This is a genomic window from Proteiniphilum acetatigenes DSM 18083, from assembly GCF_000380985.1.
GTDB lineage: Bacteria > Bacteroidota > Bacteroidia > Bacteroidales > Dysgonomonadaceae > Proteiniphilum > Proteiniphilum acetatigenes.
This window is the reverse complement of record NZ_KB905692.1, coordinates 173,014-403,699: the sequence shown is the minus strand read 5'-3', so window position 1 is coordinate 403,699 and position 230,686 is coordinate 173,014. Positions and strand designations below refer to the sequence as shown.

157 protein-coding genes, 2 tRNA genes and 1 riboswitch (2 of these 160 running past the window's edge) are annotated in these 230,686 nt (G+C 44.9%); of the genes, 52 read left to right on the top strand and 107 right to left on the bottom strand.

Annotated elements, in window-relative coordinates; translation table 11 throughout:
- The 3 genes from F597_RS0101390 to F597_RS0101380 all read left to right on the top strand — a co-directional run.
- Positions 1 to 51: the 3' end of a glycoside hydrolase family 125 protein gene (locus tag F597_RS0101390; protein WP_026327001.1), read on the top strand. 1,398 nt of this gene lie to the left of the window's left edge; the window shows 51 of its 1,449 coding nt (coding positions 1,399-1,449); the start codon falls outside the window, past its left edge; it ends in the stop codon at positions 49 to 51.
- Positions 52 to 72: 21 nt separating this feature from the next.
- On the top strand, positions 73 to 2,370 hold the full coding sequence (locus tag F597_RS0101385) for a GH92 family glycosyl hydrolase (protein WP_019537917.1): 2,298 nt from the start codon (positions 73 to 75) through the stop codon (positions 2,368 to 2,370).
- Positions 2,371 to 2,556: 186 nt separating this feature from the next.
- Positions 2,557 to 3,159 (top strand): trimeric intracellular cation channel family protein, encoded by a 603-nt coding sequence (locus F597_RS0101380; protein WP_019537916.1) that lies wholly within the window; start codon positions 2,557 to 2,559, stop codon positions 3,157 to 3,159.
- A 7-nt stretch (positions 3,160 to 3,166) separates the two neighbouring features.
- Here F597_RS0101380 and F597_RS0101375 read toward each other — a convergent pair whose 3' ends face one another.
- Positions 3,167 to 3,763 (bottom strand): 5'-methylthioadenosine/S-adenosylhomocysteine nucleosidase family protein, encoded by a 597-nt coding sequence (locus F597_RS0101375; protein ID WP_019537915.1) that lies wholly within the window; start codon positions 3,761 to 3,763, stop codon positions 3,167 to 3,169.
- Between the two features lie 81 nt (positions 3,764 to 3,844).
- Positions 3,845 to 3,917: transfer RNA gene (locus F597_RS0101370), tRNA-Met, on the bottom strand.
- A 116-nt stretch (positions 3,918 to 4,033) separates the two neighbouring features.
- Between F597_RS0101370 and F597_RS0101365 the strand changes: the two genes are divergently transcribed.
- From F597_RS0101365 to F597_RS19915, 3 genes are all read left to right on the top strand, one after another.
- Positions 4,034 to 4,804, top strand: a complete 771-nt coding sequence (locus F597_RS0101365) for a polyprenol monophosphomannose synthase (protein ID WP_019537914.1) — start codon at positions 4,034 to 4,036, stop codon at positions 4,802 to 4,804.
- The gene (locus F597_RS0101360) at positions 4,801 to 6,141 is read left to right on the top strand and encodes a dihydroorotase (RefSeq protein ID WP_019537913.1); all 1,341 of its coding nucleotides are present in this window, start codon (positions 4,801 to 4,803) and stop codon (positions 6,139 to 6,141) included. Before F597_RS0101365 ends, F597_RS0101360 begins: the two co-directional genes overlap by 4 nt.
- Before the next feature lie 101 nt (positions 6,142 to 6,242).
- Complete coding sequence (locus F597_RS19915) at positions 6,243 to 7,322, top strand: glycosyltransferase family protein (RefSeq protein WP_019537912.1); 1,080 nt, start codon at positions 6,243 to 6,245, stop codon at positions 7,320 to 7,322.
- A 397-nt stretch (positions 7,323 to 7,719) separates the two neighbouring features.
- Here F597_RS19915 and F597_RS0101350 read toward each other — a convergent pair whose 3' ends face one another.
- The 8 genes from F597_RS0101350 to F597_RS0101315 all read right to left on the bottom strand — a co-directional run bounded on the left by F597_RS0101350 (position 7,720) and on the right by F597_RS0101315 (position 20,643).
- Positions 7,720 to 9,315, bottom strand: coding sequence for a RagB/SusD family nutrient uptake outer membrane protein (locus tag F597_RS0101350; RefSeq protein ID WP_019537911.1), 1,596 nt, complete (start codon positions 9,313 to 9,315; stop codon positions 7,720 to 7,722).
- 12 nt (positions 9,316 to 9,327) lie between these two features.
- Entirely contained in the window at positions 9,328 to 12,720 is a 3,393-nt protein-coding gene (locus tag F597_RS0101345) for a TonB-dependent receptor (RefSeq protein ID WP_019537910.1), read from the bottom strand.
- Positions 12,721 to 12,830: 110 nt separating this feature from the next.
- Positions 12,831 to 13,994 carry a FecR family protein gene (locus F597_RS0101340; protein WP_019537909.1) on the bottom strand — a complete coding sequence of 388 codons (1,164 nt, stop codon included), beginning with the start codon at positions 13,992 to 13,994 and terminating at the stop codon, positions 12,831 to 12,833.
- A 154-nt stretch (positions 13,995 to 14,148) separates the two neighbouring features.
- Complete coding sequence (locus F597_RS0101335; protein WP_019537908.1) at positions 14,149 to 14,670, bottom strand: RNA polymerase sigma factor; 522 nt, start codon at positions 14,668 to 14,670, stop codon at positions 14,149 to 14,151.
- A 186-nt stretch (positions 14,671 to 14,856) separates the two neighbouring features.
- Positions 14,857 to 15,912: a 3-dehydroquinate synthase gene (aroB, locus tag F597_RS0101330; protein ID WP_019537907.1), complete on the bottom strand. Its 1,056-nt coding sequence runs from the start codon at positions 15,910 to 15,912 to the stop codon at positions 14,857 to 14,859.
- An 11-nt stretch (positions 15,913 to 15,923) separates the two neighbouring features.
- The gene (locus F597_RS0101325; protein ID WP_245541969.1) at positions 15,924 to 18,908 is read right to left on the bottom strand and encodes a serine hydrolase domain-containing protein; all 2,985 of its coding nucleotides are present in this window, start codon (positions 18,906 to 18,908) and stop codon (positions 15,924 to 15,926) included.
- A gap of 79 nt (positions 18,909 to 18,987) precedes the next feature.
- A complete protein-coding gene (locus F597_RS0101320) occupies positions 18,988 to 19,821 on the bottom strand; it encodes a bifunctional metallophosphatase/5'-nucleotidase (RefSeq protein ID WP_019537905.1) in 834 nt (277 codons plus the stop codon).
- Positions 19,822 to 19,893: 72 nt separating this feature from the next.
- On the bottom strand, positions 19,894 to 20,643 hold the full coding sequence (locus F597_RS0101315; RefSeq protein ID WP_026326996.1) for a 5'-nucleotidase C-terminal domain-containing protein: 750 nt from the start codon (positions 20,641 to 20,643) through the stop codon (positions 19,894 to 19,896).
- A 211-nt stretch (positions 20,644 to 20,854) separates the two neighbouring features.
- On the opposite strand from F597_RS0101315, the gene rplS reads away from it, so the two are divergent.
- Both rplS and recO read left to right on the top strand, forming a co-directional pair.
- Positions 20,855 to 21,205, top strand: a complete 351-nt coding sequence (rplS, locus tag F597_RS0101310) for a 50S ribosomal protein L19 (protein ID WP_019537903.1) — start codon at positions 20,855 to 20,857, stop codon at positions 21,203 to 21,205.
- A 169-nt stretch (positions 21,206 to 21,374) separates the two neighbouring features.
- Positions 21,375 to 22,097, top strand: coding sequence for a DNA repair protein RecO (gene recO / locus F597_RS0101305; protein WP_026326995.1), 723 nt, complete (start codon positions 21,375 to 21,377; stop codon positions 22,095 to 22,097).
- A 133-nt stretch (positions 22,098 to 22,230) separates the two neighbouring features.
- Here recO and F597_RS0101300 read toward each other — a convergent pair whose 3' ends face one another.
- The 5 genes from F597_RS0101300 to F597_RS0101280 all read right to left on the bottom strand — a co-directional run bounded on the left by F597_RS0101300 (position 22,231) and on the right by F597_RS0101280 (position 27,089).
- Positions 22,231 to 22,857, bottom strand: a complete 627-nt coding sequence (locus F597_RS0101300) for a thiamine diphosphokinase (protein WP_019537901.1) — start codon at positions 22,855 to 22,857, stop codon at positions 22,231 to 22,233.
- Between the two features lie 128 nt (positions 22,858 to 22,985).
- Entirely contained in the window at positions 22,986 to 23,714 is a 729-nt protein-coding gene (gene ric, locus F597_RS0101295) for an iron-sulfur cluster repair di-iron protein (RefSeq protein WP_019537900.1), read from the bottom strand.
- A 75-nt stretch (positions 23,715 to 23,789) separates the two neighbouring features.
- Positions 23,790 to 26,021: a nitric-oxide reductase large subunit gene (locus F597_RS0101290; RefSeq protein WP_019537899.1), complete on the bottom strand. Its 2,232-nt coding sequence runs from the start codon at positions 26,019 to 26,021 to the stop codon at positions 23,790 to 23,792.
- 26 nt (positions 26,022 to 26,047) lie between these two features.
- Positions 26,048 to 26,509 (bottom strand): hypothetical protein, encoded by a 462-nt coding sequence (locus F597_RS0101285; protein WP_019537898.1) that lies wholly within the window; start codon positions 26,507 to 26,509, stop codon positions 26,048 to 26,050.
- A 127-nt stretch (positions 26,510 to 26,636) separates the two neighbouring features.
- Positions 26,637 to 27,089, bottom strand: coding sequence for an RrF2 family transcriptional regulator (locus F597_RS0101280; RefSeq protein ID WP_221406080.1), 453 nt, complete (start codon positions 27,087 to 27,089; stop codon positions 26,637 to 26,639).
- Between the two features lie 623 nt (positions 27,090 to 27,712).
- On the opposite strand from F597_RS0101280, the gene F597_RS0101275 reads away from it, so the two are divergent.
- From F597_RS0101275 to F597_RS0101205, 15 genes are all read left to right on the top strand, one after another.
- Positions 27,713 to 28,660 (top strand): thiamine pyrophosphate-dependent dehydrogenase E1 component subunit alpha, encoded by a 948-nt coding sequence (locus tag F597_RS0101275; protein WP_281167168.1) that lies wholly within the window; start codon positions 27,713 to 27,715, stop codon positions 28,658 to 28,660.
- Positions 28,661 to 28,749: 89 nt separating this feature from the next.
- Positions 28,750 to 29,751 (top strand): alpha-ketoacid dehydrogenase subunit beta, encoded by a 1,002-nt coding sequence (locus F597_RS0101270; RefSeq protein WP_019537894.1) that lies wholly within the window; start codon positions 28,750 to 28,752, stop codon positions 29,749 to 29,751.
- Between the two features lie 10 nt (positions 29,752 to 29,761).
- The gene (locus tag F597_RS0101265; protein WP_019537893.1) at positions 29,762 to 30,862 is read left to right on the top strand and encodes a dihydrolipoamide acetyltransferase; all 1,101 of its coding nucleotides are present in this window, start codon (positions 29,762 to 29,764) and stop codon (positions 30,860 to 30,862) included.
- Between the two features lie 33 nt (positions 30,863 to 30,895).
- Positions 30,896 to 32,605, top strand: coding sequence for a dihydrolipoyl dehydrogenase (lpdA, locus tag F597_RS0101260; protein ID WP_019537892.1), 1,710 nt, complete (start codon positions 30,896 to 30,898; stop codon positions 32,603 to 32,605).
- Positions 32,606 to 32,672: 67 nt separating this feature from the next.
- Positions 32,673 to 33,668: a lipoate--protein ligase gene (lplA, locus tag F597_RS0101255; protein WP_019537891.1), complete on the top strand. Its 996-nt coding sequence runs from the start codon at positions 32,673 to 32,675 to the stop codon at positions 33,666 to 33,668.
- Positions 33,669 to 34,123: 455 nt separating this feature from the next.
- Entirely contained in the window at positions 34,124 to 34,447 is a 324-nt protein-coding gene (locus F597_RS19905) for a NifB/NifX family molybdenum-iron cluster-binding protein (protein WP_019537890.1), read from the top strand.
- Between the two features lie 14 nt (positions 34,448 to 34,461).
- Positions 34,462 to 34,734, top strand: coding sequence for a DUF5320 domain-containing protein (locus tag F597_RS0101245; protein ID WP_019537889.1), 273 nt, complete (start codon positions 34,462 to 34,464; stop codon positions 34,732 to 34,734).
- A complete protein-coding gene (locus F597_RS0101240) occupies positions 34,731 to 35,069 on the top strand; it encodes a NifB/NifX family molybdenum-iron cluster-binding protein (protein ID WP_019537888.1) in 339 nt (112 codons plus the stop codon). Before F597_RS0101245 ends, F597_RS0101240 begins: the two co-directional genes overlap by 4 nt.
- 12 nt (positions 35,070 to 35,081) lie before the next feature.
- Positions 35,082 to 35,939: a damage-control phosphatase ARMT1 family protein gene (locus F597_RS0101235; RefSeq protein ID WP_019537887.1), complete on the top strand. Its 858-nt coding sequence runs from the start codon at positions 35,082 to 35,084 to the stop codon at positions 35,937 to 35,939.
- A 19-nt stretch (positions 35,940 to 35,958) separates the two neighbouring features.
- Complete coding sequence (locus F597_RS19900; protein WP_019537886.1) at positions 35,959 to 36,825, top strand: nucleotide-binding protein; 867 nt, start codon at positions 35,959 to 35,961, stop codon at positions 36,823 to 36,825.
- Between the two features lie 164 nt (positions 36,826 to 36,989).
- A complete protein-coding gene (locus tag F597_RS0101225) occupies positions 36,990 to 37,889 on the top strand; it encodes an ATP-binding protein (RefSeq protein ID WP_019537885.1) in 900 nt (299 codons plus the stop codon).
- 55 nt (positions 37,890 to 37,944) lie between these two features.
- Positions 37,945 to 38,880: a radical SAM protein gene (locus tag F597_RS0101220; RefSeq protein ID WP_019537884.1), complete on the top strand. Its 936-nt coding sequence runs from the start codon at positions 37,945 to 37,947 to the stop codon at positions 38,878 to 38,880.
- Positions 38,881 to 38,979: 99 nt separating this feature from the next.
- Entirely contained in the window at positions 38,980 to 39,819 is an 840-nt protein-coding gene (locus tag F597_RS19895; protein ID WP_019537883.1) for an Mrp/NBP35 family ATP-binding protein, read from the top strand.
- 9 nt (positions 39,820 to 39,828) lie between these two features.
- Positions 39,829 to 40,239 carry an acyl-CoA thioesterase gene (locus F597_RS0101210; RefSeq protein WP_019537882.1) on the top strand — a complete coding sequence of 137 codons (411 nt, stop codon included), beginning with the start codon at positions 39,829 to 39,831 and terminating at the stop codon, positions 40,237 to 40,239.
- Positions 40,240 to 40,381: 142 nt separating this feature from the next.
- Positions 40,382 to 41,128 (top strand): DUF4405 domain-containing protein, encoded by a 747-nt coding sequence (locus F597_RS0101205; RefSeq protein ID WP_019537881.1) that lies wholly within the window; start codon positions 40,382 to 40,384, stop codon positions 41,126 to 41,128.
- A gap of 31 nt (positions 41,129 to 41,159) precedes the next feature.
- On the opposite strand, the gene F597_RS0101200 is transcribed toward F597_RS0101205, so the two are convergent.
- The 8 genes from F597_RS0101200 to F597_RS0101160 form a co-directional block, all read right to left on the bottom strand.
- A complete protein-coding gene (locus F597_RS0101200) occupies positions 41,160 to 41,537 on the bottom strand; it encodes a YidH family protein (protein WP_019537880.1) in 378 nt (125 codons plus the stop codon).
- Between the two features lie 98 nt (positions 41,538 to 41,635).
- A complete protein-coding gene (locus F597_RS22520) occupies positions 41,636 to 41,839 on the bottom strand; it encodes a hypothetical protein (RefSeq protein WP_026326993.1) in 204 nt (67 codons plus the stop codon).
- A 21-nt stretch (positions 41,840 to 41,860) separates the two neighbouring features.
- Entirely contained in the window at positions 41,861 to 42,595 is a 735-nt protein-coding gene (locus tag F597_RS0101190) for a ZIP family metal transporter (RefSeq protein WP_019537879.1), read from the bottom strand.
- Positions 42,596 to 42,616: 21 nt separating this feature from the next.
- Positions 42,617 to 42,787 (bottom strand): hypothetical protein, encoded by a 171-nt coding sequence (locus F597_RS22250; protein ID WP_019537878.1) that lies wholly within the window; start codon positions 42,785 to 42,787, stop codon positions 42,617 to 42,619.
- A gap of 211 nt (positions 42,788 to 42,998) precedes the next feature.
- Positions 42,999 to 43,430, bottom strand: a complete 432-nt coding sequence (locus tag F597_RS19890; RefSeq protein WP_044059915.1) for a DUF134 domain-containing protein — start codon at positions 43,428 to 43,430, stop codon at positions 42,999 to 43,001.
- 253 nt (positions 43,431 to 43,683) lie between these two features.
- A complete protein-coding gene (locus tag F597_RS19885) occupies positions 43,684 to 44,466 on the bottom strand; it encodes an MBL fold metallo-hydrolase (RefSeq protein ID WP_019537875.1) in 783 nt (260 codons plus the stop codon).
- A gap of 77 nt (positions 44,467 to 44,543) precedes the next feature.
- The gene (pnuC, locus tag F597_RS0101165) at positions 44,544 to 45,098 is read right to left on the bottom strand and encodes a nicotinamide riboside transporter PnuC (protein WP_019537874.1); all 555 of its coding nucleotides are present in this window, start codon (positions 45,096 to 45,098) and stop codon (positions 44,544 to 44,546) included.
- A 71-nt stretch (positions 45,099 to 45,169) separates the two neighbouring features.
- Positions 45,170 to 47,404: a TonB-dependent receptor gene (locus F597_RS0101160; protein ID WP_026326992.1), complete on the bottom strand. Its 2,235-nt coding sequence runs from the start codon at positions 47,402 to 47,404 to the stop codon at positions 45,170 to 45,172.
- 107 nt (positions 47,405 to 47,511) lie between these two features.
- A riboswitch (TPP riboswitch) is annotated at positions 47,512 to 47,608 on the bottom strand.
- 415 nt (positions 47,609 to 48,023) lie between these two features.
- Here F597_RS0101160 and F597_RS0101155 point away from each other — a divergent pair.
- Positions 48,024 to 50,324, top strand: a complete 2,301-nt coding sequence (locus F597_RS0101155; RefSeq protein ID WP_019537872.1) for a RelA/SpoT family protein — start codon at positions 48,024 to 48,026, stop codon at positions 50,322 to 50,324.
- Here the strand turns inward: F597_RS0101155 and F597_RS19880 are convergent.
- From F597_RS19880 to miaB, 4 genes are all read right to left on the bottom strand, one after another.
- Entirely contained in the window at positions 50,317 to 50,700 is a 384-nt protein-coding gene (locus F597_RS19880; RefSeq protein ID WP_019537871.1) for a hypothetical protein, read from the bottom strand. The genes F597_RS0101155 and F597_RS19880 overlap by 8 nt on opposite strands.
- On the bottom strand, positions 50,697 to 51,074 hold the full coding sequence (locus F597_RS0101145) for a phage holin family protein (RefSeq protein ID WP_019537870.1): 378 nt from the start codon (positions 51,072 to 51,074) through the stop codon (positions 50,697 to 50,699). Before F597_RS0101145 ends, F597_RS19880 begins: the two co-directional genes overlap by 4 nt.
- Positions 51,075 to 51,102: 28 nt before the next feature.
- On the bottom strand, positions 51,103 to 51,345 hold the full coding sequence (locus tag F597_RS0101140; protein ID WP_019537869.1) for a YtxH domain-containing protein: 243 nt from the start codon (positions 51,343 to 51,345) through the stop codon (positions 51,103 to 51,105).
- A gap of 254 nt (positions 51,346 to 51,599) precedes the next feature.
- Positions 51,600 to 52,949 (bottom strand): tRNA (N6-isopentenyl adenosine(37)-C2)-methylthiotransferase MiaB, encoded by a 1,350-nt coding sequence (gene miaB / locus F597_RS0101135; RefSeq protein WP_026326991.1) that lies wholly within the window; start codon positions 52,947 to 52,949, stop codon positions 51,600 to 51,602.
- A gap of 312 nt (positions 52,950 to 53,261) precedes the next feature.
- On the opposite strand from miaB, the gene F597_RS0101125 reads away from it, so the two are divergent.
- Together F597_RS0101125 and F597_RS0101120 are read left to right on the top strand one after the other, a co-directional pair.
- Positions 53,262 to 53,759 (top strand): hypothetical protein, encoded by a 498-nt coding sequence (locus F597_RS0101125; protein WP_019537866.1) that lies wholly within the window; start codon positions 53,262 to 53,264, stop codon positions 53,757 to 53,759.
- Between the two features lie 41 nt (positions 53,760 to 53,800).
- On the top strand, positions 53,801 to 55,297 hold the full coding sequence (locus F597_RS0101120; protein WP_019537865.1) for a butyryl-CoA:acetate CoA transferase: 1,497 nt from the start codon (positions 53,801 to 53,803) through the stop codon (positions 55,295 to 55,297).
- 128 nt (positions 55,298 to 55,425) lie between these two features.
- On the opposite strand, the gene acnA is transcribed toward F597_RS0101120, so the two are convergent.
- Positions 55,426 to 58,197 (bottom strand): aconitate hydratase AcnA, encoded by a 2,772-nt coding sequence (gene acnA / locus F597_RS0101115; RefSeq protein WP_026326989.1) that lies wholly within the window; start codon positions 58,195 to 58,197, stop codon positions 55,426 to 55,428.
- A gap of 268 nt (positions 58,198 to 58,465) precedes the next feature.
- Positions 58,466 to 58,544: transfer RNA gene (locus F597_RS0101110), tRNA-Pro, on the bottom strand.
- A 250-nt stretch (positions 58,545 to 58,794) separates the two neighbouring features.
- Here F597_RS0101110 and lpxD point away from each other — a divergent pair.
- From lpxD to F597_RS0101085, 5 genes are all read left to right on the top strand, one after another.
- The gene (gene lpxD / locus F597_RS0101105) at positions 58,795 to 59,841 is read left to right on the top strand and encodes a UDP-3-O-(3-hydroxymyristoyl)glucosamine N-acyltransferase (protein ID WP_019537863.1); all 1,047 of its coding nucleotides are present in this window, start codon (positions 58,795 to 58,797) and stop codon (positions 59,839 to 59,841) included.
- A gap of 206 nt (positions 59,842 to 60,047) precedes the next feature.
- The gene (locus F597_RS0101100; protein WP_019537862.1) at positions 60,048 to 61,430 is read left to right on the top strand and encodes a bifunctional UDP-3-O-[3-hydroxymyristoyl] N-acetylglucosamine deacetylase/3-hydroxyacyl-ACP dehydratase; all 1,383 of its coding nucleotides are present in this window, start codon (positions 60,048 to 60,050) and stop codon (positions 61,428 to 61,430) included.
- Positions 61,431 to 61,450: 20 nt separating this feature from the next.
- On the top strand, positions 61,451 to 62,239 hold the full coding sequence (gene lpxA, locus F597_RS0101095; protein ID WP_019537861.1) for an acyl-ACP--UDP-N-acetylglucosamine O-acyltransferase: 789 nt from the start codon (positions 61,451 to 61,453) through the stop codon (positions 62,237 to 62,239).
- Positions 62,240 to 62,242: 3 nt separating this feature from the next.
- Positions 62,243 to 63,265 carry an agmatine deiminase family protein gene (locus tag F597_RS0101090; RefSeq protein WP_019537860.1) on the top strand — a complete coding sequence of 341 codons (1,023 nt, stop codon included), beginning with the start codon at positions 62,243 to 62,245 and terminating at the stop codon, positions 63,263 to 63,265.
- A 129-nt stretch (positions 63,266 to 63,394) separates the two neighbouring features.
- Positions 63,395 to 64,267: a carbon-nitrogen hydrolase gene (locus tag F597_RS0101085; protein ID WP_019537859.1), complete on the top strand. Its 873-nt coding sequence runs from the start codon at positions 63,395 to 63,397 to the stop codon at positions 64,265 to 64,267.
- Between the two features lie 79 nt (positions 64,268 to 64,346).
- Here F597_RS0101085 and F597_RS19875 read toward each other — a convergent pair whose 3' ends face one another.
- From F597_RS19875 to F597_RS0101045, 8 genes are all read right to left on the bottom strand, one after another.
- A complete protein-coding gene (locus F597_RS19875; RefSeq protein WP_019537858.1) occupies positions 64,347 to 65,756 on the bottom strand; it encodes a DUF6600 domain-containing protein in 1,410 nt (469 codons plus the stop codon).
- Between the two features lie 185 nt (positions 65,757 to 65,941).
- A complete protein-coding gene (gene rsxA / locus F597_RS0101075; RefSeq protein WP_019537857.1) occupies positions 65,942 to 66,526 on the bottom strand; it encodes an electron transport complex subunit RsxA in 585 nt (194 codons plus the stop codon).
- A 78-nt stretch (positions 66,527 to 66,604) separates the two neighbouring features.
- Positions 66,605 to 67,216 (bottom strand): electron transport complex subunit RsxE, encoded by a 612-nt coding sequence (gene rsxE / locus F597_RS0101070; RefSeq protein WP_019537856.1) that lies wholly within the window; start codon positions 67,214 to 67,216, stop codon positions 66,605 to 66,607.
- Positions 67,209 to 67,928, bottom strand: a complete 720-nt coding sequence (locus F597_RS0101065) for an RnfABCDGE type electron transport complex subunit G (RefSeq protein WP_019537855.1) — start codon at positions 67,926 to 67,928, stop codon at positions 67,209 to 67,211. The genes rsxE and F597_RS0101065 overlap by 8 nt, the downstream gene beginning before the upstream one ends.
- The gene (locus F597_RS0101060; RefSeq protein WP_019537854.1) at positions 67,921 to 68,886 is read right to left on the bottom strand and encodes an RnfABCDGE type electron transport complex subunit D; all 966 of its coding nucleotides are present in this window, start codon (positions 68,884 to 68,886) and stop codon (positions 67,921 to 67,923) included. The genes F597_RS0101065 and F597_RS0101060 overlap by 8 nt, the downstream gene beginning before the upstream one ends.
- Positions 68,887 to 68,899: 13 nt before the next feature.
- Positions 68,900 to 70,237, bottom strand: coding sequence for an electron transport complex subunit RsxC (gene rsxC / locus F597_RS0101055; RefSeq protein WP_019537853.1), 1,338 nt, complete (start codon positions 70,235 to 70,237; stop codon positions 68,900 to 68,902).
- A gap of 18 nt (positions 70,238 to 70,255) precedes the next feature.
- Entirely contained in the window at positions 70,256 to 71,119 is an 864-nt protein-coding gene (locus F597_RS0101050) for a Fe-S cluster domain-containing protein (RefSeq protein WP_019537852.1), read from the bottom strand.
- Between the two features lie 63 nt (positions 71,120 to 71,182).
- Positions 71,183 to 71,596 carry a SoxR reducing system RseC family protein gene (locus F597_RS0101045; RefSeq protein ID WP_019537851.1) on the bottom strand — a complete coding sequence of 138 codons (414 nt, stop codon included), beginning with the start codon at positions 71,594 to 71,596 and terminating at the stop codon, positions 71,183 to 71,185.
- A gap of 317 nt (positions 71,597 to 71,913) precedes the next feature.
- Here F597_RS0101045 and F597_RS0101035 point away from each other — a divergent pair, with 317 nt between their 5' ends.
- The 4 genes from F597_RS0101035 (at position 71,914) to F597_RS0101020 (ending at position 78,226) form a co-directional block, all read left to right on the top strand.
- A complete protein-coding gene (locus F597_RS0101035; protein ID WP_019537849.1) occupies positions 71,914 to 74,169 on the top strand; it encodes an aconitate hydratase in 2,256 nt (751 codons plus the stop codon).
- A gap of 77 nt (positions 74,170 to 74,246) precedes the next feature.
- Entirely contained in the window at positions 74,247 to 75,503 is a 1,257-nt protein-coding gene (icd, locus tag F597_RS0101030) for an NADP-dependent isocitrate dehydrogenase (protein ID WP_026326987.1), read from the top strand.
- A gap of 127 nt (positions 75,504 to 75,630) precedes the next feature.
- Positions 75,631 to 76,986 carry a citrate synthase gene (locus F597_RS0101025; RefSeq protein WP_019537847.1) on the top strand — a complete coding sequence of 452 codons (1,356 nt, stop codon included), beginning with the start codon at positions 75,631 to 75,633 and terminating at the stop codon, positions 76,984 to 76,986.
- Between the two features lie 10 nt (positions 76,987 to 76,996).
- Positions 76,997 to 78,226 (top strand): NADP-dependent isocitrate dehydrogenase, encoded by a 1,230-nt coding sequence (locus tag F597_RS0101020; protein ID WP_026326986.1) that lies wholly within the window; start codon positions 76,997 to 76,999, stop codon positions 78,224 to 78,226.
- 172 nt (positions 78,227 to 78,398) lie between these two features.
- Here F597_RS0101020 and F597_RS0101015 read toward each other — a convergent pair whose 3' ends face one another.
- From F597_RS0101015 to F597_RS0100950, 13 genes are all read right to left on the bottom strand, one after another.
- Positions 78,399 to 80,360, bottom strand: coding sequence for an alpha-L-arabinofuranosidase C-terminal domain-containing protein (locus F597_RS0101015; protein ID WP_019537845.1), 1,962 nt, complete (start codon positions 80,358 to 80,360; stop codon positions 78,399 to 78,401).
- Between the two features lie 10 nt (positions 80,361 to 80,370).
- A complete protein-coding gene (locus F597_RS0101010) occupies positions 80,371 to 82,719 on the bottom strand; it encodes a beta-galactosidase (RefSeq protein WP_019537844.1) in 2,349 nt (782 codons plus the stop codon).
- A 186-nt stretch (positions 82,720 to 82,905) separates the two neighbouring features.
- Positions 82,906 to 87,102 carry a beta-L-arabinofuranosidase domain-containing protein gene (locus tag F597_RS22770; RefSeq protein ID WP_019537843.1) on the bottom strand — a complete coding sequence of 1,399 codons (4,197 nt, stop codon included), beginning with the start codon at positions 87,100 to 87,102 and terminating at the stop codon, positions 82,906 to 82,908.
- A gap of 72 nt (positions 87,103 to 87,174) precedes the next feature.
- Positions 87,175 to 88,230, bottom strand: coding sequence for a glycoside hydrolase family 43 protein (locus tag F597_RS0100995; protein ID WP_019537842.1), 1,056 nt, complete (start codon positions 88,228 to 88,230; stop codon positions 87,175 to 87,177).
- Between the two features lie 189 nt (positions 88,231 to 88,419).
- Positions 88,420 to 91,020 (bottom strand): alpha-L-arabinofuranosidase C-terminal domain-containing protein, encoded by a 2,601-nt coding sequence (locus tag F597_RS0100990; RefSeq protein ID WP_019537841.1) that lies wholly within the window; start codon positions 91,018 to 91,020, stop codon positions 88,420 to 88,422.
- Positions 91,021 to 91,376: 356 nt separating this feature from the next.
- Positions 91,377 to 93,122 carry a sodium:solute symporter gene (locus tag F597_RS0100985; protein WP_019537840.1) on the bottom strand — a complete coding sequence of 582 codons (1,746 nt, stop codon included), beginning with the start codon at positions 93,120 to 93,122 and terminating at the stop codon, positions 91,377 to 91,379.
- Between the two features lie 39 nt (positions 93,123 to 93,161).
- Positions 93,162 to 94,820, bottom strand: coding sequence for a ribulokinase (locus F597_RS0100980; RefSeq protein WP_019537839.1), 1,659 nt, complete (start codon positions 94,818 to 94,820; stop codon positions 93,162 to 93,164).
- Between the two features lie 88 nt (positions 94,821 to 94,908).
- Positions 94,909 to 95,940 (bottom strand): arabinan endo-1,5-alpha-L-arabinosidase, encoded by a 1,032-nt coding sequence (locus tag F597_RS0100975; RefSeq protein ID WP_019537838.1) that lies wholly within the window; start codon positions 95,938 to 95,940, stop codon positions 94,909 to 94,911.
- Between the two features lie 20 nt (positions 95,941 to 95,960).
- On the bottom strand, positions 95,961 to 97,463 hold the full coding sequence (gene araA, locus F597_RS0100970; RefSeq protein ID WP_019537837.1) for an L-arabinose isomerase: 1,503 nt from the start codon (positions 97,461 to 97,463) through the stop codon (positions 95,961 to 95,963).
- Between the two features lie 92 nt (positions 97,464 to 97,555).
- A complete protein-coding gene (gene araD, locus F597_RS0100965; RefSeq protein ID WP_019537836.1) occupies positions 97,556 to 98,245 on the bottom strand; it encodes an L-ribulose-5-phosphate 4-epimerase in 690 nt (229 codons plus the stop codon).
- A gap of 193 nt (positions 98,246 to 98,438) precedes the next feature.
- Positions 98,439 to 99,980, bottom strand: coding sequence for an alpha-N-arabinofuranosidase (locus F597_RS0100960; RefSeq protein WP_019537835.1), 1,542 nt, complete (start codon positions 99,978 to 99,980; stop codon positions 98,439 to 98,441).
- Positions 99,981 to 100,285: 305 nt separating this feature from the next.
- Positions 100,286 to 104,551: a two-component regulator propeller domain-containing protein gene (locus F597_RS0100955; protein ID WP_019537834.1), complete on the bottom strand. Its 4,266-nt coding sequence runs from the start codon at positions 104,549 to 104,551 to the stop codon at positions 100,286 to 100,288.
- A 17-nt stretch (positions 104,552 to 104,568) separates the two neighbouring features.
- Positions 104,569 to 106,509, bottom strand: coding sequence for a glycoside hydrolase family 97 protein (locus F597_RS0100950; protein ID WP_019537833.1), 1,941 nt, complete (start codon positions 106,507 to 106,509; stop codon positions 104,569 to 104,571).
- Between the two features lie 266 nt (positions 106,510 to 106,775).
- Here F597_RS0100950 and F597_RS0100945 point away from each other — a divergent pair, with 266 nt between their 5' ends.
- Entirely contained in the window at positions 106,776 to 107,465 is a 690-nt protein-coding gene (locus tag F597_RS0100945) for an NUDIX hydrolase (protein ID WP_019537832.1), read from the top strand.
- Between the two features lie 51 nt (positions 107,466 to 107,516).
- Here the strand turns inward: F597_RS0100945 and F597_RS0100940 are convergent, their stop codons facing one another.
- The 3 genes from F597_RS0100940 to F597_RS0100930 all read right to left on the bottom strand — a co-directional run bounded on the left by F597_RS0100940 (position 107,517) and on the right by F597_RS0100930 (position 111,615).
- On the bottom strand, positions 107,517 to 110,312 hold the full coding sequence (locus F597_RS0100940; protein ID WP_019537831.1) for an alpha-L-rhamnosidase: 2,796 nt from the start codon (positions 110,310 to 110,312) through the stop codon (positions 107,517 to 107,519).
- 76 nt (positions 110,313 to 110,388) lie between these two features.
- Complete coding sequence (locus tag F597_RS0100935) at positions 110,389 to 110,652, bottom strand: hypothetical protein (RefSeq protein ID WP_019537830.1); 264 nt, start codon at positions 110,650 to 110,652, stop codon at positions 110,389 to 110,391.
- A gap of 9 nt (positions 110,653 to 110,661) precedes the next feature.
- Complete coding sequence (locus F597_RS0100930; protein WP_026326984.1) at positions 110,662 to 111,615, bottom strand: glycoside hydrolase family 43 protein; 954 nt, start codon at positions 111,613 to 111,615, stop codon at positions 110,662 to 110,664.
- Between the two features lie 313 nt (positions 111,616 to 111,928).
- On the opposite strand from F597_RS0100930, the gene F597_RS0100925 reads away from it, so the two are divergent.
- Positions 111,929 to 114,313 carry a TonB-dependent receptor gene (locus F597_RS0100925; protein WP_026326983.1) on the top strand — a complete coding sequence of 795 codons (2,385 nt, stop codon included), beginning with the start codon at positions 111,929 to 111,931 and terminating at the stop codon, positions 114,311 to 114,313.
- Between the two features lie 295 nt (positions 114,314 to 114,608).
- Here F597_RS0100925 and F597_RS0100920 read toward each other — a convergent pair whose 3' ends face one another.
- From F597_RS0100920 to F597_RS0100890, 7 genes are all read right to left on the bottom strand, one after another.
- Positions 114,609 to 116,156: an alpha-L-fucosidase gene (locus F597_RS0100920; protein WP_026326982.1), complete on the bottom strand. Its 1,548-nt coding sequence runs from the start codon at positions 116,154 to 116,156 to the stop codon at positions 114,609 to 114,611.
- 35 nt (positions 116,157 to 116,191) lie between these two features.
- Positions 116,192 to 116,578 carry an L-rhamnose mutarotase gene (locus F597_RS0100915; RefSeq protein ID WP_019537826.1) on the bottom strand — a complete coding sequence of 129 codons (387 nt, stop codon included), beginning with the start codon at positions 116,576 to 116,578 and terminating at the stop codon, positions 116,192 to 116,194.
- Positions 116,579 to 116,665: 87 nt separating this feature from the next.
- Positions 116,666 to 117,589 (bottom strand): amidohydrolase family protein, encoded by a 924-nt coding sequence (locus F597_RS0100910; RefSeq protein WP_019537825.1) that lies wholly within the window; start codon positions 117,587 to 117,589, stop codon positions 116,666 to 116,668.
- Between the two features lies 1 nt (position 117,590).
- Positions 117,591 to 118,607, bottom strand: a complete 1,017-nt coding sequence (locus F597_RS0100905) for a zinc-binding alcohol dehydrogenase family protein (protein ID WP_019537824.1) — start codon at positions 118,605 to 118,607, stop codon at positions 117,591 to 117,593.
- A 4-nt stretch (positions 118,608 to 118,611) separates the two neighbouring features.
- Entirely contained in the window at positions 118,612 to 119,544 is a 933-nt protein-coding gene (locus tag F597_RS0100900; RefSeq protein ID WP_026326981.1) for an aldo/keto reductase, read from the bottom strand.
- A 29-nt stretch (positions 119,545 to 119,573) separates the two neighbouring features.
- Positions 119,574 to 121,205 carry a RagB/SusD family nutrient uptake outer membrane protein gene (locus tag F597_RS0100895; RefSeq protein ID WP_019537822.1) on the bottom strand — a complete coding sequence of 544 codons (1,632 nt, stop codon included), beginning with the start codon at positions 121,203 to 121,205 and terminating at the stop codon, positions 119,574 to 119,576.
- A 22-nt stretch (positions 121,206 to 121,227) separates the two neighbouring features.
- The gene (locus F597_RS0100890; protein WP_044059913.1) at positions 121,228 to 124,206 is read right to left on the bottom strand and encodes a SusC/RagA family TonB-linked outer membrane protein; all 2,979 of its coding nucleotides are present in this window, start codon (positions 124,204 to 124,206) and stop codon (positions 121,228 to 121,230) included.
- 385 nt (positions 124,207 to 124,591) lie between these two features.
- Between F597_RS0100890 and F597_RS0100885 the strand changes: the two genes are divergently transcribed.
- Positions 124,592 to 125,452: a helix-turn-helix domain-containing protein gene (locus tag F597_RS0100885; RefSeq protein WP_026326979.1), complete on the top strand. Its 861-nt coding sequence runs from the start codon at positions 124,592 to 124,594 to the stop codon at positions 125,450 to 125,452.
- Between the two features lies 1 nt (position 125,453).
- On the opposite strand, the gene F597_RS0100880 is transcribed toward F597_RS0100885, so the two are convergent.
- The 5 genes from F597_RS0100880 to F597_RS0100860 form a co-directional block, all read right to left on the bottom strand.
- Entirely contained in the window at positions 125,454 to 127,949 is a 2,496-nt protein-coding gene (locus F597_RS0100880; protein ID WP_026326978.1) for a glycoside hydrolase family 2 TIM barrel-domain containing protein, read from the bottom strand.
- A 20-nt stretch (positions 127,950 to 127,969) separates the two neighbouring features.
- On the bottom strand, positions 127,970 to 129,553 hold the full coding sequence (locus F597_RS0100875) for a glycoside hydrolase (RefSeq protein ID WP_019537818.1): 1,584 nt from the start codon (positions 129,551 to 129,553) through the stop codon (positions 127,970 to 127,972).
- 84 nt (positions 129,554 to 129,637) lie between these two features.
- A complete protein-coding gene (locus F597_RS0100870; RefSeq protein WP_026326977.1) occupies positions 129,638 to 131,266 on the bottom strand; it encodes a RagB/SusD family nutrient uptake outer membrane protein in 1,629 nt (542 codons plus the stop codon).
- Between the two features lie 5 nt (positions 131,267 to 131,271).
- Positions 131,272 to 134,304, bottom strand: coding sequence for a SusC/RagA family TonB-linked outer membrane protein (locus tag F597_RS0100865; protein WP_026326976.1), 3,033 nt, complete (start codon positions 134,302 to 134,304; stop codon positions 131,272 to 131,274).
- A gap of 16 nt (positions 134,305 to 134,320) precedes the next feature.
- Entirely contained in the window at positions 134,321 to 135,853 is a 1,533-nt protein-coding gene (locus F597_RS0100860; protein ID WP_019537815.1) for a hypothetical protein, read from the bottom strand.
- Between the two features lie 384 nt (positions 135,854 to 136,237).
- Between F597_RS0100860 and F597_RS0100855 the strand changes: the two genes are divergently transcribed.
- Positions 136,238 to 140,308, top strand: coding sequence for a hybrid sensor histidine kinase/response regulator transcription factor (locus tag F597_RS0100855; RefSeq protein ID WP_019537814.1), 4,071 nt, complete (start codon positions 136,238 to 136,240; stop codon positions 140,306 to 140,308).
- An 83-nt stretch (positions 140,309 to 140,391) separates the two neighbouring features.
- Here the strand turns inward: F597_RS0100855 and F597_RS0100850 are convergent, their stop codons facing one another.
- From F597_RS0100850 to F597_RS0100825, 6 genes are all read right to left on the bottom strand, one after another.
- The gene (locus F597_RS0100850) at positions 140,392 to 142,365 is read right to left on the bottom strand and encodes a family 43 glycosylhydrolase (RefSeq protein WP_019537813.1); all 1,974 of its coding nucleotides are present in this window, start codon (positions 142,363 to 142,365) and stop codon (positions 140,392 to 140,394) included.
- 80 nt (positions 142,366 to 142,445) lie between these two features.
- Positions 142,446 to 143,333 (bottom strand): discoidin domain-containing protein, encoded by an 888-nt coding sequence (locus F597_RS0100845; protein WP_019537812.1) that lies wholly within the window; start codon positions 143,331 to 143,333, stop codon positions 142,446 to 142,448.
- Positions 143,334 to 143,566: 233 nt separating this feature from the next.
- A complete protein-coding gene (locus tag F597_RS0100840) occupies positions 143,567 to 145,258 on the bottom strand; it encodes a RagB/SusD family nutrient uptake outer membrane protein (RefSeq protein WP_019537811.1) in 1,692 nt (563 codons plus the stop codon).
- Between the two features lie 26 nt (positions 145,259 to 145,284).
- On the bottom strand, positions 145,285 to 148,284 hold the full coding sequence (locus F597_RS0100835; RefSeq protein WP_019537810.1) for a SusC/RagA family TonB-linked outer membrane protein: 3,000 nt from the start codon (positions 148,282 to 148,284) through the stop codon (positions 145,285 to 145,287).
- 27 nt (positions 148,285 to 148,311) lie between these two features.
- Complete coding sequence (locus tag F597_RS0100830; protein WP_019537809.1) at positions 148,312 to 150,219, bottom strand: RagB/SusD family nutrient uptake outer membrane protein; 1,908 nt, start codon at positions 150,217 to 150,219, stop codon at positions 148,312 to 148,314.
- A gap of 21 nt (positions 150,220 to 150,240) precedes the next feature.
- Positions 150,241 to 153,294 carry a SusC/RagA family TonB-linked outer membrane protein gene (locus F597_RS0100825; RefSeq protein ID WP_019537808.1) on the bottom strand — a complete coding sequence of 1,018 codons (3,054 nt, stop codon included), beginning with the start codon at positions 153,292 to 153,294 and terminating at the stop codon, positions 150,241 to 150,243.
- A 419-nt stretch (positions 153,295 to 153,713) separates the two neighbouring features.
- Here F597_RS0100825 and F597_RS0100820 point away from each other — a divergent pair, with 419 nt between their 5' ends.
- From F597_RS0100820 to F597_RS0100810, 3 genes are all read left to right on the top strand, one after another.
- Positions 153,714 to 157,766 (top strand): hybrid sensor histidine kinase/response regulator transcription factor, encoded by a 4,053-nt coding sequence (locus F597_RS0100820; RefSeq protein ID WP_019537807.1) that lies wholly within the window; start codon positions 153,714 to 153,716, stop codon positions 157,764 to 157,766.
- 372 nt (positions 157,767 to 158,138) lie between these two features.
- Complete coding sequence (lacZ, locus tag F597_RS0100815; RefSeq protein ID WP_019537806.1) at positions 158,139 to 161,240, top strand: beta-galactosidase, LacZ type; 3,102 nt, start codon at positions 158,139 to 158,141, stop codon at positions 161,238 to 161,240.
- A gap of 338 nt (positions 161,241 to 161,578) precedes the next feature.
- On the top strand, positions 161,579 to 161,890 hold the full coding sequence (locus tag F597_RS0100810; protein WP_019537805.1) for a HigA family addiction module antitoxin: 312 nt from the start codon (positions 161,579 to 161,581) through the stop codon (positions 161,888 to 161,890).
- A gap of 60 nt (positions 161,891 to 161,950) precedes the next feature.
- Here F597_RS0100810 and F597_RS0100805 read toward each other — a convergent pair whose 3' ends face one another.
- The 4 genes from F597_RS0100805 to F597_RS0100790 form a co-directional block, all read right to left on the bottom strand.
- Complete coding sequence (locus F597_RS0100805) at positions 161,951 to 163,048, bottom strand: glycoside hydrolase family 88/105 protein (protein ID WP_044059950.1); 1,098 nt, start codon at positions 163,046 to 163,048, stop codon at positions 161,951 to 161,953.
- Between the two features lie 121 nt (positions 163,049 to 163,169).
- Positions 163,170 to 164,390 carry a DUF2264 domain-containing protein gene (locus tag F597_RS0100800; protein ID WP_044059949.1) on the bottom strand — a complete coding sequence of 407 codons (1,221 nt, stop codon included), beginning with the start codon at positions 164,388 to 164,390 and terminating at the stop codon, positions 163,170 to 163,172.
- Between the two features lie 234 nt (positions 164,391 to 164,624).
- Positions 164,625 to 166,265 carry a RagB/SusD family nutrient uptake outer membrane protein gene (locus F597_RS0100795; protein ID WP_232001552.1) on the bottom strand — a complete coding sequence of 547 codons (1,641 nt, stop codon included), beginning with the start codon at positions 166,263 to 166,265 and terminating at the stop codon, positions 164,625 to 164,627.
- Between the two features lie 70 nt (positions 166,266 to 166,335).
- Positions 166,336 to 169,374 carry a SusC/RagA family TonB-linked outer membrane protein gene (locus F597_RS0100790; protein WP_157278860.1) on the bottom strand — a complete coding sequence of 1,013 codons (3,039 nt, stop codon included), beginning with the start codon at positions 169,372 to 169,374 and terminating at the stop codon, positions 166,336 to 166,338.
- A gap of 543 nt (positions 169,375 to 169,917) precedes the next feature.
- Between F597_RS0100790 and F597_RS0100785 the strand changes: the two genes are divergently transcribed.
- Positions 169,918 to 174,060, top strand: a complete 4,143-nt coding sequence (locus tag F597_RS0100785; protein WP_019537800.1) for a hybrid sensor histidine kinase/response regulator transcription factor — start codon at positions 169,918 to 169,920, stop codon at positions 174,058 to 174,060.
- Positions 174,061 to 174,116: 56 nt separating this feature from the next.
- On the opposite strand, the gene F597_RS0100780 is transcribed toward F597_RS0100785, so the two are convergent.
- Positions 174,117 to 176,273 (bottom strand): elongation factor G, encoded by a 2,157-nt coding sequence (locus F597_RS0100780; RefSeq protein ID WP_019537799.1) that lies wholly within the window; start codon positions 176,271 to 176,273, stop codon positions 174,117 to 174,119.
- Positions 176,274 to 176,827: 554 nt separating this feature from the next.
- Here F597_RS0100780 and F597_RS0100775 point away from each other — a divergent pair.
- The 4 genes from F597_RS0100775 (at position 176,828) to F597_RS0100760 (ending at position 183,181) form a co-directional block, all read left to right on the top strand.
- On the top strand, positions 176,828 to 179,503 hold the full coding sequence (locus F597_RS0100775) for a calcium-translocating P-type ATPase, PMCA-type (RefSeq protein ID WP_019537798.1): 2,676 nt from the start codon (positions 176,828 to 176,830) through the stop codon (positions 179,501 to 179,503).
- 258 nt (positions 179,504 to 179,761) lie between these two features.
- On the top strand, positions 179,762 to 180,028 hold the full coding sequence (locus F597_RS0100770; protein ID WP_019537797.1) for an OadG family protein: 267 nt from the start codon (positions 179,762 to 179,764) through the stop codon (positions 180,026 to 180,028).
- 21 nt (positions 180,029 to 180,049) lie between these two features.
- The gene (locus F597_RS0100765) at positions 180,050 to 181,969 is read left to right on the top strand and encodes a biotin/lipoyl-containing protein (RefSeq protein WP_019537796.1); all 1,920 of its coding nucleotides are present in this window, start codon (positions 180,050 to 180,052) and stop codon (positions 181,967 to 181,969) included.
- A 3-nt stretch (positions 181,970 to 181,972) separates the two neighbouring features.
- Positions 181,973 to 183,181, top strand: coding sequence for a sodium ion-translocating decarboxylase subunit beta (locus tag F597_RS0100760; protein ID WP_019537795.1), 1,209 nt, complete (start codon positions 181,973 to 181,975; stop codon positions 183,179 to 183,181).
- Between the two features lie 41 nt (positions 183,182 to 183,222).
- Here the strand turns inward: F597_RS0100760 and F597_RS0100755 are convergent, their stop codons facing one another.
- The 28 genes from F597_RS0100755 to F597_RS0100620 all read right to left on the bottom strand — a co-directional run bounded on the left by F597_RS0100755 (position 183,223) and on the right by F597_RS0100620 (position 221,372).
- Positions 183,223 to 184,422 (bottom strand): aminotransferase-like domain-containing protein, encoded by a 1,200-nt coding sequence (locus F597_RS0100755; protein ID WP_019537794.1) that lies wholly within the window; start codon positions 184,420 to 184,422, stop codon positions 183,223 to 183,225.
- A 113-nt stretch (positions 184,423 to 184,535) separates the two neighbouring features.
- On the bottom strand, positions 184,536 to 184,961 hold the full coding sequence (locus F597_RS0100750) for an ACT domain-containing protein (RefSeq protein ID WP_019537793.1): 426 nt from the start codon (positions 184,959 to 184,961) through the stop codon (positions 184,536 to 184,538).
- 40 nt (positions 184,962 to 185,001) lie between these two features.
- Positions 185,002 to 186,297, bottom strand: a complete 1,296-nt coding sequence (locus F597_RS0100745) for a phenylacetate--CoA ligase family protein (RefSeq protein WP_019537792.1) — start codon at positions 186,295 to 186,297, stop codon at positions 185,002 to 185,004.
- 1 nt (position 186,298) lies between these two features.
- Entirely contained in the window at positions 186,299 to 186,874 is a 576-nt protein-coding gene (locus F597_RS0100740; RefSeq protein WP_019537791.1) for an indolepyruvate oxidoreductase subunit beta, read from the bottom strand.
- Positions 186,875 to 187,026: 152 nt separating this feature from the next.
- A complete protein-coding gene (locus F597_RS0100735; RefSeq protein ID WP_019537790.1) occupies positions 187,027 to 188,616 on the bottom strand; it encodes a thiamine pyrophosphate-dependent enzyme in 1,590 nt (529 codons plus the stop codon).
- A gap of 345 nt (positions 188,617 to 188,961) precedes the next feature.
- On the bottom strand, positions 188,962 to 189,195 hold the full coding sequence (locus tag F597_RS0100730; protein WP_019537789.1) for a hypothetical protein: 234 nt from the start codon (positions 189,193 to 189,195) through the stop codon (positions 188,962 to 188,964).
- Positions 189,196 to 189,336: 141 nt separating this feature from the next.
- Positions 189,337 to 191,502: a polyribonucleotide nucleotidyltransferase gene (gene pnp, locus F597_RS0100725; protein ID WP_019537788.1), complete on the bottom strand. Its 2,166-nt coding sequence runs from the start codon at positions 191,500 to 191,502 to the stop codon at positions 189,337 to 189,339.
- 282 nt (positions 191,503 to 191,784) lie between these two features.
- Positions 191,785 to 192,456, bottom strand: coding sequence for a hypothetical protein (locus tag F597_RS0100720; RefSeq protein WP_026326970.1), 672 nt, complete (start codon positions 192,454 to 192,456; stop codon positions 191,785 to 191,787).
- Between the two features lie 71 nt (positions 192,457 to 192,527).
- Positions 192,528 to 193,226: a hypothetical protein gene (locus F597_RS0100715; protein WP_157278857.1), complete on the bottom strand. Its 699-nt coding sequence runs from the start codon at positions 193,224 to 193,226 to the stop codon at positions 192,528 to 192,530.
- Between the two features lie 116 nt (positions 193,227 to 193,342).
- On the bottom strand, positions 193,343 to 195,616 hold the full coding sequence (locus F597_RS0100710; RefSeq protein ID WP_019537785.1) for an OmpA family protein: 2,274 nt from the start codon (positions 195,614 to 195,616) through the stop codon (positions 193,343 to 193,345).
- A gap of 127 nt (positions 195,617 to 195,743) precedes the next feature.
- Complete coding sequence (locus F597_RS0100705) at positions 195,744 to 196,496, bottom strand: hypothetical protein (RefSeq protein WP_019537784.1); 753 nt, start codon at positions 196,494 to 196,496, stop codon at positions 195,744 to 195,746.
- Positions 196,497 to 196,582: 86 nt separating this feature from the next.
- Entirely contained in the window at positions 196,583 to 200,347 is a 3,765-nt protein-coding gene (locus tag F597_RS0100700) for a T9SS sorting signal type C domain-containing protein (protein ID WP_026326969.1), read from the bottom strand.
- A 70-nt stretch (positions 200,348 to 200,417) separates the two neighbouring features.
- Entirely contained in the window at positions 200,418 to 204,167 is a 3,750-nt protein-coding gene (locus F597_RS0100695) for a T9SS sorting signal type C domain-containing protein (RefSeq protein ID WP_019537782.1), read from the bottom strand.
- Positions 204,168 to 204,230: 63 nt separating this feature from the next.
- Complete coding sequence (locus F597_RS0100690) at positions 204,231 to 205,256, bottom strand: FimB/Mfa2 family fimbrial subunit (RefSeq protein ID WP_019537781.1); 1,026 nt, start codon at positions 205,254 to 205,256, stop codon at positions 204,231 to 204,233.
- Between the two features lie 8 nt (positions 205,257 to 205,264).
- A complete protein-coding gene (locus tag F597_RS0100685; protein ID WP_019537780.1) occupies positions 205,265 to 206,629 on the bottom strand; it encodes a fimbrial protein in 1,365 nt (454 codons plus the stop codon).
- 124 nt (positions 206,630 to 206,753) lie between these two features.
- Positions 206,754 to 209,213, bottom strand: coding sequence for a Calx-beta domain-containing protein (locus F597_RS0100680; RefSeq protein WP_019537779.1), 2,460 nt, complete (start codon positions 209,211 to 209,213; stop codon positions 206,754 to 206,756).
- A gap of 13 nt (positions 209,214 to 209,226) precedes the next feature.
- Complete coding sequence (locus tag F597_RS0100675) at positions 209,227 to 211,122, bottom strand: OmpA family protein (RefSeq protein WP_052319797.1); 1,896 nt, start codon at positions 211,120 to 211,122, stop codon at positions 209,227 to 209,229.
- 9 nt (positions 211,123 to 211,131) lie between these two features.
- A complete protein-coding gene (locus F597_RS0100670; RefSeq protein WP_019537777.1) occupies positions 211,132 to 211,737 on the bottom strand; it encodes a DUF3575 domain-containing protein in 606 nt (201 codons plus the stop codon).
- Positions 211,738 to 211,770: 33 nt separating this feature from the next.
- The gene (locus F597_RS0100665; protein ID WP_019537776.1) at positions 211,771 to 212,736 is read right to left on the bottom strand and encodes a hypothetical protein; all 966 of its coding nucleotides are present in this window, start codon (positions 212,734 to 212,736) and stop codon (positions 211,771 to 211,773) included.
- A 143-nt stretch (positions 212,737 to 212,879) separates the two neighbouring features.
- Positions 212,880 to 214,178, bottom strand: a complete 1,299-nt coding sequence (locus F597_RS0100660) for a FimB/Mfa2 family fimbrial subunit (protein ID WP_139224121.1) — start codon at positions 214,176 to 214,178, stop codon at positions 212,880 to 212,882.
- A 132-nt stretch (positions 214,179 to 214,310) separates the two neighbouring features.
- A complete protein-coding gene (locus F597_RS0100655; RefSeq protein WP_019537774.1) occupies positions 214,311 to 214,688 on the bottom strand; it encodes an HU family DNA-binding protein in 378 nt (125 codons plus the stop codon).
- Positions 214,689 to 215,252: 564 nt separating this feature from the next.
- Positions 215,253 to 217,061 carry a hybrid sensor histidine kinase/response regulator transcription factor gene (locus F597_RS19865; RefSeq protein ID WP_019537773.1) on the bottom strand — a complete coding sequence of 603 codons (1,809 nt, stop codon included), beginning with the start codon at positions 217,059 to 217,061 and terminating at the stop codon, positions 215,253 to 215,255.
- A gap of 32 nt (positions 217,062 to 217,093) precedes the next feature.
- Entirely contained in the window at positions 217,094 to 218,113 is a 1,020-nt protein-coding gene (locus F597_RS0100645; RefSeq protein ID WP_019537772.1) for a PstS family phosphate ABC transporter substrate-binding protein, read from the bottom strand.
- On the bottom strand, positions 218,110 to 218,322 hold the full coding sequence (locus F597_RS19860) for a hypothetical protein (protein ID WP_019537771.1): 213 nt from the start codon (positions 218,320 to 218,322) through the stop codon (positions 218,110 to 218,112). Before F597_RS19860 ends, F597_RS0100645 begins: the two co-directional genes overlap by 4 nt.
- Before the next feature lie 47 nt (positions 218,323 to 218,369).
- Positions 218,370 to 219,206, bottom strand: coding sequence for an energy transducer TonB (locus tag F597_RS0100635; RefSeq protein WP_019537770.1), 837 nt, complete (start codon positions 219,204 to 219,206; stop codon positions 218,370 to 218,372).
- A 13-nt stretch (positions 219,207 to 219,219) separates the two neighbouring features.
- Positions 219,220 to 219,903 carry an ExbD/TolR family protein gene (locus F597_RS0100630; RefSeq protein WP_019537769.1) on the bottom strand — a complete coding sequence of 228 codons (684 nt, stop codon included), beginning with the start codon at positions 219,901 to 219,903 and terminating at the stop codon, positions 219,220 to 219,222.
- Between the two features lie 17 nt (positions 219,904 to 219,920).
- A complete protein-coding gene (locus F597_RS0100625; protein ID WP_019537768.1) occupies positions 219,921 to 220,523 on the bottom strand; it encodes an ExbD/TolR family protein in 603 nt (200 codons plus the stop codon).
- Between the two features lie 42 nt (positions 220,524 to 220,565).
- A complete protein-coding gene (locus F597_RS0100620; RefSeq protein WP_019537767.1) occupies positions 220,566 to 221,372 on the bottom strand; it encodes a MotA/TolQ/ExbB proton channel family protein in 807 nt (268 codons plus the stop codon).
- A 370-nt stretch (positions 221,373 to 221,742) separates the two neighbouring features.
- On the opposite strand from F597_RS0100620, the gene F597_RS0100615 reads away from it, so the two are divergent.
- From F597_RS0100615 to F597_RS0100605, 3 genes are all read left to right on the top strand, one after another.
- A complete protein-coding gene (locus F597_RS0100615) occupies positions 221,743 to 222,903 on the top strand; it encodes a TlpA disulfide reductase family protein (RefSeq protein ID WP_019537766.1) in 1,161 nt (386 codons plus the stop codon).
- 142 nt (positions 222,904 to 223,045) lie between these two features.
- Positions 223,046 to 223,516, top strand: coding sequence for a transcription elongation factor GreA (greA, locus tag F597_RS0100610; protein ID WP_019537765.1), 471 nt, complete (start codon positions 223,046 to 223,048; stop codon positions 223,514 to 223,516).
- Positions 223,517 to 223,663: 147 nt separating this feature from the next.
- Positions 223,664 to 224,053: an HIT family protein gene (locus F597_RS0100605; RefSeq protein WP_019537764.1), complete on the top strand. Its 390-nt coding sequence runs from the start codon at positions 223,664 to 223,666 to the stop codon at positions 224,051 to 224,053.
- A 91-nt stretch (positions 224,054 to 224,144) separates the two neighbouring features.
- Here F597_RS0100605 and coaA read toward each other — a convergent pair whose 3' ends face one another.
- The gene (coaA, locus tag F597_RS0100600) at positions 224,145 to 225,095 is read right to left on the bottom strand and encodes a type I pantothenate kinase (protein ID WP_019537763.1); all 951 of its coding nucleotides are present in this window, start codon (positions 225,093 to 225,095) and stop codon (positions 224,145 to 224,147) included.
- 129 nt (positions 225,096 to 225,224) lie between these two features.
- Entirely contained in the window at positions 225,225 to 227,120 is a 1,896-nt protein-coding gene (htpG, locus tag F597_RS0100595; RefSeq protein ID WP_019537762.1) for a molecular chaperone HtpG, read from the bottom strand.
- A gap of 501 nt (positions 227,121 to 227,621) precedes the next feature.
- On the opposite strand from htpG, the gene F597_RS0100590 reads away from it, so the two are divergent.
- Both F597_RS0100590 and F597_RS0100585 read left to right on the top strand, forming a co-directional pair.
- On the top strand, positions 227,622 to 228,140 hold the full coding sequence (locus tag F597_RS0100590; RefSeq protein ID WP_019537761.1) for an RNA polymerase sigma factor: 519 nt from the start codon (positions 227,622 to 227,624) through the stop codon (positions 228,138 to 228,140).
- A 126-nt stretch (positions 228,141 to 228,266) separates the two neighbouring features.
- Entirely contained in the window at positions 228,267 to 229,208 is a 942-nt protein-coding gene (locus F597_RS0100585) for a calcium/sodium antiporter (RefSeq protein ID WP_019537760.1), read from the top strand.
- An 81-nt stretch (positions 229,209 to 229,289) separates the two neighbouring features.
- On the opposite strand, the gene lon is transcribed toward F597_RS0100585, so the two are convergent.
- On the bottom strand, positions 229,290 to 230,686 hold the 3' portion of the coding sequence (gene lon / locus F597_RS0100580; protein WP_425413883.1) for an endopeptidase La. The gene runs 1,057 nt beyond the window's last position; 1,397 of the gene's 2,454 nt are visible here — the last part of the coding sequence; its start codon lies beyond the right edge, outside the window — the gene reads right to left on this strand; its stop codon occupies positions 229,290 to 229,292.

The following is a 230,686-nucleotide window of genomic DNA, read 5'->3' as shown; positions in this document are numbered from 1 at the left end:
ATCGTGGATTTGGAAGGAAAAGGAAAAATGGATTTAGTCAACTCGATATAGTCCGATAATCAATAAAAAGGAATGAAAAGAAAATTATTTGTTATTGCGACTGTATTGTCGCTGTGTGCAGGATATACCGGAAAGGCAGCAACACAATCAGAGAACACGCCGGTCGATTATGTAAATATCCTGATGGGGACCATGTCCGAGTTTCCCCTGTCTCACGGAAATACCTACCCGGCCATAGCTGTTCCCTGGGGGATGAACTTCTGGACGCCCCAGACCCGCAAGATTGGTGATGGCTGGCAATATGTTTATACCGACTACAAACTGAACGGGTTTAAGCAAACCCATCAACCGAGTCCCTGGATGAATGATTACGGGCAGTTCTCCATTTTTCCGATGACTGACAGGATGGAATTCGATCAGGAAAAAAGAGCCAGCTGGTATTCGCACAAGGCCGAAGTGGCAAAACCCTATTACTATAGCGTTTATCTTGCCGATTATGATATTACTACAGAGATTACGCCGACCGAACGGGCTGCCGTTTTCCGTTTCACGTTTCCCGAAACGGAAAAAGCCTATGTGCTGGTCGACGCATTCGACAGAGGATCGGCAATAGAGATCCTGCCTGAAAAGAATGCCATTATCGGTTACACTACGCGCAATAGCGGAGGTGTACCGGAAAACTTCAAAAACTATTTTGTGGTTCAGTTCGATAAACCGTTCCAATACAAAAATGTGGTGAAGGACGGAGATATCCAACAGCAGGGCAATAAGGCTGAAGCCAATCATACCGGTGCTTTTATCGGCTTCTCTACCCAACGGGGGGAAAAGGTGATCGCAAAAGTGGCCTCTTCTTTCATCAGTTACGAACAGGCCTGGCAAAACCTGAAAGAGGTTACCGAGAAAGATTTTGAAACGGTGAAAAAGGAAGGTCGTGACGTCTGGAACAAGGTGCTTGGCAAAATAGAGATAGAAGGTGGTAACCTCGATCAGAGACGTACGTTCTATTCTACTTTCTACCGCTCTACGCTGTTCCCCCGCAAATTCTATGAGATCGATGCGAAAGGAAACATCATCCATTACAGCCCCTATAACGGTGAGGTCCTTCCCGGATATATGTATACCGATACCGGATTCTGGGATACATTCCGTGCACTCTTTCCCTTCCTGAACCTGGTCTACCCGTCGGTGAATGTGGAAATACAACAAGGACTGGTCAATACATATAAGGAGAGCGGATTCCTGCCGGAATGGGCAAGTCCCGGCCACCGGGGTATCATGATCGGCAACAATTCGGCTTCGGTGGTGGCTGACGCCTATTTGAAAGGTTTACGCGGATACGATATCGAAACGCTCTACGAGGCGATGTTGCACGGTACTGAAAATGTGCACCCTAAGGTCTCCTCCACAGGGCGTTTAGGTCATGAATATTACAATACATTAGGCTATGTTCCCTATGATGTAAAGATCCATGAAAATGCCGCACGTACGCTGGAGTATGCCTATGCCGACTGGACCATCTACAAACTGGCCAAAGCGCTGAATCGTCCCCAGGAGGAGATCGACCGGTTTGCCAAACGCAGTCAGAACTACCGGAACCTTTATTCGCCGGAGCATAAACTGATGCGCGGACGCAATAAAGACGGTTCGTTCCAGTCCCCTTTCAGTCCCACGAAATGGGGAGATGCCTTTACGGAAGGGAATAGCTGGCACTACACATGGTCGGTATTCCACGACCCGCAGGGATTGATCGACCTGATGGGCGGCAAGAAGGAGTTTGTGAATATGCTCGATTCCGTATTTGTGATGCCTCCTATTTTTGATGACAGCTACTATGGAGGAGTGATCCATGAGATCCGTGAGATGCAGGTGATGAATATGGGGCAGTACGCGCACGGCAATCAACCCATTCAGCATATGCTCTATCTTTATAACTATGCGGGTGAACCGTGGAAAGGCCAGTATTGGATACGCGAGGTGATGGATAAGCTCTATAGCCACCATCCTGACGGCTATTGCGGTGATGAGGATAACGGACAGACTTCGGCGTGGTATGTCTTCTCCGCACTCGGGTTCTATCCGGTTTGTCCCGGTACCGACCAGTATGTGATAGGATCTCCGTTGTTCAATAAGATGACCGTTCATCTGGAAAACGGGAACAAAATTGAGATCAATGCTCCGGATAACAGTAGTGAGACGAGATATGTTTCCGATATCAAAGTAAACGGACAGCAGTATACAAAGAACTACTTTACCCATGATCAGTTGATAAATGGAGCAAAAATCGACTTTTCCATGTCTGCCACGCCCAATAAGACACGCGGCATCAATGAGTCCGATTTTCCCTATTCCTTCTCCAACGAGAAAAAATAAGGTTCAACATTCAATAAAAAAGTGCCGTCGGAATTTATCCGGCGGCACTTTTTTATGATTTACTCAACGTTTTCTTCTCTATCCGGTCTGGAACAAAATCATTTTGCAATTGTTTATGAAGCGAGCATGAGAGTAATTGTCATGCCGATGTTATAGGTATTTTAAGACTCAACCCCCACGTCACAAATGTTATTTTCAGTATTAGATATAATAGGTACAGTAGCTTTTGCTATTTCAGGAACGCTTACAGCCATAGAGAAGAGATTCGATATTTTTGGTATTGCTATTATTGCTGCCGTAACGGCTATAGGGGGAGGGACATTGAGGGATATGCTCATCGGAAATATGCCTGTAACCTGGTTGCTTAACCTTGAATATCTTTACATAGTGATTGCTGCCATTATTGTTACGATTTTCTTCAGGAAAAGTCTGAATAAACTTCGGAAATCCCTTTTACTGTTCGATACAATAGGAATAGGAATTTTTACGCTTATTGGGATACAAAAAGGCCTGTTAATCGGTTTGCACCCTATAGTATGTGTCCTTTTAGGTACGGTAACCGCTTGTTTTGGAGGAGTGATCAGAGATACGCTTTGTAATGATGTACCGATCATCTTTAAAAAAGAGATTTATGCCACGGCGTGCATTATCGGTGGGGGTATATTTTTCTTGACTCAATACTGGGGGTTGACTCAGAATTCAGTCTATTTGGCTACTATTATATCCATTATCACTATTCGACTTTTTGCCGTTCGCTACCATTGGTCTTTACCTGTGATAAAACTGTAGGAAAATATCAGTTGCACAATGCTGATAATATATTCTGTTCTTCAAACCATACAGCCAGTCCGGCGCGTGCTTCAGCAAGTTTGTTTTCCCAATGTTTAACAGAATTTCTGCCGATTATATCTGTAATATATTTCACGGAAAGGAACGTCACATTCAACTCTTTGCACACATACGCCTGCGCATAGGCTTCCATATCCACAATATCTCCCTGAAAAGAGGCCGCTTCGGTAATGAAAGTATCTCCGGTACTGCAAATACCTTGTTTTTCATATTTCATTATCCGGTTTCTTAAGGATAAATTGGTGGAGCCAAGTAACTCTATACCGTTGATCTCATATTCTATCCCGGGCAATTGAGTTGCTTCATAATCCCGATCAATGAAATGATTCGCAATGAAAATATCTCCGATGTCATGTATCAAAGTGCCTGCTGTCCCAATATTCAATACTAAATCCGGTTTGTTTTGACAAATATATTTTGTTAAGATATAGGCCGATTTTGTCTTACCGACTCCTGTCTGTATATGTACGATATTGCAGCCTTCAGACTTTAAGGGAATAAATTCTTCCTTTACGGCATAAGTAACAAAAACTTTTTTTATCATAGCAATAAAAAATAAGAAATAGTTCTCAATATACCTATAAAAGAGCCGACTCTCTGTTACGAAAGCCGGCTTTTTCAAGTGTTGCGGAGACAGGACTCGAACCTGTGACCTTTGGGTTATGAGCCCAACGAGCTACCAACTGCTCCACTCCGCGATCTGTTTTCCTTAATTGGACTGCAAAGATAGATCATTTTATTCAAAAAACAAAATATTCCTCAATCTTTTTTATTTGTAGCTGAAAAATCGTACTTTTGAAAAAATTTCTCCTTTATGTCAGACAGTATTGTACTCATACCTACCTACAATGAAAAAGAGAATATCGAGAATATCATCAGGGCGGTTTTTGCTTTGGAGAAGGATTTTCATATTCTGGTGATTGACGACGGATCTCCCGACGGAACGGCTTCCATAGTGCACAATTTAATATCGGAAGAGTTTAGCGGTCGCCTGTTCATCGAGGAAAGGATAGGTAAGCTAGGCCTGGGTACCGCCTATATTCATGGGTTCAAATGGGCATTGGCACGCTCTTATGGCTATATTTTTGAGATGGATGCCGATTTTTCACACAATCCTGATGATCTTCCCAGGCTGTATTCTGCCTGTCACGACGAGGGGTACGATGTTTCCGTCGGATCTCGTTATGTTACCGGCGTGAATGTGGTAAACTGGCCGATAGGACGTGTGTTAATGTCTTACTTTGCCTCGAAGTATGTACGTGTTATCACAGGGCTTAATGTAAAGGATACCACTGCCGGATTTGTCTGCTACCGGCGGAAAGTGTTAGAAACAATTGACCTCGATCATATCAGGTTCAAAGGATATGCTTTCCAGATCGAAATGAAATATACGGCTTATGTGCTTGGATTCAGGATAAAAGAGGTTTCGGTGATCTTTGTGAACAGAAGGCTCGGCACCTCAAAGATGAACTCAAGCATTTTCGGCGAAGCATTTTTCGGAGTGATTGACCTGCGTCGCCGTAAAGCCACCGGAAAAATAAAATCACGTCCCGAAGAGATCGGGATAATAAACCGCTCATCATGATTCTTATTCATAAGGCAACAATAATTAACGAGGGAAGCAGTTTTACCGGATCGCTGCTTCTGGAAGGAGAAAGGATTTCCCGGATTTTCAGGGAAGAGGTGCCGGAAGCGGTGCTGAATGCCTGCCGGCAGGTGATCGATGCCCGCGGTTTGTGGCTGATGCCGGGAGTGATCGACGACCAGGTACATTTTCGTGATCCCGGACTCACACATAAAGGAGATATCTATACCGAAAGTCGTGCGGCAGTGGCAGGAGGTGTGACTTCTTATATGGAAATGCCCAATACCAATCCGCAGACGGTCACCTGGGATGCCCTTTGCCAAAAAATGGAAATGGCGGCAGGAAAATCAGTCGCCAATTTCTCTTTTTATCTGGGAGCTACCAATGATAATATGGGCGAACTGAGAAAAGCGGATTATAAGCAGATCTGTGGAGTGAAAGTCTTTATGGGCTCCTCCACGGGGAATATGCTGGTGGATAATGACCAGGCGCTTCAACGGATCTTTGCCGAAGTCGATACGCTGATCGCCACCCATTGTGAGAAAGAGGAAATCATCCGAAAAAATATCGATACCTATAAAAAGAAATATGGTGAATTCATCCCTATTCAGTATCATCCGATAATCCGCAGTGCAGAAGCATGTTATCAGTCATCAGCCCATGCCGTGGAACTGGCCGATAAATATGGTTCGAAGTTGCATGTGTTACATCTTTCTACTGCCCGCGAGATGAGTCTGTTTGAAGTGAAGCCGTTGGAAGAGAAAAAGATCACAGCCGAAGTATGTGTACACCATTTATGGTTCTCCGATGAGGATTATGAAAAACTGGGAGCGCGCATTAAATGGAATCCTGCCGTAAAAACGGCAGAAGACAGGGAGGTTTTGCGGGAAGCGTTGAAAACCGGTAAACTCGATGTAGTGGCTACCGATCACGCACCTCATTTGTTGAGTGAAAAAGAGGGTGGGGTATTGCAGGCTGCCTCAGGAGGCCCGTTGGTACAGCACTCCCTGCAGGTGATGTTTGAATTGATGAAAAAAGGACTTTACAGCAAGGAGCTGGTGATTGAAAAGATGTGTCATGCACCGGCGCAACTATTCCGGATTCGAGGGAGAGGGTTTATTAGAGAGGGTTATTATGCTGATCTGGTATTGGTCGATCCTTCGACGCCATATACCGTCACTCCGGAGAACCTGCTTTACAAATGCGGCTGGTCACCCTTTGAGGGAGAAACCTTTGGTTGTTCAATCCATACGACTTTGGTTAACGGAAATATTGTCTACCAAAATGGAAGTGTGACTGAAGGCGTGTTTGGAAAGGTGCTTGAATTCAACAGATAACAAAAGGGTTCAGTACTTTGATGAGAATTAACCCCGTTTGTTGCGGATTGTGTGGCAATTTTGTATTTTTGTGCCGAAGTTTCTATTTAAAATCTTAACGAGTGAGATTTCTGTTTACTGTGCAGGGCGAGGGGAGAGGGCATTACACACAGGCACTATCCCTGGCTGCCGTCCTTCGTAAGCATGGCCACGAGGTGGTTGCTGTGCTTATCGGCAAGAGTGATTCCCGGCAAACCCCTGCTTTCTTCATCAACAAGATTGGAGCTCCCTTGTTTGAATTCGATAGCCCCAGTTTTACCTCTTTCTACAAGCAAAAGCGTCCCAATATTCTGATAAGCATGGCGAATAATATTTTTCGCCCTTTTGTTTTCAAGGATAGCCTGCAATTTATCAAGCAAAAAATTGAAGAACTGAAACCCGATAAGGTGATTAATTTCTATGAGATGATTACCGGTATGGCATATGGTATCTATCGCTTCGATAAAAAGATGGGGATAGAGATGATTACCCTTGCGCATCAGTATGTACTGCTCAACCCACATTATAAAACGACTGCAGAGCAGGATATGAAATACTACTTCCTGCGGATGCTCTCCAGGATCACTTCTACCCGGGCCTCTAAGATACTGGCACTCTCTTTCCGGGATATGCCGGGGTCGAAAGAAAAAAGGATCGTGACTGTTCCGCCTTTATTGAGATCGGAAGTATTTGACATTGAGCCTTCCGAAGGGGATTATATCCACGGTTATATGCTGAATGCCGGCTATTTTGACGAGGTATCGGAGTGGCATAAAAAACATCCTGAAGTTCCGTTACGTTTTTTCTGGGATAAGAAAGAGGCGGAAGAGGTAACACAGATTAATGATAATTTTACGCTGCATAAGCTGAATGATGAAGGGTTCCTGCGCAGTATGGCCGGATGTATGGGTTATGCTACCACATCGGGGTTCGAGTCTCTCTGCGAGGCCCTCTATTACCGGAAGCCCACCCTCATGGTACCCGTCCATGTGGAACAGGAGTTTAACGCATATGATGCAGGCCTCTCAGGTGTGGGTATCTCAGCTAAAAAATTCAAATTGAATAAACTTCTCGAATTTATACCCGAATACGCTCCCGATGAGAATTTCAGGGAGTGGGTACACCAGGCCGAAGCCCGGTTTATTGAGGAGATTTGTGGGTAAATGACCGGACGAATACATGCACGGATAAGATTCCGCATGTAATCGCCGGATCTCTCCCGGTATCTTATCTGTTTGAAGTATTTCCACTCAGACGAGTTCATCGGTCTCTATACCCAATGCGGCTGCTTTCTCCAGATAATGATACCCGATGTTCACTACCTGGATGCTCCCATCAGGGTTTAATGACCGAATGTTAGGAAGCGTGTTTTGTGTGTACTTTTGTATAACTATCGAATGTGTTGTGCACAAATATGATTATTTCCTATGTAACGTACATAGGCACGTTCGCTAATAAAAATAATAACCCAACCATTTACTTGTAAAATAGTTGGGTTATTATTGTCTTTATGAAAAACCCCGAAAATACGGTTTTGCGGCCAAAAATGGGGTGATCCAATTAATATCCTGCATTTTGCGACCAGTTGGTGTTAGTGTTTAGCACATATGTCGGAATAGGAAAGATACGACGGAATTTCTGATTTTTGGCATTAGGATTGACGATGTGCTTGAATCCCCAGTCATCTTCAAATTTACCAAACCGGATCAAATCGTTTCTACGCCAACTTTCGTCAGCAAACTCACGGGCACGTTCGTCAAGCAAATCATCCAGGGTTGGGTTACCGGTCACCAGAGGAGCATTTACATAGGCACGTATCTGGTTCATCAGTGAAACCGGTGTATCTCCTCCGGTAGCAGATGCACCGCGCATTATCGCTTCAGCCTTCATCAATAACACATCGGCATAGCGGAAGATAGGAACATCATTACTTTGATTACGGCTTTGTGCACTGGTTGTCTTCAGATCCATATAAAACTTAACGGATCGATATCCCTGTGATCTTCCTTTCAGGTCGTTCCCTACGTCAAGGGTTTGCATATCAATCAACTCTATCTCTTTTGTCAAGGTTACATGCACACCACTCACAATCCAGGGAGTTGTGGTAGCCTTGTAGGTTACCGGATCACGTACATAAAGCGGTCCGCCGATTATCTGCTGGTTTCGGTCATCACCTTCCAGTGAAAATTTATCCACAAACTCCGGATTGTACACAAAGTTACCTCCCACACTGCTGGGAAGATTGATTCCATAAAAGCCGCTGTTGCCGCTGCGGTGTGTCCAGAAGCGAGCATAAGTCATCCCCTGTTGTGATTGACGGTCGAAAGGCATCGCGTAGATAAAGTCTTTGACATGTGGACCATTCTCAGGGATAAATTTAGAAAGGTAAGGGTCGGTAAGGTCAAATTTGCCCGATGCAATAATATCGTCACACATGGCCACCACATCATTCAATTTCACATTGGGTATATCGGGAGAATAGGTTGCCACATCTGCTGAAGTATAAACTGCCCAATTCAGATAAAGCTTTGCCAGAAGTGCCTCAGCCATATAGCGTGTGGGCTTGCCATAGGTAGATGCATCCACATTGGTGGGGAGCAGGTCGACCACTTCCAATAACTCTTTTTCAATATATTTTGCCACTTCAGCACGGGATGCACGATCTATTGCCTCATCTTCCTCAAGAAGACGATCCAACAAGGGCACATCTCCGTAGCTATCCATCAATACCCAGAAATAGTAGGCACGGACAGCACGTACCGGTGCTGTTACAGCCGCCTCCTCACCACCCATCTCTATAATTGCCCTGTTGCATCTTGTAATACCTCCTGTTAATGTTTCGAAGTATCCGATAGTCGCATCATCGGGTGTCCATGAGTGAAGAGACATATGTGCATAGCGTCCGTTGTCGTAATAATCACCACTTAGCGATACACCGGTCACCTCATCAGAAGAGAGCGTTTGAGCATGGTGATAGTCTCGTCCCAGTGGTTCACGCATCACATAATAGACATCAGCTGTTTTTGCTTCCGCAGCAATTTCAGAATCGGGGAAGGCGGTGTATTGCGACTTGATATCCACGTCAAGATCGGTACAACTTGCAATCCATGAAAACAGTAAAAACGATAAGAGCAATTTTATATATCTGAATTTCATATTATTACGATTTTAAAAATTAACATTTACTCCCAACATAAGTGTACGGGTACGCGGATAGGTTTGACGGTTATCGATACCGGGCTCCAACCCGCCCAGACTCATCTCCGGATCGATCCCTTTATAACCGGTAATGGTTATCAGGTTATTACCTGTTACAAATAGACGAAGTCCTTTGATATACTCATTGATCGCACCAAAGTTATACCCCAGTGTAAGGGACGAGAGCCGCACGTAGTCCCCTCTTTCCAGATAACGATCTGATGGTGCGTGCGAATTATAGTCTGTGGCTAAGTTATCATCAAACATAGAAGCCAACACGTTTTTACCATTACCTACACTGGCGTAATTACTCAAAAATGCACGGGTACCATTCATGATCTTATTGCCGAAAACGCCCTGGAAGAATGCGGTCAAGGTCCAGTTCTTATAACTCAACGTATTATTCCACCCCAGCGTGAGTACCGGTTGTGCCGAACCGGTTGCAGTACGGTCGTCATACAGAGGCTTGGCAGTGGTAACCAATTCTCCGGTTTGGTTGTCAAGATAACGACCGTCACCCTGTTTACTTACCTTTGAGGCAAAATCTTCTCCGTAGAGATCTCTCAGGCTACCTTCACCATACACATAGAAGTGGGATACCCCCTCATTATATCCCGCCCATTGCCAGGTATAGAATTGTCCGATAGGATAGCCCTCCATAACCCGCTGCTGAGTTGCTGTAGCAAATCCGGCAGCATTAAGGTTGGCACGGTCGAAATAGTCAACGGAATAAGTATCATTGGAAAGTCTCTCTACCCGGTTTTTATTGTGAGAAAGGTTTAGAGAAGTCTCCCAATTGAAATTATTCGTTTTTACAGGAATTGCAGTAAGGCTTAACTCAACTCCTTTATTACTCACTTCTCCCACGTTAGCAGTCAACCAGTTATAGGGATACCTTGTTGTAGACACCTGATAGTCGGCAATCAGGTCCTTCGTACTTTTATTGTAATACTCAATGGTACCATTCAATCGGTTGTTGAATAAGGTGAAATCTATACCTACATTAAACATACCGGTACGTTCCCATTTCAGGTCGGGATTCGCATTACGGGTGGGACCGAGTGTATGTACCAGTTCCGTTTCTCCGGAAGGGGTTACATATTCAAACCATCCTGTTGCACCATATACCTGTGTAGCAGTGAAAACGTCAAAACCCAGCGCATTCCCGCTTATGCCATATCCCAATCGCAGTTTTAAATCATCAAACAGATTTAAATCTTTGATAAAACTCTCTTCTGAAATACGCCAGGCCACAGAGGCAGATGGGAATGTAGCCCAGCGGTTGTTTTTCCCGAAAGCAGAGGAGCCGTCCCGACGAAGGGTCGCCTGAAGCATATACTTGCTGTTAAAAGAGTAATTGGCACGGCCGTAAAAAGAGATCATTCGCAGTGTTGACAGCATATAGCGGCCATCTCCTAAGCCGAGACCATTGATATCTACTTTATTCCCCATTCCCAGATTGTAGTAAGAGAGCGCATCGTTATAAAAATTATAAGTGGTCAATTTGAATCCATCGTTGTCGTTACTCTCTTCCCAGGAATAGCCAGCCATCAACCCCAGTTTGTGAATATCCCTAAAAGTGCGGTCATAGTTAAAATAGCTTTCTAACACTTTTTTCTTATTGTTTACCGTAGACCGGTCGGCCTTTCCATTCATACCCAAGGCAATCAGAGACTGTGTGGTATTATAATTGCTGAAAATATACTGTTCATTTTGATAAGCCAGACTCATGTTGTACAAAAGACCTTTTGCTATTTCCAGGGAAGCTTTGGCATTACCCTGTATCTGCTTATTCTCCGTATCATACATGTTTTCATAGATCAACGCTACCGGGTTATAGTTCTGAGAGATCCCGCTGTCTTCATACCAGGTGCCGTCTTCATTCCTGACAGGGACAAGCGGAGAGTAATAACTCATCGCATCCAGCACACTCTGTCCCTGACCGTCAAAAGGCACACTACGCCGGTTCGTAATACTTGTGTTGATATTGAACGACAGTGTAAGCCGATTATTCATCCCTTTCGCTTCCATAAAAGCACGACCGGTCAGTCGATCCATATCGGTACCTTTGATAACTCCCTGACGTTCCATGTAATTGATACTTGAGTTATAAGAAGCCTGTTCCGATCCACCACTGATAGAAACATTATGGTTATGACTCCATCCTGTCCGCTGGACTTCTTTCTGCCAATCGGTGTTCGCTCCCAGGTCATTCACCAGAGTGATGTTGTTCTCTCTGGCATAACGACGCAATTGATCTCCATCCATTACGTCCCAGTTCTTCAGTATTTCGTCTGAAGCGATATAGGCGCTGTAATTAATACTTGTATATCCCGCCCTGCCTTTTTTCGTATTAATGATGATTACACCATTGGCAGCTTTTGAACCATAGATGGCGGTTGCCGTGGCATCACGTAACACATCTATACTCTCTATATCATCCGGAGCAATCAGCGCCAGGGACATACCCGGCACCCCATCGATCACATAGTAAGGTTCCTGTGCAGCCCCATCACGAAATGTCGAGGCACCCCGCAGTGTAATGGAAGGGGAACCGTTCGGATTGCTACTCTGTGTGATAGTCAATCCCGGTACTTTACCCTGTAATAACTGAGCAGGATCAGAGAAAACTCCTACATTCAATTTTTCGGCCGAAACAGTTGTGATGGAACTGGTCACATCTTTACGTGCCATACTTCCATAACCTATTACGACCAATTCTTCCAATGATTGCATATCTTCCTGCAAAGTGATTTGCATAGTATTTCTGCCTACAGTGTTGATCTTTTGCGTTAGATACCCGATATATGAAATGTGCAGTACGGCATTCTCATCAACACTCAAAATGAAATTCCCGTCCACATCCGTCACTGTACCGTTCGTTGTGCCTTGTTCTATAATATTGGCACCGATAATCGGTTCTCCTTGCACATCGGTGATTTTTCCGGTAATGGTCTTTTTTGTTTGTTGAGGTTGAGGCGATAGCTCAGTACCAGCTTCTTTCCGTTTATTGACCAGAATATACCGGTCATTGATTGTATATTCATAGATATCGGGAAGCACTTGTTCCAACACCGTTTGAATGTCTGCATTTTTTGCTTTCACGCTTACTTTTACCGAGGTATTTACCTGATCGTTGTTGTAGAAGAATTCAAATTCGCTTTGTCTGCGAATAATGTCGAAGACTTCTTCCAACTCCACATTTTTGAGATCCAGATCCAGCGATGTAATCTGGGCGTAGGTTTGTCCGGCCCACACTAAATTGGAACTCAACAGCAAAAAGAAAAAAACGAGTTTCATGATACAAAATAGTTTCTTTAATTCCTGTAAAAGGAATTGTTGTTTAAGTTTCTTTTTTTTCATAACTTTGAGTGCTTTAAATGAATTGTTGATTGATAAGTTCTAAAGAATGGTAACAGTTTTTTTAATGCATAAGGCTGCCCGAAAGGCCTAAGATCGGGCGGCCTTTTTTCTTATTTGTACAGGATTATTTTATCTCCTTCAGATCTGTATTGAATGTCTGTAACCGACTGTATATGATCCAGTAAATAATTAAGCGGCCTTGCTTTCTCAGCGCTTCCGGTAAACCGCATTTTCCCTATATCCGGGCTTTCATATATGATCGTGAAATCATACCATCTTTCCAATTGGGCAAATATCTCAGTTAAAGGCTGATTTCTAAATACGAATTCTCCTCTTACCCAGGCTGTATAAATATCCGTATTTACCTGCAGAACGGATATTTCGTCGGATGATTTATCCAACCGGAAATTGTGTGCGGGTTTTAACAGAAAGGTTTCCTGGTTTTCAGGCAGACGGATACGGATGCTGCCTTCTACTAAAGTGGCATTGACATACGGATTTGTCTGATATGCATTGATATTGAACGAGGTTCCCAGTACTTCGATCATAAGATCCGGAGTTTGGATTATAAAAGGTTTTTCGTCTTTTTTTACTTCAAAATAAGCTTCTCCGGTCAACTCTACACTACGTGTATCTCCTTCAAAATAAGAAGGAAATGTCAATTGCGACTCTGAATTAAGAAAGACTTTAGACCCATCTGATAGTACCAGTTCATATTCGCTGGATTTGGGTACATATATAGTTTGTTGTTCTATTGTTTTCTTAACAGGTGTTGTCTTTTGAAAACTTATAATTCCCTGATTATTATTTGAAATAATGGTGCCATCCTCTTTTTTTACTTCAAAGGATTCGGATAGATCGATCATTTCACCTTTCATTGAAAGAAGATATGCTTTTTTAGATCCCGGATCAAAAATATTTTTTTCTACTTTTTCGGGAGAGGTATTTTCCTGTAAGGTGAAATAATTTAGTGCTATAATAGATAGTGCGATGACTGCAGCAGAAGAAACAGCGTATTTAAACCATTTTTTTTGAAACAAGGGCTTTTTTCTTTCAGTATTCAGGCAAAGCTTACCGGAGATAGTATTGAAAATCTTATCCTTATCAAATAGTTCGTCATTTTGTCTTCCCTCTTTTAATGATCGGTAAAGCTTTCTGTTTTCAATATCTTCATTAAGCCAACGTTGAAAATGTCTGTCATCTTCAGGTATCTCTTCACTTAATACCTTTAATAACAGTTTCCATTTATCAATTATATTTTTTTCTATTTTCATACGATTTATTTACTCCTTTTCTTATCGGTGTATGGAACTCGCTTTTAATCATATCCTTAGCTGAAAATAATGTTTCCGCTCGTTTCAACATATTGTTGCTTATTTACCCTATCACACAACGATTTTGAAAAAGTATTATTCAAATACTGCATCTTTATCCTATTTTTTCTTTCAGAATCCGATAAGCTTTAGATACCTGTACTTTAACAGTGTTGACGGATATACCCAATAGGCTGGCAACTTCAACATATTTCTTCTTCTCCAGGGTTGTCATTACAAATATTTTTTTACATCTGTCGGGTAATTCGTCAATAGCCTTTAGGAGCAGCCTTTTTAATTCTTCAAGATCCTCATCGCGCACATCGTCGTCAATCAGATCTATCGTAATTTCATAACCATATACAAAACGCTTATTATCTCTGAGATAATTCAATGATGCGTTGTAAACGGATTTATAAGCGTAGGCTTTAAAAGAACAGTTATCAGGCAGTATATCCCTCTTTTCCCAGCAACGGATAAAAAAATCCTGTACGATATCTGCCGATGCCGAAGAATCACCGGTTATCTTATATGCCCAGACGAAAAGCAGGTCGCTATAGAGATAAAATATCCTTTTAAAGATTCTTTCATCCCCAGTCTTTAATTTTTTTATGAACCTGTTTTCTTCGTTTTTCATAGACTCTTTCTCAGAAAGATATGTAAAAGGAAACACTAATACTTGTAAAAAGTATTATTTAAAAACTACTTTTAACATTTTTTGTATTGATACATAGGAAATCATTCCGGAAATTTCGGAATGAGGTATTACGGATACAGTATGAGAACACCATTCCGTATTGTTCAGGTTATTCAACCAGTATTATTATAGGCCTACCGAATCCCTGTAAAAATCGAACGCATCGAAAACTAACTCTTTGTCGGCTGTCTGGTCGATCCGTATATCCCCTATATCGCCCAATAGGGTGAAATGGATGGTATCACCTATATTTTTCTTGTCATGCCGGGCTATTTCGTACAATGCCTCATAATGATCGCACGTGATGGGGAACGCGCCATAGTGTTCCTGGATAAAACGAACAGTCCTTTGTAGTTTTTCTTTCGGGAAACCACAAAGCCTGTATGATAGCCAGAGTTCCACAATCATCCCCCATGCCACGGCATAACCATGTGGGACAGGCTTTTCGTTGTTCATGGCAAAACTCTCAAATGCATGGGCGGTAGTGTGCCCGAAATTCAATGCTTTCCGGATATTTTTCTCGTAGGGATCTTTTTCCACGACCTCCTGTTTGATCTTCACCGAACGGAAGACCAGTTCGTTGAGCTTTGAATAATCTATCTTATCGAAAGAATAGGCAAGGATATCTTCCCATTCCGCAGCCGAATGGATCAATGCATGCTTGATCATCTCCGCGTATCCCGACAAGATCGCTGCACGGTCGAGTGTATGGAAAAAATCGGAAGAGATGATGACCGATTCGGAAGAATAAAAAGAACCGATCTCATTTTTATATCCTCCGAAGTTGATGCCGGTCTTCCCGCCTACGGCCGCATCTACTGCTCCAAGCAACGTGGTGGAAATATTGATATAACTGATACCTCGTTTAAAGGTCGCTGCAGCAAAGCCACCCAAATCGGTGACCATGCCTCCTCCCAGATTCACCAGCAATGAATGGCGTGTAGCACCGTTCTCGGTGAGGAGCTGCCAGACCCTGCACAGATTTTCAATTGTTTTGTTGGTATCTCCTGCGGGTATCACGATCTCCCTGGCTTCACGCAACAAAGGTATCCTTTCAAGCAGGGGAAGGCAATGGGTGTGCGTATTTTCGTCTGTGAGAATAAACAGTTTATCGTGCCGGATGTTTTGAATTGCTTTCTCCACATCAGTTGTAATATGATCGCTTTTGATGATTTGCTGCATAGCTTATATTTCTAATCGGTTGTTTTTGGAGTTCTTATTGTTTTCAGGGCGTGATACAACTCTTCCTGAATACGTTCTCTGGTGCTGAGTGTCGATAACCGGTTCGGGGTCCGGGCAGGGTTTACCCTGTTGGAAAGGAAGATATAGATCATATTGTACGTCGGATCGATCCAGAAGCTGGTGCCGGTGAATCCTGTGTGGCCGTATACTTCGATAGGAGTCCCCGGGCTGGTCGGACTGTATCTGTTTGTGGGGTCGGGTTTATCGAAACCCAACCCACGGCGGCTGATACTGCTTTTTGTCGTGGTAAAGAGTCTTACCGTTTCTTCGCTCAGATAACGCTCTCCTCCGTATTCTCCTCCGTTAAGCCACATCTGATAGATCTTAACCAGGTCGTTGGCATTGGAAAAGAGTCCTGCGTTACCCGATATTCCTCCGAAGAGGGCTGCGCCTTCGTCATGCACATAGCCCCGTACATGTTGCTTGCGGAAAAAAGGATCATCCTCAGTCGCCGGGATCCTTTCAAGAGGGATATATTTCAATGGCTGGAAGGTGGTGGTAGATGCTCCCAGCTTATGGTAGAAATTCTGTTTCACGTAAGTATCCAGATCCGTTCCCGAAACAGACTCTATTGCTTCCTTCAACAGCATGAAGTTGAGACAGCTGTATCTGTAACTTCCTTTGCGGCTCAACGGAGTATCGATGATCTCTTTCAAAAGCTTGTCGTGCATCTTGTTGCTTGCATACAGTCCTTTGGCGACTGGAAGATGGAATTGTTCCGATTCCCGTGTAGAGATCAGATCCGGAAGAAATTTGTAATCGGTACGACCCCAGGCACCTGCATAGCGGGCGTGATAAACAGCCGAATTCTTGCCGAACAGCGAACCGGAATAGCTTTTTTCATCAATGGCCGTGGTATAGTAAGGAATAAAAGAGGCTACTCCTGTCTCATGTAACAACAAGGATCGTATGGTGAGGTTTGCCTTATTGCTTCCTTTGGTTTCCGGGACAAATTTACTGAGGGGATCCTGAAGACGTATCTTCTTTTCGTCATATAGTTTCATGATGGCAGGAAGGGTCGCGGTCGCTTTTGTGACAGAGGCAAGATCATAGACCGTCTCGTCTGTCACCTCAGTGCCATCCCTGTAATCGAATTTACCGAACTCCCTTTCATAGATTATCACACCATCTTTTGCCACTAATATCTGACATCCCGGATAGGCTCTTTGTCTGATCCCTTCCAATGCGATACTTTCTATCTCGTTGAACCTCTCCGAGGATAATCCTACCTCTTCGGGCACGGAATAGCCGAGACGGTTCTTGTTTGTGTCGAAGCCTGTACCTTCCTGCAATATATCAGTGGATACCGGAAGTTTTCCACTGATAGCGATCCCTCCGAAAATACCCTGTGCGGCACTCATCTGGGCAAAATCGGTAGCATCGTAAGCCATGACAACAGCTGTAGCGTTGTTGACCGAAGCCTGGAAATTATCTACCCTGTAAGGTGAGGTGAAAAATGTCAACACTGTTTTTTGATCTTTCGTCAGTTGTTGTAGTGCTGCGGCATCAGCGGCATTGTTTGAATGGATGGAGATAATGACCAGGTCATACTCTTTCAATCCTTTTATTTCGGGCAGTGCTGCTGTGGATTGAGCGCTGAAAGTGGCTACGGGAGCATATTTTTTCAGATACTTGTGAAATGTGTTGTTAGCCGTAGTGCCAATGGACAAGGCCGCAATCTTTGTCTCATCGAGTTTTTTCACCGGGATCAGATCTTTCTCATTTTTAAGGAGCGTAAGAGCGCCGTCGTAGATCTTTTTTTGTACCCATTCTGCGGAAGATGTATTTACACGGCTGTGTACGGAGGATGTATTAATAGGAGTGAATTTGTTTGCTCCGAGGATATATTTATAGGAAAGTATTTTCAGTACCTTTTCTTCGAGGAGTGATGTGGGGATTGTACCGTCTTCGACTGCTTTTTTTACCGAGGCGAATTCTTTACCCTGGTTTATAACCCCCAATATGATATCATTACCTGCCAATAGCGCTTTTATACTTGCTTCGGGTTGGTCTGAAACACCCTTCATGGCCATACCATCGGTAAAAGTGAGGCCGGTAAAACCCATTTCCTCCTTGAGAAGGCGTATACCGACCTCCGGTGAAAGCGATGCTGGCATTCCTTTTGTCTGCAATGCCGGTACGTTCAGGTGTCCTGTCATCATTCCCGATAATCCGGCGTTGATATATTCACGGAACGGGAGCAGTTCCACCTGTTCCAGCCGCTCGCGGTTGTGAGCGATAGTCGGCAAGGTCTTGTGCGAATCTTCCGATGTGTCACCGTGCCCGGGGAAGTGCTTGGCTACCGACATCACACCGTTTTCTTCCAATCCTTTTGCATAGGCAATTCCATTCTTTGCTGTATTGACCGGATTCTCTCCGTAGGAACGTGTGCCGATAATGGGGTTTTTCGGATTGCTATGTACGTCGAGTGAAGGGGCAAAATTGATATGGATGCCCATCTCTTTACATTGGCGCGCCACCTCTTGGCCGTAGAGTTTTATTATCTCTTCATCCTGTATAGCACCTATGATCATATTCCGTGGATATTTCGGAGCGTCTGTTAATCGCATGGACAATCCCCACTCACCGTCGAGGGAGACCAAAAGCGGAATATCAGCGACCTGTTGGGCATAATTGGTAATATCGGCCTGCTGTACCAATGTCCCTTTTGAGAATAGTAATCCTCCTACTTTCTGATTCCGGATATATCCTGATATTCTGGTCTTCCAACTGCTATTAGGTTCCACGATAGGCATAAAAAGCTGGCCTACCTTTTCGTCGAGGGTCATTTTCGTATATACCGAATCCACCCACCGCGTCATTCCCTCCTTATCCGTCTGTTCATACAGATTGGTAAACACCTGCGCTGATACAAGCACCGGGTATATAATAGAAATGCATAAAAAAAGCATCTTTTTCCTCATTGGTCTCTTCATACCGTTCTCCTCTTAACTCAATTACTAATTACCAATTACTAATCAGCACCTTCCCACCTTTCCCACCTTTCCACTTTTTTCACCGTTTTATTTTCTCCAATTCCACATCTATTCTTCCTACATAGATTCCGCGTCCGTTGGTCTGATAGATCATCACCTGTTTGTTATCGGGATTTTCCCGGATCTCCGGTTCTTTCATATAAGTATGGCTATGTCCGCCGATGATCAGATCGATATTACGGGTTGACTCTGCCAATGTCAAATCCTGCTGGTAACCCAGATGGGAGAGACAGACCACCATATCGCATTTATGATGCGTACGGAGTTGCTCTGCCAATTCGTTGGCCGTTTTTACAGGATCCAGGAATTTCATCCCCTTGTAATTGTCGGTGGCAATCAATCCCTGCGGTCGTACACCGATACCGATGATACCGATCCGGATGCCGTCTCTTTTCAGGATAATATAGGGCTTGACGAGTCCCGCTAATGCTGTCCGGGAAAAATCGTAATTGCTGGTGATGATAGGAAAGTCGGCTTTGCGTATCACCTCTTCGAGCACTTCCATCCCGTAATCGAACTCATGGTTACCCAACGTAGCGGCATCGTACTTCATCAGGTTCATAGCTTTTACCTCTACCTCCCCTTTGAAAAGATTGAAATAGGGTGTACCCTGCAGAAAATCTCCGGCATCGAAAAGGAGTACGTTTTTGTTCTCTTTTCTGACTTCATCCACATAAGAGGCCCGCCGTACCACTCCCCCTTTGCCGGGAGCCGTCCTGTCGGTTTCCGGCAAAGGTTCGATGCGGCTATGAGTATCGTTGGTATGAAGAATGACAATCTTCTTTTGCGAGAATGCCGGAAAAGAGAGAAATAACGAGAGGCAAAGTATAATGAGATTGTTTGTTGAATGCATACTTATATTTGATTAGTAGATTTGATGATGTGATGATTTGCTGATTAATCAATAAATCATCGAATTATCATATCAATGAATTATAATGCGACCATCGAGTACGGATTCGATCTCTTCTCCGCGCCGGGTCTGTTCTTTTACCCAGTCGATCATCACATCGCGTAATGTGACACCTGTATTTACGCTGGTGATGGCATCACGGAAAGCGCTCATATTGTCGTTCCCTTCAGCCAGATAGTCGAGTGTGACGATGTGGTAAATTTTATTTTTATCAATGGGTTGTCCATCGATTGTGACACTTTTTACTTTTCTTTTATCGATAACCAGTTTTACATTCGATGAGATGCCTGCCCCGCCTATACGTGCATAGGCATCAAACATCTTCTTCAGGTCATTTCCCTTCAATTCCAGGAAGGTAATAGTATTGTCGAAAGAGTAAATTTCATAGAGATTGCCGATGGTTACATCCCCTGCAGGAAGTGTGGCGCGATGTCCGTGGACGTTCATTACCCCTATATCTGCCCCGTCCGGCAAATGCTCGTCGCCGTAAGATTTCATGACATCCGACGTGAGGTTGGTCAGCAGACTCTCAGGTCTTCTGTAATCCATATATTGGGTCGACCTGCCGATCACGACATTCATTTCCCGGTCGAGTTCCGTTTTATAGGATTGTACGAGTGCTTCCATCTGCGAGTGAGAATGGGTATCGAGTGCAGAGTTCATCTCGACAATAGTACCGGACATCTCTGTGATCCTGTATTGTTGATTACAAGAAAGAAACAGGATAGCCATACAGGCAATCCACATTATTTTTAATCGCATGTTATTATGTTATTGTGTAAAACAGCTCAAAAGTACATTTTTTTACCTTCTGCGTCAAGACGTAGATCAAAAATAAACATTAAATTGTATTTTATATGGCAGATTAAAGAAAATTTTCTACCTTTGCATCCGCTTTGCGTAATCTCTGTCGGCCACAGGCCGTTATATTGCGTTTCAAAGGGTTAATTATTAACATAAAGCTTGATAGAAGATGGATTTAATAAAGATCGCGGAAGAGGCTTTCGCGGGAGAAAAGAAAGAATTTCCCAGATTCAAGAGCGGTGACACGATCACAGTGGCTTATCGTATTGCGGAAGGGAACAAAGAGCGTATACAGCAGTATCGCGGTGTGGTGATCAAGATCGCCGGTCACGGAGACGCCAAGCGTTTTACCGTAAGAAAGATGTCTGACAATATTGGTGTGGAACGTATCTTCCCGATGAACTCTCCTTTCATCGAAAATATTACGTTGAACAGCGAAGGTAAAGTACGCAGAACAAAATTGTATTACCTGCGCAAACTACGTGGAAAAGCTGCCCGCATCAAGAAAAAAGTGTATTGATATACTGCAGTGTAAAATATATAAGCTCCGGATTTTTCGGGGCTTTTTTTATTTAGAGAGTATTTGGTCATTTTAAATAAAGTTCCTACCTTTCTATAGGCAAATCAAAAGTTGAACTTTATAATTGTCTGTTTTTGTCTATACAACCTGTAATCAACTGAATCCGGATATGCTTCACAAAACAGAAGGTATAGTACTTGGTACCACTTCCTACAGCGACACCTATTCGATCGCGCATCTTTTTACGCGTGATTTCGGTCGGGTTTCCTACCTGTTGCCCATGTCGCGCGGGAAAAGGACAAAAATACGGAACTCGCTTTTCTTTCCATTATCGGTGTTGCATCTGGAAGTAGAACATATGCCGTTGCGTGATGTTCAGAGGCTGAAAGAGGTGGAAAGGCAATTTCCGTTATACGAACTGTGTGCCAATATGACAAAAGTGTCACTGGCTTTTTTTATTTCGGAATTTTTATCGTTTGTACTTCGCGAATCGGACAATAACGAATTAACCTTCGATTACCTGAAAAATTCGATAGAGACGCTGGAGGCTGCTGAAAAGGGATTAGCGAATTTTCACCTGGCGCTCATGATGGGATTAACCCGTTTTCTGGGTATTTACCCTAATACGGAATTTACCATGGAGCGTTCGTTCTTCGATCTGCAGCATGGTGTGTTTGTAGTGAGTGAACCGATGCATTCTTATTATCTGAACAGGAGAGAGAGCGCTTACCTGCGTGATCTCTATCGCATCAACTACGGCAATATGCATCTTTTCAAACTATCGCGGAATAACCGGAATGAGATTGTGGACCAGTTGTTGGACTACTACCGGTTACATGTCTATAATTTCCCTCCGCTGAAATCACTGGAAGTGTTACGGGAAATGGGGTAGGGGTTATAAAGTGAATTTTCTTAGGAACGAGAGCATAGGCAAGCTTGCTTGTGCTATGCCGAGTGACGACAGAAAATCAACGGAGTTAAAAACTAAAAGTGAAAAATTACAGAATGATTGGTGATAAGGGGTATTATTTATACACCTGAAAAACAATCACCCGTCCTTGAGGTTCAATGGTGAAAGAATCTCCCAACGACTCATTCAACGATCCCTGCCACCAGTTTGTCAGTATTCTTCCTTTGACCGGATATTTCAGGTTATGGGTAGTGAGTTCTTTGGGGTCGATAGCGAAAATAGAAACCTGTTCCCCTTTGTAACTTTTAAATTCCTTCGAAGACTGAATGGGGGTAAAGATGCCCCAGTCGGTAACCATAACAACCTTTGCTATCTCTGCATAATCGGCCAATAGCGATATGTTCCCAATGGTGTGATCTTCCCGTTTTCCGGTTCCCCCTACGATAATAATTTCTTGTATCCCATTTTCGACACAAAACCGTACAGACTTCGTGAGGTCATTTGTTTCCTGGTCGGGATCGGGGTGCAGGACGCCGGCAAAGCGAATCCTGTTCTCTTCCGAGATGGAATCGCAGTCGCCCACAATGGCGTCCGGTACCCCTCCCCGGGCAATAAAATCGTTGGCAGCGCCGTCGCAACAAACTATATACTCCGCCTCTTCGATATACGAAAGGGGAACAGTATGATTCGGAAACCGTCCATTGGCAATGATTACCGCCGTGGTAACCTTGTTTCTATCCATCTTTTACAGCTTTGATTCTACTCTCATCGAATGAAATAGTTGGTGCAAAGGTATAAAAGATGAACCAATGAAAGACGACCTCCGGTGTAAATTCTCGTTTTGTTTAGCGAAAAACGCTACCTCGTTACTTACAGCCTTTCCAGTTCCTGCTCCAACTCAATTGATTTGGGGAACAGTATATTGTTCTCCAGATGAATATGGCGGTGCAGATCCTCTTCAAACTCCTTCAGCAGGCTCAACGTTACCCGGTAGGTATTGCAGGCATCTTCGGGTGGAGTATAGTTATCGGTCAGTTCACTGATCCTTCTGAATCGCTCACCTTCAGCAGAATGTTCGTGTTCCATCTGCTCAATATAGGTAGCAGCCGAACCTAAGCCCGTCTGAGGTCTTTTTCCGTTGGTTAGCTGAGCTTTTACCAGCAGGCGGATATAAGGGAACAGCATCAACTCCTCTTTTTTCAGATGGGCCGAAAGGTCTCTTGTCGAATCGAAAAAGAGTTGCTCTACTTCCGTTAATTCGGGATGATTGCCACTGTGTACACTCACCACTTTCCGCAGGAACGGAGTGATTTCAGGGATTTTCTTTTCTACGTAGCGATGGTGTGTTTTCTCAATATAATCAGCTAAAAGGTCGGGCGGAAACGCTTTGACGTCGATATCTCCCGCTTCCTTTTTGTTGATCACTTCAGAGAGCTCATCAAGGAGCCTCTTTTCATCTATCTGTTTTTTACTGCAAGCATCGGCTATTGTCCTGTTTCCGCTGCAGCAGAAGTCAATATTGTATTTTTTAAATACCGATGCTGCCTTGTAGTTTTCAGCTACAATTTTACCTACGATACTTTGACTGTTTATATCCATAATAATACATATTTTAGAGAGCTTCCCCCGGCCTTTTTTGAGAATGAACGGGGGAGATGCTCCGGAAGTGAATAATTATTGCTTATTTTTCTTGATTGTCAATGTGTATACAAACCAGAAAAGGGCGAGCGTACCTATGGCAAAGACAGTGTCGCCCACAATCCGTAACCATTTGAACACGCTAACCAATGGCTGTTGCATGAACTCGGCGGAGCGGGCAAACCACATACCTTCCTTGACACTGGCAACAGTTTGCATCAATCCGACCGGCAGCAGGCTCAATACAACCATGAGGAACAATCCGATATTGAGTGTCCAGAAGGTGAATGAGATGAGTTTATCGTTCCATTTCCGTTTCCGGTACATGCTGCGTAAAACAAACAGTATAAGTCCGATGCCTAACATGCCGTAAACCCCGAAGAGCGCCGCATGGCCATGTACCGGTGTAGTGTTCAGTCCCTGCATATAATAGAGGGCGATAGGCGGATTGATGATGAACCCAAAAATCCCTGCTCCCAGGAAATTCCAGAATGAGACCGAAAGCAGAAAGTAAATGGGCCATTTGTAATCTGCCAGCCATTCAGTGGCTTTACTCATCCGGTAGTTGTGGTAGGCTTCGAATCCGATCAATACGAGCGGAACCACTTCGAGTGCACTGAATGTAGCTCCCAGAGCCATGACTGCCGTCGGTGTTCCGGTGAAATAAAGGTGATGGAAGGTACCCAGGATACCACCTGTCAGGAAGATGACAGTCGCAAAAAGTACGTTATTGGTCGCCGATTTGATACCGAGTAATCCCATACGTGTAAAGAGGAAGGCAGCCACTACGGTGGCGAATACCTCGAAGAAGCCTTCTACCCAAAGGTGTACTACCCACCAGCGCCAGTATTCGGCCACGGCAAGGTTGGTTGTCCGGCCCCACATCAGTCCCGCACCATAGAATAGTGCGATGGCGGCACAAGAGATCAGGAACAGGATCAACAATCCTCTTTCTGAAGTTCCCCTTTTGATGATGGGCAGGATAGGACGGATCATCAGAGTTAACCAGAGGAATAGCCCTACTACCAGAAGCAATTGCCAGAAACGTCCCAGGTCTACATACTCATATCCCTGATGGCCGAACCAGAAGTTGTTGACAAGATTGAGCCGTTGCATCACTCCAAACCACTGTCCGATCATAGATCCGGCTACTACGATAAGCAAGGCGATGAAAAGAAGATTTACTCCCAGTTTCTGATATTTGGGATCTCTTCCGCTCAGCGAGGGGGCGATATATAACCCGGTGGCCAGCCATGCAGTAGCTATCCAGAAGATAGCCAACTGGATATGCCAGGTACGGGTGATAGAGTAGGGAATGAATTTAGCGATGTTGATGCCGTAGAAACCATCTCCTTCCACTCCGTAGTGTGCAGTGATCACGCCCAGCAGCACTTGTATCAGGATCAGCAGGTTTACTATCCAGAAGTATTTTTTGACCGCCCACATAGAGGGAGTGATGGTCTGGTTCATCAGCGGGTCTTCCACCGGTTTGAGCGTTTCCTCCTGACGGGTGCGTGCCTGTACGAAGATCATAATACCAATTCCCAGCAACAGCATGATGATACTGAATCCTGTCCAGAGTACCAGATCGCTGGTAGGAACATTGCCTATCTGTTCGTCCGGCGGCCAGTTATGTGTGTAGGTTACGTCCGAACCAGGACGTTCCGTTACACATGCCCAGGAGGCCCAGAAAAAGAACTGTGCCATTTTTTCCATCCTCTCCTCCGATTTGATGGTGTTTTTCGCAATGGCATAGTCGGAGCGCAACTTGTCCAGAGCAGGGTCGTCCATAAAGAGGCCGGCATAATGCTGCTTATTGTGAAGAAAAGCCTCATACCGTTCGCTGTGAATGGTGAGTGTTCGGGTTACCGCATCGTAGGTGTTTACCCTGAGGAATTCCTGTAGCCTCGACTCCAGCGATGCCCGTTCGGCAGCGGATAATGCGCTGAACTCCTTCCCGTAATCGGCCTGAGACCATTTATTCAGAAGGTACTGTGCTTCCCGGTGCAGATAGTCGGCTGTCCAGTCGGGTGCCACATAAGCGCCATGGCCCCAGACAGTGCCAATCTCTTGTCCTCCAATGCTCTGCCAGATGTTTTGGCCGTCTTTGATGTCGTTGCCGGTAAATAATAGCTCTCCCGACTCGTTAATTACCCGTTCGGGAACGGGCGGTGCCTGTTGATAGATTTGAGCGCCGTAAAACAGTAGTACGGCAAACGATAGCCCTACCACCAGTGCAAATGCAATCCATAATTTTTTCTGTGTCATACTGAATCATTTTTAGGTTAGAACTTTTATGATATGATGCGGATTGATCTTAAAAAATGAATACCTGTTATGATCAGGCAGACAACCTTAACTACTTCTGTTCCTACATAGTAAAAATGGAGAGGTGATGACGGTACTTCAAGCCCTTGTTGGTAAAGCGGAATGCGTGCGTCGAGTGCAGGTAGTAGCCAAAGGGTTTGTATGATGAGTATCAGTAGTGCGATCAGGAATAATATCCGGGGTAGGTTTATCCCTATTCCACGATGAAGCAGGAACAGATCCACCGCCATAAGAATGGCAAATACCCATTCTACTTTGTTCAACGCTTTAAATATCAGGCTCCCGATACCCAGCCCTAACGGGAGGGTTACGCCGGGCGCCCTGAATTTTAACCACGCCTCCATGAAACTGATAGCACACACAAATCCTATCCAGAGAAAAACAATAGGGAATGCCACCATGTAAAGTTGAATCTCTTTCGTTTGCATCTTTTCTGATTTTAGCTGTGATTATGAATGTTGTTTGACTATTCTGTTTTTGGTAAGCCTGGTAAAACCAGGTGGGTTGATCTCCTTTTTATTTCAGATAATTTTGTCGTAAATTATCTGAAAAAAATTATCGCTTCAGCAGGGTTTCCCTGTTTTTAATTCCCATTGCCAGCTCGTAAGCTGTGGTGTTTTGCAGGACACCCCTCATTTCTTTCCTGATCTCTTCCACAGAATAATGCATGGGACAGGGGCGTTTTGCATCACATTGCTCCAATCCCAGTGCACAACCTTCGAAAAAAGTATTTCCATCGATAGCCCTGACGATATCGGCTACTGTGACAGAATGAAGATTTTCACGTTTGATCTCAAAGCCGCCATTGGGTCCTGTATAGGATTCCACAATACCGTTCTTTGATAACAATCCCAGTATCTTTCCCGTAAAAGCTTCGGGAGAGCCGATATTCTGTACAATATCGCCAATTTTAACCCTTCTATCCTTCAGTGACTGAGAAGCAATATACAGGGTAGCCCTTATTCCATATTCGCAAGCTTTCGAGAACATATAATCTATTTTTGCCAAAGATATATTATTTTTTATTTACGACAAAAAAGTCTTAAATATTTTTTATCCGGGAAAATTTACTTTTCATCCTGTAGATTTTCTGTCGTTACTCGGCATAGTTTAAGTAAACTTCTTTTGCTCTCACTTACTCGCAGATTTCTGTTTTAGTTTGTAACGTATTTATTGTTTGTTCTCTAAAAAAGTTTTTGTTCTTGATTCCTGGCTGTTCGATAGATGAATATTTAATAAAACATAAAAGGAGAGCTTTTTCAAACAATAGGATTGAAAAACTGTTCTTATGTAGAATTGTTCTAATTATTAAAGGATACACTAAGAAATATTTATAGAGCGTTTTCGTTAAGCTAAATGAGCAGAAGACAGCTGACGACAAGCTGAAACCAAAAAAAACTTGTTTGAGTTTTGGTGGAATGCGAAGGAAGAAGACAAAGTCAACCTTGCTTGGATTATGCATAGCGGGAACTATTTCTTTAAGTGAGTACAGAGGCAAAATCTGTTTTAACTATGTCGAGCGAAGAAATAAAATAGTGGAATATAATTCAGAACGACTAATTTTAATGAAATGAAAGTAAGCTGCTATGGCCAAAACAAAATCAAAAAAAAGTGAATTAACAAAAGAGAAAATGTTGCACATGCATCGGTTGATGCTTGATATCCGGAATTTCGATAGCAAGGTGAACCGGCTTGTGAAAAAGGGGAAGATACCCGGGATGACGCATTTCTCTATAGGGGAGGAAGCTGCTAATGTGGGCGCAATTGGTGCAATAAAGGCCGGATTTGATCTGATTACTTCCAATCACCGTGGACACGGGCAAAGTATTGCATTGGAGATAGACCTCAACGGAATGATGGCTGAAATCATGGGAAAAGCTACAGGAACCTGTAAAGGGAAAGGTGGCTCCATGCATATTGCCGATCTCGACGGAGGGAATTTAGGTGCGAACGGGATTGTAGGCGGAGGAATGGGAATGGCCATTGGCGCCGCACTCACTCAGAAAATGAAAAAAACGGGAAAGATCGTTCTCTGTTGTTTTGGCGATGGTGCCTGTAACGAAGGAACTTTCCATGAGACATTGAATATGGCCTCCATCTGGAAGTTACCTGTGATTTTCTATTCCATTAATAATATGTATGGGATCAGTACCCCGATTAAAGATGTGATCAATATCGATTACAATTATCAACGTGCGTGTGCTTATGGAATTCCGGGACACTTTATTGAAGATGGGAATGATTTGCTTTCTGTCTACAATAAATTCGAGGAGATAGTGCAGTATGTACGTGATGGCAATGGCCCGGTACTGGTGGAAGCGATCACCTACAGATGGTTAGGACATTCTACCTCGGATCCTGGAAAATACCGGACTAAAGAAGAGGTGGATGAATGGAAACAAAAAGATCCGATTGAGCGTTTCAAAAAATACCTTCTTGAAAATAAAATAGCTACCGCACAGGAGATCGAGGCGATAGAGAAAGCATCTGAGGATGCGGTAGAAGAATCTGTGAAATTTGCATTGAGCAGTCCGGAACCGACACTGGAATCGGCATTTGAAGACATTTTTGCAGATTAATTTTAAAATAAACCCCAATAAAAATGACATAATGCAGAGACTTCATCGTCTCTGTCGCTTATACAAAATAACAACAGCAGAAAAAACAGATGGAAAATAAAACAAAGCTCATGTCTGTTCGCGATGCCATTATCATGGCAATGTCGGAAGAGATGCGTCGTGATGAGAACGTATTCCTGATGGGAGAAGATGTAGGTATTTTCGGAGGCGATTTCGGAACATCGGTAGGGATGCTCGAAGAGTTCGGTAAGGAACGTGTGCGTGATACACCTATTTCAGAAAATGCCATTTCCGGTGCAGCCATAGGAGCGGCCATGACCGGGATGCGACCCGTTGTGGATGTTACATTTATGGACTTTATCGTCTATATGATGGATAATATTGTGAATCAGGCTGCTAAAACAAGATATATGTTCGGCGGGAAAGGGCAGATACCAGTGGTATTCCGTGCCGCTGCGGGAGGTGGCGTTGGTTCGGCCGCGCAACACTCTCAATCGCTTGAAGCCTGGTTTACCCATATCCCCGGGCTCAAAGTGATTGCCCCGGGTACGCCGGCCGACGTGAAAGGATTGCTCAAGGCGGCTATCCGCGATAATAATCCGGTGATCTTCCTCGAATATAAAGCACAATATAATATGAAAGGTGAAGTACCCCTTGATCCGGAATTTGTATTGCCTATCGGGAAAGCTGAAATTAAGAAGGAAGGGAAAGATGTAACGGTCATCACCTATGGGCGTATGCTGGAACGGGTGATGCAGGCGGCCAAAGAGGTAGAAGAAGCCGAAGGGGTAAGTGTAGAGGTGGTAGACCTGCGTACCCTGGCGCCGCTTGACAAAGAGGCGGTACTTGAGTCGGTGAAGAAGACCGGGAAGGTGTTGCTGGTAAACGATGCACATAAAACAGGCGGTTTCATTGGCGAGATAGCCGCCATGATTGCCGAAAGCGATGCATTCGATTTTCTTGATGGACGGATATTGCGTCTTGCCGGTGAGGATGTACCCATCCCCTATAACCAGACACTGGAGGCTGCCATGATACCCAATGTGGCACGGATCAAGAAATACATCCTCAAATTAGTGAATAACCGATAAAAAGGGAGTGATGGAAAATAAAAGATTGAGGGCAACACCGGCGGCCAGGGCTTTGGCAAGACGTCTGGGAGTGGATTTGCTCAGTGTGACCGGCACAGGTTACAAGGGCCGTATCCATAAGGACGATATAGCCAATTTCAATTACGAGGAGAAAACACATATTTCTCCGCTTGCCCACCATATTGCCGAAGTACACAATATAGACCTGAAAGGGGTAAAAGGATCGGGACACCGCAATAAGATCATGAAAGATGATGTCTTGCAACTGATTTCCGATCCCGACCTGAAAGCCAGATTCACGCTCAATGATTTTGGAGAAGTGTCTGTCCCCAAACCAGATCAGGTTGCAGCCAAACCCACAACAGAAGCACCACAGAAAGCGCCTGCCGCATCACAGGATATACCGGTTGCAGGAGAAACCGAGACTGTGCCGATGACCCAGATGCGGAAAATCATCGCCAAACGGATGTCGGAAAGCTACTTCGGCATACCCACTTTTATCCAGACATGGGAAGTGGACATGACCGAGTTGCTGGCGTTACGTAAACGGTTGATCGAACCTATACAGGAGAAAACCGGAAAAAAACTGACGGTAACCGACCTGATCTCGCTGGCGGTAGTGAAAACGCTGTTGAAACACAAGTATATCAATGCCAGTCTCAACCCCGAAGGAACGGAACTGACCTTTCACAATTATGTGCATCTGGGAATGGCGGTCGGTCTGGACGAAGGTCTGCTGGTACCGGTAGTGAAGAATGCCGACAAAATGTCCCTCAGCGAATTTGTGGTCGCATTGAAAGATTTGACGGAACGTACTTTTTCAAAGAAACTGTTACCCGACGAGCAGGCCGGAAGTACATTTACGATCAGTAATCTGGGGATGTACCCTGTAGATGAATTCACTGCCATCATCAACCAACCTAACGCCGCCATTTTGAGTGTCGCCTCGACAAAGGAAAAACTTGTGCCGGTGAATGGCGAAGCGGTTGTACGACCCATCATGAAGATGAGCCTTACCAGCGATCACCGTATCATTGACGGGCTGACAGCAGCGAAATTCATGACCGATCTGAAAAAATTGATGGAAGATCCGATCACTTTATTGATCTAAGAGTGACAATAGGAAATACAAAAAAATAGATATATGGCTTATGAAATAATCATGCCCAAGGCCGGTATAGACATGACCGAAGGGCAAGTGGTGAAATGGTTGAAAAAAGAGGGTGATCCGGTAAAGGAAGGTGAGATCATTCTTGAGATAATGACCGACAAGACCAGTATGGAGATCGAGGCGGAGGCGTCGGGTATCCTGCTGAAAATCGTGCACCCCGACGGTGATACGGTTCCTGTTACCGAGGTGATCGGTTATATCGGGTCGGAAAATGAGTCGGTGGATACACTGATGCCCGAGGTAATCGAAGATACAGGTGAAAAGGAGAGTGAAGAAGATAAACGGATGATCCGTCTCGAGGATAATTATAGTGTGGTTGTGATCGGTGGCGGTCCTGCCGGATATGTGGCAGCCATTAAGGCTGCCCAACTGGGCGCCAGGGTGGCTATCGTGGAAAAAGGCGAATTCGGAGGTACTTGCCTGAATGTAGGATGTATCCCCACAAAGGCCTATCTGAAAAATGCCGAGATCATCGAACATATCCGGGAAGCATCCACAAGGGGAATCCTGATCGACAGTTCACAGATCAAAGTGGATATGGAGAAAGTGCAGGAGTTCAAAAACGGAGTAGTGAAAAAACTGACCAGCGGTGTTGTAGCCCTCCTCAAGAGCAATGGTGTGGATATTTACCAGGGTATTGGTAAGATTAACAAGAATAAGGATGTGGTAGTGAACGACTCGCAGATCATCAAAGCCGACAAGATCATTTTGGCAGGAGGATCCAAAGCATCCAAGATCAATATTCCCGGTATCGAGAGCGACAAGGTGCTTACCAGCGATGATCTTCTCGCTATCAAGGAAGTACCCGAAACACTGGCTGTCATTGGTGGTGGCGTGATCGGTACCGAGATGGGACAATCGTTTGCCGGCCTTGGATCCAAAGTAATCATCATCGAGATGATGGATCGTATTGTGCCGCCTCTCGACCATGAAGTTTCCGCCGAGCTGACCAGGATCATCAAGAAGAAAGGCATGACAGTAATTACCTCTGCCCGTATTACTGAAATCGTGGATAAAGGTGATAAACTGGAGATCAAGATCGACGGGAAAGAGTCGGTGATTGCCGATAAGGCGTTGATCTCCATTGGCCGTGTGCCCGACCTCGAAGGAATGGGTGAGGTGAAGTTCGAGACCGAACGGGGTAAGATAAAAGTGGACAAGTACATGGAGACGAGCGTCAAAGGTATTTATGCACCCGGCGATGTGAATGGTATCAAGATGCTTGCCCACGTGGCTTTCCGTATGGGTGAAGTAGCGGCAGAGAATGCGGTAAAAGGAAATCATCGTTCCATCAAACTACTTTCCGCTCCTTCAGTGGTTTATACCTCGCCCGAAGTGGCTATGGTCGGTCTGACCGAAGAGGAAGCACGTGCGAAGTACGACGATATCCGCATCGGGCGGTTCAGCTTTGCCGCTAACGGTCGTGCTTTGGCATCGAGCGAAGCGCATGGTTTCGTGAAGGTGATTGCCGATAACCGCTATGGGGAAGTGCTGGGTGTGCATATCATTGGCCCGTCTGCCGCGGAGATCATTACCCAGGCATCGCTGATCATGGAAATGGAGATCACAGTGGATGAAGTGATAAAGACCATCTATGGGCATCCGACCTATTCCGAAGCGCTGTTCGAAGCCTTTGCCGATATCCTGGATGAAGCGGTACATATACCCAAAAAGAAGAAGTAAATAAATTATATATGTTTTGTGGCGGGTTCCGGCTGAAAGATGACGGAGCCCGCCCTCCTTTTATCTTATGATATATATTGTCAATAAAAGTACTGACCCCGCTTATAATATTGCGTTGGAAGAGTTTTGTTTCAAGGAGTTGAAACAGTTCGACAAGATTTTTATTCTTTGGATCAATGAACCGGCTATCATCGTCGGAAAGCATCAGAACACACAGGCAGAGATCAACAACCGCTTTGTCCAGGAAAACGGGATTCATGTGGTACGGCGCATTACCGGAGGTGGAGCGGTTTATCACGACCTGAATAATCTGAATTATACTATCATCTCCAATGAAGAGGAGGGAGAAAATGATTTCGATTTCAGGGCTTTCTCACAACCGGTTATAGAGACACTGGCCGAATTGGGTGCTCAAGCTGAATTTTCCGGCAGGAACGATATTACTATCGACGGCAAAAAGATCTGTGGTAATGCGCAGGCTTATGTGGGTAACCGGGTTATGCATCACGGCTGCCTGCTGTTCGATACCGATTTGAGTGTACTTGCCAAAGCACTGGAAGTATCCAAAGAGACGGTCGATTTTAAAGGGGTGAAATCGGTTCGTAGCCGGGTGGATAATATCCTGCCCAATCTTCCGGTAAAGATCACCGTCCATGAGTTTGCAGATAAGATATTGTCGCAGATGAAACGGAAGTTTCCCGAAATGAAAGAATATCATTTTAGTGAAAATGAAAAAAATGAGATTGAAAAAGCCCGTCAGGAAAAGTTTGCCAACTGGGAATGGACTTATGGGCATAACCCGGTGGCAGAGGTAGTCCGTGAAAAGCGTTATTCTGCGGGACGAATACAAGTCTTTCTCAATATCGGAAATGGCCGGATAAAGGCAATCCGTTTCTACGGTACCTTTTTCGGGAAGAACGGTGATTTAGCTGTGCCGCAGGACGCCTTAAAAGGGGTGATATACACTTCTTCGGAGGTGAAAAAGGCACTGGCAACTCTTGATATTTCCCAATATTTTGCAGGATTCTCTCTTGACGAACTTACTGAAGCAATTGTGGTTTGAGGCTTCTCAACCGATTTGCCTTTCAGCAGTTGTTTCACTGCTCATCATCCGTTTCCATTTGAAATGACCGAATACCGAGATCAAAAAACTTCCCCCTATGGCATAACCCAAATAAAATTGATCTCAGCCCATACAGATTCCGGGATAATCTTCGCAACGACGTAATTTCAAGTGAATTGGGTTTCAATTCGTGCTACTTAACGGAATAGCTCTATATACCTGATTGAAAAAACGTACCATCCGCCCGCTATAAATAGAGGGAGGCTAATTCAACTGAAACCTATGAAGATATACGGCTAAAAGGGAATGATCTTTACTATAACACTTGAGGAATAAAAAAATAATTATATAAAAAACGGAAAACACTTGCGAAATGAACGTATGTTCATTATATTTGTGGCGTTGTTATAATATAAACAGTTGAAATTAGAAAATAATCGTTAAAGAACCATCCAATGAAAGTAGCCATCACGTCCACCGGCAAGGAGTTGACTTCCGCACCTGACAGGCGGTTTGGACGCTGCAAATATTTTGTTATTTATGATACGGAGCGTGAGTCTGTTGAGTTTATTGAAAATCCCAAGAGAGACTATAATGAAGGTGCCGGTCCCGCTTCGGTGCAACTGGTAGTATCGAAAGGGGTGGAACAGATCATTACAGGAGATCCCGGTGGGAAAGCGGCATCGATCATCGATCAGCTTCCTGTTCGACTGGTCCGGCTGGAGGATGGATACCGAAATATTGGCGAAGTGATTCAATTTCTCAAAAAAAATATTTAAAAAAGGAGGTAATTATGCCTGGATTTAACAGAAAAGGCCCCGACGGAGAGGGGACTATGAGTGGAAGAGGACGGGGACGTTGTAACCCGGCCAACAGAGGGAGAAACGATTTCGAAGCGCGGGAAGGAACTGGGGCAGATGCTCCTAACCAGTCCCGCTACGAGAGAAGGGACACTCCCATGGTCGAAGGAAATGGGTCGAATGTTCCTTTTCAGCCGGGGGGCGGAAGAGGAATGAGACAGGGGTTAAGAAGAAGAGACGGATCCTGTAAAGGACGATTTGCATGAAACAGGTGATCGCGATACCCCTGGAAGAGGGCAGGCTATGTCAACATTTTGGACACTGCCGTCAGTTTGCCATTATTGAAGCAGAAGAGGGAACGATCCTGCGTGAGACGTTGCTGACTCCACCGCCGCATGAGCCCGGACTGCTGCCGGGATGGCTCGCCGAGAGGGGCGTTACCGAAGTGATTGCGGCGGGGATGGGACAGAAAGCCATCAAGCTCTTCGAGCAACAAGAGATAAAGGTGCATGTGGCAGCCGAGTATAAGAGTCCGCGTGAGCTGGTCGCCGACTATTATCGGCAATCGCTTGTCGCCGGTAAAAATGCCTGCGATCACTAAAAAGGTTGAAATGTGGAAGCAGACTACAGATGCTATTTTTGCTTTGCCCGTAACTTCGAACGACTGATTGAGCAGCAGGTGCTCTCCGCCCAAGAGAAAAAAGCGCTTGCGGCGGAGATGTTCTCTCTCTTTCAAAACGGACGCGCGGGTTTTTCTGTCCCTGCCTTGTCAAGAGAACTTTACAAGCTTTTCAGTGAAAGAAGCGGGGTAGCCGATCCTTACAGGAAGGTAAAATATGATAGTAACGCCCGGTTACTCTATATGTATGAGGCCTTTAGGAAGAGGATTGACCACTCGGACAATCCGTTTGACACGGCAGTACGGCTTGCTGTTGCCGGAAATATTATCGATTATGGAGTATCGGACTCTTTTGATCTGGAGCAGACCTTGGAAATGGTGGAAAGCAGTGATTTCGCCGTTGATCATGTTGCATACTTACAGCGACGGATCTCCGGTGCGAAAACAATCCTTTACCTGGGCGACAATGCAGGCGAGATTGTCTTTGATAAACTGCTTATTGAAACCTTTCATCATCCGAACGTGTGGTATGCCGTGCGGGGCGCTCCGGTGATTAACGATGTGACAAGAGAAGACGCCCTGCAGGTTGGGATGGATGAAGTAGCCCATGTGACCGATAACGGTTATGACGCTCCCTCGACAATCCTGGAGAGATGCTCCGGCCAGTTTCTTCAACTTTTCAAAGAAGCCGATCTGGTCATCTCCAAAGGGCAGGGCAATCTGGAGGGATTGATAGAAGAGCAAAAGAGGGATATCTTCTTTCTTTTGATGGTAAAATGTGGTGTGATTGCTGACAGGCTGGGAGTAAAGGAAGGCAGCTTTGTCTGTGTCGGCAATAATATTGAAAGGTAATGGAGGATGGTGAAAATGGATGGACAGGATGAGGATAGCGATTGCCAGCGGTAAGGGAGGTACCGGTAAGACGTTTGTTGCTACCAACCTGTTTTGGTTGGCTTCAGAGATGGGTATGGAATGTGTGCTGGCCGACTGTGACGCGGAGGAGCCTAACGTAGCCGGTTTTTTGCCCGGCGATACGGAGTCGGTGACGGAGGTATTCCAACAGGTGCCGGTAATTGACCCCAACAAATGTACTTTCTGCGGGAAATGCTACGATTATTGTGCTTACAATGCCATCCTCTATCTGCCGGAAAAAAGGTGGATCCAGGTGTTGCCCGATTTGTGTCACGATTGCGGTGCATGTAGTTATGCCTGCGAGGCTGGCGCCATCACTGAGAAGCCCCGTCTATTGGGTAAGGTGAAGCGGTCTGCTTATGGACCTCGCTCCCGGTTGACAGAGGGCCGTTCGGAGGTTAGGGTTTACTCCGCAGTGGCGGTGATAAAAAAAGCTATTCACGAGGCTGGCAACAAAAAGGTGACTATTCTGGATTCACCGCCCGGCATTTCCTGCCCCTTTATTGCTACGGTCGATAAGGCAGACTACGTTGTCTTGGTAAGTGAGCCCACCCCGTTCGGACTGCATGATCTGAAGTTGTCGGTCTCTACCGTCCAGCAGATCGGTAAGCCCTTTGGCGTGGTTATCAACAAAGCAGGGCCGGGCAACAGGGAGATGTATGAGTGGCTTAAGGAATACGATATACCGTTGCTGATGGAGATACCTTTTGACCGGGAGATCGCCCGTATATATTCCGACGGGGGACTTCTATCCAGGGAACATACTTCCTACAGGGAAATGTTCCGGCGATTGTTAAAACAGATCCTCCATTTTCAATCAGTATGAAACGAACATACTAATCATTCTTCCACAAGAATATAATTAAAATGTCTTGGCTCTTGTGTCTTGTTTATTGATTCATAGTCTTTTAAGAAGAAAAATCAAAATTCAAGCGTTTCAGTTCATTTTTTGAACGGATAAAACGTTCAGGAATGCTTGGCTCTAAAAAAATGAAACAGATAGTAATACTTAGTGGCAAGGGGGGAACGGGTAAGACCAGTCTGGCCGCAGCGCTGGCAACCATTGACGGGCCGTTGATAGTAGCCGATTGCGATGTGGATGTGGCCAACCTGCATCTCCTTCTACAACCGGAGGATGAGAAACAGGTACGGTTCACCACGGGCGCTAAAGCGGTAATCAACCAATCCCTTTGTACGCGTTGCGGCGCCTGTATGGATCACTGCAGGTTCGACGCTATTTTGTTTCACGATGGCCGTTTTACCGTTTCCGTGACTTCATGCGACGGTTGCCGGCTTTGTATGCATGTCTGTCCGGCCGATGCCATCAGTATGAAGGAGAGTAACAACAGCTTTTGGTATACAGGCAGTTTCCGTAACGGATGGATGGTGCATGCACGCCTGGCACCGGGAGAGGAGAACTCCGGCAAGCTGGTGAATGTGGTGCGTGAACAATCCCGAATGCTACAGGAGAAAAGGGGCGTTGACACCATCCTTATCGACGGGCCACCCGGCACGGGTTGTCCCGCCATCTCCTCCATGAGCGGTACAGACCTTGCCGTACTTGTGACAGAGCCGAGCCGGTCGGCTTTTCATGACCTGATAAGGGTGAAAGAACTGACCGACCGCTTTCATATACCTTCGGCGGTGGTGATCAATAAATATGACCTGAACGGGCAGATAACGGTCGAGATAGCGGAGTGGTGCGGGCGTGAGGGTATTCCGTTGGTCGGAATGATCCCTTTTGAACCGGAGGTGGTGGAGGCAATGCTGCATTGTAAAACCGTCGTTGAATGGGCACCGGAATCGACCGCGGCGAAGGAAATATTGTCTCTCCATCAACAAATATTCAAATTCAACCGCATGGGTATTCATAAAGAAGAGGAAATATGACCGGTTTTACCCGTTTGGGAGGATGAGGCGTTTTTAAACAGAAAAAAGAGGAAATATGATTAGTTTTGGCCCCATACCGTCACGAAGACTGGGACAGAGCCTGGGGATCAATAATATACCCGGTAAAAAGATATGTTCCTATGCATGCATCTACTGTCAGGTGGGCGCCACCCGTCACTATACGCTTACCCGGCAATCGTTTTATTCGCCGGAACAGATCTTTAGGGCAGTAGAGGAGCATCTTTGGAAACTGCGTGAAATACCCGATTATCTCACCTTTGTCGCCAACGGGGAACCTACACTCGATATTTATCTGGGACGATCGATCAAACTACTCAAAACAATTGGGATACCGGTCGCGGTGATCTCTAATGCTTCCTTTTTAAGGGATGAGCGTGTGCGGGACGAGTTGTCGCTTGCCGACTGGGTGTCGGTGAAGATAGATGCGAACAATGAGCCGGTCTGGAGGAAAATCAACAGACCTCACCCCGATCTCTCGTTCCAGGATTATCTCGACGGGCTCCATTCCTTTGCGGCTGCTTTCGATGGTACCCTGGCTACTGAGACAATGTTGGTGAATGGGGTGAATGATTATCCGGAACTGCTGCGTAAAAACGCAGTTTTGATCGCTGAGATAGACCCTGATATCGCCTATCTCTCTGTACCAACCCGTCCCCCTGCTTTACCTTCCGTGAAAAAACCGGATGAAGCGGCTGTCAACCGTGCCTGGCAGATCTATTCAGAAACCGGTTTAAAAACGGAGCTATTGCTCGGCTTTGAGGGCGCCAATACCGGCTTTACCGGTGACGCCAGGGCGGATATCCTTCACATCAGCGCCGTGCATCCCATCAGGGAAGAAGCAATGAGTGAGCTACTCCGGAAGAACCGGGCGGACAACACGCTGTTAGAGCAGTTGATCGAAGAGAAAAAGGTCAGGCAGGTGAGATATGACGGTAAATTATTTTGGATCAGGAATTTAACGGAGATATGATAGGATCACCTCGACGGCATCCTCTTCATCGACCGGCTGTCGGGATTGCAAAAAAGATTGATACAGGGAAAATTGAATAAATAAAATAAAAAGAAGAAGATGAACGAGCAAAGTAAAACAGCAAAAGTGCCTTTTGAAAAGACAAAGTTGCCCCATATTAAGAACATTATTATTGTTGCTTCCGGAAAAGGAGGCGTTGGTAAATCGACCGTTGCGGCAAGTCTCGCGCTTTCACTGGCGCAGGAGGGTTATGTAACCGGGTTGCTGGATGCCGATATCCATGGCCCTTCGGTGCCTACGCTCTTTAACCTGAACGGCCAGCGTCCGCTCTCCATTGAAAAGGAGGGGAAGACATGGATTGAACCCTTTGATTGCCATGGGATCAAGGTGATCTCCATCGGTTTTTTTATCGATCCTGCCCAGTCACTTCTCTGGCGCGGCCCCATGGTGTCGAATGCCCTCAGGCAATTGCTTAATGATACGGACTGGGGTGAACTCGACTATCTTGTGATCGACACTCCCCCCGGAACGGGCGACGTGCATCTGACCCTGTTGCAGATGTATGAAATCACGGGCGCCGTCGTGGTGACTACCCCCCAAACGATTGCACTGGATGATGTGGTCAAGGCGATCGGTATGTTCAACAACAAGAATGTGGCGGTACCCGTGCTGGGAATCGTGGAGAACATGTCCTGGTTTATTCCCGTGCTTCATCCCGACGAAAAATATTTCCTGTTTGGCAAGGGAGGTGGAGCAAAATTGTCAGAAACATTCGGGATCCCGCTTATCGCGCAAATACCGCTGAATGAGCATATCCGTGAAAGTTGTGATGAAGGGTCGCTTGATACTCTTTTTCAGAATGAGCAAATACAAAAAGTATTCTCCGGCCTGGCGGATAGCATTTTGGCCAATCAGAGAAAAGAAAGCACGCATAAATAGAACAGCAGTATGATCGAATACGACTACATTTTCCGGGTCTTGTACCCGGATACTGACCAGATGGGAACCATGCACCATGCCAATTACGCGAAATATTACGAGGCAGCACGTTGGGAATTGTTCCGGAGCATCGGTATTTCTTATAAGTCGGTTGAAGATGCCGGATACATGCTCCCGGTTATCCGGATGGATTTCCATTTCCTGAAAACCACCCGGTACGATGCTCTGCTAACTGCAAGAACAACCCTGACAGCCGTCAAAGGAGTCCGGCTCTGGTTCAGCTATAGCCTGTATAATGAAAAGCAGGAACTGATCAATGAAGCAGAAACGGAACTGGCCTTCGTAAAAAAGGAAAATTGGAAACCGTGCCATGCCCCCGATTTTGTTTTAAAAGCCATTCACGCTAACCTGAAAACATAAACCGCTTCCAACCGGCCATCAAAACGTAAAAGTTTTGGAAAGCGGCATGATGACCCGGCCTTATAAACGGGAAAAATAAAATAAGGCTGGGATCCTGCCCGTCAACTATGATTTTAAGCAATAACTGAAAAAATTATCCAAAATGAAACAAAAGTGGTGTAATCAATCAAAACTGAACCTGAGCATTGACATCATCATGTTATTATTGCTCATGCCCTTGGCGGGAATCGGCTTCCTGATAAAATATGTACTGATCCCCGGTATTCAGCGGAACGAACGCTACGGGGCCGGTGTTGAACTGGAATTTTGGGGATTAACGCGTCACCAGTGGGGATCCATTCACCTGATCATCAGTATCGTTTTCCTCGTTCTTTTACTTCTTCACATTATCCTGCATTGGAAAATGATCGTTGGAATCTTCAAACGAATGGTTCCTGATAAAGTTTTACGTGCAATATCGGCCACACTGGTTGTCGGTGCCGGTCTTCTCCTGATTGCCTTTCCTCTTTTTGTGGAACCGGAGATCGTTACAAGGGAATCGTTACATCTGAACAGAAAAATCAAACAAGAAACTCATAGAACCGTGCTGCCGGGAGAAATCCGTAAAGTAGCGACAAAAGAAACAGAAAAGGAAATGGACGTTTCTACTCCGGCGGATTCGAAAAAAATGGGGCCGACCCTGACTGAAATTGTATTTGCCGACCAGGAGATCAACGGAAGGCAAACCCTGCAGTTTGTTGCCAACAAATACGGCATCCCGGCGGAGAAGCTTGCAACTGATCTGGACATCCCTTCAGACCGGGCCGGTGAAAAACTCGGCAGGCTACGGAAACAGTATGCCTTTACCATGAACGACGTGCGCAAAAGCATTTTGAAAAATAAAGAATAGGCCGGATTGCGAGATTTGCGAACCGGCAAGATCAGATACTTTTGGCCAGGTACCATATTAGGATGATACTTATGATGACCATGCCCACGGTGAGATAAGTGGTGAGCTGATTTGAATTGGAATAACTATTCGATTCAAGCTGTTTTTCTATCTTCTTATAATTGGCGTATGCCATTACCGCCGTCAAGGCGCCTATCGCGACCAGAATCACACCTATGATGCCGGAGTGGCTTCCTTGTGATGGAGATGCCTGATCTTCAACAATAAAAGAAATCTGCCTGATGAACATTGAAAATTTGACGAGGATAAATCCCAAGCCTATAATCCCAATGCTGGTTCTGATCCATGCCAGAAATGTTCTCTCATTCGCGAGATGGTCGTTGGGCTTTCCCGTTTGTTTGTTATCCATCTTTTTATCTCAAATCTATATTGAAACTTCAGTAACTACAACACCGTCAAACATTTTTTTGTTTTACTGCCCCCAATTATTTTCTTACTTTTTCCATTTCAACCGTAAGTTATTGCTAACAAACTTACGCTACTCAATGCCATGGCTGCTCCTGCAATCATCAGATTTAACAGAAAGCCGTTGGCAGGGTAGAAGATACCGGCCGCAATCAGGATGCCGGTCACATTACTCCTTTTCAGGATGAACAGATACAAAAACATTCTCCAGCCTGGCAGAGACGGTGTTGGCATACCGGTGTGCATAATTACACGTTTTGAAAATTATCAGAACAGTTTTGAGGATACAATAAAGATGGCAAGTCCCACACCGCTCAAAAAAGCGTAACCGGAGTGTTTCTTTTCTTCTCCCCTTGCCTCGGGCAAAAGGTGCGCAGCGGAGATATAGATCAATACACCTGCCACGAAGCCTAACATCAATCCCAGACTGCTCTCGCTCAGACGGTTTATAAGAGGGTAGGCCACGAACGCACCCAGTGGCGTGGTGAGCCCGGCTACCAGGAACGCGTAGAACATAGCACGTTTCTTTTTCACCCCTCCCTTTAAAAAAAGGGTGTAGGTAATGATCCCTTCGGCAAATTCGTGAATGACCAGTCCCGTCGCGGCCAAAAGACCGACCGTGATACTGATACTAAAGGTGACCGTGTAGATGACGCCATCAATAAAAGAATGAATGCCTATTCCCTCTGCGGCAACGATACCGAAAGCCAACACTTCTGTTTGGGTTCTTTTTTTTATCAGGGCGTTCGAAAAAAACATGAATAGAAAACCGAGCAGCGCCATGAATCCTGCATAGAAATTCTTTAGTATCGCCTGTGGCAAAGCCATCATTAACGGTGTGGAAATCAACACCCCGGCCGCGAAACAGATAAAATAGGGCTTTGTCTTTAATGCCCATGCCTGATTTTTATAGAGAGTGAATATTCCCAACCCATTGATGAGTGCTGCCAGTATGGCGAACAGGGCGATCCAGAAAAATGTATCGTTATTAAACTTGTGCATATAAAACGTTATGATAAGGGTTTAATGATTTGTTGTGCCTTTTGAGACTGATATGCTGATCATCCGGTTGAATATCAGGTTGTCTGCCATCTCTTCCGGAAATTTAATCTCTCTTGCAAAGACACTGGTACTTACCGCAAATACATAAGTGCGGCTCCTTTTTTCAGCAAATATATAAAATAAAATGAACATACGTTCATTTCGGGCGGGTTAAATTCTATTAATCCGACTTTTCGCCCTATTGCGTTGCAGATGTCGGATCTTGTGACATGGTAATACGATTGGGGTTGTTTTTCGTAAACTTCCAGATTTCTGCGGTCACGTTGGCGCTATGATGAATACACTAATGTGATATAGCATAAATGATTTCATTATGATCTTCGCCTATATATCCATGAGGCGTTCATCTGCGGAATCTGCGTTTCCGTGATATGGTTTCTTTATTCAGCTGAACAATATCCTCAGAATCGCAGTTGCGACACTGTCTCGCCTGTTTCAGGGTGGTCATTGTCTCGTTGCATTTGTGGCACTTATACCAGGAATCCTCGGTGATATAATTCCCTCCCTGCATAAGAATGGCCCTGCCTTCAACAAATGCTTTTGCCACTTTTTTCCTTGCCTGATTGATAAGCCGGGTAAAGGTAGGCCGGGAGATATCCATTTTTTCAGCCGCTTCTTCCTGGCTGAGATCTTCGTAATCAACCAGCCTGATCGCTTCAACCTCCTCAAAGAGAAGAGTGACCGATTCCAACTGGCGAAGGGGGATGCCGAATGGCTTGTACCCATCCATCGGTGGAGGCATCATGATTTTTCTATATCTTACCCTGTTAGGCATAAAATTTTTATTTTTTTAGTTCTGACCACTTACATATCCATGTGTTCGATTTGTATGTGGCTCAATTTGATGTTCAAACATTTATCCTGTAACTTTTCCATTGCAAATTTAGTAAATAAAATGAACATACGTTTATAATATACTTTTTTCAGTTTTAATTAGGGGCTGATGAAAAATTCAATTAGTTCCCCTTGCGATGATCACTAAACATCTTCAATATTGAACCGGGCAGCATTCTTCTCTTTAAATCGATTCAGAAGGAAATAACATCTCCTGTTTTCGGTAATCTTATGTCGAAATTTTCAGAAAATTGGACCAATGCGGGGAATGCCGTACAATGTGAAGGAATCACATGGGTTATCTTGTGTTTCAAAAGATATTGAATAGTCTGCATGGTCTGTCTGTCTTTCTTCTTCAGATGGAACCCTCCCATGATACCATAGACCCTATTTTCATTGGTTACTCTTTTTGCATGTTCCAGAGTGTTGACAATCCCGGCGTGTCCACAGCCGGTAATGACAAAAAGGCCGTGTTCTGTTAAAATGGCGATTGCGCTGTCATCCGGAACAAAATCAGGAGTGCCATCTTCCAATGAGAAAGGTGTACGAGTTGATTCAAAATCGGTGACCCTTGGAATTTCTCCCAAAAACCATATCGTGTCGCTGATCTTATAGGGCTTGTCGGTGGTAACAAGGTTGAATTTTTCTGCTGTTTCCCGGTAACTGCATTTTAATCCAAGATAGGAGTGGTCTGCATTTCTGTATCTCTTCGTAAAGCAGCCCGGGTGGCAGACTAGCTTCCCCCCGGAAAGATAGGGTAACCCGTCCCCATGGTCGAAGTGCCCGTGGCTGAGGACGATCCGGGCGATAACCGTCATGTCGATCCCCATTTTAGCGGCGTTGACCAGGAAAAGGTCGCTTTGGCCTGTGTCAAACAGGACACGCACCTCCTTATGTTCAATAAAATATGACAGCCCGTGTTCCGCACTTGTATTTCTACCCGGATAGTTGTCTGTAAGTATAGAGACTTTTATCATTTTTTTTGACAAAAATAATCAAAAATATTTTGAATTGAGCATTTGCTCAGTTTGAACGGCCGGTGCATTGCATAATTTTATTTCATCATCCGTTTCCATTTGAAATAACCGAATAGAGAGATCACCGAATAGATCGCAAAAAGAATGGAGGTGGGGTAGAGCCCTTTCCATATATAAAGTCCGCAGGAAATAATATTTACAAAAAACCAAAACCACCATTGTTCCACATATTTGTGGGCAAGCAACCACATTCCAAGGATACTAAGTGCTGTCGTAAAGCTGTCGCCGTAGGGGACGGGACTGTCGGTGAAACGGATCAGAATAAAGGCAATAACTGCAAAAATAGCAGTTCCTATCAATGACAGTGGCAGGATATAGCGTCGGGGCGTGTGGCTGATCGGTAGTTCCGATCCTTCCGATTGATGCTTTGTCCATCGCATCCAGCCGTAAATGCTGGCGAAAAAGTAGTACACATTGATACCCATATCTGCATAGAATTTACTCTGGAAGAATATCCATACATAGACGATAGGCATCAGTACACCCACAGGCCATAGCCATTTGCTGGCTTTATATTCCAGATACAAATAGAGTAGTCCGATAACGGCGCCGATAATTTCAATGGTCTGCATTATTTATTTTTGTGTAAAAGTAAACGGATTTTCCCAACAAAAAAGAAAATCCGTTTACTGTATATAATTTTCTAGAAACTTAACGTAAGCCGTGCCATATAATTCCTGGGTGCCTGCGGATAGTATCCAATCCAATTGATAGTACTTCCATTCTCAAAAGCATCTGTGGATGCCCATCCATTGGCTACATATTTCTTGTTGAACAGGTTATTGACAAAAATATGAAGGTTGAAAGTTCCCACGGCCGATGGCTTAAAGGTATAACCGGCAGAAAAGTTACTCACGAAATAGGCGTCAATCGATTTTGCATTGTCCGATGTATTGTCGAGATACTGTTTGCTTACATATTTCCCTGTCAGGTTTAGGTAGAGAGTCTGTGTGGGCTGCCAGGTAACCCCTATAGCACTCACCACACTGGGTGAGAATGAAATGTCGGTCGTTCCGTAATCTTTGGATATCTGTCCTGTCCAGTTGTAATCATCCTCGTTATCATACACGTCAAAGTAGGCCGTATAGTTGTCAATCTTATTCCGGCTGAGTGTGGTGTTGGCGTCTAAGACCAGTTTGTTATTCAAAACCGGAATCGCTGCTTCCAGCTCAATACCGGCCCGGTAGCTGTCTTTTACGTTTTCCATCAATTTATATCCTATGTCGCTGAGCTTGCCGGTCTGTACCATTTGGTTATGATAATCCATATAATAAAGATTTGCCCCTAACCGCATACCATTGGCTCCCTGATAACGGTACCCAAGTTCATAATCGATCATCCGTTCAGGCTTGATGGGATTGATGGCGCCTCCCTTTATCCCATCTTTCAGATCGGTTCGGAGCGGTTCCCGTTGTCCCACGGCTGCCGAAGCATAAAACCGGTTATGGTCATTCATCCGGAATGAAAGGCCTGCTTTAGGATTCACGAAATTGTAATTGAATTTCCCCGTCAGATCCATCAGGTCATCATCTATACCGCTGAAACGGTAAGAGATGTGCCGGTATTGCAGGTCGCCGAAAAACGACAGTTTCTCATTCAGTTGATATTCTGCCTTGGTGAAGAGGTTCACTTCCGATTTTTCACCCACATTACGGTACCACTCGTAGTTCTCGGGTATGTTCTCCGAGTGTTTTATCCAGGGAAGTCTCCCGTAATGGTTCCCGTCGTAGAAGCTGTACATTCCGCCGAAAGTGAGCTCCAGCGCATTTCTTCTATAGTTGAAATTGAGGTTAGCCACATAGAAATCATTTTTCATCAACTTTTGCCGTACGAAGTCGGTGCGGCTGTAAGTACTATCGTTAATTGTCTGCGGCTCTAACCCGAAATCGGAGTACTTTCTGTTGTGCCGGTAATTTTCATAGTAGCCGTAACCATGGTTATAGCTGAGTCCGGCATTCATCGAGAGATGCCGGTTCAGTTCCCGTGCAAGGGTAAGTTGCAGGATATCGGAATAGTAGTTGTCGGTTTCGTTGTCGTAATACACCCGGTTGCCCGCATCATCAAAATATTCTCCGGCGGGATTGTAACGGCGTCCGTACTCTTCGTCTTTCATTTGCTCTTCGGAAACACCTTCCCACGTGATCCCCGTATGTTGTATCCCCTTCATGTAGATCAGGCGGATCATCTGTCTGTCATGGTAATGGGATAATGCTGCATAAAGGTTGGTGTGATCCACTTTGCCGTTCCTTATATAGCCGTCGCCCAACACACGTGAGAAGCGGGTATCGAACGACAGTCCGTTTTTCATTATCCCTGTTCCCGCCGCTATATTCGATAAGAATGTACCGTAACTCCCTACTGCAGTAGAGGCTTCACCGTAGGCTTCGGAGCGGGCGCCTGCCGTCTGTAAAGAGATACTGGCGCCAAAAGCAGCTGATCCGTTGGTGGATGTTCCTACCCCCCGTTGTATCTGTATGTTTTGTAATGAGTTGGAGAGGTCGGGCAGGTTTACCCAGTAGACCTCCTGGCTTTCGGGATTGTTCAACGGCATTCCGTTGAGCGTCACATTGATGCGGGTAGCATCGGTACCCCGTATCCTGAACGCCGTGTTACCTACTCCTAATCCGTCTTCTGTAAAGGAAACAATTGATGGTTGATACTGCAACACTGCCGGGATATTTCGAGCCGCATTTTCTTTTTTGATATCAGAGGAAGAGATATTGGAGTATGTTACCGGTGTATTTTGCCCGGCACGTGTAGCAGATACAATTACCTCTTCCAGTTGAATTTGATCGAGACTGTCGGTTTGCGCATTTTGCGCCCTTACCTGATAAACCAATGCCAACAAGATTGCCGGCAATAAAAAAACCTTTTTCATTTACTTTTACTTTAAATTTTAGGATGGGCAAAGCAATTTGCGATGCACATCGTTAGTTAGTGAAATAAAAAAGGGGATTTGTAAAGATATATACCAGAAAAACCACGAAAGTGTGGACTTTATTTTCCCTACGCCGGCATTACCCGGATCAGGTGATTTGGGTATGATCTCAGCCCGTTTACTTGGGCACCCCCTGTCGAATGAGAAAACAAAGATAGGACAATTTTGTTCAGAAGGAGTGTTATCTACTGTTTTTTAACATCCAAAACAGTTGTCAGGGCAAAAATAACCGGTTGAATAGATGTTATTTTTGGATTTATTTGTAATTTCGTTCACTAAAGTTAGACTATTTCTCGCAATGGCATAATTCAAGTATACTTAGGTGTTTTCTACGCTCGACATAGTAAAAACAAGTTTCTCCTCTGTACTCGCTTACCGAAAACATTCAAGCAAGCTTGTCTTCTGCTCATATTGCTTAACGAAATAGTTCACTTAAGTAAAAACTTCTGGATTTTAATCGGGCTTTTTCCATACCTGTCATATATAGCAGATGATCATACATTGATGAATTGTAAAAATCCGGTTAAACGAAAGAATATAAACAGGGTCAAATAGGTATATGAGCGATGAAGAAAAACTGGTTGCGGAAGATCAGATGATTGAGAATGAGTTTCAGGCTCTTCTGAACGATTATCTGAATTCGAATCACCGGCGGAAGGTGGACGTCATCACCCGTGCGTATAACATGGCGAAAGAAGCGCATAAAGGCGCACGCCGGCGTTCGGGAGAACCTTATATCATGCATCCGCTGGCGGTAGCCCGTATTGTGTCGAAAGAAATGGGGTTGGGGTCTACCTCCATCTCTGCTTCCCTATTGCATGATGTGGTGGAAGATACCGATTATACTGTGGAAGATATCCGTGCACTGTTTGGCGAAAAGATCGCACAGATTGTGGATGGCCTGACAAAAATCTCGCATGGTATGTTTGGCGAGAATGTATCGGCGCAGGCAGAGAATTTCAGAAAATTGCTGCTGACCATGTCGGATGATATCCGTGTAATCCTTATCAAGATCGCAGACCGACTGCACAATATGCGTACGCTCTCTTCCATGACGGCTGCCAAACAGTACAAGATCACAGGAGAGACATTGTATATTTATGCCCCGTTGGCGCATCGCCTGGGGCTTTTTGCTATCAAAACCGAACTGGAAGAACTCTGTTTCAAGTATGAGCATCCCGAAACCTATGCCGACCTGACGCAAAAGATTGAGGAGACAGCACCAGAGCGAAACAAGATATATGAAAATTTTGCTGTTCCTGTGATAAAGGCGCTCGATAAAATGGATATGGAATATGAGATGCGGGCGCGGGTCAAGTCAGTCTATTCCATTTGGAACAAGATGCAGACCAAAGGGATTGAATTTTCGGAGGTGTACGACCTGTTTGCTGTGCGTATTATTTTCGAAGTACATCCCGGTATGGATGAGAAAAAGCAATGCTGGGATATCTACTCTGCCATCACAGATATATACAAACTTCGTCCTGATCGTATTCGCGACTGGGTGAGCCATCCCAAGGCCAACGGCTATCAGGCACTCCATCTTACGGTGATGGGGCCGGACGGAAAATGGATCGAAATACAGATCCGCAGCCGCCGGATGGACGATATTGCCGAAAAAGGATTTGCCGCTCACTGGAAATATAAGGAAAACAGGATTGAAGAGGACAATGAATTGGACAAATGGTTGAAAACCATTCAGGAGGTGCTGGCCAATCCGAATCCGAATGCCATCGACTTTCTGGATACGGTAAAGATGAATCTTTTCTCGTCTGAAATTTTTGTGTTTACTCCCAAAGGCGAGATAAAAACCCTTCCACAGGGAGCGACAGCACTCGATTTTGCCTATACCATCCATACCAGGGTAGGCGATCATTGTTTAGGCGCCAAAGTGAATCATACGCTGGCCCCATTCAGTCAGAAGCTAAGCAGTGGAGATCAGGTGGAGATACTCACCTCTCAATCGGTCAACCCGCAACCGGAATGGCTCAATTTCGTGACTACAGCCAAAGCACGAACTAAGATTGAAGCATCGTTGCGACGACAGCGGCGACGGATTACCGAAAAGGGGCAGAAAATGCTTGAAGAGCTGTTTGAAAATGAACCTATCGATAATACAGTCTTTAATAAGATACTTCATGTTTATAAGGCTGAGAACAAAGATGACCTCTATTATCTGATCGGGAATAACGAAGTTTTGCTTCCTTCCAATAAAGATGCCTTCTTTAAAATGAAGATTGAACCGGAGAAACAGGATAACCTGTTCGTGCGATATATGAAACAGGCGATGAATGCAATCAAAAAAGCACCGCCTGTCGATCAGAGAAATATAAAGAACGGGCAAAAGGAATCCGAACCATCTGTTGTGTCGGAAGAGTTATCCGGAGAAAGGGAGAAGATTGACCGGAAAGCTGTTTTCCTGCTTACGGAAACCAATTTCCGTAAGAATTTTATTGTTTCTTCATGTTGTAACCCGCTTCCGGGCGACGATGTATTCGGATATGTAACCGAGAAAGAGGAGGTGGAGGTACACAAACGTTCCTGCCAGACAGGCCTGAAGTTGAAATCCAGTTTTGGTGACCGGATCATTGCGGTGAAATGGGGTGATTACCGGCAATATTCTTTTTTGGCATCCATCGTTTTTACGGGAATAGACCGGGTGGGGATATTAGGAACTATACTGTCGAAACTGTCAGAGGATGTGGTGGTGAATATACAGAGCGTAAATGTTTCTACCAATGACGGCATCTTTGAAGGCGTATTCAATATACATGTCCATAGTGCGGAAGAAGTGAATCAACTCTGTGCCAAGATAGCAAAAGTGGACGGTGTAAGTACCGTCCACAGATCCACTATTTAATTCTTTTTCTTTTTCTACCGAACAGCATGGATGGAATCTTCCTGACAGCAAATGCTATGAGTGCCGGTTTGGCGACTTTCCATGAGAGAGATCCTATAAGAGGAAGATTCGACAAGGCGAGATTCAACCAGGGGTTGGTTCTCTTTGTCACAAAAGGAGTGACGGAATAAGAAGAACCGCTCGACAAATGATCTACTGTTTCGGCCAGTTTTGATTTTACCGAGGAAGTTATGCCTTTTGTGAGCATCGTTCCCCAGTTATCGTTCAAATACTGTAATTGATACGATAGCCGTTGACTTGCAATGACACGTTCTTCACGCAACCGTTTCTTTTCTAACCGAAGTTCCTCCAGCGGAGTTAATTTATAGGTACTCATTTGTCACTCTTTTTATCATCCTTATCATCTTGCGTCATCAGAAAGCGTACTACCCCATTTGATATTTTCTGGTTGAAACGCTTTTTCAAAAGTAGCATAATCAGCAACACCAAAATGGAAAATGCAGATACAATGCCAAAGCCTGCCCAGAGGCTTTCAAGCAGTTCAGCCAGGTAGAGGGCTGCTGTTACCAGTGCGAAAAAAAGCGCTACCAAAGCGATCCCTGCTATAATCAGGCCATAACTGATTGCAGCTGAACCCAGACTTACTTTCTCGTACACTTCCAGTTTTCCGAGTTCGAGCGAACTGGAGATGTAGTTCGAAATATCATCCCGCATTTCCTCGAATAGCGTACTTACCTTTTTCTCTTCCATCGTTTTGTTCGGTTAAAGGATAAGATATTTATTGTTTTGCCAGCTCTTTCTTGGCTATTTCGGCAATGTCATCTATATCTTCCTTTAAATCCTGTACTTCGCTTTTTCCTTTGTAGATAGCGGTTTTGACATTGGCTCGTACTTTATCTGCAAACTCGTTGGCCTGCTCCAGCCACTCCTCTTTTCTGTCACTTCCCATAATGTAACCTACTGCAGCTCCGAGAGCAACGCCGATTCCTAAACCTAATAATAGTTTTGCTTCTGATTTCATAATTTTTGCGTTTAATAGTTAATAGTTCAATTTGTATATCAGACTATTTCTGTGCCAGGCATAACCCAAAGTAAGCTTTGTTTCTGCTCTCACTTAACGAAATAGTTCATTGAGATAACGAAAATATTATTTTAATAATACTCAATCAAGCTTTGTTACTACAATCCTAACAGCTTATTGAACGCCTTCTTTATTAGATAGAACACATTACCGGCAAAATTGTTTTTCGAAACAGAAATTTCCAGGATCGGATATTATTCGGCTGACAACGAATCTCCCAGTAATGTAGCGGCTGTAAAGCCTGTTATTTTCACCTTTACAAACTCTCCGATGCGGTGTTTTTTCTTATCAAAAATAACTACCTTATTCTGGTCGGTACGGCCGAAGAGTTGTTCCCGTGAGCGCTTGGAGAATCCTTCTGTGAGTACCTCGAATTCTTTACCCAGATCCTTTTCGTTGCTTTGCCGCGACAATTCCATTTGCAGGTCGATAATTTCTTGCAGGCGTCTGCTTTTGACCTCTTCCGGTACATTGTCTTCCAATCTTCTTGCAGCGTAAGTGCCCGGTCGCTCCGAATATTTGAACATGAAAGCCGAATCGAATCCCACTTCGCGCATCATGGAGAGTGTCTCCTGATGGTCTTCTTCCGTTTCAGAATGGAATCCGCACATGATGTCGGTAGAAAGTCCGCAACCGGGGATGATCCGTTTGATGGCTGCAATCCTGTCCATGTACCACTCCCTGTCGTATCTTCTGTTCATCAGTTTCATCATCCTTGAACTTCCCGATTGTACGGGAAGGTGGATGTAGTTACAGAGATTTTTGTATTTGGCGATGGTTTCCAGCGTTTCATCGGTCATGTCCCGTGGATGTGATGTGGTGAAACGGATCCGCATCCCGGGAGCGGCTTCAGCCACCATAGCCAGCAACGCGGGGAAATCAATTTTTCTGTTGCTGTCCATAAAACGGTAGGAGTTTACATTCTGCCCCAAGAGGGTAACCTCCCTGAACCCCTTTTCGCGCATGACACGTAACTCATTCAATATACTTTCCGGCTCACGGCTGCGCTCCCGTCCGCGGGTAAAAGGTACAATACAGTAGGTACAGAATTTATCACATCCCCGCATAATGGAAATATATCCGGAGATGTTGCTGCCGTTCAACTTTAAAGGGATTACATCTTTGTATGTCTCTGTTTTTGACAGCTCAATGTTGATGGCTTTTTCGCCTCTTTCGGCCGCCCCGACTAAATTGGGAAGGTCGAGATAGGCATCGGGCCCTACCACCAGGTCGACATTATGATCGTCTATCAGGTCCGATTTTGCCCTTTCGGCCATACATCCCAATACGCCCACGATAAGAGGTTCTTTCCTTTTTCTCTTCAGTGCATTGAAATATTCCAATCGCTGTACTACTCGTTGCTCTGCATTATCCCTTATAGAACAGGTGTTTACGAAAATAGCATCAGCATCGCGGTCATTATCGGTAAGGCTGTAGCCATCCATTTCCATGATAGAAGCGACTACTTCCGTATCCGCCACATTCATTTGACAGCCGTAAGTCTCTATGAATAGTTTTTTTTCTTTTACTCCGTTCGGATTCATACGATTTTTTATTTTTTCTTTTCGGTGTATGGAACCTTCGGTGGTCGGTTTCATAACTTATTTGTAAACTGTGATATATACTATAAAATTTTTGGGAAAAGTTAAAATGTCAAATTATCGACAGAAAAGTTGCAATATTCTTTTTCTTATACTAACTTTGCCACAAGGAAAAATAAAAATTTTTTCATAGTTAAGGTTTTGGTTAATTGTTCGAGAGTAACTGTGAAGTTGCTCTCGATTTTTATATCGACCATGTAACCTCCGATTCAGAAAAAATCACTATTTTTGTCCAGTTGCAAAATTAATCAAAATATGGAGTTTGGAGATATTATTTATTTTATCCTTCTGGTATTTTTCATGATATTGGGTTTTTTTAATGATTCCCGCAAGAAAAAGCAACAGCAACAGAAGCAATCAGAAGCACAAGAGCGGTCGGAAACTGAATTCCGCCCCTTTTTGGATGAAGAGCAGGAGATTATACCCCCTCAATCACAGGGCAAAAAGCGTAAAACTCCCCCGCCGATACCTGCTGCTTATTCGGCAAAGGAAAGATACGATAATTTTCAGTCCTCAATCGATCTGGTATCTATTCACGAAGAACCCTCTACCCTCTCGAGTTATACCTTTGATTATAATGTAAATTCCTTTTATGAGCTGGATCCTGATTCACCTGATTCACCTGATAATGTCCGGGAGGATCAATCAAGGAAATCACTGCATCCGTTGCTTCAGGGTCTGAGAGATGGAACAGGCCGTGAAGAACTTAAAAAAGGGTTGATTTACGGAGAGATTATGCAAAGAAAGTATTGAAAATATATCGATTTATCTAAACACAAAAATATTTACTGTTTATGGCATTACAATTTATTAGCGCTGAAGAGGCTGCGGCACTCGTGAAAAATGACGACAATGTAGGCTTCAGCGGTTTTACCCATGCCGGATGTCCCAAAGTGGTTCCGGTAGAGATTGCTAAAAGGGCGGAGGCAGAACATGCCAAAGGCAATCCTTTCAAGATCGGTATTTTCACGGGAGCATCCACCGGTGACTCCATAGACGGTGCACTCGCCCGTGCGAAAGCGATCAAATTCCGTACACCTTACCAGACTAACAAAGATATGCGTGATGCGATCAACCGGGGAGAATTGGACTATTTCGATCTTCATCTTTCGCAGTTGGCCCAGGAAATCCGGTATGGGTTTCTCGGCAAGGTCAATGTGGCTGTTATAGAGGCTTGTGAAGTGACCGAGAAAGGGGAGATCGTTCCGACGACCGCCGTGGGGATTACACCCACCATCTGTCGGCTGGCAGATATCGTGATCGTGGAGCTTAACAAGCAAGTCCCCTCGAAATTACGTGGTATTCACGATATATACGAACTGCAGGATCCTCCCAAGCGGCGGGAAATACCTATATTCGAAGTACAGGCACGTGTAGGGCTCGATTATGTGAAGGTGGATCCGAAAAAGATATTTGTGGTGGAAACCGACAGGGACGGCGAAGGAAGCGGTTTCGCTCCGGTGGATGAGGTTACCCGGCAGATAGGAAACAATGTGGCCGACTTTTTCGTGTCGGAGATGAAAGCAGGACGTATTCCCGCCCATTTTCTGCCTATCCAGTCGGGAGTGGGAAATATTGCCAACGCTGTGTTGGCCTCGATGGGAAGCAATCCCGATATCCCTCGTTTCGAAGTATATACGGAAGTGATACAGGACGCTGTCCTCGACATGATGCAGAAAGGTTTCATCTCGTTCGCCAGCGGCTGTTCGCTTACTGTAAGCAATGATGCGCTTCATCAGTTCTATAACGATCTCGATTTCTTTAAAAATAAACTGGTATTACGCCCGTCGGAGGTCTCCAATAATCCGGGGATGGCGCGTCGACTCGGTATCATCGCCCTGAATACCGCCATCGAAGTGGATATCTTCGGCAGCGTGAACTCCACCCATGTGAATGGTACCCATATGATGAACGGGATCGGTGGGTCGGGTGATTTTACCCGCAACTCTTACCTTTCTATTTTCCTTACTCCTTCTACCGCCAAGAATGGTGCTATAAGCTGCATCGTGCCCAAAGTGACGCATGAAGATCACAATGAGCATTCTGTGAAGATTGTGGTGTCGGAATTTGGTGTAGCCGACCTGCGGGGCAAAGGGCCAAGGAAACGCGCCGAAGAGATCATCGAGAAGTGTGCCCATCCCGATTATCGTCCGCTTCTGTATGAATATCTTAACCGTGGCGTAAAGGGGCATCTTCCTCAGGATATTTACGCTTGCTACGCTTTCCATCATGCCTTGAAAGAAACCCGAAGCATGCTCAATACCGACTTCTCGAAATATCAGATAGGTTGACGTCGTTTAGAAATAACTCTCAGGAGTTTGTAAATTAAAAATAAATGGAGTTATCCTGACAGAAAAGCTTTCATGTCAGGATAACTTTTCTTTTTCGGATACCTTGACAACGGAGCGGCTTGTTGCCGTTATCTCCTGAGATACTCACGTAATACATATTGCAGAATACCTTCATTTTTGTAATACTCTATCTCAATATTGGAATCTAAACGTGCTTCAACCTGAAAACCAGTAACTTTTCCCGATGGATGCACCGCATTGACGTCAAGTATTTTATGGGGAATCAGATCATTCGCTAAACCGGTTATAGAAAAGGTTTCAGTCCCATCTAATCCCAGTGACTCAGCATTCTGTCCATTCATAAATACCAATGGTGCAACGCCCATACCCACTAAATTACTTCTATGGATTCGTTCGAAACTCTCGGCAATCACAGCTTTTATTCCTAACAGGAATGTCCCTTTTGCCGCCCAGTCTCTTGATGAACCGGAACCGTATTCTTTACCGGCCAGGACGATCAGGGCTGTTCCGTCGTTTTTATAGGACATTGCCGTTTCGTAAACGGTTTTCACTTCATTTGCCGGGAAATAAGTACTATATCCACCTTCTCTATTTGTAATTTTATTTTTGATGCGGACATTGGCAAAAGTACCGCGCATCATCACTTCATGATTACCCCTGCGAGAACCGTAAGAATTGAAGTCTGCCCGGATGACCCCGTGCTCCAGCAGATATTTACCTGCAGCACTATCTTCTCTGAATGAACCTGCAGGAGAGATATGATCGGTAGTTACAGAATCACCCAGATATAATAACACCCGGGCATTATGTATATCCTTTAATGGGGGCAATTCTTCACTCAACCCTTCGAAAAATGGAGACTCTTTAATGTATGTTGAATTTCTGTCCCATTCGTAATTCTGATCCAGGTTGACTTTCAGATTTTGCCAATCAGTAGAACCGTCAAAGATCACATCGTAGACCTGCTTAAAATCTTCGACCCTCATGCAGGCTTTAATTGTTTCTGTTATTTCATCCCTGTTGGGCCAGATATCTTTAAGATACACGGGATCACCATTCGGATCATAGTCCAGGGGATCTTCCATGAGATTGATATCTATTCTGCCTACCAATGCATAAGCAACAACAAGCATCGGAGACATCAGAAAATTCATCTTTACCTGTGGATGGACACGAGCCTCAAAATTCCTGTTACCGGACAATACTGACGATACAATCAATTCGCCCTTTTCCACAGCTTCGGCTATTTGGGGAGGAAGCGGTCCGGAATTTCCGATGCAGGATGTACAACCATATCCTACCGTATGAAAACGCAAAGCTTCCAGATCGGCATTTAGTCCGGAGCGCTCCAGATACTGTGTTACAACTTTAGATCCCGGAGCCAGAGAGGTTTTAACCCACGATTTCGTGCGTAATCCCCTCTTCACCGCATTTCTTGCCAATAATCCGGCTCCTACCATTACAGCCGGATTAGATGTATTGGTACAACTTGTGATGGCAGCAATAACTATACTTCCGTCACTTAATACAAACTCTTTATTCTTGTGTTTAATTCTTACTGATCGGATAGATTCCCTTTCTACCTCATAGGTGGTGGGTGCATTGACCGGAACCTTACCAAAAGTAAATTCTGTTCCCGAGCCCCCGTCGGCAAGCCAGGCGGATTCACGTCTGTCATGTACAGGATAATAAGACCTGGCATATTCTTTTTCCAGCAGAATCTGGAATTGCTTACCCAACTCTTTGACCAGGATTTTGTCCTGAGGACGTTTAGGTCCTGAAACAGTGGGTTGAAGTGTAGACAGATCAAATTCCACCAGTGAGGAATACTGAATATTTTCATTTCCTGTCCGCCATAACAGATTCTCTTTACAATATGTTTCGACAATCTCTACCTCTTCTTCCGTACGATTGGTTTGACGCATGTATTGCAAGGTGAGTTCATCAATCGGGAAATAGGTTACCGTACATCCGAATTCGGGCGACATGTTGGAAATAGTAGCTCTGTCGGTAACTGTTAAAGTGTCCAAACCATCACCAAACACTTCAACAAATTTCCCGACAACACCTTTGTCCCTTAACACTTTCGTGATCGACAATACCATATCGGTAGCGGTACATTGTTCCGGGATCTTTCCTGTTAACTTCAACCCTATTACTTCGGGACAGGTAAAGAAAATAGGTTGTCCAAGCATGGCTGCTTCTGCCTCAATCCCGCCAACTCCCCATCCAATTACTCCTATGCCATTCACCATAGGGGTATGAGAATCGGTGCCAACCAATGAGTCAGGGAATAGCCAACCATCACGGCTTATAATCCCCTTTGCTAAGTATTCCAGGTTAACCTGATGACAAATGCCCAATCCGGGAGGAACTACTGTGAAATTACGAAGCCCGTTCTGGGCCCATTTTAATAATTCGTACCGTTCCTTGTTTCTTTCATACTCTACTTGTACGTTTTTGTCGTATGAATAGTCCGTGCCGTAATAGTCAACCTGTACCGAGTGATCGATCACTAAATCGACAGGAATGGCAGGATTAATTTTCTGGCCATCTTTGCCATGCCGGATATATTCAGCGCGAAGTGAAGCCATGTCAACAACAGCAGGTACTCCGGTAAAGTCTTGCATTAGAATACGCGCCGGTTTAAAAGGGATATCCTTATCAACCGGGGCAGGTGACCAGTTAACCAACGTATTGATATGGTCATCTGTGATGCTAAACCCGTCATAATTCCGTAATACATTTTCCAATAGAATGCGGATACTGAATGGGAGATGTTCAACCTGACCATAAGGAAGGTCTTTGAGAGAACTGTAAAAGTAGTTTTTTCCTTTCACTGTAAGTTCCCGAAATGATTTTGATTTAGTTGTTTCCATAGCACATCTGTATAATATTCTAAACTTAACTAACAACGAAGTTAAGAAAAAGGTTTAAATATTTCTTGTGGGTGCGCTGATCTTATGCCCATTCCCGGAGGAATCGATTTATTGTCAAACAAGAAAGTGAACGTATCAAATTGCTGCTATAACTTTGTAATTTTATCTTATAAATAGAGCGAATTTATATCGAAATATATCGATATTTGAGGGTATAAATAAACAAAAGCGATTACGGTTTTTAATCGTAATCGCCTATTATGAATGTTGGTCGGGATGACTGGATTCGAACCAGCGACCACTCGCCCCCCAGACGAGTACTCTAAACCGGACTGAGCTACATCCCGAAAAAGTGAGTGCAAAAGTACCACATTATTTTTAATTCCGCAAATTTAGATTCTGCTTTGTTTAATGTATATTATGAATTTATTTATGATTGGATAAAAAAATAGTTGTTAATTTGCGGTTTAAAATATAAATAGAGAGATTGTTGATGTCTTTTTGAATTTCCATTGTTATGCTATCCGGATGGAGAAAATGATGAGTAGATTACTGCTGAAAGGCTTCAATATATTTAAAAAGAAATAGTTATATTCAATGACTTTCACTGCAAAGCAAATAGCCGATTTTCTGAAAGGTGAGATAGTCGGCAACCCGGAAGTAAAAGTTTCCAATTTTTCGAAGATCGAAGAGGGAAAAGCAGGTACTATCACTTTTCTCGCCAATCTGAAATATACTCCCTATATTTACAACACTGAAGCTGACATTGTGCTTGTAAACAATGATTTCGAGCCGGAGAAGCCGATCAGGGCTACCCTCATTAAAGTGCCCAATGCTTATGCCGCATTGGCCTCATTGATGGAAATGGTGAACAAAAGTACCCCTCGTAAGAGCGGTATTGATCCACTGAGTTTTGTTTCGTCTACTGCGATACTCAATGCAGATGTTTATGTGGGAGCGTTCGCCTATATCGGAGATCATGTTGAGATAGGAAATGACAGCAAGATCTATCCGCAATCTTATGTAGGAGATAATGTGAAGATCGGGAAAAATACGGTCATCTATCCCGGCGTAAGGATTTATCACAATTGTGTGATAGGCGATAATTGTATCCTGCATTCGGGTGCTGTGATCGGCGCAGACGGTTTTGGCTTTTCCAAAGAAGGGGAGATATATCATAAAATTCCCCAGTTGGGCAATGTAATCATCGAAGACGATGCGGAGATCGGAGCCAACACAACCATCGACCGTGCGGTGATGGGTTCTACTGTTATCCGTCGAGGCGTAAAACTCGATAATCTCATACAGATCGCACACAATTGTGAAATTGGTGAGCATACGGCTATGGCTGCACAGGTAGGTATTGCCGGTTCTACCAAGATCGGTGAAAATTGTGTGTTTGGCGGACAAGTAGGTATTGGTGGACATATTACTATTGGGAAAAATAGTCAGATAGGCGCTCAGTCCGGAATCATCAGTAATACCAAAGAGGGATCGGAAATTATCGGTTCCCCAGCTATGCCTGTGAAAAGTTTCTTCAAGTCAAGCATCATTATACCCAAGTTGCCGGATATGTACCGGCAACTGAATACACTTGAGAGAGAGCTGGCTGAACTGAAGAAAAAGCTTGAGGTCGGCGATTAAATCTCTGTTTTATTAAGAAATATACCACACATCTCACAAATTTAAAAAAGAATCTGTGCAATTGATCTTTGCATTAGGAAAATACATTTTATTGAACCGTAATGAGGTGAAATTGTTTAGTTGATGTTATCTTTGCACATAAATAGGAGAAATGAGAAATAAATTATGCTCCATAAGATACCTTGGACGATAGATAATTTTATTATATGAAACAGAAAACATTACAAAACAGCTTCACGTTAAGCGGTGTAGGTCTTCATACCGGATTGGATATTGTAGTTACTTTCAATCCTGCACCTGTAGACCACGGATATAAGATAAAAAGAATTGACCTGGAAAATCAGCCGGTGATTGAAGTGTTGGCGGAGAATGTAGTGAATACGCAGCGCGGGACAGTAATCGGTAAAGGTAATGTAACGGTAAGTACCATCGAACACGGACTTTCGGCATTGTTCGCCCTGGGTATTGACAATTGTCTGATAGAGGTTAATGCATCTGAATTCCCCATCCTTGACGGAAGCGCTGTTGAGTATGTAAGAGAAATCCGAAAAGCAGGTATTCAGGAACAAGACAAAGACAAGGATTTTTATATTGTACGCAAGAAGATCGAGGTATCTGATCCGGAAACCGGCTCAAAATTAACACTACTGCCCGACGATTCGTTTTGTATCAACTCATTTATTGAATTTGAATCTCAATATATTCCCAATCAATCGGCTTCAATGGATAACATTACCGATTATGAGACGGAGATTGCTCCTGCGCGTACTTTCGTATTTGTACGCGAAATCCAACAGTTACGCCAGGCCGGTCTTATCAAAGGAGGAAATCTGGATAATGCAATCGTAATTTATGAAAGGAAATTATCACAGAAAGAGTTGGACGATATAGCCGATGAGCTGCACGTCCCTCGTCATAATGCCGATGAATTGGGCTATCTGAACAGTCGTAAGTTGATGTTTCCCAATGAGCCTGCCCGTCATAAGCTACTCGATATTATCGGAGATATGGCTCTTATCGGTAAACCGATTAAGGGACGGCTTATTGCCACACGCCCCGGACACAAGATCAATAATCAATTGGCCCGGTTGATCCGTAAAGATATTAAAATCAATGAAGTGCAGCCACCGATATATGATGTGACCCAGGAGCCGGTTATGGATAATAATCGTATCCGGGAATTGTTGCCTCACCGTTATCCTTTCCTGATGGTAGATAAAATTATACAGATGACGGATAAGTTTATTGTGGGTGTGAAAAATATCACGACCAATGAACCTTTTTTTGTGGGACATTTTCCTCAGGAACCAGTGATGCCGGGGGTATTACAGGTTGAGGCTATGGCACAGACAGGAGGGTTGCTCGTGCTTTCCGGATTGGATGAACCGGAAAGATACTCTACCTATTTTCTCAAGATCGATAATGTGAAGTTCCGTCATAAAGTAGTTCCGGGTGATACCATTATCTTCCGGGTAGAACTTACCAGTGAAATGCGCAGGGGTATTGCTACTATGAGGGGATTGGCATTCCTTGGAGATAAAGTAGTTTCCGAAGCCGACTTCACAGCACAGATCATCAAAAATAAATAAGATAAACTAATTATATATATATGAACAGTGTTTCATCTTTAGCTTATGTACACCCGGAAGCTAAGCTCGGGGATAATGTGGTTGTTGAGCCTTTTGCATATATCGATGGTAATACCGAAATAGGTGAGGGCACCCGAATAATGACACACGCCACAGTATTGAGTGGGGCACGTATTGGAAAGGATTGTACCATCTTTCCTCACGCTACAGTGGCCGGTATCCCGCAAGACCTTAAGTTCAGGGGAGAAGATACGAAAGCTATTATAGGAAATAATACTATCATACGTGAATGTGCCACTATAAACAGGGGTACTGCCTCTAAAGGATTCACAAAAGTGGGATCAGACTGTCTGATTATGGCGTATAGCCATGTAGCTCACGATTGTGTCCTCAATGATCATGTGATCCTGGGTAATTCTACTCAATTGGCAGGTGAGGTGGAGATCGATGATTATGCGATCGTCAGCGGAGGGGTGCTGGTGCATCAGTTCTCCAGGATTGGCGCACATGTAATGATACAGGGTGGATCCAAGATCCCTAAAGATATCCCTCCTTATGTAATGGTTGGACGTGAACCTATTGTTTTTGTGGGGTTGAATGTGGTAGGGCTGAGACGTAGAGGTTTTACCAGTGAGCGTATCAACTCTATTCAGGAGATATATCGCTATTTGTACCAGTCCGGATTCAATGTTACACAGGCAACAGAACGAATTGAGAAAGAACTGCCTGAAACCGAAGATCGTAATCATATCCTGGAATTTATTCGTTCATCGAGCCGCGGTATTGTCCGGGGAAATATGGAGGGATAAAGCATGTCGGGGATTATTTTTCCGGCGGAATGGTATCCTCAGAGTGCTGTGCAGGTTACCTGGCCGCATAAAGAGACCGACTGGGCAGATGATCTGGAGGAGGTTACGGCTTGTTATATAGTGTTCTCAAAAGAGATTCTTAAACGACAAAAGTTACTGGTAGTCTGTTGCAATGCCGGTGAAATTGAGAAATATTTTTCGCAGGATGAGCAGAAAAATCTCATTTGTGTGGAGATAGAAAGTAACGACACCTGGACGCGGGATCATGGAGCGATCTCTCTTTTGATCGATGACAGACCTGCGATTTCAGATTTTGGATTCAATGGATGGGGTTTGAAATTTGCAGCCAACCGTGATAATCTGATTACAGGCAGGCTTTTCGAAAAAAGTGTTTTTCAACCCGGAGTAGCATACCGGAATAATTTACACTTCATACTGGAAGGCGGATCGATAGAATCTGACGGAAAAGGTACACTACTTACTACGTCGCAATGTCTGTTAGCCCCCAACCGCAATCAGCCGATGACGCAGGATGAGATTGACGATTATCTGAAACAATCTCTTGGCGCAGAACGTGTTTTATGGCTCCACTACGGTTATCTGGCAGGTGATGATACAGACAGCCACATTGATACGCTAGCGCGTTTCTGCGATGAACAGACCATTGCTTATGTGAAATGCGACGATCCTCAAGATGAACATTATGAGGAGTTGAGAATGATGGAAGAGGAACTGGAGTCTTTTGTTGCACATGATGGTCGGCCCTATCGCCTGGTCGGTCTGCCAATGGCTGATGCAGTATATCACGACGGAGAGCGTTTGCCGGCTACCTATGCTAATTTTTTAATTATCAACGGGGCAGTATTGATCCCGTTTTATGGTACTGAAAAAGATCAAATCGCAAAAGATCAGTTACAGAAAATTTTCCCGGATCGGGAGATAATCGGGGTTGATTGCAGGCCGCTTATCCGCCAACATGGCTCGCTCCACTGTGTAACCATGCAGTTTCCCATCGGGTTTCTCTGAAAAGTGGAAAGGTTGATTTACTGATGTGATGATTAGGGGAAAGGGAGACTGGGGAGATGAGGAGACTGGGTGATGAGATAAACCGGGACAAGTAATGATGATTAGATAATTGGTAATTGGTAATTTTATATGCGAGTAGGGATCATTCAACAGGCCAATACGCCCGATAGGGAAGAAAATATAAGGCGCTTACAGCAGAAAATCAGACAGCTGGCTCAGGAAGGAGCAGAGTTGATTGTAATGCAGGAGTTGCATAATGGCCTGTATTTTTGTCAAACCGAAGATACTGCTATTTTCAACCAGGCAGAAACTATTCCCGGGCCGTCTACCGATTTGTTCGGCCGGTTGGCAAGAGAGTTGGGGGTGGTTATTGTACTTTCCTTGTTTGAGAAGCGTGCTGCCGGCCTTTACCATAATACGGCGGTAGTGATTGAGAAAGACGGAACCATTGCCGGTAAATACCGGAAAATGCATATTCCTGACGATCCGGCTTATTACGAGAAATTTTATTTTACCCCCGGTGATCTGGGTTTTCACCCCATTGAGACGTCGGTCGGGAAGTTAGGTGTACTGGTCTGCTGGGATCAATGGTATCCCGAAGCGGCGCGCCTGATGGCCCTGTCAGGGGCAGAATTGCTGATCTATCCTACTGCCATCGGCTGGGAATCTACCGATTCCGAAGAAGAAAAACAGCGGCAACTCGATGCCTGGCTTACGCTACAGCGGGGACATGCCGTGGCTAACGGTTTGCCCGTTATCGCCGTGAACCGTACCGGCTTTGAACCCGACCCGTCAGGACTCACCAATGGTATCCAATTTTGGGGCAACAGTTTTATCTGCGGGCCACAAGGGGAATTTTTATATCGTGCCGACAGTGAAGAAGTTTCACATATTATTGAGATCGACAGGGAGCGTACCGAAAATGTGCGTCGCTGGTGGCCTTTCTTCCGGGATCGCCGTATCGATGAGTACGGCCAATTGACCAAACGATGGATCGATTGAATTTTTAGTAAATATGAAGTTGATAGAAAAAGGCCGCCCGATTTGAGCGACCTTTTTCTTTATATGCTTTTCAGTTTTTTTACCTTCGTCCGGAAGATCTGCCGGATCTGTTGGTTTCACTGCTGCTCCTTGTTGATGAAGTGCTTGTAGCGCTACTGTTTCTGCTTGAAGAACCGGAGCCCGATCTTACCGTGGAACTCTGGTTGTTGTTACTGGAAGAACTTGAACTCGAACGTGTCGTAGTAGCATTTCTGTTACCCGAAGAACTTTCTGACCTTACAGTAGTATTGCTATTACTTCTGGTGGAACTTTGCGGTGTAACTGTGGTACTCCGATCGTTGGATGAGTTGCTTCGCGTATTGGTTACCGAACTGCTGTTGTTCCTGCCGGAAGAATTCTCCTGAGATCTTACAGTGGTACTTCTGTCATTGCTACCGGATGGATTTTGTGATCTGACCGTTGTACCGCTATTGCTTCTGGTGGAACGTTCCGGTGTAACCGTGCTGCTCCGGGTGTTGGGTGAGCTGTTTCTTGTAGAACTCTCCGATGACCTTACTGCAGAGCTCCGATTCGTGGATGTTCCGCTCCGTGAAGTCGTTCCTTCAGAGACTCTTGTATTGCTGTTGCTGTTTCTGACAGTTCCGCTACTATTACTTCTTTCCGTACTTCTTCCGCTTACCGAAGATCTTGTATTAGAGGATCTGCTGTTGTTTGCATCAGGACGATAGACACTTACCGAATTACCACTGACCCTTGTCGCTCTGCCGGAACGGTTGTTATTGCTTTCGAGCCGACGTACCGTAGCCTTTCTGCCTGTTTCACGTTCGTAATCCCTGGCATTCGGGCCGCTGTAATAGCGGTTGTCATTATATATATAAGTATTATTGATGATAGTAGTCCTGTTGTAGATGGTAGGGCTGTACCTGTTATAATACCTGTGCATACTGCGATTATACATGTATCTTGAGGGTAGGAAAGTCCAGTAGTTGTGAGGAGCATTCACATGAATGTGTATATTGACGCCGGGACTCATCGGTGCCCAACCGTAATAACCACCTCCGCTTCTCCAGGTTACCCAGGCAGGTGCCCATTCGTAACCCGGCACCCATGCCCATCCGTAGTAGTCGTCATAGTACCACCGTCCGTAGTGGAAAGGCGCCCATCCCCAGGAGAAGTTCGACACCCAGGTGTTTCCGTAATCGGTCATCACCCAGTATCCATTGGTTGCATACGGATGAAAATCTCTACCTACATTGGGAATCCAGATGCGGCCGTAAGCGCGGTCGTTAATCCATCGACCGTGTGGTCTCAATTCGTTGTAGAATACGTTGAACGATATACCGCCTCCCTGATAGCCGTCGTCATAGTATCCCTCTTCGTAATAATACTCGTCATATCCCTGAGAGTAGACATAATTCTGAGAGGTTCCGCATGACCATATTACCAGTGCGATTACCGAGAGAATGAGGGGATGTCTTAAAGCTTTCATATCCGTAGTTATTAAAGGGTGTAACTTCACTTCTTTTCTTTAGCAGTATGACATCCTTTTCACGGAATGGTTTAACAATTCAAGATTTAATATTCAAGATTCAATATTCAACGCAAGTCGTTTAGGCTTCACCGAACGTTGTTTCAATCCACAATTTCATAATTCATCACTTAACCACTCAGGCACTACTTAAACACCTGGTCGATGCCGGAGAATCCCATAAACGCCATGGCCATGATGCCGGCGGTGATCAGCGCGAGAGGAATCCCTTTCATTGCCTTGGGAACCCTGGTCAGCGCCAGTTGCTCACGGATACTTGAAAAGATGATCAGTGCCATGGCATATCCTATGGCGGTAGCTACTGCGTAGATAACCGATTCCAGAAGATTATAGTCTTTCTGTATCACCAGAATCGCCACACCGAGGATCACGCAGTTGGTGGTGATTAGCGGCAGGAATACGCCCAGCGCCTGATAGAGTGACGGAGATATTTTCTTGAGCACGATCTCCACCATCTGTACCAGTGCGGCAATCACTAAGATAAAAGAGATAGTCTGGAGATATCCCAATCCTGAGGGTTCCAGAATACCTTTTTGCAGAAGGAATGTGACGATGGTAGCGATAGTCAGTACAAACGTAACGGCCAGCCCCATACCGATGGCAGTATCTACTTTTTTCGATACACCCAGGAACGGGCATATACCCAGGAACTGGGCCAGTACTACATTGTTTACAAATATAGCAACAATAATGATTCCAATAATTTCCATAATGCTTGAGCGTTAATTTCTATATAATTAGACTATCTCTCGCTATGGCATAGCTCAAACAAGTTTGGCTCTGCTCATTTAGCTTTTGGAGATAGGTGTTGCTTCTTTCTTTTGAAGTTTATTGAAAATAGCGATCAGAAATCCCAGCACAATAAAAGCTCCTGGTGCCAGTACAAATATCAACGAGCCGAATTGCTCGGGATAGATATTCAGTGAGAATATTTTTCCGGTACCCAGTAATTCACGTACAGCACCCAATAATGAGAGTGCAAACGTAAATCCCAGTCCGATCCCTACACCATCGAAAACCGATGAGATCACGCCGTTCTTTGACGCAAACGACTCTGCACGCCCCAGTACGATACAGTTCACCACGATCAGCGGGATAAATATTCCCAAACTATCGGCCAATGCCGGTACATAGGCGTTCATCAACATCTCGATGATCGTTACGAAAGTGGCAATCACTACGATATAGGCAGGAATACGTACCATGTCGGGGATCACGTTTTTCAGCATTGAGATTGCTGCGTTGGAACAGACCAGTACGAACATGGTTGCCAATCCCATGCTCATCCCGTTAATAGCCGAACTGGTGGTTGCCAGGGTGGGGCACATTCCCAGAAGCAACACGAAAATGGGGTTTTCTTTAATTATGCCATTTATAAGCACTTTGAGGTTATTATTCATTGTTGTTTCCTCCTTCCTGCGATGTTGTATCCTGTTCGTTGTTATTATTTGTTTCCGGCGAACTGTCCGATTGGGTGGTTTCCGTAATACCGGTTCCGGAGTGGGCGGCTGTACCGGTCATGTTTTCGTTTTTGCTTTCCAGATAGGCGGTATAAGCCCTGTTGACCGCTTCAAGAAATGCCCTTGAGGTGATAGTTGACGCGGTAATGGCATCTACATCTCCTCCGTCTTTCGAAACGGCCAGTGCACCTTTAGACAGGTCTCTTCCGATGATCGACTGTGACGGTTTCGCAGCATCCCTGAACCACTCCGACATCTTTGATCCTAATCCAGGAGTCTCGGCGTGTTGCAAGACCGAATAATTCACGATCTTGTGTTCCATATCAAAGCCTACCATGATCTGTATATTTCCGCTAAACCCATTATTGGAAAAGCTATTCAGTGCGTATCCCACAATTTGATCCCCCTTTTTTGCGGGATAAACCAGTAGAGAGTCGCCTTGTCCGTCAGGCATCGTGAACGCCTCTGCAGTCGGGTTGTTGTCAAATTCAGGCACTACTTCACTGATGGCATTCTGCAATTTCATCGCTTTGGCGTCTGCAATCGGTTTTGCCGTCATTTTATTCACCTGTGCCAGCAGTACAGCCACCGTAAGGCATATCAGCGACAGCGACAGGAACATATTTTTGAATGATGATTTTAATTTAGCCATGTTTCACTACCTCCCCGAATCGTTTTGGCGTTGTGTAATTGTTGATCAGCGGTGTAAAGGCATTCATCAGCAGGATTGCGAATGAAACCCCTTCCGGATAGGCTCCCCAAAGTCGTATGGCGACGGTGATAAAGCCGATTCCGACACCGTAAATAAGCATTCCCTTTTTTGTCATGGGCGACGTTACATAGTCGGTCGCCATGAAGACCGCACCCAGCATCAATCCTCCCGAAAAGAGATGGATCAGCGGGTTGTAGAGCGGGATGGGGTTAAAAATATAGATTATCCCTGTAAAAATGGCTACAGTAACCATAATAGAGACAGGGATATGCCATGTGATGACCTTCTTCCAGAGCAACCAGCCTAAGCCGAGAAGCAGTGCCAGGGCACTCATCTCACCGATGGAACCGGCTTCGGTACCAAAAAACATCGTTTGTAAAGATGGTAGCAGTTCCGGATTCGACTTCAGGTTGCCCAATACGGTCGCCGATGTGACGGCATCGACTGCACCGGCAATATCGGGTGCCGGCCAGACGGTCATCTGTGCCGGAAATGAGATCAGCAAGAATATACGTCCTGCGATGGCGGGGTTGAAGATATTATTACCCAGTCCTCCGAAAGACAATTTTACCACACCGATGGCGAACAGGCATCCCAATGCCAGTATCCATACCGGCAGGTTGGATGGTACGTTGAACGCCAGTAATACACCGGTAATGATAGCCGAACCGTCGAGCACGGTAGGTGTTTTCTTCATAATATATTTTACGATGAGATATTCAAATCCCACGCAAAAAAGCACAGCCAAAGCGGTAATGATCAATGCATCGAGCCGGAAGACATATAAAGCGACCAGGAACGCCGGAATAAGTGCAATAAGCACCCCGTACATGTTTTTTTCAATCGTGTCCCCGCTGTGTATATGAGGTGAAGGGGAAACAACCAGTTTGTTCTTCATATCTAAAGTTACTCTAAGCGTTAGTTTTTCTATTCCTGATGATTGTGTTTACTCTGCCTTTACCCAGTCTGATATAATCAAGCAGCGGGCGGTCTGCGGGACAGGTGTAACTGCACGAGCCGCATTCAATGCAATCGGTGATACGGTGTTTCTCCGCTTCGTCCCATACCTCGAACTCTGTCAGGTTCATCAGCAGGGTAGGATTCAGACCCATCGGGCAAACACTTATACATTTGGAGCAACGGATACAATCTTTCATTGCTTTCCGTTTTGCTTCCAATGTGGGGATGACCAATATGCCCGAAGTACCTTTAGTTACCGGTACATCGGTGTTTGCCAGCGCTTTTCCCATCATGGGGCCACCACTGACAATCTTGCCGGTAGTTTCCGGCAATCCTCCGGCAGCGTCGATCAGGTTACCGACCGGGATACCCACCCGTGAGAGGATGTTGCACGGTTGTTTTACATCCTTTCCGGTGACAGTTACTATCCGTTCAATCAATGGTTTATTCTTCTGCACTGCTTCATAAATAGCTAAAACAGTTCCTACGTTCTGTACCACTACGCCTACTGAAATGGGTAGGGCACCGCTTGGCACCTGTCGTCCGATCAGTGCGTCGATCAACTGTTTCTCCCCTCCCTGCGGATACTGTACCTTCAGCGCTTCCACACTGATACCGGGATATGTTTCTGCACATTTCCCGAATTTTTCGATAGCGTCTTTCTTATTGTTTTCAATACCTATGATGGCCTTGTCCACGTTCAATGCTTTCATCACGATGGTGATCCCCACCATGATCTCCTCTGTTCTTTCCATCATCAGCCGGTGATCGGACGTAAGCCAGGGTTCACACTCCACACCATTGATGATTAGTATTTCTGGTCTGGATCCCGGAGGAGGAGTCAGTTTTACATGGGTAGGAAAAGTAGCGCCACCCATACCGACAATTCCGGCAGCGGCAATCTTGTCGAGGATCTCCCTGGATGAGAGGTTACACTCTTTTTTAAGATCAGTTGAGCGATCGATCGATTCTTCCCATTCATCACCTTCCACTTTGATGAATACGGCATCGCGCCTGTACCCGCTTGCATCGATTGCTTTATCGAATTTTAACACGGTACCCGATACGGATGAGTGGATATTGGCCGAAACGAATCCTACGATCTTGCCGATAAGAGTCCCCACCTTCACGGTATCGCCTTTTTTTACCACGGGTTGGCAGGGAGCACCGATGTGTTGGCTCAGCGGAATAATTACCTGATTGGGAATAGCAATGGGTTGTATTGCGTTTCCGGCAGAGACTTTCTGTTCTTTCGGGTGAATACCGCCAATTCTGAACGTTTTTAACATATATAATATCCTTAAATCTTATGCGTCAACTGTAGCTTTTTCCTCTTTGGGTGATTTATCTTTCCGGGGTGGAAAGTTCAACTCTAAGATGGAATTGGTGGGGCAGACCGGTACGCATTTACGGCAGAGCCGGCATTTGTCGTCAATAATATAAGCCAGGTTATTTTCGATGGTAATGGCTTCAAACGGACAAACCTGTTGACATTTGCTGCATCCTATGCATGCTACTTCGCATGACTTGCGGGCTACGCCTCCTTTTTCTTCATTCACGCAACTCACATAGATCCGCCGTGATTTGGGTCCCTGTTTACGTAGTTCGATAATGTCTTTCGGACATGCTTTCACACAGGCTCCGCAAGCAGTACATTTGTCCTCCACCACTTCGGGAAGCATGGTCTCCGGATTGATGTGGATGGCGTCGAAAGTACAGGACTCTTCGCAGTCGCCCAGGCCGAGACAGCCGAAAGAGCATCCGGTATCTCCACCGTAAAGTGCTGCGGCAATAGTACAGTTGGAAACTCCATCGTAGAGGTTAGTCCGGGGACGGTGCTCACATGTCCCGCTACAGCGCACCACCGCTATCTTTTTCACAGCTACCGGGGCGGCCTGCCCCAGAATCTCGGCCACTTTGTCCATGGTCGCCTGGCCTCCTACGGGACAATTGAGTCCCTCTAACGTGTCGGCTTTTACGCAGGCCGATGCGAACGATGCGCATCCGGGGAACCCGCATCCCCCACAATTGGCAGCGGGTAAGGCATCCTGAACCTCCTGTATGCGAGGATCTTCTTCTACCTTGAATTTTTGCCCAATCAGGTACAATATGGCAGCGCTACCGGCACCAATCACACCTAACGTTACAACGGCTGTAAGTAATACACTCATGTTATATAATTAGCAGATTTGTTGATTATAATCATCACATCATTACATTGGTAAATCATCACATCAGTTTTCCCACTTTTTCAAGCTGAATTGAAACGAGTTTGCCATTTTTTTTCTCAGAAGATAAAGGATCAGGTAGTAGGGGATAAGAGCAACCATCGCAGTGATCGCCGCTTCCGTTTCATTGAAGTTCCATAACGATAAAGTGAGGATAAGCGTTAAAATGAGTATAATCAGCGGAAGAACAAATGCCCAGAAAACAGCCTTGTGACCCATTGATTCTTTTCCTTCGATAATCACCCGTTCATTTTCATGGAACCGGCCGGAAAAGTCGATTACCTCGACCAGCTTTTCTTTCGAGTCGGCAGCCATGCAGACCCCTTTGGCATGACATGCACTACAAGCCGATTGTTGCAGGATACGTACGGTCACCTGATTGTCGCTGATTTTCTCAATAATTCCTTCGTGTTCGATCATGAAACAATGGTAAAATGATCCTTATCTCTTACATCCAATTTGATGACAAAGTTAAGATTATTTTTGAGATAAGTAAAAGTTTTTTTGAACTTACTCATGGTTTAGACGTTATTAAGCGACCAAAGTATTCGGTATTCAATTCCTCATTCTGATAGTCCGATTCGGGATATAGATTTTATTTATGAGATAACCGCGATAAGTTTCTCTGAATTAGCCGAACATTTACAGAAGAGTATTTGTTAAAAAGTTGAATAGCGGTGCGGAACAGCTGGTTTTATTTTTGAATTAAAAAACAATATATTTAATACTCTATCCTTATGGTTTTTGACATTGGCATGATTCGAAAGGTCTACGAACATCTTCCTGAGAAGATACAACAGGCAAAAGATGTTTTACAACGGCCTTTGACTTTGACTGAAAAAATCCTCTTTGCACATCTTTGGCCCGGAGTCCCGGTGAAAAATTACCAACGTGCCGGCGATTACGTGGATTTCGCTCCCGATCGCGTGGCGATGCAGGATGCTACCGCACAGATGGCGTTACTTCAGTTGATGAATTCCGGACGAACCAATGTAGCGGTACCTTCCACTGTACACTGTGACCATTTGATACAGGCATATAAGAATGCTGAAACCGATCTGGATACAGCCAATATAACTAACAGGGAAGTATATGAGTTCCTCCGCGATGTCTCCAACAAATATGGAATTGGCTTCTGGAAACCCGGTGCCGGGATCATTCATCAGGTGGTACTCGAAAACTATGCTTTCCCGGGTGGAATGATGGTGGGTACCGATTCGCATACCCCTAATGCAGGTGGGCTGGGTATGATAGCCATTGGTGTAGGCGGTGCCGATGCAGTGGATGTGATGGCCGGCTTGCCGTGGGAGTTGAAAATGCCGAAACTGATCGGTGTGAAACTTACCGGAAAGCTATCGGGATGGAGTGCACCCAAGGATGTGATATTGAAAGTGGCCGGTATTCTTACTGTAAAAGGGGGAACCAATGCCATTATCGAATATTTCGGTGAAGGAACGGAATCGCTCTCCGCCACGGGGAAGGGAACCATTTGCAATATGGGAGCCGAAGTGGGGGCTACCACTTCTATCTTCCCGTTCGACGAAAAGTCGGCAGCCTATCTGGAAAGTACCGGAAGAAAAGAGGTAGCCGACGAAGCCCGCAGGATCATGGAACACCTGCAACCGGATCCGGAAGTCGTTGCCGATCCTGTAAAATATTATGACCAGTTGATCGAAATAGATCTTTCTCTTCTGGAACCCCATATCAACGGACCGTTTACACCTGATGCAGCCTATACTATTTCGGAATTCGGCAAAGCCGTGAAAGAGAATAACTACCCGCAAAAAATGGAGGTAGGATTAATCGGTTCATGTACCAACTCATCGTATGAGGATCTTACCCGGGCGGTTTCCATAGTAAAGCAGGCACGAGATGAGAGTGTACCGGTGAAAGCACAGTTTCTTATCAACCCCGGCTCAGAGCAGATCCGTTATACGGCTGAACGTGACGGTATCCTCGAAGTCTTCGAAGCGGCGGGCGCTACTATTATTGCCAATGCGTGTGGTCCCTGTATCGGGCAGTGGAAGCGTGAGGATGATGTAAAAGACCGTCCCAATTCTATCGTGACTTCGTTTAACCGCAACTTTGCGAAACGGAACGACGGTAATCCCAATACCCATGCATTTGTAACGTCTCCCGAATTGGTTGCTGCGTTGACTATCGCCGGTGACCTCTGTTTCAATCCGCTGACCGATACCCTTCAAAATGAAAAAGGAGAGTGGGTGAAACTGGTTGAACCGACCGGTTTTGAAATGCCGCCCGGAGGATATGATGTAAAAGATGCGGGATACCTGGCACCATCCGAAGACGGAAGCAGTGTACAGGTGTCCATTGATCCCAATTCGAACCGGTTGCAGAAGCTGGAGCCTTTCCCTGCGTGGAATGGTGAGGACTATACAGGATTGCCGTTGCTTATCAAAGTAAAAGGAAAATGTACTACCGACCATATTTCCATGGCCGGGCCATGGCTCCGTTTCCGCGGACATCTCGATAATATCTCGGATAACATGTTGATCGGAGCGGTGAATGCTTTCAATGATGAGACCAATTCCGTGCTTGATCCCGGAACTATGGGCTATTCTCCCGTACCGGTACTGGCCCGGAAATTCAAAGTAGAAGGAGTCGGCTCTGTCGTTGTGGCCGAAGAAAATTATGGTGAAGGCTCCAGCCGTGAGCATGCTGCCATGGAACCGCGGCATCTCAATGTGAAGGTAATCCTGGTTAAATCCTTTGCCCGTATTCATGAGACTAACCTGAAGAAACAGGGCATGCTGGCGCTTACCTTTGTCAACAAGGAGGATTATGATAAAGTCCAGGAAAGGGATAAGATCAGCGTGAAAGGATTAAAAGAGTTTGCTCCCGGTAGAAATCTGACTGTGGAGTTGCTTCATGCTGATGGTACAAAAGATACTTTTGAAGTCGCCCATACCTATAACGAACAACAAATTGATTGGTTCAAAGCAGGAAGTGCGCTGAATGCCATGAATAAATAACCTTTAAACCTACTTTATTTATGGTAAATGGAACCCGTAATAATAATACTGCGTCTGATTATTCAGATGCTCCTTGCATGTATATAACCCGTCAGAACGGCCGGCTTGTCGTACCCGATCATCCCGTTATTCCCTTTATTGAAGGCGACGGAATAGGAAAAGAGATATCAATCCATGTACAGAGGATTATTAATAGTGCTGTCGACAAGGCATACGGGGGAAAACGAAAAATTGGATGGAAGGAAGTACTGGCCGGAGAAAAAGCTTTCAATAAAGTGGGAAACTGGTTACCGGATGAAACTATGGAGGCCTTTCGCATCTGCCTGGTGGGAATAAAGGGGCCACTCACCACGCCTGTAGGAGAGGGGATACGCTCCCTCAATGTGGCACTACGCCAGGAATTAGACCTTTATGTATGCCTCCGCCCTGTGCGATGGTTCAAAGGAGTGGCTACACCATTATTACATCCCGAGAAAGTGCATGTTACCATTTTCCGGGAGAATACGGAAGATATCTATGCCGGTATCGAGTGGGCGGCCGGTACACCGGAGTTGAAGAAGGTATTAAAATTTCTGCAGGAAGAGATGGGGGTAGGGAAAATCCGTTTTCCGGAGACCACCTCACTGGGAGTAAAGCCCGTCTCCGTGGAAGGGACGGAGAGGTTGGTGAGGGCGGCTATCGAATATGCCCTGGAACATCGTTTACCTTCAGTGACCCTGGTACACAAGGGAAACATCATGAAATTTACCGAAGGTGGTTTCAAAAAATGGGGCTATGCTCTTGCCGAACGTGAATTTCCCGATCAGACATTTACAGAGAATATTTTCAATAAGATAAAGGCTGAACAGGGATTGGAAAAAGCCGTGGAAGCTTATAACCATGCGATTGAATCGGGAAAGGTCTTTATCAAGGATGTAATTGCCGATGCGTTTCTTCAGAACACACTTCTTAAACCAGAAGAGTATTCGGTGATTGCGACACTCAACCTGAACGGCGATTATATTTCCGACCAGTTAGCGGCTATGGTAGGCGGTATTGGTATCGCACCAGGTGCTAATATTAATTACCATACGGGACATGCTATTTTTGAGGCGACACATGGCACTGCCCCCGATATTGTCGGGAAAGACAAGGCGAATCCCTGTTCCATGCTGCTTTCAGCAGTAATGATGTTGGAATATATGGGATGGAAAGAAGCAGGTGATCTGATCACTTCCGCGTTGGAGGTACTTTTCGAAAATGGGTATGGGACTTCTGATCTGGCGCGGTTTATGGAAAACGGAAAACCATTGTCAACATCCGATTTTTCCCGCAAAGTGATTGAAAATTTGTGAAAATGTTTACTTCTGTAAACAAAGCCAGGCGAAAGAGTGTTAAAAAGATAGGATACCGTTACTCTGTCGCCATTTAAGAACGTTTTCGTCAAGCTAAGTAAGTATATAATAAACAAAATATATCACTATGGATAATGAACAATTGAGAAAAACATTGTCGGACTCCGTTGCCTTCACAAGCAATATCGACAAGGATCTTTTTACTAAGATGGGTGTGAAGCGCGGCCTTCGCAATGAAGATCACTCGGGAGTACTTGCCGGACTTACACGTGTAGGAGATGTAGTAGGTTATGAACGTCAGCCTGACGGCACCTTGACCCCTGTTCCGGGTAAACTTTTTTATCGCGGAATGGATGTGGAGGAACTGGTGAAGGGTGTACAACAGGAAAACCGTCTGGGATTCGAGGAAACTACTTTTCTGCTTTTGTCGGGTCGCCTTCCCAATAGTGAAGAGCTAAAAGCTGTGGAGCAACTGATTGCACAGACGATGCCGTTGAATCACAGGGCCACGATGAATATTATGGCCCTGAAGGGAGGGAATATTATGAATATCCTGGCCAGGAGCGTGCTGGAACTCTATACCTATGATGAAAATCCGGATGATATCTCTCCTGAAAATCTTGTCAGCCAGTCAATCAACCTGATTGCCAAATTTCCTACCATTATCGCCTATGCATATCAGGTGTTGAGGCATGACCAGATGGGACGTTCCCTGCATATCCGTCATCCTTATGAAGACCGTTCGGTTGCGGAGAATTTCTTATATATGATGAAGGGGCGTGACAGTTATACGGAACTTGATGTGAAAATTCTTGACCTGGCGCTGGTACTTCATGCGGAACATGGAGGAGGAAATAACTCCACTTTCTCGGTACGTGTCACTAGCTCGACCGAAACGGATACCTATTCTGCCATTGCTGCAGGTATCGGTTCATTGAAAGGGCCGCTCCATGGAGGAGCCAACATCAAGGTGCAAGGCATGTTGGAAGACATGAAGAAAAATGTAAAAGACTGGACAAACCAGTCACAGATAGACGAGTATCTGACAAAAATATTGAATAAAGAGGCATACGACCGTACCGGTCTTATCTATGGTATCGGCCATGCCGTCTATACGATCAGTGACCCGCGTGCCATACTATTGAAAGAGATGGCGCGTGATCTGGCTAAGGAAAAAGGCCGTGAAGAGGAGTTCGCCTTTATGGAGTTGATAGAAGAACGTGCCGTAGAGGTATTTCTTGGCTTCAAGAAGAGTACGGCCAAGGCCCGGACATGTATCAACGTGGACTTCTATTCGGGATTTGTGTACGATGCTCTCGGATTACCCCCGGAGGTGTTTACGCCGCTTTTTGCCATGGCACGTATCGTGGGTTGGTCGGCTCACCGGATCGAGGAGATGAATTTCACCAGCAAACGCCTGATCCGTCCGGCATACAAAAACGTGCGTGAGAGACAATCCTTTATCCCGATGAATGAACGATAACCCCCATTCCATGCAAAAAATAAAAGTAAATAATCCAATTGTTGAGTTGGACGGCGATGAGATGACCCGTATCATCTGGTCATTTATCAAAGAACAACTGATCTTACCCTATCTCGATCTGGAGATTAAATATTTCGACCTCGGCATACAGCATCGCGATGCTACGGATGACCAGGTGACGGTAGAGGCTGCCGAGGCCATCAAAAAATACAATGTAGGTATCAAGTGCGCCACCATCACGCCGGATGAGGCGCGTGTGAAGGAATTCGGCCTGAAGCAGATGTGGAAATCGCCCAACGGAACCATCCGTAATATTGTGGGTGGAACCGTATTCCGCGAACCCATCATCTGCAGCAATATCCCCCGTTATGTACAGGGATGGACTGAACCCATTATCATCGGGCGTCATGCTTTTGGTGACCAGTACCGGGCCACGGATAAGGTTATCAGGGGGAGAGGTACACTCCGCCTTACGTTCACCAACGAAGAGGGTGAAACACAAAGCTGGGAAGTGTATGATTTCAAGGGTGACGGGGTAGCTATGGCGATGTACAATACCGACGAGTCTATCTACGGATTTGCCCGTTCGTCCTTCCAGATGGCGCTGACCAAAAAATATCCGCTCTACATGTCTACCAAGAATACTATCCTGAAAGCCTATGATGGTAGATTTAAGGATATTTTTCAGGAGGTGTATGAGAATGAATTCAAAGCCGAATTTGAGAAGGCCGGTATCACTTATGAACATCGGTTGATCGATGATATGGTGGCTGCGGCCATGAAGTGGAGCGGGGGATTTGTATGGGCATGTAAGAACTACGACGGAGATGTGCAATCCGATACGGTAGCGCAGGGTTTCGGTTCGCTGGGGATGATGTCCTCCGTATTGGTGACACCCGACGGTAAAACGGTGGAAGCCGAAGCGGCACATGGTACGGTGACGCGGCACTATCGCCAGCATCAGCAGGGTAAGGAGACCAGTACCAATCCTATTGCTTCTATTTTTGCCTGGACACGTGGATTAGCGCACCGGGGACGGCTCGACGGCAATCAACCGCTTATCGATTTCTGCGAAAAACTGGAACAGGTATGTATCGAGACTGTGGAAGGTGGGGAGATGACCAAAGACCTGGCACTCCTCGTCTACGGGAACGATGCGTCACGCAGTACATATCTCACTACGCAGGAGTTCCTGCGGGCGTTGAAGCGGAATCTGGAAAAGAAGTGGAAAGGTGATTAAGTGAAGACGTGGGAAGGTGTTTTTGATCCCGGGAAGTTGGAACAACTTGTCCCGATTTTTCGGGAAGTAGGAATGATTTAACAGTGCAACGATTTAACGATTCAATAATTAAAAAATGAAAGCAGGGGCGACCGTTTTGATCGCCCCTGCAGTTTTTTATCCACCTGTTAGTCTAGTCTGTATAGGCAATCCTATACAGATTGAATGAACCTGCTTCTGCTGTCGTTTGCAATACCGTTCCGTTGACAGAAACGGAAGAATCGACAGGTACAATGGCATCAGGATTGTCCAGCGTATTTTCTTTGTCCGCTTCCCCCTTCAACAGGATCGCCTGTGCTTCCGGTTGTATCTTCATCCTGCGGCTTAATCCCTCTAAGCTGATCCGTATCTCTTTGTTTTCTTCCGATACGTTGCTTAACTTCACGATGATCTCTTTCTTATTGGTATCGATTACGGCAGAGGCATACAACCCGTCTTGTCCCGTAAGGGCTCTCTTATTCCATGTAAGCGGTAATACATTGGTACCCGCATGGTGTGCGTATAGCTTCTGTACATAATAATTGGGCGTACGTACACAACGCAGGTTATCGAACCATATCAGGTCGGGACGCCACTGCCATGCATCCACATGTGCCAGCAGAGGGGCATAAGTCGCCATATGGACAATGTCGGCATTCCGTTCCAGTCCCGTCATAAATGCTGACTCGCACAATGCCGATTCAAAATTGTTCTTCCTGTTTTGCGGATGGCAGGCATACTCACCCGCGAATACTTTTGGGCCTTTACGGTCATAGGAATCGTAGCGTGCGGCTTGTTTCAGGAACCATTCCGGCGAACGGTAATAATGTTCATCCACCAGGTCTACTTTCAACCGTTTCATCTCCGGCCACAGATAATCGAAATCCTTGCCTTCGGCTTGTGGCCCGGAACTTCCGATGATCTTTATTTCGGGATATTGTGCACGGATGGCATCGATAAATTTTTCCAGTCGGGCAGGGTATTCGGGTCCCCACTGCTCATTACCGATACCGATGAATTTCAGGTTGAACGGTTCGGGGTGTCCCATTTCTGCCCTGACCTTACCCCAGGTGGTCGAGGGAGAGCCATTGGCAAATTCGATAAGGTCTAACGCATCCTGGATATAATCCTGCAATTCTCCCACCGGTACATGGCAATGTTCTCCTTCGTTCTGGTACTGGCAGGATAATCCCACATTGACTACGGGCAGCGGTTCGGCACCCATATCTTCGGAAAGCAGGAACAGTTCATAAAATCCCATTCCGTAGGTCTGGAAATAATCGGGGAATAACCGGTGTGCAAAGGTATAGTGCCAGCGGTTTTCGTTCAACGGACGGTTTTCTACCGGGCCGACCGAGTTTTTCCAGTTGTAGCGCGTTTCCAGGTCAGTTCCCTCCACAATACATCCGCCGGGGAAACGGAACAAACCGGGATTCAGTTCATTGAGCGCCTCTACCAGATCTCTGCGTAGGCCGTTTTCTCTGCCTTTCCAGGTGTCGGTGGGGAAAAGGGAGATATGTTCCAGATCCACCGGCCCTTCCGATGTAAGAAATATACGCAGTGAAGCTTTTGACTCTTCCTTTGGTGAGGTAAGCACAACCTCGTATTTCTTCCATTCCCTGGAATCGATTGCCAGTTCTTTTCGTTCAAAAGGATTGTTACTGGCATCGATCAGTTCGATCCTGATCTTTTGTCCGGCAGCGTTACCGGAGCGTGCCCAGACCGAGAAACGGTATGCGGCATCTTTCTTCACCCCGATCCCACGGAAACCCTCGTTTTCCAGTCCGGTATGCTTATGGCCGTGTCCTGCGTTGCTCAGACGCACATAGTGAGGATTACGCTCAAAGGGAGCGCCGTCGCTGCGTACTTCCACTTTGCCGAAACTGTTCCAACCCATCAACGATTGAGGGAATTCGAAAGAGCGGTTTTTGATCAGTTCGGCATACAAACCGCCGTCGGCTCCAAAATTGATATCCTCGAAGAATAACCCGTACATGGTGGGCTGTATCTCCGCTCCCGGCTTCCCTGCATTGACAACCAATTCGTAGGTTTGTTGTGCGGATATACTACTGATGCATATGCACGATAAGAGAATGATTAAAAAATATTTCTTCATATTCAATATGTTATGGAGTTAATTTAAAAGGTGTTTTCTTTACATATACCCTGTAATCTTTAATCATACCCGGTTTTCCCGATTCAGGACGCGGCAGGTATGAAAATCCGCTGATGACTTTGTCTTCACCCAAATCGATGACGATATGGTGCGGATAACCGGGATTAAGGGTAGAATAATCGGTATGCCAGAAGGTTGATTCCTGCAGATCAAATACATTGGATGCAATATTGTTGGCGTTGTTGGTTTCCTCACTATCTGCATACACCACTTTCCAGTGTTGACGTGAAACGGGTTTTCCGTCTTCTCCCAGCAATTCCAGTTCTGCAATGGCGGCATAATTGTCTCCTCCGTGTGAATTGAGCGATTCAAGGCAGAAATAGCGGATCTGCTCCTGTTTGCCGAATTTCACATGCTGCCATCCGTTCCCCGGTTTAAACGAATCGGCATAGTAGGGTTGCTCGCCGCCGAGATTTAACTCTTCTCCCGCTTTCCGGTGTGCATAGGCGGAACCTTGCAGTGAGAGTTTGTCGAGAATAGGTTCACGTAATCCGTTCAGCGTTGCCTTCTCCGGGGAAGCCATATCCAGCACGATCACCTCGTTCTTACCCTTCTTCAGCCAGCATCCCGGTACATATAACGCTTGCTGGGGGCCGATATGCCAGTAACGTCCGATAGCATAACCGTTCACCCATACCATCCCTTTACTCCAGCTCCTCATATCGAGAAAGGTATTCCCGGTTTCATCCAGCGTAAAGGTACCCCGGTAATAAGCGGGATGTCCGGTACTGTTTGCCTCTTCCCTGTATTTTTTCTCTTTTGCAAATGTATAATCTACCGGGATGTTGTATACTTCCCAGCCTTTTAATTCCGTTGTTCCGTTTTCAGAAACAAGTTCCACTTTTTCTGTAATCCCTTTCCAGTCGTATATTCCTTTACCGAAATTCATGCGTCCCATCGCTTCCACAAGAATATCCAGCACATCACCTTCCTTCACAGGCGGCAGTACGGCAGTCCCTTCTCCTTTCAGGCGGCTGAGAGTAGCGATCCGTTCACCATTGAGAAACAACTGTGTCCAGTCATTGGCTTCTGTAATCACCAGCGTCTGGCGTACAGCCGATTCTTTTAGCCTGGTGCGGTAAAGGATACTTCCCCATCCCTGATCGAAATATTCCATCGACCTTACCTCTTCACTGCGTACCGGTTCCGGGAGATTGTCGAATAGCACTGCATTTTCGGTCAATTCGAATTCAGGAATCGAAATGGTGGGTATCGAATCCGGAACAGGAGGCAACTGTTCTCCTTCGGGAAGATATTGTTCCAGCAGTTTGCGTACCTGGTAATATTTCTCTGTTGCCCTGCCATATTCGTTGATGGGAGCATCATAGTCGTAAGAAGTGGTCGTAGGTGAAAAATTGGGGAAATTGGCTCCGCCCCAGTGTCCGAAACTTGTCCCACCGTGCGTCATATACAGACTGAATGAAATATTCTGATCCAGCATTTCTTTCAATCCCGCTACCAGCGCTTCCGCACTGCGTGTTTCGTGCCTGGCTCCCCAATGGTCGAACCAGCCGGACCAGAATTCGCTGCACATCAGCGGACTTTGGGGACGTAGTTCTTTCAGGCGACGGAACTGGTCTTCGATGTTTGCCCCGGTGCCGAAATTGATCGTCCACAACAGGTCGTCGAGCGCGTTGTTCTCGAAGTTGGAATTCCAGTCACACTGAAAAAGAGGTACTTCATCCAATCCCGCGTCTCTTACTATATCGCGGATATTGGCCACGTATTCCTTATTGGTGCCGTATGCCCCATATTCGTTTTCTACCTGGAACATGATGATATTACCACCTCTCGTGATCTGCAGGTCTGCGAGCTGTTTGCTAACCTCGTTCATGAACAGTCGGGTGCGTTCCAGAAAATAGGGATCGTTGTCCCGAAGCTTGATATCGCTTTTCTTCAATAACCACCAGGGCAATCCCCCCATCTCCCATTCGGCACAGACATAGGGCCCCGGACGCACGATCACATGCATCCCATGTTTCCGGGCTAACCTGCAGAAGGCAGCTACATCGTTATTCCCGGTGAAATCGAATTGTCCTTCTTCCTGTTCATGGATATTCCAGAATATGTAAAGGCAAATCGTATTCATTCCTAACGCTTTGGTCATTTGAATACGATGTTCCCAATATTCCCGTGGGATACGCGGATAATGGAGTTCTGCCGCTTTTACCACGAAAGGTTCACCATTCAGTAGGAAGGTATTCTGTCCGACCTCGAATGTTCCTTTCTCCCTGTTATTACAACTGCTTGTCAATATGGCCAGGAGGCCGATGAGAATTAGTGAGATAAATTTATTCATTTGTTTAAATATTTAGAACCAAGATTCAAGAACCAAGAACCAAGACTGTTTTAGATTTGGGATTTGGGAAATTACCAATAAGCAATTACCAATTATCGATTTTCCATTATTCCTTCTCTTCTTAACTTTCCAACTTCTTAATTTTCAACTTTCAACTTTCAACTTTCAATTTTCCATTGTCCATTGTCAATTATCAACTGCGGTCGGCACTACCGGTTTAATACTCCCATCCTCGTTGAATTCCATGCGGTCGATACATACTTCACGGTGATAACCGGCAGCATCTCCCCACTTGATCCCTTCGGGACGGAAAAAACGGTGGTATACAATATACCATTCGTCCTTATCTTTTATTTTTAACGTCGAATTATGACCTGTACCCCAAATCCCTTCGTCAGGGGACTTCGACAGGATCAGGTTATTCTCAGGAATGGTAAGTGGTCCCAGTGGCGATTTTGAGGTAGCGTAACGTACCCTGTAATTCTCGCTTCGGGTATCATCTTCCGACCAGAGGAAATAATATATCCCGTTCCGATAAAACAGATGAATCGCTTCACGGAATGTATTGTCGGGCGTCATCACTTTGATGGTGTTCTTTTTAATGGATACCATATCGTCGTTCAGTTCCGCCACGGCCATATAACCGTTGCCCCAATAAAGATAATTTTTGCCTGTTACCGGATCACAGAATACATCAGGATCGATTTCCTGTCCACCTCTCACACCTTCGGGTTTGAAGTCGATCAGCGGTTTACCGGAATCGACAAACGGACCGGCGGGATCATCGGCGACCGCTACGCCTATTTTCTGTGCTGCCGTAAAATAGTAATAATATTTATAGCCATCTTTCGTCTTTTTTTCGATGGCGCAGGGAGCCCACGCATTCCTGTCGGCCCAGGTGACATCCTTCTTCAGATCAAGGATAATACCTTCATCTTTCCATTCCGAAAGATTTTCCGAGGAGAAGGCTTTGAAATAGGTCCCCGACCAGCCGTTATATCCGTCGCTGGTAGGATAGATGTAGTATTTATTCGTTTTGTTGGAATAAAGGGCATACGGGTCGGCAAAAAATCCTTTCAGTACAGGGTTGGGGATATTTGCAGAGAATTTTTCCGGTTTACCCCATTTCGCGATCAGGCCATCCAGCTCTTTTTGCGTGACAGGAATAATGGATCCGTGCCGGGGATGGAAATCCATGGATATCTCATGGTCGATTACCTGGAAATTCATAAGGTCGGTACTTTCGGTGAACTGATAGGCTCCTTTCATATAGACGTCATACATCAATATATATTTGTCGGAATCGATCAGTTTGAATACACTTGATCCTTCGACGGCTTCCGGCGTCTGCTGCTTGTAATCCTCATGCTCTGTCCATTGCCCGGAGGTCAGCGAACGGGTAGTTGCCAGTTTGATGCCATTGCCGTGTCCTTCGGTCTTATAGAACATATAGAACAGACCGTCTTTGAGGATAATATCTCCATCGATACACGATTTTCCGTTTTCAGGCAGGAACAATGGACGGGGTTCTCCCTCCAGGTCGGTGAAATCGTCATTGGCGTAAGCATAGTAAATGATATCAGCTCCGTCTCCGTGTTTCATCGACCAGTATACCATGTATTTCCCGGCTTCCGGATCGTAAATGGTTTGCGGCGCCCATACCCGTTTCAGGTCTTCCTGCCCTTCGTATTTTTCCTGGATATTGATGACGTTTGATGTCCAGTTGATCAGGTCGGACGACTTGAGCAACACCATCGCACGGTTCGAGTCCCATCCTTTGTATGAGGTCATATCAGTCAGCACCATGTAAAAGGTCTTGCCATCTTCTCCCCGCAGAATATGGGGATCACGTACGCCTCCGGTCGAACTGATTTTCTTCGAGTCGATGACCGGCTGGTTATTGTTCAGCGCATAATAATTGTAGCCGTTGCTGCTGATGGCATACCTCACGGCTTCTTCTTCCACCCTGTTACCGGTAAAATAGGCAAACAGGTAAGCGACATATTCAGGTTCTCCCACAAATTGAGAAAGCAGCCGCACTTCTGCGATCTTTGCCGTCATACTGCCCGGCATCGCCATGAATTTTACAGTGAGGGTTTCGCTTTGGGAAATATTCTCCGGAATGGGAACGATCAGCTTCTGCATCTCACCTCCCTTATTGCCCGTTAACGAGAGTCCCTTTACCCGTATATCATTGACAAGTATTTCGAAATTACGGGAACGATCCCTGTCGAAATACTCCACATAGAGGTAATGGGCTTTTCTGCCACTGTTCTTCAGTTTATAACTGAACCATCCGTTTGCTTCACGCCAGCGTGTATCTTCAAAAACACCCGTTTTCGAATTATCTGCCTCGATAAAGTGATCCGATTCGGGTTGTTGTTCGCCGCATACTACCCTGTCTCCGGTTACAGCATCCAGTTTCAATCTTTCTGCCTCCTGTTTTTCCTGCTCAAGACGGATTTTCCCGGCTTCCTCTTCGGTTGCCTGCGGCCAGTAAATGATATAGCGGGATTCATGCAGGTTGAAAAAAGGAACCAGTTCCATACCCCGGGCATACTGTTCCGGATAAAGTCCTGTCAAATGGAATGCCAGCGGTTTACCGGACACAGGAGACAGATAAGAGGTCAACTTATCGGGATCCCCTACTAATAACGGCATATTTTTCAGCGGGATCTGTTTTCCATGTGCGATATGTCCGCCTCTGCTGTCATCGGCAAACAGTCCTGTCTGATCTTCGCTGCCGGTTTTGGCGGCAAGCACTACCGGGCCGTACAGGAACGAATAGTAACCAGATCCATCCGGAAGTTGCTCGGCTTTCAGGGTCATTGGCATTTCCATTACCACCTTATCGCCCTTCTTCCATTTTCTGTCTATAGGGATATATCCGTTTCTGTTCTCTACAGGATATGCTTTCCCGTTTACCGTGACCTTTACGTTTCCTTCCTCAGTCCACCCGGGATAACGCAATAACAGTGTAAACTGCTTCTGTTTACGGGGATTCACGCTAATCTGCGTGGAGGCTTCATAGGGAAAGTTATTTTCCTGAATGATCTCCGTATCCTGCTGCTTCCACTGTAACGAGGATGGAATAAAAAGATTGACATATAGCTCGTTGTCCGTATGGGCATAGATCATCTCACCGTATTTCGAATGATTCTCCATCCCCGATCCCACGCAACACCACATGCTGGTATGCGGTTGCGAATAGACTCTGTAATGTCCGGGACGCATCTGCGTGAAATAGACGAATCCACCTGTATGTGGATGTTGGGTAGAGAGGATATGATTATAGAGTGCACGTTCGTAATAATCTACATATTTCTTATCTTTTGATGTCTGATACAACATTTTAGTTAACCGCAACATGTTATAGGTGTTGCATGTTTCGGGGCCTTCAATGCTGCTAATCATCCGTGAGAAATCGTCCACCGGGTTGAAATGTTCGGAAACGCTGTTTCCCCCGATGGATACCGACCGGTTTTCCACTACCGTTTCCCAGAAGAAACGGGCTGCCTCTTCCCACGATTCATTGCCCTCGAGGTCTGCAATACGTTTAAAACCCAGTACTTTCGGTATCTGGGTGTTGGCGTGCATTCCGGTCAGTTTATCCTGATGGTGAAGCAAAGGTTCCAATATCAATTGATGGGAAAACTTTCGTGCCAGTTCGAGGTATTTTTCGTCACCCGTAATGGCTGCCACGTCGGCAAAGGTTTCGTTCAATCCGCCGTGTTCGCTGCGAAGCATATCCTGTAATTGCTCTTCCGATAATCTGGAAACAAGCGTGATTGCCCAATCGGTCATTTTTATCAACATCTCCTTCGCTTCTTCATTCCCTGCCACCAGCCAGGCGTCTCTCAGTCCTGCGTAGGTCTTATGGATATTGTAGAGCGGCACCCATTTACCGTTCAGGTCGAACCCGCCGGCACGGATATTTCCTGCAGCAACCTCTTCCCATATCGCTTTTCCACCGGGTACGCCTCCGATATAGCCGTTACCGTTCGCATCCTGACACCGTTTTAATTCAGCGAGCATGTAATCCAGCCGGCTCTTGATCTGTCTATCTCCGGTAGATGCAACCATCAGCGACAGTCCGGAGAGGTAATGTCCTCCGATATGCCCGTCGAGTCCGGTATTTTCCCAGTTGGTATAGCTCTCGGCTTTCTGTGGCAGGCCGGCTTCTCTCAGAAAAGGCGCAAGGAGCCGATCGGCATCCATCTCCAGCAGATATTGCTTGTTTAATTCTTCCGCGTGCCTGAAAGGACTTTCCAAAAGTCTGATATCCTGTAACCTGAAATATTCTATCTGCGGATTTATCTGGGCATTCGCAAAAGAGAAGCAGATAAAACAAAGTAGTATCCAGTTGAGTTTTTTTCTATTCATCCTGTTTTTTCTATCGTTATTCAAGTTTTGCAAGTTGCATACCTAAGTTGGGGTGTATAGTGCAATCTTCTATCAGAACTCCATTTGCAAATCCCAATGGGCGGCCAGCCTTTGCGCTTCCTCTTTGGAGACCTGGATCACCGCCCCATGCTTGGGCGAACTGAAGTTGGTTGTCTTCATTACACCTTCATTAAATCGTCCCAGATGGGTGAAGTTTACGAAATCGGATGTTTCGGCAAAGCCGAAATTATGCGGATTGATACTGAATATATCGTACATCAGTACCCATTTATCTTCTCCGATACGTTTCCAGACATTCGGCGCTTCGCAGGAGGCCGGTTCAAAATCGATCTGTTCCGGCTGATACACGTAACCACTGTTGATTTTATCCGAAACGGCCATCTTAATTCCCGCGGGTCCGTCCTGTGCGACATAAGTCATGACGAACCGTCCGTCAGGCAAGGGTGTTATATCGGCATCCAGCACCTGGATCTCTGGGTCGGGATACTCGAAAATCAACTTTGGTTCCGAAACGAGTTTTGTAAAATCATCATCAGTATAAGCATAATACATTTTTGTCTTACCACCATCAAGCCGCATGGTAAAATAGAGCATCATTTTTCCTTCCGCTTCGTCGTAGATGGTTTGCGGCGCCCATGCGCAGGAAACGTTAAGATGAGGGAACTGCTCCTCTACCAATACGCTGCTACGCGTCCAGTTGATAAGGTCGTATGATTTCATCAGTACAAAACCGCGATTATTGCCCCATCCATGAATATCCCCGTCACGGTCCCATTGTGTGGTACGATAGCCTTCACGTTGCCCGAAGATATGCAGGTCGGTCATTACCAGGTAAAATGCATCATCGGGGCCGCGTGTGATATGCGGATCGCGAATGCCCTTTTGTGTAGCGATAGTGTCGCCTCCAATCACCGGCTGGCCGTTATTCACATCCGTAAATGTGTATCCGTCGGAACTTAATGCCATAAAAAGGCTGTGGGTAGGATCGGTGAAATAGACAAGCAGGTAGGCAGCCATCTCTTTTTCTTTTGGCCCGGATTTACAGGAAGCCGATGTTGCGAGTAAACATACGAAAGAGAGCAGTAGTGTTAATTTCTGTTTATCCATATTCTATTTACAAAATTATAATTAATTGCGGGCGGAGACCATAGAAAAATCTTGCAGATATGAGTAACAAATTAATCATTAAATGATTTATCCTTACGTTCCCTGCCTGCTATGGGTATCCCGTAAAACAGCTATAGGTCTCCGCTTTAGTTGCATACAGTTCAAAATCACATGCGGAACTTGAATAATCTATATATTCGTTTTTATACGAATTATCGAAAAAGAATAAGCCGGCAATTCATATTCGAGTTGCCCGGAAACGGTCAGTTTTGATTCTTCAGGTCTGACAGTTTTATCGTCCGGTTTACCTTTCATTACTGTTAAGTCTGACTGGCTGTCGGCTATCTTTATGTCCGACAAATCAATCGACGAAGAAACGGGGACAGGCAATAGATTAACCAGTTTAATGATCAGATCATTGGTCTGGCTATCTATTACAAAAGAGGACGCAACTCGTTTTCCGATATCTTCCCGGTTATCCGAACGAATGATATTGCCGGAAATGTATTCATTTCCGGAATGGTGTCCGAATAGTTTCTGGACATAATATCCAACGGTCGGCTTCACTTCGGTATTATTGAAATAGATCAGGTCGGGGTTCCACTGCGTGAATCCTTCTTTTGCCAGCAATGGAGCATAAGACGTCATCTCCACAATATCCCCGTTCCGTTCGATATTGATCAGGTGCAATGCTTCGCAGAGCGCTGTTTCAAGATTGTTATGGCGGCCCGGGACATGGGCTGCGTATTCACCCAGATATACTTTGGCTTTTGAGCGGTCGTACCTGTCGTAATAATCCTGGTTGTTGAGATACCATCCGGGCGGCTGGTAATAATGTTCGTCGACCAGGGCAAGTCCCAGTTCGGTTGCCAGATCCCAACCTTCCACATAGTCGGATCCTTCGCTGAAAGGACCGGCTGTTCCGATCACCGTTATTTCGGGGTACTTAGCCTTAATGGCATTATATATCATCGTAAACCTCTCCACAAAAACATCGGAGATCAGGTCTTCATTACCGACTCCGATATATTTCAGGTTGAAAGGTTTCGGATGGCCCGCCTCCGCTCTTTTTCTGCCCCATTCGGATTTTGCATCGCCGTTGGCGTACTCGATCAGATTTAAAACGGACTGGATATATTCATCCATCTCTTCCATGGGAATACCCCCTTGCTGTCCACCGATCACACATCCATGGTGTGCGGAGTTCTGGCAGGGAACACCTGCCGCCACAACGGGGATAGGTTCGGCACCGATATCTTCACAGAACTGGAAATATTCAAAATAGCCCAGTCCGAACGACTGGTGATACCCCCAGAGATTACGTTGCGGCTTACGCGTTTCAAGCGGCCCGATGGTATTCTCCCAGCGATAGATATTTCCGATCCCGTCGCCATGCGCCACGCACCCGCCCGGAAAACGCATGAAGCGGGGTTTCAGGTCGGCCAATGCTTGCGCCAGATCGGCTCTTAACCCGTTTTTGCGCCCTTTGAATGTTTTCTGCGGAAAAAGGGAAACCATATCCAGGTCTACCCGGCCCGTTTGTTGCGGTATCACTTCGATACGGGCGTCGTTGGCAGTACGGGTTGCCGTAATAACGGATTCCAGTTTCTGCCAGTCGGTACTGATTGTACGTGTAGTAGTTTCTCCGTATATTTCACCGTCTTTTCCGGTGAGCCGTACTAAAATACGGCCTCTTGTTTTCCCGGGGCTACGGGCAAACAGGGAGAGATCATATTTTTCACCCGCTTTCACCGGAATACCGTTAAATCCTTCATTGACGAGTGCAACCCCTGTTTTCTCAATCTGTAAGACGGCATAATGTTTATTGTTGACGTGAATAGGGGAGACCGTATCGATCAGAAAAGTGTCTGCATTGATTACCGACCAGGCGGTACGGTTGTTCCAGTTCTTATCCCTACCTTCCTTATCACTCAAGGCATATTCGAAACCGCGGTTTTGAACCAATTCGGCATACAGCCCTCCGTCGGCGGCATAGTTGATATCCTCGTAAAATATACCGATCAATAAATCGCTGATCGATTTCTTTTTCCGGATATCCGGTGAAATGGAAATAGTGACCGGTTCCTTGAACTGACCGTGATCCATCTCTACTCTTTCCTCATTTAAAATCTGCTTATAAGCAGACAGCCTCTGAGCCTGGATAAGTCTGTCGATCACCGCCCATGAAACGTGATGGAGCGTGCCGGTCTGCTGTCTGCCTGCGATGGAAACATTCCTTCTGGCACTTTCGAATTGGTCGTTTCTTGCGGCGGGCGAGTAATGCTTGAAATCGCCGGTAAAACTGTGAAACACTCCTTGTTCGGGTTTATCGCTATGCCAGAGAATATGAAATTCTTTTCTTTGCACATCGCAGGAAATTTCAGGTCTCAGGCAGTTCCCATGGGGCATCAATACCGGATAAGATTGTGGTTTCCAATATACCAGATCGGAAGAGACGGCATGAGCGACGGCTCCATCCGTATCATTCAGACTCCAGACGGAGTGCCATTGCCCATCAGATGCCTGAAACAGGAACGGGTCGTACATCCTTTTCTGAGAACCCCATCTGCCGTAGTCAGATCTCAGAAAGGGGTATTTGTTGCCGATAGTATGCCAGTTATCCTGATCGATACTCCATGCGAAATACAATCCCTCTCCGTTCTCATCACCATAAGCAAAAATATATGCTGAATCGGGTTCATTGGCTCTTAAAAAGAGAATATTGAATAGCAATATGCTCAGGGAAAAAAATATCTTTAAAGCTTTACTTTTTTTCTCGATTACTATCATTACAGAACGGTTTTTATAAATAATTTGATTCAACTTTCGCATGTAAATTGAGAATGTATACAACTAAAACGGAGACCTTTAGATATTTTGTGGGGACCCATAGTTCGAGATGAACGTAAGAAAGAGTAGTTGTTTGAACGAAGTGAGTTCTACTCTTTCAGTAAATGAGAACTATAATGGGTCACAAAATATCGTCAGACGGATGTTTTAGTTACAATCATAAGACTTGCGAAACTTGAATAATTTGATTTTTGCAAGCCGAATGCTTCAGTTGCTCATGTTTCAGATTCACATGCAAAAGTTGAGAAAAACAAGCGGAATCCGGATAGGATATCCGCTTGTCGATAAAAGAGTTTTTACCAGAAATAAATATAAAATAACGCACAAAGAGCCACTACCCCAAGGGAAGCAATCACATCCCACTTATTCCAGCTTTTTCTGATAAGTGCTTTGTAATCGCCTGTGAAAGTGATCGCTTCAATTTGCTTAGCAGTTGGTTTCGGGGTGAAAAATGATACTACAACCATCATGCCCATGATAAAGACGAGCAGCCACACCTCAAAGATAAGCCAGTTGGTTTGCCAGAACCAGGTAGTGTTTTCCCAGAACCAGCCTGTCATCACATCTTTCCCTGTATTGGTAAAGATATTGGTCAGCAGGCGTACCATTCCGATAATAAAACCCACTATCATCCCGGCCTCTCCGGCTTTTGGTGTAATTCTCTTGGAAAATATACCCAACGCAAATACAGCCACCATTGCGGGGGCGAGGAGTGACTGAATACCTTGCAGATAATCGTAAAGACTGCCGAGACTCATCATGATAGGTATCCATACAATACCCAGTATCACAACCACGACTGTGGCGATGCGGCCTACCAGAACGTAGGTGGCTTCGCTTTTGTTTTTGAACATCGGCTTGTAAAAGTCTTCTGTAAACAGCGTGGCACAGGAATTGAAGAAAGCCGCCAAAGAGGCAACCAATGCCGATATAAAGCCTATGGTAACAATCCCTTTTACACCGGCCGGCAATACGAACTTGACCATGGAACCAAAGGCGGTATCAGGATCGCTTAACGAGAAACCGCTATCGGGACGTGCTGCCAATGCAGCGGCTACCATCCCCGGTATCAAAAACATAAATACAGGCAATAATTTGAAATAACCAGCAGCAATGGTTCCTCTGCGTGCACGTTTCATCACTACGTCAGCAGGTTCTCCCTTACGTTGTCCAAGTACACGTTGAACGATGTGCTGGTCAGTACACCAATACCAAAAACCGATGATCGATGCCCCGATAAATACCCAAAAACCGGGATAATCATCATACAACGGGTCGCCTGTATTGAAATGGAACATACGGTTGGTACCGTATGCGACACCATCTTCTCCTACGTTCAGCGTTTTGGCATGTTCAATCATTGCAGTCCAACCTTCAGCGATATTGCCGCCTCCAAGTGCCGACAATCCCAGAAACAACACAAGGAACGAACCGAGGATCAGTATAGGTGTTTGAATTGCCGACAGCGTCATCACCCCTTTCATGCCACCCAGGACGGTAAAGATCCCTGTTAAAACGATCAGGCCGATAGCCCCGAACCAGAAAGGCAAGCCAAGAAGGCTTTGCATAAAGATACCACCGGTGAATGCCGTGACACTCACCTTTGTCAGCACATAGGCTATAAGTGTAATGATAGAGAGCCACGAACCGGTTGTAGGTGTGTAGCGGTATTTAAGGAAATCGGGCATTGTGATGATCTTTCCCATCTTAATATTCAACAGTTGATAGAAGGGTACAAAAAGCCACCCTAAGATGAGTATCATCCATCCCTGCATTTCCCAGTGTGCCATACCGACTCCTGCCTTTGCACCGGTACCGGCAAGGCCTACCAGGTGTTCCGAACCGATATTGGCGGCAAAGATAGCCGCACCAATAATATACCATGGCTCACCTTTACCAAACAGGTAATCTTCACTGTCAGGACCTTGTTGCGAACGTTTATCTTTCTGTATAGAACGCCATACAGCCCAGGTTACAGCTAAAATTCCAATAACGATAATTAACCAATCCAGCCAAATAAATTCATGTGAATTCCAATTCATAAGATGTTTTTTTAAGTATATATTCGATTAACGAAACAGTTAGTTTTCAGTGAACTTGCCGATTTGTTGGTATTTCTTATACAACTCCATATATACGGCGTGATTTTCAGCGTTCGGATGGTATTCGAAAGCAAATCCTTGTCCCATCGCATCCTGGGCATCCTCCACTTTCTCATATACACCTGCTGCAACGGCTGCGAACATAGCGGCTCCGAAGGCGCATGCCTGCTCGGTCTTTGCCACTTTGATCGGCATACCCAACACATCGGATAATGTCTGCATCACAAAAGGAGATTTTAAAGAGATACCGCCTATACCGATCACTTCTTTGATCTCGACACCATTTTCCAGAAAACGATCGACGATCGCTTTGGAACCGTAAGCAGTTGCTTCTACCAGTGCCCTGAAGATCAGCGGTGCGGTGCTTCCCAACGTCAATCCACAAATAGAACCTGTCAACAGTTGATTGGCATCGGGTGTACGACGTCCGTTCATCCAGTCAGTAGCGATAAGGGTGCTTTCGCCGGGCGGCACTTTTTCGGCTTCCCTGGTCAATTCGGGGATGATCGCATCTGCGATTTCTGTAATCAGCTTTTCTTTAGTCTCCATATCCAGCAGGTTCGATTTCGAAACGAGCTGTGTAAGAGGCCATTCCAATACCTGTTTAAACCAGGCGTAAATATCGCCGAAGCCTGATTGCCCGGCTTCCAGTCCGACCATTCCCGGGATCACCGACCCGTCTACCTGTCCGCAGATACCCGGGATCAATTTGTCGCCGATCTCCTCATAAGGCACCGCCATGATATCGCAGGTGGATGTCCCGATCACACGTACGAAATCTCCCGGCTTGATCTGTGCTCCTACAGCACCCATGTGGCAGTCGAACGCTCCCACGGCCACGGCCACTTTGGTAGTCAATCCCAGCCGTTCGGCCCATTCGGGAGTCAGGTATCCTACTTTTACATTACTCGGGTAGGTTTCTTTATACAAATGAGAACGGAAGCCGGCAAGCAGCGGATCCAGCGCCGTCAGGAACTCTTCGGAAGGCAGTCCGTCCCACGAAGCATGCCACATCGCTTTATGTCCTGCAGCGCAACGGCTTCTCGGCATCGTTTCCGGTTTGGAGTTCCCGGTGATCAGCGCAGGCATCCAGTCACAGTGTTCAGCCCATGAATAAGCCGCTTTCCTTATCTGCTCATCTTCACGCAGAATATGCAGCATCTTGGCCCATACCCATTCGGAGGAATAAATACCTCCTTCATAGGCGGTATAATCAATTTCCCATTTCTTTGCCAGTTCGTTTACTTCGGCCGCCTCTTTTATGGAGGTATGGTCTTTCCAGAGAACGAACATCGCATTGGGGTTTTCGGCAAATTCAGGTCGTAAAGCCAACGGGATTCCTGCTTCGTCAGTAAACACAGGCGTTGATCCTGTAGTATCGAAAGCCATCCCCACTACATTTTCTGCTGTTCCTGCGGGTGCTTTTGTTAAAGCTTCCCGGATACTCTCTTCCAATACCTCGATATAATCGAGCGGATGCTGACGGTAACGGTTGGTCTTGGGATCACAATACTTCCCCTGTTTCCAACGCGGATAATATTTCACCGCGGTAGATATTTCCTTACCGCTCAAGGCATCGGCAATGATGGCACGACATGAGTCCGTGCCGTAATCTAATCCTATGACGTATTTACTCATCTCTTCTTATCCTTTTTATTTTTAGTTTGTTTTGTCTGATTTATTCACTACTGAAGTGTTGAATTAGGGGCCGGTTTAGCAACCCATTTTAGTAGATGGCCTCTTCTACGCCGGGCCACTGGCTCTGATCCCATGAGAGCCGGAAAATACGCAGTTTGGACCGCCCTTCGTCGTTAGCATCGTATCCATGGAATACAAGATAATCTTCACCGTCGAAACTGACGACCGCATTATGTCCCACACCATGCCAGTTTTCATCCCCTTCCATCAGGATTGTCCCTCCACCAAAAAGGAGATCTTTTCCCTCTTTGTCATAATAGGGCCCATCGATCTTGTCTGACCTTCCGTATATCATCTTGTAGGTACTTTCCACTCCCTTACAACAATAGTCTATGGATGCAAACAGGTAGTAGTAGTTGTCTTTCCTGAAAACAAAAGGAGCTTCTATCGCATTTCCTCCGGCATCCACCGGATTGTTATCGATTGCCGGCGGATTCTCCTGTCGTCTCTCTTTTTTGCGTGAGGCAATGGTAACCGGCTCTTCACCCGAATAGCAGGATTTGAGGTCATCGGTAAGCCTGACCATCTGCAGTCCATCCCAGAACGAACCGAAAAACAGGTAAGGAACTCCGTTTTCATCAAAAATAAGATTGGGATCGATTGCATTCCAATTATCGACATCGGGCGTAGAGCAGATAACGGCTCCGTGATCTACCCACTCAAAATCGGGATCATCGGGATGAAGCGTCTTGTTGGTCACCACGCCCATGCAGGATGTATTTTTCCCAAAGGCTGATACCGAATAGTAGAGATAATACAATCCGTTATGGTAGCTGATATCCGGTGCCCAGGTATGTCCCCGGTAAGTAGGTACAGCATCGACAGCCCACTGAGGTGCTTCTGCAAATACCGCTTTCTCCCGTTTCCATGTTTTCATGTCGGTCGATGACCAGACAGCGATACCCCTACCTGTAGTGAAGAGGTAGTAGGTATCGTCTTGTTTGGCCATTACCGGGTCATGTACTCCGATCCTTTCCGGTAATTGGTCTGCAGCTTTACCCTGCGGTAAAAAAACAAAGAGGAAAAATACAAATGGAAGAAAGAATGTATTTCTCTTCATAAATTGGAAATTAATTATTTTTACTGCAGCGCTTTATTCAATAAATAGTAAACTTCATTGACTTTGAGTTCGAACTTGAAGTTGTTGATAGTTGTATCTTTATCGATAGTAACCAGCTCGATACCGGCTATTTCGGCATAATCTTCCAGCATTTCGGTGGTCACTGAAAAAGAGAAACTGGTGTGATGCGTTCCTCCGGCCAATATCCATGCACCGGCTCCGACCTCCAAGTTTGGCATTGGCTTCCATAATGCGCAGGCAACCGGCAATTTGGGTAAAGCTTGCGGTTTTACCACTTCCACCTCATTGACAATCATGCGGAATCGGTTACCCATATCCACGATAGTGGCAGCCACCCCTTTCCCTTCATGCGCCTGGAATACCAGACGGGCACAGGTACGGGCATCACCTATCCCAAGGAAATGCACTTCAATGCGTGGTTTCGTTCCTGTAATATCGGGATTGATCTCGAGCATATGCGATTGCAGGATGGTACTGTTCTCCCCATCGAAATTCAGGGTATAATCTTCGAGGAACGATTGTCCACCGGGTAAACCCTGGCCCATTACCCACATGGTACGTACAAGGGCAGCAGTTTTCCAGTCGCCTTCCGCTCCAAATCCATAGCCTTCGGCCATCAGTCGTTGAGAAGCGAACCCCATCAACTGTTTCATGCCTTCCAACTCGTTAAAGCTGGTTGTAAAGGCTTTGGCACCCTTATCCTGGAGGAAACGGCGCAATCCTATTTCCTGTGCTGCGGCATCGCGTACAAACTGATGTTTTTCGGCGCCTTTCCTGCAATCATCGGCAAAGTCGTATATTTGTGCATATTCGGAAACAAGGGCATCGATTTCGTCATCTGTAACTGCTTCCACATACGGAACCAGGGTTGCGATAGGTGCATTGTCGACATGGTATCCCAGACGTATTTCCGCTTCTACCTTGTCTCCGTCCGTTACAGCCACATTGTTCATATTATCTCCAAAGCGGATGATCAACATCCCTTGAGCGTCAGCCCAACCGGCACAAACCCGCATCCATGACGCAATTTTCCGCAGCGTCTCTTCATCTTTCCAATAGCCAACCAAAACCTTGCGGGGCATTCGCAAACGGCTTGTAATATGTCCAAATTCACGGTCGCCGTGTGCTGACTGGTTCAGGTTCATGAAATCCATGTCGATCTCATTCCAGGGTATCTCCTTGTTAAACTGGGTATGTAGATGCATTAACGGTTTCCTGAAATTTTGTAAACCTCTGATCCACATCTTGGCAGGAGAAAAAGTGTGCATCCAGGTGATCACACCGATACATTTTTCATCCGTATTGGCTTCTTTGAATATTTTCTCCACTTCGGGCGATGAATTGGCAGTTCCTTTATAAACCACTTTTACGGGGAGTAGTCCCGCGTCATTCAGCCCTTTGACCATTTCTTCCGAATGGGCATTGACGGTTACTACCGCGTCGCCCCCGTACAGGAGTTGCGCTCCTGTAACAAACCATACTTCCTGATCTTTGAATTGCATAATATTGAACGTTTATGAATTATGAATTAAAAATTAAAAGTTAAGAATTAAAAATTAAGAGTTATGAAATCTTGAATTTTGAATCTGAAATATTATTTCTGTCCGTAATATGCTCCGGGTCCGTGTTTCCTGAAGAAATGCTTTTGGATAAGCAATTCGTTCATGGTGAGGTTCGGGTTGACCTGATAGGCGATAAAGGCCATTTTTGCCACCTGTTCCATTACGACGGCATTATGAACTGCCTCGTGCGGATCCTTTCCCCAGGAGAAAGGCCCGTGATTTTTCACCAGTACGCCGGGGATATGGGCCGGGTTGAGTTCACTGAAACGCTCGATAATAACGGCACCGGTCTCTTTTTCATACTCGCCTTTCACCTCGGGCTCAGTCATATCGCGGGTACAGGGTATATCCCCGCTGAAGTAATCGGCATGGGTGGTACCTATGTTGGGGATGTCACATCCGGCCTGTGCCCACGCAGTGGCATAGGTTGAATGGGTATGCACAATTCCACCTATGGAAGGGAATGCTTTGTATAATTCCACATGGGTGGGTGTGTCGGACGAAGGTTTCAGACTGCCTTCCACTATGTTGCCCTCCAGGTCCACGACTACCATATCTTCGGCTTTCATGTCGTCGTACGACACCCCGGAGGGTTTGATAACCACCCATCCTTTTTCCCGGTCGATACCGCTTACATTTCCCCAGGTAAAGATCACCAGACCGTGTTTTACCAGATCCAGGTTAGCCTGGAATACCTGCTGTTTCAGTTCTTGTATGCTCATTGTCTACTCTTATTTATAGAAGTTTCGTATATATACCACTAAAGCGGAGACATTTAGATATTTTGTGGGAACCCATAGCTTGCAAGGAGCGTAAAAAGAGTAGCTGTCTGAGTGAAACGAGTTCTACTCTTTTAGCGAATGAGAGCTATAATGGGTCACAAAATATCGTCAGTCGAGGATTTAGTTGTATAATTTATTGAAGTTCGATCAATACCACCGATTTAGGCGGCAATACCACCGAAAGACCGCTATTGGAGAGCGAAGCGCCTTTGAAGTCACTCACCGTTACTTTAGACGGTTGCTCAAAAGAATTGTAATCGTTTATCTTTGCGGAGGTAAGCATTTTACCACTTACCTTCTTTGCCGATGCACCAACCAACTGTGTTGAGATACGTTGTTCATTGTTAGGATCGGCATTTACCAGCGTGATATGAATTTTACCCCCGGCATTTTTAGAAGCGGAAACGCTTACCGCGTCTATCTCTTTGTCACCCTGGCGGTACTTATTGCTGGTAAAGGAAATGGGCAAAAGCGTCGCATCCTGATGTACCTTGTAGAGATGGAACACCCAGTAAGTAGGAGTAAGTATCATCTTTTCCTCGTCGGTAAGTATCACAGCCTGCAGCACGTTCACTGTCTGGGCCAGATTGGCCATCTGTACCCGCTCACTGTGGTTGTTGAAAATGTTCAGGTTGATACCCGCTACGATGGCATCGCGCAAGGTGTTCTGCTGATAGAGAAAACCAGGGTTAGTACCGGGCTCCACATTATACCATGTGCCCCATTCATCAATAATCATTCCTACTCTCTTTTGCGGGTCGTAACGGTCCATGATGGCCGAATGTTTGGTGATCAGTTCGTCCATGAACAGTGTTTTTTCGATAGTAGTGAAATATTCCTCTTCATCGAAATTGGTTGCCGAACCTTTATCACCCCAATTCCTGGGTACAGTATAGTAATGCAGTGATAAGCCCTGCATATGGCGGGCAGCGTTCTTCATCACAGTCTCCGTCCAGTTATAATCACCCCCGTTAGCACCGCAGGCAATGCGGTAAAGACGATTGTCGCCGTAATTGCGGCAATAGGTGGCGTAATGGCGATACAGGTCGGAATAGTAGTCAGGCGTCATATTACCGCCGCAACCCCAGCTTTCGTTCCCGACACCCCAGAATTTCACTTTCCAAGGTTCTTCACGACCGTTCTTGCGCCGCAAATTAGCCATTGGGCTTTCACCATCGAAAGTGATATATTCGATCCATTTCGACATCTCCTCTACTGTGCCGCTGCCTACATTTCCGCTGATATAGGGTTCTGCGTCGAGTTGTTCGCACAGGTCGAGAAATTCGTGCGTACCGAAACTGTTATCTTCCACAACTCCTCCCCAATGGGTATTGATCATTTTAGGGCGATCCTCACGGGGACCTATACCGTCCATCCAATGATATTCGTCGGCAAAGCAACCACCCGGCCAGCGAAGGTTGGGAATACGGATATCTTTCAGTGCCTGCACCACATCGTTACGGATACCGCGTGTATTGGGAACTGACGAGTCTTCACCTACCCAATAGCCGCCATAAATACAGCGTCCCAGATGTTCGGAAAAGTGGCCGTAGATATGCCGGTTGATGGTGTTCTGTCCACGGTCGGCCTCGATGATCAATCGGTTCTGGGCCGAGATTGATATACTACCGATAAGCAGTAGTAGTGCCACTTGGAATGTTCTTTTTGATTTCATGAGTCTCTGCTTTTTTATTGTTTATGTTCATCTGATTTTATGTAAGATATAAGTCATAAAGGTCTCGTTTACAGAACACGGCAATAGTCATTTTTCAGATAACAGACAAATAAGCGTAAAGTTAATACTTATTATTTTATTACCTATATTGTCAATCTGATTAGTAATTATTACATCGCATAATTCTTAATCCTAAGTGAGATCGTATATAGATATCACAAAAATAAAAAGCCAGTGACCTCCTAAGGTGGACAAATGACCATTTAAAGAGGAAATTCAGCTTAAAACAGGAAATAACAGTTTTTTTACGGTTTATCTTCATCATTATCGATTAATTTACTTGGAGTTATGTTGAAATGTCTGGAAAAGCAACGGGTAAAATATTTCGGATCGTTGAATCCCACATCATAAGCTATATCTGAAATGTTTTTATTCTTTGTTTTCTTATTATGGAGGATCTGGCTGTAAGCTATATTGAGTCTGTAAACCCTTATGAATTCCCCTGATGATCTGCCACTTAGTGCATTCAGTTTGTTATTGAGAAGAGATTTACTCATTCCCATTGCTTTTACAAAATCTCCTGCCGAGAAATCCGGATTCTGATAATTATCCTTCATCACCTCTAATACGCGATCCATAAACTTTTTATCATTCGACTCCTCATCCATCTCTAAAATATCAGTACTCATCTTTTCGGAGAACAATTGCTGATAGCGTTGCCGTGCCTTCAGGATATTCCTGATACGGGTTATCAGCATCTCCTCATCGAATGGTTTTATAATATAGGAATCCACACCCACACGGTAGCTATCGAGCTGGGCTGTTTCAGATGATTTGGCTGTAAGCATCAGGAAGGGGATATGTGAGGTGGACATCTTCTCTTTCACCCTTTTCGACAGTTCTATGCCATCCATCTCCGGCATCATCAGATCGCTGATGATAAAATCGACATGATGGCTGTCGAGTATTGTAAGCGCTTCAACGCCATGGGTGGCTTTGAGTGTATTATAGCTGGAGGAAAGGATAGAACAGATGTAATTTCTCATATCGTGATTGTCTTCGACCACTAAAAACGTCAATCTCCCTTTCTGTTTGTTTTTCTGTTTTTCTGTCGATTGCCCTGTTTCGGAATCACCGCGTTTATCGACCATTTGATGGTCTGTCCCGCCCGATTGCGGGTTTGATCTGTATAGCGGGAGAAGGATCCGGAATGTACATCCCGCTTTTTTATTATTTTTAACCCATATAGATCCCCCTAAGAGTTGGATAAGCTGTTTGCACAGATATAACCCGATCCCTGTACTACTTTGCCCATATACCGGAAATATGGTGCGATGGCGGGATTGATAAAAGCGCTTGAAAATTTTTCCCAGATCTTCTTCCGGGATACCTGCTCCTGAATCCTTTACAGCAATGTATAATTTTTCTTCGTCTGTTTTCCTGTCATGGACTGGCCTTACATAGACAGTTATATTGCCTCCATTCGGGGTATATTTGATAGCATTCGACAAGAGATTTATCAATATTTTATGCAGTGATTCACTGTCGAAAAAAAACAGCGGGTCGGACAGTGAAAACCGTCTCAGCAGGGATATATCCCGATCCTGTACCTGTGGTTCAAAAGAGGAGAGTATTGACTCTATGGAATGCAGAAAATTATCTTTAGCAAATGTTATCTCAATCTTTTTCGATTCCACTTTTTGAAAATCCATTAACTGATTCACAAGACTCAACAGGTATCTGGAATTTCTTTCCACATAATTCAGTTGTTCAATCACATACGGATCGGAACTCAATCGTATGGCACGTTGTGCCGGTCCTATGATTAACGTGATCGGAGTCCGGAATTCATGGGAAATATTGGTAAAAAATTCCAGTTTGTCCACGTGCATTCTGTGTACTTTGCGGGACATTTTTATCAATTGGTTTTTTTGTTGGGTGATCTTTTTATTTTGCTGACTCAGGATCAGATTTTGTTGGGATAATTCTCTCTTCTGTTCAACCAATGTTTCTTTTTGCAATTCCAACTCTTTGGTACGTTCTTCCACAATCTGCTCAAGAGCTCTCTGTTGTGCTTCGTAAGATCTTATATGACGAAAATACCATAGGAGAAAAGCTGAAATAAGCAGAGCCAGGACAATCAGTGCAAACCATGTTGTTTTATAGAAATAGGGTCTGATATAAATTTGCAATTCAGTGATCTCTCCCAGGTCGATTTGATTTTTCGGTACATACTTTACCTGGAAAGTATAATTTCCCGGAGGCAGATTCATATATCTCGCGGAGTGCATATTTTGCGCCAGTTCAATCCATTTCTCTTCATATCCTGCCAGCCGGTATGCGTATACAAAATTGGGCGTGGTAGTAAAGTTCAGGGCAGAGAAATCAATTGAAAAGGATTTATACTTCTCATGCAAAACAATTTTATTTATCCGGGAAATATCTTTTTCAATGATCTTCCCGGGGTAGATCTTTTCATTTTCCAGATAAAAATCAGTTAAGGTCACCCTGTAATTTACTGGTTGAGGTTTCATAAGTGCCGGGTTGAGCGCTATCAATCCGCTTAAAGTCCCGAAATATAGTGTGCCGTTTTTGGCTTTATGATAAGCATTCCAGTAGAATTGATTATTTTCGATCCCGTCATTCCTGAAAAAATTGATAAAACTCTCCTCTTCCCTGTTAAAACAAGAGAGTCCATGGCTGGTACTGATCCATAAATTCCCGAAATCGTCTTCCAATATACCTTTAACACTATTGTTCGCCAATCCGTCTGCGATATTGTACGATTGAAACGAATAAGTTCCGTCGCCGTTCTCAATTCTTTTATAAAAGCCGAAACCGTCGCTTCCAAGCCAGAGCACATTGTCAGAGTCGAGACAGAAGCTTGTAATCTTTTCGACCAAAAAAGATTGCGGATTATCCAGTTTATATCTGTAATGGTGAAAACCGAATTGGTTGTGGTTTCTACTGTTCAGGTCAATCGCATACACACCTTCCTGGCTTCCTACCCATAAAAATCCCTTATTATCTACAGCCATCCCGATAATACCCTGGATATTGGCAAAAGTATCAATGGGAGCCGGAATAATTAATTTGTCGTTATCCAGATCATAGAAGTATAATCCCTGATTAGAGCCAATCCACATGACATTGTTGATATCATCATAAAAAAGACCGCCGATCAGGTCGATCAGGAGTTCGGGGTATTTACCGGAGTTGATATAGATGGATGAGGGTTTAAACGGATTATCTTTATCAATAACCGAAATACCATATCCCCAGGTACCTACCCATAGCCGGCTTTTATTATCAATACTTAAAGCACTTACGGAATTATGGCTGAGACGGGTAGAAGAAGAGTCCGTGAAATGAGAGAATGTTTCCTCTCCCTCCTTCTTCAGATTCAATCCTCCTTCAACAGTACCAACCCACAGGTTGTGTTTTTCGTCTTCTAATATGACATTGACCGGATTTTGTGAAATGCTTCCTCTTTCATTGTTCCTATGGGAATAGCTTTTTATGTCCAATGTGTTGGAATTGATCTTATTGACCCCACCGGTTTCAGTACCGCACCATAGACTATTCCCGTCATAATAGATCCGACTGATAAAATTACTGTTGAGTCCGTTTATGCTGCCGGAACTTTCGGAGAACACCTGTTCAAAACCATCTGTCATAGGGTTATAGATGTTTATTCCCTTCAATGTTCCGATTATTACCTGATTGGTTTCGGTTAATGCCAGATCAGAAATATAATTATGGGATAAGGAGGTGAGGTCCAAAGGATTATTCTCATAAACCTTTACAGCGTCTTCATTCCTGTAGTATCTGTACAAACCGTGTACGGTTCCGATCCAGACTTCATTCTTGTCGGGAAGAAATTTCGTCAGGATACTGTTACTCCTGAATTTCAGGTTTTTTGATATGGGAACCGCTCTCAAATTATGATTATTATGGGTGTATAGTTTATATATGTTATCGTTATATCCCGCCCAGATATTACCGTCTCCGTCCACATCGTTCATCGCTATATAGCGTACCGATTGCAAATTTTCAGGAAGCCTGAATATATCAGCTATCCCTCCCTTTTGATTGAAATGTATTTTATAGATATATCCTGATAAAAGCCAGATATTTCCTTTATTGTCTTTTATGATATTTTTTACCGGATTTTTCAGAAATGCTGTCATTTCAGGATCAATCTCTTCGAACAAATTCACCAACTCTGAATTCTCAAGATCCAGAATATCCAATCCGCCGTCAGATGCGATCCACAATCTGTTGAAATTATCTTCGTACACCCTGTGTACAGAATTCCCCTTCAGTGTAACCGGAGAAGTTTCCATCTGGTAATTCGTAAAGGAAAAACCATCATATCTTGACAATCCGCCCCCGGTAGAAAGCCAGATAAAACCTCTGCTGTCCTTGTAGATATCATCTATATAATTATGCAATAGCCCATCTTCCATAGTGAGATAAGAGATATTACAATTGTCTCCGGACAATTGTAAATGCTGTGCATGGAGGGAGAGAGGGAGCAACAGGCATACAGATAATAACTGGCGCTTCATGTATCAGGGATACTTCTTTAATTTTTCAATATCATTCCACTGCCGGATTGTATTTCCAATGTGATTTCACCGCTCTTTTCAATATTTACCTGTTCCAATTGCGGAGAACGGTCTTTTCTGTCGGAATATATATTCACTTTCGTATCAGAGAACATCGGAAGTTTCACCTTCAGTTTCTTTATTTCTTTTTCGGCATTGATGGCTGCCACATACCACTGCTCGGCGTAACGACGGGCCAGTATTACATACTTCCCGGGATAACCGTCGATAAACACTGTCTCATCCCAGAGGGTGGGCACCTCTTTCATAAAATCGATAACGAACGGGGGATATTCGACCAGGTTGTTGGGGGTAATACCGAAATTCTGCACGGGCGTCTGAAAGAGTATGGCTGTGGCCAACTGGAATGTTTCTGTTGTCCTGCGTTCGGTTCCTCCGTCGTTATTACGGTTGTGACGCTTGTTCAGTAAAACCGGCCCGAAATCCATGGACGCCACACTGTTCCGGATAAACGGATGCAAGGTTGCGTTATAGGCTTCGGTATCATTGGCATGTTGGGTGAAGATCAGATTTTCGGAAGCTAGCACTGCTTCACTTCCTGCGAAGTTCGGATACATCCGTTCCCATCCCCGCGGTAATGTACACCCGTGGAAGATCACCGCCAGACCGTAATCGTTGGCATCCGACAGGATATCTTCGTATAACTTCATGGTTTCCTGCTTGTCGCCGCCAAAGAAATCCACCTTTATCCCTTTCGCACCGATACTTTTTAGCCAGGCCATCTCTTTCTTGCGGGCTACGGAAGTGTTCATCCTGTTTTTCGGTCCTTGTGGAGCATCGCTCCAGAATCCGTTAGAGTTATACCACAGGCAAATACCTACATTTTTAGAAGCAGCATACTGCGCCAGTTCTTCTATCTTTTCACGACCTATGCGGGTATCCCACCAGTTATCTATCAGTACCAGTTCATACCCCAATTCAGAAGAGAGATCGATGAATGTCTTCTGGTCTTCGTAGTTGATACTTCCGTCCTGCCAAAGCAACCAACTCCATGTAGAACGTCCAAACCCGTATTCTTTTGAAGGCTCATATAATGGTTCCACTACGTCGAACGCAATAGTGGTTTCAACGATCGGTTTCAAATTGTCACCCACCGTAATTGTACGCCAGGGTGTTTCACCCGGCAATGAAATCGCCGGTTTGGCACTGCCGATACCGTTATTCTCACCCTCCTCCGGAAAGGCAATTGTGTAAAGCCCCTCTTTTGTTCCTTCACTCAGTTTTGATCCGCAGTACAGACTGCTGACACCGGTTTCTGAGATTAACGCCCAACCGTTATCCCCCACATGGAACAATCCCGGAAAAGTATATCCTACACCATATTTGGAAGGCGTGCCGACCGGTTCATCGGGCATATACTCCTCTTCGTAACTCGGTTTGGTGCGCATCCAACCGATCATGGGTGTTGCCTGAGGTGTAAGAAATGTAGTTGTCTGTTGCGGAAATTTGAATCCCGTCAATTCCTTTTCAATGATGCAGCGGGCTGTCTCACCATTTTGAACTAATGCGTATTTGAACGCGATATCGTTGTTGCTGACCCGAAAAGTAACGGTAATCTTTTCTTCCTGCGGTGTTTGATAGGTACAGACCACCTCGTTTGCCAGGTATTCCACACGGCTTTTCTTAATCTTAGGCTCATTATATGTTTTGTTGACAACCTGTTCTCTTTTCTCTACAAATACCAGATCCTTACTAAAATCACTTACATTGGTGATCATTCCTAATGGAGAATCTTCCAGAATAACTTTCCCTTTATAGTTTACGTTGTAATTCAAAGTTCCTTCTTTCAGAAAAACCGAAACCTGCAGATTCTTATCCGGACTCACTATAATGAAATCATTGGCAGAAATATACTGAAACAGGCAAATCGTTAATAATAAAGTCAATAATTTCTTCATGATGATAAAATACTATTATTTTCTCTCGCTTAATGAAATAGATTTATTGTGACAAAGTTAATAATAAGTGTAATAACGTACACTTATTTTTTTATGTTTAAAAACATAAAATTGAAGATATTCATTTTTACCTCATACTAAGGTTATTATATCAAGATGATCTTTTCATGATAATCGTATGCAGTGGTATTACATATATTCAAATACAGGAGATTGGTGAAATATATTGTACCTTTGCGCAAAACACAAAAAAGGAGATATTTTTAATGGCGCCGTTTTATATAGAACAAGAGAAGTTTTTACTATCGGTCGATTGTATAATACTTGGCTTTAAAAAAGGAAAATTGTATTTATTGATCTCGAAACGAAAATTCGAGCCGTTGAAAAACCAGGATACCCTGATGGGAGGATTCCTGCGTTCTGACGAAAATCTCGAGGATACTGTTTCGCGCGTACTATATGAATATACCGGCATTAAGGATGTTTATATGGAACAGGTGGGCACATATGGAAGTATCCACCGTGACGAAGGTGAGCGTGTGATCTCTGTCGCTTATTATGCCCTTATAAACCTTGAATTATTCGATGAGGAACTGTGTAAAAAACATAACGCCCGCTGGGAGGAGCTGGATAAAGTAGGTAAATTGATCTTCGACCATAATCAGATGCTGGAGGATACAATAGAAATACTGAGAAGAAAAGCAGCTACCCAGCCATTAGGTTTTAACCTGCTTCCCGAAAAATTCACCTTGCCGCAATTGCAATCTTTGTATGAAGCCATTTATCAGACTAAACTGGATAAACGCAATTTTCGTAAAAGGATTCTGGATATGGATATACTAGAGAAACAGCAGGACAAGGATAAATCAAACTCGAAACGGGGAGCATTCTATTATAAATTCAACAAGGAGAAATACGACCAGTTACTCGAGAAGGGGTACTATTTCTCTTTGTGATCAAGCATGAAAACCGCTCACACCCCGGAAATAGTTTTAATCATATAAAAATTATTTGGGTCTAAGTTCCTGAATGATTACCGGGTCTAATAAACCGGAGGGAACGACATCCCAGTGGTCGAACAGGGTAGGTTTATATGTTATGCTTACAAAATTAATCTCGTGAAAAATGCGCCAATCCACGCCCCGGCGGTCATAATCGGCGATGCGGTTTGCCGGAAGATTCGTCACATCGATCTCTATGGTGTTTTCCCCGTCATGCAGGAACGAACCGATCATTGCTTCGAACGGTACGGCAAACAATGTACCTGCGTCTTTCCCGTTTACTCTTAGCCGGGCACTTTCCCGCACATCACCCAGAGAAATACGGTATTCATGTCCGGGTTCTTTGGTGAAATCGAATGTCAAACGATAACGTCCTGTACCCATATTCTTTTTCAGGATGTCATTATCAAGATTCGTCCATGAAGTGAGCGTATCGAGATGAAACTGTTCGGCCACCGCCGGTTCGCTCTCTTCGAAGCTTAACTCCCAGCCATTGTTGAGATCAATCTGTTTTCCCGTGGGTTGATAGTATGCCCACTCCCCGGTGATGGTGTTCTTCCCGGAAAATGTTTTCAGGATAATGGATTCCCCGGGTTTGAGCTGCATGTACACCTGTGTTCTGCCATTATTTTGTCGTATGGCGGCTTGCCCCTTTCTCCCGGTCATCGGATCGAAGAATATGGCGCTTCCTGCCTTTACCCCCAGCGTTATCCACCCGTCGACGGAGTTATTATGTAACATGGAGAAAAAGTAGACATGTCCGTTTTCATGCGAGCGCCGGATCAGTTGTCCGCCTTGTTCCGATACAAAAGTTTCTTCGTTTTCTTTCCATTTTGCAACCATTTCCCGGTAATCGGTTCCGGTAATAACGGTTCCTTTCCCCAATGGACGGACAGACATATTCTCGAAGGCCCTAACCTGTGGAAATTGGGACAGCGAGATATTGAACCGCTCTCTCCTTTCCTTCAGCTGCGACAGTCCCGGGACATCGGAAGGATAATGTTCTGCGAAGATCACGGTTGCCCCTTGTTCTGTCAGTTTTTTTATCTGTTCCATTGTTTCAGCAGGGATATATTTTACAGCCGGCAATATCAGGGCTTTGTATGTTGTTCCTCCTTCTGTCTTCAGCAATCCGTTTTCAACGGAGGTTGTCCCGATGAAATGGTCGGAGATATAATCGAGATCGTAGCCACATTCCATGATCTCTTCCACTGCATCGCAAAAATCGGGCAGTCTCTCCCGCATACCGTGAATGGCGAATGTGGTGAAATAGTGATCGCGTTGTGCTTCCCAGATATCGTAGATAGGGAGATACAGCAGAAAATCGTTATCAGGCTTTCCGATTTGGAGGAATGATTGTATCCGTGCTATATAATTGAAAAAAGCGGGAGCATCTTTCCATATGGTATTGGTGGGCGACATATCCACCGATGCATAGAATTTCCAACCCGGCCATGCGGCATCCTTAGGGGAATAGGTGGTGCCGTGGAAATAGACACGGTTTACCCCTGAGATAAACATCTGATCGATCTCCGGTTTACATTGGGAGAGGGAAGTCCTGAAATGTTCGGTCAGCCAGGTGAATGTTTCGGAAGAGGTATAGGGCTTTCCTGCCACATGGGCTGCAGACGAAGCATATTTGAGGATAGTCGGGTCACTATCGTTCTCTTTACGGATGGAATCTTTCCTCAAATAGGGGATATCGAAATTGGTGATACCGAACGATTCGCATTCGGGTATATCTACAGATGCATAAAGATCCAGCAGGTTTGCCGGTGATCCGTGTGCCTGATTCCTTGTTTTTACTCCATGTGCGTGGGCCCATTCCGTCCATGTCAGCGTGAAATTCTCTTTCAGCAATTCTCCGATGGTTTCCCTGTAATCAGTAATGACTCGTGCGGAGATATCCGTCGCTCCGTTCGCCAGAAGTTCAGGGAAATAATCCTGCAGTTCGTATCCTCTCCTTTTTTCAAATTCGTCCAACAGTTCCGGTGTCCAGTCTGCGCCGTACACTTCATACGAATCGTTGAAGAAGGTATTGGGGAAAGGGGTATTGTTTTCGGCAAAAGCAGTATCGAATTTTCCGAGATAACGCATAACCGCCCTTTTATCGAAGTGGTTGATGACATAACCCTCTCCTCCCGGAGCAGCTCTCTTTACCTGTTGCCGTGTCTTTCCTAAAAACAGGGCAATCAGTTTATAATCTTTTCCCTGCGGAGCAAGCCAGTCAAGCTTCCCTTCCGCCGATACTTTATCCGTGATATCCACTTTCTCCCCATCCGGCGAGTATGCAATAAGTTTATCTAACCGGGCAAACGCTTTTTGCCTTTTGTCCCGCACCATGACCGGTTCATTGAGTGGTTGCCCTCCTTTGAGCCGGTATTCTTCAAATATAGCCATAGTTGCGGCATCTTCCAGGCTCACCTCGGGACCACCAAAAGGCCATCCTGTACCGTTATTCATATCTACACCCATTCCCAAACGGGTAGCTTCGGAGATAGTAAAATCGAGTATACTCATCCATTCAGGTGAGAGGTAGTCCAGATAATAGGCTTCACGGCCTTTTATACCGTAGATAGGGGTAATTTCCACACCTCCGATACCGGCTTTACTTAACGCTTCCAGATTGTATGCAAGGGTTACAGAGTCCACATCGTTTCCCATCCACCACCAACGTGTCCAGGGTTTACACTCGTTGGTTATCTCAGGCCAATCAGTGTCATATGCGGATCCTACAGAGGAAGAGCACCCCATCAATAAAAGCGGGAGTAATATCCCTATGACTACTGCTTTTTGTATCATTATCCTAACAATTTTGGAATGCCTGATCTCAAAGTTTTCTATTCCCCTCAGAGCTCTTCAGATTCATTGCGTATTATTAAACCATATCCAGCACACCGTTTGAATAATGCCATTCGGTGAGCGGACTTTTGAAACGTACATCTTTCCCCTTGGGTATCTCCACTGTACTATGATATACGGTACCGTCATCCACTCCCACAAATTGGGTTACGGGTTGCGCCAGGATATTGTCGGCTACAGCCCTTATTGCTTCTTCATCCGCTTTTGTCTGTGCATATGACGGTAGTACGATTGTAGAGGACAAGGCAAAGCATAAGGCTATATAAGAAATTGTCTTCATACGATTATTTTATTTTGAGAACCTGTTTTTCAGCTTGACAAGTACACTCTCTGACACTCTGAACGCCGTTCCATGCCTTATTCCGTCAGGAAAGGAGATAGAAACGGATACATCTTCCCAATGCTGCATATCTTTTGAACGTACAGCTCCATATTTTCCTTGCGTATATTTATCGAAGTAGACATACACATAATCTCCTATCAGAAGAGGAGCAGGTCCTTCCGCCCAATAATCACCGGTAATAGGTTCAGATACTTCGGCAGGAAAATCATACGGTTTTGTATGAGAGGTGACACGGATATTTTTTTCGGCAGGAGCAGAATTTTCATTCTTGACAAACAGATAGTATAGACCATCTTTTTCCAATACGGCTCCGTCTATTACGCTAAAGCCGGGGTTAAAAAAGAGTTTGGTTTCACTGAATGTTTTGAAATCTTTGGTAGTTATATAGTACTGCCGGTGGTTAAGGCCTTTCTCACTTTCGGAGGTTGGTAGTTCGGGAAAGGCTCCGGGGATGGTGGATGCCCAGAAGATATAGAATGTTTTTTCTTTCCTATCGTAAAAAAGCTCAGGTGCCCAACTGTTCCTTGTCCCTTCAAATTTTCCCATCACCGGGATATTTTGTTGTGCGGACCAGTGTATAAGATCTTCGGATGAGGCATAACCAATACCCTGATCCCACCAACCTGTAGTCCATACCATGTGGAAAGTACCCTCATCATCCTGCACAATACTCGGGTCGCGCATCAGTTTATCTTTTCCTATTTCGGGCTTCAGTAAAATAGAGTCGTCAAATAAAGCTTCCCATTTAAGCCCATCCTCACTGTAAGCCAAATGCAATCCGTCTCCATTCCCTTTAAAATAAGAGAACAAATAGACCTCTCTTTCGTTTTTCGAAATTTGATTGTTGTTACAAGCGCATAGGCACAATGTTACAAGCACTAATCCGATTAAATTTTTCATATTTACAATTGAAAGGTTTATAGTATTCAGTGAAGACAATAGATTTCGGTTTATGGCTGTCACAAACCATTTTGCGTATGCTAGCTCCTGTTCTCCATCCTCTAAAACAAAGATACATAAAAATATTCGGTAAAAATAGCCGATTTTTATTCATTCTGCAATACTAATAGTATCCTTGCCGTGTTTTGATGTTAAAAAAGCAACTCCTCGAAGAGTGATTAAAAGAGAAAGAGTTTCAATTTTCAAACAAAGTAGGGTTGTATTTTGTTCTCTAGTTCGAACAGGTGGTGGCAGTAAGATAAATCCCGGCAAAATGCATAGATTGACAGGAATTCTCTTTTTCCTTTTGGCAGCATGCAATGTGTCTGCACAAAAAGGCGCGATTGCCGGACGGATATATCATGGTGCTACCAATGAACCTATTGAGTATGCGACAATACTGCTACAGGGGACTGACCGTGGGACAGTATCCGATAGTACGGGAGTCTTCTCCCTTCAGGAGGTAAATCCCGGATTCTTCAGGCTTATCGTGAGCTCAGTCGGTTTCAAAAGTGTAGTTTCTCCTGAAATTCAGGTACAGGGAAACCAAACGGCGTTCATCGATATAGCGCTGGCTGAAGACGAAATTGCATTAAAAGAAGTGGTCGTACGCCCCAATTTTGAGACGCGCCGTATTGAAAGTCCAGTCTCCTCTTTTTTTGTGAATGTGCAGCAGATAGAAAAAAGTGCCGGGGTTAACCGTGATGTGTCTAAGGCATTGCAAACACTGCCGGGAGTCGGAGCCATGGATCCTAACAGGAACGATCTTATTGTACGCGGCGGAGGACCTTCCGAGAATGTCTTTTATCTCGACGGAATTGAAATCCCGGTAATCAACCACTTTTCCACGCAAGGATCATCAGGGGGAGCCATCGGAGTGATAAATCCCGATTTTGTGCGTGAAATAGATTTTTATACCGGGGCCTTTCCTGCCAACCGTGCGAACGCTTTGAGTTCGGTGATGGAGATACGACAAAAAGAGGGTAGCAAGGATCGTATTCATACAAAGCTATCGGTTGGTGCTTCTGATGCAGCATTGACAATCGATGGTCCTGCCGGGGACAATGCCACCTTCATCGTGTCGGCACGGCAGTCTTACCTGCAATTACTATTCAAGGCACTTAAATTGCCATTCTTGCCTACCTATAATGATTTTCAGGTAAAATATAAATATGACATCAACAGGAAAAACGAAATTACGTTTATCGGAATCGGAGCGATTGATCATATGACATTGAACAAAGAGCTTCAAACAACCGGCACCGAAAGCCAAAAGTATATTCTCAACTACCTGCCAATCTATGAACAATGGAATTACACGGTAGGTGCGGTCTATAAACGTTTTAGTGATAACCATCTCGACACATGGGTACTCAGCAGGAATATGCTTCGCAATAAGAATTACAAGTTTGAAGACAACAATGAATCAAAACAAAAGACATCAGACTACCTCTCGGACGAAGCTGAAAATAAACTTCGTTTTGAACGTGATTTCCGATCCCTGCCGGTACAACTTAAAGTAGGAGGAGGATTACGCTACTCTCGCTATGTAAATGACACTTACAGACGTTTATACAGAAAGGGTAGGGTGACCGAACTACGGTATAATACAGCACTAAACCTTTTGGGTTATCAACTGTTCGCGCAGGTCTCTGACGAGTATATCGACAGCCGCCTGAAGCTCTCCTTTGGACTTAATGCGGTAGGAAATAATTTCAATGAGAATATGCGGAATCCGTTGAATCAACTTTCTCCGAGATTGTCTGCCTCCTATTCCTTGTCGGTACGCTGGAGTATCAATGCAAATCTCGGACGCTATACTGCCCAACCGGCCTATACGACAATGGGATTCAAAGATGGAGAAGGTAAATTTGTAAACCGCAATGAAAATTTAAAATATATAGTCTCCGATCAACTGGTGGTGGGTTTCGAACATCGTCCGCATGAAAATATGCGATGGACAATGGAAGGATTCTATAAGCATTATGACAAATACCCGCTCTCGCTTGTAGACGGTTTGAGCATCGCCAGCAAAGGCACCGATTACGGACAGGTAGGCGACGAGGAGATTATTTCCGCGGGCAAGGGAAGAGCTTACGGTATAGAGATCATGTATAAAATCACAGAATGGGAAAATCTCAATCTTACCTCTACCTATACATGGTTCAGGAGTGAATTTACCGATAATAACCTGGTTTATCGTCCCTCTTCATGGGATACCAGGCACCTGCTCAATCTTATCGCGGGATATTGTATCGCAAATAATTGGAACATTGCGGCCAGATGGAGATATGCGGGAGGAGCCCCCTATTCCCCTATTGATGAATCGCTCTCATCGGATAGGGAAGCGTGGGAGGTGACAAACCAGGCTTATATTGACTACTCCCGCTTCAATACGCTAAGGCTGAGCGATTCGCATCAACTCGATGTCCGGGTTGACAAGGAGTTCTATTTTAATAGATGGCTGCTCAACCTCTATGTTGACATTCAGAATGTTTACAACTTCAAAAGTCAGAGACCTCCGATATATACAAATAGGAATCAAAACGGAGACATAATTTCCGATCCGGGAGGAGACTTTTCCAAACAGGGACTGAGAGTGCTCGAGGAGAGTAGCGGCACAATTCTTCCAACACTCGGACTGATTATCAAGATGTGACCAGGATGTGTTTTATTTTCTCTCTCATCCGATATTAATAATTACTCATCAGGTTTGGTATTACAACCCTTATGATCATTTATTATGGATAAAGTAAAGAAGAACCACCCTAAATATTTTTAGCTAATTCAGATGGTTCTTCTTTAAAAACGCTATTTGGTGAATGCCCCTTCCAATAAAGGAATAAACTTTATTGTTCAATTACCGGGATTAGATAGAAGCTGTTGGCAATTTTCTGATGGATTTGGAATTTCATTTATTGAAGGGGACCCCTGTCTCTTTTTCACCTATTGAATTATGCGCCGTGCTTCATTACTTCATTTACAGCCTCTGACTCCAAATGTTCTCCCACTTTTTTGTCAAAAGTGATTTTAAATGAATAAGCGTATTTACAAGGTTTATTTTCAGGAAAAGATATCTTTAGCCCCATGTCTGTTGTTTCCCAATTGATCCTTTCGTCTGAACCCAGCAGGTTGATATCTACAATTACAGCATCTCCCATAGTTTCTTGGTTTAATGATTTGATAAGTACCCCCTCATCGTCCCAATCCAGTACAACAGCATAGAAAACATTGCCTTTGGTTGTGAAACGAATGTCACGTGCCGTATAAGGAGTTGCCTCATTGTCGGAAAAAGAGCCTTTGGCCGGTTCTGTCTCTCCCTCGCCGAATTTCTTCCATGGACGTGTACCGTAAATAGCTTCGCCATTTACTTTGAGCCATTCTCCAATGGAAAGTAATATGTTTTTCTGCTCATCAGGGATGATCCCGTCAGCCCGGGGGCCTATATTGAGTAACAGGTTTCCGTTTTTACTAACGATATCCACCAAATCATGCACTATTTGTTGAGGAGTTTTGTATTCTTCGCCTTCAATATGTGACCATGATCTTTTACCAATGGAGGTGTCGGTTTGCCAGGGAAATTGCATCATTTTACCGGATTTCCCCCGTTCAACATCCCACACATGTATATTGGTAGGATATCCTTGTTTGGTATTTACAACAACACCTTGCCCCCAATCTATGGCATTGTTGTAATAATATGCCATGAACTTATTAAAATAAGGCATCAAAACGGGATTGTTTACCGTCCAATCAAAATAGAATAATTTAGGTTCATATTTGTTGACTAATTCATAAGCATGCGTTAACCATTCGCGTGCAAAATCTTCCGTATATGACTGGTCATCGTAACGCCTCCCATAGAGGGAAATGTCCATATCTTGCACATCGGAAGCGAATTCCATTCCTCCATTAAAAAACCATGCGTTTTCGGCTCTATGCGAGGATAAGCCAAAGATAAGCCCTTCTTTCTCTACCGCATTTTTCAGGAGTCCTATGACATCCTTTTTAGGGCCCATTTTCACAGCATTCCATTCATTCAGGCTGCTGTTATACATCGAGAACCCGTCATGATGCTCTGCTACGGGGACAACATATTTCGCGCCTGATTTTTTGAATAATTCGGCCCATTGCTGTGCATTAAATTGTTCAGCTTTAAAGAGAGGTATGAAGTCTTTATAACCGAATTTGTCGTGCGGCCCCCATGTTTCAATATGATGCTTGTAAACTTTATGGTCTTTCTGGTACATGTTGCGTGAATACCATTCATTATCAAACGCCGGAACCGTGAAAACTCCCCAGTGGATGAATATACCGAATTTTGCATCTACGTACCATTCCGGGAATTGATAATATTCGGCAATATTATCCCAATTTGGCTGAAATAGGTCCGTACCTTTAGGAGAGGCAACAGAATCGATGTTGTAAAACTCTTTTTTTGTTGACTGGCATGACAGGAGTAAAAGCAAACCTATCATAGTTACTGATATTCTTTTTTTCATGAGGATCAAATTTTTAATTATGTATGCATTCAACCTTATTCATATAAATGAAATAATCGTTCCATTTTCTTCCATTTTTTCGACAGATCATCGTCACATGATGTTTCTTGAAAACCAGACATGTATTTTTCCCATTCGGCTTGGCGGGGAAGTTCGGCCAATTTGGTAAAAGCAACTTCCCAATCAAAATCCAGGGGTGTTTCCACAATCATAAAAAGAGTGGTATTATAAAAGTATATCTCCATTTCCAAGATACCCACCGAACGGATTCCCTCTCTGATTTCCGGCCAATGGTACGCCTCGCTGTGCAGTAGGATATATTCCCTTATAAGTTCCGGATTGTCCTTTAATTCTAATGTTTGGCAATAACGTTTTGTTGGAATGGTATGATTTTTCTGTGTATATCCTTTCGCCTTTTCCATATTTGATTAATCTTGATTTACAACACGATCCGATGTCATGCTGGGTTTATGAATTTCCTGTTGAATTTTTCCTATTCGTTTGGATTATTACTCCGACATGTTTTTAATGTAAGGAAGCTGCACCCACCGTTTAAAGCCGTAAAACCGGACGGCGTTTTTGCCTAAAAACAGGGCTTTTTCTTCTTCCGTCAATAAATTGGATCTGACGATAAAGTCATAAGACATCCGATAGGTAATTGCTACAATGGTGCGCGGATAATCGGAACCCCACATTAATTTGTCTATCCCCACCAACTCAATGGCTTCCCTTATTGCCCGAATTGCACCCCTGAAAGGGTAAAACTCATCATGAAAGAGCCAGGTGATTCCCCCGGATTCAATCATCACATTTTTATGCCGCGCCAGTTTGATCTGTTCCTGCCAATCTTTGCGGGTAACCATTCCAAAATGGCCGATCGCTATTCGAAGGGATGGACATTCTTTGATCACTTCCCGCATCTCGGCTACCTGTGTGGCACCGTCAGCCAGGTCAATCGAAAGGATGAGATCTTTTCTTTCCATCAGACGAAACATTTTCATCATTTCATCAGAGGTAAGCCAAACCCTCTTGCCCGTGCTGATCAATCGTTGGGCAGGTACTTTCAATGCTTTGAAAACTTCTTGGTTGATCAATTTTTCGGCATGTGCGTAGAAACCCGGTTTGCGGGCATCCACCATTCCACAACAAAAGAAACGTTCCGGATATTTCTGCTGCACTTCCAGGAGGTAGTCGTTTTGTAATCCGTCGATATACTCCTGTGTAATGACTGCCGCCGACACTTGCGCGTAATCCATGTTTGAGAGTAAAATCTCAGCGGTATTTCGCCCTTCTATCATAAAAGGGGGAAGCATCTGCCGTATTTCTCCCATAAACTCGGATTTGCCATTCTCGAGAGTCCTTATCTTCTTACCTTCCACCACGGTATCCTGATACAGCCAGAGATGTGCGTGGGCATCGATGATCGGGAACATTTTAAAAACGAATTAATATCCGGAAAACTTCACTTGGATGAGCGGACCATTTTTCTAACGCAGTCTGCGCCTCTTCAGGGGGATGGACCGCCGTGATCAATTCTTCCACCGGCAAACCACCCTTTTTCATATATTCCATGACCGCCTTGAAGTCGGCCGGCGTGGCATTTCGCGACCCTTTTATATTTACTTCCTTTTTGACAAAGTATTGCGTGTCGAAAGGTATCCTTTCTTTCGCATATCCGATATAAACCACCCTGCCGGTATAAGCCACTTCCGAAATGGAGGCGATATAAGTCTCGGGACGGCCTACTGCTTCTATAATCACATCCGCGCCCCGTTGTCGTGTTATTTCCTGAGTACGCTCATGCAAGTTTTCATCCACTGAATGAATAGTGTATTGTGCGCCCAGGCGTTTGGCCAGTCTCAGTTTTTTGTTATCAACGTCCACGGCGATGACTTTTGCTCCCCGGAGGGCCGCCCGCACGATGGCTCCCATGCCAATCATACCGCAGCCAATCACCATAACGGTGTCTATGTCGGTTACTTGCGCGCGATTTACCGCATGGAAGCCTACGCTCATCGGTTCCACCAATGCAAAATCGCGGACAGAAATCGCCGGGTCTGCCATTACTTTTTCCCACGGGACAAGAATATATTCTGCCATGGCGCCATTGCGTTGAACGCCTAATGTTTGATTAAATTCACATGCGTTGGGGCGCCCGTTTTCACAAGCCGGACAATGTCCACAACTGGAATAAGGATTGACTGTGGCGTTCAAGCCCGGTTTGAAAAAAGGAGGAACGTCATGCGCCATTTCTTCTATCCGGGCACCGATTTCATGCCCTGGTACAACCGGAAGTTTTACCAAAGGGTTCAATCCTCTGAAAGTGTTGAGATCGGAACCGCAAAATCCCACGTAGCCTGTTTTCAACAATACGTGGCCGGGAATAAGCTCCGGTTTGGGTGTTTCAACAACGCGCGTTTTCCCTTGATCCGTTATTTGTATCGCTTTCATTTTTTCAGTCATTAACCCATGTGTCCCGAAACCCGGGCTCGAACATCGTTTGCACTTCTTTCAACAATTCCATGTCTAAAGGGGTATTCGCATACCGGATAGTTTTCAACACATTTTCAGGGTTGGCTGTACTGAACAATGTGGTGGAAATACGGGGATTGGACACAGAGAAGCTTACAGCCAGTTGTTCAATCGGGACGCCTTTCATCTCGCAAAAACCGATTACCTTTTTTGCAAGCCGTTTCAACGATTCCGGCGCGGGATGCCAATCGGGCACGCCCCGTTGGGTCAATAATCCCATGGCGTAGGGCGAGGCATTGATAATGCCTATCTGGTTTGATTCGAAATAATTGAAATAATCGGCCAAAGAGTCGTCGTTGAGCGTGTAATGGCAAAAAGATAAAACAGACTCAACGGTTCCCCGGGGTACATGGTCAATTACATATTTAAAATGACGCAGATTCAGATTGGTTATGCCCACGTGTCTTACCACCCCTTCGTTCCTGAGATCTGCCAAAAGTGGAAGTGTTTCATCACAAATCTGTTCCAAATCGGCAAATTCAATATCATGCACATTGATTAAGTCGATATAGTCGACATGCAGACGTTCCAAACTTTCATAAACACTTTCTTTCGCTCTTCTCGCGGAATAATCCCAAATCTTGATGCCATCCTTGCCGTAACGCCCTACCTTAGTGGAAAGATAATACTTACCGCGGTTGATGTTTTTTAATGCCTTGCCCAAGACGATTTCGGCTTTGAGATACCCGTAGTAGGGGGAGACATCGATGAGATTGATGCCATTCTCGATGGCCGCATAAACGGCCTGAATGCCCTCTTCTTCCCTGATCGGATGAAAAACACCCCCAAGGGAGGAAGCCCCGAAGCTGAGATTCGAGACTTTCATGCCGGTTTTCCCAATTTCCCTGTATTCCACAATAGTCGTGTTAATCTATTCTTCAATGATTAATAACCCGGGTTTTGTGCCCAATTGGTATTAGAGTTCATAACACCTGTGGGAATCGGGAAGATGCGCCGCCATTTCTGAGTTTTGGCGGCTGGATTTATCACATGTTTTAACCCCCAGTCATTCTCGAACTGGCCAAAACGAATCAAGTCGTTGCGGCGCCACATCTCACTGAAAAACTCACGCCCACGTTCGTCAAGAATATCTTGTAGAGTGGGAGGTGTGGTTATTGTAGGAGCTTTTACATAACTGCGAACCTGATTGAATAAGCTCATGGGAGTATCGCTATTGGTTGCTGTGGCGCCACGAAGAATAGCTTCCGCCTTCATCAGCAGAATATCCGCATAACGAAGAACAGGCACATCGTTACTTTGGTTGCGGTTATAGGTTTCATAATCAGCCACCTGGATACCCCACTTGATACAGCGGTAACCTTGATTCCAACCGTTAAAATCATCGCCCACATTCATAGAAGCATCGCCGGGTATGAGTAAAGTAATATTTTTCTTAAGCGTCACACGCTGTCCGTTATACATGTAAGGCGTTGTGGTTTTGTCAAAGGTGGAAATATTATAGGTGAATAGCGCATCTTTTAAGATAATATCATTGCGTTCGTCTCCTGCCAGAGAGAAACGATCGGCCGCTTCAGGTGTGACTGTGAAAATACCACCGGCATTCCTTGAAAGGGTTATCCCGAATAACCCGGCGCCATTCGCTCCGTCATTATTGAATTTGGGCCACAATTGGAATCGGGCGTATGTCATGCCTTGTGCCGTGGCATTATCATAAGGCATCGCGTAGATGAAATCTTTAATATGATAACCGTTATCGGGCATGAATTTTTTACGATAACTGTCGCTCAGATCAAACTTGCCACTGTTAATTATATCATCACAGTAGCTCACGGCATCATTAAGTCTGGAGTTTGTCAAAGTGGGTTCATAGTCGGCGACATCAGCGCAAGAGTAAACAGCCCAATTTAGATAGAGTTTAACAAGGAGAGCCTCAGCCATCCATTTCGTGGGTTTTCCATACGTGGAAGCATCCACATTTTCGGACAAGCCGCCGGAACGGATGGCGCGAAGCAGATCCTCCTCTATAAAGGCTGCCACCTTGGCACGCGGAGAACGTTCGATCGCCTCATCACTTCCAACGACATGGTCCAAGATAGGAGCATCGCCAAACATATCCATAAAAATGAAATGATAAAAAGCGCGCATTGCCAAGGCTTGAGCGATAGACTCATCGCTTGCCTCGTCGCCTCCGAGATCCACAATAGCCTGATTACACTTGGTGATGACTCCTGTGATATCGCCAAGCCAATCGATATGCGCGTCATCCGGGTTAGTCATGTGGAGCGTTGCGTGGACATAATTGCCCCCGTCGTACCAGTTGCCACCATAAGTGACCGCCGCGAATTCATCGGAAGACAACCACGCGGCTTCCGTGTAACGGCGCCCCAAAGCGCCACGGAATCCATAGTATAAATCTGCCATTTTCGCTTCGGTGGCAATGTCGGAATTCGGATAGGAAGTGTAGGTGGATTTGATATCTACATCCAAATCGGTACAGGCCATGGCTGATGATAACAGCAAACCTGCAAGTAAGGTGTTTTTGATATAGCTCTTCATTGTAAGTTCAATTTTAAGATGATTAGAAATTCACATTTACACCAAACATAAATGTGCGAGTACGAGGATAATAATTAGTACGCCTGTCAATTCCCGGTTCCAAGCCACCAAGATTAATTTCAGGATCACGGCCGGAATATCCGGTAATTGTAAACAAGTTATTGCAGGTTCCATATACTTTGAGTGAGTTAACCCAATTACCCAACTTTCCAAATGAATAACCTAAAGAAAGAGTCGACAAGCGGAAATAATCTCCATTTTCCAACCAACGATCGGAAGGAGCCTGTGACTGGACATCGGTTGGTTTTTGTTCTGTAGCCACCGATTTCAACACATTTCGACCTTCGGTGACGAAAGCGACATTACTGTATTGTTCGCGAGTTGCATTATAAATCTTATGGCCAAAAACTCCGGTAAAGAACATATTCAAACTCCAATTCTTATATTTGAAGTCGTTTGTCCAACCCAAACTCAACTTGGGCTGCGCACAGCCTGTAATGGTGCGGTCCGAGTCAACGGGGTCCGTTGTAGTCTCACCGGTACGCTCGCCTGTTTCCGCGTCACGTTTGTAGAATACTGATATGCCGTCGTCATTATAACCAGCCCATTCAAATGTGTAGAAAGTTCCGAGCGGATGGCCTTCCATGATACGTCCAATATTTGCGGTGGAATAACCGGCGATCTCCGGATTGCCCGTTGAGATATAATCTACAGAATACTTGCTGTTGGAAATGCTTTTCACGTTATTTTTATTGTGTGAAAGGTTCAGGCTTGTATCCCAAGTGAAGTCTTTCAGTTGGACAGGCGTTGCATTGATTGTAAACTCAATCCCCTTGTTGGTGATATCACCCACATTGGCATACATCGAACCATAAGGATAGCGGTTTGTCGATACATTGTATGAATAAATCAGATCGCTTGTCTTTTTGTCATAGTATTCAATGGTGCCTCCCAGACGTCCTTTGAGAAATAAAAAATCAATGCCCGCATTCAGCATGGCCGTTCTTTCCCATTTCAAATCGGGATTTGCATTTGACTGGGCGGCTATCGTGCGATAAAGGCTGGAATTTCCCTGAGAGTCAGTATAGGTAAACCATCCCGAAGGGCCATAGGTCTGAATGGCCTGGTATGCTCCGAATCCCAAAGAGTTGCCGCTTACGCCATAACTTACCCGTAACTTCAAATCATCAAACACATTCCAATCATTGACGAATTTCTCTTCGCTTGCGCGCCATGCAAGAGATGCGGAAGGGAATGTTCCCCAACGATTATTTTTACCGAAAGCCGATGATCCGTCGCGACGGACAGTGGCCTGGAGCATGTATTTACTATTGTATGAATAGTTTAAACGGCCATAGAAAGAAATCATACGGAGCGTTTCCAGTGCATAGGCCGTTATGCCGCTCATATCCATTTTATTGGCAAACCCAAGATTATAATAAGAAGTGGCATCGCTATAGAAATCATAAACGGTAAGGCCATAGCCATCGTTATTGTCGGTTTGCTCGTAAGAATAACCGCCCATCAGACCCAATTTATGAGCATTGGCGAATGTATGATCGTAATTGAAATAGGTTTCCAACACTTTTTTCTTATTTTCAAGCGTTCCGCGAAAAGCCTGCCCGTTCGCGGTAACTATCTGGGAGGCAGTGCTGTTGTAGTTGTTGTAATTGATTTGTTCGTTTTCATAGGAAAGGTTTAGGTTCCACAATAAATCCTTGTTGATTTGCAGAGAAGCCTTACCCGTTCCCTGAAGTACTTTCTTGATGGTTTCATAATTGTCCTCATAAATCATGGACAGCGGGTTATGATATTGGTTTACTGATGTGTAATTATACCACGATCCGTCTTCATTTTTTGTGGGGAGCAAGGGTGAATAATAGTTCATGGCATCAAACACACTTTGGCCGTCCTTACTTGATGAAACGGACTTGCCTTTGGTTTGTGCGGTATTGACATTTAAATCCAAAGTCAAACGATCGTTCAAAGATTTTGTCTGGGCATAAGCTCGACCTGAAATACGTTCAAATTCAGTACCGAGCACAATACCTTCTTTATTCAGATAATTCAAGCTGGCATTGTAGCTGGAACGTTCGCTCCCTCCGTTAATAGAAACATTGTGGCTTTGGCTGACTGCCGTGCGAAGCACTTCATCATTCCAATTGGTATTGTAGCCCTTATCATTGGGAAGTGTTATGTTATTGGCGGACGCATAAGACCGCAAATCGCTGGCCGACATCATATCCAGGCGTTTGGCTATGTTGTCAAATCCTACATAACCACTATATGAGACAGATGAACGATCTGTTTTGCTACCTTTTTTTGTGGTGATGACAATCACGCCATTGGCCGCCTTAGAACCGTAAATAGCCGTTGCAGAGGCGTCGCGAAGTACATCAATTGATTCAATGTCCTCCGGAGCTATAAGGTTCAAAGACACGTCAGGAATACCGTCAACAACATAATAAGGTTCCATAGCTTTGCCTGTACGCAGAGAAGAGGCCCCCCGGAGAGAGATGGAAGTTGTTCCATAAGTAGGATCGCTGCTCTGAACAATTGTTAACCCGGGAACCTTGCCTTGCAACAACTGCCCGGGGTCGGTATACACACCGGTATTCAGTTTGTCGGCTTTCACGGTGGTAATAGAACTGGTGACATCCTTGCGAGTCATGCTGCCGTAACCCACAACCACAATCTCATCCAACATTTTATGATCCTCCTTCATCGTAATGTTGATGACATCTTGGCCAGCCACATCCACCTCTTCACTTATAAAACCCACATAGGTAAATATTAAGGTATTGCCGGCATCGGCCGTAATCCGGTAATTACCTTCTATGTCAGTGACAGTACCAACGGAACTGCCTTTTACTTCCACGTTGACACCAATCAGCGATTCCCCATTGACATCAACCACTTTCCCGGTTATGCTCCTTTGAGCAAAAACCGAAATGCCGCTCATCAAAAAGATGAAAAAACAGACTAAATGTGTCTTGCACATAACATTGATATTTAATAGTTTATTAATTATTACACAATACAGGATGTATATATCATGACCTTTCTTGCATTTTTCCCGTAAATAGATCTTTTTTCATTCTCACATATTAGAAGCTGTTTTGAATTTTTTCATCCATTGTTTTTTAGCCATTTTTTGATGGATTTGGATTTTCATTTATTGAAATGTGGCGGGCCACTTGAAAGAAACAGTTTCTTGTTTTTCAATAAATTGCTTTGTCTTCATGCACGGAATTCTCCTTTTCACCAGTAAAATTCTCACTGTGCAAAATTAGAGATTGTTAGCATCCCATTTTTTATATGTTATCGATATAAAATTGCACTTTATCGATATTATTGCTATATTTACAGCCCAAATAGCGGTGAGAATGAATAAAGAAGGATTAAGAAGAGATTTCATTTTATTGAATGTGGGCTATGCCTATCATAATGCTGACTGGAACTGGAAGAATGTCGATAGCCCTTTCACCCGGATACATTATGTGAAAAACGGCACGGCAAAGATCATCAGGGAAGATGGCGTCTTCGAACTGAAAAAAGATCATTTATATATGACTCCTTCCTTTACAAGGCATGCCTATGAAAGCGACGGTATTTTGGAACTTTATTATATCCATATATATGAAAATCCGGGAAAGAACCTGAGTATATTTGATTTGCTTGATTTTCCGGTAGAAATCAAATCGGATCCTCTGGATATACAATTGATTGAACGTCTGATAAAAATAAATCCGGGTAGAGAATTAAAGTATTACGATCCATACCTTTATGATAATTCGGCGAATATTGAGCAAAATATGATTCTCCAAAAGCAAAGTCCCATTGCCTTTGAAATGGAGACACAGGCGATAATTAAACAAATTATATCTCGTTTTTTAGCGCAGGCGGTTCATAAAAATGAGCATATTGAAGAGCGGATACTTATGTCTCTCCGCCACATTCATAAAAATATTGACAGCATGATCGACATCAATCATTTGGCCGATATGTGTTTCTTGACCAAAGATCATTTCATCCGCCTCTTCAAAAAAGAGATGAACTGTACCCCAGGCAAATATATCAATCAAAAGAAGATTGAATACGCCCAACTGCGACTGTTAGTCGATAATGTCCATATCAAGGATGTCGCGTATGGCTTAGGTTTCGAAAATATTTCTTATTTCAACCGGCTTTTTATAAAACTCACGGGAGAAAGTCCGGGTAAATATAAGAAAAGGATGCAGGCATGAATTATTCAGCCGTCACTGTTATTTCCACCGGTTCCAGCCAGGGTGAGGTAAAGTCTATTTTTATTTCGCCCTGCTCACCGGTTGCCTGTACATAAGCCAGGATACGTCCGTGGAACACGCGATGCCTGTTATCGGTATAGTCGGTCATATCGGAATTGTTGCTGGCTTCCAGACCGAGGAGTTTGGCAGGACCGCTTATCCGGCAGGTAACCTCGTCGTCCGACAGTATCACCGGGATGCCGTCTTCATCCACCACCTGTACCACGACCTGGGTCAGCCCTCTCCCCTTATCTATCTGCTTTTCGGACTGAACGACCTGTAAAGCATGGGGACGTTTCGATGACTGTATGGTATAGCCGGAAACAGGGTTGTTATCCTTATCCATACCCACCACTTCCAATTTTCCGGCTTTGTAGGGGATATCCCAGAATATAATGCCGGTATTGTCGTCATACTCTTTTGTCTCGCCGACCTCTGTCCCGTTCAGCAACAGTTTTGCTTTGGCGGCATTGGTATAGCATACCACCCGGATCGATTGGCCTTCACTGTAGTTCCATACAGGCCATGCATCCATCGAGGGTGCTCTTTCCACATAGTTCGAGACATTCCCGGTTTCCGTCTGCGACAATACGTCCCTTGACTGGTTCCGGCTTCCTCTGCCCGGTGTGGGATATGTTCCCAGATAGGCCATCGGTTTGTCGGACCATAATGACTGCCGGAAGTATCCTCTGGGCTTGATGAATCCACCGAAATCGAGCAGTCCCGAATAGAAGCCTCTTGAAGGCCATCTGCCCGACTCCCCGAGATAATCGATCCCTGTCCAGAGGAACTGGCCGAAAATATGTTCCCTGTCGCGCGTGGCTTTCCATGCTGCCATATCGTGCCGGTTCTCACTTCCATAGATCACCCGGTCGGGATACTTCTTATGGTCGCTATCGTACCGGTCTTCGGTATAGTTATATCCGGCAATGTCCAATACTCCCGGGTATTCGGTCTCGTTCGACATGGCCACTCCGGCTAATCCCGCGGTCACGGGACGTGCCCGGTCGTATTCTTTTACTACTTTGACCAAACGCTTTGCAATATCACCCAGTTCCATTGCATCAGGGGCATCGGGATTATATCCGCCATAGGTGGCCTGCGTAAATCCCGCTTTCTCTCCTCCGAGAACCGGATGCGAATAGGGATCGTTGGGATAGTCCACCTCGTTACCGATACTCCATGCAAAAACAGAGATATGGTTCCGGTCGCGCCGTACCAGGTCGGCCAGATCTATCTCCCCCCATTCCTTGAATATATCATAAGAGCCCTGAAAGCCGGGAGTCCCTACATTCCAGCCTTCTATCCATTTGCGTTTGGGGAATACCCACTCGTCGTACATTTCGTTGAGTACCAATATCCCCATTTCATCACAGAGTTCGTACAGATCGGTGGCCTGCGGATTGTGACTCGTACGGACTGCATTCACCCCTATCTCTTTCAGGGTCTGTAAACGTCTTTTCCATACTTCCCGGGGAACAGCCGCACCCAGTACACCTGCGTCATGATGTATACATACTCCTTTCACTTTCATCCACTCCCCGTTCAAAGCAAATCCTTTATTGGGATCGAAGGTGTAGGTGCGGAATCCGGTACGGGTTGTGGTCTGATCGGTTTCAACACCATCTCTGAGTATGGTCGTCTTCAACTCATAGAGATTAGGATCGGACAGGGACCACAGTGCCGGTTTATTGATCTTTAAAGAAGTAATCAGTTTGTTGTCATTGCCCGGCTTTGCGGTAAGCCTCTTCGAATCTTTCGCCACAAGTTTACCTTCCGGAGAGAACAGTTCGTTCACAATAGTTAATGAAGTGTTATTTACTTCTTCGCTATTAATATCGACTTCCACATTCAACTGGTAGCCATTCTTTACTTCTTCGGGATAGGCATATACACCCCACTGGGCAATATGTACAGGATTGGCATATACCACCCATACATCGCGGTAAATACCCGAACCGGTGTACCATCGTGAATCGGCATACTGGCTGTGATCGACCCGTACTGCAATTACGTTTTCCTGACCGTATTGAATATAGGGAGTCGCATCATACATGAACGAGATATACCCGTTAGGGCGCTTCCCAAGAGATTGCCCGTTGAGGAATACTTCGCTGCGGTTATAAACTCCTTCGAAATAGAGATATACTTTCTGTCCCTGTTTGTCGGCAGGAATATCGATTATTTTACGATACCAGCCGATACCTCCGGGAAGGTATCCCGTGCAACTGGCAAGCGTAGGACTTAACTGACCTTTTACACTCCAGTCATGGGGTAACGATATGGGTTGCCACCTTGTGTCGTCCAACGTGACCGATTGTCCGTCCTGCACATCGTTCAGGATAAATTTCCAGTTGTCGTTGATCTTTTCAGGCGACCCGAAAGATACCTGTGCCCGGAGAGACGGGGCAATACACATAACCAGTAAAATAACGATTGACAGAGTTTTTTTTCGCATGCGATTATTTTTTTAATTAATTAAAATTCATAGACAAATGTAGTAACAGATAAAGGGTCAATCACTGTTTCCTCCCCGGAAGGAGTATTTTCTCCCAGGTCTTTTGTCCGGGATGTTGTATATTGTTTCACTGATGAATGCCTTCCCAGCCCTGTAACGTTCAGATTAATGGCGATAGATTTTCCGGTCATATTGGTATATACCACCACCAGCCGTTTTTTGTCGGGGGACATCCAGGCAGATCCGAAAAACGAGCTCGACGGATTCTCTATGCTCAGATCGACACGTTGGTAACCCGGTCTGATAAACAGACTGTAATTTCCCAGTACCCATAAACTTTTGGTGGCCTCATGCCTGCCGCTTTCGGAAATATCCCCGTAAATACCGCTTCCCGGCACCAGATCGATCAATAGAAAACGGTTCTTATGATCCCAGCGTGCCATGTCCATACTGGTCCAGAACGACCATGAACTGACATTGGCAGTGGTTAAATCGTGATAGATAACTTTTGACATGTGAAGCGCTATGTCAAGAGGAGTTGCCGACTCGTGGCCGGGGTAATCCTTGTCGTTGAAATGATCTCCAAGCATGCTCCATTCGGTCTGATATATTTTTAATCCTTTTGCTGACGCCGCTGCTCCCAGTTGGCTTCTGACACTCTTCATCGTATCCCAGTTTCCGTCTGTCCAGTAACTGTGTCCCCCTATCAGGAGATCTACATGCGTGAGGTCACCGATATAATTGGCTGACTCGGGCGAGAAAAAGTCGGTTATCTGATTGCTGCGGGCAGCATCACCCTTTATTTTATAAAGGTACTCCCAGTCTCCCGATTCCGTAATAAGGATCCTGCTATCCAGATTTTTCCGACTGAGGGCGTTATCCAGTTCAATAACCAGACGTTTTATTTCGGCATTTTGCCAGCCACTTCCCTCCTGGCCGCTTTCCCAATTGTATTGAGGCTCGTTCACCGGACTTATATATGAGAATGTAATGTTTTTATTATTTTTGAAATATTCAGCTACGTTGGCCATATAGGCAGCAAAATCATCGTAGTGTTCTTCCTTCAGGTTACTACGTGCTCCGCGTGCCGAAAATCCTTTTCCGTTGTAGGTATAGTGAACCGGCGGCGAATTGCTGAACATTACAAATGACCCGCAACCATACTCACGCGCCTTTTCCAGGAAATACTGTTGCCCCTGTTGACGGCTCCAGTCATAAGTCCCGTCAGCATTGAGGAAAGATTCTGCACGGCGCGATTTGTCGTCGATGCCACTATCATCACCCTGTTCAGCCGTTCCTGCTCCCAGGTTGAAACGCCACATCGACAAGCCTATTCCTTCCGGGGCACCATTATTGATATCCTGTGAAAATAATAAACGGGCTATCGATTCCTTCTGGCTACCTTCCCAGTCTCTTCCAACATAGTTGGCCGTCCAACAGTCAGAAGCACCGAATCCGTCTATCGTCTGAAACGTTTTTCCGATATCAATTGTAACCGTCTTTTTCACGTTTGTACCGGACTGTCCGGGTTCCGGGTCTGTGCCGTCGTCGCAAGCAGAAATTACAAATATTAAAAGTAAGCAGAAATAATATTTAAATTTCATAATAACTGTTATTTTAATAAAATCTGCCGCGAATAATTTTTCCGAACTACCCGCGGCAGAAATATAACTAACCTGGAGAATTATTTAATTCCAACCCGGATTCTGTGTAATCGACCCATTGGACATGGTGATTTCATATAGCGGAATCGGGAACAGTAAGTCCCGGTTTTCGTTGAATGTGATCCCTTTATTACTCGGTTCATACTGATTCTCCCATTCGTAAGGATCAGCGGTTGTTTCACTCGTATTCCATTGCACGAATGATCCGTTTACTCCCATAATATTGGCAATCACCTTTTTCCCATTGTCGTCCGTCCAACGACGAATGTCATAAAGTCGGTGGTTTTCACATGCCAGTTCAAGACGACGCTCTGCACGGATGGCATTCCGAAGTTCATTTCCACTGAGAGTTACAGCGTCAAGGTTAACACGATTGCGTACCTGATTCAAAGCATTACGGGCAGTTGCATCGTCACCGGTCTCATTGCAAGCCTCAGCATACATCAGAAGGATGTCGGCATAGCGCAGAATGCGATGATTCAAAGGCACTCTCGGTTGATTATAATTTGCGGGACGTTTAGTAAAAGGCAACCAGAATTTGCGATTGATACGGGCCGGCTTATGTTTGGCAGGATCAATACAATAAGTACCGTCACCATTCTGGTTACCCTGTGCAGTAATGAGTTCGTCGAAATTGTCTTCTCCTGCTATTTCTGTTGCACCGTGCTTGATAATCGTCCATCTCAGTCGTTCTGTGTCCCCGGCTTCAATGAAAGCATTTTCAAGATTAGCAGTAGGCAATCCCCAGGCCCATCCATCCTGGTCGCCGCCGGAACGGTTGCCCGTTACGATTGACAAGCTGCCGCCAAGTTCATACGTCTCATCATACATATTCTGCACCTCAAAGAGCGACTCTTCATTATTTTCGGCATCTATACTCCATACATCGCCGAAATCAGTCATCAGCTTATATTCACCTTCATCGATGACTGTTTTGAGGATATCCCTGGCCTTTTCAAATTTATTCTGATAAAGATATGCTTTCCCCAACATCCCAAGAGCGGCACCGCGGGTTGCACGCCCCATGTCATCGGCACTATATTCACTGCGCTGCGGAAGCACACTGGCTGCATCTGTGAGATCCTGTTCGATCAAAGCATACACATCTTCCGTACTCGAACGCGTGATGCCGCTCACTTCTTCCGGCAATAAAAATCCTTCTATAATAGGCACATCGCCGAAGTTCTTTACCAGTTCAAAATAGAAATAAGCACGCAGGAATTTGGCTTCACCAATTAAGCGTTCTTTTTTTCTTTCGTCCCGTATAGGTGCTTCAGGTATACGTTCAATAGCGATATTGCTACGCAGGATACCTTTATAACGGTACTGCCAGAAGTTGGATATGGTACCATTGCTTTGTCCGACACCCTGGTAATGTGCCAGTGAAATATATCCGCTTTGGTCTTGCGTGGTGTTACCCATCCAGAGGTCATCACTACACATATCGGTCAAAATCCAGAAGTTTTCAATCTGCCACCAGCCATGATAGGTGATCGCATTGTAGCAGCCAGTGAGAAACGATTCTGCATCGTTTTCACTTTGAAAGTAGGTGTCGAGATTCTCTTGTCCCCTCACATCTTCCACCAGGAAGTCGGAACATGCTGAAAAGGATACGGTGGCAAAGAGTGCCAATATAATAAATATCTGCTTCATAATCATTAGAATTTTAAATCAATACCGAATAAAAAAGTACGCGGATTCGGATAAGCTATCCAGTCAATTCCGGTTTCAATGACGCTTGCACCCATCTGTGGACGTTCCGGATCCATTCCCGAATAGCCGGTAATCGTGAAAGGATTTTGGGCAGAGAATGAGATGCGAAGGTTTGTGCCGGGAATAATATTCTTTGGCAACGTGTAACCCACCTGGAGCAGCTTACAGCGGAAATACGACCCATCTTCCACATAGAAGCTGGAAACGCGGGTGTAATTTAAGTTATTGTCGTTAACCGTTAAGCGGGGAATATCGTTACTGGTTCCTTCGCCATGCCAAACCTTGTTCAGTGTACCGGCATACACGTTGCTGCCGTTCGTGCCGGCATACAGTCTCTTGGTGGTGTTGAAAATATCGTTACCAAATGTACCGTAAAAGTTAGCATTGAAATCGAAACTCTTATAGTTCAAACCCAAGTTCAGTCCCGCCATTAAATCGGGATAGGCATTACCGATATAAGTTTTGTCATTTTCATCCAACACACCGTCATGGTTCAAATCTTTGAAACGGATATCACCCGGTTGTGCGTTAGGCTGGAGGATGGTTCCATGTTCATCGGTGTGTGCATACACTTCACTTAAATTCTGGAACAGTCCGTCTGCCACATATCCATAGAAGCGGCCGATTTCGGCACCATCTTCATTACGGATAATCTGATCGGAGTTGAAACCGCCGGTACTGACAGGACCGTCTCCGGAAAGTTTTACTGCTTTATTTTTTACAGCTGAAAGGTTCAGGCCGATATTATAACTGAAATCATTGGTGATCCTGTCGTTCCAATCGAAGCTCAATTCCCAACCGGTAGCTTTCATGCTCCCGATATTCATGGTTACCTGGCTATTCCAGTCCGGATATCCTACGGCAAAAATATTCTGTTTTCTATAAAGCATGTCGTATGACTTTTTTTGATAGATGTCAAACGTTACATTCAGGCGGGAATCCAAAAAAGACATATCCAATCCTAAGTTATAGTCTTCTACAGTTTCCCATTTCAGCCTGTTGTTACCGACAGAAGAGATAGTCGTACCGGTTACACGGCTTGGGTTTCTACCAAATACGGCGTCAGCGCTTGAGAGAAGGGTCAGGTAAGCGGAGTTGGAGATATTTTGGTTACCTACGCGTCCCCAACCGGCACGTATTTTCAGGTTGTTGAAAATGTCCTGATCCTGCATGAATTCTTCTCCGGTTAAACGCCAGGCTGCCGAAACAGATGGGAATACTGCATATTTGTTGCCCTCAGGGAATTTAGAAGAGCCATCTGTACGGAGTGAAGCGGTCAGATAGTAACGACCATCGTAATTGTACATCACACGCCCGATATAAGAAAGTAAAGTGCTGTATGCAGTATTACCTGTGGCTTGTTGATTCAGTGTGCCGGCACTTACCTCCTGCAAATTTTCGGAATTATTGGGAGTATCGTCGCGTGCTCCCTTTACCCAGTATTCTGCAAAGCGTTCTGCGGTAAAACCCGCCATGAGGTTAAGATTATGTTTATCGTCAAAAGTCCGCATATAATTCGCGGTATTCGTCCAGTTCCAGTCTAACCATTCTTTCATCTCCCGGGAAACATTGCTGTAAGTGGATTTTTCGAGCTGATCGATCTCGAATTCCGGAGTAAAGGCGTCCGAACGACGGATATGGGCATTGGCACCAAACTGGGTGCGTAGTGTTAATCCTTCTAAAGGCGTTAATTGTAAATAGGGATTAACAATTACGCCGTACTCACGGGAGTAAGCGTTCTGGCGCGCAAGTGATGCTACGGGGTTCCACTCCTGGTTGTTGTAAGAGCGCGCATAATTGTTATAGTGATTGTCCACCCATTCTTCCTCCGGTTTAAAAATAGGCGTAGTAGGATCCATAGACATCGCCGCTGAAAATAAATTTGGAGTATTATCCCACGACTCTACACGTGGAGCAATATCAAAGCCCATCTTTATATATTGATTGAATGTATATTCCGTATTCAACCGGACATTGATCTTATCCCAGTAGCCCACATCGTACTGTGAATTGTTACGGAAATAGCCCAGGCTCAAATTATACACAAGTTTGTCGTTTCCTCCCGAAGCGCTGAACGCGTAGTTCTGTACCAGCGCCGTTTTATTGACAACTTCATTCCACCAGTCGGTACCTTCAGCATCGGTGATATTGTCTTTGCTGTTCCATACCGGTGTACGTCCGTCGTTTGTATAACGGGCCTTGAAAACCTGTTCATATTCCGAAGCTTTTGCCATATTCGGATTGGCTATATTCTGGAAACCGACTGAAGAAGTGAAATTGAACAAAGTCTTTCCGGCAGAACCTTTTTTAGTAGTAATCAGGATGACGCCGTTAGAACCACGCGTACCGTAGATAGCAGCAGCCGAAGCATCTTTCAACACTTCCATGGACTCGATGTCGTTGCTGTTCAGGAAATTGATGTTCGTACCTACAGGCATTCCGTCAACCACGTACAACGGGTCGCTGCCATTCACTGTAGTGACACCACGAATCAATACTTTGGGAGTTGTACCCGGTCCGCCTCCACTGGTTACCTGCACCCCATTAATCTTACCCTGAAGGGCATCCATGGCATTACCGGTAGTTACTTTGGTGATTTCCTCTCCTTTTATGGTAGAGATGGAGCTGGTCAGGTCGCTCTTCCGTACGGTGCCGTAACCGATCACCACCAGTTCTTCAAGAAGTTCCTGTGCCTCTTCCATCACTACATTGATCGTATTCTGATTAGCTACCCGGATCTCTTGGGTTTCATAACCTATCGAAGAGAAGACAAGTATATCATCTCCTGCGATATTGTTCAATGAGTAATTACCATCCAGATCAGTTACAGTCCCGTTACCGGAACCTTTTATCTGTATTGTTGCACCGATCAGCGGCTCATTATCTGTTGCTGAAGTGACTTTACCCCTTACAGTGATCTGCGCATGAGCACCCAGGCTTATCAAGGCAAGACACAATAATAATATCTGTTTTTTCATATCAAATGTTACTTAATTAATTAGCAGGAACCAGTTTGGCCCTTTCAAGATGAGCATCAAATACAAGTTTATAATTTCCGGTGGTATTAACGGCCGGTTTCGCCCAGTTATCACCTACATGGTCAGGTTTTGTCCACGCTGGATTGGTGTATTTGGCCTCTTTGCCGTAGTATCCGAAGATTTCGGGTTCAGCCGAATTATCCACACGCCATGTACAATAGTTCCACCAACCATCAGAATGCCAATTGTGGATAACGAAGTTCATCTGAGTACCGGCTTCAAGGAATAATGGTTCTTCAAGATAAAAGAGGTTCGGGTTTGTCGCATCCTGCGAGAACCGTTCTACCTCTCGGGGATTGCTTGTCATGTAACCAAAATAAAACTCCTGCAGCCAGGAACCGCCATCTCCCCATGTATCGAGACTTGTTGATCCGTATTTATGAGGTATGGGATTAACAGCTTCGGCAATCGGATAAGTCCTGATACTGTAAGTACTGTTTTGGATATCAAATATAATCTCATAGTAAATATTGGCCTGTTCCAGTATGATCGGTTCCGCAGTATCAGGATCGTCTGTCAATTTGCTGTTATTCTCCGGATCGAGTCCGAAGCAAATCGGAGAGAAATCGCTCTTTTGCGGCAGGAAAAATATTTTCGTACCGGCCTGCTGGTTATAGTAATTGGCCTTATATTGATAAGCGCCTGTACGTTCAATACGCATCGGAACCCCGAATACGTCACTATTAAGTTCCTTGACTGTAGCCACGTCTGCCAGATACATTTTTTCGAAATCGGGCATTTCAGACACTGCAATGACACTGCTGATCTTAGACTCTTTGCCCATTTTGTCTACAGCCGTAATCGTCACATTATACTCCTGCTCAATGTTCGGCAAAGTGATTCTTTCTGCATAGTCAAATGTTTTTTCCCCGTTGGCTTCCAATCGGAGTGATGTAAAACCGTCTATGCCGGGAATCTCAATCGTTACATGATCTAAAGCACGATCGTCCGAAATAGAAAAACGCAGATTAAATTTAGTCTCGGCTTTAATAAGCACCGTAACATTCTTGTCCGGAGAGAGCGTGAATAAAGGATTCTCAAAATCACCGTCCATTGTCACCAGCAAATCTTCCGAGACAGTACGCCCTCCCACGTCGGTCACTGTAACTTTAATAGTAAATTGGTCTCCGGTTTCATCCCTCTGAATATTGAATTTGTAACTCAGATCATACGTTTCGAGTGGTTTTTCATAAATCTCAATCAGGTTAATGGTCTTATCGAGATTAAGATCCTCACATTCGAGTCTGATCGCTGAAATTCCGTCTTTATCGCTGACACTCCCTTCAATCGTGATTGTCCGTCCAACTCCGGATTGAATATGACTCGTTGTCAATGTCAGCACAGGATTCTGACCATCAACCTCTGGATATCCATCATCATTACATCCTGTAAACCATAAGGCTGATAATGAAAAAGTCCATAGCAGGAAGGTATTGATAAAATATTTCAACCCTCTTTTTGAATAAAAAAAATAGTTTTTTGTTTTCATTCTTTCATGCTTTTTTTAGATTATAATACAATTTTAAATTATATGCAAATGCTCATCCGACCTCGATTCTTAACGTATTAAAAGTTAGAACAGACTACAGGAAGCCTGTTACCCACGTTATTACCTGCCTCACCTTTTTTCGGAAATTGTGCCCGATGATGAAAACCATAGCATTAGAATAGTTCTCTCATATTTCAATTTCCAATTAAACGTTAATAACAATTTCTTTCGATGATATCATAACTGAAGCAAAATTATGACAAATTACAGCCTGTGACGAGACAAAAATCATGCAAAGAAGGACGTTAAATCGTGCAATGCATGATTTAACATCCCTGGAATACAAATTAGTATTATATTTGAATTATGAAGCTATTTTATAGTATGAAGGGTACAAAGAAAGGAACATTTTTGATACTGATTTTAGTCGCTACGATGGCCGGACTGCAAGCACAGCCGTCTGTCATTACTTCACTGGGACGGGAGCAGGGATTATCCAATAATTATGTGGTAAGTATTACACAAGATAAGGATGGGTTCCTCTGGTTTGCCACTGAAGAGGGACTCAATAAATTCGACGGGACCCGTTTTACCAGTTATTACAAACATACCGGAAATATCAGCGGCAATGAACTCAATTATATTTACGCCGATCCGGCTGAACCTGTCATTTGGATAGCGACTCAACGCGCCGGACTGGATGCATACAACTATGAGCATAACACTTTAGAAGTTTTTACACATAATGATGAGTCACCTTCAAGTCTTATCACCAATGATATCACATCGATTACTCCTGCTGCCGACGGTAACCTGTGGATCAGTACCTATTACCGGGGGGTGGAATATTTTAATAAGCGTACAAAAGAATTTACCCACTACAATACAGGAACTTTGCCTGATCTGGTATCGGATATGGTATGGACAATATTAGACGACCATAACGGGAATCTTTACATCGGACATGTACAACATGGAATGAGTGTTTTGTCATTGAATGACGGACAGGTTGTCAACTTCCGGAATAACCCTTCCGACAAGGAGAGTATCCCCGGAAACGAGGTAAGATGTATATATAAAGATACCAACAATAATATCTGGGTCGGCACCGATAAGGGTTTGGCTCTTTTTAACAGTGATACGGGTAAATTTATTTCCGTAGACAATTCCTCCCGGGGAATTCTAACCTCCAGGATATTCGATATCCGGCAACTGAACGATAATAAGTTATGGGTAGCAACAGAACTCAACGGTATTGCTGTGATTGATATAAAGCAACATTTTTTTATGCCGTCGGGCCAGCCTTCCATACAACATTACATGGCAGGACATAATAAATATAGCCTTTCCGTGGCAACGGTCAGATCAATTTTTCAGGATTCATTCAGGAATATATGGTTAGCCACCTATGGTGGAGGAATCAATTTTATCGGTCACACGCAACCGCTATTCGAATCTTACGGATACTCCCCGCTACCGGACGATGTGAATAGTCTGAATAACCGTATTGCATTGAGTTTATGTTTAGACAATGATGAAAGGCTATGGATCGGTACCGACGGAAGCGGTGTCAATGTTTTTGAGAACGGACAGCGCATCCGGATATACAATAAAGAGAGGGGCACTCTTACTCATAATACGATACAGACAATGATGAAAGACAGCCGGGGGAATATCTGGCTGGGATCCTTTCTGACAGGGATAGACTTTTACGATCACCAGAGCAAAAGATTCCAACCTATTGTAGTGAATGGTGGTCGCAATTGGGATGTCCGCTGCTTCTTTGAGGATGCAGATGCAAATATATGGGTTGGCACTCAGGAAGGTATCTGGGTATTGGATTGGAAAACAAAGAGAATGATACATCACTATAATACAAAAAACAATCAGCTACCGGAGGACCAGGTAAGAGCGATTAATCAGGACCATCTCGGACGGATGTGGATTGGTACCTTTGGGCTGGGACTTGCCGTTTATACCAAAGATATGCAGTTATTGGCCGACTTTAATGAATACAACAATTTCTGTTCCAATACTATAAATCAGATCTTCCGGGATTCATATGGAGAGATATGGATTGCTACAGGGGAGGGACTGGTACGTTTTGCAGAACACGATTCGTTCAATTACGAAGTATTTCAGCGTGACAATGGTTTACATAATACCAATATCCGGGCTATCACAGAGGATGCTGCGGGAAATATCTGGTTCAGCAGTAACGACGGAATCACTTGCTATGTAAGAGAAAAAAAACAATTCTATAATTACAACCTCCTCGATAAGTCGCCGATGGGTAGTTTCTCATCCGGTGCCGTAACAAAAGACAAAAAAGGGAGTATCTATTTCGGGTATAACAAAGGGGTTTGCTATTTTAATCCAGTCTTTGTATTGGAAGAGCGTATTGTACCTCAGGTTGTTATAACTGATATGAAAATCTATGAATCGGGAGTAGCACCAAAGAATGACCAGCATATCAACTCATTTGTAGAAAAAAACAGACATATCGTTCTGAATCATAAACAGAATACATTCAGTATCTCTTTCAATATTCAGGACTATTCGTTGACCAATCACGTAGATTATGCATATATGCTGGAAGGCCTGGATGAAGTATGGCATACAGTAAACGACAATACGGTTATGTTCCGTAATGTCCCTCCGGGACGTTATAAATTCCTTGTCAACACACGGATAAGAAATCAGGAGTGGTCTCCGGAAAGCATCTACCCTCTTTCCATTCATATACAGCCTCCTTTATGGCTCACCTGGTGGGCTAAAACTCTTTATGTGGCGGCAGGCCTGCTCATCGTGTTCTTTTTCCTGCTGGCTTATAAAAAAAGATTGGAAATGCAGAGTTCTTATGAGTTGGAGAAGAATAACCGTGAGCAGGAGCAGGAATTGAATAATGAGCGATTGAGGTTCTATACGAATATTGCCCATGAATTACGTACACCGCTGACACTTATATTAGGTCCTCTGGAAGATTTACAAAAGGATGTTCAATTATTACCCAGACAGCAGCAGAAAATATCCGTGGTGCATCAGAGTGCGCTCCAACTATTGAATCTTATCAATCAAATACTCGAATTCAGGAAAGCAGAGACCCAGAACAGAAAACTCTGTGTAAGTAAATCCAATCTGGCTGTCCTGGTAAAAGAAGCCGGACTTAAATACATGGAACTGAATGTAAAACAAAATATCCAATTTGGGATAAATATTGAAGATGAGGAGATGTTTCTCTATTTTGATAAAGAGATTGTGAATATCATATTGGATAACCTCATCTCCAATGCAATGAAATATACTGACAAAGGATCAATAAAAATATCTTTATACGCAACAATGCGTAATAATCTTTCCTATACCGAAATTAAAGTGGAGGATACCGGTTACGGAATATCAAAAGAAGACCAGACCCGTATTTTTGACAGATACTACCAGGCAAAAGGCACCCGGCAAGTCCCGGGTACGGGTATAGGGCTCGCACTTGTGAAAAATCTTGCAGATCTGCATGAGGGAGAGATCAGGGTTGAAAGTAAAATAGACGAGGGTAGTAGTTTCTATTTTTCATTGCTCACACATAATATATATCCGAATGCATTACACAATGACCGGGAAGAAGAGACTACTGAATCAGCAGAAAGTATAAATGAATCTGCGGAGGAGACAAAGTCGAATGGGAAACCTATTTTGCTGGTTGTTGAGGATAACCCGGAGATCCGTGAATATATACTCGATTCATTATCGGATTCATTCCATGTTATTACTGCGGGTGAAGGTGAAGAAGGGTGCAATGGGGCCTTTACCCATATTCCCGATATTATTGTAAGTGACATCATGATGCCCGGTATGGATGGGATCACTTTCTGTCAGAAAATAAAAGCCGATGTCAGGACCAGTCATATCCCGGTTATCCTGCTCACGGCGAAAGACTCACTGCAAGATAAAGAAGAGGGTTACAGATCGGGAGCCGATTCTTATTTAACAAAACCTTTCAGCGCTTCTCTTCTGCACAGCCGCATCAACAATCTGTTGGAGACCCGGAAAAGACTGGCCACACAGTTCGTGCTCGATTCGGGGAAGGATGAAAAAAGCGCTCTGTTTAAAGAGTCACTGAACAAACTCGATAATGAGTTTCTGGAGAACCTGACACGCCTGATCGAGGAAAATATCCAATCGGAAAAAGTCGATATAAGCTATTTATCCGGTAAACTCTTTATGAGTAATTCCACCCTCTATAGAAAAGTGAAAGCGCTGACGGGTATTTCCACCAATGAGTTTGTACGCAAAGTAAAGATGAATAATGCAGAGCGCCTCCTGTTAACAGGAAAATACAATATCTCGGAAGTTTCCTTCAGAGTCGGCATGAGCAGTCCTGTTTATTTCAGGCAATGCTTCAAAGAAGAATTCGGCCTGTCTCCTTCGGAATACCTCAAAAAGATCAAAACGGAATAAAGGGGATATACATGCAATGCCCCCAAAAGTTGGACAAAAACTTTTGGGGGCATTGCAATATGATCCCTTAAAATTCCCAAGTATTATTTCTTCTGATATACGCGCACGTAGTCTATCTCGTAATGCAGAGGAAATGCCGGATCGTCGGGTGTGCCGCCGTGTTGTCCGCCAATAGCCAGATTCAATAGCAGATAATGAGGTTGTTTGAACGGATTTTTAAACTCTCCCAATGAACCATTGACGGTTTCCGACAGAAGTGTTTCGTTCAGCAACTCATCATCCAGATAGAGCCGGATGGCCTCTTCGTCCCAATCCATTCTCCAGATATGAAACTTATCCGCCCAATGCGGATCTCTGTCGGTGAAATGGGTAAAAGGGATTGCCGAGGTGTTCCATTTGGCATTCCATCGTTGTTCAGTACCCCAGGCTACGTTTGCCAGGATATGCGGCACACCGTCGATGCGGTAATACTCCATAATATCAATCTCACCGTTGGATGGCCATTCCATCTCTGTTCCCAGCGTCCAGATGGCTGGCCAGGACCCTCCGGCGGTAGGTATCTTCGCCCGTATTTCGAAACGGCCGTACTGAAACTCTTTCCTTCCTTCTGTTTTTATTGAGGAGGAAGTATATTCGATATATTCCCTGCTCCGGCGCCAGTCATTACTGCCACGTTCATATAGCGGGTTCTCTCTTTTTTCCCTGCGTGCCGATATCACTAACAGGCCGTTACGGCATACTGCATTTTCGTTCTGATACCATTGTAGTTCATGGTTGCGTGCGAAACCCTTTTCAAAGGACCATACCTCACTGTCAGGCGTACCTTCTTTATCGAACTCATCGTTCCATACGAGCTTGTACCCTTCTATTTCCATAGGGGTGGAAAAATCCGTGTTTAATTTGTCAAAGATACCCAGATCCCATTTATCAAACCATTTAAGTACCGGTAAGCCGTTTTCGAAAAGAATGGGCAGCCAAATATACCTGCCGTCGATGGGGTTTTGAGGTCTCCAGCGGTCTGCCATAAATATAAAGGCATTCTCCTTTCCCTGTACGGGAAGAAGGAAAGTGCTTTGTGAATGGAATGTAAGCTGCGCATCTTCTCCCTTGCAGGGATTCGGATGTAATGTCCATTGCCCCATAATATGGTCAGCTGTCAGCAAACGGGCGGCATTGGGATCCCACCCTGTACAACCGGAAGTTATCATAAAATAGCGTCCGTCTTTCTTAAAGACAGCCGGCGCTTCGTTGTGCCCTCCCGGTTCTATGCGGATATATTTTCCGGTATAATCCAGATAATCGCCGGTTAATTCTGCTATGTGCAATGTAAGGTTGTCTTCAGACGAATAGATATGGTAGGCTTTCTTATCATCGTCCACAAACAGGGTCATATCGCGGGACATTTGTCCACCCTCGAAATCGCGGCGCACGAACAGACCATCTTTTATGGCTGCCATCCATTCGGGAGTCCACCATTTTTCAAAATCGGATGCTTTTACCGGTGAGTTCCGTTGCGCTTCCGTCATATTCATCGGCCATTTCCCTGCATTTACCCGACCGTTTTTCACCACCTTGTAAGGACCCGTCACATGATCGCTGACCGCTACTGCTGCATGGGCAGCATCATAGCCTTGGCCTTTGAGTTCAAGATGGAAATACATCACGAATTTTTCGGTTCTGGCATTATAGATCACTTTGGGACGCTCAATGGTGCTACCTTTTACTATCGGGCTTTTCGGATCCTCGCTTACGGGCAGGGCTATCCCTTCGTTTTTCCATGTATATAAATCGGACGATGAATAACATGTTACACCGACCAATGCGGCGTTAGACCGTTCGCCTTTATGTTCGCCGAACCAGTAGTATTTACCTTCGTGATAGAGAATTCCTCCTCCGTGGGCATTGATGATATCTCCATCGGTGTCGAACCATTTTTCTCCCGATACTATTAATTTCTCTGCAATTTCATCACTCTGTTGCATAGATCTATTCTGCAGCCCGCAACTATAAATTAAAATACAGGACAGGATAAATAGATGGGCAAGATATTTTTTCATTCAATTATTTCATTTAAATATTTAACAATATCAGTCGGAAAACCATATTTGTTTCTCGACTGACAATACTATAGTTTGAGTTAGTCAGATTCCGGATCATAAATATCGATCTGCACATCGTATAACATGAATTCTGCTAAGTTAAAGTAATTTCTATCGCCATATGTCTTTGTTACTGAGAAACGGACATATGTAAACGGAGTAGAATTCCTGATCACAGGAGAATTATAGATTGCCTGCGAAGCAGAAGGTAACCCCGATGTGAATTCGGCTATTTCAGTCCAGTCAGTGTCGTCGTTGCTTATCAATACTTTCAGATGTTCGGGGCCAACCTGTGCTCCGTTTCTGTTCTGATACGAGAACGAAAAATTGGTAAGCGGCTCATATAAGTCAACTTGTATATACTGTGGAAGCGGTACCTGTGGGGAAGACCATCGTGTATGGAAAAACGTATTTGGATTTCCATCGTTAAGATTGCTGATGGGGCCCTCACTTGGTTCCTGATTATCGGTACTGAACTGGCTGTTGTCCAGTTTCAACTTAGTAGAAGTTATAGTTTCAATCGCCGGAGCTATGCCGGATTTTGCACTTAATGATGTAATATCACCTCCTTCATTATTGCTGTTGAAAGTCTGGAAAGCGAATTGATAATCTCCGAATTTAGCTCTTGTATTGTCGATAATAAGTTCATCGGTATATACAGACGCAACTTTTGTTTTTTCTGTTTGTGTCAAATGATCAAAATAGGTTATCTTCAAAAAATAGAAGTTTGAATCGGCCGGAATATCCCAGTTTAATTTAATCTGCCCCGGCAGTTCGTCTGATGTTATATTTGAAACAGGTGACGGTTTTCCCGTTATCTTCTGGTCGGAGTCGACAAAAGAGTCATAATCTCCACTACAGCCTATTATAGATGATACACATAGTATTGCACCTAAGCAATAACTGATATATGATTTTATCTTCATACGATTATTTTATTTTTTATATTTCGGTGTATGGAACTCGCTTTAATCATGTTCACTGAAGTTAGTCGTTTTGAGTCGCCTTCGCTCCTCGATTTTCAATTCTACGTTCAACAGAGGAAAAACTTGTTTTTACTATGTATTCGCTTATCGAAAACGTTCTAGTGTGAAAATGATTGTCCTGCTCGTTTCATACTAATTTGAATTTTGAAATATTTGTTTTATACACTAATGTATTACCAACCTTCGTTTTGATACAGATTAGGATTAATCCTACGTTCACTATCCGGAATCGGGAAGAAATACATTTTATCTTCCCAACTCCTCTGTTTGGTTACACGGTTGTAGTTATATGTTCCGTTAGGATTTCTTGTTATTTGCATACGTGTGACAGATCTTAAAACTTCACCCTCTTTCCAACGTCTTACATCCCAAAAACGATGCCCTTCGAAAGCTAACTCTACCATTCGTTCGTTTTTATATTTTTTCAGGAAAGCTTCATTTGTCATTCCTGTAGCAAAAGGAGGCATTCCAACACCGGATCGGTTTCTTATTACATTTATCGCATCTACCGCTGATAGGGTAAAAGTATCATCTGTAGCATCCGGGGACCCGAGATAATTGAATAATGCTTCTGCATAATTCAGATAAAATTCTCCTAACCGGAAAATAATCCAGGAGTGCCTTTTCGAATTCGTATTTCCGACGCGGAGATCAACCGACGGATCAAGATATTTACGGAGATAGTATCCTGTAGTAGTAGCTCCGGCCAAAGGAGAAGCATTCCTGCCTCCTACAAATGTTTCAATCGGATTTTCATTATAAATAGGCCATTTCTCGTCTCCATTTTTAACAATAGTCATTGCAAAACGGGGATCACGGCCGGTATACGGGTCGCTGTCGCTATATCCGCTACCGGGCTCGTTCCATAACAATCCGGTTTCTTTCATTTCATAAGCGTCTACAAGGGTTTGCGTAGGACAATTCCCGGAATTGCCACCTTCTACGCCTATCGGGTAGTTATATGCTTCCAGATAGTTCAAATCCCCGATTCGTCTCATAAAAATACCTTCTCTGGCAACGTAGTTTTCAGTTCCCCATAGGTCCGTATAAGCTCCGAGCGAAATACCGTGTACAGAACAGCTATCAATAACCGCTTTACTGGCCAAGGCTGCATCTCTCCACAAATTCTTGTTATTATCCGTATTAAACAGCGGGCTGGCTTTATAAAGTAAGGTTTTTGCTTTTAAAGCTACTACTGCAATGCGTCCTATGCGACCTGTCTCATTATTGGCCCTGTCGGACAGATTCGTATATCTGACAGGCAAATGATTTACGATGGCATCACACTCGTCAATGATAAAATCAAATACCTGCTCCGCCGGAGTACGCTCAACGCTGTTTGCTTCTGCTGATGCCAGTACAGTTGTTACCAGAGGAACATCTCCATACTGCCTGACCAGATTGAAATAGAAATATGCCCGTAAAAAACGGACTTCATATTGATAGCGCTGGAAGCGGACAAACTGTTCTTCATAATCCTGATCGTACTTGTTGCCATCGAACGTTTGTCCCGCAGACGCTTCCAGATAGAAGTTTGCAGCACGTATACCGGCATAACTCTGACGCCAAATATCCGCTTTGGGATTAATTGGACTCCATGATCCATTGTAAAAATCATGGATGGATGAATTTGACCAGGCATAGTCCGCCTCATCGGATGCGGATGCCAGCATTGCACCTCCGTAATTCCCGAAATCATAATCCAACCTTCCATAAATGTCAGTCACAAAATTGGCTGTTCTGGAAAAACTGGAAAATACCTCTTCTTTGCTGTTACTTGTCGTTTCTGTGTAGTTCATATCGTCTTCACAGGAAAAGAACAAAAACAAAGCAGTTGCAATTATATATATAAATTTCGAATTCATGTTGTTATCTTATTAATATGTTATCATCAAAAACCTAAAGCAAGTCCAATATGGATTGATCTTGTCAGCGGGAAAGCGATTCCCGTAGATTCGGGATCAGCAATTTTTATTCTATCGAAAGTCAATAAATCTACACCTCTGACGTAAAGACGGACATTATTTATTTTCATTCCCGATAATCTGTTGTTCAGAAATTTATAGTAAATCTCGCAACTGCGTAATTTCAGATAGGATGCATCAGCCAACCAAACCGTATTATTCCGGTAATTGTTTTCGTTAGCCAATGTTGTCAACCTTGGATATTTTGCTGTACCCGCTGTTTCCGGCGTCCATCTGTTTTCATAATAGTGTGTAGAAATAGTGGTATTGTCTATCAAGGGCTTATACACACTGGGTGTCATCAGCATCGTACTGTAATTTCCCACACCCTGGAAACTGGCGCTTATTCCTATTCCTTTCCATTCAGCACCTAAGTCAAAAGAAAAATATAATTCCGGGATCTGGCTGTTATATCCGATGGGGACAATATCGTAATCATTGATAACACCGTCTCCATTTTGATCCTTGTACTTGATGTCCCCGGGACGTACGGTAGAAAATTCCTGCGCGGGACTATTGAGAATATCATTCTCATCAATAAAGAAACCAACGGCTTCCAAACCAAATAACTGTCCGACCGGTTTACCCGTACTTCTCAGGTATTCATAAGGTTTTTCCTCTTCCAGTTGTTCTATGATCTTACTTTTTGCCATTGTGAATTTTCCTCCCAGATTATAAGAGAAATCCCTTACTTTTTTATTAATGGAAGCACCTAATTCAAAACCATGACTATTCACCACTCCTTCATTGGCAAAGGATGGGTAGTTACCTAATACGGCAGATACCGTATAATATCCCGATACGAATATATTATCTCTTCTCTCAAAAAATATATCTGCCGAAAGATTAACATCTTTGAAGATGGATGCATCCATTCCCAAATTGTATTTCAGCGCCCTCTCGTTTTTAATATTCTCTGTGGGTAGATAATACTCCTGTGTACCATTATACCAGGATGCATTGTTCCCTAACGGATAACCATTACCTCCACCGAAATTTTGAGACCAATAATCATTTGCAGGTATGAAATCCGCATTGATCAATCCGGCAGATGCCCTTAACTTGAGGAAATCAATGAAATTGACATTTTGTATAAATTCTTCACGCGAAGCTACCCATGCTGCGGAAAGAGTAGGAGAAAAGGCATATTTGTGTCCGGGTGCCAGCCTGTTGGATCCGGAGTAGACCAATGCCATATCCGCTATATATTTATCTCTGTAGATATAATTGATATATCCTGCGAAGTTTTGCCGAAAATTGGTGTTATAACGATCCTTCTGTACCTTCTTTTCAGTTGAATATATGAAGGAAGTGAAGAGGTCGTGTTCATCAATTGATTTTTTATAATCCACGTTCGCTACAAAGTTGAAATGACGTGTCTGGTAATCAAGTGAACTGCTGTAATTCAATTTGCCGATATTTCCTCCCTGAACGCGAGACGTATCCGCAGGTATCCCGGATGATAAGTCTACAGCATCGCTCGCCCATTGGTAATCCTTAATAGAACCTTCCCAATAAGCAGCGAAATTATCATATCCTACCCTGACAGAGGCACTTAATCCTTCTGCCAAAGTTGATAAATCCTGGGTAAGTTTTGCATCTGCATATAAGGCTCTGTTGTGTCCTTTTGAAAAACCTCTCGATTGAACTAATGCCACAGGATTCATGTTGGTACCCCAAATGGAATTTCCACCCCAAAAGCCGTCATAGGTCTGTATGGGATAAGCAGCGGAAGGTACTGTGTATAACTTTGTCATCAGATTATCAGAACCTAATCCCGGCCGGTTAAATTCACTTAATACCCCTTGCAGGTTAACCTGCATTTTCGTTGTACTGGTCAGATCCATATCCAGATTGGTTCTGAGATTTAGTTTTGAAAACTTCATCTGGGTAGAGTAATCACTTACTGCATTGTTTTCATTGATAAATCCGCTATTAGACTGTAGAGTGGCTACGGTGAAATATCGCATAAACGTACCTCCACCCCTGAAGCTTATATTATACATGTTGGAGGCACCATTATTACGGAAGACCTCATCCAGCCAGTTCACATCAGCATATAGATGGGGATATGTACCATCCCTGAAGGCATTCAACTCGTTCTGGTTATACCGGGCAGGCAGTCCGTCGTTAGCCAAAGCCTCATTCAATGCACCGGCATACCTGTAGGCATTCGCAAACTCAGGTAAGCGAGTCTGTGATGTAAAAGCATGGTCATAACTCACTTTAACTTCTCTGCTATCCATCTTTCCTCTTTTTGTTTTTACGGAGAGAATCCCATTTATACCTCTGTATCCATACAGAACGACTGCAGCCGCATCACGAAGTACAGAAACCGATTCAACTTCTTCGAGGGTCAGTGTATTAATAGGCCTTTCAAACCCGTCAACCAACACCAGAATATTGTTGTCAGATAAAGTCTGCAGTCCCCGGATACTGAACCAGGCAGGTGTACCCCAGATAACATCTGAATTCTGTAATGAAGTTAATCCCAATACGTTACCAAATAATGAATTGCCCAAATTCATTGCCGAACGTTTATCGATATCTTCAATGTCAGTGCGGGAAATGGCTGCAGTAGAAAGTGCAAGCTCACGCTCAAATCCAAATCCTATATCAACCAACCTTGTGCTAAGATCCATCGTGATGGTCAATTCCTGCGAGAGATCGGTTACTGTAACTTCCTTTCTATATCCTTCTGAAGCTTCAATCAGTAACTGATCACCTTCCATCGTTTTTATTTCGAAATTTCCATCATAAGCAGTAGATGCAAGAGGTTGATTATTAATTGCATTATAGATTGCAACACCGGAAACAGGATTTCCCTTACTGTCCACAACCCTGCCTTTGAGCGTTGAGGTATCTTGTCCTGCTGTCGCAAATGAAACTGCTATTGAAACCAAAAGCATTAATATTTTATTTTTCATATGACTATTTTTTTTCTTATAAGCCGGTTACCATCCCGGATTTTGTGTTAATCCATAATCTTTATTCACCTCCAGCGTGGGAAATGCAGACAAATACCATTTGGAATTGAAATTTGTCCACCAGGAGCGCCTTGAATTTTCAAGTTGAAATTTCTCGTATCTAAATTCTGTGGGACGAGGTCCTCTTTCATTGGCGGGTTTGTCCGACCATGACTCCTCCACGACATTGCCGTTCTCGTCCAAACGATAAATTCTTAATCCATGCAGGACTTTTTTGAAATCCTGAGCCCTCTTATGCCTTATAAGATCAAAAAACCTGACATCTTCAAGTCCGAGTTCACATGCACGCTCATTCAAAATAGCTTCAAGCAGCAAGGATTGATTACTGTAATCGTTATTGGGATTAGACTCTCTCAAACCATTCAAACCTACTCTGCCACGAACTTTGTCAATTTCATTGATCGCTTCGTCTGTCCGACCGGCTATCATTAATGCTTCTGCATAAATCAGATGGATCTCAGCAATTCTCAAATAGGGCCACAGGGTAGGGCGATTCCGTGCTGAAGTAAAATCCAGGATAAATTTATACAATCCGAAGCCGGTTGCGAATTGTCCCTGTTCGGTTTTTGGTCCTTGTTGTGCTTCACGTCCACCAACCCAGAGTTCAACCTGACGTCCCTGATAGGATGCGTTATTGACCAATATTGTTTCAAACAGACGGGGATCTCTGTCGGAGAAAATCAGATCTACATGATCCGGGTTATTCCAGTCAAAAGGGGTTCCATCGGATAACGAAAACATATCAACGTATTCCAATGTAGGTGTGAATGCACCGTTCATTACCGACTGGGGGAAGTAATAATCCCATTGATAATCATCTCCATAGGTGTATCGTACTCTTGTCGATATCAATAGCTCCGGATTATCACCTCCACTTCCTCTGGTATAGTACGCCTTTCTGAAAGCTTCCCTATAGGCTGACGGAGTCGCTGCAGTTGGTTGAACCAAACCGTAGCGTCCCTGAGTATTGACTTCCCTGAAAAAATCTTCACAGGCTTTCAGTGTTTCTACCCATAATTCCGGTTTGTAGCCTCCATACCATACACTATAATTGGTAACGGCATCCTGGGGTGACGCTGTGGAATAAGGTTCCGTGTCATTAAACAGGGGGCTGGCTGCAAACAGTAATATTTTACATTTTAGCCCCATCGCGGCCGCTTTCGTGAAACGGCCATCCCAGTTAGATATTTCACCCTCATCAAGTGCCCATGGAAGTACATTTGCAGCATCGTCCAGGAGGGCAGCCATGAACTCTACTGTTTGTTCAACGGTTGCTCTGGGGGTTTGATAATATGATTCATCAAGAGAGAAGTCGTATGCTTTATCAATAATTGGTAGTCCACCAAAATGGCGGAACATATCGAAATAGCGGGAAGCGATAATTACTTTCGCTTCGGCTTTCAGTCTCTCCTTTTCAGTCTGTTGCATATCAGGTACCCGGTCTATATTTTCAATAAACAACCATGCTTTTCTGATAGCTTCCCATGTGTTTTCTTTGGAAAAACCAAATTTGGTATCGTCACTGGTGTCTTCCCTGTTCGCGTTATACGTTCCATTATAATAGGATCTGTTGACTCCATCCCAACTCAAATGGCTATGCCATGTATCGGACAGGGTCTCAAACATCCCCATATTCATTTTGTTATCCACACTATTCCAGTACACCGGTAGGCCGTAGTATAACTTGGCATAGGTGTCCCATAAAAAGTAACGTGCATTTTCGGCCTTGGCGAAAACAGAGTCAAGAGTTACATCCACTCCGGGAGCTTTCTCTAAAAAACTATCTCCAAATTTCAACTCATCAACGCAGGATGAACAGAATATGGCTATTCCTATGGTTAAGGAGATAAATAGTGATTTTATATTTCGTCTCATACGATTATTTTATTTTTAAGTTTAAAACCCTAGTTTCAATCCCACGGTAAATACTCTGGTTAATGGATAATTAGGCCTGTCGCTTGTTCTCGATTCGGGATCCGTGATCTTGAGGACATCGAATGTTAATAAATTATACCCGTTGGCATATACCCGTAAAGAGTTTAGCCTCATTTTTTCCATAAAGGGTGCATTGAAATTATAACCGACCTCAAGACTCTTTAACCGGAGGTATTTAGCATCTACGAGGTACAAGTCGGAATCAACAATATTATTCGCCTTGCTGGTTATACTTGCCCTGGGCAGTTTTGCTGTAGAGACGGTTTCCTCAGTCCATCTATCTTCATACTGATACAGCAATAAACCTTTATTGTTGGTATCTCCAAGCGGTTCTCTCAATGTTTCCTGTAACATGCGGGAAGTGTTCCACGCCCCCGTCCATTGCATGCTCAAATCAAAGCCTTTCCATTCAAAGCCCATATTGGCGCCTACTACATATTCAGGAACGTTGGTATATCCCATGGCTATCTTGTCATCATCATTGATCACACCATCTTCATTTATGTCTACATACACCGCATCTCCATTCTTTAATACAACGGAATGATCAGCAATATCCCTTCCAAATTGGGCTTTGTAACGTTCATTGGCGGTTTCATCATAAAAACCCCAGAATTTTCTGCCAAAGGGCTGGTTAATAGGTTTCCCGGTTCTCCACAGATAATCTTCATTGGGTCTGACTTCCATTTGCTCTACAATTTTATTTCTGGCAAATGATAAATTGGGATTGATCCAATACCTGAAATCGTTTCCGATTTTATCATCCCATCTGAGAGTGATCTCATAACCGCGACTGTGGACTATCCCATTATTCAGTACCGGCAGCGACATGCCAATATAACTGGGAAGTGAAGATGGAACCACAAGAATATCTCTACGGTTTTCTTTGAATATATCGAAGGTTGTCATTAAACGATCATTCAAAAAGTACATGTCTACTCCCAGGTTTTGCTTATATGCTTTCTCCCAGGTTACATCGGGATTAGATTTAGCTCCTTCATAGGCGCCACCTCTCTTACCACTCACATTTGTTCCAAAATTGTATCCCGATCCGTCAAGATAAAACGGATCAGCAATATACATGAATCTTCGATCCTGTGTGTTATCATTTCCTACAACTCCATATGACGCCCTTAATTTCAGGTATGAGATATAATCCTTTATTTCTTTCATAAAGGGCTCTTCGGTAACGACCCATCCGATGGATCCTGCGGGAAAGAAGCCATATCGTTTTCCAGGTGCAAAGTTCTCAGAACCATTATATCCCATATTGAATTCGATCATGTATTTGGAGAGATAATCATAAGTAAGGCGCCCTACCATTCCTACGTATCCTTTGGGGAGGTCGGTAAATGTCCTCGGATAATAGTATTTTGATTGGTTATATAACAGTAATGCACCCAGGTTATGGTCGGAATTTATAGTGGTATTATAGTTTAAACTTGTTTCGAAATACCAGTTACGTCCCTTATCAAATGATTCGCCATAACCTAAAGTTCCGTCTTCTCCGTATTTACGGTAACCCATTGATCCATCATCATTTTTTACGGCCACATAATATGCTTTCGACGAACTTCTCGATTTTGTTTGGGCATAACTACTATTATAAGATCCTTTCACATTGAAAGACAGTCCTTTTGTCACGAAATCCAATTTTTGCTTTAACTGAACGTCTACGTTCAATGTATTGCCTACCTTGTTGTTATATCCTCTACCATAATATGGATTTAATCCATCCGCTCCGGGATTCGGGATAACATCAGGATTGGTCTTGATCCACCTTCCATCTACGATACCGGCCCCGGAAAAGGGTGTAGCCCAATATAAATGACGGAACAACTGATTTTGATCCTCGGCGGAGATAGGAGTGTTCTTATCTTCCACACGACCTCCTATATTTAATGACAACTCTGTTGATTTTGACAGGTTAAAATCAAGATTTGCCCTGTAATTGTATCGTTTAAAATCAAAATTGAAATCATAACCGGTATCGAATGTTTTAAATAATCCACCCTGGGTGTACATCCCCGCTGAAACAAAATAGCGGAAAAATTTATTCCCTCCGGATATATTCACATTGTGTTGCGATTGCTGGGCATAGTCTTTAAGAATATAATCAAGCCAGTCCATATTGGGATACAATAAGGGATCGGACTGTGTTTGAAATGCGGTTAGCATCTCGGGAGAGAATTTCACATTGTTTGGATTCACCCCATCCCTGATTTGGGCTTCATTATAGAAACTTGCATATTGATAACTGTCGGCAAACTCAAGCAATCGGGTAGGAACAGTAATTCCGGTAGAGGTTGTTACCGAAATATTTGCTTTCCCCTCTTTCCCTCTTTTCGTTGTTACCAAAATTACCCCGTTGGCACCACGAACTCCAAAAACAGCGGTAGCAGAGGCATCTTTAAGGATGGTTATGCTCTCAATTTCATTCGGGTCTATCTGTGTAAAATCTCTTTCAACCCCATCGACTTGTACTAAGGGGCTCGAACTGTTTAACGTTGTAATACCCCGGACATAAATTTCTGCAGCATCGGCACCCGGTTCTCCGGAATATTGAACGGTACTGACCCCTGTTAATTTTCCGGCTAATGCGTTACCGATAGACCCAGTAGGAGATTTGATAAGATCACTCCCACTGACGGACGAAATAGCACCGGTTACTGTTACTTTCTTTTGTGCACCGTATGCAACCACCACTACCTCATCCAATGTTTGAGCATCTTCTTCCAGAATGATCGTCAATGGCCGGCCGGTTACAACCACCTCCTGCGTTGTGTAACCAATATAGCTAATCTGAAGAGTGGCACCTTTCGATACATTTAAGGTGAAATTCCCATCGATATCGGTAACCGTACCGTTGGTGGTGCCTTTCTCCAGTATACTCGCACCGATAACAGATTCGCCGTTTATATCGGAGACATTCCCGGTGACGCTGTTCTGAGCATACGTCATAACGCAACATAAGCTTATGACGATACTTACAATAAATGTTTTCAATTTGAACATAATAAATGCTTTTTAGTATATACCAAGTATTAAATATTATTTGGAAAATTAAGATATTAAAGTTTTTATGCTTGACATTCCCCTCTATATACCGCTAAAAAATGTTTTATGATGGAATTAATTTCTATTGTTTTTTCCGGTAAAAAACATTTTTATAATCTATCGCTAATAATCAGGACAGCAAAAGTATCAAGATCCGTTAATAGCGATAGATAATAAATCAATCATTCTAAAGGGATAAAATAATCATTGTAAGAATGAAAGATTTACCTGTCTTGAGTGATAACTATCTGTATATGTTTACTCTATGGGGTCAATGCGAGTTTTTTCATATAAACAGAATGATGACTTCTAAAAAATAAATATGAGAATTTTTTATAAATTTGTGAAGAATAATAGATCATTCCTTCCTTCTAATTATGTTAAAAAAAGCAGTTATTTTATATACTCTGTTATTAATTATTTTTAATGCATCGGGGCAATCGCAGGCTTTAAAACATTTTGGCGTAGAAGACGGATTATCCAACAGTTATATTACCGACATTACACAAGATGGCCAGGGATTTATATGGATAGCAACAGAATCGGGATTAAGCCGTTTCGACGGAAAGAATTTTACGGTATATACAAAAAATAATTCAGATATCGTAAGTAATGAATTAAATGCATTGCTGTACGACCATGAAGAAAACCGGATATGGATAGGTTCACAACGCGAAGGGATCAGCATTTTCGATTGTACCTCGCAATCGTTTAGAGATTATAGAACAGAAGAAGGACTGGCAACTAATGATGTTACGCACCTTTCACATGCAGAGGACGGGGGGATATGGATAACTCACTATCATGTAGGAGTTGAATATTATGATAAGAATACCAGGCAATTAACTCATTTTTTGGATCGGGATATAGAAGGGATGAAAAGCCAGAACTGGTGTTCTTTCGATGATGGCAAGGGTAGTCTATACATTGGCCACGCCTTCGACGGATTGAGTATTATTGATATAAAGAATAAAACAGCACGCAATATCCGCCACCAACCAGGAAATCCTAAAAGTTTGCCGGGTAATACTGTCCGTACCATTTACATGGACCATCAAAAAAATATCTGGATTGGGACCAATGACGGATTGGCTCTGTTTAATTCCCAGACAGAAGAATTTATTACTTTCAGGCACAATCCGTCCGACCCTAATTCCTTGGGTGCAAACTATATTTACGATATCAGGGAAATGAAGGACGGTACTTTGTGGATCAGTACCGATATGGCGGGGATCAGTGTTCTTGATCTCAGCAATATTACGTTACTTGATCCCAGGATGGTTACATTCAAAAATATATCTGTCACAAAAGATCATTACGGATTATCATCGTCTAATGTCAGATCTTTGTTTCAGGATTCTTACGATAATATATGGATTGGACATTATAATCGGGGAATAGATTTTATCGGTAATAAACCTCCCGTTTTTCAGACACTTTTACATTCTACTGATAAATACAGAGATACAAACGAAAGGCAGATATGGGATATATGCATGGATAAAAATCAGCGATTATGGGTTGGAACTGAAAATGAAGTCATTCTTCTTCAGGATAATGAGGTTAAGAGAGCAATCAATATTCAACCTTATTTGTCAGGAATAAGTTCAAATGTATATGTCAACAAGATAAGAAGCGATAGGAACGGAATTCTCTGGTTCGGGACATCTACTGGCGAGATACTTCAACAGAACCCGGATAATTATCAGATAAAAAATATTCCTTTTGAAGGAAGGGGTGAGTATGTCCATGAATTCTATGAAGACATCGATGGGAAAATATGGATTGGCACAGAAACCGGATTATATTCCTACCAGAGTGGAACGATAAAAAAGGAAAACCACATTAATGATCAGTTAGAGGATAAAACAATATACAGTGTTCTCCATGACAGACAGGGGAAATTATGGATCGGAACATTTGGAAAAGGAATATTTATTTTCGATGGCAATGATAATTTAGTAGATAATATAGTCAAGGATAAAGGTTTCATCTCAAATGCCATCAATCATCTTTATATGGATTCCGGGGGTGGGGTATGGGTTGCTACACGCAATGGAATGGCTTATTTTAAAAACACGGAAGATACAGGCCAATATGAAACATACGATGAAAAACAAGGGCTTGAAAACTCTTTTGTTCGTGCCATTCAGCAAGATGATATGGGAAATATCTGGATCAGTACCAATGCCGGTATTTCACTATGGAACGGAGAAAAGTTTAATAATTACAACCATCAGGACGGTACTCCTATCGGAGATTTTACCAATGGTGCTGCAAGTCTCAGGGAAGACGGCATCCTTTTCTTTGGTTCACTCAATGGTGTCTGCTATTTTAATCCTGAAGAATTAACGAAAGAAAAACGGAAAGTGGTTCCTGTGCAAATTATAGAATGTCTGGCATTGAGTAAACAGATAGAAAATTACAGTAGGGAAATTCTGGTTCCTACGCCACAGAATAAAATAGAGTTGGCCTATAATAAAAATTCTTTCAGGATCTCATTTTCCAGTCCCGATTATTCACAAAATCAGCAAGTCGAGTATGCTTACATGATGGAGGGTCTGGACGACATCTGGTATAATACTCAGGATGAAAATCAGGTGGCATTCCGCAATATATCGCCGGGAGAATATACATTTAAAGTAAAAAGTCGTCTGAAAAATCAGGAATGGGACGAAGTGAATATTGCATCACTTGCCTTTATTATTCATCCTCCGTTATGGCTTACATGGTATGCCAAACTTTTATATATAATAATAGCCTGCTTCGTAATCTTCTTCTCACTACGTTCCTATAAAAGAAGGATTGACCTGAAAACATCACTTGAGCTGGAAAGGAAAAACAGCCAGAATAAACAGGAACTGAATGATGAACGACTGCGTTTTTATACGAATATTACCCATGAACTCCGTACCCCGTTGACGCTTATTCTCGGGCCATTGGAAGATCTGGTGCAAGATGCCGGATTACCGGCAGGCTATAGCAAAAAGATCAGTATTATTCACGCCAGCGCCATCCGCCTGTTAAATCTGATCAATCAGATTCTGGAATTCAGGAAAACCGAGACACAGAACAGGAAACTCTCCGTGTCGAAGGGGAACCTGGCAAATCTGGTTGCAGAAACAGGATTGCGTTATAAGGAATTATCCCGGAATGAGAAGGTAGTAACCCATATTGATATCCAAGACAAAAATAGTATCCTTTATTTTGATGCGGACGTTATCACGACCATATTAAATAACTTTTTGTCGAACGCAATGAAATATACAGCAGAAGGTGAAATTCGCCTCTCTCTGCGTTCGATCAAAGAGAAAGACAATCACTACACCGAAATAGCGGTCTCCGACACTGGTTATGGAATAGAGGCCGACGCTTTATCACATATATTCGAGCGTTATTACCAGGTAAAAGGTAAACATCAATCGTCCGGCACGGGAATAGGGCTTGCCCTTGTTAAATCATTGGCCGATCTTCACGAAGGGACTTTGCATGTGGAAAGTACTGTCGGTAAAGGAACCCTGTTCAGGTTACGTTTATTAACCGAAAACACTTATCCTTCGGCTATACATACCGAAGAAAAAACGGATACTAATATTATCGAAGAAGAACAGGACATCCAGAAGGAAGAAAGTGTTGACAACCGCCCGGTAATACTGGTAGTAGAGGATGACGATGATATCCGTGCATATATTGCCTCCTCTTTGGAAAACGATTATTATGTGCTATCCGCGACAAATGGAAAAGATGGGTTGGAACTGGCGCGAAAACATATACCCAATATCATTGTCAGCGATATTATGATGCCCGAAATGGACGGTATGGAACTCTGTCGTAGAATAAAAGAAGACGTGCGTACCAGTCATATTTCGGTTATTTTACTTACTGCCAGAGATTCCCTCTATGATCAGGAAAAAGGATATGACAGTGGTGCCGACTCATATCTGACAAAACCTTTTAGCGCCAGACTATTGAGAAGTCGGATAGACAACTTATTGGAGTCGCGCCGTAAACTGGCAGATCAGATCAGTACATTCGCCAAGGGAACAGTAAGGCATGAAAATAACTTAGCGGAAGAACCTCTAAAGATCAGTAAATTGGATAAAGAGTTTCTAAATAAACTCACCGAGATTGTAGAGAATAATATTGAAATGGAAGACCTCGATATTGCCTTTATCAAAGAAAAGATGCACATGAGCTATTCCACCTTCTATAGAAAAGTCAAAGGACTCACTGGAATATCTCCCAATGAGTTTATCCGGAAGATCCGGCTCAAAAATAGTCTCCGGCTCCTGCTGTCCGGCTCATATCAGGTATCGGAAGTGGCATATATGTCCGGATTCAACGACGTGGTCTATTTTCGGAAATGTTTTAAGGACGAATACGGCATGGCTCCCTCAGAGTACATAAAATCAATGAAACGAGCATTATAATTGTTCTCACACAAGAACGTTTTCGATAAGCGAATACAGAGGAAAAACTTGTTTTTACTATGTTGAGCGTAGAATTGAAAATCGAGGAGCGAAGGCGACTCAAAACGACTAACTTCAGTGAACATGATTAAAAGCGAGTTCCATATGACACCATTGAACTATTTGCGTCAAGCCAGACGAGCAGAAGACAAGCTTGCTTGTATTATGCAGTGGCGAGCAAATATCTAACTTTAGTGAAAATAAAAGTTTTAGTCATATGAAATAAATTTGTTTTGATTAATTTATCACTCTTTTTTGATTAATTTATCTTTTTATTCTAATAACTAATATGCCTAATTTTGTTAAAATTATAAAGCACATAAAAATAATCGTATGAGAAAGACATTTTCCTTTTTATTCTTTTCAATTTTGGTTTGCATGAATTTATTCGCGCAAAACACTCCCGATTGGGAAAATCCGGAAGTTTTCGCAGTCAATAAAGAAGACACCCGGACTACCTCGTTACCTTATCCCTCCGAAGAATTGGCGGTAAAAGATGATTATAATTCTTCTCCTTACTATCAATCCCTGAACGGCAAATGGAAATTCCATTGGGTTCCAAAAGTATCCGACGTTCCAGCGGGTTTTTATGAAGAGAATTACGATGTAAGCGGTTGGGATGAGATGCCTGTACCCGGAAACTGGGAATTTAACGGATACGGCGTCCCTATGTACGTGAACAATGGTTTTGGATTCAGGGCAAAACCACCCCATATCGACAGGGAGGATTCTCCTACAGGAGCTTATCTTCATGAATTTAATATTCCCGACAGTTGGGACGGCAGACGTATTTTCATACATTTCGAAGGCGGCACAAATTCCATGTATGTGTGGGTGAACGGACAAAAGGTGGGATATACACAAAACTCGAAAAGTCCTGCAGAATTCGATATCACGGATTATATAAGAAAAGGTGAAAATATATTGGCTTGCCAGGTACATAAGTTCAGCGACGGTTCATACCTCGAAGATCAGGATATGTGGCGTCTTGGGGGAATAAACCGTAATGTTTATCTTTACAGCACGGCGCAAACCCGTATTTTTGATTTCTTTGCCCACCCCGATCTGGACAAAAATTACAGAAATGGAATTTTCAGTGTGGATATCACATTGAAGAACTATACCAATAATCTTCAAAATAATACGGTAGAGGTTTCGTTGTTGGACAAATCAGGCAAAAAAGTGTTTTCGCGCAATCAGAAATCGGGTATTCCGGCAAATGGGATAACTGATATTACTGTTTCAGGGAATGTCTCCAATCCGCTGAAATGGACGGCTGAAACCCCGAACCTCTATACAATGCTCATTACATTGAAAGACGGTAACGGCAGGATTGTCGAATCCACATCGCACAAAATAGGGTTCCGTAAAATTGAAATAACAGACGGACAATTGTTTGTAAACGGAAAGAAAGTCTTCTTCAAAGGGGTGAATCTCCACGAGTTCAATACCCATGCCGGGCAAGTGGTAACACGGAAGGAAATGATGCGCAACCTGCAACTGATGAAAGAACTCAATATAAATGCCGTCCGTACATCCCATTATCCGCAACAACCCTTATGGTACAAATTGTGTGATGAGTATGGAATATACCTCGTTGATGAAGCCAATCTGGAATCGCACGGTCTCGGTTACGGACCCGACAATGTTTCCAACTTCCCCGAATGGCATGCCCAACACATGGATCGCGTTATCCGCCTTGTGGAACGTGACAAAAACCATGCGTCGGTCATCTTCTGGTCCCTGGGCAATGAAGCGAGCAACGGGAAAGCCTTTTTCGATATGTACGACTGGGCCAAAGCCCGTGACAACAGCCGTCCCGTACAATATGAGCAGGCCTACCAGAGAGACAGGAATACAGATATTATCTGCCACATGTACCCATCATGGGAAAATATGCAACGCGATGCGGCAAAAGATCTCGGAAGACCCTATATCATGTGCGAATATGCGCATGCCATGGGCAACAGCATGGGGAATTTCCAGGAGTACTGGGACCTGATGCGTTCCAGTAAGAACATGCAGGGCGGCTTTATCTGGGAATGGTATAATCACGGATATCCTACTCATGATGAACAGGGCCGTTTCTACTGGGCATACGGCGGCGACCTGAATGGCTATAACAAAATGAATGATGGCAACTTCTGTATGGACGGTGTTGTCAGTCCCGACCAGGACTATATTCCACATACCTATATCGTTAAAAAAGTATATCAGAATATCCTGTTTGAAGCAAAAGAGCTGGACAAGGGAATCATTAGTGTAATCAATGATTTCAAATTTACTGCCCTGACACCCGAAAATTATTCTTTCAAATGGATACTTCTTAAAAACGGGGAAAAATTTCAGGAAGGTACTTTTAATGTATCTATTGCAGCCGATAACCGGAAAGAGGTGAAGTTGGATTTACCTGCTTTGGCTGAAGAGGCAGGCGTAGAGTATTTTCTTCAGGTGTATGCATACAGCAATCAGGCAACTGAATTAATTCCTTCCGGATTTGAAGTGGCTAAAGAAGAATTTACCCTTAACCGGAATTCTTATTTTGTGGCTAAGAATGTAAACGGACAAATTGCCGTTGAGAAACAGGACGATAAAATCATAGTCAAAGCAGGTAATCTATCTTATGAATTTTCATCAAAAGACGGCCGTGGTCTGTTAAGCATGAAAAATAAGGGACAAAATGTGTTCAGGGAACTGCCTCGTCTTAATTTCTGGAGAGCGCTTACCGACAACGAATTCGGGGAATGGATGCAGTACAGCGCCCGTATCTGGGAATCGGCCGGTCACAATACTATATACAAATATAAAAGCTCTGGAGAAACCACTGAAGGATTCAAAGCAGAGTATGAGGTCAAACTGAGAGGAATAGAGGCCAAAGTGGAAATCACCTACACGGTAAATAAAGACGGAAGCCTTACCACCTCGGCACATTACAAGGCGTTATCGGATGATCTGCCTGAAATGCTGCGATTCGGTATGTTAATGACCTTGCCCAGAGATTATAACGATTTTATGTGGTACGGCCGTGGGCCTTATGAAAACTATGTAGACCGTAAACATGATACGTTCATGGGTATCTGGAACGGAAAGGTAGAAGAGCAGGCTTTCGCCTATTACCGTCCTCAGGAAACAGGAAATAAAACCGATGTGCGTTGGCTCACATTGAAAAACAAAAATGGTAAAGGTATCAGGATTGATGGAGTACAACCATTATCGGTAAGTGCGACAAACAATTGTCCCGAAGATCTGGATCCGGGCATGACCAAGAAACAGCAGCACTGGTCGGATGTGTTGCCCCGTCACGAAGTAGTCCTGTGTGTAGACCTGTTCCAGCGAGGTGTGGGAGGATTGCAGTCATGGGGAGCAAAACCGTTAGACCAATACCGGTTTATGGATAAAGAATATTCTTACAGTTACACTATTAGCGTAAAGTAAATTGAGGTAATATTGTTGAATAAATACCTTGCTCAAGGTATAAAAACTAAAACCAGAGAACGGCTAAAGTATGATTTTTTGCGTTCTCTGGTTTTTTGTCAACAGGTAATGGAATTGCCACGATTGGATACAACCAGAGAATACTTTTCCGTACTGATAAAATATTCACTTTATTTGTGAATTTGATAAAATATTATTACCTTTGTCCCGGACAAATTTCAGGTATGAAAGTTGAATTTGAAAAGAATAATTCCGTGAAATACAGAATCCTAGAGATATGACCGAAATTGAAATTTGTTCATTGACAGATATTACAAACCATTATAAATAAAATGACTATGAGTGATTTAAAATTTCCTTTTCGACCGGTACATCCCGGAGAGTTATTGAAAGATGAGTTGAAATACCGGCACTTATCTCAGAAAGTTTTTGCGAAGCAATTGGGACTACCTTACACCGCCTTTAACGAGATATTGAATGGCAAACGTCCGGTAACAACTGATTTTGCTTTGTTCATGGAAGCGGCATTGGGAGTACCGGCTTATATTCTGGTTGGTATGCAAACAGATTATAACCTGCAAGTAGCACAAAAAGATAACAAACTGAACAAACGGCTTGACGAAATCCGCAAAATGGCTTCGATGTTTTGACAAACCTGTCTTAGCATCAAAGCCGACTTGAATCTTCTTTAGATACGATAAATATAGCTCTTATTCCAGGTATTTCACCATCTCAGAGGCAGCCAATAAGAAAGCGCCCACACCAAAATCGGCGGTCGTTCCCGCACTTACGTTATGTTGATCGGCCCGTTCACCGATAGGCTGTACATAGCCGACCTTACCGTCATCCTGTAAAGCGATATTCGTCAGGTAACTCCAACCTTCATCCACCACTGTCCTGTAGTCGTTTTTATCAAAGAAACCGTTGTTTATCCCCCATAGATAGCCGTAAACGAAGAATGCCGTGCCGCTGGTCTCGTATCCGGCAGCATGGTCGGCATCGAGCAGGCTTCTAGTCCAGAATCCCTCTTCCTGCTGGCAACCGGCAAGCGCTTTCGCCATATCCCGGTATACACTTATATATTCATCTCTATGGGGATTGTCTTCGGGCAGATCCTGTAATACTTTGGCCAGTCCGGCGAATACCCATCCGTTACCACGCGCCCAGAAGTCTTTCTTCCCATTGTTCGTCTTGTGAGCAGGATATATATATTTGGCATCCCGATAAAACAGAGTGTTCTCCTCATCGTACATCAGCTCTTTTGCAAAGGAGAAATATTCATGAAGTTTACTCAGATACAGTTCGTTTCCAGTTATATTGTATAGTTTTGTCATCACCGGCATCACCATATAAAGGCCATCAGCCCACCACCAGTAATCATTCTGCGGTGTGCTCATCTGGTATTCCATCACCTCTTTTGCTCGTGCAATCTTTCTTTCGTCTTTTGTCTCATCCAGATTATACAGGTCGACATATACCTGGAAACAGATCTGCCAATCTCCGAAAAGCACAAAATCGTCAGACTCCCCATATGAATACCTCCAGTTCTCCTTATTGTCTGATTTGGCACCTTTCCACCCATTGTGTTCTGCCCAGGCTTCGGAATATGCCTTGTATGCCTCGTTTCCGGTCACTTCATACGCAGCCATATTACCGGTATGATAGGCAGCTCTGTGCCAGAATGCATTGCCGTGTTCCGGATGATTGGCCTGCCAGTAACTGTTTATTTTGTGGATAATATCAATCACTTCTTTTACATCTGTTCTTTCAGGTGGTTTATTATTATCCTGACCCGGACCGCACCCCATGAAACAGGCGATTATTACCGTGAAAAATACCATTACAGACAAATCGTAAAACTTGTAGTTCATAATTCAGAGAGTTTGTTTGTTAAAATAAAGTGCAAATATCTCATTTATCCGGGTGTTATCAGTATCTTATAGCATGGTCTTTGGGGAAAGAATTTCCCTGCCATGCTTTTTTAGTTGTCCAGTCTTCCGCGGGAGAGATCCAGAACGAATGATCCACCGGCAGTCCCAACGGGAGAAACACCTCGGATGTGAGGTACATGCTGCCGTTGTTGGTATACCAGTCGGACAGGTCGGGCTGATGGCCGGCAAATCCTAATTGAAGGAATCCTCCTTCATTGAAATTGCCTTCGTTTATGAACATTCGTTTCATGGCAGCAGTGAGCGCACTCCTGACCTGTCCTTCGGACAATTCTTCCGGTAGGAATTCCTTCCACGAAAGCATGGACAGGGGTTGGAATACGCCTAAGCGGTAGGTCATGGAACGTCCGAACAACGGGAAGGTTCCTTCGGGAGAAATAAAGCGTTCCAATATGATCCCAAAGCGTTGCATCCGTTTTTTCGCGATATCCAAATCCTTGCGTATCGATTCCAGGCTTTTGTCCCGCAATGGTACTTTTCTGTCCACAAGCACCTGAAGGACCTGTATATACATCGGTTGTATCACATAGCTGTTATAGTAGTCAAAGGCGAAATGCTCCCCGTCAGAATACCATCCATCGCCAACGTACCATTCATCGACCTTCCTGATAGCGCTGTGTATGCGGTACATATCATACTGCGCCCCTGCCTCTATCAGGAAAGTTTCTACCATTGCCGAGAATAAAAGCCAGTTGGTGTAAGGAGGATCTATACGGCGTAGTTGCTGGAATTCCTTGATATATCTCTCTTTGGTTAATTCATCGAGCGGCTCCCATAACTGTTTGGGTGCACGGAGGAAACTGCTTGCGATATAAGCGGCATCCACCAACGGTTGCCCTTCATTTCTCCACAACAGGTAGTCGGGACTTTCGGGGTTAACCGCATGCGCGTAACTCTTCAATGCCCATTCGCGGAGTTGTTTCCTTTGCCTGCCTTCCGCCGTATCGTCGTCCGGCAGGCTGAGCCAGGGAGCTATCCCCGACATAAGCCTTCCGAAACATTCCATGTAGGTAACATCTTTATCCCGTCCATCCCATGTGGGGCTGACTTCCACCTGCATATTCTTTTTCAGTTCACCTTTACTCATATTTTCCAGTACAGGTGCAGCGATCCTGTATGCTAATCCGGCCCAGTATCCGCGGTCACCATCTACCGGTACTGCGGGGGAACCTTCCACAGTCTCCATCGAATAGACAGACATGACTGCCAGGAAAGAAGATACCATAAATGATATTATTTGTTTCATATTGTTTTTTTAGTTTACATATTTCACCATTTCAGATGCGGCCAGAAACCCTTTTTTCCGCTCTTTGTCTTGTGGGTAGGGTTAAAGGCAAAGAATAAAAGAAGCGGGGCAATGCCCCAAACCCGAAGCAAGCCCCGCTTCCGCTATCCTTGAAACCCGTCAAAAACGTTTATGTAGAACTTTGTCTTCTTAGTAACCCGGATTCTGTTTCAGTTCAGCCTCCTTGTTACGCTGGATTTCCGAGAGAGGAATCGGCAGCAGTGTATGTTTGTTTGCATCAAAACCGGTGATGGGTTTATAAAGGTCATCGTTCAAAGGAATACGTGAAGCCAACATGCCTGTACGGTGCAATGTCATACGGCGATTCTCCTCACCGATCAGTTCGCGGGCGCGTTCATCCAATATAAAGTCCATATTGATATCCGAAGCTGATACTTTACCTGCATCGGGTACAAGCTGACGGTACTCCTTGAATGCGCGGTCGCGCAATACGTTGATATCGTCGGCAGCACCGGCAGTGTTGCCCTGACGGAAGCGGGCTTCCGCACGCAGCAGGTAGGTTTCGCCCAGACGCATCATCGGCCAGTCTTTTACGACAGCATAACCGAAGTCATCCGTCGGGTCATAACCGCCCCACTTGGTACAATAGGTGTACATCGTTTCTATACTGTCAGTAGCGTATAAGATGATGGGATCACCCAACTCAACATGTACTTTCCTTACACCGGTTCCTGAAGCTACCCGCCAACCATTGGCATCCACATCAATATCTGCGCCGGTAAAGCCCGGTTTGTTATAATAAACTGTCCGGCGGATGTTGAAGTTGGAATTGCGGATGTCGCCCTGCAACCCGCTCCACGCATAATACTTCATGAAGTTGCTCAGGCGCAGGCGGCCGTTGCCGCGGCCTCCGAGGGAATCGCAGTTGGCATAACCGATATCAATCTTATGCAGTGCGGGTTGCCACACGCGGCGCTGTTGCGGATTGTCGATAGTCCCGCCCGTAACATTGACATTATATTCCATCTCAAATGTCCAGATGGCTTCGGTATTACCCTCCGAACGGCGCTGGTTCCCGAAACGGAACATGTCGCGGTAATAATCGCCGCCTTCCCCAAGGTACTTGCCGTACCGGGCTTCAATCAGCTTGTACTTGCCGCCGTCAATAATCTGGGTAGCCATCTGTTCCGCCTTGGCATAGTAGCTGTTGTCGCGCATGCCCATGCGCAGATATGCCTGGGCGCCCAAATGACGCGCCATGTCTTTGTTGCAACGGCTTGGCTTGGCCGCGGCGCCCACTTCAGGCAAATTGGCAACCGCATAGGTGATGTCTTCGTCGATGAGGGCATCCACTTCGGCAATCGGCTGGCGGGTGAAGTTGAATGTCGGCACAGATACCGGAGCGCTCAACAGGGGCACATCACCCCAAAGGGTGACCAGCTGGTCGTAGGCATACGCACGGAAGAAGCGTGCTTCAGCACTTGCAGCCGGATTCACTTCATCAACAGCCTCAATAATCAGGTTGGCATTGTTAATGAACTCATACAGCTTGCCCCAAAGATAGGAAACACCCGCATTTTCGGAATTCAGGTCGGCATACTGGTAGAATGGATTCTCTACGCCTTGCGTTGCGCCGGCGGAACAAACGTCAGTACCTATCTGCCAGATGCCCCAATAACCCTGATTGCTTGAATAACCGCCGATTTCGGCAACGATGCGGTGCAAGCCCGCCAACTGTGCATCCACGGTGGCATTGTCTGTCGCACCGGTGGCATCAAAACTATACGGATCTTCTTTCAAATAGTCGCTGCCACATGAAAAGAGGGTCATGCCCAGGGCAACCAATGAAAAGATGAATAATTTATTTCTCATTTTACATCATTTTTATCAGGTTAATACTTTAGAAAGTGACATTAAGGCCAAATACGATGTCGCGCGTAACAGGGTAATTCACGTCCCAATTCGTCGATCCACGCGTGATATATCTGGCTTCCGGATCCCAACCGATCCAGTTGGTAAACGTATAGAGATTGCGCCCGCTTACATAGAACTGCACATCGCCTAAACCGGCCTTATTCAACAGGGACTTCGGCAAACGGTAACTCAACGTGACATCCTTGATACGGGTGTAGCTGGCATCGCTCGGGAATCCGTAACCGTGTGAGTTGGAGTGGTTCCCCAGCGAACGCCATTCATTGCTTTTGTTCTCCGGTGTCCAGAAACCGACCTCAGCCGGGCCGTTGCGACGGCCAAGCTCATCGGAAGCCGTGGCAAGCACACCATTGTTGCTCATGACACCCTGGACAGTCTGGATGAAGACGCTCAATGAAAAGTTCTTGTAGGTAAATGTGTTTGTCAGACCTCCTGTCCATTTGGGTTGGGTTGTGCCAAGAACCCGCCTGTCGTTATCATCGATCTTGCCGTCGGGCCCGTCTTCGGGAAGACCGTCGCCGTCTGCATCGGGACTGCCGATATCAGCGAGTTTCAGGTCGCCGGCGACAGCTGAATCATCCCAACCGATGTTGCCGCCTTCGGCGACAGGTTTGCCAATCTCATCTTCTTGCCATATACCGACCTTCGTATAGTCATAAATCACACCGAAAGGCTTTCCGATAAACCAACGGTTACTGAGATCACTCTTGCCGTCTCCATATACATCCACCCACTTGCTGGTATTCTTTGAGAACACTAGTGTGGTGTTCCACCGGAAGTCTTTCGTATCAATATTGGTGGAGTTCAGGGTAAGTTCTATACCTTTATTGTTCAGCACACCAATATTGTCCCATACATCGGCAAAACCGGAAATGGTGTTCAGGCTTTGAAGCAGTAATACACCGTCGGTCGTACGGTCGTACCATTCGATAGTACCATTGAGACGATTGCTCCAGAGACCGAAGTCGGCAGCGATGTTGAGCGACTTGGTGCGCTCCCACTGGATACTGGAGTTACCCATACGTGTACCTACCTTCATGGTAGTGGTAGTACTGCCATCCATAGCCAAAGTGTTCGATGTCAACTTGAAGAATGAGCTGTATACAGGCAGCGAAGCATTACCGGAATATCCATAGGAAGTACGGAGCTTCAAACTGTTGAGTACATTGGTGATGGGTTGGGCAAACTCTTCACGGGTTACATTCCAGCCGATGGCGAAAGAGGGGAAAGTTCCCCACTTGGTATCGTCTCCAAATACAGAAGAAGCGTCGCGACGGACTGTCGCGGTAAACAGGTAGCGGCTATCATAGTTGTAATTCAGACGACCCATAAGGGATTGAAGACGACGCAGGTCGGCCTCGGATGAGACAGATTGCGTGGAACCGGTCTCCAGGTTGCCCCAGCCGAGGTTGTCATTCGGGAACATGCGGGAGTAGGCATAAGCTTCCTGCCAATACTTGCTCGAGGCCGAAAACAGTCCGGTAAAGTCGAAGTGATGCCGCTGAATGTCCTTCGCATAAGAAAGGATGTTCTCAATCAGGTAATACTGCGATTCGGAGTTGTAGATGTATCCATAGCCGTTTTCGTTGTAGACGGATTCACCCTCATAATAATTGTTGCGGGTAGGTATATAGGTATAACCACCGTTCAAACGATACTTCAAGCCGGCAAGCGGTTCCAGTAAATTACCAAAGTCTATTTCGCCATAACCGTTGACGGAGATGTTGAACGAGCGGCGTTTGGGGTTCAATGTAGTATTCAGCAAGGGGTTTGCCCACAATGTTTCTGCGTACATGGGATAATGCGTGTAGGTCACGCCGTCATCTTCATACATTTTAGCATAGGGAGACATGGCGGCAGCATTCAGCAAATTGGCACGGCCGCCGTCGCGGTTGTGAGCCGTAATGGAAAGACTTGAGCCGATGGTGGCGTATTTCGTGGGCTTCACGTCGATGTTGCTGCGAACGGCATAACGCTTGTAGTTATAACCTTTCACAACGCCTTGCTGATCCATAAAGTCACCGGCTACATAATATCTGGCAGCTTCGTCGCCTCCGCTTATACTCAGGTTATGGTTCTGGATGATACCCTGCTGGGTTACTTCGTCGATCCAGTCAATGGTCTTACCTGCCCTGAAATTATCCACCTCGTAAGCATACTGCACACCACCGTAATCGGGGTTTAACGGTTTATTCTGGATACGCGCATATTCGGCATAACGTTCAAGCAACTGGTCGGTCGAACCCGGTTCAAGCACGTGGGCAATTTCGGAGAACCCGACCCAACCGCCGTAGCGGACAGTCGGTTTGGCAGAAGCCCCACGCTTGGTAGTGATAAGGATTACACCGTTGGCACCCTGCACACCATAGATAGCAACAGAGGAAGCATCCTTCAGAATCTCGATAGATTCAATATCGTTGGGATTGACATCGTTAAGCGAGGCATCCACCGACATGGCTACACCATCCACCACAATCAGCGGGGAATTGCTCAAGTTTACCGAACTTCTACCGCGGGTAACGATACTTGCGGCATCACCCGGCACGGATGAAGTCTGGGTGATGTTCACACCGGCAGCCACACCCTGGATGGACTGCGCAATGTTTTGCACGGGCAAGTTGCTCAAGCGTTCTTTTGGCACTGAGGTAACCGAACCGGTAATGTCCGAACGCTTCTGCGTACCGTAACCTACAACTACCACTTCATCGAGGGTTTGGGTGTCTTCTTCAAGGATAATGGCCAATGACCGGCCGGTTACAGGTACTTCCTGTGTTATATAACCGATATAGCTGATCTGAAGGGTGGCTCCCGGAGATACGTTCAGGGTAAAATTACCATCGATATCAGTTATGGTACCATTGGTAGTGCCTTTCTCCAGTATACTCGCACCAATAACTGCTTCGCCATTCAGGTCGGAAACATTACCGGTTACGCTGGTTTGTGCAAACACCGTCATGCTGCATAAGCATAAGGCGATACATGTAATAAATGTTTTTAGTTTGTACATAGATTAATAATTTAGTAATGATATTACATTGGAGTTTATATGAATAAGGTTTTTAGATGCCTGATCATCGGCATTTTACTCTTAAATCAATATAATGTCTAGTAGGTTTTTGAACTTTTTAAGCTTTCAAGGTTGATCTTTACAATAAAATCAATATCTCTCTATAAAATCAAATTTTTTTAAAGATCTCAGGCTTTTTATTCATAGGCAAATTTCATTTAATTATATTAAAATATTATTTAAGACTCACAGTGGGCAAAGGTAGACCGGCGGGGTATAAATCAACTCTAATTATCACTCAAAAAGGTGGAAAAATATGAAGACAACTCTATTTTAACATAGCGTTTTACCGCTAATCTTTTAATAATTAGCTAAGTTTATTGGTAGGCTCCTTTTCCTGATAAGTTATCTTTTCACATAAATTCTTTCTGAACCAAGTTGAGTTTTCTTATTTTTGTAGAATATAAGATGCGCCTCAGCATAGCTCAAGTAAACTTGGCTCTGCATTCGACTTTCGCTATTTTTGTGAAAAATCTGATTTTGATGAAGAAGTTGTCACCAGATATTCTACCCAGTCATTTAACATTACTTTACGCCGTTTTCATTTTACTGTTCGGCTGTACAGATTTTATGTATTCTCAACAGAGCAGCGTTGGGTTGGATTTTAATATCCTGAGTACGACGGATGGTTTTCCCACCAATGAAATACAGAAAGTATACCAGGACCGGGAGGGATTTATGTGGTTTGCCACGAGAAACGGACTGTGCAGGTACGACGGATACCAGATAACGGTCTATAGCTCCAACCACCTTAAATCGCCTGTACTGACGAGCAATAATATTTATTGTCTTGCAGATGATGACCACGGAAATCTTTGGGTTGGTACGTATAACGGGATGAACCGGTTCGATAAGAGGTCGGGGACGTTTGAGCCGGTTGAGATCCGGAATACAAGCAACAAGGTGGTCTCCTGTATTCTCGTAACCCAAAATAATGAGGTCTGGATCGGGTTGGATGACGGACTATTCCGATATGATCCCCGGGAGAATGCCTTTACCCACCATAGCCTGCAAAGAATCGGCGATATTACCATAACCGGTTCGGTTAAATCTATTATTGAAGATACCTCCGGTGAAATATGGATCGGCACGTGGAATAGCGGATTATACCGGTATTCTCCCTCTAAAAATATCTTTTACGCTTATCCGCAACTGAATCAGCGCAACTCGGCGCATGCGATTTATGAAGACGGTAGGAAAAATATCTGGATAGGAACATGGGGTGAAGGTCTTCATCTGCTTGAAAATCCCCGTGATATGGGGAACCTCCGGTTGAAGACATACCGGCACGATACCAACGACCCGGAGAGTTTGTCGGATAACCTTGTCTATGATATCTGCGAAGATATCCACACGAATACCTTATGGATAGGTACCCGTAGCGGCCTTAGTATGCTGGAATATGATAACCCTTCCGGATTTATCAATTGGAGTACAACTCATAAGACCAATAAGCTTCCCTCCAACGAGGTCAATTCCATTATCCGGGATAACAAGGAAAATATCTGGATCGGTACTATCGGCGGAGGTGTCTTGTTTATAAATACGGAAAAGTCGAAGTTCAATTTTTTTGGTGTAGATCTTCCGGAGATACCTACCGGAGCGATACGGTCGGTTTTTTTAGATAATGATGATAATATGTGGATGGGTGTAGGTACATACGGAGTTGTCCTGCATGATAAAAAATCGGGAAAGACTATCTCGCAACTGGCCTTGCCTGAATTCAACGGAATGGGTCAAATTACAACGTATGATATCAAGCAGCGTAATACCGGCGAAATACTTTTCGGTACGTATGGAGGCGGGTTATGGGTATATGAAAAAGGAAAACCTGTCAAAACGTATACTGAAGAGAATTGCAGTTTCATCAGTGATAATCGTATACGGAGCATTTACATCGACCGACAGCAGAATTGCTGGCTTGGAACGCAATATGGGCTGGGTGTCTGGCTCAGCGATAATACAGGAGTTACTTTCGATGAGATCATTATCGATGGTAAGCGCCTGGAGCCGTCAAGTATGATCGATATCGCGGAAGACGATACCGGCAGAATATGGGTTGCAACGATCGGTAATGGTATAATATCGGTGGAAGGTGATCCCTGGCGTAAAGAAGGACTCACTTTCAGGAACTATACTGCTGAAAATGGAAAGATATCCGCTCACACCATCAATGTGCTGCATTATGATACCTTCGGACGTTTATGGGCGGGAGCCGAAAACGGAAGGTTGTACCTGTACGACAAAGTGTCGGACTCGTTTATCGACAAATCGCCCCAATTCTCTATTCTGGGAACCCTGATTAGTTCCATCAGGGAAGACCGGCAGGGAAATCTGTGGATCGGTACAAGCAACGGACTTGCCAGGCTCTCGTTCAATGAAACAGCCGAACTGACAAGCTATCGGGTTTATACTACAGCCGATGGGTTATGCGATAACTTTTTCATATCGAAATCATCCTGTAATCATAACGGAGAGTTGTTTTTTGGGGGGTATAAAGGATTGGTAAGGTTCAATCCCGATAATATAGAGGTAGAGATCAATCCGACACCGTTTTATATAACCGATATAAGGGTATTGAACACCTCTTTCTATAACCTGGATAAGGAAATAACCGGCAAAATATCTGAAAAAGTCCCTTCTTTCTCTGATCGGATCACGATTCCGCATAAGTATAACAATTTCAGTATCCATTTTGCGACCCTCAATTACAAAAATCCCGAACTGAACAGATATGCCTATAAACTGGCCGGGTTTGATCCGGACTGGACATATGCCGATTCGAAACAAAATGTGGCTTATTACAATAATCTTTCGCCGGGACAGTATGTTTTTCAATTGAGGGCGACTACGCAGAATGGCGTGTGGAACGATGAGATTAAAGAGATGCGAATCAATGTGCTGCCCCCGTTCTGGCTTTCATGGTGGGCTTTTGTCATCTATTTTTGTACTTTCGTGCTGATCGGTTATGCGATCTACCGGAATATCCTGAATCGCATACATCTTCGTAATCAATTACGGTATAAAGAGATAGAACAGGAAAAAGCAGAAGAACTCAACCATGCCAAACTACAGTTTTTCACGAATATCACGCATGAATTCCTGACACCGCTCACCATTATTTCGGCTACAGTGGACGAATTGCAACAAATATCACCCCGGAATGACGACCTGTATGCGACTATGGGGCAGAATATCAACCGGTTGTCCCGGTTGTTGCAACAAATCCTGGAATTCAGGAAAGCCGAGTCAGGGAATTTGCGATTGCGCGTTGCATACGGTAATATCTCCGAATTTATAAGGAACGCTATCGAGTCGTTTTATCCGCTGATCAGGAAAAAGAAACTTCATTTTTCCTACGTGAGTGATCCGGAAAATATCCAGGGATTGTTTGATATTGACAAATTGGACAAGATTCTCTACAATCTGGTCTCAAATGCTGCCAAATATGTTTCGGAAGGGGGCTCCATACGGGTAACGCTATCATACCGGGATGAAGAAAAAGACCATATCCTGGTATCGGTAAAAGATGATGGAGCGGGAATCTCGAAAGAAGACCAGCAAACATTATTCAAACGGTTCTACGAGGGAAATTACCGTCGGCACAAAACTACTGGTACCGGCATCGGATTATCACTGGTAAAAGACCTTGTCAACCTCTATCACGGGACGATACAGGTGGAAAGCGAGATCGGTAAAGGGACTGAATTCACGGTCATTCTTCCCATCGATGTCTCCTGTTTCGAGGATTCAGAAATCGATACGAATAAATTTGAAACCGTCCGGGAGCCGACAATCGTGGAAGCCCCCGCGATAGCAGAAGAAAACGCACCTACGACGAAAAAACAAAAAACATCATCCATATTGGTTGTGGAAGACAATGCGGAGATATTGCAGCTTATTCATCGGTTGTTAAACAGGGATTATCATGTATTGACTGCTACAAACGGAAAAGAGGCGATGCTTATTCTCGAACATGAAAAAATAGATATTATTGTTTCGGATATTATGATGCCGGAAATGGATGGCGTGGAACTGTGCAGATCGCTGAAGAACAATATTGAATATAGTCATATTCCTATTATCTTACTGACGGCCAAAACCGATGAGAAAGACCGAGCCGATGCCTATGAGTCGGGAGCCGATGCATTTATCAGTAAGCCTTTTAACCTGAACGTACTGCATGCGCGTATCAAAAATCTCTTAAAAAGCCGGGAACGCATAGCACGGGATTTTAAAAACCAGCTGGTATTTGAATTGAAAGACCTGGAATTCACCAATCTCGACGAAGAATTCATACGAAAAGCGATCGATTGCGTAAACCGGCATTTAGATAATACGGAATTTGACCAGCAACAGTTCTCGGAAGAGATGAACGTAAGCAAGTCCACGCTGTATAATAAGCTGAAAACCCTTACAGGATTGAATACTTCGGCATTTATCACGAATATCAGGTTAAAAGCGGCCTGCCGGATCATGGATCAAAACCGGAATATCCGGATATCGGATCTGGCTTATGCTGTGGGGTTCAACGATCCTAAGTATTTCAGTTCCTGCTTCAAGAAGGAATTCAATATGCGTCCGAGTGAATATATAGAACGATTTTCGGGTACATTGGGAGAATAATCAAACAGGGGCGGCCAAACGGTCGCCCCTGATGTTGAAGTAGTGTGTGGTTATTGTTACTCTTCCTTTTCCTGTGCCTCATACGCTTTCAACAGTTTTTCCTGTACATCGGAAGGAACCAGTTCATAGCTCGAGAATTTCATGGAAAAAGAAGCCCTTCCACCGGAGATGGAACTCAGCGATGTGGAGTAGGAACTCATTTCTTTCAGGGGCACTTTCGCCTTCAGTTTTTCGAATCCTTTTTCACTTTCCATACCCATGATCATGGCACGGCGTCCCTGCAGGTCACTCATCACATCGCCCATATATTCACCCGGTACGGATACCGTTACATCATAGACAGGTTCGAGGATCTTGGGCCCTGCATTTTTGAAGGCGGTACTGAACGCATTGCGTCCTGCGAGCATAAAAGAGATTTCATTGGAATCCACAGGGTGCATCTTGCCGTCGTACACAATCACGCGTACGTCGCGGGCATACGATCCGGTAAGGGGCCCCTGCTCCATACGGGCCATGATCCCTTTCAGGATAGCAGGCAGGAAGCGGGCGTCAATGGCTCCACCCACGATACTGTTCACAAATACCAGTTTGCCGCCCCAATCCAGGTTGATCTCCTGTGTATCGCGGTTCTGTACTTTGTATTCCTGCCCGTTAAAACGATAAACTTCCGGCACAGCCATCCCTTCGGTATAAGGCTCTACAATAAGATGCACCTCACCGAACTGGCCGGCACCTCCCGACTGTTTTTTGTGGCGGTAATCGGCACGCGCCGACTTCGTAATGGTTTCGCGGTAAGGGATCTTGGGCTCCAGGAATTCAATCTCGATCTTATCGTTGTTTTCCAACCGCCATTTCAATGTTCTCAGGTGGAATTCGCCTTGTCCGGAGACAATAGTCTGTTTCAGCTCCTTGGAGTTTTCCACCAACCAAGTGGGATCTTCCTCTTTCATGCGGGTGAGGGCTTCGCTCAGCTTTTCGGAGTTCGACTCGTTGACAGCCTTGATCGCCCGGCGGTAACGGGGTTCCGGATAACGGATGAAGTCAAACTTGTTCTCGGTATCTTTTGAGTTGAGTGTATTTCCTGTACGCACGTCTTTCAGTTTTACCGCTGCGCCGATACTGCCAGCCTGTAACTCTTCCGCTTTGTTGCGGATCTGTCCGGCCACGGTATAAAGCTGTACGAGGCGTTCTTTTGAACCGCGGTTAGCATTGACGAGATCGTCGCCTTCTTTCACCGAGCCTGACATTACCTTAAAATAGGAAACTTCCCCGATATGGGGCTCGACCGTTGTTTTAAAGAAAAACAAACTTGTGGGGGCTGATGCATCGGGTTTCACTTCTTCCCCTTCGCTGTTAAGAGGGGTAGGGACATCAAGCGGAGAGGGCGCCACCATACTCAGGAAGTTCATGATACGGTGCACAGCCATATTTTTTTCTGCTGACGCACAGAAGAGCGGGAAGAGGCTGCGGCTGATCATTCCCTTGTGGATACCGTCTCGCATCTCTTCTTCGGTAAGGGAACCCTGATCGAAATATTTTTCCATCAGACCTTCATCATTTTCGGCTGCTGCTTCCAACAAAGTCTGATAATATTCTCCCGCTTTTTCCTTCTCACTATCGGGGATTTCCAATACGTCGGGGGCTGTAGCACCCGGTTTCCATTTATACAGCTTTTGCTTCAATACATCCACGATCCCGTCGAAAGAACTGCCGCTGCCAATAGGATATTGTACCGGTACGACTTTGTTACCATATTGTTCTTTCAGGCTTGCAAGGGTGTTGTCGTAATCTGCTTTCTCATGGTCCATCTGATTCATCAGGAAAAGGAGCGGTTTATTCAGGTCGTCCACATAGCGGAGCTGATTGACGGTGCCAACTTCTATCCCGTTGGCAGCATCGATCAGCATCAGTGCCATATCCGTAACATTGAGGGCTGAAACAACTCCTCCCACAAAATCATCCGAGCCTGGACAATCGATAAAATTCATCAGTTTCTCTTTCCACTCGTATGAAAAAACAGTGGAGAAGACGGAATATCCATATTCCTTTTCTACAGGGAAGTAGTCACTCACGGTATTTTTTCCGTTTACCGTACCGCGTCGTTTTATAAGACCACACTCGAAAAGCATGGCTTCTGCGAGAGTGGTCTTACCTGAGCCTGCATTGCCAATGAGGGCAATGTTCCTGATTTCGTTTGTTTTGTAAACTTTCATACGCTTTTTTATTTTTTTTGTTGATGTGTATGGAATATTCGCGTTAAGCCAAATGGGCAGAGCCAAGTTTACTTGAGCTATACCATGGCGAGTGAATATCTAAATTTGTTTGAACTCGCAATAATCATGTGTCCGTGTGAGAATAGTTCTCTTGCTCGTTTCATGATTAGAAAATATTATAATGTTATTAATATGCCCATAAGACTAATTAATAAAGAAGTCAAGAAGTTTGAAAATCTTGAATATTGAATCTTAATCTTGAATTTCTATAGTCTTAGTTCTTGATCCTAATTTTTAATTGTATGAAAAAAGACTTTGCCGTGGTATAAAGACCGGCAAAGTCATGCTATCCAAAACAGCGCCGCAATATATAAAAAACGTATGACAAACAGTGATTCCATAATTATGTTATATAACATATAGTGGAGTGAATTGTCTAAAGAGGAGTAGGGAAGGGATAAACATTTTTTTCTACCGTTTGTTTATTCTGCATATGTTTCAGGAGGGTTTACTCCAGCCATGAAGACGCACGTTTATATTTAAAAGATTAAAGAATGAAAGATCGCTATTACAGTCAACCGGTTGAAGAGATATTGCAACAATTAAAAGTTTCATCAGATAGAGGACTTTCGGAAGATGAAGTGAAAGAACGGCTTACCCGGTATGGCCCCAATCAACTCCAATCCCAAAAACAGAAAACACTCCTGATGATGTTCTTTGAACAATTCAAGAGCATCATGGTAGTTATTTTACTTATCGCTGCCGTCGTGTCGGGAGTGATCGGCGTCATGGAGGGCGAAGGATTGGTAGAAGCTTTTGTGATATTGGCGATATTGGTGATTAACGCGGTGATCGGTACGGTACAGGAGAAAAAGGCACAATCATCGTTGGATGCGTTGAACAAGATGAGTTCACCTCATTCGAAAGTGTTACGGGAAGGACAGGTGACAGAGATCACATCCACCGAAATTGTGCCCGGCGATATAGTGGTGTTGGATACAGGCGATATTATCCCTGCCGATTTGCGTCTGATAGAGGCGGTGAATATGAAAGTACAGGAATCGGCTCTCACTGGTGAGTCGGTACCTGTAGAGAAGAGTGAGGAAGTGTTGGAGGCGAAAGAACTTCCTTTGGGTGACCGGGATAACATGGCTTTTTCTACCAGTACTGTAACGTACGGACGTGGTAAAGGAGTGGTGGTCGGTACCGGAATGGAAACCGAAGTGGGCAAGATAGCCCATATGCTCCAAAATACGCAGGATACGGAAACGCCGATGAGTAAACGTCTCGGACAACTCGGTAAAGTGTTGGGTTATGTAGCGCTGGGGATCTGTGTCTTTATATTTATTATAGGCGTCTTGTACGGCAATCACTGGTTAGAGATGCTGATGATGGCTGTCAGCCTGGCAGTAGCGGCTATCCCTGAAGGATTGCAGATAGTCTCCACTATTGTATTGGCTATTGGCGTACAGCGCCTGGTGAAGTTGAACGCCATCGTGCGTACATTGCCTTCAGTAGAGACATTGGGGAGTGTCACGGTGATCTGCTCCGATAAAACAGGTACGCTTACACAGAATAAAATGACCGTCGTGGAAGGATGGACAGGTGGTAACCGCATCGATTTCCGCAATCCACCGCTTCCCGAAGAACTTGATAGCGATGAGCAGATGTTGCTGCAATCATCTTTGCTCTGTACCGATGCACATCTTAAAATGTTGTCAGGTGGAGAACATGAGATTGCCGGAGATCCTACGGAAACTGCTATTGTGGCTGCTGCTCTCGGATTGAAAATGGATAAAAATGAATTGGACAGCCGCTTCCCCCGTGTGGAAGAAGTGCCGTTCGACTCCGAAAGGAAAAGAATGTCGACCATCAACCGTATGGAGGACGGGAAATTCCGTGTAAACCTGAAAGGGGGACTGGATGAGGTACTTGCGGTTTCCTCGCAGATACTTATCCACGGAAAAGTGCGTCCCATTACCGAAGAAGATAGTGAGACCATCAAAGAAGAAAATCAACGGATGGCGCAGTCGGCATTACGTGTACTGGCCGTTGCATACAAAGATATGGAAACCCTCTCTGATGAGGTGAATGCGGAAACGATTGAGAAGGATCTCATCTTTGTGGGGCTGCTCGGTATGATTGATCCGGCCCGCCCCGAAGTAGTGGAAGCAGTGAAAAAATGCAAGACAGCCGGGATTCGTCCCGTGATGATCACCGGTGACCATAAGGTGACAGCAGTCGCTATTGCCGGTGAGACAGGGATTTACAATGAAGGGGATAAAGCTGTTACCGGTACCGATGTGGAAGAGATGGACGATGATACGCTTTATCGAGACGTAAAGGCCTATTCGGTATATGCACGTGTAGCTCCTGAACACAAGGTGAGGATAGTGAAAGCCTGGCAATCTCATGATGATATCGTGGCGATGACTGGCGACGGGGTGAATGATGCGCCGGCACTCAAACAGGCCGATATCGGTGTATCGATGGGAGTGGTGGGTACAGAAGTAGCCAAGGAAGCATCCGATGTGATCCTGACGGACGATAATTTTGCGACCATCGTAAGCGCTGTGGAAGAGGGACGCCGTATTTATGACAATATACTAAAGGCTATACAGTTTTTGCTGTCGGCCAATGTGGGAGAGGTATTACTGATCTTTATCGCTTCTATTGCCAATATCGGCAATCCGTTAACTCCTATCCTTATATTATGGATTAATCTGGTTACAGACAGCCTCCCTGCGCTGGCATTGAGTATGGATCCTGCCGATAAGGATGTGATGACCCGTAAACCGCGGGATCCCAAACAGGGATTTTTTACCAGAGGGATGATCCGTAGAATAGGCTACCAGGGAGCTACTATCGGCCTGATCTCATTGGCTGCTTATATTATTGGCTTTAAGGATGGAGGTCAACCTTTAGGACAGACTATGGCTTTTGCCGTACTGGGTTTTTCGCAATTGTTACATGTACGCAATCTGCATTCCAACAGACGTTCTTCTTTCCAAACAAGTATATTCAGTAACAAGTCATTGCTAGGAGCAATCTTCTTGTCGGCTCTACTCCTATTTGCTGTACTGGTGATACCTGGCGTAATGGAAATTTTTGGTGTAACGGCGATGGATGGCACTCACTGGCTTTATGTAGGCCTTCTTTCTCTGGTGCCTATTGTTGTGGTAGAACTGGTGAAACTGATGAAGTTCAATCACAGTAAAGACGAATATTGAAATTAATGTGCCAATGTACCAATGTGCCAATGTCTCCGGTTTGGTAGCATACATATACCCCGGGTTGTATGCTCCTTGAGGATATTAAAATCACGTTAAACAATCCTTAAATTGCGCAAAGTGTAGTTTTTTGTGCAATAAATCAGATATTTTTCGTATTTTTGGAATTCGAAATTTACATTCTTGTGTTAAATCTGCCCTAATCCTTTCAATTTAATTTTGTTAGGTTGTCATCTTTTGGGTTAAAAAAAGGTATATATGGAAAATCTGAATACGGCATTAGGCCTATTGGTGGTAGGAATGGTTACTGTCTTTATTATTCTTTGGCTGGTTGTAGTGATTGGTAATTTAGTGATTCGTCTCACCAATCGTTTTATTCCGGTGGCAGATCCGACGGCAGGTAAAGCCGGGAACGGAGGTATTGCAGGAAAGAGGGTTCATTCTAAGAAACTTGCAGCCATTGTGGCAGCCGTAGATGTGGTGACACAGGGAAAAGCCAATGTGGAATCCATAGAGAAGAAATAAATCAAAAAATACATTTTTAATATGGGAAGAGAGATAAAATTCAGTCTTATGTACAGGGACATGTGGCAATCGTCCGGTAAATATGTTCCCACTGTAGATCAGCTCACGGAGGTAGCTCCTGCAATTATTGATATGGGTTGTTTTGCCAGGGTGGAGACAAACGGCGGTGGCTTTGAGCAGATCAACCTGCTGTTCGGGGAGAACCCTAACAAAGCCGTACGTGAATGGACGCAGCCCTTTAATGATGCGGGTATACAAACGCATATGCTGGAACGGGGATTGAATGGAATACGTATGAGCCCGGTACCGGCTGATGTGCGCAGGCTGATGTTCCGGGTGAAGAAGAAACAGGGAACCGATATTGCCCGTTCATTCGACGGACTGAATGATCCCCGTAATTTAGAGAATTCCATTAAATTCGCCAAAGAGGCAGGGATGATTGCCCAGGCTGCGCTCAGCCTGACGGTATCGCCCATTCATACGGTAGAATATTACACTGAGTTGGCTGATACCCTGATAGGAATGGGTGCCGACGAGATCTGTGTCAAGGATATGGCTGGCGTGGGGCGTCCCGCAAGCATCGGTAAGATCATCAAAAAAATCAAAGAGAGACATCCTGATATTCCTATCCAGTACCACGGCCATGCCGGTCCCGGTTTTCAGATGGCTTCCATCCTCGAAGCTGCCTATGCCGGTGCGGAATATATTGATGTGGGTATGGAGCCGCTGGCCTGGGGGACAGGACATGCTGACGTGCTGGCAGTACAGGCTATGCTTAAGGACGCCGGTTTCAAGGTGCCGGAGATCAATATGAAAGCTTATATGAAAGTGCGTTCTCTCACGCAGAAGTATATTGACGATTTTCTCGGTTATTACATCAACCCAAAAAACCGGTTGAATAATTCACTGCTGATCGCGCCAGGATTACCCGGCGGTATGATGGGCAGCCTGATGGCCGATCTGGAGAATAACCTTTCTTCCCTCAACAAGTGGAAGAAGAAGCACGGACAGCCGAAACTCACGCAGGACGATTTGTTAATCAAACTGTTTGATGAAGTGACTTATGTATGGCCCAAGATAGGGTACCCACCGCTTGTCACACCGTTCAGCCAGTATGTCAAGAACCTGGCGCTGATGAACGTATTACAGCTTGAAAAAGGCAAAGACCGCTGGACGATGATCGCTGATAATATCTGGGACATGATCCTGGGGAAGTCGGGTAAACTCCCCGGCGAGCTGGCTCCGGAAATAGTGGAGATGGCGAAACAGCAGGGGCGTGAGTTCTATACCGGCGATCCGCAGGCACTCTATCCTGATCAGTTGGATGAGTTCCGTGCAGAGATGAAGGGAAATAATTGGGATTTTGGACAGGACGACGAAGAGTTGTTCGAATTAGCCATGCATCCGGAACAATACAGAGCCTATAAGTCGGGTGATGCCAAGAAGTCTTTCGAAGCCGAATTGGCTGATAAAAAAGTAGAAAAAGAAGCATCGGTAGTTCCGGTACCTCCAAAAGCGGAGGCAACCAATGTCCATAGTTTCCAACCCAGAACACTGGTCGTCAATATTGATAATGAAGAGTATGTAGTGAATATATCCTATCCCGGAAACGGGGATGGAACGTCTCTGCCGCAACCCGCCGTTCAGTCAACCGCTCCTGTAAAGCAACCAACCGCAGTAAATGCGACACCACTCTCTTCTAATGGACAGGTAAAAGAGGTGGTTTCGCCGCTGGAAGGGAAATTCTTCCTTACCAAAGATTCTTCGGAAACTGCGGTGAAGGTAGGGGATACTGTGCAGGCAGGCGATATTATCGGTTATATCGAGTCGATGAAGACTTATAATGCCGTGGCTGCTGAAGAGAGCGGTAAAGTGACGGAGATTTGCTTCGCCAACGGTGCTGCAGTAGACGAAGATGACGTACTCATTAAAATGGTATAAGAAATGAGTGAAATCTTTGCCAGTCTGACAGAAATGACCGGATTCGGGATGATAGGGTGGGAGACCATTCTGATGTGGGTGATCGCATTTGTCCTATTGTATCTCGGTATCTTTAAAGAGTATGAACCGCTTCTGCTTGTCCCTATCGGTTTTGGTGTGTTACTGGCCAACCTGCCCGGCGCAGGGCTCGGTATAGTGGATAGTGCCCTGGTGCATCATACCGACGGTAGTTATATGAATCTGCTTGAGATCGCTGACCAGCACGGTATTATGAATTTCCTTTATTACGCGCTGATCAAGACCGGTATCCTGCCGCCTGTCATCTTTATGGGAGTGGGTGCGCTTACCGATTTCGGGCCAATGCTGCGTAACCTCAAGCTCGCATTGTTCGGTGGTGCGGCACAGATCGGTATCTTCTCGGTATTGCTTGCCGCCGTTATCATGGGTTTTACACTGCCTGAAGCCGCTTCCCTCGGAATTATCGGTGGTGCCGACGGGCCAACAGCCATCTATACCACCATTAAGCTGGCTCCCCATTTGTTAGGCCCTATCGCTATTGCTGCCTATTCCTATATGGCTTTAGTGCCTGTGATCATCCCGGCGGTGGCTAAATTGCTGATGACCGAGAAGGAGTTTAAAATTCATATGAAGAAGATGGATAAACAATATCCGCCCAAGCATGATATCAAGCATCTGAAGATTGTAAAGATCATTTTCCCGATCGTGCTGGGAGTGGTTGTGGCGGTTTTCGTACCTTCTTCAGCACCGTTATTGGGGATGTTGCTGTTCGGTAACCTGGTGAAGGAAATCGGCGCCAATACAGGCCGACTTGCCGAGGCAGCTTCCGGCCCCATCATGAACACGGCTACCATCTTTTTGGGGTTGACTGTAGGAGCTACCATGACATCGGAAGTATTCCTCTCAGGCCAGACACTGGGTATTATTGTAGGGGGATTCCTTGCTTTTGCCGTTTCGGTAGCCGGTGGAATCTTGGCTGTGAAGGTCACCAATATGTTCTCGAAGAAAAAGATCAACCCCCTTGTGGGCGCTACGGGACTGAGTGCCGTACCCATGGCCTCTCGTGTAGCCAATGAAATGGCCTTGAAATACGATAAGTCGAATCATATCCTGCAGTACTGTATGGCCAGCAACGTATCCGGCGTGATCGGCTCGGCTGTGGCGGCAGGTGTATTGATCTCGTTTTTAGGTTGATAAAAACGGCTAAAATTGTAATTAATTATATGGTGTGCGGCTCACGGGCCGCACACTTCTTTAATAGCCTCGGCAATCAGTGGTACACCCCGCCGGATGGTTTCCACATCGGTATTGCAAAATGATACCCGCATAAAATTATTTTGAATCCCGTCGGGATCGAAAGTTTTTCCCGTCACGAAGACTACCCCTTTCTCAATTGATTTTTTCAAAATGGCGGTCGCGTCGCAACCTTCCGGTAACTGTAACCAGGTATAGAATCCTCCACGTGGTTGTTCGAAGGATACATAATCCGGTAGGGATGCCTTCAGTGCTTCGATCATGGCCAATCCGCGCTTCTTATATTCCTGCCGTACACTTGCTGTATAACGGTAGACATCCCCCTGCCTGATAAACTTGTCGGCAATCACTTGCGATATGCTGGGTGAGCAGGCATCGATCGATTGTTTGATCAGTTCGCATTTCCGGTAGATCTCTTCCGGCACCAGCATCCATCCCAGGCGTAATCCCGGTCCCAATATTTTGGAGAACGACCCGGTGTAGCAGACATCGATCCCCTCCGGATCCGTGGCCTTCATCAGCCGCATCTCCGGCAGATCCTCGTCGTAAAAATAGAGCTCGCTGTAGGCGTCATCTTCGATCACGGGGATTTCCCTTTCTTTTAACAGAGCCATCATTTCCTGTTTCACCTTCCGTGAGTAGATGATTCCGGCAGGATTATGGAAATTAGGCGTATAGTAAAGGAATTTTGGAGCGGGTAGGGTGGTTTCGAGCCTCTTTTTGAGCTGATCGATATCCATTCCGTCCTCTTTCAGCGGTATGGAGACCAGGTTTGCCTGATAAGCACGGAAAGCGGAGAGTGCTCCGATAAAGCCAGGGTTTTCTACCAAAACCGGATCCCCAGGGTCGATAAATGCCTTTGCGAGGATGTGTATGGCCTGTAGTGAGCCGGTGGTGATCATCAACCGGTTGCTCTTTACCGGCAATCCCTTTTTTTCGAGGTAGTCCGACAACGACTCCAGCAACGAAGGCAGCCCTGTGGTAGGCCCATACTGTAACGCCGTCTGTTTTTCCTTTTCCGTGAGGGATTGATAGATCCGGTCAAGGGTTTCGAGTGGGAACAGCTCATTTCCCGGCATGCCGCCGGCAAAAGAGATTATATCGGGAGCCGTAGCGAGGCTCATCAGGTCACGTATCTCCGAAGAGCGGAGATTTGTGACACTGCTTGCGAATCGGGTCATAGTTGATAATTGACAGTTGATAATTGATAATTGACAATTGATAATCACAAATTTGTTGAGGCTTAATCTTAAATCTTGAATTTTGAATCTTGAATCTTGAATATGAAATCTGCTCAAAGCTGATAAATATCACATTGGGACAGTAGTTTCACACCTCTATTTTCCAGTACCTCGGTTACGGCGGATATATCTGCTGTGCGGATGACTGCCAGTGCCACATCACGGTTTGAAAAAGCATACATATAGTCCACATTGATATTCTCTTCAGTGAGTATCTTTAATATCTGATAAAGCGAACCCGGCTCGTCGGGTATGTTCACGCAGGCCACGTCGGTCAGTCCGATCGAAAATCCTGCTTTTTCCAGTACTTCCTTTGCCAGTGCAGGCCTTCCCACCACCATGCGCACAATGCCGTAATCCGTTGTCTCGGCCAGGTTGAGCGCAGTAATGTTTATATCATGTTCGGCCAGAATACGGGTTAACCCCGTAAGCCTTCCCGACCGGTCTTCCAGAAAAACAGATAATTGTTGAATATGCATCCTGTTGATTATTTTGGTGATTTGGTAATGAATTAATTTTTTATTTCCTGTGGTCGATGATCCGTTTTGCTTTTCCTTCGGAACGCTCTATGCTGTTAGGTTCCACTAATCTGATGATCGCACTGATCCCCAGCAGGCTTTTGATGTTATGGTCGATGCGCCGCCGGATCCCTTCCAGTTCGCGGATGCTGTCCGACCAGTTCTTCTCATCGATCTCCACCAGAACTTCCAGCGTATCGAGATTGTTTTCCCTGCGGACGATAAGTTGGTAATGGGGTGAGGTCTCAGACATCTCCATCAGCACCGATTCCACTTGCGAGGGAAAAACGTTCACGCCGCGGATGATCAGCATGTCGTCGGTACGTCCCAGGCATTTCTCCATACGTACCAGCGTCCGCCCACAGTCGCATTTCTCCCGGTGCAACCGTGTAAGGTCGCGTGTCCGGTAGCGCAGCAGGGGCATTGCCTCTTTACTTACCGTAGTGAATACCAGTTCACCCATTTCCCCGTCCGGCAGTACCTCCAGTGTTTCGGGATGGATGATCTCCGGGATGAAATGATCTTCGAAGATATGGTTCCCACATTGGCACTCGCACTCCATGGAGACGCCCGGCCCGATCACTTCACTCAGGCCGTAAATGTCGTATGCTTTGATATGTAGTAATTTTTCTATCTCCCTGCGCATCTCGTTCGACCACGGCTCCGCGCCGAAGACGCCTGCCCGCAGTTTGACATCTTCCGGGGAGATACCCTCTTTCAGGATGCTTTCGCCCAGATGTGCTGCGTACGACGGTGTACATGCCAGGATGGTGGCATTGAAATCGGTCATGAACTGCAACTGTTTTCTGGTATTACCGCTCGATATAGGAATGACCGTTGCTCCCACTTTCTCGGCGCCGTAGTGCAGCCCCAATCCTCCGGTGAAGGGGCCGTAGCCGTAGGCTATCTGAATGGTATCGCCGCAGTGGATGTCCGCCATGGTCAGGCTGCGCGCCACCACTTCCGCCCAGATATCGATATCCTGCTGGGTGTAACCTACCACTGTTGGTTTTCCTGTTGTGCCGCTTGAAGCATGTATCCGTACCACCTCATTCTGGTGCACGGTGAAGAGTCCGAACGGATAGTTCTCCCTCAGATCGGTTTTGGTAGTGAACGGAAGCAATTTCAGCTGATCCACGCTCCGTATATCGCCCGGTTCAATTCCTCTCTCTTTCAGTTGTTCTCTGTAAAACGGCACGTGGTCGTACATCCGTTGTATCATGGCAGAGAGTTGCCTGCTTTGCAGCGCGTGCATCTGTTCTCTTTCCGCACATTCCCTTTCGGGGTTCCAAATCATCTTATTCCGACGCATATTCTTTTCCAAGCCTGAATGCTTTTATATTCATATCGATTATTTCTTCTCCTTTTCTCTCAAAAAACAATCCGATTGCTTTTTCCAGTTCTTTTTCTCCTATCCCCAGATAAGGCGAAGCGGCTCCCAGCATAACCACATTGAAAGTCTTCGGGCTTCCTGCCTTTCTGGCCAGTGACTCTGCTTCTACCGGCAGGTGTGCGGCCGATTTCCTGATAGTCTCTAGCAATGTCTCCTCATCCGGATAGCCCGGAATATTCTTATAAGGTTCGGTTGCAGTGACGATAACACCCGCGGGCGACAGGAAAGGGAGATAACGGAGCGCCTCCATGGGTTCGATCGACAGGATCAGGTCTGCTTTGCCGAGCGGTATCAGATCCGAAAAGATCTCTTCCGATGAGATACGCAGGTGCGATTCCACCGCACCGCCGCGCTGGCTCATACCGTGTACCTCAGCTTGTTTTACGTTCAGTCCCAGGTTCATGGCCGCCAGGTCGATGATCGACGCAATGGTAAGTATCCCCTGGCCTCCGACACCTGCAATAATGATATTCTTATGCATATATTTTTTAGATACAAGATTCAAAAACCAAGACTATGGAAATTCAAAATTCAAGATTCAAGATTTTCAAACTTCTTGACTTCTCCACTTCTTTTTTAATTATTCACTACTTCCCGAAGAATCGGGACAAGTTATCCTACCTTCCCATTTTATCACTTTCCCACTTTTCCACCTTTTTTCGCTGTCTGTACACATTCCCGTTGGGCGATGATCACGGAAACACCTTCATAGTCGAGTTCTTCTTTTAGTATTGTTACGTTGTTTTCGAGGTTTTTTTTCAACGGTACTACCAACCGGATGTGTTCCTCCTCCACACCGATTCCTCTACATATATCATAGAAACGGCCTGTTCCCGCCGAGTCCTGCCCTCCTGTCATTGCCGTAGTGCCGTTGTCCGATATGATGACGGTCATGGGCGACCGGTCGTTCACCGCATCGAGCAACCCTGTCATTCCCGAATGGGTAAAGGTAGAATCCCCGATTACACACAAGGCCGGTCGTATTCCTGCGTCGGCAGCGCCTTTTGCCATGGTAATGGCCGCACCCATATCCACGCAGGTGCTGATGGCACTGTAGGGTGGTAAGGCCCCCAGCGTGTAACACCCGATATCCCCGAAGACATGATGCTCCGGATAATTTTCCATTACACGGTTGATGGCGTCGAACAGGTCTCTGTGGCTACAACCTTTGCATAGCATGGGCGGCCGTCCCGTTACAATTCCGGGCACAGTTCTTATTTCTCCCGTATCCACTTTCAGCGCTTGAGCCAACAGGTTGGGAGAGAGTTCTCCCGTACGGGGCAGCGCACCATCCAGCCGTCCACGGAATTTTCCGTTTCCGAAATATCCTTTCAATAATTCTTCGTAAATGGGGTACCCTTCTTCGGCAATAAGCACGGAGGAATATCTCTCTGAAAATTTTTTTATTTTCTTTTCAGGTAGAGGGTATTGCGATATTTTAAGTACCGGAATATGGAGGTTATACGATTTGATCACTTCCATCGCGTAATTATAAGCAATGCCGAAAGCGATGACGGCTATGGAACCTTCCCCTTCCGTTATCCGGTTAAAATCCGATAATTCCGAGGAAACTGCCAGTTCCTGTTGTTTTTCGAGCAGGCGTTGGTAGTTTTTCCGGGCGTTTGCAGGCAGGAGTATCCATTTCCCCTTATCTCCGGAAGGATGTAGCCCGTTTTGTTTCCGCGCTTCTCCGCGCATGATTGCTGCACGTGAGTGGGAGAGTCGCGTAGGGATACGCAGCATCACGGGTAATTCCGTTTTTTCCGACAGGTCGAATCCGTAGCGTACCATATCATAGGCTTCCTGCTGGTTGGCAGGTTCCAGTATAGGGATCATGGCGAATTTACCGTATACACGGCTATCCTGTTCGTTTTGCGACGAGTGCATCGAAGGGTCATCCGCTACTGCTACTACCAGTCCCCCGTGTATACCGGTAACGGCCGCATTCATGAATGCGTCGGCAGCCACATTCAACCCTACATGCTTCATGCAGGTCAGACTTCGTTTTCCTGCGTATGACATTCCCAGTGCGGCTTCGAAAGCTGTTTTCTCGTTCGTCGCCCATGCCGACCGTACCTGTATCCCGTTGGTCTGTACCGACTGTTGTATAAACTCCGTAATTTCCGTAGAAGGAGTGCCCGGATAAGCATATACCCCGGATATTCCGGCATCCAGCGCTGCCTGCGCAATGGCTTCGGCTCCCAGTAATAGTTGTTTGTACATATTTTTCAGTAGGTTTTTGCAGATTGTGAATTATACAAAAAACCTCCTAATAGTGTGTTTTTATTCAAAAATCAAAGATTCAAGTTGCAAATGTACAAAAAATAAGCCCATAAAGTTTTAAATTTTCAAAATTAGAATGATTCTAAATATACCTCATTTTGACCGAAACAATCTTTATATTGGGGTTCTGCGTTAGGATGTTTCCGAATTCATTTTATCATAGAGGATGCTAAAATCCTATCTACTATTACATAATTTCCTGAGATATGGAATACAATATTCCAGTGTTTATTTTTCGATAATAGTCGTTTGCCTTTCGGATTGATTTGTTTTACTGTTTTCCACTCAGAATAAGGTAAAACTCCGGTGGATATAATCTTCTAAGTCACTAAAAAAAGTATCCAGTGTGACACAATTGTTTGGGAAGTTTTCCGGCGTCAATGTTTTATCGAAAAGTTTTTGTTGTTTGTCTTTTCTTTTCTTTGTACTGAATTTAGTTTCGGAAGAAACCTTATAATCAGCTTCAGGATCCCTGACTGTGTTTCTTCTTTTCCCGGAGATGTAGATCTTCTTTTTCATTGTTTTTAAATTATCTATTTTGTACAAAAATAAAAGATAAAGTTAAGATAAACAAACAATAAACAGGATTTATGTTTGAGAAAAACACAAAAAAAAGCGAACCCGGAAAAGGCTCGCTTTTACTATAAATATGTTGTCTGTTTAATACTCTATACCCTGGCTGCCGCTTCTTTCAGGGCGTTCAGGCCTTTCGGGGCGTGGAAGCAATACTTTACGTGACAGTTTGAATTTACCGGTTCTCGGGTCGATATCCATCAGTTTCACCTGTATCTTATCACCTTCCTTGATACCTGCGTCTTCCGTTCTCTCCAACCGTCTCCATTCGATTTCGGAGATATGCAGGAGTCCGTCTTTTCCCGGAAGGAACTCGCAGAAAAGACCATAAGGCATTACGGAACGAACAGTGGCTTCATATACCTCTCCGATTTCGGGGATAGCTACAATACCTTTGATCTTCGCCATGGCGGCATCGATGGAAGCCTTGTTGTTGGCAGATATTTCCACGCGTCCTTTGTTGTCGATCTCTTCGATAGTGATGACGGTACCCGTTTCTTCCTGCATTCCCTGGATGATTTTTCCACCCGGGCCGATGACAGCGCCGATAAAGTCTTTCGGTATCTCGATCACTTCGATCCGCGGAGCATGCGGTTTCAGGTCGGCACGGGGTTCCGAGAGGGTCTCCATCATTTTTCCCATGATGTGTTCACGACCGGCTTTGGCCTGTGCCAGAGCTTTTTCGAGGATCTCATAGGAGAGTCCGTCCACTTTGATGTCCATTTGTGTGGCGGTGATACCGTCTTTGGTGCCGCACACTTTAAAGTCCATATCTCCTAAGTGATCTTCGTCGCCTAAGATGTCGGAAAGGACGGCAAAATTCTGTCCTTTGTTTTCCGAGATCAATCCCATGGCGATGCCGCTCACCGGTTTTTTGAGGTTCACTCCGGCATCCATCAGTGCCAATGTACCTGCACAGACGGTAGCCATAGATGATGAGCCGTTCGACTCCAGGATATCCGACACCACACGCACCACATAAGGATAGCCTTGTGGGATCATCCGTTTGAGGGCACGGTGCGCCAAGTTGCCGTGTCCTATCTCGCGACGGCCGGTAGCACGTTGCGGACGGGCTTCTCCGGTAGAAAAAGGCGGGAAATTATAGTGCAACAGGAAGCGGTCGGTGCCGTGCACCAGTACATCGTCTACAATCTTTTCATCTAGTTTGGTGCCCAGTGTGACGGTTGTCAACGACTGTGTTTCACCGCGGGTGAAGAGCGCTGAACCATGAGGTCCGGGAACAAAATCTACTTCGCTCCAGATCGGACGAATTTCGGTAGAGTTACGACCGTCGAGACGTTTTCCTTCATCGAGGATGCAGCGGCGCATTGCCTCTTTCTCTACAGCGTGATAGTAGCGGGCTACCAATGGTTTTTTCTCGTCTCTTTCTTCTTCGGGGATCGATTCCAGGAATTCTTCCAGGATTGATTCGAAAGCTTCTATCCGCTCATGTTTGTTAGGATTCTGAGAAGACGCTACTGCATAAGCTTTTTGGTAGCATTTGTCCCATACTTGTTTGCGGAGTTCTTCGTCGTTCTCTTCGTGGCAGTAGGTGCGTTTTACCGTTTTTCCTGCCATTTCGGTTAGTTCCATCTGTGCGCGGCAATGCTTTTTGATCTCTTCGTGAGCAAATTTGATGGCATCGAGCATTTCCGCTTCAGACACTTCATTCATCTCACCTTCCACCATCATGATATTGTCGATGGTAGCACCCACCATGATATCGATGTCGGCTTGTTGTAACTGCTTAAATGTGGGGTTGATAATGAACTGTCCGTCAATACGTGCCACACGTACTTCAGATATTGGTCCGTTGAAAGGTATGTCCGAAACGGCCAGTGCGGCAGAAGCGGCCAGTCCGGCCAATGCGTCGGGCATATCTTCACCGTTGGAGGAGTAGAGGATGACGTTTACAAAAACATCGGCATGGTAGTCATCGGGAAAGAGGGGACGCAGTGCGCGGTCGATCAACCGGCTGGTCAGCACCTCAGAATCGGAAGGTTTTCCTTCTCGTTTCATAAAACCACCCGGAAAACGTCCGGATGAGGCAAATTTTTCTCTGTATTCAACCTGTAACGGCATAAAATCGGTTCCGGGGGTTGCATCTTTGGCGGCACAAACGGTGGCCAGCAGCATGGTGTCACCCATACGAAGGGTGACGGAACCATCGGCCTGTTTTGCCAGTTTCCCCGTCTCCAGCGTAATCGTGCGTCCGTCTGACAGCTCGATCTGCTTTACAATTGGATTCGTCATAAATGATAAGTTATTATTTTCTTTGCATAAAATCCCCCAAAGGTACATAAAGTTTTGGTTTCTTGATGCATTCGGGACTATAAAATATGGAGGTGTGAGGTGAAAGTTGGTTGGTGATGAAAAAATATCAAGGTCTGGACTCCTGTCAAAAAAAGAAGAGCGCCTTGTGAGGGGCGCCCTTGCTTCCGGAAAAGAATATGAATTTGTTACTTTTTGTCCATATTTTTAAACGATGAATGAGTTATTGTAAAAAATAGTCTGATTCTTTTCCGTTACTTCTCCTTAATAGTAAATGATACCGTATTCGCGATTCCGGGCAAGCTGTTTTTCGGGTGGCAAGCCGGTGTTGTGCTTTTCCACCTCTTCCCATATCACCAGAATGACCTTATCCACTTTTTCCCGGTAGGCAGCTACCTCCTGCAAGGCGCACGTGGTGGCCTTCTGGTGCAGTTTCTGCGTCTGGTACCCTTCTTTGAAAAGGGTGAACATCACATTCACCTTGGCGATGGATGGATTATAGATCGGCACACCGCTGTGTGAGATACGTCGGTACTCTCCCCGGATAATTTTTTCCCCCCATTCCAGCAACTGTTCATGAGAGGTTATATCGGGGACAACCAAACGGGCATCTTCCAATCCGTATAGATCCAGTTGTTCTTCTTTTATTTCGGAGCGCATCACACACATATACAGTACCTGTATGAAATGGGAAACATAGATACGGGCATTGTGGGTTGTCTTGGCGAAAGAATGCCCCGCATTTACCTGTATGTCGTAGAACTGCTGGTAACGGGTAGTTAAGCGTTCGAATTCTGTCAACACGCTTTTGGCCTCATCAAGGATGCTTGTTGAGAACGACAGTTCCGGAAAATCGGTGTCGGCCGCTTTTTGAATTGCCGATTTCAAGGCCCTGATACGGGCGTTGTCTGTATTTGGTAATCTGCGATGTGACATGTGGTATAAAATTAAGAACTAAGAATTAAGAACTAAGAACTGAGAACTGCCTCATAATTCATAACTAAAAGTTATTTATTCCATTTTTTGGCGCGTGACCGTAATTCATCGATAGACTCTTTTTTCTGTGGAACGGCCTGTTGCGTATCAGCCTCGTCAATACGGCCCTTTTCATCACTTTGCCGGACCTGGCGGTGCGGCGGCGCCGATACCGGTTTTTTTGCCGCAGGAGTGGGCGCTGGCGCCGGAAGAAGCGACAAGAAATCGGTATATGATTTTCTCAACAAAGCCGCTTCCTGGGGATTGAGGTCGATATTTTGGTAACCCTGCGCATAGTGCACGACAAACTTCTTCACCGGTTTATCGGCCAGGAATGAAAGGTTTCCTCCGAATACGACCCTCATATCCGCAATTTTCTGCGCCACGGTATTCATCCTGCGGGCTTTTGCATACCGGGCGGCTTTTAATTCATACTTACCGCTTTCCGTCTCAACCCCGAGTTTCTCATCTTTGAAATATTCCACGGGGACGGCTTCCTCAAACACGGCATCGGTGAACATGTACTTCAAGGAGAGGTTCATGAACTGGGCTCCATTCTCATATATGAATCTCACCGTAATCATCGGGTCCCTGAATCGAGGCTTTTTCTGTAATTTTCCCTGGGAAACTACTTCCCATTCGGACGTCACCGCCTCGGGCGTATATTGCGCGAAGCCGTTGAATGACATGAATATGCATGTCGTTAACAATAAATACCTGATTGTTCCCATAATTGTTGTTTTATAATGTATATCAATTTCTAAATTTTATGCTCTAATCTCTAATCTCCAACTTCCAATTCTAAGCCCTAAGCCCGTAACTCTTAGTTCTTAGTTCTTAGTCAGTCCTAATTATTCAGCGTATCCCATAAATTGAGTTCATCGGCCAATTCCCTTACTTCCGAGTCCAACTTGGTACGGGCATATAATTCGGGATTGAGCTCACATGCCCTTTGAAGATGCTTCGCGGCTTCATTCTTATTCTCTTTCCTTGCCTTGACAATGGCCAGTAAATATTCGTTCCTGCCGGTTTCGGGCAAAGCCTCCAGCACTTCCTGGGCTTTATCGTTATAACCCAGGCAGACCAATGCCAGCGCTGTGTTATAGTCGGCATATTTGGCCAATTTGTCTAAAGCGTCCATATACTCTTTTTCCCTCAACAGTTTTATTCCTTCGGCATAATCCTCACGATAAGTTTCCTGCAACGTATTTTCTTCTATGCCGGGCCGGTTGATGTGTAGCGTCACGTCAAAACGCAGCAGTTTAGGATATATCTCCTCTTTGATGGTCTTATAATCATCGGGAAAATCCGTTTTTATGTTCTCTTCGGTCATGTCGGGGTATATCGCGTTGGTAAGGTAATCCAGTATTGCCTGCCGGTACAGCAGGCTTCTATGTGCCTGCACTTCCTTTGCCAATGTAGGCCAGTCTTCTCCCGCCGCCTTGGGCACAGCCGTCCTCACCCCTTTTTGTTTTAGATAATCGGCGGCCTCTTGCGCCCTGTTTTGCGACAGTTCGTAGTTCTCATGCCACGATCCCGTGAGATCGGTATATGCGCGGACCGACACGCTGTCAACCACCAGGTCTGCTTCATTGTTATAAATTTGATAAGCCTCGACTATTTTGTCAAATATCTCCGGGTTTTTAAGATCTTTGATGCGGTACGATTTTCCCGTCCGGTAATTGGGGTAAATGCTTTGGTTGTCCACCATATTCTTATGGAGCATTTTCCGTTCGGTGACCATTGATTCGTCCGCCAATTGGGATAACGAGGCGATGAAGTAAGTCAGCGTATCCGAAAGGGGAAAGACGAATGTCGATTTGTCCGCCCCCTCCACCATCGAGGCCAAGACCACTTCCAGCTTTTTAGTACCTTTATCGATCTTCCACGGCTGCTTGTAGGGATAGATGAAATCGACCTCGGCGCTGATCACGGTATCTACCCTTAACACCGCTTCTTCTCCGGGAAGGGGGAATTCTACCACCTCCCTGAATATCTCGTCCTTGCGGTCGATATTCATATCATTGAGCACTATCTCATCGATCAGATAATGCCTCTTTGCTATTCTTGCCGAATCTTCTTTCGTGAACGGTTTCGCCTTCAGGTCCCGCAGGGTTAATCCCTTTTGGTGGATATCCCTGTATTTTCGCGGGATATGGCTCCGTCGCATTATGCTGTCCTTGTGGGCATGGATATTGATGTCGGGGTGGATCGAATCGACCCAGTCGAAAGAGAATTGCCTTTTAAGGTAGCTTGTGTAGTCTTTCTTGTATTTGTCCATATATTGCCCATAGATACCCAGCGTATCGATCCCTTTATTTTTATCCAACTGCCTGAAGGCTTTCTTATCCGACTTGCGCCAATAGCGTGACTGCATGTGCTTTTTATGCCGTCTTGCAATGGCCTCCATCCGGAGAAATTCCATTTCGTTCATTTTCTTCCAGTTGGCATAGTCCATCATCAGGTCATAATTGCGCCTGTAATCATTGTAGTTGCGCCTTTGCATTTTGTAGATATCCTTGTTCATCCCTTTCCAGTCAACGAACAAAGAGTCATAAGCCGACGGATCCACGATAGTGCTCAGAAAATCCTGGTATGCCTCGTAATCGCCCAACTGCTTGTCCCTGAACCCTTCGCCTGTTACTAATATGGTGTCCAGCGGCGTGATGCTGTCCCCGTCTATCAGGAAAGGGGCCAGTGTCAGCCGCCAGTATGGGTCGAGTATGTCTACGGGGGCGATAATGTCAAAATCCACATGCACCCTGCCGTCCCTTTCCGTGGCAAAATTCGATTTTGCTTTTACCACTACACCGGATAATCTGTATGTCTTGGTCGTATCCAGTTTATCCATCTCATTGACGAGTACCTCGTTTTGGGAAAGGTCACCGGAGTATTCCGAGAATGAAACCTCTTCCGATACCGACCGGGAACCATCCAGTCCTTCTATGCCTCCCTGGTCGGCAAAGGTGATTTCGGGTTTCGTCGTTTGCATGAACAGCCGTTCTATATCTAACTTCCGGTAATTCTTTTTTATCGAACACGATGGGGAGATCGTGATCATAAAAGTAAACGCGATTATAAAAAATAACAGACTAAAATTAAACGGAGTATATTTCTTCATACGATTATGCTATCTTTTTTCGTTAAGGTGTATGAGTCCGGAACAATTGGTGTGCACCCGTTTCATACGATTATTCTATTGAACTTTTAGAACATCTTGGTTCTTGATTCTTGTATCTTGTATCTTTTTATAATGGATTCATGCTCAGTCGCAAACGGGGTATCTTTATGTGTAGATGCTCTCCCCTTGAAGTCCCGGGATATCCTAATTGCACCTCCGTGACCGTCGGGGTTGCATCCTGGTACGTATAATCCGGATCGCACAGAAATTGCTCCAGAATAGTCCAATCCTGTTCCCCCTTCTTTAGATCCCTTAAGAGGTCGTCGGATTCTTTCAACTGGTAGAGCGTATATTTGCCTTTCATTTCACCCATTTCGTTGACCGATCCCATGGCTTCGTACTTGTAGTTTCCCAATGCAAAATTAAACGAGCCGGCCAATGTGTCGTTCTTGACCTCTAACCGTAAATTGCGGGCTACATACGCTTCCACGGGAGTCCATGTGATTTTCCTTCCTTTTCCTTTAATAAATTCGCTTTTTCTTTTCCACTTGAATTTTTCGCAATTGATCACTACGGTTCCATTGATTTTATCATTGACAAATGTGGCGGTAATATTTTCCGAACCCGACCATATACTCCGGTCGGTTTTCTCCATCGACCATTTCCTGGTAAATTTGCCGTGTTTGATTTTTCTCCCGTCGGCACCCTTGTAATATTCGTAGCGTATCTTACAACCTGTATTCCGGTCGTGAAACTCTTCCACCTGGATTTTCTGTTTTGGACTTCCTCTTTCTTTCTTTTGCCTGTCCGGTATATTCCCCGGATAACAGAGACTGGTAAATAAAACGCTTACTGTCAGTAAAATCAGTTTAGTTCTCATATTTTATATTATTAAATCATCAAATCAGATAAATTACCAATTACCAATTACCAATTACTATATCCCATGTTCCAAATTCCACATCGTCAATTCCCCATTATCTTTTTTACCTTCTCTTTTCCAGAGGCCGTTTTTACCCGGACCAGGAATAGCTTTCCCTGTAACGCTATAGGATGGGTGTATTGGGAAAGATTGACTGAATGAACTGAAAATACCAGTCGTCCGTACAGGTCATACACCGATACGGCATCTATGTTTTCGTCTGATGTGACCTTCAATATTCCAGAACGGTACATTATATTGATCCCGTCTTCCGGATCTTCCTGTCCGATTGTTCCGGTTTCGCCGCCCAATTGCAGCACGAAGCGGTTCTTATCGACATATTGTTTGTCCAAACCCGATGCTTGTTGAGTAAAGCGATAGACCGGGCTGTGTACAAGGTCCTGCCTTACATTCAGGTGTTTGTCCACCAGGATCGCTTTTGCGCCGGTGGAAGCGGTAAACGCCGCTATATTCCGGAATTCAAGGGCCAGGCAGGAGTGTACATCGGAAGTTTTTACCCCTATGGGTACCTCATTTTCGCCTTGTCCGAGATTTCTGACCAAATAGGAAAGATCCCCACCGGAGGACATAAAAAATATTTCTGGCGCTTCGTGGCCCTCCGGCAGGATCATTTTCCTAATTTCGGTATTGTTCGTATTGCGATTATTTTGTAGTATGGCACAGTCACCCGATTCAATCCCCGCTTTCTGTATATGCACGGAAAGGGCGCCGTCTGCCGATCCGGAGCGGAGTCCGGTTACAGACGCATCCAAACCATTTTCCTCATTCTCCGTTTGCGACGGGAGGGTTACCGTAAACGGGAATGAAAGCGTGGTGACATTCGGTTTTACAGTCACGATAAAGGCTTTCCAGGCCGGGATTATACTGCCCTCTGTAAAATAGTGCTGTTCCCATATCTTTTCATCTTCCGACAAGAGTTTATATCCCTGCGAATCATCTATGTTTTCCGTATTCTCTTCGGCGAATGCCTTTGCGTCGATAGGAGCAAGGAATGGGTTGCCGACCATCACTTCGTTGCTGTCCCCCATGCCTTCCGTATTCAGCGGCATTTCATACACTGCGTTGGAGGGCGGTTCGTTCAGCTCTGTCTCATATACGAATCGGTACGCCTCGTCGCTGCGGCTCATCGATCCCAGCGGGGAATTGAGAAGTTTCAACGTCCTGGTGTCGAAATAGTAGAAATAACTCTTCTTTGCGAGGGCATCATAGTTGTGCGCGGTATAATGCGCTTTCAGGGACTCGTTTTCGAAATAGGGAATTTCGATCACCCCCTTAAGTCCTTCCAGGTTGGTTTGGTCTTTATGACCGACTTTTCCACTTTCGTATCCTGCCATTTTTACCGCGATGGCGTTGTTTGTGGTTGCGAGCGCCACGTCGTTCGTGGGGAACGCTTCAGAGAGATCCCCCTCCGCCACACTTCCGGGAGTCGTTACCGTAAACTGTGTTTGCCAGGAGAAGGGACGTCCCGCTAAGGAGAAATCCCCTGAGGCCATGCTTTTCAAAGGTGCGGCAAGTATATGCCATGCATCGCGCTGCAATATTTCTGCGTTTTCCAAAGAAAGGGGAGGTTGTTGTCCGCTTGCCGGACTATCCCCGTAATACCCCCAGTTGTAATTGATGTATGCCTTGTTGTATTTCAGTTCATGCTGGTAGTGCAGTTCGCTGCCGTACCTGAAAACGATCTCGTCCGCTTCGGGCTGTCCGTAATGGGTCCAGTCTGTATTTTCTTGCGTCAGCGAAGGATAGTTGGCCGCTTTTCCCGGAAGGTACACCTTCGTATAGTCCGCAGGTATTACTTCAATGGGGTTCTGTCCTTCCGGGTCTTTCGCCCAGTTCTTTACATTATTCCAGTCGCGGTCTTTTGTATCGGTCCTCCAATACAATACTATTCCTTCCGATTTATCAAGGACCTCTATTGTCCGGGTAATGGTGGTATCGCAATTGGCATCATGGTTCCAGATTGTTAATGAAATATTTTTCGTTCCGGATGATGAATAAAAAACTTCCACCCCGGCTTCTGTTGAGGTAGGGACTGATGCCCCTTCTCCGAAATTCCACAGATAAGTGGTGCTGAAATAATTATCCGGGTCGTCATCCGGGTTCAGTTTGATCGTGAAGTTATATGCTTTGTTTTCAAGTAACTGCTCAGGTGCGCTAAGAATATGGCTGAAGTTTTGCAGTTTCAGATACGTTTTGTCTGTTATCTTATATTGGTCTTGGTCAACAGTTAATGTGTATTCTCCGCTTTTTGTCGCTACAAACGTAGCTTCATTAGAAATTTCTTCTCCGTTATACAGCCATTTATATGATTTCGCATAGGGCGCAGAAAATGTATAACTATCGCCACAATGTGCTATGACGTCACTCTCGAAAGAGAATGTCCCGAAAGCCGAAAAATAACCATATAATGAAGATGTAGTGGCTGCTCCGAGAAAATATCCTAACGAAAAAGCTCCTTTGTCGTTTTCTATGGTACACACCCTGTTGCCTCCGCTTGCCTTGATGTCTACCTTGGCATATCGCCAATCTTCGAAGCCGACCTCGCCAACTGTAACTTTGAGGGAATCACCATCCATTACAAATCCATCTTTGGCCGATTCGCGAAATACCAAAAACATTGAGTTGATATTCATGTCTCCCTTAAAGAAAGTGATACGACGTGCCGATATGGAATACAAACTGGGCAGCAAAGAGCCGCCAACTTCGGATCCGGCAGCTGACTGGTGCATACAATATACCGGACGATTCGATGTCACGGAGTATGCCTGTGGATTTGTAGCTCCCACGCCTAAATTCCAAGAATAATATTTTCCTTTTTGAAGAGTTTGTTCCTCAAAATCGCCAACTTTTATAACGGTATTGTCTTCTACAGCCAATACACCGACATGATCGGTAACATTTCCCCCGTAAGAGAATCCTTTCACAACGATGTAATTTTGTCCGAGCTTGTTCACCGGAACCATTTGGTCGCCGATAGGATCAATGCTCGATTGACCCACAACTGAATTACAATCTTCAAAAAGCGTAACCGCAATAGGCTTGGTAGAAGTAACCCTGCTCCCTGTCAGTTGGGTATCAAATTTTTCTCCCCGCCACAACAAAGTCTGCCCTTTATTAAGTTTTTTAGTTTTCGAGGACCCACTATTCACGATACTGTTGTCGCTGAGATCTATCAGATTGCCATTGGCAGGTACCACTGTTACTTCAGTCTCATCCTCGGATGCGACAATCTGTATTTGACGAAAAGCATCCTCTTTGTAAGAAGCACCACTATTGACGTAAGCTTGTTGAAAAGGCATATAAAAGTCTTCTCCCAGCGCTTTCTTCCCTTTCAATGTGAATATTTCCTTTTGATTTCCCCCGTCAATCTGATAGTAAGCGGAGATCGGCGCTGTGGATGTGATAAGAATTCCTTTGTCTGTCACCTTCCCGGAACTTGTATAGGTATTCTCAACACTATCTACCTGTACATCTTTAAATTCAAATTTCCAATGAGACTTTGCATCCATAGACATTATCGTATCTGTTCTGGATTTGAAATACTTATTTTTCGGCATACTGATTGTAACCGTAGCGGGTTTGTCGCCCGTGGTAATCATCAAAAATGTTGGCCGGTCGGCATGTGATTTAGACGCATCGGGGGCAACGAACCAAAACTCAGTATTATCAGAGTCCTGCGCATAGAGTGAGAAAGAAAACACAGCAAGGAAAACCATAAGAAACATTCTGGAAAAGACATGCTTCCATCTGTCTCCGTAACCTATGCTCTTAGTATTTTCAAACTTCATAACCACATCTTTTTTATTAACCATACCAAATTTCTCTCATACCCTCACCCTCCTTTTAAAGTCAGAGTGATCAATAACCCATTATCTTTTTTACTTTCACTTTTCCTGAGGTTGTCTTTACCCGGACTAAGAATAGCTTTCCCTGTAACGCCACCGGATGGATATATTGGGTGAGGCCGACCGAACGGGTCGAGAATACTATTCGTCCGTATATGTCATACACCGAGACGGCATCGATGTTTTCGTCCGATGTGACTTTCAATATCCCCGAACCGTACATTATATTGATCCCCTCTTCCGGATCTTCCTGTCCGATTGTTCCGGTTTCGCCGCCCAATTGCAGCACGAAGCGATTCTTATCGACATATTGTTTGTCCAAACCCGATGCTTGTTGTGTAAAGCGATAGACCGGGCTATGTACAAGGTCCTGCCTTACATTCAGGTGTTTGTCCACCAGGGTTGCTTTTGCGCCGGTGGCAGCAGTAAACGCTGCGACATTCCGGAACTCAAGGGTGAGACGGGAGTGCGTATCAGACGTTTTCACCCCTATGGCAACCTCTTTTTCGTCCTGTTCAAGATTTCGGACCAAATAGGAAAGATCCCCGCCGGAGGAGATAAAAAATATTTCTGGCGCTTGGTGTCCCTCCGGCAGGATCATTTTCCTTATTTCGGTATTGTCCGTATTACGGTTATTCTGTAGTATGGCACAATTGCCCGATTCAACCCCTGCTTTCAATATATGCAGGGAGAGGGCGTCATTTGCCAAATTTGTATTATTAGATGAACGAGTGTGATTGGATACTTGTGCAGCCCTGAAAACCGTGGCTTCCAACGGGAACGACAGGCTGGAAACCCCCGATCCGCTCAACGTAACAATAAACGCCTTCCACGCAGGGATCGTGTCACTTTCAAAAGATTTTTGTTCCCATGTCAATCCGTCTTCAGACAAAAGTTTGAAACCCTGATCGAAAACTATTGCACTCGTATTCGCGTCGGCAAAAGACTGGGCGTCGATGGGCGCGAGGAACGGGTTACCGACCATTACTTCAAGGGTAGCCCCCATATCTCCGGTGTTCAGCGGCATTTCATAAGTTCCGCCTGCGGGAAGTTCATTCTGCTCCGTCTCATATACGAACCGGTATGCCTCTCCTGCCCTGTTCATTGATCCCAGCGGGGAGTTGAGCACTTTCAGTGTCTTGGTGTCGAAATAGTAGAAATAACTCTTCTTTGCAAGGACATCATAGCTATGCGCGGTGTAATGCGCTTTCAGCGAATCGCTCCCAAAATAGGGAATTTCAATCACACCCTTAAGCCCTTCCAGGTTGGTTTGGTCTTTATAACCGACTTTTCCACTTTCGTAACCTGCCATTTTTACCGCGATGGCGTTATTGTTTTCTTCAAGCGGTATATCGTTTGTTGCAAGCCCGTGGGGGAATCCACCTTCCGGCACGATTCCTCCTGCCACGTTTACTTCAAACATATTTTGCCATGAAAACGGATATCCTCCCAAGGAGAAATCACCTGAAGCCATCCTTTTCAAAGGCGCTGCAAGAGCGTGCCAAATGTTACGCTTTAGTATCACCCCGTTTTCCCAGGACAGACCAGGTTGTTGTCCGCTTGCCGGACTATCCCCGTAATACCCCCAGTTGTAATTAATGTATGCTTTATTGTATTTCAGCTTATGCTGATAGTGCAATTCGCTGCCGTACCTGAAAACGATCTCGTCCGCTTCGGGCTGTCCGTAATGGGACCAGTCGGTATTTTCTTCTGTCAGGGAGGGATAGTTCGCCGCTTTCCCGGGAAGATATACCTTTGTATAATCTGCCGGTACTACAGCGATCGGATGATTTCCCTCCGGGTCTTTTGCCCAGTTGTCCACATTGTTCCAGTCGTGGTCTTTCGTGTCGGGTCTCCAGTACAATACCACCCCTTCCGATTTATCAAGCACCGTAATAGTCCGGGTTATCACCGTATCGCAATTGGCATCCTGGTTCCAGACTGTCAATTCAATCGTCTTCCTTCCGGATGATGAATAGGCTACATTCACCACACGTTCGGTAGAGGTTACAACCGGTGTCCCCCCGGTATCCTCGCTATCGAAGAATTTCCATTCATACGCCGCAGGATAGTAATTATCCTTGTCGTTCTGGGGATTCAGTTCGATGGAGAAGTTGTACGGCTTTTCCTGGAGCAACTGTTCAGGTGCGCCAAGAATATGGTTGAAGTTTTGTAATTTAAGATAGGTTTCATCGGTGATCTCATAAGGATCCTGATTCACCTCCAACGTATAGGGCCCGCTTTTCGTCGTTTCGAATGTTGAAATATTTCCGGGATTAACGACTCCTTCGGGAACTGTCCATTTATACTCAAGTGCGTACGGCGCATCGAACTGATAGCTGTCTCCGCAATGATAGATGGTATCGCCGCCGAAAGAAAAAGTGCCGAAAGCAGACAGATATCCGTATAAAGATGATCCACTCTTTGTTCCGTTAAAGTAACCCAAAGCAAAAGCGCCTTTTGAGTTCTCAATAGTACAAACTTGCTCTTTTGTGGGGTCAGTCACAAGGTTTACTTTCGCGTATTGCCAATCATCAAATCCAATATCAACGGGATTGAAGGATGGAATTGATGCGCCATCCATGGTAAAGCCACTATTAGCGGATTTACGAAAAACCAGGAACATCGCATTTACCTCCTCAATTTTTCCCTTAATAAAGGTGATTCGCCGTCCCGATATGGAGTATAAACTGGGCATTAAAGCTCCGCCTATTTCTGTGCCGGCAGCTGATTGATGCATACAATACACCGGTTCTGTCGCGCTTATGTAATAGGCTTGTGGTTGATGATCTTTATCACCCAAAGGTATAGACCAAGATTCTCCGGCATTAAGGGTTTCTGTTTGTCCGTTCCATGTAACCTCCGTCCCATCCTTGACGGCAAGAATAAGAGCATGATCCTGAACAGCGGGATCATGGGTGCTATTATACTCTGAATACCCCTTGACGACTATGTAATTCTTTCCTAATTTATCTACGGGAACAAGTTGGTCTCCGATGGGATCGGCACTGGTGTTTCCTTTGATACAATCTTCGAATAATGTTATTGCAATCGGTTTATCCGCTTTAATATGTGAACCCGTTAAGATCGTTTCCTGCTTGTGCCCCCTCCACAAAAGGGTCTCTCCTTTTTGAAGTGTTCTGGTTACCTGAGTTCCCGCAGATATAGATTCAGTTGTTCCGATTGCCAGATCTCCCGTAGGAGTAATCGTAACCTTAGTGTCGTTCTCTGTTGCGACAATCTGTATCTGGCGATAAGGTTGGTTATTATAATCGTCCTTATTATTAATTGGATAGGCTGTCTGAAAGGGCATGTAAAACTCATCTCCCAGTGCTTTCTTCCCTTTGAAGGTGAATATTTCCCTTTGGTATATTTTGGTTCCCTCAATCTGGTAATAAGCGGATACCGGAGCAGTTGATGTTATCTGAATACCTTTCTTAGTGACGGTGCCGGAAGACGTATAAGCGTTTTCGATAAGATTCATTTGCTCTTCAGTCGTGAAATCGTATTTCCAATACGAATAGGCAGGAATTATAGAATCAATTGGTTCGAAAGAAGAATTCGCGGGCATGCTGATAGTAACTGTAGCCGGTTTGTCACCCGTGGTAATCATTAAAAATGTTGGTCGGTCTTCATGTGCTTCTGCCGCGTCGGGAGCGACGAACCAAAACTCCATATTATCCGAGTCCTGCGCATGCAACGAGAAAGAAAGCAGCGTGAGCAGGCCTGTAAAAAGTGCTCTGTGAAATATATTCATTTTCATAACCACATCTCCTTTGTTTACCAAATCAAAATTCTGAATACTTATACCCGCTAAATCCGGTGATTATTGAAATTCTTCCTCCTGGATGATCCAGTCTTCCCACGGTTTTACACCGATCTTGATATCCAGCGAGGTTTTACCATGAAATGTCACATTCACCTGCATAATGCTGTTGATTTTCGGCACGATAGGGATTTCTATGCCATTGGCGCTTTTCCCGAAATATTCCTTACCGCCTGACGGCATGGAAACACGCAACTTTAATTTGTGTTCCGTGGTATCCACGGCTGCCGGATTTTGCACCAATATGCCCTCTTCGTTCGTGATGAAAGCGTCATCGCCCCTATGGGCCGGCACGATAAAATTCAGCGTGTCGGCTTTACCTGCTCCATCAAACTCGAAATTTTCCCGTATCGGTTTATCCGAAACAGCCGGTGAATCCCCGTTCGGATATAGTTTTCCAGTCCATGCCAATGATGTGGGAACATCCAATAGTTCCGCATACGCCATAGCCTTGTTATCATCCGTGACCGGGTCGAAACCCTCGTAGTGTTTCAGGATTACTTGCACTTTGGCCACATTGCGGTATAGGAGCGTACTTTTTTCAGTGACTTCATCCTGTTTTATCACAACATCCCGCAGCAATCCATACCTCAACTCGGAAGGGGTCTGGGACAAAAATAGCCCGTCTGTTGTGACAGGCGTTTGCCACATGATTGCACTTCCCATTGGCGATAGGGGAGACGGCAAGGTGATGTTTTGCCGGATATACTCTTCCTTATCGCAGGTCAACAATACGATGTTCCAAGTGCCAATGGCTACATCCGTGGAAAGCTTGTTCCCTTCTTGCGTTACGTTCAGTTTTTTCTCCCAAAATCTGTCGCTGGCGTTGAACATATAAAGGGAGGTATTGGCCGCAAAGGTTTCCGCATTCGCCGCTCTCATTTGTAACGACAGGCGCGACTCGGCCGATTCTTGCGGATCGACTACGTTCCGGTCGTTGCAGGAAATTGTAAGGACGACCCACAACAAAGCGGTTACTACATACAAATGATGTGTGCCTGTTTTGAATGTGCTTGTATTCATCATCTCCTGAATTATTTATATATGTCGCCGGTCCATGGGAACAGGTTTGGCCCGACTGTTTCCTCTATTTCCATTACTCCATCCGTATCTTGCGACGAAAGAAAACCCGTCGCACGAAGCGCGCCAATTCCTGCCGATCTCGGATAATCGCCCACGTAACTTCCCAACCCTTTTATCGTTACTTTGATGCCATACTGGTTGTTCCGCTTGATAAAGTTATGATTGGCAGACCCTGCTCCTGCACGGTTGACAGTCACCACGTAATAGGCTTTCTTTACCTCCAATTCACTATCCTGCGTGTTCTTGTACTGGTATTTCACACCAATCACAAAACCGGTAGGGTATGTGTTGCTTTGGCTGTTCTCAAAGGCATAGAACCACAGAGGCACCTGATTATTTTCTATATCGTACTCCGGAAAATTGACAGGCTTACTGAGGTAGTCGGCATAGGTACTTTCGCCAGAAATATTGGAGAGTTTACCCTTCAGAAAATTATATCCAGGGATATTCCCGTGCACGAAAGAACCGTCCGGCCCTGTGAACCCGGTTTCTCCCGGGAAATAGGTGGAAGAAGTTTTTGCATTTATCATGAAAACGGTATCCACATACTGGTTGTAATCAGTTGTCTTGATCCCGTCAAATGTCAATTCTGCCGGGAGTTCGAACGCTATTTTCTGGATGGCCACCCTTGCCACAAGGCGTACCAGTTCAACGGGTTTCCCCTCGTTGAGAGGTGTTGCGCCTTCAGGCAGTTCTTCTTCAGTGTAACCCAGATATTGCTTTTCGCCTCCTTCGATAGTCAACCCAATAAACGATTGGGACATCACAAGATTGGTATAGCGATCCACCGGATCCTCACCCCCTATTGGGGTATCGCCGGATGATTCACCTTCCTGAAAGCCATATACTTTCTGGGCACTCAGATCCTCGAGTTTCGCCTTGAAAGAGGTCCGGTCGGTAACACCACTAAAATGCCCGTCCGGGGCATTGGCGATGATATAGATATCCCGTACGCCGGGAGTAAGCTCGATTTCCTTTATTTCTTCTAATTCCTTGTAATCTTCCCTATCCTGGGCGTCTTGCGTGTCTTTCAGTTCCCGATTGATGAATTTGCTTCCATCCAATTCATCGCTCCCGCTTTTGAAAACCAGTACTGCCAGGCTGTAGATCTTGCTTTCGCTTTCTACGTCAATTTCAGTCCCTCTTACTCCGTTTTCAGCCCTTGTTTGCGCAGAATGAAAAGAGATGGATAGCGAAACTCTATCCGTCGGCTTGAGGTCATCCGGTCCGTTTCCATCGGTGCAGGAGGGCATGAGCGCTGAGGCGGTAAACAGGCCGAAAAGCAGATATATGATATATTTACCGGGTTGTTTCATTATTGCAATACGTTTTGGTTTCAAAAAAATAAAATAGTCATATAGAACACGAGCGTACCGATAAAAATAAGTGGGGGCTCCCTCTGTGGGAGGCGCCCCACTCGTTTTGCTCTACCTCTTTGATTTATTCAATAATCGAAAATTCGGCGGATGCCATTTTCGGTGCTACAATGATATCAGGCGCATTGTCGGGTTTGGTGATGGAATCGATCCCTATCACAATTTTCTTCACACCCGAACTCTCCTGATTGAACAACACGATACCGTCCAGATTGATCGCACTGCGGTTCCCGTCACCCAATACCCTTAAATTATGCATATTGGTAAGGACGAAGTCTTTTCCTTCCCCAGCCGTTGTTTGGGGCAGGATAGAACATGCAATGCCGATATCTCCTCCTGTCGTATTGGTCAGGGGGTGCCCGTCGGATGCCCGCAGGAGGGCGAGTTTGAAAAATCCCGAAACGATATTGTTCATACGTCCGTGGTCTCCCAACGAGGTAATGCCGATGGTGGCCGGCTGGTCGATGATCATTCCCCGGCAACTGAGCACAGTTCCTTCAAACCCTATTGTTACATTATTGATCGTGAGTATATTGTTGAAATCAACTACTACCGATTTGGGTAATTCGTACCGGGTATCGATAAGCGTGTTTACATGGAACGAGCCGCTGGAAGCGCCTTTCCCGATGACAAGCCTCGGGGCGACGCCCATGTCGAAGTCTAGTTTGTCGGCTGTACCTTTCCCGTAATTACCTTCAATGATGATATCCGACCCGGTTGCATTGATCAGTTTTTGGCCGTTGGTTTTGAATATTCCCAATTCATATACCACATCCTTTTGTCCTTCCAGTCCGTTCTGCGTGTTTATCTGTTTTATCACAGCTTCCTGGTCTTCTATCGTGGCTACGCCGACCGGCTTTACCAAATAGCTATGTTCTACATTGGCCAAGTTCAATTCGAACATCTTTTGTCCTTCAAACAGGTTGTTGGTCTTGATGGGCACTTCAATATCCTGTTTGGTCATATAGCGTCCTGCGCCGTCGCTTGCAGGGATAAAGGAGAGGCTTCCCTTTACCGGGCTGTAATGGTCCTTTTGGTTTGCCGTCCCGTCTTTCGTGAAATATTCCACGCGTACCGGCATTGGTGCGCCCTGGTCTGAAGTGGGATAGCCCGTGAGGGTCACGCTGAACAGCGCGGTGATATATCCATCAACAGGTTTATTGATCTTTATATCGGATACATATAACCCGTGGCTTAATTTGACGAGCCTGTTCTTTACCCCTTTAAAGAGAATATCTCCGTTGGAAACAAATATGACCTCTTCGAAGGTGGTCTTACCTTCTTCCGTGGCATGACGGTCGAATAATAACTCGCCTGACGGTGATAACATGCAAAGCCGTCCCGAAAGGCTTTCGGCCAGAAAGATGCCGTTGGATGTGAAATGTACTTCATCGAAGTTCCCGTCCGTGGATTTCTGGTATGTCTGCCGTCCGTCTTTCGACAGGCCGGTGATGGTGCCTCTTCCGGTTGCGTTGTCGAAGCTCGCGATTACCGATTCTCCCGTAACGGCATTGATCCCCATACCGGAAATAGAACCGGAAACGATGTATTTCTGCAGTTCCGTACCGTCGTTACGTAAAAGGGAATAGTAACTTTTGCCGTCGCCACCGTTGCCTCCTACCAATAAGTTGCCGTTGTTTGTCATAAACAGGTGGTCGATCGTGGTATTGGATGAGGAAGGAACGATCTCCTTGTTGAATACGATATCCCCTTCCGGCCGTATCTTGATGACACGCCCACCGCTCACATAGCTGTTCCCGATAAGAAAGAGGAAATCATCCTGGGTTGTGATCATCCTGTTGACCGCAAGCCCTTCTTCGGGGAATTTGGTGACGAAAACCACTTTCCCTTTGCTGTCGAGGCTTGCAACCGAAGAGACCGTGCTTTCGGCGGAGGTGAATACGGCATGCACATATTCGGTCATACTGCCCAGCACTTCAAACCCGATGCACGGGCCGCTCTCTTCAGAAACATATTTATAGATTGACTGGCCTGTCGTATCGACCTTGGTCAGCATCCCCAGACGTACGCCTGCGGCATTTGGTTCATAGCCGCCTAAAATAAGGTTCCCGTCTTTGAGCTGGCCTCCACAAAAGAACTCACTGCCGTTGCTCCCAGCGTACACATCATTCAGGACGGTACCGGTATTGTCTACAATGACCGCTCTTCCGCAGATATTCTTTTCGGTCCTGCGGGATGTCCAATCCTGCGACTGTCCGATAATAAGCAATTTATTGTCGCCGATATGGTAAACATTGTTTACGATGGTAAACCTTTTGGGAAGCGCCTGGGAAAATAAAACCTCACCGTCTCTCTTCACCCATGTGACGGTCGTTTGCCGGTCGCTGTTCCCGACAAGCGCTACTTCCCCCTGCGAAACAGGACAGGTATGTTGATACTCCATATCATTGCCGTACGTTCTGTCGTAAACAATCGGCATGTATTGCGCCCGGGCATTTCCGCAGAGAAACAGAAACAGGATTGCCGAAAACGCTACTCTGATCACATTCTTTTTGTAGTTCATCGCTTTTTTCTTTTTATTTGATTGTTGCTATTATATCTACACGTCTTGCTTCTTTGGTCAGCCACACCGGTTTTTTCAATGCGATTGACAGAGGGATATTATCGAAAGTTTCCCCCTCTTCTTTCTTTAAATCGTCCAACAGGGGTATCATGCCTTTTCCTACAGTCTTCAGGTCGACATTGATCCCGGCTGAATTCAGGTAAGCGGCGACTGTGTTTGCCCTTTTTTCCGACAATTCCACATTGTATTTCTCTTCCCCGAACTCATCGGCATACCCTTCCATTAGAAGAGAGTCTATACGGCTGGTGTCCACATGGGCAATCCAGTCGTTGAGTTGTACCAGCGCCCTGTTGTTCAGTTCAAAAGAGTCAAAATCGAAGAACAGGCTTAGCGCAAGCTCTGAAATGGTATGCCTGGGCAATACCTCCACGCGGGGAGCGGCCGAAGGCAGGTTGTTGGTCGGGAGATTGATCAGATTGCTTAAAATCAACTTACTATCCGACATTGCGGACGATGAGGTTGAGGTCCCGAAATTGATGTTCCGCTCAAAATAATAGATGTCATCTTTGTTCGCAGGATTGCGATCTGAAATAATATAACCGCTGTTTTCATCGATCCTGAGCATGTTGAAATCGTTGAAAACCGTATTGACCGGATAGCTGAAATGCATTAAACTGCCTACGGTAACCTTTCCGTCCATATATTCTATGGCGTAGAGGTCATATCCTCCGAATCCGGTGTGGCCGTTAGAGGCGAAAATGAGTGAATTCTCAAAAAATGAGGGTGTAATTTCATCTCCTGCGGTATTCACGTGGGCTCCCAGGTTTACCGGCAATCCCCAGTCGTTTTTTTCTTCATCCCAGTGGATAACGTAAATGTCGTATCCTCCGTATCCTCCCGGCATATCGGAGGCGAACAGGAACGATTGGTCGTTATTGAACAGGAACGGGTGCGAATAAGAATGTTTTTCGCCGCCGGGGAAGAGTTCCGTAAACGATGACCATCCCTTGCGCCTGGTATTGTAGCGTGAGGAATAGAGTTTTGTCTGAAAGGTGTTAATTCCCTCATCGGTGATAGCGATACTTCCCCCTTTTTCGTAACGAACGCCGGTGATGATCATGCTCGCCAGGTCGTTCGACAGAGAAAGCGCGCCGTTTTGCATGGCCTGGGGGATCCTGTCCAACAGTGAGTTTTCACCTCTTTTCCCTGTTTCCGGACCGCCTGACGCTTTGGAGCCCAACGGGAAATACCGGGTGCGATGGTAAAACTTTTTGTGGGGATCATGGAAGCGGCTGTTGCTGGTCGCATAGAAATATTCGCCATTCACTTCGCCGACCCAGAATTCGGAGTTGGCCGTATTTATTTCTTCCAGCGCTTCCACATTGAATTCGGGTGCGCCGATAGGCAGGAATCCTTCTTCGTAATCGAACGCATGTAAAATATTCTGGAAACGCCGGTCGGAATGATACGCGTCGCGATAAGCGTATTTCCTGGCTACTCCGATCGCTTTCATTTTTTGTCCGGAAAAGCGCAAGGCATCCAGATAATTGCATACATCGGACGTGTCGAACAGATCGTCGTTTAATGCCATGGCGGCATCGTAGTGAGGTATTGCCGATACATACTCGAGCAGGGTCAGGTATAGGCGGGCCGTTTTCAGGTGCAATTTTGCCGAATAGTCCGGGCTCAGTATATTGTCTTTGAATGCCGTCTCATAGATCTGCATGGCTTTGTCGAAATCCTGCCGGGCGAATCCGCGGTCGGCTTTGGCTTCAATGCCACGGGCTCTCCGGTCTCCCTCTGCCGCCATTCTTTCGTCCTGCGACAGAACCTTGGCGGTGAAAATGACCATAAGGAGGACCACTAAGACAGCGTTACTGACGGATATTGTTCTATAATAGTTAGACATACGGCTTCTTTACTTAAAAATATTATAAATAATATGTACTCCGGCCTTGGTAGGGCCGACGTAGCCTCTTGTCTTTTTTATTTCAAGGGGAAAATTGGCGTATTCACCACCCAATTGGTACTTATCATATTGAAGATGCGCGTAACCCGCTCCTATGTTCACATCGAGCCTGAACCGGGCGGACAGGTAGAACTTGTATCCGCAGGTAATCCCGCTCGATACGCCCCATCCCTTATGGCGGTAGTTGGTTTTGCTTTCATCCTTTCTTTTCAACCCAATATTGAAATTGCCCGCCATAGCATAAGGACCGACATAAAATCCATCCCACAGGTCGTTCGTATAGTAATACCTGGGATTGATGTAATACCTGAAATCGACGCTTCCTATCAATGCCCGGAAAACTTCTTCGTTTTTCTTGAACATGTAAGGAGCCCATAAGACGTCGGCATTGACGGTCATTTGCCGTCCTACCGACCACTCAAAGCCTATATTGGGATTACCTGTCAGGGTGAGCGGGATGTTGGTTTTGATGGCTTGCGCACGGATAGTTTGACCGGCTAAAACCGGAAGAAGAAAAAGCCCCGATAATATAGCGTATCGTAAAAAATGTTTCATCTCCAAGTATATGTTTATTTAGTTATTTGTTGTTTAAATCCCCATGCCTCCATCGCCATGCTCTATTCCAGGATCCCATTGTTCGGGACCGTCTATTTCCAGTACCACGGTGCTGACTCCGTCAGTTCCTATATATATAGTTTGATTCATGTGGAGTGTTTCCGAAACGCCTAAGGGGAACGCATGTATAGAATTCCCGTCGTGGTCGATGAAATCCATCCACAGAGTGATGCTACTGCCTTCCTCTTCATCGTTCAGCGAGGGAAAAAAGTAGCCGTCTATGCCGAAATCATATCTTTCCAGATATCCTTCCAGCGGATTTTCGTAGGGGATGCATTCCATCATCACTTTATCCGACGGGGTATATCTGCCCGAACGCGTATGGATCGAATCGGTCAATAAGGCAAGGTTCTGGTAGGTGCCTACTCCGGTCGCTTCGATCTTTATGCTGCTTATATTATTATACGTCAATAGGGGATTGATATCCGTCAATTTTTCGAATGCTATGCAAATTCTTCCGCTATAACGTTTGTTGAAAAGGACGGTATCTGTTTTTATTGGCGCCGGATATTCGATTTCCGAATTGATGACATTTACTGAAAACTCGGTAAGGGAACCGGGATAGTGGTACTCGCCGTTATCGGATTCCGGCAGGCCGAATACAGCGCTCCGGTAAGATTCCACATCATTGAAACTGAGACCCTCTGTGTCGGCAAAACAATAACTCAAATACGATCCCGGGTACAGCCTGAAATTGAAATATCCCATTTTCATCCGGGGATTCTCCTGAAAGGGGAAACAGGCTGTCTTTTGTTTCTCCAGCATTTCTTTATAAATATAGATATGTATATCCTCTATCCTGTAGTCATCGGTTCTCAGTTCGGCGCATGCCTTGGGGGCATATATCATATAATTGGTCTCATCTTCGAAATAGTCGAAGGTACACGATGCGAAGAAAATAAGGCTGGTTATGAGGATGATCCCTTTTATCGTATTCATTCCTAATGTTTTATTTAGAGACAGACCAGGGCTTGGTGAAATCCTTTTCCCCCGCACGGTAGCCACCTGCGCGGTGGCGGGCTGGGCAGAGGAAAAGGCTGATTGTTAATTGTCGCTGCTTTTTATCGCTTCCGATAAAAAGATCAGATATCCATATTGGTATCTTCGATGATAGGATTCCATTCTTCGGGAGCGCCAATTTCGATAGTAAGGCCACCTTGTTCAGTCGGTCCATCGGGGAATTCGAGATACCCTGCCGATTTCAGCGTTAAATTGACTTCACGGATCACATTCCTGGTAAATGGGTCATTTATTTTTGCCCACCAAAATACACGTTGCGGTTTGGAAGCTCTTTTGCCATCGGCGTATGTGTAAGTCTCGCCTTCCTCAAGGTCAACCCAGGCAGAGATAATGATGAAATATTCTTTGTCCGTTATGTCCGTACTTTCGCCTCTACCTGCTACATTCGGGAAAATACGGATGTCATTCCAACGGGTGAACAGACCATCGATTATCTTAGGAGTACCATCGCCATTCGACTTGTACCCTTCCTGAGGATCGGCATCCATATAAGTCTTATCCCCGGTAGCGGCCACAAGTATCCTTGTGGTATCCGACTCGGCCGACATGCCGTTTGCCAAACTGAAATATTTGGGCAGGCACTGTACAACAATAAAACTGCTATCGGTGTCGAAATCAACCTTTTCCCTGTTGGCTTTATAGAAAGCCACTTCTTCAGGTGTTCCATCAAGTACGGTGGTGATATCGAAACGGGTGCGCATCAATGATATCTCTCGTTTGAGTGCCCCGGGCTTCACGTCCGCCGTCTGCCCTCCTTTAATACTTACTGGCACGTCAATAACCGTAAATATCTCTGATGGCTTTTCATATCCCTTTCGATCAGTAAAACCCACAAGGGTATCAGGCAGGTAGGGCAACTGTTTTTCTTTCAAATCCACAAGAAGGTCGCCGATTTTTGTGGCCTGATTGATATTACTACTGTTAAATTCGGTTCCCCAGGTTTGTCCCCCGTTAATTGACGTTGTCACGTTGTCTTTGCTGTTACTGGCATTGGCAATCAAAGCCAGCTTATAGTCTCCTAATGGGATGTTGGGGATATCGAAAACCCGCCCATCATTTGCTTCCGGATTTGTAGCATCGCCCGGTATCAGGGTTTTGGTAAATGTGATTGCCCCGTCCTCTTTATACAGGAACAGCTGTATCTGGTTCACATTGGCCCAACTGACCGTGGGAATCGCGGTCGATGAAGCGGCTCTGGTTGTCGCTTGCGCATTGGGTGTGACGCTTTCCCCTCCGAAGGAGATCGTCGCCCTCAACGTTCCTGTCTCCTTTGTTTCCTCATTGCCCGGCACATCATTGTTGTTGCAGGCCGTAAATAACAATATGGTTATTGTTATCAGACTAAAATAGATTTTTTTCATTTTGTAGTGATGAATTTAATTTAAAATATTGAACCTCTATGTATTAAAAGTGTGTAGTACTCCATAATTTGTAGGAAGTTCCGGATGAAATACCTCTTATCTCCTTAGTATGACATTTTGAATCGGCTTTTCTTATTCCGTCCTTTCGTATTGCACGTTCAACAGGGTACGTTTTAACTCGGGAGAGGGCGTAAATATTATACGTACGTTCTCAATGTTTTCTTTTGAGAATTTTTCAGGAGTATCTACACCTTCACTGGAGAGCGAAAGCCGTAATGTGCCGAGATCGCTCAGATTCACACTGTACCCTTTCGTTAAATAACGAGGAATTTCATCCCCCATCTTCTCTATCACATTCATTACCACGCTTCGCGTAAGGGGCGACCTGGCGGCGATATCCTTGCTCAACTGGTAGTTGTTTACCGTACCCACTTTTACAGGGCTGGCGTACCACTTGCGTTGTACTTTCGGTTCAAGCGGATTGGGCTTTTGAATTAGTTTGTACTTCATAGATCTCTTTATTTATGTAATTTGTTGTCAGATATAATCATTACCAGACCCGGACGAAAAAAATCCAGATTGGAAGTGCTTCTTTGATTACTCTTCATTTGTCTTTTTATTTTTAATAAATGTCTTAAAAATATTAAAAAATAAGATGCTCAAATCCCGAATAGATTGCATAATAATGGCCTCCTATTTTAACTTATGTTTCATTTTTGTTAAGTTAAAACCGGTTTTTTCTGTACTCAGACCGTTTTCCCCGGCTATCCACAGTTTTTTTGTATGTTTCGAATGTTGGGGGGCAAAATTTACTCTTGACCCGCGCCTTGATAATTCAATGGCAAACTTACATTTTTATATAGCTTATTGTTAGGATTAATTTTGTTAAATATAGGACGGAATGCGCTTTAACATTTAATGTTTATAGCATGATTTGCGCATTTATTTAATATAATATATTGATATTTAACTGTATGTTTGTGCTATCTTCCCTTTTGTTTGAAAAAAACGTTTTAAGCGATAAAAATCTTTTTTGTCTGTTTTTTATAATAAATGTGAATGTTTATTGATGCATTAATTTTGAGGCAAACGTTTGAATTGGGAGGGGGTAACTCCGATATGCCTTTTGAATACCCGGGAGAAATAATTCACATCGTAGATGCCGCATTCCGTCGCTACTTCTCCGATGGTCTTGTTTTGCGTGGAAAGGAGTTTCCTGGCGTGGTTCAGCTTCACCTGCAGGATGTAAACCGAGGAAGAATATCCTGTGGCGGCGTTCAGTTTCCTATTCAGTTGGGAAACACTGATGGCCAGTTCCTGCGCCAATTTCACGGAAGTGAAGTCCGGATTCTTCATTTCCCGGTGGATGATATCGGTAACATGGATCAGGAAGTCTGAATTGATATTGTCGCACGATGCTGCTTTCTCCTCTTTCAGCACGGTCCTGCGGTATTTCTCCCTTAACAGTTGACGATTCTCCAATAAATTTTCCACACGTACCTGTAACTCTTCCAGATGAAAAGGCTTTCGGATATAACTGTCGGCGCCGCTTTTTAACCCTTCGATCAGATCGGATTCCCTGTTTTTTGCGGAGATAATGATAACGGGGATATGGTTGAGCAGCGGCGACGCCTTCATCTCTTTGCATAATTCAATACCGCTTTTTTTCGGCATGACTGCATCGGTAATCACGATATCGGGGAGTTGTTTATTCAGAATATTCCATGCTTTTTCCCCGTTTGAGGCATAAATTATGTTGTATTGCTCCTGATGGAACATGGATCGGATATAGAGTGCAGTATCCTTATTGTCTTCCACCAATAAGATGGTAGGACGGGGATCATTTTCATTGGCTTCGGGTGTGATAAGTTCCTTGTGTTCCGTCTTTACCGGGGGCTTCACAATGGCCATGGTCGCAGGAGTATCCTTTTCGGGTTTCCAGTGGGGGAATAGCTGCTTTTCGTTTCTCCGGACAGGCATTTCAACCGTAAATGTCGTCCCTTTCCCTTCTTCACTCTCCACACGGATGGTTCCGCCTGAGATTTCCGTCAGCTGTTTGGCAATGGCGAGTCCTATTCCTTCGCCGGCGGGCGTTTCCGTGCCCACGTTCGGGCGTGTGTAATGCAGTTTAAAGATATGGGGCAGCATCTCCTTACTGATCCCTTTTCCATGATCGACCACTTTGATGATTACCTTTTTCCGGTCTTTTTTGTTCCTTTCCAGAGTAAGATAGATACGGCTACCCTCGTCGCTGTACTTGACGGCGTTAGAGAGAAGGTTGTGCAGTATCTTATTGAGATAATCGGGTACAAAATCAGTCTGGATCTCCTTTTCATCGCTGAAGAAGTACAGGTCGATCTCCTTCTGTCCGGCATAGAGACGGAAGGTTTCCGATACCATCTCAACAAAAGCGACGATATTGCCGGTTTTCCATTCTTCTGTCTTTTCGGCCGCATACAGATTGGCCACATCGAGCAACTGGTTGACCATCTCGGAGAGATACCTCCCTTGTCGCTCAATTGCATTAAGATAGGTGAGCGAGTTGTTGTTGGAGAAATCTTTCTGCTCCTGGAGCTGTTTGCTTAATCCGAGGATAATGGTGAGCGGAGCACGGAACTCATGGGTGATCTTCTTGAAAATATCGTTGTGCCGCTGCTCTGTTTGTTGCAGCATGCGGTTACTCTTTATCCGTTCAAAAAAACGTAGCAATATCATTGTGATGACCAACAGTAGGAGCGCCCCGATATATAAGCCTGTTCTTTCTGAATAAGTCTCAAAAGGAAATATGCTTAATGTGGGCAGGGTAATGGCCGCAGCCGGAACCTGGAATAATAAAGAGTTATCCGGCAATATACCGGATAAATGAAAGAAAAATAGATCCATAGCGCATGTTTACCGCTATTTAGTCGCGGATTTTAGTCTTGTGTTACCTGAATTAATCTGATTGGCCGGTTTGCGGGCAGGATGCCCGATTTCAATATGATCCGTTGTCCCCGGTCACCGGCAATAAAGTTAAAGAATCCGGACGGTAAGCCGCCGGTAGCATCCGTGATGATAATATATATATCGCGGATCAACGGGTAACCGCCTGACGGGAATTCAAGCGGGGATTCCCGGTGCGCCAATTCCAGCGCCAGCTGGTAAGGATAGGGCTTATGGCTGTTGCCGGGAGTAGCCTGCGCCGAACCGCTCACGGATACGACGTTCACGTTATCGATAAAACTGAGGTTTGTGGTATCGACAGGATTGGCGATCCAGTTCACACCCACAAATCCCAGCGCGTCCGGGTGCGAAGCGACATATTCGATCACTTTGTCATGTGAGTGTACCCGGGTTATATCGACTGACGAACTGTCTGACGACAACGCCTTCACATTCTTTCCGAAGGGACGGTTGTCGCAAAACGAGTCCTGTATGTAGCGGACCATACCCGAATAAGGGGTGTCGAACATTACGGTCAGAGAATCTAATGGGGAATCCGGATTTATCTGTTTCCAGCTCTTGATCTTACCTGTCAAGATATCCCTTATATCGTTGATCGTCAAAAGAGTGTCTTTGTTCTCTTTGTGGGTGACCAGGGCAATAGCATCAATCGCGATTTTCTGGCTGCGTACCCGCTGTTTCCGTTCCTTGAGGATGGCTTGCTCCTGCTCCGTTAACAAACGGGTCCCAATGACCAGCCGGATGCTGTCTTGCATCAGCAAATCATACGCATTCCATTCGGAAGTATAAACGGGGATGATCGTAGCATCACTGTTCAGCGACTCAAACACATTGATCCCTGCCTCAATAATGGGAGCAAAACTCTCGTCTACCGCTATCTGGGCAATGCCTGACGTCGGCGTATCGGATCTGCTATTCTTTTGATAGCAAGATGATAGAATAAGCGTACCGGTAATTAAGAATAATAGAAGTGCCGGTTTTATGCGATTCATTGCTCTTTCCATAACCTGTAACCTCTTAATATCCCATAAGCTGTAAAGATTACTCCAAATGCAATCCTTATCCCTGCAGGAATGCTTCCCCGGAACAAAGGGGTAAAGACCAATAAATAAGCAACCGATACATAGACGATGACCATCATTATGCCCCGGACCAGTGAAAAGCCTCTCTTAAAATTACCGGACTGTTTCCTGTTTTGCATTATTTTGTTCTTTACCCTTTGATCAATTTTGAACAGACAATGAAAAGCTAACTATGCAGCCTGAATTCTACCGGAAGGGTAAAATAGACCGCAACCGCTTTCCCTTTCTGTTTCCCCGGGATCCATTTCGGCATTGCCTGTACTACCCTGACCGCTTCACTGTCAAGCGAAGTATCAACGCCGCGAAAGATCTGGATATTCGATATGTCCCCGGTCTTGGAGACCACGAATTTTACGATTACCTTGCCCTGGATACCGTTCTCCTGGGCCATGACCGGATATCTGATATTTTCTGACAAAAATTTACTTAAAGCTTCCAGTCCGCCCGGAAAGGAGGGCGCCTGCTCTGCAAATTCAAGCGGTTTATCATCTTGGATCTTTTCCTCCACTACCACTTTGGTCTGTCGCAAGTCGCTGATATCGATCCCGTGCTGCTCATCCGTACCCATGACATCCGCGATGGAAATCTGGAGGGTGGAAGACTTCAATTCTTCCTGGGTTTTCATAAAATCATTGTCCGTTACTTCTTCGTCTTTGGCGATCACGGGCGGTACGAACTGGATGGTCGACTTCATCGGAGGGGGTGGGGGAGCATCTTCCTGTTTGATAATGCTTTCCTCGGGAACCTGCTCTTCAATCGGGAGTACCGACAACTCGACCGTTTCTTCCATGGGGCCGAGGTCTTTTTTTGTCAAGTCCTCCACCACCCCGTACAGTCGGGGCAGCATGGCGACGATAGCCGTAATGACCAATACAACAAAAAATGCGTAGGCGTACCTTTTGGAGGAAGTCTGGCGCAGCCTGTACGCCCCGTACCGTTTGTTCCTCCCCTCGAATACCAGGTCGCACCATTCCTGAGAGTTTAAGTTTATGAATTTATCCATATCGTGTCTTTTTTTATTGGTTGCTGGGCGCTAAATTCGCGTCGCCGAATGCCCCCTGGGTCCTGTAGTTCTCCACAAGGAAAAGGTCCCCTTCGGTCACATCCACGATGGCGTATTTCCCGACGCTGCATATCTGCATCTCGTCCAGCGCGTCCACCAAGTTCTTGTAGTTGGACGTCTCCATCGGCTTGATGATCACCGTGAGCGCGTCCACATCGCCTTTTATCTCCTTTGAGCGTTCGCGGAACTCCTCTTCCGTCATCCTGTTTCCCTTTTCCGCCCGTTCGAGTTTCAGGTCGCGAATCTTGGTCACCGCATCCGCGTTCCTTTCCAGCAGGATGCTCCTGAGCCCTTCATTGGAGGTGTTGGACGAATAGGTGGTTTCCTTCAGGACCGTATAATCGCTGTAGGCGCTCTCGTTGAGCTTCCCGAAGTAATAATATACCTTGTCGTCTTCCCCCAACAAAAGGGTGACCGCCTTCGATTCCTTCACCTTTGGCGCCTCTTCGTCCTCCACTTTCTGGTCGGAGGGCATCGCTATCTCCATCACCTGCGGTTTTGAAAGCGTGGTGACGAGCATGAAGAACGTGATTAGCAACATGTTCATGTCCACCATGGGGGTGAAATCGACCCGTAGGGTCTCCTGTTTGGGTTTTCCTTTCTTTACTTCTCCCCCGCCTGTATCAATACTTGCCATATCTTTTCAAATAAAAGTTAAAACCCTTCCGGCGCGCCCCTGAGGACGGTCACCAGGCTGTAACGGTTGGCCTTTATCTTCACCAGGTCCTTCATCACGCCCTCCACGAGGGGGTAGGGGGTGGTCTGGTCGGCCTTTATCGTTATCTTCATTTCACTGTCTATTTCCCTTGCCTTCCGTACCCAGTTGATGAACTGGTTGTCGGTGCTGTCGTTTGGAATGCCGTACTCCCTCATGGCCGCGTCCTGTTCCGCGAAAGGCAGGTCCAGGAAAGCCGGCAGGCGGTTCATCGGGACCCCGATATAAGGCTGTTCCAGGAAAGCCTTCTTCTGCCTGTCGTCCAGCGCCACGCCATATTCTGCCGACATCTTCTCCAGTGCCTCGAGGCGTACCTCGGGGCGGTCGATGTTCACGAATACCTTTCCCCGCAGGTCCACCAGTATATTGATCACGTTGTAATCCGGGACCTTTATCTCCATCACGGAAGCCGGGGCGGTGACCCTTACCGGTTCCAGGGGGAGGAAGGTTGAAGTAAGCATGAAGAACGTGAGCAGGAGCACCGTCACATCGCTCATGGCGGTCATGTCGATATAGACGCTATGTTTCTTTACTTTAGCCATTGTTGTTTTTTTAATTACTTAACCCGAAATAAAACAGCCATGTTATTTAATCAAGCCCCCGTGGGTTTTGACGAACGACTGTCCTATGGCGAATCCTATTTCATCGATTGCATTGGTCATTTGTTGGATCCTTCCCGAGAAATAGGTGTAGGTGATGATTGCCAGGGCGCCGGTACCGATACCCAGTGCGGTGTTCATCAGTGCTTCCGAGATACCGACGGCCAGGGCAGTTGAGTCGGGCGCGCCCTCGTGTCCCATCGCCGAGAAGGCCCTGATCATCCCCAATACGGTACCGAACAGGCCGAAGAGCGTCCCCAGCGTGGAAATGGCTGCGATGATGTTGAGGTTCTTCTCGAGGTATGGCAACTCGAGGGTGGTGGCCTCGTCGATCTCCTTCTGGATGAGTTCGGCCTTGTCGGCGTTGGTGATGTTGGGGATGTCTTCCACGTCCTTGTAGCGTACCAGTCCTTCCCTCACGATATTGGCGATGGAGCCTTTCTGATCGTCACAGAGTTCGGTTGCCCCATTGATATCTCCCTTGTCGATCAATTTCTTTGCCTGTAATACGAACCGTTCGTTCTTGTCCTTTCCGCTGGCCCTGTTCATTGCAAACAAACGCTCGATGGAGAGGGTCAGTACGGTTAATAACAGGGTGATGACCAGGGGAATTACATAACCTCCCTGGTAAAGGATACCGAACACGTCCCCTTGCAGCGGATGGCCTTTGTCGTCGAAATGGCTTGGATGACCACACACCCAGAAGAAGAAAACCGAAGCGATAATCGCACTTCCAAGGATAATTAAACCGGCTGAAACTCCTTTACTTTTTGATTGTCTTTTTGTCTCCATAATGCAATTCAATTTAGTTTTAGTTTTGATTGTGAATTTAGTTTATATTTAATAGTTCAGTCATGCGCATTGCCTGTGGACACTACAAAGAGCCCCCTGACTGTGGAGGCGGGTAGTTTAAATATATAGTTTCATTGAAATACGCGTCAAAATCGAGTACAATGATAAGACTTTTTTTTGCATTTATTCCATAGTTTTTTTATGTTAAAAAATCATATCATATCGCTGACAGGTTGGAGAGAAATAATTTAACTAATATTAACTATGTTGGGCTGGTCAATTATTAAACACTTAAAATAATAATTTATCCGAATCATGCCGGTTTAAAAAGAAAATCACGTAAATTTGCTGCGAATTTTTGGAAATATATATGAAGAATTTATTGAGAAAATGGCTACCGGTCTTGTTGGTCGGTGCAGTACTTTTCTCCTGTAAACAGGGAGAGACATTTAAAGTGACAGGGAATATCGGATCTGCGGAAGGAGATACATTGTATCTGGAACATCGGGCCCTGGCGGGTGTCAGAGCGCTTGATTCCACAGTCTTGAAAAAAGACGGGGCTTTTGCTTTCAAGCAATCCGCTCCCGAAAATCCGGAATTCTATCAATTACGTATCGGGAAGCGGATTGCCGCTTTTGCCGTGGATTCCACAGAGACGCTCCGTATCAGTGCTAATGCGTCGGATTGGTATAATTCTTTTACTGTAGAGGACTCGCCTACCAATGACCAGATGAAAGAGGTAGACCTCCTTACCAGATCGGCTGCTCGTAAGATTGACGAGTTGGAGAAGAACCACAAATCCGGATTAATTGATGAAATGGCTTTTATCGAACAACTGGATAGTGCATTGCAGGACTATAAGAGAGAGGTGTCACGGTTGATCCTTGGAAATCCTTCTGGTGCGACGGCTTATTATGCGGTTTTCCAAAAAATAAATAATTACCTGATTTTTGATCCCTATAACAGGCAGGATTATGCGATGTTCGGTGCTGTAGCTACTTCATGGAACCGTTATTATCCTGATACAGAAAGAACAAAACATCTGTATGAGTTTACTATGAATGCATTGAAGACAAGGAGGCTGCAGGAACAACAGGCGAAACTGTTAGAGAACATACCGGTGGAAGAGGGGGCGGGTTTACCCGATATAGTCTTGTCAGGAGTGGACGGACGTAAAATGGCGTTGTCATCGCTTACCGGGAAGGTAGTATTACTCGACTTTGTGGTGTATGGTGCCGATTTCTCTCCGAAGCACAATATGGATCTGAATAATCTATATGCCCGTTATCAATCGAGAGGGTTTGAAATATATCAGATATCGTTCGATTCGGATGAACATTTCTGGAAAACATCGGCCGCCAACCTCCCCTGGCTTACCGTCAGAGATTCGCGATCGGTTAACTCCACATTATTAGCCACTTATAATGTGCGGCAGATACCGACGGCGTTCCTTATTAACCGTGAAGGAGACATTGTAGCCCGGATCGAGAACTATGCCCAGTTGACCGGCGAGTTGGATAAGGTGTTGTAAAACATACCTGAAAATTTTGCATAATTGGAATAAAGCATTACTTTTGTAAAAGTATAAACATGGAAAAAAGGGGTTCCGGTCTTGTAGTAAAGGCCGGAATTCTTTTTCTTTACGTCGAGTTTAAAGTATAAAAAAAGAGACTATGGCTGTAACGTATATGACCGAAGAAGGTCTTCGGAAATTGAAAGAAGAATTGATAGAGTTGGAATCTGTGCAGAGACCTGAAATATCTCGCCAGATTGCTGAAGCAAGAGACAAGGGTGACTTGTCGGAAAATGCGGAATATGATGCGGCGAAAGAGGCGCAAGGGATGCTGGAAGCGAAGATTTCCCAGTTGAAAAACCTTATCGCAAATGCCCGCCTTATCGATGAGAGTGCTATTGGTACGGATGAAGTGCAGATTATGAACAAGGTGACGATCAGGAATCTGCAAACGAAAAAGTTGATGACCTATATGCTCGTATCGGAAAGCGAAGCTGATCTGAAGAACGGTAAAATTGCTGTCAGTACTCCTATTGCCCAGGGTTTAATGGGTAAGAAAGTAGGCGATATAGCCGAAATAAAAGTACCCTCAGGCACGATGACGTTTGAGGTCGTTGAAATATCGGTTTGAATAGAACCAGGATTCAAGAACCAAGACTAGGGATAGTGGATTTTTGATTTTTCACTTTGTGCAATCTGCTCCCGCTCGGCAAATCCAAACAAGTTTGTTTTTGCACTTGTTTACTCGCAGATTTCACTTTTAATTTTTCACTAAAAGATGACTATTTTCAGCAGAATTATCGCAGGTGAGATCCCCTCTTACAAGATCGCCGAAAACGACCGGTTTTATGCCTTTCTCGATATCCGTCCGATGTCGAAAGGGCATACCTTAGTTGTTCCAAAGCAGGAGATTGATTATCTCTTTGATCTGGACGATACCCTTTTGGGTGATATGGCTGTTTTTGCCAAAAAAGTGGCAAAGGCGATAGAGAATGCGGTTTCCTGTAAAAGGGTAGGGATGATGGTAATCGGCCTGGAAGTGCCTCACGCGCATATTCACCTGATTCCTATCCAAAAAGAGGGTGATATGAGCCTTGCCAATCCGAAGTTGCAACTGTCGGCAGAGGAATTCGAAGAAATTGCAGAAAAGATCCGCAAAGCATTTTGATCTGAAACGTAAATTTACACTACAATAATATAAGATGGGCTTCCCCGGAGGTTCATCTTTTTAGTTTCTAATATTTCGGATGTGAGTTGTTTTATATTTTCCTGATACGGACACCTCTGACAAAATGACATTCTCCCTTCTCAAGAATGAGGTCGGCCCGGAAACGGGTTGGAAGAATATTTTGCAGCAGATTGGGTAAGTTGATCTCATCCCATACCTCGTTGGCAAATTTCAGCAATTTTTTTTCCGAATAAGAAGCATATTGATGAAAATAGGAATCCGGATCCTGAAAGGCAGTCTGTTGTAGTTTTTTAAATCGTTCGATATACCATTCCCGCAAATCTTTCTCGCTCGCATCCACATAAATAGAGAAATCGAAGAAATCGGAGACAAAGACTCTCTTCCGTATTTTTTTGCCGGGTGAGACTTGCAGCACGTTGATCCCTTCCACGATAAGGATATCAGGCCGTTCAATGATTTGCATCTGTCCCTTGATCACATCATAATAGAGGTGCGAATAGACAGGTATCTCAAATATGTCACGTCCCGATTTTACACTTGCAAGGAATGCCAACAATTGTTTGGCATCATAACTCTCAGGGAATCCTTTTTTGTTCAGCAGCCCCCGTTTCTGCAATTCATCATTGGAATACAGGAATCCGTCGGTAGTAATCAATTCTACTTTTGGCTGCTCAGGCGTCATCGAGAGCAGTTTCTGTAATACCCGGGCAGTGGTGCTTTTCCCGACTGCCACACTTCCGGCAATACCGATAATATAGGGGATAGGTTTACTTTTATTGGAGAAAAACTGATCCCGTTCATTGTGCAGATTGCGATAGTGGGTGAGATGGATCTGGAGTAGCCGGATCAAAGGAATATAGATATCTTCGACTTCTTTGAGGGTAAGTGGCTCATTGAGCGCCTGCAGTTTAGTGAGATCAATATCGGAAACAGGAAACATAGGGTGTTCCTCTAACTTACTCCACTCCTCACGGGTGAAGGAACGAAAAGGGGAAAAGGTCACCTCGTAGGCTTTGTTCATTGCACAACTTTTTGCTGCAAAGATAAAGTAAAAACCGGTAAACAGTAGTTGTTTACCGGTTTTTTACTCGATTGATCTCTGACTATGACTGGGAGACTGGGGAGACGAGGTGAAATGGAGATAACTGATTTAAATCATTTCGAAACTTCTTTTCACGAAGTTATTCAATGCTTCCCCTTTGAGCATCCCGTTGGAGAGCAGGGCCAGGTCGATTAACTGCTTTAAACGCTTGTCGGATGCCACTTTTGCGATAAGCGCTTCTTTATCCTTATGCTCACTCTCATTGATAAGTTCTTTGACGAACGGATGCTGCACATTCAGTACAATCTGGTATGTGTCGGGCATTTCACCATAGAAAGCCATTTGTTGCTGCATGGCAGCCATCTCTTTCATTCTTCTGGAGAATTCGTTTTGGGTGATTTGAATCGGTCGGGTAGTTTCTCCAAGCGCTTTGAAATCGACGCTGAATTCCGTTTTTTCCATAACCGGGAGTTGTGATTTCACTGCCTCCGACACATTTTCTTTCTGTTGGTCGGTCAATTCCACTTTTGCAGTCTCTTCTTTCTCGATGATATGTTCAATAGTGTCGCTGTCCACTCTCACAAACCGGGTCTTGTCGGATTTTTGTTCCAGAAGTCCCATCCAGTGAGTGTCGAGTTGTCCGTCCATCAGAAGTACATCATAACCCTTCTCTTTCGCTGCCTCGATGTGGCTGTATTGCTCCTGTCTGTCGTTTGCATAGAGGTAGACAAGGTTTCCATTCTTGTCGGTTTGGGCCGATTCGATTAGCGTTTTGTATTCTTCTGAAGTGAAATATTTGCCCTCCATATTTTTCAACAAGGCAAATTTGAGAGCTCTGTCACAGAATTTTTCGTCGGAAAGCATTCCGTATTCAATAAACAGTTTCAGACTGTCCCACTTCTCTTCATACCGGGTACGCTCTTTTTTGAACAGTTCTTCCAGCTTATCGGCCACTTTTTTGGTGATGTGGTTCGATATTTTCTTCACGTTTTGGTCGCTTTGCAGATAGGAGCGGGAGACGTTCAGCGGGATATCGGGCGAATCGATTACACCGTGCAGCAATGTAAGAAATTCAGGCACTATGCCTTCCACTGAGTCGGTCACAAAAACCTGATTGCTGTAAAGCTGTATCTTATTGCGTTGCAGATCGAGATTATTCTTTATTTTCGGGAAATAGAGGATACCGGTGAGATGGAAAGGATAATCCACGTTCAAATGGATCCAGAACATGGGCTCGTCGCTTATGGAGAATGGATATAGCTCGCGGTAGAATTTCAGGTAATCTTCCTCTTTTAATCCTGCCGGCTTCTGTCGCCATAGCGGATTGGTGTCATTGACAACATTATCTTCTTCCGTATCTACATATTTACCCTCTTTCCATTCCTGTTTCTTTCCGAAAACGATCGGCACAGCAAGGAATCTGCAATATTTTTTGAGTAATGATTCAATCTTATCCTTTTCTAAAAATTCCTTGTTGTCTTCATCTATATGGAGAATGATGTCGGTACCGCGATCCTCTTTGGTAGTCTCTTCCATCGTGAATTCCGGCGTGCCGTCGCAAGACCATTTCACGGCTTGTGCATCCTCTTTATAAGATTTGGTGATAATCTCCACTTTTTTGGATACCATAAAGGAAGAGTAGAATCCTAAACCGAAATGGCCGATAATGGCGTTTGCATTCTCTTTGTATTTATCCAGAAAATCATTGGCGGAGGAGAGTGCTATCTGATTGATGTACTTATCCACCTCTTCGGCGGTCATCCCGATACCACGGTCGGATACGGTAAGCGTTTTATTTTTCTTGTCAATGGAGATATGTACCGATAGATCTCCCAGCTCACCTTTAAAATCACCCACATCGGCTAAGGTTTTCATTTTCTGTGTGGCATCCACTGCGTTCGATACGATCTCACGGATAAAAATCTCATGATCGCTGTAGAGAAACTTCTTGATAATGGGGAAAATATTGTCAGTTGTTACCCCTATCTGTCCTTTTTGTACCATATATATATAAATTAAAAAATTAAGAATTAAGAATGAAAAATTAGCTCCTCACTCTCCATTCTTCATTATTCACTTTTCATTCTTCATTTTTCAATACAAATTGTATGCCATAAAGCCCGATTGGCAGGGTCGGGGAATTGGAATTTTTCTTTCTTTCCCGATAATTAACCAGTTGTGTTAAACCGGGGGATTAACATATGGAATATTTGCTTGTCATCTGAAAAAATTATTTAGAATCGGTCTAAAAAAATCCATGGCTTTAAATCTATTGTAATCATTTATTCAATGATTTAAGACATAAATTTTTTTTATCAGTTATCGAGGGTTTTAGGTATGTTTTTTTTGATGTTTATTTGTCTGTTTATCAGTATATTTTTAGCGATTCTTTATTTGTTAACACTAATTAATCGTTTTTGGGTGCATAAAGGGAGTAGTTTTTAAATATATCTCTTTATATTTGCAAGGACAACGATCATTTAACACAACTAAAGCACATCGCTTATGAAAACAAAGATTTCTTTCGAAAAACAGCTATTGGGGCTGCAGGACAACATGTTCAACTTCGCATTGACATTGACAGCCGACAGGGAAGAAGCTAAAGATCTGTTGCAGGAAACAACTCTTCGTGTACTGGATAACAAGGAAAAATATTATGAGAATGTCAATTTTAAAGGATGGGTTTTCACCATCATGCATAATATTTTCGTGAATAATTATCGTAAGATCGTCAGGAGCCAGACTATCATTGACAAGACAGAGAATCTGTATCATCTGAATTTACCGCAGGATTCCGGTTTTGACACGCCTGACGGAGCTTATACGATCAAAGAGATCAACAAGGCGATCAATAGTTTTACCGATGAATATAAGGTGCCTTTCTCAATGCACGTTTCGGGATACAAGTATGAAGAGATCGCGAAACATCTTGGGTTGCCGATCGGTACTGTAAAGAGTAGAATATTTTTCGCCAGAAAACGGCTTCAGGAGTTACTCAAGGATTTTAGATTTTATTCTGAATAATTGGAAGAGTAAAGAATAAAGAGTAAAGACCCCTTTTATACAAAGGGGTTTTTTTATGGGTAGACAGGATATTTTGGGAGAACAGGCTATATTTGTACCATATTTGAGAAAAAGATAGATTAGATTATGGAGATTGTTTGGTTATTGGTTTCGCTGGTGATTTTGTATTTTGGCGCGGAAGGTTTGGTTTCCGGAGCATCATCGTTGGCAAAACGTATCGGTATCAGTCCGTTGGTGATCGGGCTGACCATTGTTTCGATAGGTACCAGTGCACCGGAACTGGTAGTGAGTGTGAAGGCTGCTATGAACGGGCAAAGCGCACTCTCTATCGGCAATGTGCTGGGTTCTAATTTTTTTAATATAGGGATTATTCTGGGATTATCGGCTCTTATCTACCCCTTGGCAGTAAAAAGGCAACTGTTAAAGCTGGATGTACCTGTAATGGTGCTGGTATCAGTGTTATTTTTCCTGTTATTTCTCGACTCCAGGATTTCCGGGATTGAGGCATTGGTTTTTATTCTTCTTTTTGTCTCTTATACGGGATATCTCCTGATCTCTTCAAAAAAGAAAACCCATGAAGCAAAGGATCGTGGTGAAGAAGACGAGATACGTTTGAGTAAGCACTGGATGCTGGATGTGCTGTTTATCGGGGTGGGTTTAGCCGGTTTGGTATATGGTTCCGACCTTTTAGTGGAAAATGCGGTCATTATCGCCGGGCGGCTGGGAATGTCGGAAGCAATGATAGGGCTCACTATTGTGGCGGCAGGAACCAGTATGCCGGAGTTGGCTACTTCGGTGGTAGCAGCCATCAAGAAGCGGGCTGATATAGCGATAGGTAACGTGGTGGGATCAAATATCTTCAATATCCTTTTTATTCTGGGAGTGGCAGGACTGATCCAGCCCATCAGTACATCTGATATTAACTATGTCGATAGCCTCTTCGTGATCGGGATCAGTTTGCTGTTATGGCTCTTTATGAAAATGAGTACCCGCCTTGGAAGATGGCAGGGAGGTGCTTTTATCCTGTTTTATCTGGTCTACTTTTCTGTCAAACTCTCCACGATGTAAAAGATGAAAAAACAGCGTATCCGAAGAGGCTTCCATGCCAATAGGATACGCTGATGTCATCAAAAAATTGAAAATCGTTATTTACTTTTGAGATTTCTCCTTTATTGTTGAAAAGTTTTTCGGCTGATCTACCTTCTCGTTCATAAGCGCCAAATCCAGCACTTCTTTCACGTCGCTTACATAGTGAAAGATGAGTCCTTCCACATATTGCGGATTGATCTCATCGATATCTTTCTTATTCTCCTTGCAAAGGACAATTTCTTTGATACCCGCCCGTTTGGCAGCCAGGATCTTTTCGCGGATACCGCCAACGGGGAGCACCTTCCCACGTAGGGTGATCTCGCCGGTCATGGCCAGGTTGGGACGTACTTTCCGTTGTGTATAAGCCGACGCCAGAGAAGTGATCATTGTGATACCTGCCGAAGGTCCGTCTTTGGGCATAGCGCCTTCCGGTACATGGATATGAGTATTCCAGTTTTCAAAAATTTCCGGATCAATATTCAATTCCTGCGCATGTGAATGTATATATTCCATGGCGAGCATGGCCGATTCTTTCATCACATCACCCAGATTTCCGGTAAGGGTAAGCTTGGCACCTTTTCCCCTGCTGAGTGAACTTTCCACAAAAAGGATCTCGCCACCTACGGCAGTCCATGCCAATCCGGTTACCACCCCGGCGTACTGGTTGCCCTGATAGCTGTCCCTGCTGTATTCTTCAATACCTAAATACTCTTTCAGATCGGATATCCTGAGCGTTTTCGGATAAGGTTCTTCCGCCGCAATTCTTCGAGCTACTTTCCGCATGATCTTGGCGATTTTCTTATTCAGTTCACGTACACCCGACTCTCTTGTGTAATTTTCAATAATCTTCTGCAAGGCAGACTTGGAGATGGAGAAAGCACCTTTCTTGATACCGTGGTTCTGAAGTTCTTTGGGTATAAGATGGCGATGGGCGATCTCGATTTTCTCTTCCGTGATATAGCCACCCACGTTGATTAACTCCATTCGGTCGAGCAGCGGCTGAGGGACGGAATTCAGGTTGTTTGCAGTGGCAATGAAAAGTACTTTCGACAGATCATAATCGATCGAAAGATAGTTGTCGTGAAATGCAGAATTCTGTTCCGGATCCAGTACTTCGAGTAATGCCGAGGAGGGATCGCCCCGGAAATCATTCCCTATCTTATCCACTTCATCCAGTACGAAAACAGGATTGGATGAGCCGGCTTTCTGTATGTTTTGTATGATCCTGCCCGGGATAGCGCCGATATAGGTACGGCGGTGCCCGCGGATCTCGGCTTCATCATGCAGCCCGCCGAGCGAAACACGCACGTATTTGCGGTTGATCGCCTCGGCAACGGATTTGCCCAATGAGGTCTTTCCTACACCCGGAGGACCATAAAGGCAGAGGATGGGAGATTTCAGGTCGCCTTTCAGTTTCAGTACGGCCAGGTGTTCAATAATACGCTCCTTTACTTTTT

Excerpts from the sequence above, each read along its gene's own strand:
- F597_RS0101385 (WP_019537917.1), top strand. The coding sequence starts at position 73 with ATGAAAAGAAAATTATTTGTTATTGCGACTGTATTGTCGCTGTGTGCA.
- F597_RS0101380 (WP_019537916.1), top strand. The coding sequence starts at position 2,557 with ATGTTATTTTCAGTATTAGATATAATAGGTACAGTAGCTTTTGCTATT.
- F597_RS0101375 (WP_019537915.1), bottom strand. The coding sequence starts at position 3,763 with ATGATAAAAAAAGTTTTTGTTACTTATGCCGTAAAGGAAGAATTTATT.
- F597_RS0101365 (WP_019537914.1), top strand. The coding sequence starts at position 4,034 with ATGTCAGACAGTATTGTACTCATACCTACCTACAATGAAAAAGAGAAT.
- F597_RS0101360 (WP_019537913.1), top strand. The coding sequence starts at position 4,801 with ATGATTCTTATTCATAAGGCAACAATAATTAACGAGGGAAGCAGTTTT.
- F597_RS0101350 (WP_019537911.1), bottom strand. The coding sequence starts at position 9,315 with ATGAAATTCAGATATATAAAATTGCTCTTATCGTTTTTACTGTTTTCA.
- F597_RS0101345 (WP_019537910.1), bottom strand. The coding sequence starts at position 12,720 with ATGAAAAAAAAGAAACTTAAACAACAATTCCTTTTACAGGAATTAAAG.
- F597_RS0101340 (WP_019537909.1), bottom strand. The coding sequence starts at position 13,994 with ATGAAAATAGAAAAAAATATAATTGATAAATGGAAACTGTTATTAAAG.
- F597_RS0101335 (WP_019537908.1), bottom strand. The coding sequence starts at position 14,670 with ATGAAAAACGAAGAAAACAGGTTCATAAAAAAATTAAAGACTGGGGAT.
- aroB (WP_019537907.1), bottom strand. The coding sequence starts at position 15,912 with ATGCAGCAAATCATCAAAAGCGATCATATTACAACTGATGTGGAGAAA.
- F597_RS0101325 (WP_245541969.1), bottom strand. The coding sequence starts at position 18,908 with ATGAAGAGACCAATGAGGAAAAAGATGCTTTTTTTATGCATTTCTATT.
- F597_RS0101320 (WP_019537905.1), bottom strand. The coding sequence starts at position 19,821 with ATGCATTCAACAAACAATCTCATTATACTTTGCCTCTCGTTATTTCTC.
- F597_RS0101315 (WP_026326996.1), bottom strand. The coding sequence starts at position 20,643 with ATGCGATTAAAAATAATGTGGATTGCCTGTATGGCTATCCTGTTTCTT.
- rplS (WP_019537903.1), top strand. The coding sequence starts at position 20,855 with ATGGATTTAATAAAGATCGCGGAAGAGGCTTTCGCGGGAGAAAAGAAA.
- recO (WP_026326995.1), top strand. The coding sequence starts at position 21,375 with ATGCTTCACAAAACAGAAGGTATAGTACTTGGTACCACTTCCTACAGC.
- F597_RS0101300 (WP_019537901.1), bottom strand. The coding sequence starts at position 22,857 with ATGGATAGAAACAAGGTTACCACGGCGGTAATCATTGCCAATGGACGG.
- ric (WP_019537900.1), bottom strand. The coding sequence starts at position 23,714 with ATGGATATAAACAGTCAAAGTATCGTAGGTAAAATTGTAGCTGAAAAC.
- F597_RS0101290 (WP_019537899.1), bottom strand. The coding sequence starts at position 26,021 with ATGACACAGAAAAAATTATGGATTGCATTTGCACTGGTGGTAGGGCTA.
- F597_RS0101285 (WP_019537898.1), bottom strand. The coding sequence starts at position 26,509 with ATGCAAACGAAAGAGATTCAACTTTACATGGTGGCATTCCCTATTGTT.
- F597_RS0101275 (WP_281167168.1), top strand. The coding sequence starts at position 27,713 with ATGTTGCACATGCATCGGTTGATGCTTGATATCCGGAATTTCGATAGC.
- F597_RS0101270 (WP_019537894.1), top strand. The coding sequence starts at position 28,750 with ATGGAAAATAAAACAAAGCTCATGTCTGTTCGCGATGCCATTATCATG.
- F597_RS0101265 (WP_019537893.1), top strand. The coding sequence starts at position 29,762 with ATGGAAAATAAAAGATTGAGGGCAACACCGGCGGCCAGGGCTTTGGCA.
- lpdA (WP_019537892.1), top strand. The coding sequence starts at position 30,896 with ATGGCTTATGAAATAATCATGCCCAAGGCCGGTATAGACATGACCGAA.
- lplA (WP_019537891.1), top strand. The coding sequence starts at position 32,673 with ATGATATATATTGTCAATAAAAGTACTGACCCCGCTTATAATATTGCG.
- F597_RS19905 (WP_019537890.1), top strand. The coding sequence starts at position 34,124 with ATGAAAGTAGCCATCACGTCCACCGGCAAGGAGTTGACTTCCGCACCT.
- F597_RS0101245 (WP_019537889.1), top strand. The coding sequence starts at position 34,462 with ATGCCTGGATTTAACAGAAAAGGCCCCGACGGAGAGGGGACTATGAGT.
- F597_RS0101240 (WP_019537888.1), top strand. The coding sequence starts at position 34,731 with ATGAAACAGGTGATCGCGATACCCCTGGAAGAGGGCAGGCTATGTCAA.
- F597_RS19900 (WP_019537886.1), top strand. The coding sequence starts at position 35,959 with ATGGACAGGATGAGGATAGCGATTGCCAGCGGTAAGGGAGGTACCGGT.
- F597_RS0101225 (WP_019537885.1), top strand. The coding sequence starts at position 36,990 with ATGAAACAGATAGTAATACTTAGTGGCAAGGGGGGAACGGGTAAGACC.
- F597_RS0101220 (WP_019537884.1), top strand. The coding sequence starts at position 37,945 with ATGATTAGTTTTGGCCCCATACCGTCACGAAGACTGGGACAGAGCCTG.
- F597_RS19895 (WP_019537883.1), top strand. The coding sequence starts at position 38,980 with ATGAACGAGCAAAGTAAAACAGCAAAAGTGCCTTTTGAAAAGACAAAG.
- F597_RS0101210 (WP_019537882.1), top strand. The coding sequence starts at position 39,829 with ATGATCGAATACGACTACATTTTCCGGGTCTTGTACCCGGATACTGAC.
- F597_RS0101205 (WP_019537881.1), top strand. The coding sequence starts at position 40,382 with ATGAAACAAAAGTGGTGTAATCAATCAAAACTGAACCTGAGCATTGAC.
- F597_RS0101200 (WP_019537880.1), bottom strand. The coding sequence starts at position 41,537 with ATGGATAACAAACAAACGGGAAAGCCCAACGACCATCTCGCGAATGAG.
- F597_RS22520 (WP_026326993.1), bottom strand. The coding sequence starts at position 41,839 with ATGCACACCGGTATGCCAACACCGTCTCTGCCAGGCTGGAGAATGTTT.
- F597_RS0101190 (WP_019537879.1), bottom strand. The coding sequence starts at position 42,595 with ATGCACAAGTTTAATAACGATACATTTTTCTGGATCGCCCTGTTCGCC.
- F597_RS22250 (WP_019537878.1), bottom strand. The coding sequence starts at position 42,787 with ATGTTCATTTTATTTTATATATTTGCTGAAAAAAGGAGCCGCACTTAT.
- F597_RS19890 (WP_044059915.1), bottom strand. The coding sequence starts at position 43,430 with ATGCCTAACAGGGTAAGATATAGAAAAATCATGATGCCTCCACCGATG.
- F597_RS19885 (WP_019537875.1), bottom strand. The coding sequence starts at position 44,466 with ATGATAAAAGTCTCTATACTTACAGACAACTATCCGGGTAGAAATACA.
- pnuC (WP_019537874.1), bottom strand. The coding sequence starts at position 45,098 with ATGCAGACCATTGAAATTATCGGCGCCGTTATCGGACTACTCTATTTG.
- F597_RS0101160 (WP_026326992.1), bottom strand. The coding sequence starts at position 47,404 with ATGAAAAAGGTTTTTTTATTGCCGGCAATCTTGTTGGCATTGGTTTAT.
- F597_RS0101155 (WP_019537872.1), top strand. The coding sequence starts at position 48,024 with ATGAGCGATGAAGAAAAACTGGTTGCGGAAGATCAGATGATTGAGAAT.
- F597_RS19880 (WP_019537871.1), bottom strand. The coding sequence starts at position 50,700 with ATGAGTACCTATAAATTAACTCCGCTGGAGGAACTTCGGTTAGAAAAG.
- F597_RS0101145 (WP_019537870.1), bottom strand. The coding sequence starts at position 51,074 with ATGGAAGAGAAAAAGGTAAGTACGCTATTCGAGGAAATGCGGGATGAT.
- F597_RS0101140 (WP_019537869.1), bottom strand. The coding sequence starts at position 51,345 with ATGAAATCAGAAGCAAAACTATTATTAGGTTTAGGAATCGGCGTTGCT.
- miaB (WP_026326991.1), bottom strand. The coding sequence starts at position 52,949 with ATGAATCCGAACGGAGTAAAAGAAAAAAAACTATTCATAGAGACTTAC.
- F597_RS0101125 (WP_019537866.1), top strand. The coding sequence starts at position 53,262 with ATGGAGTTTGGAGATATTATTTATTTTATCCTTCTGGTATTTTTCATG.
- F597_RS0101120 (WP_019537865.1), top strand. The coding sequence starts at position 53,801 with ATGGCATTACAATTTATTAGCGCTGAAGAGGCTGCGGCACTCGTGAAA.
- acnA (WP_026326989.1), bottom strand. The coding sequence starts at position 58,197 with ATGGAAACAACTAAATCAAAATCATTTCGGGAACTTACAGTGAAAGGA.
- lpxD (WP_019537863.1), top strand. The coding sequence starts at position 58,795 with ATGACTTTCACTGCAAAGCAAATAGCCGATTTTCTGAAAGGTGAGATA.
- F597_RS0101100 (WP_019537862.1), top strand. The coding sequence starts at position 60,048 with ATGAAACAGAAAACATTACAAAACAGCTTCACGTTAAGCGGTGTAGGT.
- lpxA (WP_019537861.1), top strand. The coding sequence starts at position 61,451 with ATGAACAGTGTTTCATCTTTAGCTTATGTACACCCGGAAGCTAAGCTC.
- F597_RS0101090 (WP_019537860.1), top strand. The coding sequence starts at position 62,243 with ATGTCGGGGATTATTTTTCCGGCGGAATGGTATCCTCAGAGTGCTGTG.
- F597_RS0101085 (WP_019537859.1), top strand. The coding sequence starts at position 63,395 with ATGCGAGTAGGGATCATTCAACAGGCCAATACGCCCGATAGGGAAGAA.
- F597_RS19875 (WP_019537858.1), bottom strand. The coding sequence starts at position 65,756 with ATGAAAGCTTTAAGACATCCCCTCATTCTCTCGGTAATCGCACTGGTA.
- rsxA (WP_019537857.1), bottom strand. The coding sequence starts at position 66,526 with ATGGAAATTATTGGAATCATTATTGTTGCTATATTTGTAAACAATGTA.
- rsxE (WP_019537856.1), bottom strand. The coding sequence starts at position 67,216 with ATGAATAATAACCTCAAAGTGCTTATAAATGGCATAATTAAAGAAAAC.
- F597_RS0101065 (WP_019537855.1), bottom strand. The coding sequence starts at position 67,928 with ATGGCTAAATTAAAATCATCATTCAAAAATATGTTCCTGTCGCTGTCG.
- F597_RS0101060 (WP_019537854.1), bottom strand. The coding sequence starts at position 68,886 with ATGAAGAACAAACTGGTTGTTTCCCCTTCACCTCATATACACAGCGGG.
- rsxC (WP_019537853.1), bottom strand. The coding sequence starts at position 70,237 with ATGTTAAAAACGTTCAGAATTGGCGGTATTCACCCGAAAGAACAGAAA.
- F597_RS0101050 (WP_019537852.1), bottom strand. The coding sequence starts at position 71,119 with ATGAGTGTATTACTTACAGCCGTTGTAACGTTAGGTGTGATTGGTGCC.
- F597_RS0101045 (WP_019537851.1), bottom strand. The coding sequence starts at position 71,596 with ATGATCGAACACGAAGGAATTATTGAGAAAATCAGCGACAATCAGGTG.
- F597_RS0101035 (WP_019537849.1), top strand. The coding sequence starts at position 71,914 with ATGGTTTTTGACATTGGCATGATTCGAAAGGTCTACGAACATCTTCCT.
- icd (WP_026326987.1), top strand. The coding sequence starts at position 74,247 with ATGTATATAACCCGTCAGAACGGCCGGCTTGTCGTACCCGATCATCCC.
- F597_RS0101025 (WP_019537847.1), top strand. The coding sequence starts at position 75,631 with ATGGATAATGAACAATTGAGAAAAACATTGTCGGACTCCGTTGCCTTC.
- F597_RS0101020 (WP_026326986.1), top strand. The coding sequence starts at position 76,997 with ATGCAAAAAATAAAAGTAAATAATCCAATTGTTGAGTTGGACGGCGAT.
- F597_RS0101015 (WP_019537845.1), bottom strand. The coding sequence starts at position 80,360 with ATGAAGAAATATTTTTTAATCATTCTCTTATCGTGCATATGCATCAGT.
- F597_RS0101010 (WP_019537844.1), bottom strand. The coding sequence starts at position 82,719 with ATGAATAAATTTATCTCACTAATTCTCATCGGCCTCCTGGCCATATTG.
- F597_RS22770 (WP_019537843.1), bottom strand. The coding sequence starts at position 87,102 with ATGAATAGAAAAAAACTCAACTGGATACTACTTTGTTTTATCTGCTTC.
- F597_RS0100995 (WP_019537842.1), bottom strand. The coding sequence starts at position 88,230 with ATGGATAAACAGAAATTAACACTACTGCTCTCTTTCGTATGTTTACTC.
- F597_RS0100990 (WP_019537841.1), bottom strand. The coding sequence starts at position 91,020 with ATGATAGTAATCGAGAAAAAAAGTAAAGCTTTAAAGATATTTTTTTCC.
- F597_RS0100985 (WP_019537840.1), bottom strand. The coding sequence starts at position 93,122 with ATGAATTGGAATTCACATGAATTTATTTGGCTGGATTGGTTAATTATC.
- F597_RS0100980 (WP_019537839.1), bottom strand. The coding sequence starts at position 94,820 with ATGAGTAAATACGTCATAGGATTAGATTACGGCACGGACTCATGTCGT.
- F597_RS0100975 (WP_019537838.1), bottom strand. The coding sequence starts at position 95,940 with ATGAAGAGAAATACATTCTTTCTTCCATTTGTATTTTTCCTCTTTGTT.
- araA (WP_019537837.1), bottom strand. The coding sequence starts at position 97,463 with ATGCAATTCAAAGATCAGGAAGTATGGTTTGTTACAGGAGCGCAACTC.
- araD (WP_019537836.1), bottom strand. The coding sequence starts at position 98,245 with ATGAGCATACAAGAACTGAAACAGCAGGTATTCCAGGCTAACCTGGAT.
- F597_RS0100960 (WP_019537835.1), bottom strand. The coding sequence starts at position 99,980 with ATGAAATCAAAAAGAACATTCCAAGTGGCACTACTACTGCTTATCGGT.
- F597_RS0100955 (WP_019537834.1), bottom strand. The coding sequence starts at position 104,551 with ATGAAGCGCCAGTTATTATCTGTATGCCTGTTGCTCCCTCTCTCCCTC.
- F597_RS0100950 (WP_019537833.1), bottom strand. The coding sequence starts at position 106,509 with ATGAAGAAATTATTGACTTTATTATTAACGATTTGCCTGTTTCAGTAT.
- F597_RS0100945 (WP_019537832.1), top strand. The coding sequence starts at position 106,776 with ATGGCGCCGTTTTATATAGAACAAGAGAAGTTTTTACTATCGGTCGAT.
- F597_RS0100940 (WP_019537831.1), bottom strand. The coding sequence starts at position 110,312 with ATGATACAAAAAGCAGTAGTCATAGGGATATTACTCCCGCTTTTATTG.
- F597_RS0100935 (WP_019537830.1), bottom strand. The coding sequence starts at position 110,652 with ATGAAGACAATTTCTTATATAGCCTTATGCTTTGCCTTGTCCTCTACA.
- F597_RS0100930 (WP_026326984.1), bottom strand. The coding sequence starts at position 111,615 with ATGAAAAATTTAATCGGATTAGTGCTTGTAACATTGTGCCTATGCGCT.
- F597_RS0100925 (WP_026326983.1), top strand. The coding sequence starts at position 111,929 with ATGCATAGATTGACAGGAATTCTCTTTTTCCTTTTGGCAGCATGCAAT.
- F597_RS0100920 (WP_026326982.1), bottom strand. The coding sequence starts at position 116,156 with ATGAAAAAAAGAATATCAGTAACTATGATAGGTTTGCTTTTACTCCTG.
- F597_RS0100915 (WP_019537826.1), bottom strand. The coding sequence starts at position 116,578 with ATGGAAAAGGCGAAAGGATATACACAGAAAAATCATACCATTCCAACA.
- F597_RS0100910 (WP_019537825.1), bottom strand. The coding sequence starts at position 117,589 with ATGTTCCCGATCATCGATGCCCACGCACATCTCTGGCTGTATCAGGAT.
- F597_RS0100905 (WP_019537824.1), bottom strand. The coding sequence starts at position 118,607 with ATGAAAGCGATACAAATAACGGATCAAGGGAAAACGCGCGTTGTTGAA.
- F597_RS0100895 (WP_019537822.1), bottom strand. The coding sequence starts at position 121,205 with ATGAAGAGCTATATCAAAAACACCTTACTTGCAGGTTTGCTGTTATCA.
- F597_RS0100890 (WP_044059913.1), bottom strand. The coding sequence starts at position 124,206 with ATGTGCAAGACACATTTAGTCTGTTTTTTCATCTTTTTGATGAGCGGC.
- F597_RS0100885 (WP_026326979.1), top strand. The coding sequence starts at position 124,592 with ATGAATAAAGAAGGATTAAGAAGAGATTTCATTTTATTGAATGTGGGC.
- F597_RS0100880 (WP_026326978.1), bottom strand. The coding sequence starts at position 127,949 with ATGCGAAAAAAAACTCTGTCAATCGTTATTTTACTGGTTATGTGTATT.
- F597_RS0100875 (WP_019537818.1), bottom strand. The coding sequence starts at position 129,553 with ATGAAATTTAAATATTATTTCTGCTTACTTTTAATATTTGTAATTTCT.
- F597_RS0100870 (WP_026326977.1), bottom strand. The coding sequence starts at position 131,266 with ATGAAGCAGATATTTATTATATTGGCACTCTTTGCCACCGTATCCTTT.
- F597_RS0100865 (WP_026326976.1), bottom strand. The coding sequence starts at position 134,304 with ATGAAAAAACAGATATTATTATTGTGTCTTGCCTTGATAAGCCTGGGT.
- F597_RS0100860 (WP_019537815.1), bottom strand. The coding sequence starts at position 135,853 with ATGAAAACAAAAAACTATTTTTTTTATTCAAAAAGAGGGTTGAAATAT.
- F597_RS0100855 (WP_019537814.1), top strand. The coding sequence starts at position 136,238 with ATGAAGGGTACAAAGAAAGGAACATTTTTGATACTGATTTTAGTCGCT.
- F597_RS0100850 (WP_019537813.1), bottom strand. The coding sequence starts at position 142,365 with ATGAAAAAATATCTTGCCCATCTATTTATCCTGTCCTGTATTTTAATT.
- F597_RS0100845 (WP_019537812.1), bottom strand. The coding sequence starts at position 143,333 with ATGAAGATAAAATCATATATCAGTTATTGCTTAGGTGCAATACTATGT.
- F597_RS0100840 (WP_019537811.1), bottom strand. The coding sequence starts at position 145,258 with ATGAATTCGAAATTTATATATATAATTGCAACTGCTTTGTTTTTGTTC.
- F597_RS0100835 (WP_019537810.1), bottom strand. The coding sequence starts at position 148,284 with ATGAAAAATAAAATATTAATGCTTTTGGTTTCAATAGCAGTTTCATTT.
- F597_RS0100830 (WP_019537809.1), bottom strand. The coding sequence starts at position 150,219 with ATGAGACGAAATATAAAATCACTATTTATCTCCTTAACCATAGGAATA.
- F597_RS0100825 (WP_019537808.1), bottom strand. The coding sequence starts at position 153,294 with ATGTTCAAATTGAAAACATTTATTGTAAGTATCGTCATAAGCTTATGT.
- F597_RS0100820 (WP_019537807.1), top strand. The coding sequence starts at position 153,714 with ATGTTAAAAAAAGCAGTTATTTTATATACTCTGTTATTAATTATTTTT.
- lacZ (WP_019537806.1), top strand. The coding sequence starts at position 158,139 with ATGAGAAAGACATTTTCCTTTTTATTCTTTTCAATTTTGGTTTGCATG.
- F597_RS0100810 (WP_019537805.1), top strand. The coding sequence starts at position 161,579 with ATGAGTGATTTAAAATTTCCTTTTCGACCGGTACATCCCGGAGAGTTA.
- F597_RS0100805 (WP_044059950.1), bottom strand. The coding sequence starts at position 163,048 with ATGGGGTGCGGTCCGGGTCAGGATAATAATAAACCACCTGAAAGAACA.
- F597_RS0100800 (WP_044059949.1), bottom strand. The coding sequence starts at position 164,390 with ATGTCTGTCTATTCGATGGAGACTGTGGAAGGTTCCCCCGCAGTACCG.
- F597_RS0100795 (WP_232001552.1), bottom strand. The coding sequence starts at position 166,265 with ATGACCCTCTTTTCATGTGGCAGCGACTATTTGAAAGAAGATCCGTAT.
- F597_RS0100790 (WP_157278860.1), bottom strand. The coding sequence starts at position 169,374 with ATGTACAAACTAAAAACATTTATTACATGTATCGCCTTATGCTTATGC.
- F597_RS0100785 (WP_019537800.1), top strand. The coding sequence starts at position 169,918 with ATGAAGAAGTTGTCACCAGATATTCTACCCAGTCATTTAACATTACTT.
- F597_RS0100780 (WP_019537799.1), bottom strand. The coding sequence starts at position 176,273 with ATGAAAGTTTACAAAACAAACGAAATCAGGAACATTGCCCTCATTGGC.
- F597_RS0100775 (WP_019537798.1), top strand. The coding sequence starts at position 176,828 with ATGAAAGATCGCTATTACAGTCAACCGGTTGAAGAGATATTGCAACAA.
- F597_RS0100770 (WP_019537797.1), top strand. The coding sequence starts at position 179,762 with ATGGAAAATCTGAATACGGCATTAGGCCTATTGGTGGTAGGAATGGTT.
- F597_RS0100765 (WP_019537796.1), top strand. The coding sequence starts at position 180,050 with ATGGGAAGAGAGATAAAATTCAGTCTTATGTACAGGGACATGTGGCAA.
- F597_RS0100760 (WP_019537795.1), top strand. The coding sequence starts at position 181,973 with ATGAGTGAAATCTTTGCCAGTCTGACAGAAATGACCGGATTCGGGATG.
- F597_RS0100755 (WP_019537794.1), bottom strand. The coding sequence starts at position 184,422 with ATGACCCGATTCGCAAGCAGTGTCACAAATCTCCGCTCTTCGGAGATA.
- F597_RS0100750 (WP_019537793.1), bottom strand. The coding sequence starts at position 184,961 with ATGCATATTCAACAATTATCTGTTTTTCTGGAAGACCGGTCGGGAAGG.
- F597_RS0100745 (WP_019537792.1), bottom strand. The coding sequence starts at position 186,297 with ATGATTTGGAACCCCGAAAGGGAATGTGCGGAAAGAGAACAGATGCAC.
- F597_RS0100740 (WP_019537791.1), bottom strand. The coding sequence starts at position 186,874 with ATGCATAAGAATATCATTATTGCAGGTGTCGGAGGCCAGGGGATACTT.
- F597_RS0100735 (WP_019537790.1), bottom strand. The coding sequence starts at position 188,616 with ATGTACAAACAACTATTACTGGGAGCCGAAGCCATTGCGCAGGCAGCG.
- F597_RS0100730 (WP_019537789.1), bottom strand. The coding sequence starts at position 189,195 with ATGAAAAAGAAGATCTACATCTCCGGGAAAAGAAGAAACACAGTCAGG.
- pnp (WP_019537788.1), bottom strand. The coding sequence starts at position 191,502 with ATGACGAATCCAATTGTAAAGCAGATCGAGCTGTCAGACGGACGCACG.
- F597_RS0100720 (WP_026326970.1), bottom strand. The coding sequence starts at position 192,456 with ATGTCACATCGCAGATTACCAAATACAGACAACGCCCGTATCAGGGCC.
- F597_RS0100715 (WP_157278857.1), bottom strand. The coding sequence starts at position 193,226 with ATGGGAACAATCAGGTATTTATTGTTAACGACATGCATATTCATGTCA.
- F597_RS0100710 (WP_019537785.1), bottom strand. The coding sequence starts at position 195,616 with ATGAAGAAATATACTCCGTTTAATTTTAGTCTGTTATTTTTTATAATC.
- F597_RS0100705 (WP_019537784.1), bottom strand. The coding sequence starts at position 196,496 with ATGAGAACTAAACTGATTTTACTGACAGTAAGCGTTTTATTTACCAGT.
- F597_RS0100700 (WP_026326969.1), bottom strand. The coding sequence starts at position 200,347 with ATGAAGTTTGAAAATACTAAGAGCATAGGTTACGGAGACAGATGGAAG.
- F597_RS0100695 (WP_019537782.1), bottom strand. The coding sequence starts at position 204,167 with ATGAAAATGAATATATTTCACAGAGCACTTTTTACAGGCCTGCTCACG.
- F597_RS0100690 (WP_019537781.1), bottom strand. The coding sequence starts at position 205,256 with ATGATGAATACAAGCACATTCAAAACAGGCACACATCATTTGTATGTA.
- F597_RS0100685 (WP_019537780.1), bottom strand. The coding sequence starts at position 206,629 with ATGAAACAACCCGGTAAATATATCATATATCTGCTTTTCGGCCTGTTT.
- F597_RS0100680 (WP_019537779.1), bottom strand. The coding sequence starts at position 209,213 with ATGAACTACAAAAAGAATGTGATCAGAGTAGCGTTTTCGGCAATCCTG.
- F597_RS0100675 (WP_052319797.1), bottom strand. The coding sequence starts at position 211,122 with ATGTCTAACTATTATAGAACAATATCCGTCAGTAACGCTGTCTTAGTG.
- F597_RS0100670 (WP_019537777.1), bottom strand. The coding sequence starts at position 211,737 with ATGAAACATTTTTTACGATACGCTATATTATCGGGGCTTTTTCTTCTT.
- F597_RS0100665 (WP_019537776.1), bottom strand. The coding sequence starts at position 212,736 with ATGAATACGATAAAAGGGATCATCCTCATAACCAGCCTTATTTTCTTC.
- F597_RS0100660 (WP_139224121.1), bottom strand. The coding sequence starts at position 214,178 with ATGAAAAAAATCTATTTTAGTCTGATAACAATAACCATATTGTTATTT.
- F597_RS0100655 (WP_019537774.1), bottom strand. The coding sequence starts at position 214,688 with ATGAAGTACAAACTAATTCAAAAGCCCAATCCGCTTGAACCGAAAGTA.
- F597_RS19865 (WP_019537773.1), bottom strand. The coding sequence starts at position 217,061 with ATGGATCTATTTTTCTTTCATTTATCCGGTATATTGCCGGATAACTCT.
- F597_RS0100645 (WP_019537772.1), bottom strand. The coding sequence starts at position 218,113 with ATGAATCGCATAAAACCGGCACTTCTATTATTCTTAATTACCGGTACG.
- F597_RS19860 (WP_019537771.1), bottom strand. The coding sequence starts at position 218,322 with ATGCAAAACAGGAAACAGTCCGGTAATTTTAAGAGAGGCTTTTCACTG.
- F597_RS0100635 (WP_019537770.1), bottom strand. The coding sequence starts at position 219,206 with ATGGATAAATTCATAAACTTAAACTCTCAGGAATGGTGCGACCTGGTA.
- F597_RS0100630 (WP_019537769.1), bottom strand. The coding sequence starts at position 219,903 with ATGGCAAGTATTGATACAGGCGGGGGAGAAGTAAAGAAAGGAAAACCC.
- F597_RS0100625 (WP_019537768.1), bottom strand. The coding sequence starts at position 220,523 with ATGGCTAAAGTAAAGAAACATAGCGTCTATATCGACATGACCGCCATG.
- F597_RS0100620 (WP_019537767.1), bottom strand. The coding sequence starts at position 221,372 with ATGGAGACAAAAAGACAATCAAAAAGTAAAGGAGTTTCAGCCGGTTTA.
- F597_RS0100615 (WP_019537766.1), top strand. The coding sequence starts at position 221,743 with ATGAAGAATTTATTGAGAAAATGGCTACCGGTCTTGTTGGTCGGTGCA.
- greA (WP_019537765.1), top strand. The coding sequence starts at position 223,046 with ATGGCTGTAACGTATATGACCGAAGAAGGTCTTCGGAAATTGAAAGAA.
- F597_RS0100605 (WP_019537764.1), top strand. The coding sequence starts at position 223,664 with ATGACTATTTTCAGCAGAATTATCGCAGGTGAGATCCCCTCTTACAAG.
- coaA (WP_019537763.1), bottom strand. The coding sequence starts at position 225,095 with ATGAACAAAGCCTACGAGGTGACCTTTTCCCCTTTTCGTTCCTTCACC.
- htpG (WP_019537762.1), bottom strand. The coding sequence starts at position 227,120 with ATGGTACAAAAAGGACAGATAGGGGTAACAACTGACAATATTTTCCCC.
- F597_RS0100590 (WP_019537761.1), top strand. The coding sequence starts at position 227,622 with ATGAAAACAAAGATTTCTTTCGAAAAACAGCTATTGGGGCTGCAGGAC.
- F597_RS0100585 (WP_019537760.1), top strand. The coding sequence starts at position 228,267 with ATGGAGATTGTTTGGTTATTGGTTTCGCTGGTGATTTTGTATTTTGGC.